181 protein-coding genes, 9 tRNA genes and 1 pseudogene (1 of these 191 cut by a window edge) are annotated in these 230,686 nt (G+C 62.5%); 72 read left to right on the top strand and 119 right to left on the bottom strand.

Annotation, left to right across the window (positions count from 1 at the left end):
- On the bottom strand, window positions 1-569 hold the 5' portion of the coding sequence (gene speB, locus QD280_RS12215) for an agmatinase (RefSeq protein WP_054556970.1). 382 nt of this gene lie to the left of the window's left edge; only the first 569 of its 951 coding nucleotides appear in the window; the start codon lies at window positions 567-569; its stop codon lies off the left edge, out of view.
- A 416-nt stretch (window positions 570-985) separates the two neighbouring features.
- Here speB and QD280_RS12210 point away from each other — a divergent pair, with 416 nt between their 5' ends.
- Genes QD280_RS12210 through QD280_RS12200 form a run of 3 tightly spaced genes read left to right on the top strand, consistent with a single transcriptional unit; the run spans window position 986 to window position 5,139 of the window.
- The gene (locus QD280_RS12210; protein WP_279839418.1) at window positions 986-2,638 is read left to right on the top strand and encodes a sigma 54-interacting transcriptional regulator; all 1,653 of its coding nucleotides are present in this window, start codon (window positions 986-988) and stop codon (window positions 2,636-2,638) included.
- A gap of 33 nt (window positions 2,639-2,671) precedes the next feature.
- A complete protein-coding gene (locus tag QD280_RS12205) occupies window positions 2,672-4,264 on the top strand; it encodes an AAA family ATPase (RefSeq protein ID WP_279839416.1) in 1,593 nt (530 codons plus the stop codon).
- The gene (locus QD280_RS12200; RefSeq protein WP_279839414.1) at window positions 4,264-5,139 is read left to right on the top strand and encodes a hypothetical protein; all 876 of its coding nucleotides are present in this window, start codon (window positions 4,264-4,266) and stop codon (window positions 5,137-5,139) included. The genes QD280_RS12205 and QD280_RS12200 overlap by 1 nt, the downstream gene beginning before the upstream one ends.
- Before the next feature lie 47 nt (window positions 5,140-5,186).
- On the opposite strand, the gene QD280_RS12195 is transcribed toward QD280_RS12200, so the two are convergent.
- Entirely contained in the window at window positions 5,187-6,299 is a 1,113-nt protein-coding gene (locus tag QD280_RS12195; RefSeq protein WP_279839413.1) for a hypothetical protein, read from the bottom strand.
- A 159-nt stretch (window positions 6,300-6,458) separates the two neighbouring features.
- On the opposite strand from QD280_RS12195, the gene QD280_RS12190 reads away from it, so the two are divergent.
- Window positions 6,459-6,965 carry an OsmC family protein gene (locus QD280_RS12190; RefSeq protein ID WP_216060722.1) on the top strand — a complete coding sequence of 169 codons (507 nt, stop codon included), beginning with the start codon at window positions 6,459-6,461 and terminating at the stop codon, window positions 6,963-6,965.
- Between the two features lie 156 nt (window positions 6,966-7,121).
- Here the strand turns inward: QD280_RS12190 and QD280_RS12185 are convergent, their stop codons facing one another.
- From QD280_RS12185 to QD280_RS12165, 5 genes are all read right to left on the bottom strand, one after another.
- The gene (locus QD280_RS12185) at window positions 7,122-7,790 is read right to left on the bottom strand and encodes an RraA family protein (RefSeq protein ID WP_279839410.1); all 669 of its coding nucleotides are present in this window, start codon (window positions 7,788-7,790) and stop codon (window positions 7,122-7,124) included.
- Window positions 7,791-7,812: 22 nt separating this feature from the next.
- A complete protein-coding gene (locus tag QD280_RS12180) occupies window positions 7,813-9,117 on the bottom strand; it encodes a TRAP transporter large permease subunit (RefSeq protein WP_279839409.1) in 1,305 nt (434 codons plus the stop codon).
- Window positions 9,118-9,120: 3 nt separating this feature from the next.
- Entirely contained in the window at window positions 9,121-9,642 is a 522-nt protein-coding gene (locus QD280_RS12175) for a TRAP transporter small permease subunit (RefSeq protein ID WP_192838902.1), read from the bottom strand.
- Between the two features lie 10 nt (window positions 9,643-9,652).
- On the bottom strand, window positions 9,653-10,642 hold the full coding sequence (gene dctP, locus QD280_RS12170; RefSeq protein WP_192838901.1) for a TRAP transporter substrate-binding protein DctP: 990 nt from the start codon (window positions 10,640-10,642) through the stop codon (window positions 9,653-9,655).
- A 623-nt stretch (window positions 10,643-11,265) separates the two neighbouring features.
- Entirely contained in the window at window positions 11,266-12,693 is a 1,428-nt protein-coding gene (locus tag QD280_RS12165; protein ID WP_279839408.1) for a sodium:solute symporter family protein, read from the bottom strand.
- Window positions 12,694-12,880: 187 nt separating this feature from the next.
- On the opposite strand from QD280_RS12165, the gene QD280_RS12160 reads away from it, so the two are divergent.
- Complete coding sequence (locus QD280_RS12160; protein ID WP_279839407.1) at window positions 12,881-13,990, top strand: LysR family transcriptional regulator; 1,110 nt, start codon at window positions 12,881-12,883, stop codon at window positions 13,988-13,990.
- Between the two features lie 109 nt (window positions 13,991-14,099).
- Here QD280_RS12160 and QD280_RS12155 read toward each other — a convergent pair whose 3' ends face one another.
- From QD280_RS12155 to QD280_RS12115, 9 genes are all read right to left on the bottom strand, one after another.
- Window positions 14,100-15,620: an aldehyde dehydrogenase gene (locus tag QD280_RS12155; RefSeq protein ID WP_279839405.1), complete on the bottom strand. Its 1,521-nt coding sequence runs from the start codon at window positions 15,618-15,620 to the stop codon at window positions 14,100-14,102.
- On the bottom strand, window positions 15,617-16,987 hold the full coding sequence (locus tag QD280_RS12150; RefSeq protein WP_279839403.1) for a Zn-dependent hydrolase: 1,371 nt from the start codon (window positions 16,985-16,987) through the stop codon (window positions 15,617-15,619). Before QD280_RS12150 ends, QD280_RS12155 begins: the two co-directional genes overlap by 4 nt.
- A 140-nt stretch (window positions 16,988-17,127) precedes the next feature.
- Window positions 17,128-18,855, bottom strand: coding sequence for a thiamine pyrophosphate-binding protein (locus tag QD280_RS12145; RefSeq protein ID WP_279833467.1), 1,728 nt, complete (start codon window positions 18,853-18,855; stop codon window positions 17,128-17,130).
- A gap of 156 nt (window positions 18,856-19,011) precedes the next feature.
- A complete protein-coding gene (locus tag QD280_RS12140) occupies window positions 19,012-19,809 on the bottom strand; it encodes an aldolase/citrate lyase family protein (protein ID WP_279839402.1) in 798 nt (265 codons plus the stop codon).
- A 3-nt stretch (window positions 19,810-19,812) separates the two neighbouring features.
- Entirely contained in the window at window positions 19,813-21,102 is a 1,290-nt protein-coding gene (locus QD280_RS12135) for a TRAP transporter large permease (RefSeq protein WP_054556959.1), read from the bottom strand.
- Window positions 21,099-21,680 carry a TRAP transporter small permease gene (locus QD280_RS12130; protein WP_279833475.1) on the bottom strand — a complete coding sequence of 194 codons (582 nt, stop codon included), beginning with the start codon at window positions 21,678-21,680 and terminating at the stop codon, window positions 21,099-21,101. The genes QD280_RS12135 and QD280_RS12130 overlap by 4 nt, the downstream gene beginning before the upstream one ends.
- A gap of 2 nt (window positions 21,681-21,682) precedes the next feature.
- Complete coding sequence (locus tag QD280_RS12125; RefSeq protein WP_054556958.1) at window positions 21,683-22,660, bottom strand: DctP family TRAP transporter solute-binding subunit; 978 nt, start codon at window positions 22,658-22,660, stop codon at window positions 21,683-21,685.
- A gap of 354 nt (window positions 22,661-23,014) precedes the next feature.
- Complete coding sequence (locus tag QD280_RS12120) at window positions 23,015-24,322, bottom strand: aminotransferase class I/II-fold pyridoxal phosphate-dependent enzyme (RefSeq protein WP_279839433.1); 1,308 nt, start codon at window positions 24,320-24,322, stop codon at window positions 23,015-23,017.
- A 183-nt stretch (window positions 24,323-24,505) separates the two neighbouring features.
- Complete coding sequence (locus QD280_RS12115; RefSeq protein WP_279839401.1) at window positions 24,506-25,534, bottom strand: helix-turn-helix transcriptional regulator; 1,029 nt, start codon at window positions 25,532-25,534, stop codon at window positions 24,506-24,508.
- A gap of 151 nt (window positions 25,535-25,685) precedes the next feature.
- Here QD280_RS12115 and QD280_RS12110 point away from each other — a divergent pair, with 151 nt between their 5' ends.
- On the top strand, window positions 25,686-27,860 hold the full coding sequence (locus tag QD280_RS12110) for a TonB-dependent siderophore receptor (RefSeq protein WP_279839400.1): 2,175 nt from the start codon (window positions 25,686-25,688) through the stop codon (window positions 27,858-27,860).
- Window positions 27,861-27,964: 104 nt separating this feature from the next.
- Entirely contained in the window at window positions 27,965-28,816 is an 852-nt protein-coding gene (locus QD280_RS12105; protein ID WP_279839399.1) for an alpha/beta hydrolase-fold protein, read from the top strand.
- A 182-nt stretch (window positions 28,817-28,998) separates the two neighbouring features.
- Here QD280_RS12105 and madM read toward each other — a convergent pair whose 3' ends face one another.
- The 4 genes from madM to QD280_RS12085 form a co-directional block, all read right to left on the bottom strand.
- Window positions 28,999-29,760, bottom strand: coding sequence for a malonate transporter subunit MadM (gene madM / locus QD280_RS12100; RefSeq protein ID WP_054556957.1), 762 nt, complete (start codon window positions 29,758-29,760; stop codon window positions 28,999-29,001).
- A gap of 10 nt (window positions 29,761-29,770) precedes the next feature.
- Window positions 29,771-30,253: a malonate transporter subunit MadL gene (gene madL / locus QD280_RS12095; RefSeq protein WP_279839398.1), complete on the bottom strand. Its 483-nt coding sequence runs from the start codon at window positions 30,251-30,253 to the stop codon at window positions 29,771-29,773.
- A 267-nt stretch (window positions 30,254-30,520) separates the two neighbouring features.
- Entirely contained in the window at window positions 30,521-32,080 is a 1,560-nt protein-coding gene (locus QD280_RS12090; RefSeq protein WP_279839397.1) for a malonyl-CoA synthase, read from the bottom strand.
- A gap of 84 nt (window positions 32,081-32,164) precedes the next feature.
- The gene (locus QD280_RS12085) at window positions 32,165-33,649 is read right to left on the bottom strand and encodes a malonyl-CoA decarboxylase (RefSeq protein ID WP_347881971.1); all 1,485 of its coding nucleotides are present in this window, start codon (window positions 33,647-33,649) and stop codon (window positions 32,165-32,167) included.
- Between the two features lie 369 nt (window positions 33,650-34,018).
- Between QD280_RS12085 and QD280_RS12080 the strand changes: the two genes are divergently transcribed.
- Together QD280_RS12080 and QD280_RS12075 are read left to right on the top strand one after the other, a co-directional pair.
- On the top strand, window positions 34,019-34,690 hold the full coding sequence (locus tag QD280_RS12080; protein ID WP_279839396.1) for a GntR family transcriptional regulator: 672 nt from the start codon (window positions 34,019-34,021) through the stop codon (window positions 34,688-34,690).
- 42 nt (window positions 34,691-34,732) lie between these two features.
- Window positions 34,733-35,806, top strand: coding sequence for a hypothetical protein (locus tag QD280_RS12075; protein ID WP_279839395.1), 1,074 nt, complete (start codon window positions 34,733-34,735; stop codon window positions 35,804-35,806).
- Window positions 35,807-35,911: 105 nt separating this feature from the next.
- On the opposite strand, the gene QD280_RS12070 is transcribed toward QD280_RS12075, so the two are convergent.
- From QD280_RS12070 to QD280_RS12025, 10 genes are all read right to left on the bottom strand, one after another.
- On the bottom strand, window positions 35,912-36,139 hold the full coding sequence (locus QD280_RS12070; protein WP_279839394.1) for a glutaredoxin family protein: 228 nt from the start codon (window positions 36,137-36,139) through the stop codon (window positions 35,912-35,914).
- 186 nt (window positions 36,140-36,325) lie between these two features.
- Window positions 36,326-38,029 (bottom strand): GMC oxidoreductase, encoded by a 1,704-nt coding sequence (locus QD280_RS12065; protein WP_279839393.1) that lies wholly within the window; start codon window positions 38,027-38,029, stop codon window positions 36,326-36,328.
- A 98-nt stretch (window positions 38,030-38,127) separates the two neighbouring features.
- On the bottom strand, window positions 38,128-39,069 hold the full coding sequence (rihA, locus tag QD280_RS12060) for a pyrimidine-specific ribonucleoside hydrolase RihA (protein WP_279839392.1): 942 nt from the start codon (window positions 39,067-39,069) through the stop codon (window positions 38,128-38,130).
- Window positions 39,070-39,200: 131 nt separating this feature from the next.
- Window positions 39,201-39,854 (bottom strand): DsbA family oxidoreductase, encoded by a 654-nt coding sequence (locus tag QD280_RS12055; RefSeq protein ID WP_279839391.1) that lies wholly within the window; start codon window positions 39,852-39,854, stop codon window positions 39,201-39,203.
- 252 nt (window positions 39,855-40,106) lie between these two features.
- Window positions 40,107-41,102, bottom strand: a complete 996-nt coding sequence (mmuM, locus tag QD280_RS12050; protein WP_279839390.1) for a homocysteine S-methyltransferase — start codon at window positions 41,100-41,102, stop codon at window positions 40,107-40,109.
- Window positions 41,092-42,516 carry an amino acid permease gene (locus QD280_RS12045; protein ID WP_279839388.1) on the bottom strand — a complete coding sequence of 475 codons (1,425 nt, stop codon included), beginning with the start codon at window positions 42,514-42,516 and terminating at the stop codon, window positions 41,092-41,094. The genes mmuM and QD280_RS12045 overlap by 11 nt, the downstream gene beginning before the upstream one ends.
- Window positions 42,509-42,631 (bottom strand): hypothetical protein, encoded by a 123-nt coding sequence (locus tag QD280_RS12040; RefSeq protein ID WP_279839386.1) that lies wholly within the window; start codon window positions 42,629-42,631, stop codon window positions 42,509-42,511. Before QD280_RS12040 ends, QD280_RS12045 begins: the two co-directional genes overlap by 8 nt.
- Window positions 42,632-42,985: 354 nt before the next feature.
- Window positions 42,986-44,257, bottom strand: coding sequence for a 4-aminobutyrate--2-oxoglutarate transaminase (gabT, locus tag QD280_RS12035; protein ID WP_279839431.1), 1,272 nt, complete (start codon window positions 44,255-44,257; stop codon window positions 42,986-42,988).
- A gap of 113 nt (window positions 44,258-44,370) precedes the next feature.
- Window positions 44,371-45,864, bottom strand: a complete 1,494-nt coding sequence (locus QD280_RS12030; protein ID WP_279839385.1) for an NAD-dependent succinate-semialdehyde dehydrogenase — start codon at window positions 45,862-45,864, stop codon at window positions 44,371-44,373.
- Window positions 45,865-46,019: 155 nt separating this feature from the next.
- Entirely contained in the window at window positions 46,020-47,444 is a 1,425-nt protein-coding gene (locus QD280_RS12025; protein ID WP_131432121.1) for an APC family permease, read from the bottom strand.
- 434 nt (window positions 47,445-47,878) lie between these two features.
- Here QD280_RS12025 and QD280_RS12020 point away from each other — a divergent pair, with 434 nt between their 5' ends.
- Window positions 47,879-49,405 (top strand): PLP-dependent aminotransferase family protein, encoded by a 1,527-nt coding sequence (locus QD280_RS12020; protein ID WP_279839384.1) that lies wholly within the window; start codon window positions 47,879-47,881, stop codon window positions 49,403-49,405.
- A gap of 52 nt (window positions 49,406-49,457) precedes the next feature.
- On the opposite strand, the gene QD280_RS12015 is transcribed toward QD280_RS12020, so the two are convergent.
- From QD280_RS12015 to QD280_RS12005, 3 genes are all read right to left on the bottom strand, one after another.
- Window positions 49,458-50,543: a hypothetical protein gene (locus tag QD280_RS12015; protein ID WP_279839383.1), complete on the bottom strand. Its 1,086-nt coding sequence runs from the start codon at window positions 50,541-50,543 to the stop codon at window positions 49,458-49,460.
- Between the two features lie 213 nt (window positions 50,544-50,756).
- Window positions 50,757-51,779 carry a patatin-like phospholipase family protein gene (locus QD280_RS12010; protein WP_279839382.1) on the bottom strand — a complete coding sequence of 341 codons (1,023 nt, stop codon included), beginning with the start codon at window positions 51,777-51,779 and terminating at the stop codon, window positions 50,757-50,759.
- A 335-nt stretch (window positions 51,780-52,114) separates the two neighbouring features.
- A complete protein-coding gene (locus QD280_RS12005) occupies window positions 52,115-54,022 on the bottom strand; it encodes a TonB-dependent receptor (protein WP_279839381.1) in 1,908 nt (635 codons plus the stop codon).
- Window positions 54,023-54,260: 238 nt separating this feature from the next.
- On the opposite strand from QD280_RS12005, the gene QD280_RS12000 reads away from it, so the two are divergent.
- Window positions 54,261-55,286, top strand: a complete 1,026-nt coding sequence (locus tag QD280_RS12000; RefSeq protein ID WP_279839430.1) for an MBL fold metallo-hydrolase — start codon at window positions 54,261-54,263, stop codon at window positions 55,284-55,286.
- Between the two features lie 121 nt (window positions 55,287-55,407).
- Here QD280_RS12000 and QD280_RS11995 read toward each other — a convergent pair whose 3' ends face one another.
- Both QD280_RS11995 and QD280_RS11990 read right to left on the bottom strand, forming a co-directional pair.
- Window positions 55,408-56,262, bottom strand: a complete 855-nt coding sequence (locus tag QD280_RS11995) for an SDR family oxidoreductase (RefSeq protein WP_279839379.1) — start codon at window positions 56,260-56,262, stop codon at window positions 55,408-55,410.
- A 200-nt stretch (window positions 56,263-56,462) separates the two neighbouring features.
- On the bottom strand, window positions 56,463-56,816 hold the full coding sequence (locus QD280_RS11990) for a hypothetical protein (RefSeq protein ID WP_279833517.1): 354 nt from the start codon (window positions 56,814-56,816) through the stop codon (window positions 56,463-56,465).
- A 443-nt stretch (window positions 56,817-57,259) separates the two neighbouring features.
- Between QD280_RS11990 and QD280_RS11985 the strand changes: the two are divergent.
- Window positions 57,260-57,940, top strand: a pseudogene (locus tag QD280_RS11985) (hypothetical protein); the annotation flags it as partial.
- 361 nt (window positions 57,941-58,301) lie between these two features.
- Here QD280_RS11985 and QD280_RS11980 read toward each other — a convergent pair.
- Window positions 58,302-58,742 carry a hemerythrin domain-containing protein gene (locus QD280_RS11980; protein WP_153635859.1) on the bottom strand — a complete coding sequence of 147 codons (441 nt, stop codon included), beginning with the start codon at window positions 58,740-58,742 and terminating at the stop codon, window positions 58,302-58,304.
- A gap of 267 nt (window positions 58,743-59,009) precedes the next feature.
- On the opposite strand from QD280_RS11980, the gene QD280_RS11975 reads away from it, so the two are divergent.
- Both QD280_RS11975 and codB read left to right on the top strand, forming a co-directional pair.
- Complete coding sequence (locus QD280_RS11975; protein ID WP_279839378.1) at window positions 59,010-61,448, top strand: FdhF/YdeP family oxidoreductase; 2,439 nt, start codon at window positions 59,010-59,012, stop codon at window positions 61,446-61,448.
- A 553-nt stretch (window positions 61,449-62,001) separates the two neighbouring features.
- The gene (gene codB, locus QD280_RS11970) at window positions 62,002-63,264 is read left to right on the top strand and encodes a cytosine permease (RefSeq protein WP_279839377.1); all 1,263 of its coding nucleotides are present in this window, start codon (window positions 62,002-62,004) and stop codon (window positions 63,262-63,264) included.
- Window positions 63,265-63,413: 149 nt separating this feature from the next.
- On the opposite strand, the gene QD280_RS11965 is transcribed toward codB, so the two are convergent.
- The 5 genes from QD280_RS11965 to QD280_RS11945 all read right to left on the bottom strand — a co-directional run bounded on the left by QD280_RS11965 (window position 63,414) and on the right by QD280_RS11945 (window position 67,987).
- The gene (locus QD280_RS11965) at window positions 63,414-64,121 is read right to left on the bottom strand and encodes a hypothetical protein (RefSeq protein ID WP_279839376.1); all 708 of its coding nucleotides are present in this window, start codon (window positions 64,119-64,121) and stop codon (window positions 63,414-63,416) included.
- An 84-nt stretch (window positions 64,122-64,205) separates the two neighbouring features.
- Window positions 64,206-65,204 (bottom strand): EamA family transporter, encoded by a 999-nt coding sequence (locus tag QD280_RS11960; RefSeq protein ID WP_279839375.1) that lies wholly within the window; start codon window positions 65,202-65,204, stop codon window positions 64,206-64,208.
- Between the two features lie 163 nt (window positions 65,205-65,367).
- A complete protein-coding gene (locus QD280_RS11955; RefSeq protein ID WP_279839374.1) occupies window positions 65,368-66,525 on the bottom strand; it encodes a DMT family transporter in 1,158 nt (385 codons plus the stop codon).
- Window positions 66,526-66,726: 201 nt separating this feature from the next.
- Window positions 66,727-67,461: an AraC family transcriptional regulator gene (locus QD280_RS11950; RefSeq protein WP_279833526.1), complete on the bottom strand. Its 735-nt coding sequence runs from the start codon at window positions 67,459-67,461 to the stop codon at window positions 66,727-66,729.
- A gap of 64 nt (window positions 67,462-67,525) precedes the next feature.
- Complete coding sequence (locus QD280_RS11945; RefSeq protein WP_176677188.1) at window positions 67,526-67,987, bottom strand: carboxypeptidase regulatory-like domain-containing protein; 462 nt, start codon at window positions 67,985-67,987, stop codon at window positions 67,526-67,528.
- 582 nt (window positions 67,988-68,569) lie between these two features.
- Here QD280_RS11945 and QD280_RS11940 point away from each other — a divergent pair.
- From QD280_RS11940 to QD280_RS11925, 4 genes are all read left to right on the top strand, one after another.
- Entirely contained in the window at window positions 68,570-69,118 is a 549-nt protein-coding gene (locus QD280_RS11940; protein ID WP_279839373.1) for a sugar dehydrogenase complex small subunit, read from the top strand.
- 158 nt (window positions 69,119-69,276) lie between these two features.
- Window positions 69,277-70,890 carry a GMC family oxidoreductase gene (locus QD280_RS11935; RefSeq protein WP_192838864.1) on the top strand — a complete coding sequence of 538 codons (1,614 nt, stop codon included), beginning with the start codon at window positions 69,277-69,279 and terminating at the stop codon, window positions 70,888-70,890.
- Window positions 70,891-70,892: 2 nt separating this feature from the next.
- Window positions 70,893-72,422 (top strand): cytochrome c, encoded by a 1,530-nt coding sequence (locus QD280_RS11930; RefSeq protein WP_279839372.1) that lies wholly within the window; start codon window positions 70,893-70,895, stop codon window positions 72,420-72,422.
- Between the two features lie 382 nt (window positions 72,423-72,804).
- Window positions 72,805-73,338, top strand: coding sequence for a hypothetical protein (locus QD280_RS11925; RefSeq protein WP_054556587.1), 534 nt, complete (start codon window positions 72,805-72,807; stop codon window positions 73,336-73,338).
- A gap of 120 nt (window positions 73,339-73,458) precedes the next feature.
- Here QD280_RS11925 and QD280_RS11920 read toward each other — a convergent pair whose 3' ends face one another.
- The 4 genes from QD280_RS11920 to QD280_RS11905 all read right to left on the bottom strand — a co-directional run bounded on the left by QD280_RS11920 (window position 73,459) and on the right by QD280_RS11905 (window position 78,468).
- Complete coding sequence (locus tag QD280_RS11920; RefSeq protein ID WP_279839371.1) at window positions 73,459-74,694, bottom strand: LysR family transcriptional regulator; 1,236 nt, start codon at window positions 74,692-74,694, stop codon at window positions 73,459-73,461.
- 264 nt (window positions 74,695-74,958) lie between these two features.
- Window positions 74,959-75,342, bottom strand: a complete 384-nt coding sequence (locus QD280_RS11915; protein WP_043331285.1) for a RidA family protein — start codon at window positions 75,340-75,342, stop codon at window positions 74,959-74,961.
- 124 nt (window positions 75,343-75,466) lie between these two features.
- Window positions 75,467-76,726, bottom strand: a complete 1,260-nt coding sequence (locus QD280_RS11910; RefSeq protein ID WP_279832551.1) for a D-amino acid dehydrogenase — start codon at window positions 76,724-76,726, stop codon at window positions 75,467-75,469.
- A gap of 410 nt (window positions 76,727-77,136) precedes the next feature.
- Window positions 77,137-78,468 (bottom strand): MATE family efflux transporter, encoded by a 1,332-nt coding sequence (locus QD280_RS11905; protein WP_279839429.1) that lies wholly within the window; start codon window positions 78,466-78,468, stop codon window positions 77,137-77,139.
- A 452-nt stretch (window positions 78,469-78,920) separates the two neighbouring features.
- Between QD280_RS11905 and QD280_RS11900 the strand changes: the two genes are divergently transcribed.
- The gene (locus QD280_RS11900; protein ID WP_043331288.1) at window positions 78,921-79,883 is read left to right on the top strand and encodes a LysR family transcriptional regulator; all 963 of its coding nucleotides are present in this window, start codon (window positions 78,921-78,923) and stop codon (window positions 79,881-79,883) included.
- A 220-nt stretch (window positions 79,884-80,103) separates the two neighbouring features.
- Here QD280_RS11900 and QD280_RS11895 read toward each other — a convergent pair whose 3' ends face one another.
- Window positions 80,104-81,831, bottom strand: coding sequence for a GGDEF domain-containing phosphodiesterase (locus QD280_RS11895; protein ID WP_052384227.1), 1,728 nt, complete (start codon window positions 81,829-81,831; stop codon window positions 80,104-80,106).
- Window positions 81,832-82,586: 755 nt separating this feature from the next.
- On the opposite strand from QD280_RS11895, the gene queC reads away from it, so the two are divergent.
- The 4 genes from queC to QD280_RS11875 are packed head-to-tail and all read left to right on the top strand — an operon-like array spanning window position 82,587 to window position 85,214.
- Window positions 82,587-83,330 carry a 7-cyano-7-deazaguanine synthase QueC gene (queC, locus tag QD280_RS11890; protein ID WP_192837585.1) on the top strand — a complete coding sequence of 248 codons (744 nt, stop codon included), beginning with the start codon at window positions 82,587-82,589 and terminating at the stop codon, window positions 83,328-83,330.
- Window positions 83,330-84,022, top strand: coding sequence for a 7-carboxy-7-deazaguanine synthase (gene queE / locus QD280_RS11885; RefSeq protein WP_225347032.1), 693 nt, complete (start codon window positions 83,330-83,332; stop codon window positions 84,020-84,022). The genes queC and queE overlap by 1 nt, the downstream gene beginning before the upstream one ends.
- A gap of 8 nt (window positions 84,023-84,030) precedes the next feature.
- The gene (locus QD280_RS11880; protein WP_279839370.1) at window positions 84,031-84,930 is read left to right on the top strand and encodes a 6-carboxytetrahydropterin synthase; all 900 of its coding nucleotides are present in this window, start codon (window positions 84,031-84,033) and stop codon (window positions 84,928-84,930) included.
- Window positions 84,927-85,214, top strand: a complete 288-nt coding sequence (locus QD280_RS11875) for a YkgJ family cysteine cluster protein (protein WP_279839368.1) — start codon at window positions 84,927-84,929, stop codon at window positions 85,212-85,214. Before QD280_RS11880 ends, QD280_RS11875 begins: the two co-directional genes overlap by 4 nt.
- Before the next feature lie 28 nt (window positions 85,215-85,242).
- Here QD280_RS11875 and QD280_RS11870 read toward each other — a convergent pair whose 3' ends face one another.
- From QD280_RS11870 to QD280_RS11860, 3 genes are all read right to left on the bottom strand, one after another.
- A complete protein-coding gene (locus QD280_RS11870; RefSeq protein ID WP_279839367.1) occupies window positions 85,243-86,487 on the bottom strand; it encodes a CobW family GTP-binding protein in 1,245 nt (414 codons plus the stop codon).
- A 224-nt stretch (window positions 86,488-86,711) separates the two neighbouring features.
- Window positions 86,712-87,863, bottom strand: coding sequence for an iron-containing alcohol dehydrogenase (locus QD280_RS11865; protein ID WP_279839365.1), 1,152 nt, complete (start codon window positions 87,861-87,863; stop codon window positions 86,712-86,714).
- Between the two features lie 406 nt (window positions 87,864-88,269).
- A complete protein-coding gene (locus tag QD280_RS11860; RefSeq protein WP_043331293.1) occupies window positions 88,270-89,268 on the bottom strand; it encodes an NADP-dependent oxidoreductase in 999 nt (332 codons plus the stop codon).
- 264 nt (window positions 89,269-89,532) lie between these two features.
- Here QD280_RS11860 and QD280_RS11855 point away from each other — a divergent pair, with 264 nt between their 5' ends.
- Complete coding sequence (locus QD280_RS11855) at window positions 89,533-90,489, top strand: LysR family transcriptional regulator (protein WP_279832538.1); 957 nt, start codon at window positions 89,533-89,535, stop codon at window positions 90,487-90,489.
- 199 nt (window positions 90,490-90,688) lie between these two features.
- On the opposite strand, the gene QD280_RS11850 is transcribed toward QD280_RS11855, so the two are convergent.
- The 10 genes from QD280_RS11850 to QD280_RS11805 form a co-directional block, all read right to left on the bottom strand.
- Window positions 90,689-92,503, bottom strand: coding sequence for a SurA N-terminal domain-containing protein (locus QD280_RS11850; protein WP_279839364.1), 1,815 nt, complete (start codon window positions 92,501-92,503; stop codon window positions 90,689-90,691).
- A gap of 277 nt (window positions 92,504-92,780) precedes the next feature.
- Complete coding sequence (locus tag QD280_RS11845; protein ID WP_043331296.1) at window positions 92,781-93,053, bottom strand: HU family DNA-binding protein; 273 nt, start codon at window positions 93,051-93,053, stop codon at window positions 92,781-92,783.
- Between the two features lie 177 nt (window positions 93,054-93,230).
- Entirely contained in the window at window positions 93,231-95,639 is a 2,409-nt protein-coding gene (gene lon / locus QD280_RS11840) for an endopeptidase La (RefSeq protein ID WP_043331298.1), read from the bottom strand.
- Between the two features lie 232 nt (window positions 95,640-95,871).
- On the bottom strand, window positions 95,872-97,161 hold the full coding sequence (gene clpX, locus QD280_RS11835; RefSeq protein WP_043331299.1) for an ATP-dependent Clp protease ATP-binding subunit ClpX: 1,290 nt from the start codon (window positions 97,159-97,161) through the stop codon (window positions 95,872-95,874).
- Window positions 97,162-97,245: 84 nt separating this feature from the next.
- Window positions 97,246-97,866 (bottom strand): ATP-dependent Clp endopeptidase proteolytic subunit ClpP, encoded by a 621-nt coding sequence (gene clpP / locus QD280_RS11830; RefSeq protein WP_043331300.1) that lies wholly within the window; start codon window positions 97,864-97,866, stop codon window positions 97,246-97,248.
- A 122-nt stretch (window positions 97,867-97,988) separates the two neighbouring features.
- Window positions 97,989-99,341 carry a trigger factor gene (gene tig / locus QD280_RS11825; RefSeq protein WP_043331301.1) on the bottom strand — a complete coding sequence of 451 codons (1,353 nt, stop codon included), beginning with the start codon at window positions 99,339-99,341 and terminating at the stop codon, window positions 97,989-97,991.
- A 315-nt stretch (window positions 99,342-99,656) separates the two neighbouring features.
- Window positions 99,657-99,731: transfer RNA gene (locus QD280_RS11820), tRNA-His, on the bottom strand.
- Between the two features lie 68 nt (window positions 99,732-99,799).
- Window positions 99,800-99,874: transfer RNA gene (locus QD280_RS11815), tRNA-His, on the bottom strand.
- 93 nt (window positions 99,875-99,967) lie between these two features.
- Window positions 99,968-100,044, bottom strand: a tRNA-Arg gene (locus tag QD280_RS11810).
- 86 nt (window positions 100,045-100,130) lie between these two features.
- A tRNA-Pro gene (locus tag QD280_RS11805) sits at window positions 100,131-100,207 on the bottom strand.
- Between the two features lie 629 nt (window positions 100,208-100,836).
- Here QD280_RS11805 and folD point away from each other — a divergent pair.
- Together folD and mtnN are read left to right on the top strand one after the other, a co-directional pair.
- A complete protein-coding gene (folD, locus tag QD280_RS11800) occupies window positions 100,837-101,706 on the top strand; it encodes a bifunctional methylenetetrahydrofolate dehydrogenase/methenyltetrahydrofolate cyclohydrolase FolD (protein WP_054555494.1) in 870 nt (289 codons plus the stop codon).
- An 85-nt stretch (window positions 101,707-101,791) separates the two neighbouring features.
- On the top strand, window positions 101,792-102,502 hold the full coding sequence (gene mtnN / locus QD280_RS11795) for a 5'-methylthioadenosine/S-adenosylhomocysteine nucleosidase (RefSeq protein WP_043331304.1): 711 nt from the start codon (window positions 101,792-101,794) through the stop codon (window positions 102,500-102,502).
- Between the two features lie 106 nt (window positions 102,503-102,608).
- Here mtnN and cysS read toward each other — a convergent pair whose 3' ends face one another.
- Window positions 102,609-103,991: a cysteine--tRNA ligase gene (gene cysS, locus QD280_RS11790; RefSeq protein ID WP_279839428.1), complete on the bottom strand. Its 1,383-nt coding sequence runs from the start codon at window positions 103,989-103,991 to the stop codon at window positions 102,609-102,611.
- A 202-nt stretch (window positions 103,992-104,193) separates the two neighbouring features.
- Window positions 104,194-105,873 carry a glutamine--tRNA ligase/YqeY domain fusion protein gene (locus tag QD280_RS11785; protein WP_279839363.1) on the bottom strand — a complete coding sequence of 560 codons (1,680 nt, stop codon included), beginning with the start codon at window positions 105,871-105,873 and terminating at the stop codon, window positions 104,194-104,196.
- Window positions 105,874-106,111: 238 nt separating this feature from the next.
- Here QD280_RS11785 and QD280_RS11780 point away from each other — a divergent pair, with 238 nt between their 5' ends.
- Window positions 106,112-106,606 carry a peptidylprolyl isomerase gene (locus QD280_RS11780; RefSeq protein WP_279839362.1) on the top strand — a complete coding sequence of 165 codons (495 nt, stop codon included), beginning with the start codon at window positions 106,112-106,114 and terminating at the stop codon, window positions 106,604-106,606.
- A gap of 152 nt (window positions 106,607-106,758) precedes the next feature.
- On the top strand, window positions 106,759-107,532 hold the full coding sequence (locus QD280_RS11775; RefSeq protein ID WP_279839361.1) for a UDP-2,3-diacylglucosamine diphosphatase: 774 nt from the start codon (window positions 106,759-106,761) through the stop codon (window positions 107,530-107,532).
- Window positions 107,533-107,633: 101 nt separating this feature from the next.
- Here QD280_RS11775 and QD280_RS11770 read toward each other — a convergent pair whose 3' ends face one another.
- The 3 genes from QD280_RS11770 to QD280_RS11760 form a co-directional block, all read right to left on the bottom strand.
- Entirely contained in the window at window positions 107,634-111,548 is a 3,915-nt protein-coding gene (locus tag QD280_RS11770; RefSeq protein ID WP_279839360.1) for an AAA family ATPase, read from the bottom strand.
- 78 nt (window positions 111,549-111,626) lie between these two features.
- Window positions 111,627-112,448 carry a tRNA-(ms[2]io[6]A)-hydroxylase gene (locus QD280_RS11765; RefSeq protein ID WP_279839358.1) on the bottom strand — a complete coding sequence of 274 codons (822 nt, stop codon included), beginning with the start codon at window positions 112,446-112,448 and terminating at the stop codon, window positions 111,627-111,629.
- Between the two features lie 7 nt (window positions 112,449-112,455).
- Entirely contained in the window at window positions 112,456-112,950 is a 495-nt protein-coding gene (locus QD280_RS11760; protein ID WP_082388266.1) for a DUF1289 domain-containing protein, read from the bottom strand.
- 420 nt (window positions 112,951-113,370) lie between these two features.
- On the opposite strand from QD280_RS11760, the gene acnB reads away from it, so the two are divergent.
- Window positions 113,371-115,974, top strand: coding sequence for a bifunctional aconitate hydratase 2/2-methylisocitrate dehydratase (acnB, locus tag QD280_RS11755; RefSeq protein WP_131433129.1), 2,604 nt, complete (start codon window positions 113,371-113,373; stop codon window positions 115,972-115,974).
- A gap of 159 nt (window positions 115,975-116,133) precedes the next feature.
- Here acnB and QD280_RS11750 read toward each other — a convergent pair whose 3' ends face one another.
- On the bottom strand, window positions 116,134-116,754 hold the full coding sequence (locus QD280_RS11750) for a porin family protein (RefSeq protein ID WP_279839357.1): 621 nt from the start codon (window positions 116,752-116,754) through the stop codon (window positions 116,134-116,136).
- Between the two features lie 470 nt (window positions 116,755-117,224).
- On the opposite strand from QD280_RS11750, the gene rraA reads away from it, so the two are divergent.
- On the top strand, window positions 117,225-117,725 hold the full coding sequence (gene rraA / locus QD280_RS11745; protein ID WP_043331314.1) for a ribonuclease E activity regulator RraA: 501 nt from the start codon (window positions 117,225-117,227) through the stop codon (window positions 117,723-117,725).
- Window positions 117,726-117,816: 91 nt separating this feature from the next.
- Here rraA and QD280_RS11740 read toward each other — a convergent pair whose 3' ends face one another.
- Together QD280_RS11740 and ppsA are read right to left on the bottom strand one after the other, a co-directional pair.
- Complete coding sequence (locus tag QD280_RS11740; RefSeq protein ID WP_279839356.1) at window positions 117,817-119,109, bottom strand: dicarboxylate/amino acid:cation symporter; 1,293 nt, start codon at window positions 119,107-119,109, stop codon at window positions 117,817-117,819.
- A 417-nt stretch (window positions 119,110-119,526) separates the two neighbouring features.
- The gene (gene ppsA / locus QD280_RS11735; protein WP_043331316.1) at window positions 119,527-121,914 is read right to left on the bottom strand and encodes a phosphoenolpyruvate synthase; all 2,388 of its coding nucleotides are present in this window, start codon (window positions 121,912-121,914) and stop codon (window positions 119,527-119,529) included.
- A gap of 395 nt (window positions 121,915-122,309) precedes the next feature.
- Between ppsA and QD280_RS11730 the strand changes: the two genes are divergently transcribed.
- Both QD280_RS11730 and QD280_RS11725 read left to right on the top strand, forming a co-directional pair.
- Window positions 122,310-123,143 (top strand): pyruvate, water dikinase regulatory protein, encoded by an 834-nt coding sequence (locus QD280_RS11730; RefSeq protein WP_043331317.1) that lies wholly within the window; start codon window positions 122,310-122,312, stop codon window positions 123,141-123,143.
- A gap of 102 nt (window positions 123,144-123,245) precedes the next feature.
- The gene (locus QD280_RS11725) at window positions 123,246-123,533 is read left to right on the top strand and encodes a pyrimidine/purine nucleoside phosphorylase (protein ID WP_043331318.1); all 288 of its coding nucleotides are present in this window, start codon (window positions 123,246-123,248) and stop codon (window positions 123,531-123,533) included.
- Window positions 123,534-123,716: 183 nt separating this feature from the next.
- Here QD280_RS11725 and QD280_RS11720 read toward each other — a convergent pair whose 3' ends face one another.
- The 7 genes from QD280_RS11720 to QD280_RS11690 form a co-directional block, all read right to left on the bottom strand.
- A complete protein-coding gene (locus tag QD280_RS11720) occupies window positions 123,717-125,096 on the bottom strand; it encodes an MATE family efflux transporter (protein WP_279839355.1) in 1,380 nt (459 codons plus the stop codon).
- Between the two features lie 120 nt (window positions 125,097-125,216).
- Window positions 125,217-125,630 carry a rhodanese-like domain-containing protein gene (locus QD280_RS11715; protein WP_107336265.1) on the bottom strand — a complete coding sequence of 138 codons (414 nt, stop codon included), beginning with the start codon at window positions 125,628-125,630 and terminating at the stop codon, window positions 125,217-125,219.
- Between the two features lie 63 nt (window positions 125,631-125,693).
- The gene (gene mmsB / locus QD280_RS11710) at window positions 125,694-126,608 is read right to left on the bottom strand and encodes a 3-hydroxyisobutyrate dehydrogenase (protein WP_279839354.1); all 915 of its coding nucleotides are present in this window, start codon (window positions 126,606-126,608) and stop codon (window positions 125,694-125,696) included.
- An 85-nt stretch (window positions 126,609-126,693) separates the two neighbouring features.
- Entirely contained in the window at window positions 126,694-127,878 is a 1,185-nt protein-coding gene (locus tag QD280_RS11705) for an enoyl-CoA hydratase/isomerase family protein (RefSeq protein ID WP_279839353.1), read from the bottom strand.
- A complete protein-coding gene (locus QD280_RS11700) occupies window positions 127,875-128,693 on the bottom strand; it encodes an enoyl-CoA hydratase (RefSeq protein ID WP_279839352.1) in 819 nt (272 codons plus the stop codon). Before QD280_RS11700 ends, QD280_RS11705 begins: the two co-directional genes overlap by 4 nt.
- Before the next feature lie 53 nt (window positions 128,694-128,746).
- On the bottom strand, window positions 128,747-129,913 hold the full coding sequence (locus QD280_RS11695) for an acyl-CoA dehydrogenase family protein (protein WP_043331325.1): 1,167 nt from the start codon (window positions 129,911-129,913) through the stop codon (window positions 128,747-128,749).
- 85 nt (window positions 129,914-129,998) lie between these two features.
- Window positions 129,999-131,594: a CoA-acylating methylmalonate-semialdehyde dehydrogenase gene (locus QD280_RS11690; protein WP_279839350.1), complete on the bottom strand. Its 1,596-nt coding sequence runs from the start codon at window positions 131,592-131,594 to the stop codon at window positions 129,999-130,001.
- Window positions 131,595-131,908: 314 nt separating this feature from the next.
- Here QD280_RS11690 and QD280_RS11685 point away from each other — a divergent pair, with 314 nt between their 5' ends.
- The 3 genes from QD280_RS11685 to QD280_RS11675 all read left to right on the top strand — a co-directional run bounded on the left by QD280_RS11685 (window position 131,909) and on the right by QD280_RS11675 (window position 135,463).
- Window positions 131,909-132,430: a MerR family DNA-binding transcriptional regulator gene (locus QD280_RS11685; RefSeq protein WP_347881970.1), complete on the top strand. Its 522-nt coding sequence runs from the start codon at window positions 131,909-131,911 to the stop codon at window positions 132,428-132,430.
- A gap of 343 nt (window positions 132,431-132,773) precedes the next feature.
- Complete coding sequence (locus QD280_RS11680) at window positions 132,774-134,471, top strand: AMP-binding protein (RefSeq protein WP_279839426.1); 1,698 nt, start codon at window positions 132,774-132,776, stop codon at window positions 134,469-134,471.
- The gene (locus QD280_RS11675) at window positions 134,468-135,463 is read left to right on the top strand and encodes a methyltransferase domain-containing protein (RefSeq protein ID WP_279839348.1); all 996 of its coding nucleotides are present in this window, start codon (window positions 134,468-134,470) and stop codon (window positions 135,461-135,463) included. Before QD280_RS11680 ends, QD280_RS11675 begins: the two co-directional genes overlap by 4 nt.
- Before the next feature lie 454 nt (window positions 135,464-135,917).
- Here QD280_RS11675 and QD280_RS11670 read toward each other — a convergent pair whose 3' ends face one another.
- From QD280_RS11670 to QD280_RS11660, 3 genes are read right to left on the bottom strand one after another with little or no spacing between them, the layout of a single operon-like run.
- Window positions 135,918-136,880: a biotin-dependent carboxyltransferase family protein gene (locus tag QD280_RS11670; RefSeq protein ID WP_279839346.1), complete on the bottom strand. Its 963-nt coding sequence runs from the start codon at window positions 136,878-136,880 to the stop codon at window positions 135,918-135,920.
- A complete protein-coding gene (locus tag QD280_RS11665) occupies window positions 136,877-137,623 on the bottom strand; it encodes an allophanate hydrolase subunit 1 (protein ID WP_054555508.1) in 747 nt (248 codons plus the stop codon). The genes QD280_RS11670 and QD280_RS11665 overlap by 4 nt, the downstream gene beginning before the upstream one ends.
- On the bottom strand, window positions 137,623-138,390 hold the full coding sequence (locus QD280_RS11660) for a LamB/YcsF family protein (protein WP_279839343.1): 768 nt from the start codon (window positions 138,388-138,390) through the stop codon (window positions 137,623-137,625). Before QD280_RS11660 ends, QD280_RS11665 begins: the two co-directional genes overlap by 1 nt.
- Window positions 138,391-138,672: 282 nt before the next feature.
- Between QD280_RS11660 and QD280_RS11655 the strand changes: the two genes are divergently transcribed.
- The 5 genes from QD280_RS11655 to QD280_RS11635 all read left to right on the top strand — a co-directional run bounded on the left by QD280_RS11655 (window position 138,673) and on the right by QD280_RS11635 (window position 143,525).
- A complete protein-coding gene (locus QD280_RS11655; protein ID WP_054555510.1) occupies window positions 138,673-139,113 on the top strand; it encodes a VOC family protein in 441 nt (146 codons plus the stop codon).
- Window positions 139,114-139,245: 132 nt separating this feature from the next.
- Window positions 139,246-140,157, top strand: a complete 912-nt coding sequence (locus QD280_RS11650) for a LysR family transcriptional regulator (RefSeq protein WP_279839342.1) — start codon at window positions 139,246-139,248, stop codon at window positions 140,155-140,157.
- A gap of 224 nt (window positions 140,158-140,381) precedes the next feature.
- Window positions 140,382-141,401 carry a TRAP transporter substrate-binding protein gene (locus QD280_RS11645; protein ID WP_279839340.1) on the top strand — a complete coding sequence of 340 codons (1,020 nt, stop codon included), beginning with the start codon at window positions 140,382-140,384 and terminating at the stop codon, window positions 141,399-141,401.
- Window positions 141,402-141,661: 260 nt separating this feature from the next.
- Entirely contained in the window at window positions 141,662-142,219 is a 558-nt protein-coding gene (locus tag QD280_RS11640) for a TRAP transporter small permease (RefSeq protein ID WP_192837565.1), read from the top strand.
- 1 nt (window position 142,220) lies between these two features.
- Complete coding sequence (locus QD280_RS11635; RefSeq protein WP_043331336.1) at window positions 142,221-143,525, top strand: TRAP transporter large permease subunit; 1,305 nt, start codon at window positions 142,221-142,223, stop codon at window positions 143,523-143,525.
- A 357-nt stretch (window positions 143,526-143,882) separates the two neighbouring features.
- On the opposite strand, the gene QD280_RS11630 is transcribed toward QD280_RS11635, so the two are convergent.
- The 3 genes from QD280_RS11630 to QD280_RS11620 all read right to left on the bottom strand — a co-directional run bounded on the left by QD280_RS11630 (window position 143,883) and on the right by QD280_RS11620 (window position 146,558).
- The gene (locus tag QD280_RS11630) at window positions 143,883-144,056 is read right to left on the bottom strand and encodes a hypothetical protein (protein WP_279839338.1); all 174 of its coding nucleotides are present in this window, start codon (window positions 144,054-144,056) and stop codon (window positions 143,883-143,885) included.
- 187 nt (window positions 144,057-144,243) lie between these two features.
- Window positions 144,244-145,809: a glycine betaine ABC transporter substrate-binding protein gene (locus tag QD280_RS11625; RefSeq protein ID WP_279839336.1), complete on the bottom strand. Its 1,566-nt coding sequence runs from the start codon at window positions 145,807-145,809 to the stop codon at window positions 144,244-144,246.
- An 8-nt stretch (window positions 145,810-145,817) separates the two neighbouring features.
- Window positions 145,818-146,558, bottom strand: a complete 741-nt coding sequence (locus QD280_RS11620) for an ATP-binding cassette domain-containing protein (RefSeq protein WP_153636301.1) — start codon at window positions 146,556-146,558, stop codon at window positions 145,818-145,820.
- Window positions 146,559-147,050: 492 nt separating this feature from the next.
- Between QD280_RS11620 and QD280_RS11615 the strand changes: the two genes are divergently transcribed.
- From QD280_RS11615 to QD280_RS11590, 6 genes are all read left to right on the top strand, one after another.
- On the top strand, window positions 147,051-148,220 hold the full coding sequence (locus QD280_RS11615; protein ID WP_279839335.1) for an isovaleryl-CoA dehydrogenase: 1,170 nt from the start codon (window positions 147,051-147,053) through the stop codon (window positions 148,218-148,220).
- 56 nt (window positions 148,221-148,276) lie between these two features.
- Window positions 148,277-149,884 (top strand): carboxyl transferase domain-containing protein, encoded by a 1,608-nt coding sequence (locus QD280_RS11610; protein ID WP_054555514.1) that lies wholly within the window; start codon window positions 148,277-148,279, stop codon window positions 149,882-149,884.
- Between the two features lie 83 nt (window positions 149,885-149,967).
- Window positions 149,968-150,807, top strand: coding sequence for an enoyl-CoA hydratase-related protein (locus QD280_RS11605; protein ID WP_279839334.1), 840 nt, complete (start codon window positions 149,968-149,970; stop codon window positions 150,805-150,807).
- 168 nt (window positions 150,808-150,975) lie between these two features.
- Window positions 150,976-153,261 carry an acetyl/propionyl/methylcrotonyl-CoA carboxylase subunit alpha gene (locus tag QD280_RS11600; RefSeq protein ID WP_279839331.1) on the top strand — a complete coding sequence of 762 codons (2,286 nt, stop codon included), beginning with the start codon at window positions 150,976-150,978 and terminating at the stop codon, window positions 153,259-153,261.
- A gap of 5 nt (window positions 153,262-153,266) precedes the next feature.
- Complete coding sequence (locus QD280_RS11595) at window positions 153,267-154,178, top strand: hydroxymethylglutaryl-CoA lyase (RefSeq protein ID WP_279839329.1); 912 nt, start codon at window positions 153,267-153,269, stop codon at window positions 154,176-154,178.
- A gap of 169 nt (window positions 154,179-154,347) precedes the next feature.
- Complete coding sequence (locus QD280_RS11590; RefSeq protein WP_043331342.1) at window positions 154,348-154,683, top strand: zinc ribbon domain-containing protein YjdM; 336 nt, start codon at window positions 154,348-154,350, stop codon at window positions 154,681-154,683.
- Window positions 154,684-154,901: 218 nt separating this feature from the next.
- Here QD280_RS11590 and QD280_RS11585 read toward each other — a convergent pair whose 3' ends face one another.
- A complete protein-coding gene (locus QD280_RS11585) occupies window positions 154,902-155,270 on the bottom strand; it encodes a hypothetical protein (protein ID WP_043331343.1) in 369 nt (122 codons plus the stop codon).
- Window positions 155,271-155,736: 466 nt separating this feature from the next.
- Here QD280_RS11585 and QD280_RS11580 point away from each other — a divergent pair, with 466 nt between their 5' ends.
- Window positions 155,737-156,591 (top strand): SDR family oxidoreductase, encoded by an 855-nt coding sequence (locus QD280_RS11580; protein ID WP_279839327.1) that lies wholly within the window; start codon window positions 155,737-155,739, stop codon window positions 156,589-156,591.
- Window positions 156,592-156,750: 159 nt separating this feature from the next.
- On the opposite strand, the gene trxC is transcribed toward QD280_RS11580, so the two are convergent.
- The 3 genes from trxC to QD280_RS11565 all read right to left on the bottom strand — a co-directional run bounded on the left by trxC (window position 156,751) and on the right by QD280_RS11565 (window position 160,239).
- Window positions 156,751-157,188: a thioredoxin TrxC gene (gene trxC, locus QD280_RS11575; protein WP_043331344.1), complete on the bottom strand. Its 438-nt coding sequence runs from the start codon at window positions 157,186-157,188 to the stop codon at window positions 156,751-156,753.
- Window positions 157,189-157,448: 260 nt separating this feature from the next.
- Window positions 157,449-158,516 (bottom strand): YeiH family protein, encoded by a 1,068-nt coding sequence (locus QD280_RS11570; RefSeq protein WP_225347067.1) that lies wholly within the window; start codon window positions 158,514-158,516, stop codon window positions 157,449-157,451.
- Between the two features lie 79 nt (window positions 158,517-158,595).
- Window positions 158,596-160,239 (bottom strand): choline dehydrogenase, encoded by a 1,644-nt coding sequence (locus tag QD280_RS11565; RefSeq protein ID WP_153636308.1) that lies wholly within the window; start codon window positions 160,237-160,239, stop codon window positions 158,596-158,598.
- A gap of 655 nt (window positions 160,240-160,894) precedes the next feature.
- Here QD280_RS11565 and dctP (QD280_RS11560) point away from each other — a divergent pair.
- The 4 genes from dctP (QD280_RS11560) to QD280_RS11545 all read left to right on the top strand — a co-directional run bounded on the left by dctP (QD280_RS11560) (window position 160,895) and on the right by QD280_RS11545 (window position 164,920).
- Window positions 160,895-162,121 (top strand): TRAP transporter substrate-binding protein DctP, encoded by a 1,227-nt coding sequence (gene dctP, locus QD280_RS11560; protein ID WP_172978708.1) that lies wholly within the window; start codon window positions 160,895-160,897, stop codon window positions 162,119-162,121.
- Complete coding sequence (locus tag QD280_RS11555; RefSeq protein ID WP_279839324.1) at window positions 162,121-162,702, top strand: TRAP transporter small permease; 582 nt, start codon at window positions 162,121-162,123, stop codon at window positions 162,700-162,702. The genes dctP (QD280_RS11560) and QD280_RS11555 overlap by 1 nt, the downstream gene beginning before the upstream one ends.
- Window positions 162,703-162,712: 10 nt before the next feature.
- Window positions 162,713-163,990 (top strand): TRAP transporter large permease, encoded by a 1,278-nt coding sequence (locus QD280_RS11550; protein ID WP_054555518.1) that lies wholly within the window; start codon window positions 162,713-162,715, stop codon window positions 163,988-163,990.
- A gap of 171 nt (window positions 163,991-164,161) precedes the next feature.
- Window positions 164,162-164,920 carry an IclR family transcriptional regulator gene (locus tag QD280_RS11545; RefSeq protein WP_043331346.1) on the top strand — a complete coding sequence of 253 codons (759 nt, stop codon included), beginning with the start codon at window positions 164,162-164,164 and terminating at the stop codon, window positions 164,918-164,920.
- A 192-nt stretch (window positions 164,921-165,112) separates the two neighbouring features.
- Here QD280_RS11545 and QD280_RS11540 read toward each other — a convergent pair whose 3' ends face one another.
- The 4 genes from QD280_RS11540 to QD280_RS11525 form a co-directional block, all read right to left on the bottom strand.
- Window positions 165,113-165,589, bottom strand: a complete 477-nt coding sequence (locus tag QD280_RS11540) for a universal stress protein (protein ID WP_043331347.1) — start codon at window positions 165,587-165,589, stop codon at window positions 165,113-165,115.
- A gap of 45 nt (window positions 165,590-165,634) precedes the next feature.
- The gene (locus QD280_RS11535; RefSeq protein WP_197738683.1) at window positions 165,635-166,978 is read right to left on the bottom strand and encodes a TRAP transporter large permease; all 1,344 of its coding nucleotides are present in this window, start codon (window positions 166,976-166,978) and stop codon (window positions 165,635-165,637) included.
- On the bottom strand, window positions 166,975-167,553 hold the full coding sequence (locus QD280_RS11530) for a TRAP transporter small permease (RefSeq protein ID WP_279839322.1): 579 nt from the start codon (window positions 167,551-167,553) through the stop codon (window positions 166,975-166,977). Before QD280_RS11530 ends, QD280_RS11535 begins: the two co-directional genes overlap by 4 nt.
- A gap of 159 nt (window positions 167,554-167,712) precedes the next feature.
- Window positions 167,713-168,768 (bottom strand): TRAP transporter substrate-binding protein, encoded by a 1,056-nt coding sequence (locus QD280_RS11525; protein ID WP_279839321.1) that lies wholly within the window; start codon window positions 168,766-168,768, stop codon window positions 167,713-167,715.
- 523 nt (window positions 168,769-169,291) lie between these two features.
- Between QD280_RS11525 and QD280_RS11520 the strand changes: the two genes are divergently transcribed.
- Window positions 169,292-170,911, top strand: coding sequence for a PLP-dependent aminotransferase family protein (locus tag QD280_RS11520; protein ID WP_279839320.1), 1,620 nt, complete (start codon window positions 169,292-169,294; stop codon window positions 170,909-170,911).
- Between the two features lie 238 nt (window positions 170,912-171,149).
- Here QD280_RS11520 and QD280_RS11515 read toward each other — a convergent pair whose 3' ends face one another.
- The 3 genes from QD280_RS11515 to thiO all read right to left on the bottom strand — a co-directional run bounded on the left by QD280_RS11515 (window position 171,150) and on the right by thiO (window position 174,452).
- On the bottom strand, window positions 171,150-172,613 hold the full coding sequence (locus QD280_RS11515) for an FAD-binding oxidoreductase (RefSeq protein WP_197738684.1): 1,464 nt from the start codon (window positions 172,611-172,613) through the stop codon (window positions 171,150-171,152).
- Window positions 172,614-172,729: 116 nt separating this feature from the next.
- Window positions 172,730-173,116, bottom strand: coding sequence for a nuclear transport factor 2 family protein (locus tag QD280_RS11510; protein WP_279839317.1), 387 nt, complete (start codon window positions 173,114-173,116; stop codon window positions 172,730-172,732).
- Window positions 173,117-173,312: 196 nt separating this feature from the next.
- Window positions 173,313-174,452 (bottom strand): glycine oxidase ThiO, encoded by a 1,140-nt coding sequence (gene thiO, locus QD280_RS11505; protein ID WP_279839314.1) that lies wholly within the window; start codon window positions 174,450-174,452, stop codon window positions 173,313-173,315.
- Between the two features lie 171 nt (window positions 174,453-174,623).
- On the opposite strand from thiO, the gene QD280_RS11500 reads away from it, so the two are divergent.
- Together QD280_RS11500 and QD280_RS11495 are read left to right on the top strand one after the other, a co-directional pair.
- A complete protein-coding gene (locus QD280_RS11500) occupies window positions 174,624-175,739 on the top strand; it encodes an AAA family ATPase (protein ID WP_279839312.1) in 1,116 nt (371 codons plus the stop codon).
- Window positions 175,736-177,484 carry a cobalamin biosynthesis protein CobT gene (locus QD280_RS11495; RefSeq protein WP_279839311.1) on the top strand — a complete coding sequence of 583 codons (1,749 nt, stop codon included), beginning with the start codon at window positions 175,736-175,738 and terminating at the stop codon, window positions 177,482-177,484. The genes QD280_RS11500 and QD280_RS11495 overlap by 4 nt, the downstream gene beginning before the upstream one ends.
- Window positions 177,485-177,688: 204 nt before the next feature.
- On the opposite strand, the gene QD280_RS11490 is transcribed toward QD280_RS11495, so the two are convergent.
- From QD280_RS11490 to xsc, 3 genes are all read right to left on the bottom strand, one after another.
- Entirely contained in the window at window positions 177,689-179,464 is a 1,776-nt protein-coding gene (locus QD280_RS11490) for a hypothetical protein (RefSeq protein WP_279839308.1), read from the bottom strand.
- Between the two features lie 141 nt (window positions 179,465-179,605).
- Window positions 179,606-180,625: a phosphate acetyltransferase gene (gene pta, locus QD280_RS11485; RefSeq protein WP_279839307.1), complete on the bottom strand. Its 1,020-nt coding sequence runs from the start codon at window positions 180,623-180,625 to the stop codon at window positions 179,606-179,608.
- A 164-nt stretch (window positions 180,626-180,789) separates the two neighbouring features.
- Window positions 180,790-182,610, bottom strand: coding sequence for a sulfoacetaldehyde acetyltransferase (xsc, locus tag QD280_RS11480; RefSeq protein ID WP_235506947.1), 1,821 nt, complete (start codon window positions 182,608-182,610; stop codon window positions 180,790-180,792).
- 253 nt (window positions 182,611-182,863) lie between these two features.
- Between xsc and QD280_RS11475 the strand changes: the two genes are divergently transcribed.
- Window positions 182,864-183,715 (top strand): IclR family transcriptional regulator, encoded by an 852-nt coding sequence (locus QD280_RS11475; protein WP_084589193.1) that lies wholly within the window; start codon window positions 182,864-182,866, stop codon window positions 183,713-183,715.
- Between the two features lie 127 nt (window positions 183,716-183,842).
- Window positions 183,843-184,727 carry a DMT family transporter gene (locus QD280_RS11470; protein ID WP_043331353.1) on the top strand — a complete coding sequence of 295 codons (885 nt, stop codon included), beginning with the start codon at window positions 183,843-183,845 and terminating at the stop codon, window positions 184,725-184,727.
- A 158-nt stretch (window positions 184,728-184,885) separates the two neighbouring features.
- Here the strand turns inward: QD280_RS11470 and QD280_RS11465 are convergent, their stop codons facing one another.
- From QD280_RS11465 to QD280_RS11445, 5 genes are all read right to left on the bottom strand, one after another.
- Window positions 184,886-186,799, bottom strand: coding sequence for a dihydroxyacetone kinase subunit DhaK (locus tag QD280_RS11465; protein ID WP_279839306.1), 1,914 nt, complete (start codon window positions 186,797-186,799; stop codon window positions 184,886-184,888).
- Between the two features lie 314 nt (window positions 186,800-187,113).
- Window positions 187,114-188,361, bottom strand: coding sequence for a sensor domain-containing diguanylate cyclase (locus QD280_RS11460; RefSeq protein ID WP_279839305.1), 1,248 nt, complete (start codon window positions 188,359-188,361; stop codon window positions 187,114-187,116).
- A 511-nt stretch (window positions 188,362-188,872) separates the two neighbouring features.
- Complete coding sequence (locus QD280_RS11455) at window positions 188,873-189,577, bottom strand: glutathione S-transferase (protein WP_153636321.1); 705 nt, start codon at window positions 189,575-189,577, stop codon at window positions 188,873-188,875.
- A gap of 53 nt (window positions 189,578-189,630) precedes the next feature.
- On the bottom strand, window positions 189,631-189,918 hold the full coding sequence (locus tag QD280_RS11450; protein ID WP_306424366.1) for an HlyU family transcriptional regulator: 288 nt from the start codon (window positions 189,916-189,918) through the stop codon (window positions 189,631-189,633).
- A 339-nt stretch (window positions 189,919-190,257) separates the two neighbouring features.
- Window positions 190,258-191,523, bottom strand: a complete 1,266-nt coding sequence (locus QD280_RS11445) for an argininosuccinate synthase (protein WP_225348161.1) — start codon at window positions 191,521-191,523, stop codon at window positions 190,258-190,260.
- 267 nt (window positions 191,524-191,790) lie between these two features.
- Here QD280_RS11445 and rnt point away from each other — a divergent pair, with 267 nt between their 5' ends.
- The gene (gene rnt / locus QD280_RS11440) at window positions 191,791-192,486 is read left to right on the top strand and encodes a ribonuclease T (protein WP_054555724.1); all 696 of its coding nucleotides are present in this window, start codon (window positions 191,791-191,793) and stop codon (window positions 192,484-192,486) included.
- 170 nt (window positions 192,487-192,656) lie between these two features.
- On the opposite strand, the gene grxD is transcribed toward rnt, so the two are convergent.
- Window positions 192,657-192,989: a Grx4 family monothiol glutaredoxin gene (grxD, locus tag QD280_RS11435; protein ID WP_043331357.1), complete on the bottom strand. Its 333-nt coding sequence runs from the start codon at window positions 192,987-192,989 to the stop codon at window positions 192,657-192,659.
- Window positions 192,990-193,305: 316 nt separating this feature from the next.
- Here grxD and argF point away from each other — a divergent pair, with 316 nt between their 5' ends.
- Window positions 193,306-194,223, top strand: a complete 918-nt coding sequence (gene argF / locus QD280_RS11430; protein ID WP_043331358.1) for an ornithine carbamoyltransferase — start codon at window positions 193,306-193,308, stop codon at window positions 194,221-194,223.
- A 146-nt stretch (window positions 194,224-194,369) separates the two neighbouring features.
- On the top strand, window positions 194,370-195,449 hold the full coding sequence (locus QD280_RS11425) for an ABC transporter ATP-binding protein (RefSeq protein ID WP_279839304.1): 1,080 nt from the start codon (window positions 194,370-194,372) through the stop codon (window positions 195,447-195,449).
- Window positions 195,450-195,535: 86 nt separating this feature from the next.
- Here the strand turns inward: QD280_RS11425 and QD280_RS11420 are convergent, their stop codons facing one another.
- The 3 genes from QD280_RS11420 to QD280_RS11410 form a co-directional block, all read right to left on the bottom strand.
- Window positions 195,536-196,408 carry an AraC family transcriptional regulator gene (locus tag QD280_RS11420; RefSeq protein WP_279839303.1) on the bottom strand — a complete coding sequence of 291 codons (873 nt, stop codon included), beginning with the start codon at window positions 196,406-196,408 and terminating at the stop codon, window positions 195,536-195,538.
- A 262-nt stretch (window positions 196,409-196,670) separates the two neighbouring features.
- A tRNA-Ala gene (locus tag QD280_RS11415) sits at window positions 196,671-196,746 on the bottom strand.
- Between the two features lie 74 nt (window positions 196,747-196,820).
- Window positions 196,821-196,896: transfer RNA gene (locus QD280_RS11410), tRNA-Ala, on the bottom strand.
- 300 nt (window positions 196,897-197,196) lie between these two features.
- On the opposite strand from QD280_RS11410, the gene uvrY reads away from it, so the two are divergent.
- The 7 genes from uvrY to QD280_RS11375 all read left to right on the top strand — a co-directional run bounded on the left by uvrY (window position 197,197) and on the right by QD280_RS11375 (window position 202,714).
- Window positions 197,197-197,859: a UvrY/SirA/GacA family response regulator transcription factor gene (uvrY, locus tag QD280_RS11405; protein WP_043331360.1), complete on the top strand. Its 663-nt coding sequence runs from the start codon at window positions 197,197-197,199 to the stop codon at window positions 197,857-197,859.
- A gap of 270 nt (window positions 197,860-198,129) precedes the next feature.
- Entirely contained in the window at window positions 198,130-200,163 is a 2,034-nt protein-coding gene (gene uvrC, locus QD280_RS11400; protein WP_279839302.1) for an excinuclease ABC subunit UvrC, read from the top strand.
- Window positions 200,164-200,412: 249 nt separating this feature from the next.
- The gene (pgsA, locus tag QD280_RS11395; protein WP_043331361.1) at window positions 200,413-200,961 is read left to right on the top strand and encodes a CDP-diacylglycerol--glycerol-3-phosphate 3-phosphatidyltransferase; all 549 of its coding nucleotides are present in this window, start codon (window positions 200,413-200,415) and stop codon (window positions 200,959-200,961) included.
- 156 nt (window positions 200,962-201,117) lie between these two features.
- Window positions 201,118-201,192 (top strand) — tRNA-Gly (locus QD280_RS11390).
- 112 nt (window positions 201,193-201,304) lie between these two features.
- Window positions 201,305-201,378: transfer RNA gene (locus QD280_RS11385), tRNA-Cys, on the top strand.
- A 487-nt stretch (window positions 201,379-201,865) separates the two neighbouring features.
- Window positions 201,866-201,950 (top strand) — tRNA-Leu (locus QD280_RS11380).
- 311 nt (window positions 201,951-202,261) lie between these two features.
- Window positions 202,262-202,714 carry an STAS/SEC14 domain-containing protein gene (locus tag QD280_RS11375; RefSeq protein WP_153636342.1) on the top strand — a complete coding sequence of 151 codons (453 nt, stop codon included), beginning with the start codon at window positions 202,262-202,264 and terminating at the stop codon, window positions 202,712-202,714.
- A 44-nt stretch (window positions 202,715-202,758) separates the two neighbouring features.
- Here the strand turns inward: QD280_RS11375 and QD280_RS11370 are convergent, their stop codons facing one another.
- A complete protein-coding gene (locus QD280_RS11370; RefSeq protein ID WP_279839301.1) occupies window positions 202,759-204,192 on the bottom strand; it encodes a hypothetical protein in 1,434 nt (477 codons plus the stop codon).
- A gap of 265 nt (window positions 204,193-204,457) precedes the next feature.
- Here QD280_RS11370 and QD280_RS11365 point away from each other — a divergent pair, with 265 nt between their 5' ends.
- A complete protein-coding gene (locus QD280_RS11365) occupies window positions 204,458-206,188 on the top strand; it encodes a proline--tRNA ligase (protein WP_043331364.1) in 1,731 nt (576 codons plus the stop codon).
- A 175-nt stretch (window positions 206,189-206,363) separates the two neighbouring features.
- Window positions 206,364-207,290, top strand: a complete 927-nt coding sequence (locus QD280_RS17865) for a lytic transglycosylase domain-containing protein (protein WP_347881969.1) — start codon at window positions 206,364-206,366, stop codon at window positions 207,288-207,290.
- Between the two features lie 141 nt (window positions 207,291-207,431).
- Here the strand turns inward: QD280_RS17865 and QD280_RS11355 are convergent, their stop codons facing one another.
- From QD280_RS11355 to yrfG, 4 genes are all read right to left on the bottom strand, one after another.
- Entirely contained in the window at window positions 207,432-208,991 is a 1,560-nt protein-coding gene (locus QD280_RS11355) for a phosphoenolpyruvate carboxykinase (protein ID WP_279832422.1), read from the bottom strand.
- Between the two features lie 309 nt (window positions 208,992-209,300).
- Window positions 209,301-210,215: an Hsp33 family molecular chaperone HslO gene (gene hslO, locus QD280_RS11350; RefSeq protein WP_052384283.1), complete on the bottom strand. Its 915-nt coding sequence runs from the start codon at window positions 210,213-210,215 to the stop codon at window positions 209,301-209,303.
- A gap of 154 nt (window positions 210,216-210,369) precedes the next feature.
- A complete protein-coding gene (locus tag QD280_RS11345; RefSeq protein WP_279839299.1) occupies window positions 210,370-210,762 on the bottom strand; it encodes a S4 domain-containing protein in 393 nt (130 codons plus the stop codon).
- Window positions 210,759-211,469, bottom strand: coding sequence for a GMP/IMP nucleotidase (gene yrfG, locus QD280_RS11340; RefSeq protein WP_279839298.1), 711 nt, complete (start codon window positions 211,467-211,469; stop codon window positions 210,759-210,761). The genes QD280_RS11345 and yrfG overlap by 4 nt, the downstream gene beginning before the upstream one ends.
- A gap of 201 nt (window positions 211,470-211,670) precedes the next feature.
- Here yrfG and nudE point away from each other — a divergent pair, with 201 nt between their 5' ends.
- The gene (gene nudE / locus QD280_RS11335; RefSeq protein WP_043331505.1) at window positions 211,671-212,267 is read left to right on the top strand and encodes an ADP compounds hydrolase NudE; all 597 of its coding nucleotides are present in this window, start codon (window positions 211,671-211,673) and stop codon (window positions 212,265-212,267) included.
- A gap of 224 nt (window positions 212,268-212,491) precedes the next feature.
- Here the strand turns inward: nudE and QD280_RS11330 are convergent, their stop codons facing one another.
- A complete protein-coding gene (locus tag QD280_RS11330; RefSeq protein ID WP_054555534.1) occupies window positions 212,492-212,851 on the bottom strand; it encodes a hypothetical protein in 360 nt (119 codons plus the stop codon).
- Between the two features lie 647 nt (window positions 212,852-213,498).
- Between QD280_RS11330 and QD280_RS11325 the strand changes: the two genes are divergently transcribed.
- Both QD280_RS11325 and QD280_RS11320 read left to right on the top strand, forming a co-directional pair.
- Window positions 213,499-215,067 carry a helicase HerA-like domain-containing protein gene (locus QD280_RS11325; RefSeq protein ID WP_279839297.1) on the top strand — a complete coding sequence of 523 codons (1,569 nt, stop codon included), beginning with the start codon at window positions 213,499-213,501 and terminating at the stop codon, window positions 215,065-215,067.
- An 848-nt stretch (window positions 215,068-215,915) separates the two neighbouring features.
- On the top strand, window positions 215,916-217,529 hold the full coding sequence (locus QD280_RS11320) for a sensor domain-containing diguanylate cyclase (protein ID WP_279839295.1): 1,614 nt from the start codon (window positions 215,916-215,918) through the stop codon (window positions 217,527-217,529).
- Between the two features lie 214 nt (window positions 217,530-217,743).
- On the opposite strand, the gene ilvD is transcribed toward QD280_RS11320, so the two are convergent.
- Window positions 217,744-219,588, bottom strand: a complete 1,845-nt coding sequence (gene ilvD / locus QD280_RS11315) for a dihydroxy-acid dehydratase (protein ID WP_107336223.1) — start codon at window positions 219,586-219,588, stop codon at window positions 217,744-217,746.
- Window positions 219,589-220,018: 430 nt separating this feature from the next.
- Between ilvD and QD280_RS11310 the strand changes: the two genes are divergently transcribed.
- A complete protein-coding gene (locus tag QD280_RS11310) occupies window positions 220,019-220,360 on the top strand; it encodes a YegP family protein (RefSeq protein WP_043331370.1) in 342 nt (113 codons plus the stop codon).
- 296 nt (window positions 220,361-220,656) lie between these two features.
- Here the strand turns inward: QD280_RS11310 and lon (QD280_RS11305) are convergent, their stop codons facing one another.
- The 9 genes from lon (QD280_RS11305) to nrdR all read right to left on the bottom strand — a co-directional run bounded on the left by lon (QD280_RS11305) (window position 220,657) and on the right by nrdR (window position 230,581).
- Window positions 220,657-223,107: an endopeptidase La gene (gene lon, locus QD280_RS11305; RefSeq protein WP_279839294.1), complete on the bottom strand. Its 2,451-nt coding sequence runs from the start codon at window positions 223,105-223,107 to the stop codon at window positions 220,657-220,659.
- A 195-nt stretch (window positions 223,108-223,302) separates the two neighbouring features.
- Window positions 223,303-224,583 carry a DUF945 family protein gene (locus QD280_RS11300; RefSeq protein ID WP_043331371.1) on the bottom strand — a complete coding sequence of 427 codons (1,281 nt, stop codon included), beginning with the start codon at window positions 224,581-224,583 and terminating at the stop codon, window positions 223,303-223,305.
- Between the two features lie 115 nt (window positions 224,584-224,698).
- On the bottom strand, window positions 224,699-225,172 hold the full coding sequence (locus tag QD280_RS11295; protein WP_043331372.1) for a phosphatidylglycerophosphatase A: 474 nt from the start codon (window positions 225,170-225,172) through the stop codon (window positions 224,699-224,701).
- Window positions 225,169-226,287, bottom strand: coding sequence for a thiamine-phosphate kinase (gene thiL / locus QD280_RS11290; RefSeq protein WP_279839292.1), 1,119 nt, complete (start codon window positions 226,285-226,287; stop codon window positions 225,169-225,171). The genes QD280_RS11295 and thiL overlap by 4 nt, the downstream gene beginning before the upstream one ends.
- Before the next feature lies 1 nt (window position 226,288).
- Window positions 226,289-226,804 carry a transcription antitermination factor NusB gene (nusB, locus tag QD280_RS11285; protein WP_054555539.1) on the bottom strand — a complete coding sequence of 172 codons (516 nt, stop codon included), beginning with the start codon at window positions 226,802-226,804 and terminating at the stop codon, window positions 226,289-226,291.
- Window positions 226,801-227,283 (bottom strand): 6,7-dimethyl-8-ribityllumazine synthase, encoded by a 483-nt coding sequence (gene ribE / locus QD280_RS11280; RefSeq protein ID WP_043331374.1) that lies wholly within the window; start codon window positions 227,281-227,283, stop codon window positions 226,801-226,803. Before ribE ends, nusB begins: the two co-directional genes overlap by 4 nt.
- A gap of 111 nt (window positions 227,284-227,394) precedes the next feature.
- The gene (gene ribBA, locus QD280_RS11275) at window positions 227,395-228,549 is read right to left on the bottom strand and encodes a bifunctional 3,4-dihydroxy-2-butanone-4-phosphate synthase/GTP cyclohydrolase II (RefSeq protein ID WP_054555540.1); all 1,155 of its coding nucleotides are present in this window, start codon (window positions 228,547-228,549) and stop codon (window positions 227,395-227,397) included.
- A gap of 156 nt (window positions 228,550-228,705) precedes the next feature.
- Entirely contained in the window at window positions 228,706-229,860 is a 1,155-nt protein-coding gene (ribD, locus tag QD280_RS11270; RefSeq protein ID WP_279839291.1) for a bifunctional diaminohydroxyphosphoribosylaminopyrimidine deaminase/5-amino-6-(5-phosphoribosylamino)uracil reductase RibD, read from the bottom strand.
- Between the two features lie 232 nt (window positions 229,861-230,092).
- Window positions 230,093-230,581 (bottom strand): transcriptional regulator NrdR, encoded by a 489-nt coding sequence (nrdR, locus tag QD280_RS11265; protein ID WP_043331377.1) that lies wholly within the window; start codon window positions 230,579-230,581, stop codon window positions 230,093-230,095.
- Between the last annotated feature and the right edge of the window lie 105 nt (window positions 230,582-230,686).

Raw genomic sequence — 230,686 nt, 5'->3', positions numbered from 1 at the left:
GTGCCACGCAGGCCGATCTGTACCACGCGATTGCTGTCGAGCAGGCCTTCTTCCTGGGCGCGACGAATCGGCGTGCCGTGGGCGATGGGCTCGCCGAACATGTGGTCGTTGACGTCGGCGTGGGCATCGATGTGGATCAGGCCGACCGGACCATGCTTCTTGGCGATGGCACGCAGCACCGGCAGGGTAACGGTGTGATCGCCGCCCAGTGTCAGCGGTACGCAGTCGTGGCGCAGCACCTCATCGTAGAACTGCTCGATGATGTCCATGCTCTTGGGCAGGTGGAAGGTGTTGATCGGCACATCGCCGATGTCCGCCACCTGCAGGCTATCGAAGGGCGCGGCGCGGGTGGCCATGTTGTAGGGGCGCAGCATGCGCGATTCATCACGGATCTGACGCGGGCCGAGACGTGCGCCCGGACGGTTGGAGGTACCGATGTCCAGCGGAATGCCGATGAAGGCGGCGTCCAGGCCTTCCGCGGTTTCCTGAGCCGGCAGACGCATCATGGTGGCCGGGCCGCCGAAACGTGGCATGTCGTTGCCGCCCAGCGGCTGATTGAACTCGCTCATCTGTCTCTCCAGGGTCTTGAGTCGCTCGCGCTAGCGTGACGGCGAGCGGGGTATTGTGATTGTTCGCCTGATCGCTCGGCCGGACGGTGGCATGAAGGCCGGCGATCTTCCTTGGCGCATACCCCAGCATTGCAGTAACCATGCCAATTTTTAGTCAATTGATTTTATTGATTTTTATTTGAGGGCGGTCGCAGAGTGATTCATTTGTGGATCGCTCGTGCGCCATTAATGATTCAAAAATGGATCACCGATTCATTTGTGGATCACATTCGGGCATCATCGAGAGTGTCTTCAAGCGCAGTGCGAGAAAGAACTGCTGGAAAGAACTGATAGAAAGAAGCGCTGGAAAGAAGCTATAGAAAGACCTGCTGGAAAGCCCCGCCCCGATTCACAGGCTCGACCATGAGGTACCCGCCATGTCAGAGCTCGACCGTCAGATTCTCAAGACCATCATCGACACCGCTCACGATCACTACTTCGTGGTCAATGCGGATGGCCAGGTGATGGATGTCAGCCCCGGCGCCGCGGCGGTCTATGGCATGACCCGCGAGGAGTTGTGTGCCGCCAACGTGCATGAGCTGGAAGCCAGCGGCGTACTCAAGCCCTCCATCAGCCTGGAGGTGCTGCGCACGGGGCGCACGCTGCAGATGATGCAGCTCACCGCCACCGGGCGGCGGGTAGTGGCGCAGGCGCATCCGGTGTTCGTTGCGGGCAAGCTTGAGTGCGTGGTCAGCCGCTCGATGGACCTCACCGATATCCAGCTGTTGCAGCAGGAATACGCGGTGCTTCAGCAGCGCTTCAGTGATCACCTGCGTCGTAACTCGCGCGGCGGTGAGCTGGGTGGCGTCAGTCAGGCAGAAAGCGAATGGGCAACGGCGGGGGCAGGGCAATCAGTCCACGACACTGAGCAATATGCACAGAGCCAGGCTGAACAGCGGCAACGTGAACAATCAGCGCGCGAGCAGGCCGAGTGCGAAGACGCCGCGCTGGAGCTGGGCGAGCTGCAGGTCAGAAGCCCGGTGATGCGCGAGATAGCGTTGCTGCTCAAGCGGGTCGCGCCCACCAACGCCACGGTATTGATGCTGGGTGAATCCGGGGTCGGCAAGACGGCCTTCGCCCATCAACTGCATCGCTGGAGCCAGCGCGCCGACGGCCCCTTCATCGAGGTGAACTGCGGCGCCATCCCCGAGAGCCTGTTCGAGTCCGAGATGTTCGGCTATCAGGCCGGTGCCTTCACCGGCGCGGGCAACCGTGGCAAGGCGGGCCTGATGGAGCAGGCCGAAGGCGGCACCCTGTTCCTCGATGAGATCGGTGAACTGCCGCTGGCCACCCAGACCAAGCTGCTCAAGGTGATTCAGGATGGGATGATCACCCGCCTGGGCGACACCACCACCCGCCGCGCCGACTTCCGCCTGGTCGTCGCCACCAATCAAGACCTCGCCGCCCGCGTGGAGCAGGGCCAGTTCCGCCTCGACCTCTACTACCGCATCAATGTGCTCCCCGTCAGCCTGCCGCCGCTGCGCGAACGCCGCGAAGACATTCCCGCCCTGATCGAGCAACACCTCTCCCGCCTCAATCAACGTCACGGCCGCCGCAAGCTCCTCGACGCCTCGTTATGGCCCATCCTCATGCGCCAGGACTGGCTCGGCAATATCCGCGAACTGGAAAACTGGCTGGAACGCGCCTGGCTCAGCGCCCCCAGTGATGTCATCGACAGCGACTCAGTGAAAACACTGCTCAACACTTGTTCCACGAATAACGCTAATGGACTAGGCGATTCATTTGGCTTCAGTAATGACAAATCTAATGGAATAGGCGTTACTGAAAGTTTTACCACTGCCGATAACTCTCATAGTCCCAATTCCCTCTCAGAGCCTGCCGCTGAGGGGGCGGTAGCCATGCCAGTACCCAAGCTCGGTCCCAACGAAACCCTCAAGGAAGGCCTGGCACGCATCGAAGCACAATGGCTACGTGAGATGGCAGCCGAATTGCCCAGCACCTATGCGATAGCCAAGAGGGCGGGGGTTAGCCAGCCATCTATTGTAAGAAAGCTCAAAAACATTAAATGAGTAGTTAGGCTGGTGTTCATAACAGGGGGATGTATGGAAATTAGTGTTAGACCAAAAGGCGGAAAATTTCACACCGAAAAAAAGTCGATCTTGATGCTGATTGAATCTAGTTGGAATGATTACTCCTATAATACTATGTTTTACTTGTTGTATGTGGACGGGGATGGCGTTAAACATGATTTAGGAAGGGTGAAAATAGGTTTTAAAGGGCAGACTGAGGAACAAAAGACTATAACTTCTCTAGCAAATTTGTTGAATAATGGCCTTGATGAAAGATTCTTCTCTGTAGGTGAAGATATTGAGTTTTATAAAAAGATTTTCTCTCTCGGTACAGACTTGGTAAGTAATATATTAAGAAGTATGAGGGACATTGTGTATGATCATAAAATTCTCGAAGATAATAGAGACGAGAAAGTTATGAGTGTGTCGTTATTACGTGAGTTTAGTATTTCTGTGTTGAAGGGACAGTTTGCTAGAGTTTTAAAAGGAGAGTCTGAAAACACAAATTACGAGTTTAAGTTTCGGCGCCCAGAGACTGAAAAAGAAGGCAGGGTAGAACTTGATTTTAATGTAATTTCCCTATCAAAACCTGCAACTAATATACATGCTTTGATAGGTCGCAATGGTATAGGCAAGACTACATTGCTTAATTCTATGATTTCAAGTGTGATAAACCCAAGCTCTACGTCTGCTAGATTTTACGAAAATTCCCGTACAGCAGATGATGTTATTTCTAAAGATTACTTTAGTAGCATTATATCAGTTTCATTTAGTGCCTTTGACCCTTTTTCGCCTTTAGTTGAGCAGCCTGATCCGGCTAAAGGTACTTGCTATTATTATATTGGCCTTAAGAGTTCACAGAAAGATGGTGCTAATATAAGTCTAGAGGAGCTATATAGGCTGGGCGCGAAATCTTTAATTAATTGTTTTAGAGATGAATTCAGAACCCTGAGGTGGAATAGTGTAATTGAGTATTTAAATAATGACAACGGTTTTTCTGACATTGATATAACGATTTTGGAGGAGATGTTCGTCAGAGCTAAGAGTGCTTTTCTAGAGCTTATATCAGACGATGAAAGTGTGATCGATAGTCCAGAGTTCCTAGATTATTACTATGGAGAGATTCTGCCAATACTTCAGAGAATGAGTTCAGGACATGCAATCATATTTTTAACTTTAGTGCGTTTAGTATCAACGGTAGAAGAAAAAAGCTTAATATTAATCGATGAGCCTGAGAGTCATCTTCATCCTCCACTACTCGCTCTATTCATTAGATCCTTATCTAATTTACTTTATGTAAGAAATGGTGTGGCAATTTTAGCAACTCATTCGCCAGTAGTGTTACAAGAAATTCCTAGGTCTTGTGTATCCAAAGTAAATCGTATTGGTAATAACCTCACAGTTGAGAGGCCTGGCGTAGAAACGTTCGGTGAAAATGTAGGTATCTTAACTTCAGAGGTTTTTAACTTAGAAGTATCTCGCTCTGGTTTTCACGCTTTACTAGCTGAATCAGTCAGTGAGGGCGGCAGCTATGAGGAGATAATTGATGAATATGAAGGGCAACTTGGAATTGAGGGACGAGCTGTATTGCAAGTACTTTTAGCTAAGAGAAAGAGGAATTCTTAATGATCCGAATTGAAGGGCTTGAATTCTCTTATTCTGAAGTTTTTGATACATGCTTGGCAGGCGTTAATGGTAATGATGAATTGAAGGAATGCTTAAGTAATAATAAGGAGGATCTTGATATAGCTGTAGCAGAATATATCGACCGTGGTCATCAGGGAACTCTAAGTAGCATTGCTCCTCTGACTAGTGATATGGGTATAAATCCTATCCTATTGAATGGAATAACGAAAAAAAATTTGATCTCACTTTATAGTTACTATTTTGTTAAAAAGAGCAAGCCTAACGCAAGAAGAATTTACGATAAGATAATGAGTTTGGCAAATGATAAATGTCCTTTTTGTGGTGGAATAGGTAAGCCAGAAAATTTGGATCATTATTTGGCCAAGAAATATTTTCCTCAATTTTCTATACTGCCACAGAACCTAATTCCTTCCTGTCGAGATTGTAATATGGGAGGTAAAGGGCAAACTCTTGCAGCGACTGCTGCAGAACAAGTTATCCATCCTTTCCTTGATCACGAAAAGTTTTTTAATGAACAGTGGATATTTGCAGAGTATCAACCAAGTGATGTTGACAATGATCAAGGTGTTATTAGTTACTATGTGAATCCTCCTGAATACTGGTGTGATATAGATAAGAGTAGGGTTGAACTACATTTCTTGGCATTCAATCTAGCGGAGGTATATTCTTTACAGGCTGCTGAGAATTTAAATATCATATTTAAACAAATTGAAGGTGTTCGTAAATTTTGTACTAATGATGAGAAAATTATTGCCTCTCTTTTGCAGGGGCCATTAGGTGAAATTAAGGAACCTAACCATTGGAGAAAAGGTTTCTTTCAAGCTTTAATTAATTATCTTTCGAGAGTTGACTGAGCCCTTTTGTATTTAGGGTAAAGTGTTTGGATATATTTTAGAGGGAATCATTTTCTTTTACTGTTTTCCATCACCACCAAACTCCCCATCACCCCTTCACACAACGGCTTGATCTCGCTGAAGCCGTCATCGACGGCGAGGTCTGTCTTGGCTTTGGCGTAGGTGGTGCCGTCAGCGGTGGGGTGGTAGCTGGTGCAGTGCAGGCGGATCAGCTTGTCGTCGAGGAAGAGGCCGTATTCGCGGGTCTGCGAGGTGATGGGCGTGCCCTGGTGTCGCTGTGTCATGGCGATATCGAACCAGTAGACCTGACGGTGATCTACTCGGGTCAGGCCGGAGTCGAGCATCTGACTGTTGATGGGCGCCCATTGCGCCAGTTGGTCCGTGGCGGCCATTACCTTGAGCTGCGCGTCGCTGACGGTGTCGCCATGCAGATCATAGATCTCGAGGATGATCATGTCGGTGCCGGTGCCCGCCTGACTCTGCCATTTCTGCACGATATGCGGCAGGCGTCCCTCGGCGGCAGACCACGAGGCGGGCAGATGCAGCGCCAGGTTGATGCCCAGCGACTTGGCGTGGCCCTTGGTGTGGAATTCCTGAAAATAGCCGTCGTATAGCTCGTATACCGGCTCGATCTGATACTTGGTCGCCAGCAGGAATTCCTTGAACGGCGAGGGCAGGTATTCCCCCTGGGCGCGCAGATGAATGGCCTCGATGAAGCGGGCCGCGAAGTCGCTGGTCAACTTGTCGCTGGTCAGCTGTAAATCCAGCTCCTTCTTTATCTGACGGCGGATGCCCTCCAGCACTTCGCGCGCGTGGTCCTTGCCCATCAGGGTGGCGAGGTTTTCCGCCAGACGATGGGTGATGTTCGGGAAGGCATTCTTGAAGTAGGCGGAGGCCAGCTCGGCATCCGGCGCGAGGCCAGGATACTCATCGGCGATGCGTGACAGCGTGATGTCCTGGGCGATGACGAAGCCGTAGGTACTGCTCAGCGTATTGATCACCTTGGGCGTGGGGCGAAACTGTGCGGCTTCGGCGCGTGCCGAGGCACCGGGGGTGATGAGACACAAGCCCAGGCTCAGGCTCAGGCTCAGTCCGAGCGTCAGGGCGGCAACAGCCAACCCGGGAATTGCCCCAAAGGAGCGTGTTACGGCAAGCGCCATGCGTGACATCCTGTCATAGTGCGATCGATTCAATCCTATCATCGGCCTACGGTGACTTCTCGCGTGCTGACGCTGTTCAGATGCCTAATCAGGCAGAAGTATCAGACCGCGCGTCATACGACGCACGCGGTTTCCCTTGAGAGAGAGCAGCAGACAACGATGTCCAGACGACACCAGTATTCGGTTGAACTTGAGTGGACCGGCAATCGCGGCGATGGCACCCGCCATTACACCGCCTATGAGCGTGATTTCGTGGCCCGTGTCAGTGGCAAGCCGAGCCTGGAAGGCTCCGCCGACCCCGCCTTTCGGGGCGACGCTGGCCGCTGGAATCCGGAAGACATGCTGGTGGCCTCCGTCTCGGCCTGCCACAAGCTGTGGTATCTGCACCTGTGTGCTGAGGCCGGCATTCGTGTCATGAGCTATCACGACCGCGCCGAGGGCACGATGCAGGAAGGCGCGCCCGCCGCTGATGACAAGACTCAGACAGAGAACCCGGGCGAGGCGGGACGTTTCACCGCTATCGTGCTGCGCCCCGAGATCACGCTGGCCGCCGGTGACGATATCGCGCTCGCCCATGAGTTGCACCACCGGGCGCATGCGCTGTGCTTCATCGCCAATTCGCTGAATTTTCCGGTCAGCTGTGAGGCGGTGATCACCCATCAGTGATGGGCAGCTCCTCAGCCCGCGTCGGACTGACCGTGTCATACTGACCGTGTCCGACCGACCGTGTCATACTGACCGTGTCAGAACCCAAAAGGCCACCAGAGCAATCTGGTGGCCTTTTTTGGTTTCAGCGTCTTGCAAGCGCATCAAGCGGGGTGATCAACCGCGTGCGTTCACTTCCTCGATCAGCTTGCTGGAGCCGGTGAGGTCCGGCAGGCAGGCGCCGTCGGCGATCTTCGCCAAGAGCACTTCTTCCGCTTCTTGCACCTCGATGGCGTGGCTTGCGATGGCCGAGACTTCCTCGGGCGCCATGACGATGACGCCGCTTTCATCGGCGAGGATGGCATCGCCCGGATTGACGACGACCCCGCCGATGCTGACCGGCACGTTGAGCGCGCCGCCGATACCGGCGAAGCGGGTGGTCAGCGAGGCGACACCGCGACTCCAGACCGGGAACTGCTTGTCGCGAATGGTCAGCGCATCGGTGGCCATGCCGTCGATCACCACGCCTGCCACGCCGAGGCGTGAGGCGACTTCCGTCATCACGCCGCCCCAGCAGGCGCGGTGGCGATCGCCCTGACGATGCACGATCAGCACATCGCCCGGACGCACCAGGCGCATCAGGTGGTTGAGCAGGGTGCCATCTTCCGGCGGCAGCGAGACGGTGACGGCGGTACCGGCGATTCGCACCTCGGGCAGCATGCTGGCAATCGCCGGTTCGATGAAGCCGTGGGTGTGGAAGTGGCCGATGGTGGCCGTTTCGCACTGCTTGAGCTGTTCCAGCCGTTCAGGCGCGACCTGCGCTGGCATGTCATTGAGTTGGTACATGGAAGTCTCTCGTCGTGGTCGGTCAGATCAGGCTGGGCAGGAAGGTCGTCAGCCACGGGGCCCAGTAGAGCATCAGCATCGCGAACAGGAAGCAGATGACGATCGGCCAGGCCGCGGCGTAGATGGTCTGCATCGGCGTCGCCGGGGCGGCGCCTTTCACCGCGAACAGGTTGTAGCCGAAGGGCGGGGTCAGACTGCCCACCGAGATATTGATCAGGAACAGTGTCCAGAACCACACCGGATCAAAGCCATACAGCTTGACCAGCGGCGCGTAGATGGGAATCACCACCATCATGAAGGCGATCTGGTCGATGAACATGCAGGCGATCAGCGGAATCAGCATCAGGATCAGCAGCATCCACACCGGATCAAGATCCAGCCCGGTCACGCTGCTCACCAGACCGCTGGTGGCGCCGGTGAAGCTCAACAGCTGCGAGAACAGCTTCGAACACGCCAGGATCAGGATGATCATGGTGCTGACCTTGAGCGAGGACATCACCGCCTCGCCAGCCATCTTGAACGAGAACTTGCGGTAGTAGGCCGCGACTACCAGCGAGCCCAGCACGCCGGTAGCGGCGGACTCGGACGGCGTGGCGATGCCGAGCAGAATCAGGCCGAGCACGGCGAAGATGATGATGGTGAACGGCAGCATGTTGATCACGGCGCGGCGCTTCTCCTGGGCCGTGCCGCCGCCGCTTTCATCGACAGGCGGCGCGCGGCGCGGGTCCAGCGTGATGCGTACCTTCACATAGAGGATGAACAGCGCGGCCAGCAGGATGCCGGGCAGGATACCCGCGATCAGCAGGCGCGCGATGGAGACATCCACCATCGAGCCGATGATGATCACCAACAGGCTCGGCGGGATGATCGGCGCGAGACTCGCCCCACCCAGAATCAGGCCGATGGAGAGCCTGTCGTCATAGCCGCGCTCCTGCATGGTCGGCAGCGCCGAGCGGCTGAGCATGGCGGTCACGGCCAATGCCGAGCCGGACAGGGCACCGAACAGCGTCGAGAGGGCGACGACGAAGAAGTAGAGGCGACCCTTCATGCGGCCCATCAGGGCATCCAGCGAGTCGAAGATCACATCGATGGAGCCGGAGCGGAACAGCATCTCCCCCATCAGCACGAACAGCGCGATGGTGGTCAGCGTCTCCGAGGTCATGCTGTCGTAGACACTGTTGGCGAACATGCCGAAGCCGGCGGTACCCATCAACCACAGCGTGCCGAGCACGTTGATGGTCAGGAAGGCGGCGAAGACGGGAATGCCGAGGGCGAACAGGCCCATCAGCAAGGCGATGGCCAGGCCCAGAGAGGTATACCATTCCATGACTCAGGGTCCTTTTCTGGCGGCGGTAGCCGGGGGCGTCGCGCGGCTAGTCGAGCGGCTAAAGGCGTGGCGCAGGAAGTACAGGGCGGCGCTGATCATCGCGTAGGCGATGAAGCTGGAGACCCAGTACTTGGGAATGTCGAGGCCCATGGCGGTGGTGGTGTGGTAATTGAACTGACGCAGGCTTTCCTGCACGCAGATCCAACCGGCCACGGCGCAGACGGCGCCGGTCACCAGGGCGAGGAGACGATCATAGAAGGCGCGCGCGGCAGGGCCGAGGCGCTCCGGCAGCACGGTGATGGCGATATGGCCATGGGTGCGTGCCAGTTCCGGCGTTGCCAGCGAAATCGAGAGGCATAGCAGGTAAGCCACCATCGCGCCGGACCACAGGGTGGGAGAGTTGAAGAAGTAGCGCGCGATGACTTCCAGCCAGAAGCACAGGACGATGCCACACAAGGTGACACCGCCCAGAAGGAAGCCTGCTCGCGTCACGCCGTCATGCACACGTGCAAGCAGGGTTAGCATGGTGGATTCCTTACTCGCTGACGGTGGTCAGGTTCTTCTCGATCGCCAGTTCACGCATGGCGGTCACCGTGTCCGGGGTCTTGTCGATGCCCAGCTGCCAGATACCGTCGGTGACGAGGGCATCCAGACGCTCGGCGTCTTCCGGTGCGAATTCGGTGGCCTGCATGCCGGCTTCGTCCAGCGCCTTCCACTCTTCGACTGCCAGCTCATCCAGGATCGGGACGATCTCGGTTTCCAGCTCACGCCCTTCGTCGAGCAGCACTTGCTGCTGTTCCGGCGACAGGGTGTTGAAGGCGTTCAGGTTCATCAGCACGAAGTTGTAGGTCTGACCGAAGGTCGGCTTGGAGTAGTAGCCGGCGACTTCCTGCCAGCCCATGTCCTTGACGCCATTCAGGCCCCAGGCCGCGCCGTCGATCACGCCACGGTCCATCGCGGAATAGACATCGCCACTGGACATCAGCACCGGCGTACCGCCCAGCCCCTTGGTGACGTTGGTATAGGTGGGGCTGCCGCGCAGACGACGGCCATCCAGACCCGGTGTACCGGTGATCGGCTCCTTCAGCACGTACTGGAAGCCGTGGCTGCCCAGCGGCGGAATCGCGATCAGCTTGAGGCCCAGGCCGTTGTAGTGCTCATCGACCATGTCCCACAGGCCGGATTCACGCGTCTGTTCCGGATTCACCGCCACGCCATCCATCGCGGCGCCGACGCCGGTGGTGTTGGTGTGGTAAGCGGCGTGGGTATACAGCAGCTGGAAGACACCGGCCGCGACAGGCTGCAGCTGCTCGAAGGGCGGCACCACATCCGGGCCGGTCAGCTTGATGGTGAGGTCGGCGGCCTTGTTGGCTTCGACTTCCTTGATGAAGCGCTGGGCAATCTCACGGGAGTAGGCAGTGGTCTGGTCGTAACTGGACAGCATGCGCAATTCGGTGGCCATGGACTGGGTGGCCGGGAGGAGGGCGAGCAGCGGGAGCAACAGAGCGGGCTTGAGGGTTTTCATAGCAGTATCCACGTTATCGTTATTGTGAGCGGGGCAGTGCATGCGGGACTTCTCGTGACCATGATGCTGCGTCCGGGAGATGCATGCGGTACCTGTCCCTGCTTCTTGTTGTGATGGTACGCCTTCAATCTATGAGGCCCTCCCTTCGCGGTCAACGAATCATCAGCCTTTTGGGCTTTCAAATTTCAATACGCAGTATTTGCCAAATTTATGTAAGAAAATATGTGTGTATTGCGCGGTGACAACATGCGGGGATTGCGATGAGAAATTGGCCGATCGATGGCAGAAAAGACCGGCAAGTCGTCGCAAGGATAGTGGGCAGTCGAACGTGACAAAACCTGCCTGAAGGCATCTGCTCGACCAGTAGAATGGTCAAAAGAATAGCCATCATGGTGGCCAGCAGAATGGCTATTAGAGCGGCTATCAGAGTGGCGAGCAAGAAACCGCAGAGCGATGGATCCTGAACACGGGAAAGCCCCCGTTGCCGATGCTCTCAAGAGGTCATCGGCAACGGGGGCTTTCGTGTGCTACATCACTACTTGATAACCACTGAGCGCAACTGTTCTCTCAGTTAGTCAGCTCAGTCAGCTCGGCTAGTCAGCTCGGCTAGTCAGCTCAGTCAGTCAGCGCGTGGCAGATTCGGTCGAGAGGCTCAGGCTCGGCTTGCGCAGCGCCAGCGGCATCAGCGCCAGCGAGACCGGCAGGCCGATCATCACCGGGTGCAGGCCGAAGGGATGGCCCAGCACCTGCCACAGCACGGCGGTAGCCAGCCCGCCCCACATCATGATCACCCCGCCACGCGGGTCTGGCGTGCGACGGCACAGCGCGACCACCGTCGGCACCAGCACACCGCAGACCAGCATCGCGCTGCCGAGAATCCAGATTTCGAGCAGACGCGGTGCATAAAGCGCCAGGCCCAGCGAAATCAAGGACATGGCGACCACCGAGTGACGACTCATGCGCAGCATGAAGGCATCATCGCGGCCCTTCATGCGCGGCTTGATGATGTCGTTGGCGATGGAGGAGGCACCGGCGATGAAGAACGAATCGGCGCACGAGATGATGGTCGCCAGCAGCACGACGACCATGCTGACCATCAGCGGCAACGGCAGGGTGGCCTTGATGATGGCGTAGAAGGACAGGTCCGGATTGGCGACCACGATATCCAGCCCCAGCTTGGCGAAGGCACCGATCAGGACCACGGCACCGCCGACCAGCAGCGTGAAGACGATGGCGACGGCGTAGCCGGTGCGTGCCGCCTTGAGGCTGCGCGCGGCCCAGAAGCGCTGCCACAGGTCCTGACGCACGAACTGATAGGCGCCGATGGTCAGCATGTAGACCGCCAGTTCATGGCCGGAAATGCCGGTCAGGCTCAGGAAGTCAGGGTTGCCTTCGGGCATCGGTGCCGCGCTGATGAATTCCCAGCTGCCGCTGGCGTAGTAGACGGTGACCAGCAGGAAGAAGATGCCCAGGGTCTGCAGGGTGCCCAGGATGGCGTCTGACCAGATGACCGCCATCAGGCCGCCCAGCCATGTCTTGGCGGTCAGCAGTGCCCAGGTCAGCAGGATGCCCACCGGCAGTGCCAGGCCGAACACCAGCTTGAGCACCGTGGCCACGGCCACGAACTGCATGCCGGTGATGGCCGCGTAGGCACACAGAATACTGAGCAGGGTCGGCACCCTGACGCCTTCGCCAAAGCGACTGACCAGGAAGTCGGCCAGGGTCACCATGTTGAGGCGCTCGCCTTCGGCGTGGATCTTGCCGATGAAGAAGTACAGCGCAATGCCTGCGAAGGTCATGCCCACCGGCAGCCACAGCTGGCCCATGCCGAAGGTGTAGCCCTTGGAGACGAAGCCCAGCAGGGTAGAACCGCCGACGGCGGTACCGATCAGCGTACAGATCAGCGGGAAGGTCGAGGTGGAACGGCCTGCGACATTGTAATCATCATAGGTCTTGATACGGCGGAAGAAATAGAGCGAAAGCCCCATCAGAAATACGCCACATGCTATGATCATGATCGAGAGAATGAAAGTTTCTCGGGTATCGAACATCGTCGTGTTTTCCGCTTTATTGATATTGTATTGATCGTCATTAGTGTCTTGAGCGAGGGGGAATATATCACTCGAGGGCAGACGTTGGTGACGCGGTGCTGACTTTATTACCATCTGGCGTACCACCGGGAGTGCGTTTCATTGCGCTCTTGCCGGTCGCGCCACTTTCGGGACAGGAACAATCGCCATGCGACCCATACATGACACGCTGGACTGGAACCTGCTGAGAACATTCATCGTCATCGTCCAGGAGGAAAGCGTCAGTCGGGCCGCGGCGCGTCTCTACCTGTCACAGCCAGCGGTGAGTCTGTCACTCAAGCGCCTGGAAGAGCGCCTGGGGCAGCGTCTGATCGAACGGGACAGTCACAGCTTCCGCGTGACCGGGGCGGGGCAGGTGGTCTATCGCGAGGCGGTGGAGATCTACGCCAATGTGGCGCGCCTCGCCTCTGAGGTGGGCAATAGTCATACGGAGATTTCCGGACATGTCTCGCTCCTGTTCATCACCGGCATTGAATGCCGTTTCCTTGATAGCGTGTTCGCACGCTTTCACCGCTGTTTCCCCCAGGTCACCTTCTCGATCCAGGAAATGTCCAGTCACGAGGTGCAGCAGGGCCTGCTGCAGCGCCAGGGAGCCTTGGGTATCTGTCTGGCCCAGCAGACGCCTGAACAGCTGATGTCCCAGGTGCTGGCGCGCCAGAATTACCGCTACTTCTGTGGTCGCATGCATCCGTTGTTCGGCCAGCAGAACCTGCCGATGGATGCGCTGCGCAATGAACGCTATGTCTCCTTTGGCAGTGAGCAGCTCGATGGCGTGCTGTCACCGCTGGCAATGTTCCGTGCTCGCGAAGGCGTGCAGGGCCCGGTGATCGGTCAGTCCAGCAGCCTGCAGGAAATCCGCCGCATGGTGCTGGCCGGTTGGGGCATCGGCTGCATGCCCGAGCACATCGTGCGCCGTGAAGTCGCGGAAGGAGAGTTGTGGCCCCTGCCGCCCTACGGTGGCGTGGCCGATATCGACCTGCACCTGATGTGGCACCGCGAGGCGCGTTTCAGTGCCGCCGAATCCACCTTCGTCAACTTCATGCACAACGCGCTGGCCAAGGTGCCGCTGGAAGAGCGTCTGCATCGGGGGCTGGAAATGCAGCCCGCCGCGGCCTCTGCCGCAGCCGACGGCGTGCCGGCCAGTCGCGACCCGCTTGCCGCCGTGCATGCTGATCCTGATGCGGCCCAGCCGTCTGCGGCCCAGCCCGAGTCTGACGAGAATGAGGGCGATGATAAGAGCACGGGCGAGACCGTCTAGACCGAACCTCAGTTTCAAGCCCCATTTCTCGACGACCACCATCGGCACCGCTGCCATCCTGCAATATCGGATGACAGCGGTGCCGATGGTGGGTGGGTCGTCACAGGCCTCAGTAGGCGAGATTGATCCAGGTGGTCTTCAGGTCGGAGTACTTGTCCAGCGCGTGCAGTGACTTGTCACGCCCGAAACCGGACTGCTTGACGCCACCGAAGGGCACGCTGATATCGCCATCGGCGTAGCAGTTGACCCACACCAGCCCCGCCTTGAGACGCCGCGAGACACGATGGGCACGCGCCAGATCGCGGGTCCACAGGCCAGCGCCCAGGCCGTAGATGGAATCATTGGCCAGTTCGATGGCTTCTTCCTCGCCGCTGAAGCGGGTCACGCCGAGCACCGGGCCGAAGATTTCCTCGCGCATCACGGTGCTGTTCTGGCCGCCTTCCACGATGGTCGGCTCCAGATACCAGCCGCCTGCGGTGGCATCGCTGGGCGCGATCGCCTGGCCGCCCTGGTGCAGCGTCATGCCTTCCGAGAGCGCCGTCTCGACGAAGCCGAGCACCTTCTCGTGGTGGTCCGCGCTGACCAGTGCGCCCATGCGCGTGGCCGGGTCGAGCGGGTCACCGGCCGGCATGGCGCGGGCGCAGGCGATCAGACGCGGCATGAAGTCATCGAAGATGGCCTCATCGACATACAGGCGCGAACCGGCGATGCAGACTTCGCCCTGATTGATGAAGATGGCATCGGCGGCAGCGCGCGCGGCCTGGTCCAGGTCCGGGCAATCGGCGAACACGATATGCGGCGACTTGCCGCCACACTCCAGCCACACACGTTTGAGGTTGGAGTCGCTTGAGTAGCGCATGAAGCGCTTGCCGGTCGCGGTGGAGCCGGTGAAGGCCAGCGCATCGACTTCCATGTGCAGGCCGAGCGCCTGACCCGCCACCGCGCCCAGGCCCGGCGTGACGTTGAACACGCCCGCCGGAATGCCGGCTTCATCGGCCAGTGCCGCCAGACGCAGCGCACTCAGGCTTGAGGCTTCGGCCGGCTTGAGCACCACGCTGTTGCCCAGCGCCAGTGCCGGCGCGAACTTCCAGGAAGCGATCATCAGCGGGAAGTTCCATGGCACCACCGCCGCGACCACGCCCAGCGCTTCACGGGTGATGGTGGCGTGCACGTTCTCGCCGGTGGGCGCGATCTCGTCATAATGTTTGTCGATGGCCTCGGCGTACCAGGCCACCGAGCGCGCGGTTTCCGCCAGATCAAAGCCTAGGCTGTCGCCGATCGGCTTGCCCATTTCCAGTGTCTGCAGCAGCGCCAGTTCTTCGGCATTGTCGCTGATCAGCTGGGCAAAGCGCTGCAGCACGGCCTTGCGGGCCTGGGGGGACTGACGCGACCAGACACCGGATTCGAAGGCGCGACGCGCGGCCATCACGGCGCGGTCGATGTCCTGCTCGGTGCAGGCGGTGATATGCGCCAGCACTTCGCCGGTGGCCGGATTGTAGGCCGGGAAGGTGTCGCAGCCGGTACTCTCGGTATAGGAACCGTCAATGAAGGCACGCGTCTCGAAGGTCAGCGCGGCGGCGCGTTGCTGCCAGTCGGCATGCGTCAGCGGGGCGGATGTGGCAGTGCTCATTGGGCGTTCTCCGCGGTGTTGTGGGTCGCATTGGCGTCGTCAGGGTTGGTGCTGACGATGCCGGCACGCTTGAGCATCGCCAGCAGCAGGACGTTGGCGCCATCCTCGAGATCGGACGGTTCGGCGTTCTCGCTCTCGTTGTGGCTGATGCCGTCTTCGCAGGGCACGAAGATCATCGCCACCGGATTGATGCCGGCGATCTGCACGGCGTCGTGACCGGCGCCGGTTTCCATGTCGCGGTAGCTGAGTTCCAGCTCTTGACTTGCGCTGCGCACCATCTCGATCAGTTCCGGCGCGAAGGGCGTCGGCGGTATGTGCTGGACCTCGATCAGCTCGATGTCCACGCGCTGCCTGTCGCTCTGGTTGGCGGCGTGATGCTTGAGGCACAGCGCCTTGAGCTGGTCGTGCATCTCGGCGAGCACTGCCGGTTCCAGGTGACGCAGGTCGACGCTGAAGCGCACCTGGCCCGGAATCACGTTGCGCGAGTTGGGATGCACATTGAATTCGCCACAGGTGACGCGACCGTTGGGCTGGTAGGCATCGGCCAGCGTCAGGATGTCGCTTACCAGTGCGCAGGCGGTCTTGAGCGCATCGCGGCGGTAGGGCATCGGCGTCGGGCCGGCGTGGGCTTCCTGGCCGCTGACCACCACGTCGAACCAGTGCAGACCCAGCGAGCCGGTGACGGCACCGATGGTGATCTCTTCCTGCTCCAGCACCGGGCCCTGCTCGATGTGTGCCTCGAAATAGGCGCCGAAATCATGGCTGCCCACCGGCACGTCGCCGGCATAGCCGGTACGCGCCAGTGATGCGGCAACGCTGTCACCGTCACGGTCGGTAGCGGCCAGGGCCTTCTCGAGCGGGATCAAGCCCGCATGCACGCCGGACCCCATCATCACCGGCACGAAGCGGCTGCCTTCCTCGTTGGTCCAGATCACCACTTCCAGCGGGGCTTCGGTCTCGATGCCGCGCTCATCCAGCACGCGCATGACTTCCAGGCCGGCCAGCACGCCGTAGCAACCATCGAACTTTCCGCCGGTGGGCTGGGTGTCGATGTGGCTGCCGGTGGCGACCGGCGGCAGGCTGTCATTGCGGCCCGGGCGACGGGCGAAGATGTTGCCGATCTCGTCGACGCGCAGTGTCAGGCCCGCGGCCTCAAGCCAGCCGGTGACCAGCTCGCGGCCGGCGCGGTCTTCTTCGGTCAGGGCCAGACGGCAGTTGCCGCCCTTGGGCGTCGCGCCGATCTCGGCCAATGTCATCAGCGCGTCCCACAGGCGCTTGCCATCGACGCGTAGGGCGAGGCTATCCAGAATCTGCTGGGTCTGTTCGGTGATGTCAGAGGGGGCTGAAGGGGTAGTGGTAGTGGACATGTTGTTGTATGACTCCTGTCGTCGCGCTCTGGCGGCATGGTTCAACTGTTCTGACGGTTCAACTGTTCTGACTGGCGACCTTCCCGCCTTCGGGCGACGGGAAGGTCGTCCGAAGGCGGGAAGGAGCGCCTCCCTGTGACTTACTCGGCCGCGTTACGCGTGAGGGCATCTTCACGGATGCCGCTGAGCAGCTTGCCCGGGGCGATGCCGTCCGGGTCATAGCGCAGCTCGATCAGGGCCGGCAGACGCTCGCGGTCGGCGAATTCCAGGGCGCGCTTGAAGCTTTCCTCGAAGTCCTCGTCCTTCTCCACCACCTGACCCAGGCCGCCGTAGGCGGTGACCAGCGCGGCGAAGTCCGGGTTGGTGAAGGTCAGCGCGATCTCGCGGCCCGGGAAGTCGTTTTCCTGGTGGGCGCGGATGGTGCCCCACATGCCGTTGTTGAACACCAGTACCACGACGCCGAGGCGGTACTGCAGTGCCACGCCCAGTTCCTGCAGGTTCATCTGGAAGCAGCCATCACCGGCGTAGCAGACGGCGGGGCGTTCCGGGAATTCCAGCTTGCTGGAGATGGCGGCGGGCAGGCCGTACCCCATGGAGCCGACGGTCGGGGCCAGCGAGCTGCCCAGGCCACGGAAGCGCACGTAGCGGTGTGCGTAGAGCGCGTAGTTGCCGGCGCCGACGCTGATGCAGCCCTTGCCATCGAGAATGCGGTCGACGGTCAGGCTGACCTTGTCCAGGCTCAGCGGGCCCGGCGACGGCTGCTCTTCCAGCGTGGCCAGATAGGCGGCGCGCGCCTCGCGGGTAATGCCGGACCAGCGCGGGGCGCTATCCGGTGACAGGGTGGAAAGCGCCAGTGCGAAGCCGTTGACGTCGGTATTGATCGCCAGCGTCGGCTGATAGACACGGCCCAGCTCTTCCGGGTCTGCGTAGATGTGCACCAGCTTCTGGGTCGGCACCGGCGACTGGATCCAGCTGTAGCCTTCGCTGGTGGCTTCGCCGATACGGGTGCCGACGGCGATCACCAGATCACTCTCGACCAGCTGCTGGCGCAGCGCGTCATGCATGCCCATGCCGACGTGACCGGCGAATTGCGGCAGTTCGGCATCGACGCACTCCAGACGGCGCCAGGCGACGCCGGTGGGGATATCGAAGCGCTCGGCGAAGCCTTCCAGCGCGACCTGGGCATCGCGGGTCCAGCCGCTGCCACCGACCAGCAGGAAGGGACGCTCGGCAGTCGCGAGCAGGCTCTTGAGCTCATCGAGCTGCGGCTGACCCGGGTAGGTGGCCAGACGCGGGTGCGGCTTGACGTCCGCGACCTGGGCTTCGCCCCACAGGGTGTCTTCGGGCAGTGCCAGCACCACCGGGCCCGGACGGCCGCTGCGCGCCACCTGATAGGCACGCGCGATGTATTCCGGAATGCGCGAGGTGTCGTCGATCTGCGCGACCCACTTGGTCATCTCGCCGAACATGCGGCGGTAATCGATTTCCTGGAAGGCTTCGCGCTCGATGAAGTCACCCCCGACCTGACCGATGAACAGGATCATCGGCGTGGAATCCTGATAGGCGGTATGCACGGCGATGGAGGCGTTGGTGGCGCCCGGGCCACGGGTGACGAAGCACACGCCCGGCTCGTTGGTCAGCTTGCCGTAGGCTTCGGCCATGTAGCCTGCGCCACTTTCCTGGCGGCAGACGATGGGCTCGATGGCGCCCTTGTGCTCATTGAGCGCATCGATGCATGGCAGATAGCTTTCGCCCGGCACCAGGAAGACACGCTTGGTGCCGTGCAGACGGATCTGGTCGACGAGGATCTGCCCGCCATTGCGCAGCGGCAGGGTGGAAGCGGAGGAAGTGTTCGCGGCCTGAGTCATGGGAGTGCTCTCGTTGTTGTTGAGAAATCAGTGTTGAGAATTCGATGTTGAGAAATCGGTGTTGAGACGTCGGTAGTTTTTGACGCGGTAATGAATTCGGTGTGGCGCTCGGCAGGGCAACCTTTCAGAACTGAGGCGCGGTGCTGTCGACGGGCATCAGGTCAGCGCTCCACCAGCGGGCATCGGGTCAGCGCCGCGAGCGGGCATGAGGTCATAGAGCGCCTCGAGCTGTTCGGGGTAGATGACGCAACGCGCCTGCAGCCCCTGCTGATTGGCCCAGTGCTGGTCGGTGCCCAGCCCGTGCTTCCAGCGCCACGGGCCATCGATGGCCAGCCGGCGATGGGTCTTGCAGGCTCGCGCCAACCGCTGACGCCACGGCTTGAGCGTCTCGGTGATGGTGGCGGCGGGCTGGTCGGGCATCAGGCCCAGATCCGTGGCCAGGTCCCCGGTACCGATCAGCGCTCCCAGCAGGCGTGGCGTGTCATCGCCCGCGGCGAGCAGTTCCTCGGCGGCCAGCAGTCCGGCCTGGCTTTCCAGCGTCGCGACGCTCTTCAGACTGCCCCGTGGCAGGCCATGCAGGGCTTCCTGCTCGGCGAGGGCGCCATCCAGCGCGGCCAGCTGGGCGCGTTGCTCGACGGCGGGCAGGAAGATGGCGGCGGGAGTCCCGGTGGGATCGCCCAGGGTGGTGCTGATCAGCTCTGCCAATTCGTCGCGACCGCCGTGCTCCAGCAGGTTGAGGCGCACGGCCGGCCACACCTTCAGGGCACGGGCGCGTCTGGCGAAGTCGGCGAAGCGACTGATGGCAAGCTTGCGTCCGGCGGCCGGGGTGAACTCTTCGAGATCGACCACGATGGCATCGGCGCCGCTGGTGAGGGCGGCCTGCAGACGGGCGGCATCGTCACCCGGCACGAACAGCCAGCGCTGGGGAAGCTTGTGGTCCATGGCGGTGGTCATCACTCAGCCCTCCATCAGGTTGGGCAGGAACAGCACGAGTTCCGGAATGAAGGTGATCAGCATCAGCACGGTCAGCATCGCGCCCAGCATAAGGCCCAGCGGGCGCAGCGAGTCGCTGACGTTGATGCCGGCGATGCGACAGGCGGCCATCAGGTCGATCCCCAGCGGCGGCGTATTGGCGCCGATGGCCAGATTGACGGTCAGCAGTACCCCGAAGTGCACCGGGCTGATGCCGTATTGCGCCAGCAGCGGCATCACGATGGGCGTCACGATGATGATGATCGCCACGCTTTCCATGAAGGAGCCCAGCACCAGCAGCACGGCGGTCAGCAGCAGCAGGACGCTGATGCGGCTGTCGGTGAATTCGCCGATCAGCTGGGCGATGGCCTGCGGCACCTGCTCGTAGGTCAGGCCCCAGGCGAACATGCCGGCCGCACCGATGATCAGCAGGATGGCGCCGGTGGTCTCGGCGGTTGCGCGGACGCTGTCCAGGAAGCCGCGCCAGGTCAGGCTGCGATAGACACAGGTGCCGATGATGATGGCGTAGAGAATCGCGGAGGCGGCGGCTTCGGTGGGCGTGAATACCCCGAAGCGGATACCACCGATGATCATCACCGGCACCATCAGGGCCGGCATGGCGCTGAGCAGGGCGCGGCGACGCTCGCCGGGCACACGGGCCGCGACACCGCCCGACCAGCCATGCTTGCGTGACATGTAGAGGGCGACGCCGACCAGCGCGACGGTCAGCATCAGGCCGGGGATGATGCCGCCCATGAACAGCTGGCCCACCGAGGTATTGGAGGTGGTGCCGTAGACGATCATCACGATGCTGGGCGGAATCACGGTGCCGATGGAGCTGGCGGTACCGACCAGCGCACTGCTGAAGCCCTTGTCATAGCCGTTGCGGGCCATGGTGGGCAGCAGCATGCTGCCGATGGCGATCACGTCCGCCACGCCGGAGCCGGACAGCGCGCCGAACATCATGCAGGCGAGCACCGCGACCACTGCCAGGCCGCCGCGGATATCACCGACCATCGCCATGCACAGGCGTACCAGGCGTTCGGTCAGGCCGGCGCGGTTCATCAACTGGGCGGCGAGCACGAACAGCGGGATCGCCAGCAGGGTGAAGCTTTCCATCCCGGCCACGAATTGCTGCGCCGAGACCATCATGGGCGCGGCACCGAAGGCCAGCAGGTAGAAGAGGGCCGACATCAACAGCGCGAAGGCGATGGGAATGTCGATGAGGATGCCGAGCGCGAATACGCCGAGCAGAGCCAGGGCGCCGAGAGTCATGAGGCATCTCCTTGGCGTGGGGATGACGGGGCGTCATCGGCCAGGGTGTCACGGGAGGTTGTGGTCGGCGTCAGCAGATGCTCCAGCTGTACCAGTGCCATCGCGGTGCAGCACAGCGGCACGGACAGATAGACGATACCGGCCGGAATCTGCAGCGCGGTGGTGGTCTGACGCATCGTGATGGCGGTCAGGTCCATGCCTGCCTTGGCCAGCAACAGCAGCATGATCAGGATCATGGCGTCGGTGATGCGTCCGGTGATGCGCTGGACACGCACCGAGCGCACCAGCAGCGGCAGCAGGCCCGCACTCAGATGAGTACGGTTGCGGGTGCAGGACACCGCGGCCAGCAGGGTGGTCCATACCAGCACCAGTTGCGGCAACTCTTCTGCCCAGTGCGGCGGCTGGCCCATGACCCAGCGCATGAAGACGGTCCAGATCACCAGTGCCGACAGCGCGGCGACTCCGCTGGCAGCCAGGGCCAGACAGCCCCGGCAGCTCCAACGTGAGAGGGTGATCATCAAGGTACGCACGGCACACAACACGGCCAGCGGCTTGACGGAGGGAGAGGCGGAAGACATCGTTACTCGCCCTTGCGGTATTGCTCGACCAGGCCCATCAGCTCAGGCCCGAAGACGTCGGTGTACTCGGCCCAGACACCCTGCACCTTGGCATTGAAGGGCGCGGTGTCGACCTCGTTGACCTGCATGCCTGCCTCTTCCAGCTTGGCGACCAGCTCGGCGTCATCCTTCTGGGTCATCGCGCGCTGCTTGTCACGCCATTCGTCGGCGCTCTTCTGCACCGCGGCCTGATCCTGCTCGGAGAGCTGGTTCCAGGTGAAGTTGGAGATGGTCAGACACGCCGGTGCCCAGACGTGACCGGTGAGGGAGACGTAGTCCTGCACTTCGCTGAACGAGGAGGAATAGATGATGGCCAGCGGGTTTTCCTGGGCATCGAACACGCCCTGCTGCAGCGCGGAGTAGAGCTCACCGAAGGACAGCGGTGCTGGGCTTGAGCCCAGAGCGGTGAAGGTATCCAGACGCATCTTGTCCGGCGTGACGCGAATCTTGAGGCCGGCGAGGTCTTCCGGGGTGGTGATGGGGCCACGGTTGTTGGTGACGTGACGGAAGCCGTTTTCCCACCACGACAGGATCTTCATGTTGTGCTCGTCGGCGACATCCTCGAGCGCATCGCCCAGCTTGCCATCGTAGGCGGCGTAGGCGTGTTCGCGGTCCGGCCAGGAGTAGGGCAGTTCGACGATGCCGAAGCGGGCATCCAGCGGCTGGAAGGAGCCACAGCCGATCACGCCAGCCGGCACGCTGCCGATCTGCATGCCTTCCACGACCGTCTTCTCGTTGCCGAGCTGTCCGCTGGGGAAGACCTGGAAATTGACGCGGCCATCAGTGGCCTCGGCGACATCCTTGGCAAAACCTTCCGCAGCGATGTTCCAGCTATGGGTGGGCGCCAGCACGTGGCCGAGCTTGATATCCTGAGCCTGAGCGGCGCTCAGCGGCAGGATAGCGGTAGCGGCAATTGCAGCGGTCAGCAGGGTACGCTTCATCGGGACACCTCTTGGAGTTGTTATCGTTGTGACAGGCGCCTCTGTGTGCGCCTTGATCCAAGAGTGTGTTCTGTTCGTGTATTTCGGTAGTTTCGATTTTTTATTCTTGGTATTAACCAGATTTATGCTGGGTCTGGACGGCTCGCCAATCAGGTAGTCCAGTCCTTTGATATACCGTTACCTTGCTGTGCTACTCATTGCGGTTCTGGCAGGCCTGAGAGAAGCACAGTCATCGGTATACGCAACACAAGGCGCCCGCGAAGAGACGTGTCTTCGCGGGCGATGAGATATCACTGAGGCGGCTTGGTTGGCGCCTGAATGGCGCCTGACTGTCGTTTAAGAGCCGCTCTCGGGTCAGGCCACCGCCTTGTCCAGTGCCTGGCTGACATCGGCAATGATGTCGTCGATATGCTCGATCCCCACCGAGATGCGCACCAGATCCGTCGAGACGCCGGCCTTGGCCAGTTCTTCCTCGTTGAGCTGGCGGTGAGTGGTGGAGGCCGGGTGGCAGGCCAGCGACTTGGCATCGCCGATATTGACCAGGCGCAGAATCATCTGCAGCGCATCGATGAACTTGCCACCGGCGATGCGTCCGGCTTCGGCCTTGTCGTCACCTGTCGCGTTCGTCTTGATGCCGAAGCTTACGATGCCGGAGGCCTTGCCGCCGGTGATCTTCTGGCAGGTGGCGTGATAGGGACTGTCGGGCAGCGCGCCGTAGTTGACCCAGCTGACGCTCGGGTGCTGCTGAAGATATTCGGCCAGCGTGAGCGCATTGCTGCAGTGGCGCTCCATGCGCAGGCTGAGGGTTTCCAGGCCTTGCAGCAGCAGGAAGGCGCTCTGCGGTGACAGCGCCGCGCCGGTATTGCGCAGCGGCACCACACGGCAACGCCCGATGTAGGCGGCCGGGCCAAAGGCTTCGGTATAGACGACGCCGTGGTAGGAGGGGTCCGGCTCGTTGAGAATCGGGAAGCGCTCCTTGTTGGCGACCCAGTCGAACTTGCCGGAATCGATGATGATGCCACCCACGGTGGTGCCGTGGCCGCCGATGTACTTGGTCAGCGAGTGGATCACGATATCGGCGCCGTGATCGAAGGCGCGGCACAGCACTGGCGTGGCGACGGTGTTGTCGACGATCAGCGGCACGCCATGCTGGTGGGCGATCTCGGCCAGGCGCGCGAGATCGACGATGTTGCCGGCCGGGTTGCCGATGGACTCGCAGAAGACGGCGCGAGTCCTGTCATCGATCAGCGCCTCGAGGCCGGCGAAGTCATCGAAGGCCGCCATGCGCACCTCCACCCCCTGACGCGGCAGGCTATGGGCGAACAGGTTGTAGGTGCCGCCATACAGCTGGCTGGTGCTGACGATGTTGTCGCCGACCTGCACCAGCGCCTGGATGGCATAGGTGATCGCCGCCATGCCGGAAGCCACCGCCAGCGCCGCGATACCGCCCTCGACGGCGGCCATGCGCTGCTCCAGCACGTCATTGGTCGGATTCATGATGCGGGTGTAGATGTTGCCCGGCACCTTGAGATCGAAGAGGTCCGCGCCGTGCTGGGTGTCATCGAAGGTGTAGGAGGTGGTCTGGTAGATCGGTACCGCCGCCGCCTTGGTGGTGGCTTCCGAGGTATAGCCGTGATGCAGGGCGAGGGATTCCAGCTTCATGTTGTCAACCGACATGACAGTGTCCTTGTGCGAGAGCGTGGCGAGATCTTGTTGTTCATGATGTTCAGTTCTTGCTGTTGTCGTTCTTTCGTATGCGGCTGCGGTCTGCCTGCACCGCCAATAGGGTGCATGCCGCAACGACGCTCAACATTAGCAACGGGTCATCGCCAAGTCCAAGCGTCGCTACGCCGGCACCACCGGCCGCTGACTGGGCGGCACGCCGAACTGGCGGCGAAAGGCGGTGGCGAAGTTGGCCGCGCTGCGATAACCCGCCAGTTCGGCTGCGGCTTCAATCGTCAGCTTGCGGTCCTGCAGCAGATTCGCCACTCGGGTCAGTTGCCGCCGTCGCAGGTCCTGCGCCAGGGTCTGGCCGTAGGCGTCGCGATAGCGGCGCTGCAACTGGCGCACGCTCATGCCCAGCCGCGCCGCCATCTCCGCCTGACTCAGATAGGCGGCTTCCCCGCTGTGTATCCAGTCTTCCAGCCTTGCCGCCCAGTGCTCGCCAAGCCCTTCGGGAGTCGGGTGAGAAAGAGAGGCGCTGGCCGCCAGACATTCGCTGATCACTTCCAATGCCAATGACTCGATGCCGAGGCGCAGCGCCAGCGTCCCCGGCCGTTGGCGGCTGAATTCCTCCAGTCGCTCGATCAGACGCGCAGACGGCTGCCAGGCGTAATGGGCCAGATGCCGCGTCTCGGGCATCAGCTGGCTGGCGCGTGACACCCCCAGATGCAATTTCAGCCATGCCGGCGTCAGCGACAGGATGGCGCTGTGCTCCTGCGCGCCTTTCACGCTCTTGAGCGCGAATTCCGTCACCTCATCGAGGGCGATGCATAGCGCGCGCCCCGGTGCCAGTGCATGGCTGTCCGGGCCAAAACTGACCTTCGGCTCCCCGCGCCACACCACGGCGATCTTGAGGGACGGCTCGATACGGGAGCGGATCATCAGATCGGCACGTTTGCGCACGCGGTTGAGGCGCATGAACAGGCCGGGCTGAGCCTCGTGCAGATGCATGTTGCCGATCAGCGCGCCATCGCCAGACTGGCCCTCGGCAGGCTCGCACTGGTGGTCGCTGGTCAGGGCACGCGCCATGCGGTGGACGTGTTCCAGCTCGATGATCCTGTGCCTTGCGCTCTCGCTTGAGGGCGAAGCGGAAAGCGCATCAGAAGTCGTCGTGACACCGCCAGCGCGGCCAGAAAGGGAGGTAAGGCTCATCTTGTCGCACCTGCAAACATCAGGAAGGGTTCCGCAAAGGTTTTTGTCGTCGTGGAGTGCCAAAATGCCCCGTCAATGCATCAAATGCAAATAATTATCATTAGTGGCGATGGGCAGTGAGCACAAGACAATGAGCACGAGGCAAGGGGACATGATGAAGAAGATGAAGACTCGGGGAGGCGTGCTGTGTGGGGCAGGGGCGCGTCGTTTGATGCTCGGGGCGGGCGTGGTGCTGGTCAGTCTGCCGGTGCAGGCGGATGAATCGACGCTGGTGCTGGATACGCAGCGGGTCACTGGTCTGCGTCTGTATGACATGGCCTCCAGTGAAGAAAGTGGTGGCTACAGCGTGGATGCCGCCACGGTGGGTTCCAAGGTACCGGCCTCGCTGCGCGACATCCCGCAGTCGGTCAGCGTCGTGACCCATGACGCCATCGAGGACCAGAACTTCATCACCCTGGATCAGCTGGCGGCGCGTACGCCGGGTGTGCGGGTGCTGAACAACGACAGTGGCCGCTCGTCCATCTTCGCGCGTGGCTATGAGTACGATGCCTACAGCATCGATGGCCTGTCCGCACCGATGTCGAGCCTGACGGGCTCGGTGCCTTCGCTGACCGCCATCGATCGGGTCGAGGTCATGCGCGGGCCATCCGGCCTCTTCAACAGCACCAGTGAGCTGGGCGGGGTCATCAATCTGGTGCGCAAGCGCCCGACCGATACCTTCCAGGGCTCCATCAGCGGCAGTGTCGGCACGCTGGATGACAGAAGCGTCAGCGTCGATATCTCCGGGCCCATCGATGAGCAGGGCCGTATCCGCGGGCGTCTGGTGACCCGCTCCACGGAGCAGGCGCAGTGGGTCGATGACAACGACAACACGCTGAATGATTTCTATGGCGCGCTGGATATCGATCTGGATGAGAACACCGAGCTGTCACTGGGCGTGATCCACAACACCAAGGACATCACCGTCAATCAGGGTCAGCCGGTGGGCAGCGATGGCGACTTCACCTACGCACGAAGTTCGGCCTTCTATGGTGCGGACTGGAACAGCTTCGAGAGCGACTCCACCGATGTCATCGCCGAGCTGACCCACCACTTCAGTTCGCGCGGTTATGGACGTCTGGCGGCGCGTTACAGTGATCGCAATGCCGATTACGAGTACGCCTACAGTGGCTCCGCGCTCAGTGACAGCGGCGACATGAGCAGTGTCGCGGGCTATGCCGGTTTCACCGATGAGACCTCGGTGAGCGTGGATGCCAGCTACACCCAGGGCTTCGATGCCTTCGGCAACCAGAACGAATTCGTGGTCGGCGTCGACTACAAGACCTCAGAAGCGGACACCACCGCGGCGCGCACCAGCGACCTGACCGGCTCCAGCGCCAGCATCAGCGAGCTGAACAACCTGGCCTATGTGGACATTCTCGGCAACGCGCGTGACGGCGTCAGTGGCTATAGCCTGTCGCGCACCGAGACCACCCTCGAAGAACAGGGCCTGTACGGCAAGGTGACGCTGCGTCCCGTGGCGCCGCTGGCCGTGATACTGGGCGCGCGGGTCAGCCATTTCTCGGCGGAATCCGAAGACAGGATCAATGGCGGCAGCAGCGACATGCAGGACACCGCCGTCACGCCCTACGGCGGACTCGTGTACGACCTGGACGCCGATCACTCCGTCTATGCCAGCTACTCCAAGGTCTTCGAGCCTCAGACCAGTGAAGGCGAGGACGGGGACCTGATCGACCCGCGGGAAGGCGAGCAATACGAGATCGGCATCAAGGGCAGCTATCTGGATGGCGCCCTCAATGCGCGCATCAGTGGCTTCCAGCTGACCGACAGCCACCGCGCGGCATCCTCCACCGACAGCAGCGTCGATTACTCGGTGGATTCCGGCAAGATGCGCATCACCGGTGCGGAGCTTGAGCTGGCCGGCAACATCACGCCGCAGTGGGATGTCATCTTCGGCTACACCTACATGGACTCCGAGGTTCTGGAGGCCGGAAGCTCCGATACCTTGCTGATGCTGATGCCCAACAACATGGTCAATCTGTGGACCCAGTATCGCTTCGAAGGCAACCTGCTGGACGGCGTATCCGTCGGTGCCGGCATGACGGCGCTGAGTGATTTCGACAATACCCAGGGCACCATCCATGCACCGGGCTATGCGGTATTCGATGCCATGCTCGGTTACCAGTTCACGCCACGACTCAGCGGCCAGCTGAACGTCTACAACCTGTTCGACCGCGAATATTACGTGCGCGCCGGCTCTGCCAGTGTCTTCAACTTCGTGGGACGCCCGGCCAGCGCCGTCGCGACCATGAAGTATGAGTTCTGATGGTGAGTCTCGGATTGCGAGCGCGCATGAGGCTATTCGCCCGGCTACAGGTATGGGGACTCATCATGCTGACATCCGGTACTGTCAGCTTGCAGGCCCTTGCCATGACTCACGCCGCTGATGAGGCGCTGCCAGGCACTACGACCTCCTTCACCCAGCATTCGCGTCTCACGGGGCACGATTATCTGATCCAGGTGGCATTGCCCAGGGTCGCGCCGCCTCCGGGAGGTTATCCCGTGCTGCTGGTACTGGACGGAAATCGCCATCTCGATCTATTCACGGCGGCGCGCGACATATTGGGCCGTCGCGGCTTTGACAAGGCACCGGCGAATCTCGCCATCGTCGCGGTCGGCTATGCGGGCAGTGACGATCAGGCAGAGGCGACGCGTACCACCGTCACGACACTGCGCAACAAGGACTTCACGCCACCGCTCACCAGCGGCACCGCACCTGAAGGCACGGGGGGTGGGGCGCAGTTTCTGGCCTATCTGACGCAATCCCTGCCGCCTGAACTGGCCTCACGTTATCCGCTCGATCTCGAACGTCCAGCGTTGGTCGGTCACTCACTCGGCGGCCTGTTTGCACTCCATGCCCAGCAGCAACAGCCAGAAGCGTTCGGCGCCATCTTCGCGATCAGCCCCTCGCTGTGGTGGCTGCAGGAGAATGACCAGGCCAACTGGCCGCTGCGTCTTGCCTGCTCCGAGGCGGCGGGCCCAGTATTGATTGCCGCTGGCGGACGCGAGCAATCGCCGCAGCCACAGCGCAATGACCCAAAGCGGGACAGGATGCGTGTCCAGCGCGCGATGATCGACAACGCCCATGCCTATGCGCGCCAGTTGGGCGAGCGCTGCCCGCAGACCCAGGTGCAATGGCGGCGTTATGCAGGCGAAGACCACGGCAGCGTGATGTGGCCCGCGGCGCGCTCGGTGATGGAAATGTTGTTGGAGTCACGCTGATCAGGCTTGCCTGCGCGAAAGTGCATGTGAAAGGAAGCAGCTAGACAGTAAAGACACGACGGCGGCATCAGCGTGAGACGTTTTGTCCTTGCTGATGCCGCCGTCGTCTTGTTTCAGCGCTTGTTTCAGAGCAGCTTGTGTCAGAGCGGTCTATAACAGCGCGGTTTGTATCAGAGCAACGCTTACATCACCGCACGTACCGCCAGGAACAGCACCGTCGGGGCGAGCAGGATGCCCAGGCCGGTGTAGAAGGTGGCCGTCATCGCGCCGTAGGGCACCAGGCGGGCATCGGTGGCGGCGAGACCGGCCGCGACACCGCTGGTGGTGCCGATCAGGCCACCGAAGATCATCGCGGAACGCGGGTTGTCGAGCCCGATCAGGCGCGCTGTCATCGGCGTGGCGACCATGGTCAGGATCGACTTCACCAGTCCGGCGGCGATCGACAGCGCGACCACTTCGGAGCTTGCCCCCAGGGTGGCACCGGTGACCGGGCCGACGATGTAGGTGACCGCGCCCGCGCCGATGGTGGTGATATCGACAGGATCGGTATAGCCGAAGGCAATGGCGACACCCCCACCGGCGATGAAGGAGATCAGCACGCCGACAAACAGCGCCACGACCCCACGAAAGCCGGTCTGGCGGATTTCCTTGAGGTTGACGCCGTAGGCGGTGGCGATGATCGCGAGATCACGCAGCATGCCGCCGCCCATCAGGCCAAGCCCCGAGAACAGCGTGACATCCGAGAGCCCCTTGCTGCCGCCGGTGGTCGCGCCGCCCACATAGGCCAGCACCAGGCCGAGGATGATGGCGATGGCGGAGCCGTGCAGCTTGCCGTGGGTCAGGTTATTGCTGATCCAGTAGGCGACATACATCGCCAGGCCGATCACGGCGAAGGCGGCGACCAGATGATACTTGTCGAACAGTTGGACGAGTGACTCGATCATGGTTCAGCCCTCAGTGTTTGTGCGCAGGAGTGGAGGAGGTGTGGCGGCTGCGGTCCAGCACCGGCGCCCCCGTCGTCACTGAGGTTCCGGTCGGCGTATAGCGGGTATCGCCGGCGAGCGGGTCATCTTCCAGCGCATTCTCGGGGCGCTTGCCGGTCAGCAGCGGCACGAGGGCCAGCCCCAGCACCACGGCCAGCACGCCCGCCACCAGCGCGACCATGCCGCCGCTGAAGGCCGCGACCACGTTCTGGCTGGCGGCCATCGCAACCACGATGGGGATGTACATCGCGTTCCAGAAATTGATGCCGCTGGCGGTGCTGTCGGCCATCTTGCCGCGGTCCTTCAGCACGCCGGTGATGAAGATGAGCAGCAGCATCGCGATGCCGACGCCGCCGAGATTGGAATCGATATTGAGCATTTCTCCGAGCAGATCACCGATCACGAGACCGGCCATCATGCACCCTGCGAGCAGGGCTACTCCGTAGATCACCATGGCGTAATACCTTCTTGTTGTTGTGGTGAAGTGGTGGTGAATCAGTGTGGCGTCTTGTCGTCTTTCTGATGTATCTAACTTATCTCTTTCTCCAGGTTGGCTAGCCTGGCTTTACGTGTCTTGTGTCTGACTATTGCGCGTCCTTTACCTGTCATTTGTCTGGCCTTTGCAGGGCTTGAGGGTGAGTGAACCCACCGGCATGACGTGATGGCGTCACGCCATGCCGCTGGCACGAATGTATCGGGGGTCAGGCCTGGCTGTGGTGGCTCAGCCGTGTGAGCGGGCCGGCTCAGGTGCGAACAGCTCGGCATACTCCTCGCGCAGCTGTTTCTTCTGCACCTTGCCCATCACGTTGCGTGGCAGGCTGTCGATGAAGAACACGCGCTTGGGCTGCTTGTAGCGGACCAGCTTGTCGCTGAGGGCGACCAGCACCGCCGCTTCATCGAGACTGTCCTGGTGGCCGGGCTGCATCACCACCACCGCGCAGACGCCCTCGCCGAAGTCCGGGTGGGGCACGCCGAACACCGCCGATTCGTTGACGCCGGGCATGTCATCGATCAGCAGCTCCACCTCCTTCGGGTAGATGTTGTAGCCGCCGGAAATGATCAGGTCCTTGTCGCGGCCGCTGATGCACAGATAGCCATCGGCATCGATATGGCCGAGATCGCCGGTGATGAAGAAGCCATCCTCGCGGAATTCGCTGGCGGTCTTCTCCGGCATCTTCCAGTAGCCCTTGAAGACATTCGACCCACGTACCTCGATCAGGCCGGTCTCGCCACGCGGCAGGATGGCGCCTGTCTCGCGGTCGGTGACGCGCACTTCGCTGCCGGGCAGCGCCATGCCCACCGTGCCCGGACGGCGCTCGCCATCATAGGGGTTGGAGGTGTTCATGTTGGTCTCGGTCATGCCGTAGCGTTCGAGAATCGCATGGCCGGTACGTGCGCTGAATTCGCTGTGGGTCTCGCTGAGCAGCGGCGCGGAACCGGAGACGAACAGGCGCATGCTGGCGGTCGTCTCGCGATTGAGGCGCTCGGATTCCAGCAGGCGCGTGTAGAAGGTCGGCACGCCCATCAGCACGCTGGAGCGCGGCATCAGGTCGAGAATCTGCTCGGCATCGAACTTGGGCAGGAAGGTCATCGAGGCGCCGACGGTCAGCACGATATTGCAGGCCACGAACAGGCCGTGGGTATGGAAGATGGGCAGGGCGTGGATCAGGTGATCGGCCGCGCTGAAGCGCCAGGTCTCGGCCAGCGCCTGGCAGTTGGAGGCCAGGTTGGCGTGGGTCAGCATCGCGCCCTTGCTGCGGCCAGTGGTGCCGGAGGTATACAGAATGGCGGCGAGATCATCGGCGGTGCGTGGCTCGACCTCGTGGCTCGCGCTGCATTGGCGTGCCTGCTCCATCAGGCTGCCATCCTGCTCGGTACCGAGGCTCTCGACGCGCGGCACGCCGCATTGCTTGCCGAGTTCGCGTGCCGTCTCCAGCGCCTTGGGCTGGCAGACATACAGGTGCGGGCCGGCGTCGCCCAGGAAGTAGCGGATCTCCTCGCCGGTGTAGGCGGTGTTCAGCGGCAGATAGACCGCCCCGACCTGCAGGCAGGCCAGATACAGGATGACGGTCTCGCAGCTCTTGTCGATCTGCACTGCAACGCGGTCGCCCGGTGCCACGCCCAGCTCGCGCAGGGCACTGGCCATCTGGCCGGCGGCGGTGCGTGTCTGGGCGAAGGTGTAGCCGTGACCTTCGACGGTATCGAGGAAGGTGGCATCCGGGCGCTCATCGAAGTTGCGCGCGAATTGCAGATAGAGGTTGTCGTGGTTGGCGTGAGACATCGTTGGCTCCAATGGCGTTGTTTTTGTAGTGAGGCGTGCTCCGGCAGGCGGCGTGCCTGACGGGCGAATCATTTTTCGAGCGGCTTATTCTTTCAAAGACTCAGGCGCTTGCTTGCTGTCATTGTCATCAGCAGCCGGTTTCGGTGCTGGCGGCTGTTCGGCTGTTTTTGAGGGCAGAGGTGAACTGGACAGGGAATCGCTTTCCTTCCTGGCCTCGCGCTTGGGGGCCTTGGCCAGTTCCTTGTTGGCTTTCGACTCCTTCTTGACCTCGCTGCTGCACACCACGCTGTCGTTGCGGCTGAAGGCCTCGTGGTTCTGCTCGATGCGGTGCGGCTCATAGAGGTAATTCACCATCAGGCCGTGGGCCTGCTGGCGGCCATTGGGCGAGGTGTCGCCGGGCCAGTTGAGGCGATGCAGGCTGGCACCGTTGCCGAGGTGGAAGCGGGCGACCGGGTCCATCGGCTGACCGCTGCGATGCTTGACGTTGACCAGATAGTGGGCGGCGAGGGCACGCAGCTCCGGCGCCATCTTCTGCTGGGCTTCCTCGTCATTCATCCAGTCATCGTGCTGCAGGTGATGGGCCAGCAGGTCGGAGACTTCCAGGCCTTCCTCGTCACGCGCACGTTCGAGCCACTGACTGAAACCGGGCACCGGCGAGAGGGTGACGAAGCGGCTGAGGTTGGGCAATTCGCGTTGCAGCTCCTGCACGACCTGCTTGATCAGGAAGTTGCCGAACGAGATGCCTTTCAGGCCCTTCTGGCAATTGCTGATGCTGTAGAAGACGGCGGTATCCGCCTCGCGCTCGGTGGTCTGGCCGCTGTTGGCGAGCAGATGCTGGATGTTGTTGGGCACGCCCTTGCACAGCGCCACCTCGACGAAGATCAGCGGCTCATCGCCGATGGCCGGGTGGAAGAAGGCGTAGCAGCGGCGGTCCTCGGGGTCGAGGCGCCCGCGCAGGTCGCTCCAGTCCTGGATGGCATGCACCGCCTCATAGCGGATGATCTTCTCCAGCACCGCCGCAGGGGTGTTCCAGTCGATGGCCTCCAGCATCAGGAAGCCGCGATTGAACCAGGAGGCGAACAGGTGCGCGAAGTCGGCATCCAGCGGTTTGAGCTCCGGATGCTGTTTGATGAGCTTGAGCAGGTCGGCGCGCATGCGCACGATTTCATAGGTGCCGCCGGGGCACAGGTTCAGACGGCGCAACAGCGATTGGCGCCTGGGTTCGCTGGCGGCGAACAGCGTGCTCAGGTTGGCGTTGTCCGGGGATTCACGATAGGCCGCGTAGGCGGCGTGAATGCGTGCTTCATCGGCGGCGTAGTGCTCGGCCAGCACATGGAAGAAGGCGAGGCGCTGCTCGTGGTCCAGCTGCTGATAATCCTCCAGCGCCCGCTGGGCCATCATGATGCGCGAGGCTTCACCGCTGCTCTCGGTGAGGTTGTGGCAACTCTCGGTAAGACGGGCGAGGGCGGTGTCTTCATTGCCGGCGCCTGGCGAGAGGCCGACCTGCTGGCGGGCACGCTGGCCGACATGGGTCAGCAGATCCTGCAGAAAACTCAGATTGATGTTCATGGCGGTCTTCCTCAAGGCGCGAGACGCGAAGCTGTGATGATGGGTTCATATCCATTGCTCAGTATGGCGTCTGAGACTTGAATATTTGGCTTCGTCTTGTTGTATACAACAGATAGGCCTCTGGTGTGTTAGCGTCAAGTCCTGGCATGCCAGACACGACTAAAGTCAGTTTCCTGCGCGGCCACTTCCCCTGTTCAATGAAGGCAAGGGGACGAGGCAGCAACTGGCCTCATGGCCGGTTTGCATGTCTGTGAGGGGATTGAGGTGGAGGTCGGCAGGATTTGGCACCGTCGTCACCGCAACATGGCCGCAAGGCATCAGCACCAGTGCTCAGCATCAGCACTCAGCATCAGTACAAGGACGCCGCAGATGATCAAGATGTCCCACACCCAGCGCCTTCGCGATCTGCTCGAAGATGCCATCGTCGAAGGGCGCTTCCCGCCGGGGACCAAGCTCGATCCCGAGGCCCTGGGGCGCGAGTACCAATGTTCACGCACGCCGATCCGCGAGGCGCTGCAGCAGTTGGCCGCCTCCGGCATGGTGAAGGTGGTGCCCAAGCGCGGCACCTTCGTGACGCAGCTGGGCGTCTCGGAGCTGGTGGAACGCTTTGAAGTCATGGCGGAACTGGAAGCCATGTGCGGTCGACTCGCTGCGCGACGCATCACCACGCAGGAGCTTTCTGAACTCAAGGACGCCCACGCCGCCTGTCGTGAACGCCTGGAAGCCGACGACGCCAATGGCTACTACTACGAGAACGGCCTCTTTCATCACTGTCTCTACCGCGCCAGCCACAATGCCTTCCTCACCGAAGAAGCCACGCGCCTGCACGCCATCCTCAAGCCTTACCGCCGTCTGCAACTTCACGTCCGCCACCGCATGCACAGCTCCTACGCCGAACACGAAGCCATCGTCGCCGCCATCGAAGCCGGCGACGCCGCTGCTGCAGAACAGGCACTGAAGGATCACGTGCATATTCAGGGGGAGAGATTTACCGATCTAGTGGCGAATATTGAGAGAATTAGCTATATGAACCCTTTATGAAAGCTCTATAGATTCCATTCTAATTTAATTTGAGGCTGCCAAGTGGATAAAAACAAAGTTATTTATAATGAAGTTTCTGAAATGTATGATTTGCTAAATGGCTTGTCCAACTCTCCTTCTATAATAAGGTTTCCAGAAGAGTTGCAAGATTTATTGAATAATGTTGCAAAATCTATATCTAGATTCAAGCATGACTATGATAAATTAGATGATGCAGCTTATGTTCGGTCTATACGGAAAATATATGAGCTTAGTAATAAGTTGGGAGGGCAAATATTGGATAGATGGCCTGATGATGACAGGCTAGAGTTATTTGTAAACCGGTTTTCTTTGAGTTCAGAAAGAATATTAGATTTGCTCAATAACTACTACTCCACTATAGGTCATATTGAAAGCTCAGATGCAGTCAAAATAGAGTTAAGTAAAAGCTATAAAGAAATAGATGTTTTGAAGAAAATGCATATGGAGCGTGAAGAATATATAAGAGATAAGTTCAATGAGTATGAAGTTAGAATCGAGAAATTAAATTCCTCTTCTGTGGACTTAGAAGAAACATTAAAAGTACAAGTCCAAAAGGCTTTTGATTTATATGAAAGCTCACATGCTGAGCTTATCGAGAAAAAGAGGCAAGTGGATGATTTGTTGGGTGTTATCTCTGAAAGAGTAATTTCAGGGAATTTTGAGGAGAGCGCAAAAATAGAGGAAAAACAGGCAGATTGGCTTAGATACGCTGCACTAACTGTTATGGGTATAGTTGTCGTTATTGTTGCTATTAATTATTGGAGCATAAATGACGGAGAATTTGATTGGAGAGCCTTATTGTTTCGCATGGCTTTCATTACAGTTCTTACTATCCCTGCAGGATATATGGCGAGAGAATCTGGTAAACATCGTGAAAAACAATATGCATATCAACAAACCTCATTGGATTTAAAGTCGATAGATCCTTATATCGCACCTTTGCCAGACGCGCATAAGCATAAAATAAAATCAGAAATGGCCAGTCGCTTATTTGTGGCGCGTGAAAAAGGTGAGCAATCTAACGATAGCTTACCAGTAAATGCTCACGACTTATTGGCTGAGATTATCAAGAAAATAGACTTTAAGGATAAGTGATTAATGTGTTTTTACTATTTCTTGCTCAGTTTATACATAGCTTTTTATGTTAAATAGCTACGTCTAAAGTCATTATAAGAACTGTTCGTTAGGAGACGCAGTTATTTATTTATTATACAATTGATTGAATCCTTTGACGCTGAACCCCTTCAGGAACTGATCGCCAATTTTCAGGACAGGCACGCTGCGAAAGCCTGTCTTGGCGAATTCCTTCTGTCCCGCAGGAGATCGTACATCCACCAGGCGGAAGCCGATCTTCTGCTGCTCCAGATACTGCTTGGCTGTCTTGCAGTGTGGGCAGTTTGCCATGCTGAAGAGTGACACCCGTTTCATTGCTGTTGCTCCCGTGTTGATCGATCCCGCGCGTTGTAGGCACTTAGCCTGAGATACTGGCGGGCAATAATACCAGCCGTCGTTCTCTCTCTACACCAGCACTTCCTGCGCCAGCACCGCTTGCACCAGCACCGCTTGCACCAGCACTTCATGCACCAGCACTTTCCATATCGGACGGTGTGAAGGTCACTCCTTGCGCGGGATATGGCTCATCGCATGTTCCGCCAGGGCGGTGATGGTCAGGCTGGGATTGACGCCCAGGTTGGCGGCGAGCATCGAGCTGTCACAGATCAGCATATTACGGTAATGGAAGACACGATTCTGGCCATCGCAGACGCCTTCCTCGGGGGAGGCCGCCATGGCAGCGCCGCCCATGCAGTGCGCCGTGGTCGGGATGTTGAAGAGTATCTCGGGGATGCTGCTGCCGGGGATGGCGCCGATGGCCTCTGCGCCACGCGTGACGAAATCATTCGCCTCGGGAATGAAGGTCGGGATGCGCTTGCCCTCGGTGACCAGCGCCTTGCGCAGCGGCCAGTACCACAGGCGTTTGAGCTGCATGTTGAGGTGGCCATCCGCCGTCTGCATGCACAGAAAGATGATCGTCTCCTTCGCGAAGCCCCACGGCAGTTGGAATTTCAGCGCCCGGCGCGGATTGGCCGCCACCACCTTCGCCATTGCCTTGAGCCATGAGAACGGGCGAGTCCAGCCGGGCTTGCCCCTGGCCATCGTGGTGAACAGCAGGCCCATGAAGTCGGAGCCCGCCGGATAGCGCGTGGCTTCGATATGGGTGTGCTCATCGATATGAATGCCGGAGCCGATGGCGATGCCCTTGGACATGTCATCGGGACTGTCCGGCATGCGACAGCTGATCAACGACTCCGCATTGGTACGCACCCGCTTGCCCAGCGCGTTCGAGATGTTCGGCAATGAACGCTTGTCCCTGAGGTGGAACAGCAACTCCTGGGTGCCGAGCGACGAGCCTGCGAAGACGATGGACTGACAGGTGATACGGCGCTTGCCCAGCCCGAGATAGAGCCCGGCGAAGGTGGAGGGCACCGTCGTCACCACATAGCCATCGGCCCCATCCGCCTTGCCATTGAGCGGCACGACATCGATCACCTTGGTCTCGGCGTGTACCTGGGCGCCGTGCTTCTCTGCCAGATACAGATAGTTCTTGTCGAGGCTGTTCTTGGCGCCGTGTCGGCAGCCCATCATGCAGCCACCGCAACCGATGCAACTGCGTCTATCAGGACCTTCGCCATCAAAGTAGGGGTCTGCATGCGCGCTACCGGCGGCTGGCGTGCCGCTTTCTCCCTCGGGGCCGAAGAAGATGCCGACCTCGGTGGGGTACCAGGTGTCTTCGCAGCCGGCGACTTCCGCCATGCGTTTCAAGTGGCGATCGGCTGGCGCGATGATCTGATTGGTCGTCACGCCGAGCATCTGCTTCGCCGTGGCGTAGTGCGCCGGCATCACCGTATGCCAGTCATTGAGCCCCGCCCACTGGCCGTTGTCCCACACCCTGTCGGGCGGCATCAGCAACGTCTGCGCATAGGTGATGGAGCCTCCGCCCACCGCGTTGCCGTGCAGCACGATGACATGGCGGAAAAAGCTCATGGTGAAGAAGCCGCGCAGGCCCAGCATCGGCCGCCACAACCAGCGACTCAGCCGCCAGTTGGAGCGCGGCATGTTGTCCGGTGTCCAGCGCTTGCCCTGTTCCATGACCGCCACGCGGTAGCCTTTCTCGGTCAGGCGATGCGCGCACACCGAGCCGCCAAAGCCCGAGCCCACGATGAGGTAGTCGTAGTTGTGCTTATGGCCGTGCTTATGGGCGTGCTTATGGACGTGCGCCTGTTGCGCGGTGTCACTGGCGTGGCGATCGGTGTCTGACATGGCGGCTCTCTATAGGGAAGCGCTGCTCTCAGCAGGAAAGACCCCCTCGTATGGCGCTGGCAGGGCGACTGCCTTCTGGATGCTGGCGAGCGGGCTAGCTAGCGAGGAGAGTACTGCGCCAGCTGCCGGACGATCAGATCGACGAAGCCCTGGCGCTCGATATCGAACAGCACTCTGGCGTTGTGCGGCTTGCCGGTGAGCTGATAGCGGTCCACCACCGTCATGCCCTGGGTGTGCTCGCCCTGTGTCTCGACGCCGACCCAGCACTCCACCGTGGTGAACAGCTCAGGCGCCAGCAGCCAGGCGATGGTGCAGGGATCATGCAACGGCGCGCCGTTGAAGCCCCACTTCGGATCGCGATGGTAGATCATGAAGAAGTCGAGCAGCTCCGCGACACACTGGGCGACGGGATTGTCGATGGCGCGGATGCGCTCGATGTCCTCATCCATGATCTGCGCCTGATGGGTGACATCCAGCCCGCACATCACGATGGGCAGGCCGGACTTGAACACCATGTCGGCGGCTTCGGGGTCGACGAAGATGTTGAACTCGGCGGCGGGTGTCCAGTTGCCGACACCGGCCGCGCCGCCCATCAGCACGATGCTGTCGATGCGCGGGTGCAGCTCGGGGTAGGCTGAGAGAAACAGCGCGATGTTGGTCAGCGGGCCAGAGGGCACCAGCGTGACCTTCTGCTCACAGGCGCGGACCTTCTCGGCCATCAGCTCGATGGCGCTCTGGGTGACGGGGGCAAAGCCGGGGCCTGGCAGTTCAGGGCCATCCAGGCCACTTTCGCCATGCACGTTGTCGGCGATGATCAGCTCGCGCGCCAAGGGCTTGGGCGCACCGCCGGCGACCGGAATGTCGTGGCGGCCCAGCAGGGTGAGCACCCGCAGTGCATTGTTGAGCGTCTTGTCGGGCGTCTGATTGCCGGCGCTGGTGGTGACGGCGAGGACGTCGAGCGCATCTGAGCTCAGGGCCAGAATCAGCGAGATGGCATCGTCGTGGCCGGGATCGCAATCGAGAATGATGGGGCGCGGCATGCAGCAGTCCTTGTCGTTGTTGTCGTGGCTTGCCTCTAATAAGCTTTTCCTTTATGCCTGAACGCAAAACGACACGCCATTCTTGCGAAGGGCGTGTCGTCTGTCAGGGCAATCGGGCAATGCGGGGCGGATCAACCCGCCTGCTGAGCACGCGCCTCATTGAGCATCTGCACCAGCACTTCCACCGGCTGCGCGCCGGGCACGTAGTACTGGCCGACGATGGTGCTGGGCACCGACTGGATACCGGCGTTGCGCAGCGCCTCCTGCTGGGCGGCGACTTCCTGCTCGCCCGCGTCGGAATCAAGGAAGGCCAGCGCCTGCTCGATGCTCAGGTCGTCATCGTGCTGGCTTGCGATCTCGGCCAGCACCTGCCGGTCACCCACGTCCTTGCCATCGTGGAAGTAGGCGCTGAACAGGGCTTCCAGCAGTGGGCGCTCCGCCAGGCCCTTGGATTGCTGGTGCCAGACGATGCGCTGGGCATCGGTGGAGTTGGGCGTGCGCTCCATCAGGGCATGGCGGAAGGTGACGCCACTCTGCGCGCCGGCCTGGGCCACCTGGGCATCCAGTTCCGCGCCGCGCTCGACACTGCCGAACTTCTGCGCGCGGTAGTCGGCCCGCAGCATGCCTTCACGCGGCACCCACGGATTGAGCTGGAAGGGCAGGTAGTTCACGCGCACCTCATCCTTGAAGTCGAGTTGCGCGATGGCGTCATCGAGATGGCGCTTGCCGATCCAGCACCAGGGGCAGACCACGTCGTAGGCGACCTGGATATCGAGCTGTGACATGGGGATTCTCCTGCTGATCTCTCAAGCGCTCTTCACTACAGCGTGAAGGCCACGGTGAGAGCACGTCGAAAAGTGTACGTCGAAACAAGCACGTCGAAATGATTTTGAGCAATCGCTCATCAGTGTCCTGTCATCCTAGCGATTTGGGGCGCGGGACGCTAGCGAAAACGCCCTGACCGATCATGTGACATGACCGGACAGGGCGTTCGTGCTCAGCGCTGCGTATTCACTGCACCGAGCTCAGCACCTCAATCAACTCAGCGCCTTGCGCAGATCCGACAGGGCGCGGATGTCGTCCGGGCCGGTGCGGCAGCAGCCACCGATGGCCGTGGCGCCGGCGGCCAGCCAGCGCGGTGTCCAGCCGGCGAGATCATGATCGTGATCAAAGCTGTGGCCTTCGGCATCTACCGAGACGGCGCAGGCAGCAGACCAGGTCTTGGTAGCCGGATCATAGACCTCGCCGGAGTTCGGATAGATGACGATGTCCTTGTCCGTCTCGCCGCGAATCTCGCGCACCAGCGATTCGATGTGCTCAAGCGCAGTGCAGTTGACGCCGATGGCGACCACCTGCTCGCAGTCGGCGATGGCGCGCACGGCGTCACGGATCGGCGTGCCGTCGCTCAATTCGGTCGCGTTGCGCGCGCTGAAGGCGATCCAGGCACGCGCGGTCGGGAAGTCATCGCGCAGCAGGTCACACACGGCCAGTGCTTCCTCGGCGCAGGGCAGCGTCTCGACGGCGAGCACGTCCGGCTTGGCATCGAGCAGCGTGGCGAGGCGGGCACGGTGGAAGTCGCGCAGGCCGGCGCGGTCCAGCGCGTAGCCGCCACGGTATTCGCTGCCATCGGCGAGCCAGGCGCCATAGGGGCCGACGGAGGCCGCGACCAGCGGCGGGCAGTCCAGGCGCTCCGGGTGTGCGGCCAGATAGTCGCTGCGGGCCTGCGCCGCCAGGGTGACGGAGCGCTGGATCAGCGCGCTGGCCTGGGTCTCGCTCAGGCTGCGTGCCATCAGGCCCTCAAGCGTTGCCTGGTAGCTGGCCGTGGTGGCGACATCGGCACCGGCCTCGAAGTAGGCGCGATGGACATCGACGATCGCCTGGGGATCATCGGCGAGCACCTTGGCCGACCACAGCGAGTCGTTGAGATCGAACCCGGCACGCTCAAGCTCGGTGGCCAGGGCGCCATCGACGATCATGAAGGGCTGGCGCGCGGTGATGGCGCTCAGCGGATTGCGGGTGGCATCAGCGGGCATCGAGGGCCTCCTGCGGGGTCGGGTTTACAGATTTCGCGGCGTCACCAGACGTGCGATGGGTCAGATAGTGCACCAGATAGCACAGCGCCACGAAGGGCACGCCGAAGTAGAGCGCGATGCGCTGGTTGGGATCAAAGGCGATGCCGATGCAGGCCAGCGCGCAGAACAGGAAGGCGGCAATCGGCACGACGGGATACAGCGGCGCGCGGTAGGTCAGCTCGCTGGCGCTATGGCCGGCCTTCAGCCACTGGCGGCGGAAGCTGAACTGGCTGGCGGCGATCGCCATCCACACCAGCACCACGGCAAGCCCGGAAATTGACACCAGCGCCAGATAGAGGGTGTCCTCGGCATACACGCTGGAGAGCAGCGACAGCAGGCCGCCGAGCATGGTGATCAGCAGTGCGGGCACCGGAATGCCGCGCTGATTGACGCGACTGAACACGCGCGGCAGCGTCTTCTGGTCCGCCAGGGTCCACAGCATGCGCGAGGCGGCGTAGAGGCCGGAATTGGCCGCCGACAGCAGCGCGGTGATGATCACGAAGTTCATGATATCCGCCGCGTAGGGAATGCCGGTGAGCTGGAAGACCGCCACGAAGGGGCTTTCCTTGAGGCCGGCGCTGTCCTGCGGCAACAGGGCGGCGATGACGATGATGGTGCCGATGAAGAAGATGATCAGGCGCCACAGGGTCGCGCGGATCGCCAGGGGCACGTTCTTCTCTGGGTTCTCGCTTTCGCCGGCGGCGATGCCGATCAGCTCGGTGCCGGAGAAGGCGAAGCTGACGGCCAGCAGCGTCATCAGAATCGGCATCACGCCGTGATCGAACACGCCTTCCTGCAGGATGCGCGTGACGCCCGGCGCCTCGGCGTTACCCGCCAGGGGTGTGAAGCCGAACATGGCGGCGGCGCCCACCGCGATGAAGACGATCACCGCGGCGACCTTGATCAGCGACAGCCAGAATTCGGATTCGGCGAAGAAGCGCGCCGAGACGATGTTCATGCCGAACACGATCAGCGAGAAGATGCCGCACCAGATCCACGGTTCGACACCGGGGAACCAGCGCCCCATGAACACGGCGGAGGCGGTGAATTCCGACCCCAGCGCCACGGCCCAGGTCAGCCAGTAGAGCCAGGCCACGGTATAGCCGGTGGCAGGGCCCAGATAGCGGGTGGCGTGGGCGCTGAAGGCGCCGGGTTCCGGGTGATGCACGGCCAGTTCGCCGAGGCACATCATCACCAGATAGACCACCAGGCCGCCGATCAGATAGGCGAGTACCGCACCCGCAGGCCCCGCCTGCTGAATGGTATAGCCGGAGCTGAGAAACAGGCCGGTGCCGATGACACCGCCCAGCGACAACATCACCAGATGGCGCTGCTGCATGCTGCGTTTGAAGTCAGTGGCGTTGCTGTCAGACATGGTGGGTGTCACTCGTGGAGCTGATGATCTGACTGTCGCTCAGGCTGGTGATCAGAGCTTGCTCGTGCAGGCCGCGCTCGTACAGGCAGGGCGGATGGATGGACACATATGGCATGGCAGAAACCGGCTGGAGGTGGGAGGGAAACAGGCCGGATATGATAAATGAGCGATAAAGGCTATCCCAACAAATCATCAAGCCGATTGGCTATATATTTAGATGGGCAACTAACGGTGAGGTGCGCGATTGGTGGTTGAAGAACCCCGCAGTGGCAGGGCTTGGCGTGATAATTCATCTCACGCCTTGAAACAGGGTCGTGGCGCATATCGCCAGCCTTTTCACAATGATGGCGCCGCCTTTTCTCGTGTCATGTTGTGCGATGGCAGGTTGCAGAAAACGCAAAACGGCCACCCGAAGGTGGCCGCTGTTTTTCTGCATGCCTGCGCTAGACGTTCTGCGCCAGGCAAGCGATCAGGCGAGGCTTTCCAGCGCCTGCTCGATGATGGCGAGACCTTCCTCGAGCACTTCCGGCTCGACGGTCAGCGGCACCAGGATACGGATGGTGTTGGAGTAGAAGCCACAGGACAGCAGGATCAGCCCCAACTCCTTGGCCTTGGCACACACGGCCGCCGTCGCGGCGGGATCCGGCTTGCCATCAGCGTCCACCAGCTCGAAGGCGGCCATGGAACCCTGGTTACGTGAGTGCGCGACATGTGCGAAGCGTTCTTCCCACTGGGCGAAACGCGCGGCCAGTTGCTCGCCCATCTGGGTGCTGCGCTCCAGGATGTTTTCTTCACGGATGACGTCGATGACGGCCAGGGCCGCGGCGCAGGACAGCGGGTTGCCGCTGTAGGTGCCGCCCAGAGAGCCCGGGCCGGAGGCATCCATCACCTCGGCGGTGCCGACGACGGCCGACAGCGGCATGCCGTTGGCCAGGCTCTTGGCCATGGTCATGATGTCGGCTTCGACGCCACTGTGCTCCATCGCGAACAGCTTGCCGGTACGCGCGAAGCCGGACTGCACTTCATCGGCGATCAGCAGGATGCCGTGTTCGTCACACAGCTCACGCAGTGCGGTCAGGAAGCTTGGCGAGGCGATGTAGAAGCCGCCTTCGCCCTGCACCGGCTCGATGACGATAGCTGCGGTGCGGTGCGGTGCGATGTCAGTCTTGAACAGGGTGCGGATGGCGTTCAAGGACTGCTCTTCGCTGATGCCGTGAATCGGGGTCGGGTAGGGCGCACGGAAGATGTCACCCGGCATCGGGCCGAAGTCGTTCTTGTACGGCAGCACCTTGCCGGTCATCGCCAGAGTCATCATCGTGCGGCCATGGAAGGCGCCATCGAAGGTGATGACACCACTACGGCCAGTGGCGGCACGCGCGATCTTGATGGCGTTCTCGACCGCTTCCGCGCCAGAGTTGACCAGCAGGGTCTTGCGTTCCGGGCCACGCACCGGCGTCAGCTCGGCCAGCTTCTGGCTCAGTTGCACGTACGGGGCGTAGGAGATGACGCCCGCGGCGGTGTGCATGACCTTGTCGAGCTGGGCCTTGACGGCGGCGACGATCTTCGGGTGACGGTGACCCAGGTTGAGCACGCCGATGCCACCCGCGAAGTCGATCCAGCGGTTGCCGTCCGCATCCCAGATTTCCGCGTTCAGTGCGGTGTCGGCGAACTGCGGCGTGGCGGTGACGGCACCCTTGGCGACGTACTTGTGCTTGAGGACGTCGAGTTGTTCGTTGCTCAGCTGAGAGTGGCTCATGTCAGGCTCCTTTTCTTGTTGCCGGTGGCATGGCGCGGGCCATGCCATCGTTGTCTTGTGAAAGTGGTGAGAAGGTGTCGTGAGACGTCGTCGCAAAATCAGAGGCCGCCGATGCAGACGTACTTGAGCTCGGTGAACTCTTCCAGACCGTGGTGCGAGCCTTCGCGACCCAGACCGGATTCCTTGATGCCACCGAAGGGGGCGAGTTCGGTCGAGATCAGGCCTTCGTTGACGCCGACCATGCCGTATTCCAGCGCTTCCAGCGTGTGCCAGATGCGGCGGTAGTCGGTGGCGTAGAAGTAGGCTGCCAGGCCGAAGGGCGTGTCATTGGCCATTGCGATGGCTTCTTCATCCTTGTGGAAGCGGAACACCGGTGCCAGCGGCCCGAAGGTCTCCTCATCTGCCACCACCATCTCGGTGGTGACATCGGCCAGCACGGTCGGCTCGAAGAAGCTGTGACCGAGAGCGTGCTTCTTGCCGCCGGTGACCAGGCGTGCGCCCTTGCTGACGGCATCATCGACGTGGCTCTGCACCTTGTTGACCGCCGCGTCGTTGATCAGCGGGCCGATGGTGTTGCCTTCGACCAGGCCATCACCGACCTGCATGCTCTCGACACGTGCCGCGAGCTTCTCGACGAAGGCGTCGTAGACACCGTCCTGGACGAGGAAGCGGTTGGTGCATACGCAGGTCTGGCCGGCGTTGCGGAACTTGGAGGCGATGGCACCGTCGACGGCGGCATCGACATCGGCATCATCGAAGACAATGAATGGCGCGTTGCCGCCTAGCTCCATCGCGGTCTTCTTGACGGTGGAGGCACACTGCGCCATCAGCGTCTTGCCCACCGGGGTGGAGCCTGTGAAGGAGACTTTGCGGATGCGCGGGTCGGTGGTCAGCACTTCCCCGATGGCGATCGGCTTCATGGCGGTGACGACACTGATCAGGCCCTTCGGCAGGCCGGCTTCCAGCGCCAGGTCCGCCAATGCCAATGCGGTCAGCGGCGTGGCTTCGGCCGGCTTGATGACTACCGCACAACCTGCGGCGATCGCCGGGGCGCACTTGCGGGTGATCATCGCCAGCGGGAAGTTCCACGGCGTGATCGCGGCCACCACACCGATCGGCTCGCGCAGCACCATCAGACGCTTGTCGGCGCCGTGGGACGGCAGGGTCTCACCGGCCATGCGCTTGGCTTCTTCGGCGAAGAATTCGATGAAGGAGGCACCGTAGGTCACCTCGCCACGCGACTCCGCCATCGGCTTGCCCTGTTCCAGCGTCATCAGCTGGGCGAGGTCTTCACGGTGCGCCAGCACCAGATCGAACCAGCGACGCAGCAGCGCGGAACGCTCCTTCACCGGCACCTTCTTCCAGGCGTTGCCGGCGATCTCGGCCGCGGCGACGGCGTCACGGGTGTCATCGGCGCTGACCTCGGCGACACGCGCCAGCTGCTCGCCGGTGGCCGGATTGGTCACGTTGAAGGTGGTGCCGGTCTCGCGGTGCTCGGTACCGATGAGCGCCGGGACGAAGACGTCGCTGCTGGTTTCCGAGTTGACGTAGCGCTTCAGGAAGTCGCTGATCGGGAGGGCGGAACGGGACATGTGAAGCTCCTCTGGCGTTCTGGCGTGCAGGTCATTCATGGAGTGAGCAGCATGTCGCAAGAGGCGTCAGCTGCTCTCGAGTCGGCTCGAATATGACTGAGTCGAGATGGCTGGGCAGGCGGAACAGACTGCCCAGCGGTGTAGGTTGTGCGTGTTTACTGCGCCGTGAAAGCCGGGGCCATGACACGGTCGCTATAGGCTCGGCCGAATTGCTTCAGGGCGATGACATACATCACCAGACCAAGAGCCATCCAGGCGCCGAAGATCAGCCATTCGGTACCGGTCAGCGCGGAAGGGCTACCCGGCAGATACAGGCAGGCCATGCCGAAGGACAGAAGGATGGCCAGTGTGCCGCAGAGCTTGCCGTGGCGGACGCGGAACGGACGCGGCATGTCGGGCTCACGGATACGCAGGATCAGGAACGAGATCGCGACGAACAGATAGGCGATGACGATACCCAGGCCACCCGCATCGACGATCCACACCAGTGCCGGACGACCGAAGAAGGGCGCGATGCAGGACAGCAGACCGATCAGCAGTACCGCATTGGTGGGTGTCTTGTGCTTGGGGTGCAGCTTGCCCAGCCAGGCAGGCAGCATGCCGGCATGTGCCAAGGCATAGATGGCGCGTGACCCACCGATGTAGAAGGCATTCCAGCTGGTGATGATGCCGGCGATACCTGCAAGGATCATCAGCTTGCTGGCCCAGGGCGAATTGAACAGGGCGCCCATGGCGTCCGGCACGCTCAGTGAACTTGCCAGCAGGGAGTCATGATCCAGCGCCATGCTGGTGGCCAGGATGATCAGCGCATACCAGACCACGGCCAGTACCACGGACATCATCAGCACCTTGCCGATGGCGTTGTAGGGCAGATTGATTTCCTCTGCGGCCTGCGGAATGACGTCGAAGCCGACGAACAGGAAAGGCACCAGTACCAGCACCGCGATGATGCCTGCCACCACGCCGCCTTCGGACTGGGTGAACAGCGGTGTCATGTTGGCGACATCACCTTCGAACAAGGCGCCGGTCACGAACAGGACGCCGGCGATCAGAATCACGCCTGTGACGACCTTCTGCAGGAGTGCGGCAGTGGTGATCCCGACATAGTTGATCGCCATCATGGCCAGCGAGCCGCCGACACCGACAGCCACCCAGGTCGCCTTCACATCCCAACCGGCGATGGTCCACATGTGGCCAACGGCATAGTTGGGCGCGAGGTTCTCGATGACCGTGGGCAATGCCACCGCCTCGAAGGACACCACGCTCAGATAGCCGAGAATGATGGTCCAGGTACACAGAAAGGAAGAGAAATGCCCCATGGCCCGGTAGCTGTAGACATGCTCACCGCCCACCTTGGGCATGGCTGCTGCCAGTTCTGCATAGGTCAGACCGATCAGGACGACGGCGATGCCGCCAATGATGAAAGCGATGATGGCGCCGACGCTGCCGGCATCCTGAATCATGCCGCCGGTGAGGACGATCCAGCCCCAACCGACCATGGCGCCGAAGGCAAGTGCCAGGACGTCGCCACGCGCAAGGACTCTGACTAGCTGTTCTGCAGGGGGAGTACTGTTGTTCATTGGAATACTCAATTCGATCTTGGAATTTGTTATATAGCGAAGCCGTTTCCTGCTGATGTCCCGTGCGCTCTTCTCAATCTCATCTCCAAAGCTTGCTGGCATGAACGAGAAGTAATGACAGTCCTGTCGCTGGCTGATGCATGCTGAAAGGTCGCTCCTGTAAAGGGGGAGCCAAGAGCGATTCAGCAATCATTTCGCTGTGAGCATCAGTCAGTAGGCAACGCCTGAAACACACGCTACCAGCGCCATGCCCGATGGCGAATAGACCAATTTTGCGTTTGACTGGACCAATCGGCAGGGGCTGCGGATAATCAGGGCTGAATGGGCGCTGCGCGCCGCCTGTCAGGCGAGTGGCTGGCGGGGGTTGGACAACCTCGGGAAGCTGCGTGACAGCACTACGACAACGTCAACGACAACGACAACGGGAGACCGCGATGGAACTGGCCGCGCTTGAGCCGCTGATCGAATGTTATCGCCGCCAGTCCGAAACGCTGGGCAAGCAGGTGCGGCTGGAGCAGGCGTTGCTCGAGGTGATTCGTGAGCAATGGCCGCTGGGCGCGCGGCTGCCGCCGCATCGCAAGCTGTGCGAGGCGCTGGGGGTGGCGCGCAATACGCTGGCCTTGGCGATCAAGTCGCTGATCGAGGAGGGCTATCTGCACACCGGCCAGGGGCAGGGTACCTGGACGCGTCGCCCGCATGCGCGCCGGGCAAGCGCGGGCTCGGGGGAGGTTGGGTCGGCGGAGTCAGGAGCGGGCGCAGGAGGGGCTTCACCGGCACCGCTGCCGTTGTCGGCGCGGGCCCGGAAGGTGCTGGGCGGGCAAGGGGCGAGTCTGATCCAGAGTGGTGCCTTCGTGCCGGGCATTCCGGACATCGCGCGCTTTCCGATGCGCAAGTGGCGTCAGCTGTATGCCAGCGTGACGGTGCCGCACAACGCGCTGCTGCTGTCCTACTCCAGCGGCGGCTATGGTCCGCTCAAGCGTGAGATCCGCGATTTTCTGCGTCGTTGGCGCAATATCGATTGTGATACCCAGCAGATCATCATCACCGAGGGCACCCACCACGGCATCGAGCTGTGCGCGCTGGCGCTGGCGGATGCCGGGCAGCGGGTGGTGATGGAGTCACCCTGCTATTGGGGCGCGCGCAATGTCTTCCTGGCCGCAGGCCTCGAGACCCGCCAGATTCCGTGGCGGCCGGTGAGCGATGCGACGAGTGATACGACAAGTGAGCCAGGACACGATCTCACCTCGCTTGGCGAAGGGCCGGTGCAGATCGCCTACTTCACCGGGTCGCACCACTATCCGCTGAGTGTGCCCACCTCGCGGCGTGACAAGCAGAGACTGTGCGAGGCCTGTCAGCCCGCCTATATCCTCGAGGACGATTACGAGTTCAGCGGTGATGATCACGGTGAGCTGCTGTTTGATCCCGATTCCGGCAATCGCCTGCTGGTGGGCTCGTTCTCCAAGCTGATGTTCCCCGGGCTGCGGCTGGGCTATCTGGTGGTGCCGCGCGCGCTGGCCGGGCCGATGAACCGCCTGCGCAGCGAGGTGTTCCGCGAGGGGCGCATGCTCGATCAGGCGGTGCTGGCGCAATTCATCGCCGATGGCGATCTGGACGCCTGGTATCAGCGCATCCAGCGCGATTATCTCGGCCGGCAGCAGGTAGTGCATGACCAGCTGTGTCAAGTAAAGGGCGTGATCAGCGTCTCGCCGCCGTCGCGCGGCATCAGCCTGTGCGTGCAGTTCGCCCCCGAGATCGATGACCAGCGCGTCGCGCAGCTGATGGTCAAGGAGCATCTGATCGTGCGGCCACTGAGCATGGTCTGCAGCAGCGAAGACTCGCGACGTGGCCTGGTGCTGGGGGTCGGCATGCTGGCAGGCGAGAGTCTGATCAGCGAGGTGGCGCGCCTGAGACGCACGCTGGAGAGCATTCTGAGCATGCGGGATATTCGGCGCCACAACTGAAAACGCCTTCGCCGGACAGGCGAAGGCGTGGTATCGATACCGGTTGCGTGCGTTATTTTGCCTGCTGCATGCGCTCGGTCAGCTTGCGGAATTCCTCGCGCATGGCGCTGTTCTCGAAGCTGGTGGCAACCGGTACCTGCAGGCCGGCGAGGGTGTCGAAGGTCTTGACGCCCTGACGGATCAGGTCGGCGACGTGGGCGCTGAGCTTGACGGTGCGATAGGTATTGGTCGCCACCGCAAGCTCGCGCTGACTCTTGGTCAGAGAGGTCGTGACGCGGTCGCGCTGCTCGGTCACCAGCGAGCGATACAGGTTGATCGTCTTGAGCGTCAGGGCGTTGGCGCGGATGTTGTTCTCCAGACTCTCGCGTGATCCGCCTTGCTTGATCAACGTACGGGCTTCACGCGTGGTGGCCTCGGCTTCGTCGGCGAAGCCTTGCAGTTGCGGCAATACCTCATCATTCACGCGCGTGATGAAGTCCTGCTGCATGGTCACGATCATGCGATGAAGCATGACGACCATGCCGTAATAGCGCCGCGCGTAGTCGAGGTTCTCGCCGCTGTCGCGGGTCAGCTCGGCGAGCTGCTGGGCCACCGACTTGATGCTGGCGAACACGACACTCATGGTCAGCACATCATCGCCGACTACCGAGGACAGCCACACCTGCACCTGGTCCGGCGTCAGGGTGATGCCGATCTCCTCGAGTCGCGCGGCCAGCTTGCCTTCCAGCGTGCTCAGCTCGCCTTGATAGGCGGCGATGTTCTTCTCATGCGCGGCGATCAGCAGATCATAATCGCCGCGCGTGCTGGCGGTGAATTCGCGCAGGGTATCGGTGGGCGTGAGGCGCGTCAGTGTCGAGACATCGGTGTCCGGCGCGAGCATGCGCTTTTCCTTCAACTCGGAAATCTCGCCGCGCGATTCGCGAATCTTGTCCTCGACTTGCCGGTAAGTGCTGCGCAGTGTCGAGAGTTCCGGCACGTCGAGGGCCTGCATGGCTTCCTCGATCATCTCGTCCATATCGCTGCGCGCAGACGCTTGATCGCGGCTGATCCATGCCTCTTCCGGCAAGGTATCCATTTCATCGAAATAGCTGACCGCCTTCTTCAGGGTGGCGAAGGCTTCCGGCTGGTCAAAGCGCATATCATCGTCTGACTGAGCTGCAGTGGGTATGAAAATCGCCAGAGATAATGTGAGAGTCACCAGCATTCGCCATGTTGAGGTGCCGGGGCGAATGCGAATGTCTTGCGGTGTGCCATGTGTCATTAAATAAACTCGAGTCGGCGTGGAGCATGGCAGCGCAGAGTAGCAAAATCGCTGACAGGCGTCTCCGAGTTCGCGTCGCGTAAGGCGTGTTCAGTGAGGTTCGTAGGTCTCGGGCTTGCCGGTGGCGGGATCGATGCGATCCAGCGAGGGCCCTTGATAGCGGTCGGTGATCAGGGCCACCACGGCGTCACCGTATTGCTCGAACCAGAAATCGCCCATGGCCTTCAGATGCTTGATGTTGGTGGTGCTGATGTCGTCCATCGCGTCATCAGGCGCCTTGAGCATGCCGGGCTGTGGGCGCATCTCGGCATTGACGCGGATATAGCTGCCCGGCGGCGAGATGGTGATGGCCTGATAGCCGACCACCTTCTCATCGGAGAGCACGTCGATCAGGCTGCCTTCCAGTACCCACTGCACTGCGCCCCAGTGCTGCGAATCCGGGCCATTGATCTTGCGCGTGCGTGTTCCGGTGCCGATCGACAGCACGCGACGCGGCTCATGCGGCCACAGGCGACAGGCTTCGGCGATGGCGCACATGGTGGGATTGTTGGCGATGACGCCGCCATCGATCAGCCAGGTCTGCTCGTTGTCCGGCCCCAGCTTCATGTCGCGGGTCGGGAAGTAGGTGGGCGCCGCGCTGGAGGCGTCCGCGACCTGCCAGGCCAGCAGCTTGTGATGCTCGCGCTTGCTCGACTTCAAGACATGCGGGCGGCGTCGCTCGATGCCGTAGGTGACGACAAGTACCTGCTTGCCAGCGGGGACATCCCTGAGCTTGGCCTGGCCGAGGTGCTTCTTGAGCATCGCGCTCTTGCCCTTGGCCTCGTACTTGGGCGCATTGATGCCATCGAGTTCGAACCAGCCGCGGTTGTCGGCGAAGATCTGTTTGGCGCTGGTCGCGCTGTAGAGCCCGCTTATGTCCTCGAGGCTCATGTTGGTGGTGGCCAGCGCTAGCGCGATCAGACTGCCGGTACTGGTGCCCGCATAGAAATCGACCCGCTCACGCAGGCTGGTCTGGTGGTCATTTCTGAGTGTCGCGTCGACACGCATCAGAAACTGCGCGGTGGCCGCCCCGCGTATGCCGCCGCCATCCAGTGAAAGAATCAGCTTGGACATGCTTGCCTCCTGCAGAGCGGGTAACGCTCAGTCCTGTCCACGGCAACGCCTGTGGCTGCTACCAGAATAGAGAGGCCACTGGCTTTCAGCCGACTGAAATGACTGATACGGACAAACAGCAGGGCCTGATACTGGCGGGGAGAGCAGAGGTGACAGGCCAGCGAGGCACTGAAGACGAGACAAAGGGGGAAGGCGGAAAGAGGAGAGAAAAGAGGAGAGAGGGGACCAGAAGAGGAGAGAAGAGAGGCGTGGCGAGGAAAGCCGCGATTACCTCCCATGCAGCGGACTGATCGCTCATTGCATGGGAGGCAAGCCGTTGGCGGCCGGAGTCGGTGCTAGAGGGTGTAGTCGACGCCGACCCACAGGCGGCGACCATCTTCCACGTAGCCGAAATCGTCGTAGCGCACGCGTTTGTCGAACAGGTTGTAGAGGCCGGCGCTAAGTGTCAGCTGAGTGGTGGCATCGAAGCTGACGCCGGTATCGACGATCGTGTAGGACGGCGCGATAACGGTACGACTGGTGACACCGGTGGCGGGCTGAGTCTCTTCGCCACGCCAGTCGACTCGTGTCCAGTGATTGAGGCGATGGTTGAGCTGCCAGTCCAGCTGAGCCGTGGCCTGGTGGCGGGGAATCTGGGTCAGCGGTTGGCCCTTGTTCTCGCCACTGGTCTGCTCGGAATCGGTATAGGTGTAGCTGAGTGCCAGCGCGAGGTCGTGACGCAGCTCCTGATTGAGACTCAGCTCGACGCCCTGGGTGACGGCACTGTCGACGTTGTTGTACCAGCGCGCATCATCCGCGCCGCCGGCGCAGGCGCCATCCGGGCACAGTTCGGTGACGATCTTGTCATCGAAGTCGCTGCGGAACAGGGTCACGCCCGCCTGGGTGCCTCTGGCATTGTCATACAGCAGGCCGATCTCGCGGCTCAGAGAGGTCTCGGCTTCCAGATCCGGATTGCCGTAGATATCGCCGCCGCGACTGTCCTGTACCCAGTTGTCGGCGACCTGACACAGACTCGGCGCCTTGTAACCGGTCGCCAAGCCCGTCTTGAGCGTCCAGCTGTCGGCCAGTTGATAGACGCTGTAAAGACGCGGTGACAGGTGGCTGCCGTAGTTCTCGTCTTCATCCAGACGCACGCCGCCGGTCAGCGCCCAGTCGTCGGTCAGCAGCCATTCGTCCTCGGCGAACAGTGACCAGCGGCTGTTGCGGATCTCGTTGATCTCGCTCAGAGCGTTGGTGTCGTTGTCCTCGAGGTGCTCCTCCTCGAAGCTCACGCCCAGGGTGGTCAGGTGATCGCCCAGCGGAATCAGCACGTTGCTGCTCGCCTTGGTATTGCTCAGCGTGATGCCACGGCTATCGTTGCGTGACGTCTCGTACTGGACGTAGGAATTGGTGCTGGCGCTGGCCCAGTCACCCTGATGGCTCAGGCTGAAGCGGCGAGTATCCCAATCACGATCACTGTCCTGGCCCTGACTGCGGCCTTCCTCGGTCTGGCGATTCTGGTCATGGTAGGCGAATTCGGCCTCGATGCGCTGATTGTCTTCCGGCGTGAGGCTGAGCTTGGTGTCGAGGTCCTGACGCTTGCGCTGTGGGTAGCCGCGGGTGATGTCATCTTCCTGGCGCGTGGTCTGTCCGGCGCTGACGCTCAGGCCCAGCAACCCATCGATGAGCGGGCCCGAGGTGCGAATGCGGCTCTGGCGTTCATGTCCCGACACGCTGTGCTGGGGGATGAAGGTGTCATAGTGCAGATTGGTGACCCATTCCTCCTGCGTCTTGCGGGTGATGATATTGATGACCCCGCCGATGGCATCGGAGCCATAACGCGTCGACATCGGGCCACGTACTACCTCGATACGCTCGATCGCTTCCAGTGGCGGCAGCCAATCCTGCTCGAAGCCACCACTGCCACTCGGTCGCGTATCACGGCTGTCGATCGGGCGGCCATCCACCAGGATCAGCGTGTATTCACCGGGCATGCCGCGAATGCTGATGTCCTTGGAGTATCCGCCGCTGGATACCGTCACGCCGGGCAAGCCGCGCAGCGCATCGGTGAGGTCGCTGTAATGACGGCCTTCAAGGCTCTCGCGCGTGATCACGCTCATCGAGGCCGGGGCGTCCTTGACCATCTGATCGTGACCGGACGCGGTGACGACGATGTCTTCCAGCTGGTCGGAGGCATGGCTCGGGAGTACCACCAGAGAGGGGAGCGCCGCCAGGGCCAACAAGACGGCTGAGCGTGAGGCCATGGGGCGGTGAGGTGCAGGAGGGTGCGCTGGCATCGATTGAAGTTCCCGAGATTATCGTTATGTGTGTGCATCATTCGTGCACTTTTTGAATGATAATGCTTTGCATTGGCGCAGCGCAACGCACTGTTGCGAAAATGTGACGTTGGTGACAATCTTCGACGCTGAATCCATTCATCTTGGTGAGATAGGGCTATCTATGGGGAATTCTCGGCTAGTAACGGCAGGACTGTTGGCAGGGGTGATCGGCCTGCCGCTGTCAGGTGTCGCCTTGGCCAGCGCGGCATCGCAGCCAGCTGATGCTCCTGCTGCGGCGATGTCGCCGCTTGCGACCCAGCTTGCGCAACGGGGGTTGGCGGCGGGTGAGGGGTATCCCGGCCTTCACAGCCTGTGTAGCCTCGAGGCACCCCTGGTGGACGCGGGCAAGCGCCACCGACACTCCGAGGATGAAACTGCCAAGCCCGGACCCAGATCGAAGCCCTCCGCTGACAAGCGCAAGTCGCTGGGGCCGCACAGGGTATTCGACAATCTCTACTTCGTCGGCAATGGCCAGGTTTCGAGCTGGGCCTTGACCACCTCCGAGGGCATCATCCTCATCGATGCGATGAACACCCCGAATCAGGCCGAGACCATCATCGCGCCAGGCATGCGCGAGCTGGGTTTGGACCCTGCCGATATTCGCTATCTGGTAATTACCCATGGCCATGGCGACCATTACGGCGGCCAGTCCTGGATCGTGGAGCAGTATGCGCCCGAGGTGATCATGACCAAGATCGATTGGGACATGCTGGATGACCCCGAGCAGCGCATCGACAACCCGCGCTGGGGAGAGCCGCCAGAGCGGGACCATCAGGTCATAGACGATGAGAGGCTGACGCTGGGTGACACCACGCTCGGCATGTACATCACGCCCGGCCACACCCCCGGCACGCTGTCGCTGGTGCTCCCGGTCAGGGATGGCGATGAGATGCATCACGCCGTGTTGTGGGGCGGCACTGGCTTCAACTTCGGGCCGAATGAGGCCAGACTGCGTGGCTATTCTGCCTCGGCGTCACGCATGCATCAGATCGCGCAGCAAGCCGGCGTAGACGTCTTCCTGTCCAATCACCCCAAGCGTGACGGCACACCCGGACGAATCGCGGACCTTGAGACTCGCAAGCCAGGCGAAGCGCATCCCTTCGTGACCGGAAACCAGGCGTTGGGCGCGCTGGATCTGCTCAGTGATTGCACGTTGGCCCAGGCCGAGCGTCTGCGCGCCGCACGCTGAGTCATCCTGCGGACATAGCCCGCGACAAACGAAACAGGCCGCCCAAGATGGGGCGGCCTGTTTCGTATCGAGCATGTCGCATTACACTCGGCTTGCTCAGGTGTGTGCTGAAGGTCTGCGATCAGGTGTTGAGCACGACGCCACCATTGAGGTGAATCGTCTGGCCTGTCATGTAGCTTGAGTCTTCGCTGGCCAGATAGACGTAGGCCGGGCCCATTTCGCTGGGCTGGCCGGGGCGTTCCATCGGTACCTGCTGGCCGAAGTTGGCGACCTTTTCATCCTCGAAGCTGGCGGGGATCAAGGGAGTCCACACCGGGCCGGGCGCGACGGCATTGACGCGAATGCCGCGGTCCATCAGCGTGCCGGACAGTGAGCGTACCAGCCCCTGGATGGCGCCCTTGGTGGCGCTGTAATCGATCAGGCTGTCATTGCCCTTGAAGGCATTGACGGATGAGGTGGCGATGATGGAATCGCCTTTGGAGAGGTGCGGCACGGCGGCCTTGATCATGTAGAAGTGACTGAACAGATTGGTCTTGAAGGTGCGCTCGATCTGCTCGTCATCGATCTCGGTCACGTCATCCCAGTCGTACTGCTCAGCGGCATTGTTGACCAGAATATTCAGCTGACCGAATTCCTCCATCGCGCCCTCGACGACCTTGCGGCAGAAGGCCGGGTCGCCGATATCCCCTGCGATGCGGCGTCCGCGTCTGCCTTCGGCTTCGATCAGACGGATGGTCTCCTGGGCATCGACTTCTTCACTGCCCAAGTGCGTGATCAGACAATCGGCGCCTTCGCGTGCGAAGTGCACGGCGGCGGCGCGACCGATACCGCTGTCACCACCGGTGATGACTGCCACCTTGCCCAGCAGCTTGCCGCTGCCGCGATAGCCCTCGCGGATGTACTCGGGCTTGGGGTCCATGCGATGTTCATCGCCCGGTTGATGGTTCTGATGCTGTGGGGGCTGTTGCTGAGTCATGCCGTCACCTCCGGTTCGTTGATCGTGAATGCGCTGCTGCGCGTTCAGACGCTGAACGTCTCCCCACAGATCTGTGGACGATCGTGGCGGATTAAACCCCCTTGATCATGATTTTCTTGTTTAGCGATATAAAAATGCCCAGCCCCGTGTGAACGGAGCTGGGCATCAGAATGTCTCGTCATCGGCAAGCCTGACGGTTGTCAGGAGGCGATATCCTCATGCTTGTCATGCATAGTGGCTGGCGTACTGGCGCCCGCTGCCATGGTCTGTGCAAGCGGAACAGGCGGCTCGCTTTCCTCGGTCTGTTCTATTCCGTGCAGGCTCGGCAGATTGGCAGGATCATGCCCGGGGCCGGTTTCGAGGCTGGGCAGTGCCTTGCGAATGATGCTGGCGCACAGGGCCCGGTGTGCATGCAATGTCAGGCCTTCCCGTTCGAGGAATTGCAGCAACCGAGTGGCCGAGACCAACGCCACGATGGGATGGAGATCGCGAAAGTGTTCCTCGACCTGGCTGGAACTGACCGACGCGAGTCGCTCCGGATGGGTATGCGGCATCGAAATATCCTCTTTTCGGGTTCCGATGAGTCGGAATCTTGAGTGCTACTTCAGGTGTCACTCTGCCTCGCCGGCGGTGGGGCTTGCCCATCTTCCGGCGTGACCGCTGCGCTTTCCTTGGCGCATCGGTCATTGGTCTCAAGGTGACAGCTCGTACTGAGAGTGTTCGTGCTGAGAGTCTTTGCTTTACGACGGTGTTGCGTTCTTCAAAAGCTAGTATTAGAGAATTCGCGAATATCTTCCAGCCTTGATGCGCGCATGCTCTCATTTTTATCGTGCTTTCGCGAAACTTCATGCCTTCGCGCAGGCGGATACCTGCCACGGGGTTCTGACTGTTAGACTAACGCTCCCCCATGTCGTACAGATGTCCGTCATGTTGAATATAGTCAGGATGGCCACCAAGCCACCTGACAGATGATCATTTTTCCTTCTATGGATGTGCCATGAAACGCTTTGTGCTGCTCGATACCGCGCCGATCCCCGGCACGACGGATTCGTTGTGTCTGTTCGAGTATGGCGAGGACTTCGTCATCAAGATCGAGAGCGGCAAGGGCGGGCAGCTGATGAATACCCGCATGCATGGCTCGGAAGATGCGCTGGCTGAGATTCCTGCCGGTCTGCTCAAGAGTCGCGGCACGCCGGCGACGCCGCAGCGCGTATTGATCGGCGGCTTGGGGATGGGCTTCACCCTGGCCGCCGCACTCAAGCACTTCAAGGCCGATGCCGAGGTGGTCGTTGCCGAGCTGGTGCCGGGAGTGGTGGCCTGGAATGACGGCCCGCTGGGGGCCAAGGCGGGTTATCCGATTCGGGATCCGCGCACGACAGTCGAGAATCGCGATGTGGCCGAGGTGCTGCGTGAAGCGCCCGGCGGCTTCGATGCCATCATGCTGGATGTGGACAATGGCCCGGAAGGCCTGACCGCGGATGACAACGACTGGCTCTACAGTGCAGAGGGGCTGGCGGTGTGTGCCAAGGCGTTGCGCCCGGCCGGCATTCTGGCGGTGTGGTCGGCCACGGCTGATGCGCGCTTCTCGCAGCGCCTGTCGCGGGCCGGTTTCAAGGCCGAGGCGCGTCAGGTCTACGCGCATGGCACCTCGGGGGCCAAGCACACCATCTGGATCGCGCGTTACGTCGGGCGTGCGGAGAAGCCTGATGACAAGACGAAGGCCGGGAAAGGCAATGGCAAGCGCTCAGGCAGCCCGAGCAGAAAGCCGGCATCGAAGGGTGCCGCAAGGCCGCCGCGCCGCAAGTAAGCCGTGTGTCTCGTTGCTGATGACGTGATGGATGACTCTTCGCCTTAGTCGTTGTGACACACGCTTTCACAGGCGTCGATGCCCTCATCGCAGGGGGGTGAACGCATGAAAAAACGGGCTGGTCACATGGTGTGGTCAGCCCGTTTTGGTGTGCGTCATCGGCGCTTATCGATAGCGTTCAGCCTGTTACAGCGCCAAGCGCTTTCGACTAGGCCCGATGCTGGATTCTGGCTCAGGCCGCTTCGCGCGCCTTCATGTCCTGGTGATATTCCTCGGCGAGGCGCTTCTTGGTGGCGTCATCGAAGACGCGGCCTGCCAGCTGGAAGACTTCCTGCTCTTCCTCATCCAGGTGGTGGGTCACCAGGTGCTCGAGCTGCTTGGCGGTGGCCAGCCAGCCCGGTGAGCTGTAGTCGGTCGCCTCGAGCTTCTCGACCAGCTCATCGATCTCATGGTGCTCGGCGACACTGTGACGCGCTTTCTCCTGCGTCATGTCGTGCTCCATCATCGGCATGTAGAGCGCACGCTCCTCAGCACCGGCGTGATTGGTGAGCGATTCCTTGAGGCGCTTGAACAGGTCATCGCGCGGCTCGCTGTCACCTTCGGTCTGCAGCAGCATGTCCAGCAGGCGGCGTTGTTCGTCGTGGGTCTCGCGCAGGGCTTCAAATACGGTCATGTTCCAGCTCCTCATCATGTCTGGCGTGTTGAGTGGCGGGTCTGCTTGTGTGCGGTCTTGCTCAAGTGCGGGCTTGCTTGTGTCAGGTGTGTACAACTCTGGTGGCGGATCGGCGGAAGTTCAAGTGCGCAACGCCGATCGGCCTTGAAAAAGCCTTGGCGCGAGGCAAGGAAACAAGGGTGACCCTTGAATTCTTTGCTCGGTGGCGTGCCCGCAACGGTGTCTGATCGATGCCAGCTGCCGGCCGCCACCGTCAGGAGCCCCGACATGTCCCAAGACCAGACCACGCCAGTTGATTCCTTCAGCCCCAAGGGGTCTCACGCACCGGCGTTATCGGCGTCGCTGTCCGGCAGTCAGCTGGACCGTCCACCGGGCGGTGGCTGGCCGTCGATCAAGGCGGTCGAGAAGTTCATCTGGCAGGAGCATCTGCCCATCGAAGGCCATCGCAGCCTGATGAAGATGAACAAGCCCGATGGCTTCTATTGCCCGAGCTGCGCCTGGCCGAATGGCGACAAGCCCAAGGGTGCCAACTTCTGCGAAAACGGTGCCAAGGCGCTGGCGTGGGAGGCGACACGCGAACGTGTCAGTGATGAGCTGTTCGCCAACAATACGCTCAGCGAGCTGCGCGAGTGGTCGGATCACCATCTGGAGAAGGAAGGGCGCTTGACGCGACCGCTGCGCTACAACGCCCAGACGGACCGCTACGAGATCACCAGCTGGGAAGCGGCCTACGCCGAGATCGGCCAGCGCCTCAAGCGCTATGAGGACCCGAACCAGGTCGAGTTCTATACCTCGGGGCGCACCTCCAACGAGGCGGCGTTCCTGTTTTCCCTGTTCGGGCGCATGTACGGCACCAACAACTTCCCGGACTGCTCGAACATGTGCCACGAGACCACCTCGCGGGCGCTACCTGAGTCCATCGGCATCGGCAAGGCGACGGTCAATCTCGAGGACTTCAAGCAGGCCGATGCCATCTTCATCTTCGGCCAGAACAGCGGTACCAACAGCCCGCGCATGATGGGTGATCTCCACGAGGCGCGTGGCCGCGGGGCCGAGGTGGTCAGCTTCAACCCGCTGCGCGAGCGGGCGCTGGTCAGCTTTGCCGACCCGCAGTCGCCCAAGGACATGCTGAGCGGCAAGGGTGTCGAGATCAGCAGTCAGTATCATCAGCTGCGCATCGGCGGGGACCTCGCCGCCGTGCAGGCGATGTGCAAGTACGTGATCGAGGCCGACGATGCGCTGCGCGAGCGCAATCCGCATGCGGTGGGCTATCTGGATCATGACTTCATCGCCCAGCATACCCACGGTTTTGATGCCTTCGCCGAGCATTGCCGCAAGCTCGAGTGGCAGGACCTGGTCGCCATGTCCGGCCTGTCACGTGAATCGCTGGAACAGGCGGGGCAGACCTATCTGGAGGCCGAGCGCGTGATCTGCTGCTGGGGCATGGGCATCACCCAGCATGCGCGCGGCGGCGACACCATCCAGCAGATCATCAATCTGTTGCTGCTGCGCGGCAATATCGGCAAGCCCGGCGCGGGGGCCTGCCCGATACGCGGCCATTCCAATGTGCAGGGCGACCGCACCGTCGGCATCGAGAATCTGCCCAATGACGCGATGCTGGATGCCTTCGATCGGGTCTTCGACATCAAGTGCCCGCGCGAGAACGGCCATGATGTCGCCGAATGCTGCGAGGCGATTCTGCGCGGTGAGGTACGCGCCTTCATCGGCATGGGCGGCAACTTCTTCCGCGCGATTCCCGATCAGAAGCGCGTGGTCGAGAAGGTACACGAGATGGACATGACGGTGCATATCGCCACCAAGCTCAACCGCAGTCACCTGCACCCCGGCAAGCATGGCTGGGTGCTGCCCACGATCGGCCATAGCGAGCGTGATCTGCAGGCCGGCGCCGATGGCAAGGGCGCGGAGCAGGTCTCCAGCGCTGAGGACGGCATGTGCAACGTTGCGCCATCGCGCGGCGTGATGGCCCCGGCGGACCCAAGTCTGCACTCCGAGATCGCCATCACCTGTCAGCTGGCCAAGGCGACGTTGCCGCCGCATCCGACCCTGGACTGGGATTGGTTGCAGGCGGATTACGCGCGGATTCGTAATCGCATCGAAGAGGTCTTCCCGCAGATCTTCCCTGACTACAACGCGCGCCTGGCTCAGGGCGGCTTCCATATCCGCATCGCCCCGCGCGAGCGCATCTGGCATACCGACTCGGGGCGTGCCAACTTCCTGTTCCCCGAGGGGCTGGGCACGGATGAGGAGGGGCTGAACAAGGTCACCCATGAGACCCTGAACATGGATAGCACCTTCCTGCTCATCACCATGCGCGGTCACGACCAGTTCAATACCACCGTCTATTCAAATGACGACCGCTATCGCGACGTCTATGGCACGCGGATGGTGGTGATGATCAGCCCACAGGATCTCGAGACGCTGGGCCTGAGCGAGGGTCAGCGCGTGACGCTGGAAACGGTCAGCGAAGACGGCGTCGAGCGCAGCATGGCGGGCTTCAAGCTCAAGGAATACGACATTCCGACCGGCTGTCTGGCAGCGTACTATCCGGAAACCAATGACCTGATTCCGCTGGATCACCGTGATGCGCGCAGCAACACGCCCGCCTCGAAATCGGTGCCGGTCCGGTTGCGCCTGATGGACAGCGAAGAGGTCAATGCCAGCGAAGGGGTGCTGGCGAGCAGCTGAAGGGCTTCAGCATGAACCGCTAAACAAGGAAAGGCTGAAAAATTTGCATCCTGTACTCGGTGTCAGGTTTTGATGTCAGTGAAGGAGGGCGAGAGTCACGCCACGCGCTGCACTGAAAGAGTGCGCCGCGTGGCGTTCTGCTGTCTGGCGCTCAAGATGATGCCAACGTCGGCGTACCTGAGGGGTTCGTAGGTGCTGCGCCGGGCTTGTCGCATAATCATTTCTGGAGGCTGTCTTGCGCCCAACCGCGCCTGTAGCCAGGCCAGAACCTGACGGCTGTGTCAGCTTCATGGCACGGGCGGCGCGCTGGCATCTTGCACGGTTTGAGGATGGGTGGCGTGAATCTTGCGTGGTGGTAGGGTAGCGACCGCCGCTCTGACCGCCGCCCTGCCCGCCACCTTGCCGCAGGGGGCGGTGGCCGGCGTTCAGGCAGGCTGACACCACCACAAGACTCGACGACTCACGACCGAGCTCCAGGAAGGCACTCATGGCAGAACACTCCTCACCTAACGCATCAGGCCGCGCTTCAGACCCTGCCTCAGATCAGGCATCGATGGCAGGCGAATCCGGCAATGATTATCCCTTGAGCGAAGTGCCTGCCTCGGCACGACGGGGACTGCTCTCCACCTCGATGGTGCTGCTCGGCTTCACTTTCTTTACCGCCACCATGTGGGCGGGCGGGGCATTGGGTGCCGCGTTCGCGCTCAATGAACTGTTGTGGATCATCGTGATCGGCAATCTGCTGCTCGGCGGTTACGCTGCCGCCCTGGCCTATATCGCCTGCAAGAGCGGCCTGAATTCGGTGCTGATGGGCCGGCTGTGCTTCGGCGAAAAGGGCAGCCGCCTGTCTGATTTCGTGCTCGGGTTCACCCAGATCGGCTGGTACGCCTGGGGCACCGCGACCATTGCCATCGTGCTGGTCAAGACGCTCGGCTTGCCGGAGTGGCTGACCACACCGCTGATGGTCATCTTCGGTTTCGCCTTCTGTCTGACGGCGATGATCGGTTATCGCGGGCTGGACATGCTCTCGCGCATCGCTGTGCCGGCCATGTTTCTGTTCATCCTGTTCAGTCTCTACACCGGCATGATCGATGTCGGCGGTGTCGCAGGCCTTGCGGCACTGACGCCGACGGATTCCATGAGCTGGACGGCCGCCATCACAGCAGTGATCGGCACCTTCATCAGCGGTGGCACCCAGGCGACCAACTGGAGCCGCTTCGCGCGTTCGCCGAAGATCGCCGTCATTGCGACCCTGGCGGCCTTCTTCGTCGGCAATGGCCTGATGGTGCTCACCGGTGCGCTCGGCGCGATGATCTACCAGCAGGCCGATATCGTCGACGTGATGATCGCCCAGGGACTGGTCAGCCTCGCCGTCCTGATGCTGTTCCTCAATATCTGGACTACCCAGGACAACACCATCTACAACTTCGCGATCGCCGGCTGCAATCTGTTGCGCACCCCGCATCGTCAGCGTGTCACCCTGGGCGGCGCGGCCATCGGCACCGTGCTGGCGGTACTCGGCATGTATGAATGGCTGATTCCGTTCCTGATTCTGCTCGGCACCTTCATCCCGCCGATCGGCGGCGTGATCATGGCCAACTTCTGGCTCGGTCACAAAGGGCAGTATCCGCGCCTCGCCGAGGTGCCCAGGGTCGATTATCACTGGCCGGGCCTCGCCGCCTACGCCATCGCCTGCCTGTGCGCCTGGAGCTCACCCTTCATGCCGCCCGTCGTGGGTGTCGTGGTCGCCTTCGTCGTCTACGGCGGACTGATCAAGCTTGCCAAGGTCGAACTGGCCAACAAGACGGCGGCGTGAGTGGCTGAGCGTCTGATGTGAAGGGGGAATGCAAGAACCGCCCGGCAGCCAATAAATTTATTGCTGGGCGGTGATAGTGGTTTAGGAGTTTTAATGTTGCATAAAAGTTAAGTGTGGTTTTCTCGAGAAAGCTTTTATATAAGCGTTTCTCAGTCGCTGATAATTTTGTATACTATTTCTGAAGCGTCGGCAGAGATGATTTCTATGTCGTAATTCTTGAATCTAATTTTTTTGCTATTTCTAGGGTATATCAATTCTTGCTTGTAGGCTGTGCGAGCCATGTCCTCGAAAGTATACTCTCTATACAAAATACTGAGGCCATTTGCGCCCAATCCAGTGAATATTATCTCATGATTGAGGTAGCCCGCTTCGGAGTAAGGGACTCGAGATTCTACAAGCCGAAAAGTCGTATCAGAGGGCTCAATGCTATATTGCGAACCGCTCCCTACAGGCGAGTTCCAAAAACTTCTAGCCATGACTGTCCCATCCCACTTGCCATCAGAATCTATGCCAAACATTAGATGGCTGTGAGGGATGTGAACGACTTTATTTCCATCCTCATTTTGGCCGGCGATTCTGAAAATATCGCCGTAACTTCCATTGAGATGAATAGCGACAGTGCCAAGTCCTCCTTTGAATACGAAATCATTTAAGGCCTGGTACTGATTTTTTCGTACGATTTCTTGATATGACTTTCGTGCAATGATCTGATCGCCCACATAAGCTTTCTGTGTTTGGCCAACTGTATAGTTTTTAAAATCCACATCATTGATGTTGCTTTGCGTAGAGGTGTTGTGCATGGCAGTGGTACAGCCTGCTAGCAAGAGATAAAACGCCGCTATGATTATGGTTTTCATTTCAGTGCCTGTGAGCTGTCGACGGGCCTAATTAAAAGGAGTCATTTTTTATTGCTTTTTTGAAAGCTATATGAGTTTTCTATTTTATTCAATGTTCCTTTGTGGCTTCACCTGAATCACCAGGCAGACGGCGATCAGCGCCATGCCCAGCCAGCCGAGCGGTGCGATATGTTCCCCGACGATGGTGACGGCGAGCAGCGCGGCGACCAGCGGTTCGAACAGGGTGAGCAGGGTGGCCTTGCTGGCGGCGACGGTCTTCAGGCCGTAGCCGAAGGCGATATAGCCGAGGAACATCGGCACCAGCGCCATGTAGAGCGCGACTGATGTGTTGCCGGGGGTGGCGAACAGGCGCGGGTCTGCCACCAGCATGCTGAGGCCCAGGCCCGCGATCAGCGCGATACCGGCGACGCCGAACAGGCTGCCCATGGCAGCGCGGGCGTGGGTGCCGTGGTCCATCATGCGCCGGGCGATCAGCGAATAGGCAGCGTAGGTCGTGCCGGCGATGACGCCCAGCACGATACCGGTCAGGCGTTGCCAGTCAGCATCAGGCACGCCCCCTGACCCTGTCGCCATCGGGTCGCCGCCGGCGCTGATGGTGGCAATGTCTCCGCCATGAGTGGCCGTTTCGCCCATCGCCATCATCACTACACCGGCAATGCCCAGCGCGAGGCTGATATACCAGCTCAGCGTGAGTCGGTGGTGGCCGAACAGGCGCTCCAGAATCGCCGCGGCCAGTGGCGCCGTGGCGATGGTGATCACCGTGCCGATGGCGACGCCGGCCAGATGCATCGAGGAGTAGAAGGCCAGCGGGTAGATGACGACACACACGGCGCCGAGCAATACCCAGCGCTTCTGCGCCAGCAACAGGCCCAGGCAGCTCATGATATTGGGCCGCGCGATCACAGCTTGTAGCAGGCCGCCGACGCCCATGGCGAAGGCGCCGGTCGCCAGCGGACTGACATCCTGATTGAAGTGGGCCGCCGTGCCGGTGGTGCCCCACAGCAGCGCGGCAAACAGGACGGCCAGGCTTCCCATGTCGGTCGATCTTGAAGAGGCAGCGATATCGGGGCGGGTGGTTGTCATGGTGATGTCCTTGCGTGTCTTGCCAATCCCTTGGCCGTTTTCAGTCGCAGCATAAGCGCTGGCGAAAGTGTGCTGAAACCACTTTCGGGGAGTTGAGTTGCCGCGCCAGCTGGGTGCCGCTCAGGGCGCGTACTCTAACTTGCCAACAATTCCCTCATTGCCGTCAGGCGTCATGACGCTGCCATGACTCCGCTCCTTGCTCCGGCCCTTGATTGGCATCGCGGCCATGCTCGGTATCGCTCCACGGATCACGCTCACCCCATTGGGCAGTGTCGCCGTGTGTATCAACTAGAGCGTCGCAGGCCGTGTCGGGCGTCGTCCAGGACGCGAGGTCTGCCTGCGGGCTAGCCATCGGCGCCTGCGTTGCCTGCGAACGCAATTGCAGCATCAGGCAGGTCATGATCAGCACCATGCCGATGGCGCCCATCAGCGTGAACTGCTCGCCGACCACGATGACGGCCAACAGGCCCGCCACCAGTGGCTCGAACATGGTCAGTACCGTCACCCGGCTGATGGGCACGCTGGCAAGCCCGCGTCCGAAGATGAGGCTGGCCAGCAGCATCGGGATCAGCGCCATGTAGATGGCGACCGCCGAATTCACCGGCGTGGCGAACAGGCGCGGATCGAGGAACAGGCAGCTGATGGACAGGCCGATCAACAGCAGGACGCCGGCACAGCCGAACATCGCCCCCATGGCTGCACGGCGATGCACGCCCAGCAGCATCATGCGTCTGGCAAGCAGCGAATAGGTGGCGTAGCTCGCGCCGGCCAGCACGCCCAGCCCGATACCGATGAGCTTGCGGCTCTCGCTGGCAACGCCGCTGGCAGTGGCGTTTGCCGCCGTGTCTGCCAGGCGTGTCTCGCCCATGGCCATCAACCCCACACCGGTCATGCCCAGCATCAGCGCCGCGTACCAGCGCGCACTGACGCGCTTGCGATCCAGCACATATTCCAGCACCGCTGCCGCCAACGGTGCCGTGGCGATGGTGATCACGGTGCCCATCGCCACGCCGGTGTATTCCATGGCCGAATAGAAGGCCAGCGGGTAGACGATGATGAACAGCGCCGCCCACAGCACGAGATGCTTGTGGACCAGCAGGGCGGCCAGCTCCTCATGGAGGATTCGTCGCGACAGCACGGCCTGCAGAATGCCGCCAAAGCCCATGGCGAAGGCGCCGGTGGCCAACGGGCTGACATCCTGATTGAAGTGGGCGGCGGTGCCGGTCGTGCCCCAGAGCAGGGCGGCCGTGAGGACGGAAAGATTGCCGATCTGGCGTTCCAGCGCTGGGCGGAAGGGCGTCCGGGAGAAGGAGTGCTGCATGGTGGATGGCTCGCAATGAAGTGTGTCTCGGTGTGCACGAGATTACGCCTCATCGCGAGAATATATTGTGCTGAAACTACGCTCTGATCTGCCAGGAGAAGCAAAACGTCATATACCGCCAGCGTGCGGTGATTGACTGCCGGGTTCGGGTACTCAATCGGTTGTTCAGATGATCGAGTCAGTCAGTCGTCATTCAGTGATTCAGTCATTCGGGGGAGTGAGGCTCGAATACTGACGCGTCATCTCGCGTGGCGACTGGCCGAAGTAGCAGGAAAAGCGCCGCGAGAAGGCGGAAAGGTTCTGATAGCCGACGGCCTCGGCGACCTGCTGGACGCTGAGATCGGTATGGATCAACTGCGCCCGCGCGCGCTCCATGCGTCTGGCGGTCAGGTACTGCTTGACGCTGACGCCCAGATTGTCGCGGAACACCTTGTGGAACTGGGTCGGGCTCAGGTGGGCGAGTCGGGCCAGTGATGCCACATCGTGGGGCTGGGCCAGCTGCGCGTTCATGACGTCGAGCACTCTGAGCAGACGACGATCGACGCGTTGATCACAGGTCTGCTTCTCCAGCAGGCCGAGAAACAGCGCGATGGAGAGCTGATCGATGTGCTTGTCGACCTCACCCTGCAGCTGCGCTTCGAGAAACAGCAGGTAGTTCATCAGCAGGGTGCTGATCGAGAACACCACGCGTTGTGACGCCGCGAGATTGTCGGGCAGGTAGTCCAGATCAGCGACGATGAAACGCGCGGCGTCCTTGGCATGAAACAGGTGCGACTCCCCGGGGCGAATGATGACGCACTCGCCGGTGACCACGGTGCCGTGATGGCTGCCGACCTGGATATCGAGATGGCCGCGGATCGGCAGCACCAGCTGGTGGTGGTCGTGGTCATGACTCGTGGCCTGCGGGGTATAGGCGCGCAGCGAGAGTGTCGTCATGGTGCGATGGCCATCATCCGGCGATGCAGGGACAGCAAGCAGAGCAAGAGGAACACGCGGGCCGTCAGCGGCTCAGCTCGATGCTGCGGGTCTGGCCGCGGCCGACCTGCACCTGACTGAGAATCAGCGGGCTGCGTGTGCCGTCCGGCAACTGGATGACACCGGCGACATAGAAGGTGCCGGATGGCAGGCCAGTGGCATTGAAGTAGCCATTGCTGTCAGTGCGCACGATGTGGGTGTAGGCCTGGGCACGCGGGTCGGCGCGAGACGCCGTCTTGCCTGCCAGCGCCAGTTCGGCGGCTTCTGCGGAGTAGGTGGTGACCGGTGCGATCGAGATGCCCGCCCGGTTGGCGTAGATCGTCTGGCCCTGCCACTCATAGGACATGCGGCCCTTGATCACCGAGGTGCCGGTCTTGTCCAGCTTGGCGTACTCCGCCTCCGGGAAGGCGACGGTGCGCTGGACGCGCTGCTCGCCCTGTTCGGACTGCGAAGAGCCGAAGTCCGGCAGCGAAATGCTGTCGGCCATGCGCGAGGCGCTTTCACACCCGGCAAGAACGGCGGTACACATGAGCAGAGCGAGCGGAGTACGCAAGTGACGAAGCATGGCGAGTCTTCCCTGAAGTCGAGTGATGGGCGGCGCGGGCGTCGGCTCGTGAGCGAGCCAGTCTGGCCACAGCTGCTGCCTTTGCCCCACATCCTACTGCGCCGAGCACAGTCAGGGAACTGCCGGTGAGCGGGAGACAGGCGCGGGTGACTCTTCCGTCAGGCATCGGCATCCGTGGGCATTCGCTGGTAACTCTCGCGGTTTCGACCGACCCTTGTCAGTAGGCCAGCAGCAAGCGTTTGCCCGTGAGCGGGCTGGGTTGCGCGAAGCATGCCTCTGGAGTTGCTTAAACAGGAACTCCTTGTTCATTATACGTTTGTCTATAACGTGATGGCGCTTGTTACCATGCTGTTCATCAAACCCTGTGCAAGGGCTGCGCAAGAGCTGTTCAAAACCGCTCAAGATCTGCTTGTGTGCTGTTCGAGTGCAGCACACAGGTGGCATTACCGCCTAGCGCGCGGTGCGCTGGCGTCGGGTGAACCATTCATTGTCCGGGAGGGCCGCATGTCGACATCCCAGAGCGCTACTGATCCTTCACGTCGCCAGCTGTTGAAGCTGGGGCTTGGTGGGGCAGGCATTGCCGTGTTCGGCGGCCTGTCCCTTCAGGCCCTGGCCGAGACGGTCGCTGACGAGCAACAGACGCAGGATGACAGTGCCTTCGCGACGTTCATGGTCTTGTCGCGCTGGCTGCTGAGCGACAAGACCCTGGATGAGCGGCTGGGCCAGCGCTACTTCGAGGCGCTGGCGAGAATTCCGGCCGAGGGAGTGCCCGGTGTCGGCAGCTTGCCGGCCCTCAAGTCCCGCTTGCTGGCTTTGGGCGAGTCGCGAGAGTACGTGAAAAAGGAAGACCTGAGTGACGGCGAGATGGCGCTGGTGCGCCGTCTGCTGCAGGCCTGGATGCTGGGCACGGTCGGCAAGTCGATCAGTGATCCCGCCGCCGAGGTCATCGCCTTCGAGCGCGCTGGCATGTATGCCGGGCCGCGCGATGTTCAGGTGGTGCGTACCTATTGCCCCAACCGTCCGGGGTTCTGGGCAGAGGCACCCAAGGCCTGAGTGGTCACGCTTTCTCCCCAGGCTTGCGCGTGGCGGATGGTCGGGCCTTGAGTCCGTGCTCTTAGACCTCAGCTCCTGACATCGCCTGCATGCCAGACCTTCCAGGGGCGTCCTGACCGCCCCTGTTGCCGTTCCCAATTTCCCGAGGAGAATCCTGCATGGCCGAGGAATCCCGTGCGTATGATGCCGATGTGATCGTGGTCGGGTCTGGTGTCGCCGGTGCCCTGATCGCACATCGCCTGGCCGAGGCCGGCAAGTCGGTCATCATGCTGGAAGCAGGCCCGCGCATGCAGCGCTGGCAGATCGTCGAGCGCTTCCGCAACCAGGCCAACAAGATGGACTTCATGGGGCCCTATCCTGCCAGCAAGGCGGCGCCCCATCCGATGCTCTACGGCGAGAACGCCGACTATCTGGTGCAGAAGGGCGAGCAGGCCTACGACGCCCAGTACATTCGCGCCGTCGGCGGCACTACCTGGCACTGGGCGGCGTCTTCCTGGCGTTTTCTGCCCAGCGATTTCGTGCTCAAGAGCGAGTATGGCGTCGGGCGCGACTGGCCGATCGGCTATGACGACCTGGAAGACTATTACTTCCGTGCCGAGGTCGCGCTGGGTGTCTGGGGGCCGAATGATGTCGATCTCGGCAGCCCGCGCAGCGCCGAGTATCCGATGGCACCTCTGCCGCTGTCGTGGAACGAGCGGCGGGTCAGCGAGCGCATCAATCCCCACGGCTTTGACATGGTCACCGAGCCGGTGGCGCGCAACAGCCGCCCGTATGACGAGCGCCCGACCTGCTGCGGCAACAACAACTGCATGCCTATCTGCCCGATCGGTGCGATGTATTCCGGCATCATCCATGTCGAGAAGGCCGAACGTGCCGGTGCCAGACTGATCGACAATGCCATCGTGCATCATCTGGAAAGCGACGCCAGCGGCAAGATTCGCGAGGTGCGCTATCTGGACCCCGACGGCAAGCAACATCGCCTGAGTGCGGCGCGGGTGGTGCTGGCGGCCAATGGCATCGAGACGCCCAAGCTGATGCAGATGTCGGTCAACGCCCATACCCCCGATGGGGTGGGTAACCAGAACGACATGGTCGGCCGGCATCTTATGGACCATCCCGGCACCGGGGTGAGCTTTCTGGCCGATGAGCCGCTGTGGGCCGGGCGTGGCCCTCAGGAGATGACCTCGATCATCACCTGGCGCGACGGCGACTTCCGCAAGGACTTCGCGTCCAAGAAGCTGCACCTGTCCAACATTGCCCGCACGCAGCAGATGACCACGGAGGTACTGTCGGAAACACCGCTCAGGCTCGGCGCGGATCTTCAGGCGCAGATCGATAACCGCGCCAGTCGCTATGTGCAGTTCGACAGCTTCCACGAGCTGTTGCCAGAGGCCGCCAATCGCATCACGCCGTCAAAAAAACGTGACGCTCTCGGCCTGCCGCGCCCGGAATTCCGTTATGCTATCGATGATTACGTCAAGCGCAGCGCCGCGCATACCCGTGAACAATATGCGCGTATCGCTCAGCTGATGGGAGGCACCGACATCGCGTTCCGTGATGAGTTCTCCAACAACCAGCATATCTGCGGTACGACCCTGATGGGAGACAACCCCAAAGACTCCGTGGTGGATCGCGATTGCCGAGTGCATGGCCATGACAACCTGTTTGTCGCCAGCTCCGGCAGCATGCCCACCGTCGGGTCGGTCAATTGCACCCTGACCATCGCGGCGTTGTCTCTGCGTATTGCCGATCTGCTCGAACAGGAAATATAAGCATGGTCCCGCACGTCCGTACTGCTGGCACCCGTGATGCCATTGATGAGAAAGGTCGCGGTGCCCGCCCGATCCTTCGCCCCGCACGCCTGACCCGTGCCGTCCGCCTGGCCGCCATTGCGGGCACCAGCGCCTTGTTGCTCAGCGCCTGTGGTAGCGGCGAAGACGAGCACGCCAGCCAGGTGGAAGCTGACAAGGCTGCCACCAATGACCCCGCGCTGATCGAGAAGGGGCTGTACATGGCGCGCGCCAGCGATTGCGCGGCCTGTCACAGCACCGAGGACGGCGATGAATACGCCGGTGGCCTCGGCTTCGAGACCCCGGTGGGCGAGATCTACGCCACCAACATCACCCCGGACACCGAGCACGGCATCGGCAACTACACCCTCGAGGAGTACACCCGTGTGCTGCGCGAGGGCGAGGCTGCCGATGGCCACAACCTCTATCCGGCGATGCCGTTCCCGTCCTACGCCCGTCTGACGGATGAGGACATCAAGGCGCTCTACGCCTGGAACATGCATGAGGTGACGCCGAGCAGCACGCCCAACCGCGAAAGCGAGATTCCGTTCCCGCTCAACATGCGCTGGCCGATGGCACTGTGGGAAGAGATCTTCTCGCCGCTGGAGCCGTGGCAGGACCACGAGGACAAGAGTGCCGACTGGAACCGCGGTGCCTATCTCGTCCAGGGGCCGGGCCACTGTGGCAGCTGTCACACCGAGCGTGGCTTCGCCTTCCAGGAAACGGCACTGACCGGTGATGAAGAAGGCTATCTCGGCGGGGCGATGATCGAAGGCTGGCGCGCCTTCAACCTCACGCCTGACATGCAGGATGGTCTGGGCAGCTGGAGCGAGCAGGATATCCAGACCTATCTGGCGACCGGCAACCTCAAGGGCAAGGCGCAGGCTGGCGGCCCGATGGCGGATGTGGTCGAGCACTCCATGCGTCACATGAGTGAAGATGACCTGCGCGCCATCGCGGTCTATCTGAAGTCGATTCCGGCGGTGGATGGCAAGGGCGAGCAGGGCGAGGCGGTCAATGATGGCGATCGCGAGGCCGAAAGCGAGCCGCAGGTCGCCACGCGCTTCAATCAGGGCGCACCGGCCGATGACGTGCTGTTGCTGCGCGGTCAGCCGCTGGACAAGCGCCCCGATGATGAAGACCTGATCGGTCAGCTGACCGACGCCACGCCGGGCGTGCGTCTGTATCTGGGCCACTGCGCCATGTGTCACGGCGCGGATGGCGCCGGCACCCAGGATGGCTACTACCCGTCGCTGTTCCACAACAGCGTGACCGGCAGTGTCTATCCGGACAATCTGGCCCAGGCGATCCTCAATGGTGTGCAGCGTGAGAACAATGGCCACAGTGTCTTCATGCCGGCCTTCGATGACAGCCTGACCGATGATGAGCTGATCAACCTGATGGACTATCTCGAGAATCGCTTCGGGGAAGGTCATCACTCCGAGACGCTGGCATCACCCGACACGCGTCGTCAGCAGCTGAGCGACAAGCTCGAGGACTGGCGCAAGCACTGAATCCGGTGCAGGCCTGAGTCCGGTGCAGGCACAGAGGTCTGTGCTGACAGGCCTGCGCAAGCGCTTGGTAGTCGCGAAAAAAGACAGCCCATGAAAGCGGGCTGTCTTTTCCGTGACCTGCTTCCGTGACCTGCGCCATGGCGCAGAGAGTGTGGTTGTCGTGTGCGTTCAGGCCGTCTCATCCCGCGTTCAGTTTCTCCGTGACTGGATCATCCGTGACTGGCGATGTCACACAGTTGGGGTAATATTGCCCCATGCAGGACCCCCGATTCACATTCATCCCGCTCGGGTTGCGCTCAAATGCAGCACAAACTGAAGAACTGCGGTAGAATGTGCGCCCAGACTTTAGCTCTTTATCAATTATTCGAGGCAACATAGCAGTATGACCGACGCTAATCTTGACGACCAGCTTGCATCCCTGTTTCAGGAGCAGGACACCAAGCAGGACCAGAACGCCCGCATCAAGGAGCTGGAGCGTCAGCTGCGTGAAGCCAGCAAAGAAGCCGACAAGCTCCGTAATGCCCGTGACAAGGCAAAGAAGGAAGTCGAAGACCTGCGCGCTCGCAACGAACGCCTGAGCGAGAAAGCCGCAGCCTCTGACAAGCACCGCAAGCAGGTCGAACACGAGTTCAACCAGAAGCTGGTGCAGTACAAGGCACGTCTGGCACGCGAACAGGCTATCGCCCAGTCTCGCATGATGCCGATGGGCGCAGCCGTCGAGGAAGCGACCGAAGAAGCCGATGCGGCCTCTCTGGAAGACCTCGGCCTCAACGCTGCCGCTATCCGTGCCCTGACTGACGCTGGCTACGACGACGTCGCCAAGGTTCGCAAGGCTCACGCCGATGGCGTGATCTCTGAAGTCAAGGGCATCGGCCCGAAGGCTCAGTCCCAGATCGCTGAAGCCCTCGACGCCTGATCGTTGCCGTTGATCGAAAAAACCCGCCAATCGGCGGGGTTTTTTAATGGTCTGTTGTCCGGCCTGTTGTCTGACCTGATCTCTACTCTGAGGCAAGGCTTCCGCCAGGCGCCTGCGCCGTCATGCCGATCCGCCTTCCTCGTCCACCAGCGGCAAGCGGGCAAGACTCGCCGCCACCTCCTCTTCGAGCAGACTGACCAGCAGGGCCTGTACCGCGTGCAGCGACTCCCCTTCCTCGGCCGTCGGCAACTGCCACTTGAGCTCCAGATAGCGCTCGCTGCGCATCGAGAGCGGCAGGCCGATCAGGTCGCCTCTGGCATCCTCGAGCACCTGCAGCGCTGACAGCGCATCAATGATGGTGGCGGCACTGCCCGAGCGCGCCAGACGCCCGGCGCTGGCCGGCGTGGCGACTTCCAGCAGACTCGCCGGCGTCACACGCTCACGCTTGAGCAGCCCCCGAATCAAGCGCCCCTGACTACTGGTTTCCGGCAGGTCCACGAAGGGGCGTTCATTGAGGCGTGCAAGGGTCAGCGGCTTGTCCAACAGCGGCCAGCGTGAGGGCCACAGCAGCATCAAGGGCAGCTTCAGCGCGGGCGGTGCCTCGGCTTGCGCCTCGTCACTGGCCTCTTCACTTGCCCCGCTGCGGGAAGCGGTCCCTTCGGCATTGTGCGCATCATCCTCGACGTCAAACGGCAGCTCCGGCGTGTCCCCCAGCTCGGGCATGGCAGCCTTGGCGGTAGGCTTTGCCTCGTCGTCATCGCCTTCGATGAGTGTCGTCTCCTCGCGCGCACGCTGACGCAGACTGGCCTTGAGCTCACGGGCGCGTGCCGCCGCCGTCTTGGCACGCTTGCCGCCCTGGGGCTCCGGCGGTGCTTCCAGACTCACCGCCATCGCGACCCGCCCCTCGCGGATGGCGAGATCATGCTGTGACACCTCAAGCACTTCCAGGCTGGGCAGCCACTCACTCAAGGCTTCACTGGCCGCGATGCGTGTCAGCCAACCGGCACTGAAGGCCTCCAGACCAGGTGTGACCGCCAGCACGAGACGCGGACGCTTGCCGCTGCCCGGCCCGAAGGCCAGTCGCCTGAGCTCGGATTGGGCGCTGAACATCCGGGCGAGTGATGGCGTCAGGCGCTCGGCTTCCGGGGTCGGCACCAGCTTGCCGCCCTCGCGCAGAAACAACGAATAGCCCAGCGTCTGCTCGAGTTGTGCCAAGCCCCGCGAGACCACCGGCACGCTGATCCCCAGTTGCGCGGCACCGCCTTTCATCGAGCCACACTCGATCACCGCCCACAGCATTTCCAGCTGACGCAGCCGTATGCCGGGTTCACGGGTGCCTGTGTCTGACTGCGCCATGGTGTTGCTCCTTGAAGGGTTCGTCCGCGATGCTCCGAGAGTCAGCGCTGGGCGCTGGCTTATTTAGCCTTACGCTAATCATGCTGGCACCAAATGTCACGCTCAAGCTGCCTACAGGACGTCACGACCCCTGAAACGACACTCCCCCCGCTGATGAATCAGCGAGGGGAGTGAGAGACAAGGCATCGATTCGCGCCAGTCGTTCGTTCAGAGCGGCCACTGGTTCAGAGCGGCCGCTCGTGCAGACCGACAATCGACGAGCGATCAGGAGAGTGCCAGTACACCTTCTGCTTCAAACAGCACGCCCTTGGGCAGCTCCTTGACGCCGACGGCCGCACGCGCCGGATACGGCTGGCTGAAGTACTGCTCCATCAGCGTGTTGACCACGGCGAAGTTGCTGAGATCGGTCAGGAACAGATTGACCTTGACCAGTTGATCCAGGCTGCCACCGGAAGCTTCACACACCGCCTTGAGATTGCGGAACACCTGGTCTGCCTGGGCTTCAAAACCGCCTTCCACCACTTCCATGGTCGCCGGGTCCAGCGGGATCTGGCCGGACAGGAACACCAGATTACCCGTGCGCACCGCCTGGGAATACGGGCCGATGGCAGCCGGTGCGGACTCGGTAGAGATAATCTGCTTGGTCATGCGCAATTCCTTGTTCAATCAGTTGACGGAGAGACACTCGAAAAAAGACGACTACACGGCAGTACGCACTGCCTGGCAGACCCTGGCGCAGCCACTGACACAGATACAGACACTGCTTTGAGCATCAGGCAGCGTAGCGACCAAGACTGAGACCATTGGGATCGATGGAGGGCTTGCGACCATCCACCAGGTCCGCCAACAGACTCGCACTGCCGCAGCTCATGGTCCAGCCCAGGGTGCCGTGTCCGGTGTTCAACCACAGATTGTCATACTTGGTGCCACCGATGATCGGCGTGGAATCCGGCGTCATCGGACGCAGGCCGGCCCAGAACTCCGCCCGCGCATAGTCACCGGCTTCCGGGAACACATCACGCACCACCATGTTGATGGTCGCACGGCGCTTCTCGATCAAGGAAAGATCGAACGAGGCCAGCTCGGCGGTGCCACCGACGCGGATACGGTCATCGAAGCGCGTCAGCGCGACCTTGAAGGTCTCGTCCATCACGGTGGACTGCGGCGCGGCATCGGCATTGATGATCGGCACGGTCAGGCTGTAGCCCTTGACCGGATAGATCGGCAGGTCCAGATCCAGATCACGCGCCAGGAACGGCGAGTAGCTGCCCAGACACATCACGTAGCTGTCTGCGCTCATCTCGCCTCGGTCGGTAATGACCTTCTCGATGCGGCTGCCGCTGCGCTGGATGCGCTGAATGGTGGTATTGAAGACGAAATTGACGCCCAGGGTGTCGCGGCAGTAATCCGCCAGCCGGTTGGTGAACAGATGGCAATCGCCGGTCTGGTCGTCCGGCAAGTGCAGGCCGGCGATGAACTTGCCCGGCACGCGGGTCAGTGCCGGCTCCACCGTGGCACAGGCGTCGGCGTCCAGCAGCTGGTGGCGCACGCCACAGCCCGCCAGCACCTTCATGTCGCTCTGCACGGCATCGACCTGCGCCTGGGTACGAAACAGCTGCAACAGTCCCTTCTGGCGGTCTTCGTAACGCAGCCCGGTCTCTTCGCGCAGGGCGTTGATGCAGGCGCGGCTGTACTCGGAGACCCGTACCATGCGCTCCTTGTTGACGGCATAACGGTCGGCGTTGCAGTTGGCGAACATCTTGACCATGAACTTGGCCATCTGCGGGTCCATGCGCGGCTGGATCTTGAGCGGCGCATGCTCCTGGAACATCCACTTGACGGCTTTCTGCGGAATACCCGGCGCCGCCCACGGCGATGAGAAGCCGAAGGAGACCTGACCGGCGTTGCCGTAGCTGGTTTCCATCGCGGGGCTGGCCTGACGGTCGACGACCGTGACCTCATGCCCCTGACGCGCCAGATAATAGGCACTGGTGACACCGACGACGCCGCTACCGAGTACAAGAATCTTCATGTTGGCCTACCCCATGACTGCAAGCCGCGCCCCACGGCAAATGACAGGCGTATTCGCGCACTCGGCAGCGAATAAAGACGATGAAGGCCAGCACCGGTCGACAGGGCGACTCACAGTGGCTTGGCCTGAATGCATCCAGTATAGAGGCGCAAACCACGGTTAATATTCTGTTATGAGACCCTACATCAGAAAATAAGCAGGTAAATTTCACGCCATGGCAGTGATAAAAAACAAAAAAGCGGCCACTTTTGGAATGGCCGCTTTCGATGCTTCTCAGCGGGACTGCTGACGGAGCTTCTGGCAAGGTCTACTGGCAGGGTCTCCAGTAGGGTCTTCCGGACAGAATCTTCTGAATAGCGCCTGACATCTCAAGGGAGCGCTCGTGCTGGACGCCATGGGGGCCCGGGCGATCAGGTCGTCGCGACATAGGCATGGCGACGCACTGTCTTGCCGCGGTCGCCCAGGGCCTGACGATAGACGCGCCATGCCACCACACCCGCCAGCAGGTTGCCGATCGCCGAGCCGATGGCGACACCGCGCAGCCCATCCAGATGTGCCCCCAGCCATACCGCCGGCATGAAGCAGATGAAGAGACGCACGAAGGACAACGCCGTGGCACGCAGCGGCCACCCCAGCGCGTTGGCAGCCGACACGACCAGCATGCAGATGCCGAGGAAGGAGTAGCTGGGCAACATCCACGGCAGCAGGACCGCCAGCGCCGCCGAGACCTCGTCACTGCCCACCAGCACATAGGCCAGCGGTGTCGCCAGCACTGCGGCGATGATGCCCAGCACCAGCTGCCAGATCACCACCACGCGGGCTGCCAGGCTCATCAGGCGGCGAATTTCCTGCCAACGGCCGGCGCCATAGCAGCGCCCGAGCCACGGCGGCAGCGACATGGTCAGGGCCAGCACCACGATCAGCGAGAAGGTTTCCAGGCGTGAGGCGATCCCCCAGGCGGCCACCTCCGTCTGGCCCAGTCCCGCGACGATGGCGGTGACCAGCATCGCGGAGAGTGCCGGCATCATCTGACACAGAATCGCAGGTATCGCGATTCCCGCCAACTGACGGCGCGAGGCCTGCCATTCGGCCCACAGGCCGCGATATTCCATCCAGTCGCGGCGTGAGAGCTTGACTGCCGTGATGACAAGCCCGGCCCCGAAGGAGAGTACGGTCGCCCAGGCAGCCCCCGCCAGGCCGAAGCCGGGCAGCGGCCCCGCGCCGAAGATCAGCAGCGGGTCCAGCACCAGGTTGAAGACACTGGTCAGCAGCATCATCTCGCCCGGCAGACGCGTGTCGCCGTGGGCGCGGAAAAGGCTGTAGAGCACATAGGCCATGGCCCCCAGCCAGCTGGCGATCAGCGACGGGCCCCAATAGACCTCGATCAGCGTCATTTCAGTGGCATTGGCCCCCAGCAACTCGAAGGCCGGTACCCTGATGACCCACAACAGCAGCATCAACAGTGCCATCAACACACCGGACCCCAGCAGCACCACACCGCCCAGACGCCGGGCACGCGCCTCATCCTCGGCGCCCAGGGTCCGCGAGACGATCGCGGCGATCGCGATGCCCATGCCGACCTGCACCCCGATGATCAGAAAGGTCAGCGGGAAGGTGAAGGATTGCGCGGCCAGTGGCGCGGTGCCCAGGTGAGAGACGAAGGCGGCATCAACCAGGTTGAAGCCCAGCAATCCCATGATGCCGAGTGTCATCGGCAAGGTGCTGCGCCACAGGCGTGACATCAGCTCACGCGTCGTCGGCGTTTCCGACGTTGGCGGGGTCGATCTTGCAGAGGCGTCGGTGGACATAGAAGAAGACATGAACTCACTCCCAGCATGTCGAGCATGACTGGTTGGATGAAGGTATAAGGCGTCGGAACACTTCCGTGACGCTGGAGGGATGATTCTAGGGATTTCGCCGGACCCCAGATAGGCTCAGTGGGACATGTCTTTGATGCATTGTCGGCAACAGGAAGAGCGAGAAACGCGTTGATGCGTGGTATTAGAGGAAACAGTGACCGTGATAAACTCACCTTGTCAGGGATTTCCGTCACCTGGATTCGTGATGATGACCCATGCAATGTCACCGATTATCGACTGCTACCGAAGTTGGACCGTCGCTTTATATGCACTGACTGCCTCACGGATGGCTGGCAGAGTGTTCCCCTCCCCATGGCATCACGAGAGGTCAGACCGTGGATAAAGCATCCCGTTTGTTGCTGTTTCTCGATGTGGTAGAAGCACAGAGTTTTTCCAAGGCGGCTGACCATCGTCAGGTCAACCGCTCGGTGGTCTCCAAGCAGATCAGCCGTCTGGAAGAAGAACTGCAGATTCGCCTGTTCAATCGCTCGACTCGCTCGCTGGCCCTGACGGATGCGGGGCGCGAGATCCATCAGCACGCACTGCGTCTGCGTGAAGTGCTGGAAGATACCGATGATGTGGCCGGCGCCTATCAGGATGGCCCGCGCGGCATCCTGAAGATCACCAGCCCGAGCCACTTCGGGCGCACCTATGTCGCCCAGGCTGTGCGCCTGTACATGGAGCGCTACCCGGACACCCAGGTGGAAGTGCGCCTGGAAGACCACCTGACCGACCTGATCGGCGGCGGTTATGACCTGGCCATTCGCATGTCGGAGCTGGAAGACTCCAACCTGATCGCGCGTCCGCTGGCTGCACACCGTCACCTGATCTGTGCCTCGCCGGCCTTCATCGAGCGTCACGGCATGCCCCAGACCCCCGCCGATCTGTCTGGCCTGCCGGCAGCGGTGTATTCCCGCGATGGCTTCATTCTCGATCGCCTGCGCGTCTGCACCGAGAGCGGTGTCGAGGAAAAGGTGGCGCTGGATTCGCGCCTCAAGGTCAATGATGCCGACGTGCTGATCGGTGCCATCAAGTCGGGTGCCTGCTATGGCATGGTGTCCGCGATCAACATCAAGGACGAGATCCTCAACGGCGAGCTGGTGCCGCTGTTGACCAACGTGCCGATGAAGCCACTGCCTTCGATCCACCTGGTCTACCCGCACCGCCAGTACCTGCCGCAGAAGACGCGTCGCTTCAGCGATTGCCTGCAGGAGGTCGTCGGCACGCCGCCCGTCTGGGAGCAACGCATTCCGGGCTTCGAGAACATGTACGGCTACGGCAGCGGTTGCAGCGAATGAGACGTCGCCACGGCTCTCGAGTCTGAACGCAAGCCGTCACCTCCCGCGGCCACTGCCAGACCCGAATGCCCAGCATGAAAACGCCCGCCATGCAGAGTCACTGCGTGGCGGGCGTTTTCATTTCAGGCCCCTTTCATTTCAGGCCCCTTCATTTCAAGCGCCTTTCACTTCAGCGCCCTTCATCTAGCACCCTTCATCTAGCACCCTTCAAAAGAAACACTCAGGGGCAGGGATGGATCGACGGCTTGCGCTTGAGCCACTCGACCAGCTCCGGCAGGCGCTTGGGCCGTGCATAGCGGAAGCCCTGCACCAGATGGCAACCCATCTCGACCAGCAGGCGCTCCTGCTCTGCGGTCTCGACGCCCTCCGCCAGCACCTCCATGCCCAGACTGTCGGCTAGCGAGATCGCGTGGGAGACGATGGCGCGGTCGCGGGCATCATGGTCAAGGCTACCGACGAAGCGCTGATCGACCTTGAGGCGGCAAGCGCGCAGGTCGCGCACGTAGAGCAGTGACGCGAAGCCGGTGCCGAAATCATCGATCGCCAGGCGCACGCCGCGTTCGATCAGGCCGGTGAGTCGCTCCACGACGCGATCGAGATCCGGCACGCGTGAGGATTCGGTGATCTCCAGCTCCAGGCGTTCCGGCGCGAAGTCATGGCGCGCCAGGGCCTCCGAGACGCGCTCGGGGAAGCCGGGGTCACGAAACTCCTGAGCCGAGACATTGATCGCCACCGACAGCGGCTTGCCGTTGGGCGTCACCAGATCACGCGTCGCCGAGAGGGCCGTGTCCATCACCCGCGCGCCGACGGTGCCGATCAAGCCGTATTGCTCCGCCAGCGGGATGAAGCGTCCCGGCCCGATGGTGCCGAGCTCGGGGTGGTCCCAGCGCACCAGCACCTCGACGCCGACGGCCTCGCCACTGGCGAGGTCGAACTGGGGCTGGAAGGCGAGATCCAGCTCTTCGAGATGCTCGCGCAGGTCACTGGTCAGGCGATAGTCGTTGAGGTGCTGCATGTGCGCACCGGGCGAGAACACATGCAGGGGGCCGCAGACATCGATGTCATCGTATTCCCCGTGCAACATGGCGAGTTCGGCCAGATGCATCAGGCGATGGGCACGCCGCGCGTGCTGCGGTGCCAGACTGATGCCGACCCGCGCCGTGACCGGCAGGGCCTTGCCGTCCAGTCGCATCAGCATCACCAGCCGTTCGCACAGCTCGTTGGCACGCGCGATCAGGCTGGCCTCATCCCCGACGAAGAACAGCGCGAAGGCATTGCCCAGCGGGCGGCAGACCAGGGCGTCGCGATACTGCAGGGACATGGCTTCTGCCACTCGCTCCAGCAGCGGATCGATACGCTCGGCACCGTGCGCCGAGTTGATGATTTCCAGGTGGGTCAGCGACAGATAGATGATGCCGCCATCGATGCTGCCGTCGACGCTTTCTTCCAGCAGCAGTTCATCGATCTGGGCATTGAAGCGATCGCGCGACAGCAGGTTTATGGGCTGCAGGCGGCGCAGGGCGATCAAGACCTTGTCATCCACCCCGGCCGCCCGGGCCTCCGCCAACCCCGAGAACGGCGCCTTGAGGCGAACTCGCCGCTCGCTGACCGGCTCGAGACGCGGCCGCTCGGTGCCGAACAGCTCCTGCCAGCCACAGGTGTTGGCCACCAGACACTCGGCATCGAAGATCGCCATGCGCCACGGCAGATTGGCCTTCTGCACCAGCAGCCATTCTCCCAGCTCGCCGGTGATGCCCATCAACCAGAAACCGGGCTGGCCGCTGATGCCACAAGGCTCCGGCTGCTTGGGCAGCGGGGATGGCAGCTCCGGCACCCTGTCTTCCTGTCGAGCGCGCGGCGACGTCCAGGCGAGTTGGCCGAAGCGGTCATGAATCCACAACGGCTCTTCGATGGACGACAGCAATTTGATCAAGATATCGAGAGGCACGCTCACTCCACCTGCAGTCATAAGGAAAATGGCTTGATGCCCCGCAAGGGCCGCCTGTCGCCAGTGATGCTGGCCGTTGGCTGGCGCAACGCGGGTAACACCGCCGGGACATGACACGTCATTCACGCTTCCGGCTGTTCTCGCGCTTATCTGCTTACACCTGCTTTCATTGTCGCCGCTGGCTGCCGCAAGGCCCGGGCCGCATGGCTAATGCGGCAATGTCCGGACGCCCATGCTACTCCTCCTATGGACATCACCAGGCGCCAGACTGCTGCACTTTGTCTCTTCTGATCGCCCTTTTGAGCACACACTTGAACGCCAGCGCCTCCCCGTCTCGCCTGTCACTAGACGCTGCTCCAGGCGCCATTGCGAGAGCCACGCCCGGAGCCATTCGGCAAGCCACTCAGCCGGCTCCTCGACCTGCCCCTCAACCTGCTCCTCAACCCGTCATCCCGAAGTGCGTGCCAGAAGGCGAAGCACTAGGTGGACAAGCGTGCAGCACGCAGACGACTCTCTCTACGCTTCGCTAATACTCCGAGTCTATGCCAGCCTGTGGTGCGGGTACCAAGGCTATTTTCTCGCCGACTCAACGCTTGGCTGCCATGGCCGCTGAAGAATCTGGCGACAGGCGGCGTATCCGCGGCCCGCGCCAGTGCACGAGTGGCATCAAGGCGTGCGGAAGAGTAGGATAGGCGCCCGTTTCGCCCGGACCGGATCCCGGGCGCCGAATCCATCGGTCAAAGAAATTCTCCGTCATGACTCTCAACGTCCAGAATTCCGCTGTCTCCGCTTCTGCTTCCTCTGCAGAGCGCCCCCGCGCCGTCGTCATCTACTCCGGTGGCATGGACTCCTACACTGTCCTGCACCAGGCGCTGAAGGAAGGCTTCGAGGTACACGCCCTCTCCTTCCATTATGGCCAACGTCACTCGCGTGAGCTCGACGTCGCACGCCAGGTCTGCGAGTCGCTGGGCGTCGCCCACGAAGTCGTCGACATTCGCGCCATCCATGGCCTGATCGACAACTCCGCGCTGACCAACAGTGACCAGGCAATGCCCAAGGCCGACTACGACGAGGCCTCCATGACCTCGACCGTGGTGCCCAACCGCAACATGATCCTGCTGTCACTGGCCATCGCCAAGGCCGTCAACATCGAGGCCGAGGTCTGCTTCTATGGTGCCCACGGTGGCGATCACGTGCTCTACCCGGATTGCCGTCCGGAGTTCGTCGACAAGATGAACGCCGTCGCCGCCATCGCCAACTTCTCCCCAGTCGAGATTCGCGCGCCCTTCCTGCACGCAAGCAAGGACGAGATTCTGGCCGCCGGCATCGCCATGCAGCTCGATTACGCCCAGACCTGGACCTGCTACGAAGGCCGCGAACTGGCCTGCGGGGAATGCGGCAGCTGCCGTGAGCGTCTCGAGGCCTTCGCCGCCCATGGGCTGAGCGATCCGCTCAGTTACGAAACGACCGACTCGGCCAAGGGCGCAGGCACTCTCTGATGTATACGGTAAAGGAAGCGTTCTACACCCTGCAGGGCGAAGGTGCTCGCGCAGGGCGCGCCAGCGTGTTCTGCCGCTTTGCCGGCTGCAATCTGTGGAGTGGCCGCGAGCAGGACCGCGACACCTCGGTCTGCCGCTTCTGCGACACCGATTTCGTCGGCACCAACGGCCAGAATGGCGGCAAGTTCCGCACCGCAAACGCGCTGGCGGACTTTTTGGCCAGCCTGTGGCCGGAGCACACCGGCATCGCCACGCCCTATGTGGTCTTCACCGGCGGTGAGCCGCTGTTGCAGCTCGACAGCGAGCTGGTGGACGCGATGCACGCCCGCGGCTTCGAGATCGCGGTGGAGACCAACGGCACCGTCGAGCCGCCTGCCGGCATCGACTGGCTATGCGTCAGCCCCAAGGGCGCCAGCGAGCTGGTCCTCACCGGCGGCGATGAGCTCAAGCTCGTCTACCCGCAGCCGGAGGCCCTGCCGGAGCGATTCGCCAGCCTGGACTTCGCGCACTTCTATCTGCAGCCACTGGATACCGCCGCCCTCGATGCCCTGCCCGCGCCTGCCGCAGCCCGCGAGCATTACCGCGAGGTGCTGGCGTCCGACACGCCGATGAACCAGTGCGTCAGCTACTGCATGCGCAATCCCCAGTGGCAGCTCTCGCTGCAGACTCACAAGATCAGTGGTATCGATTGATGACCGCAATGACTCCCAAGACCCTGTTCGTCAGGGCCCTCACCGCGGTGGATGCCTCGGTGTGGAGCAATACCCGCGGCCTGTACGGCATCAGCCAGCATCTGGATCTGGAGCTGGACGGCGCCGTCGGCCATGACGGCATGCTGTTCGACTTCGGCGACGTCAAGCCGTGGGCCAAGCGCATGATCGATCAGGACGCCGATCATACCCTGATCGTGCCCAGCCAGGCCGAAGGCGTGAGCGTCACGGACTGCCCGGAAGGACTGTGCCTGCGCTTCACCCAGCCCTACGCCATGGAAGTGCGCGGCCCGCGTCAGGCCTTCTGCCTGCTGCCGGTGGCCGAGGTCACCACCGAGGTACTGGCCAACCACTTCGAGAAGCTGCTGACTCGCCGCCTGCCGCCGCGCGTCGAGGCGCTACGTGTGCGTCTGCGAGACGAGACCATCGACGGCGCCGCCTACACCTACAGTCATGGCCTGCGCCATCACAGTGGCAACTGCCAGCGTATCGCGCATGGGCATCGCTCGCCGCTGATCATCGAGCGCAATGGTGTGCGGGACACGGCGCTGGAAGCCGAGTGGGCCGAGAAGCTCAACGATCGCTACCTGGCCGAGGAAGGCGATCTGATCGACCGCCCGGGGCGTGAGCTGGTATTCAGCTATGAAGCGCCGCAGGGCAGGTTCCGCATCCGCCTGCCGCGCAAGCAGGTCTGGCTGCTGCCGACACCGACCACCATCGAGTGGATCGCCGACTGGCTGGCGCGCCAGATCGCCCTCGACAGCGGTGACAGCATCCGCGTCGAAGCCTACGAGGGCATCAACAAGGGCGCCATCGCGCGGCATACCCCGCAGACGGCGCGTGAGCCTCTCGTCCTCCCCGAGCACGAAGACACGTCCGCCACCTCATGACGCAGACTGCCGCCCTTTCTGCAGATGCTGCCGCTCCCGGCTGTCGTGCCGGTTGCGGCGGCTGCTGCATCGCCCCCTCGATCTCGAGCCCGATTCCCGGCATGCCCAATGGCAAGCCGGCGGGGGTGCGTTGCGTGCATCTGGATGACGACAATCTGTGCAAGCTGTTCGGCACGCCGCAGCGTCCGGCGGTGTGCGGCGACTTCGATTTCGATCACGAGCTGTGTGGCGATTCCCGCGAAGAGGCCCTGCGCCTGATCGGCGAGTGGGAGCGCCTGACGTAAGAAGCGCTTCCTGAGGGAGGTGCTCAGCTCACTCGCCGAAGAAGTTGAAGGGCCTGGCGGCACCGTCGCTGCGACAGGCCAGCAAGGCTGCATTCAGCTGGCGGGAATCCTCAAGCGGCAACGCAGCCACCATCCCTTCCTGCTCCTCCCCCTGCTCCTGCCCATCCAGCGGTGCAATCAGCTCAAGCCGCGAATCCTCGCGCCAACTGGACGGCGCAAGCTCGGCACGCCCATTGGCGCGGTTATAGCTGCGCCAACCATCCTGGGTATGAAAGATGCCCTTGATGCGCCACTCACGCGGCAGGCCATCCAGCCATTGGGTCAGCTGATCGAGATCGAAGACCTCGCTTGCGGCGATTCGCCAGCCCAGACTGGCATGCTCAAGCCCCTCGGCCTGCTCGATCACCGGTGCGCCGGGCAGTGGCATCATGCCTGAGGCGGACGGCTCAGCTCTGGCCTGCGCCAGACGCGCCCTATCCCGCGCAGCACGATGGGCGGCCGGCATGCTGATCTCGGGCTGGTCTTCACGCACGTCGCTTACGTTATGAGCGTCACAGCCATGCCCGCCGCCCTGGCGCTGAGGCGCGCGTTCTGCTGACAGCAGCCAATCGATCAGTGCGACCTCCTGACCGGCCATGCGGGCCTGCGGCGGCTGGCTTTCGCCGTCGGCTCTGCCCAGCTCACCGACCCAGCGCTTGCGCGGCCACATCCCCGCCAGAAACTCATGCGCGGCCGCCAGCTGCTGATCACTCGCCAGATCACGCTTGCTGAGCACCACGCCGCCCGCCAGCGTCAACTGATCCTGGAAGGTGCCGTGCTCACGCGTGCGGGTATCGTCCAGTGCACGCGGGTCCAGCAGGGTGATGACTTCCTCAAGCGCAAGCGCCGAGGCCAGCCCTTCGCTGCGCAGCACATCGATCAGTCCCGCCGGATGGCCCAGCCCCGAAGGCTCGATGATCAGACGGTCAGGTCGCGTCTGATGGATCAGGCTGACCAGCCCCGCCTGCAACACGAAGGCCAGCTGACAGCACAGACACCCGCCGGGCAGCCCCTTGACGCTGACATCCTCGCGCTCGGCAAACAGCGCCTGATCGATCCCCACCTGCCCGAACTCATTGACCAGGATCGCCCAGTGCTCATCCGCTGGCTTGGCCGCGACCAATGCCTGGATGAAACTGCTCTTGCCCGTTCCCAGAAAGCCGGTGATCAGATGCACCGGAACCGGGCTCGTCGGGGCATCGCCACTTCTGGCGACGCGTGAAGCCACAGACATGCTGAAATCTCCGCAAGATGAAGGGCGTGCAAAAGGTTATAGAGTAACAAAAAGCGGCCGGCGACGAAGTCTCGTCAAGCGAATCCAGCTCTTGGGCATGACGCGATCTGGCGATCGGCAAGCTGCAACAAGGGGAAAGACAAGAGGGAGATACGCAAAACCCCTCGCCACCAGAGGTGACGAGGGGTTTGAGGCTGACACTCGAGCCTGACTGACCCGTGCGATCAGGCAGCGCGGGTCAGGATACGACGCGCCACGTCCGGCGTGATATCGCCGTGCTCACCGATGGCGGTGAAGCCGTGACGGGTCAGATTGTCGACCAGCTGATCGATGCTGTCGGCACTGATACCGGCTTCGCTCAACGACACCGGCGCGCCCAGACGAGTGAAGAAGTCACGGGTCTTGTCGATGGCGGCGCGCGCGACGCTCTCCTCATCGCCCTCCAGCGCCCAGACGCGGCGACCGTATTGCGCCAGCTTGGCACGCTTGGCCTCGAACAGCTCTTCCCACAGCGCCGGCATCACGATGGTCAGGGTGCGACCATGATCGACACCGTGCAGTGCGGTGATCTCGTGACCGATCATGTGGGTGGCCCAGTCCTGTGGCACGCCACGCCCGATCAGGCCGTTGAGGCCCAGGTTGGCGGCCCACATGATGTTGGCGCGCACGGCCAGATCATCCGGCTGGCTCAGCACCTTGGGGCCTTCCTCGATCAGCGTCATCAGCAGCCCTTCGGAGAAGCGGTCCTGCACCGGCGCATTGACCGGATAGGTCAGGTACTGCTCGCTGACGTGGATGAAGGCATCGACGACGCCATTCACGCTCTGACGCTCCGGCAGGGTCAGGGTGGTGGCCGGGTCCAGCACCGCGAAACGCGGATAGACCAGCTCGCTGAACATCGGCAGCTTGTCGTGGGTCTCGTAGTTGGTGACCACGGCGTTGCCATTGGACTCGGAACCCGTGGCCGGTAGTGTCAGCACCACGCCCAGCGGCAGCGCCGTCTCGGGGTGCTTGCCCTCGGCGAGAATCTCCCACGGATCACCGGCATGACAGGCGGCGAGCGCGAGGAACTTGCTGCCATCGGCGACGCTGCCACCTCCGACCGCCAGCAGATAATCGATCTTCTCGCGCTTGATGACTTCCAGGGCTTCGAGCAGGGTGTGATAGCTCGGGTTCGGCTCGATGCCGCCGAAGCTCCACCACTGACGGCCTTCCAGTGCGGCTTCGATCTGATCCATCACGCCATTGCGCTTGATCGACCCGCCACCGTAGGTGACCAGCACGCGGGCATCCGCCGGAATCTCGTCACGCACCTTGGCGATCTGACCGGCACCGAAGTGCACGCGGGTCGGGTTCTGATAGGTAAAGTCCTGCATGATGCTCTCCTCGCGGAGTCAGGGGCGACACGGCAACATGAGATGACAGGGCCGTGGTCAGGCGCCACCTGACACAGAGTGATATGTGGGCGAAGTGACAGAAAAGCGCGACGATGATGCCACCTGCCCACGAACGATGGCCTGCATTCTAGAGCAGTGACCAAGACCAAAGTAGAGCGCAAACCGCACGTCTTTGGTTCGTGAGAGTCACCAATCCTGATGACCAGTGATATTTGATGACCAGTAATGCGTGATGAACAACGCCAGGCCACCCACGCAAAAGGCCCGCCGCAGCGAGCCTTTCGTGACTGCCTGAGCAGCGCGCATACGCGCGACGTCAGGTGTTCGGGTCTTCAGTCCGGATCTTCAGCAATGCTGTCGCAGCTCTCAGCACTCAGTTCTAAGATCAGAGACGCACCAGCATCTTGCCCTTGTTGCCACCCGAGAACAGCTTGAGGAAGGCATCCGGCGTCTGCTCGAGCCCTTCTTCCACCGTCTCTTCGTAGTCGATATCGCCCTTGGCGACCTGCGGCCCTACCTCTTCGAGGAAGCGGCTGTAGTTCTGCCAGTGATCGAAGACGATGAATCCCTGCATGCGCGCGCGTCGGATCAGGATCATCGAAATGTTCGAGGGGCCAGGTGCCGCCTCGGTATCGTTGTAGCTGGAGATCATGCCGCAGACGGCGATGCGTGCGCCGACATTCAGGTTGTTCAGCGCCGCCACCAGGCAATCACCGCCGACATTCTCGTAGTAGACATCAAAGCCATCCGGGCAGGCTTCCTTGAGCGCCTTCGTCAGCTGCTCGGCGTCCTTGCCCTTGTAGCTGACCGCCTTGACGCCCCGCGCTTCCAGCCAATCGAGCTTTTCCTGGCTGCCGGCGATGCCGACGACAGTGCCGCCCTTGGCCTTGGCCAGCTGCACGGCAAGCGAGCCGACCGCGCCGGAGGCCGCGCTGACCAGCACGTTATCGCCCTCTTTCATCTCGGCGATGATGTTGAGGCCGGTCCAGGCGGTCATGCCCGGCATGCCCAGCACGCCCAGGTAGGCCTGCTCCGGCACCTCGATGCTTGGCAACGGTTCGACCTGGTCACCCGACAGCTGTGCGATGTCACGCCAGCCACCCATGTGACGTACCTTGTCGCCGCTCTTGAAGCGAGAGTCACGTGACTCGATCACTTCACCGACGGCTGCGCCCTGCAGCGGCTCATTGAGCTCGAAGGGGTCGATATAGGTCTTCACGCCGCTCATGCGGCCACGCATGTAGGGATCGACGGACAGCCAGCTGTTGCGAATGCGCACCTCGCCTTCGCCGAGCTCGCTCAGCTCTTCCTCACGCAACTGGAACAGATCGCGTTCCGGGGTGCCTTTCGGATAGTCGGTGATCGTGTAATAGCGTGTCTGCATGCAATGCTCCTTGCGAATGATCTGTTCAAACGACGTGTGATCAGAATCGTCATCAAGCCGCTGGCCCATGGCCTCAACCCTGTGACGACTGGCCGCCGCAAGCGTTGCTCGGCGACGAAGTGCTCCCAGATTACGCGCGCTCCCGATATCACACCAATGACAGAAACTGAATCCCGGTATGCATGAGACTGATATCATGTGCGGTTGAAACTGCACACTTTCATCCCAGTGACTGGGCCGCCTCGCTACCGGGAACCGCTTGCCATGCATCTGGCTGAACTTGCTCGCCATGATCTCAATACGCTGGTCGCGCTGCATGCGCTGCTGGAAACCCGCAGCGTGTCGCGGGCCGCTGAGCGCCTCAACCTGAGCCAGCCTGCGGTGTCCCGCACCCTGGGCCGGCTGCGCGAGGCCTTTGATGACCCCCTGTTCGTGCGCGCGCAACGCGGTCTGCGCCCCACCGCACGCGCAGAGGCCCTCAGGCAGCCCCTCGCCCGCCTGCTGCAGGAGCTGGGCGCCCTGCTGGCACCGCCCGAGTTCTCGCCTGAAGATAGCCAGCGTCGCTTTCAGCTGGCCACCACCGATTACGGCATGCACGCCTTCGTGGCGCCCCAGATCGCCCCGCTGCACGAGCAGGCGCCCGGCATCCGTCTGGATATCCAGGCCTATGGCGGCAATGTCGAACAACAGCTGGAAGAAGGTGGGCCGGAGCTTGCGATGTGCGTGCCCACCGCCAGGGTGCCGGCCGGCGTGCATGGTCGCGAGATCGGGGATGATCAGTTCGTCTGCGTGATGCGCCAGGACCATCCGCTGGCCGCGAAGGAGTCCTTGAGCCTGGAGGACTTCCTCGCCGCCAGTCACCAACTGATCAGCATGGGCGGTGATGAGCGAGGCGCGGTGGACCTCAAGCTTGCAGAACTGGGACTGAGTCGTCAGGTCGTCATGCGCCAGCCCCACTTCCTGGCCGCCTTCAGTGTCAGCTGCCACAGCGACCTGCTGCTGTGCGTGCCGGGCTGTCTGGCCATCAGCATGCTCGATCAGCTGCCGCTGGCCCTGCGCCCGCTGCCCATCACCCTAAACCGCTTCTCCTACTGGCTGGTGTGGCACGAACGCTTGCATCATGACGCTGGCCACCGCTGGCTGCGCCAGACGCTCTCCACGGGCATTCAGGCCCGTCACCGCGAACTCTCCCAGCGCCTGCGTCAGCGGCTGGGCTCGTGACTTGATACAAGACTCATGACCTTACACCACATTCGCACTCAGCCTCGCGGCCTGAGCTTCGATATCTGAGCCTGCGAGGCTTGACCCAAAGGCCTGAACCCAATGGCTTGAACCAAAAAAAGACCGCCACCCCAAGGGGTGGCGGTCTCATTGGCAGGGAAAGCTGCCCACGCCAGTTGCCTGGCTCATTTGCGCTCGATCAGTTGCGCTCGATCTCGGCACGCTCACGCAGAGATTCCTGCAGACCCGTGACAGCAGCCTGAGCACGCAGACGCGTGGCCAGACGCGAGAGGAACTGGTCCATCTCGCCCGGCTCGGCCTCGCCGATCTCGGTCAGGGCGATCAGCGCGATGCCACCACTGAGCGACGCCTTGCCGTAGACCGGTTGGCCATCCTGCGGGTGCGCCAATGTGAAGGCCTGCTTGACCAGACTCTGCGGCAGCTGGGTGCTGGCCTGACGGCTGACGTCATCAGCCTGCTGCCAGTCGATCCCCTCGAGTGATCCACCCTGGCGCAGTGTCTCCAGACGCTTCTCGGCCAGTGCTTCGAGTGCCTTGGCGGTCTTGTCGGCCTTGGCCTCGTGCTGAACCTGCTGCTTGACCTCATCCAGCGCCAGCGTGGTGGCCGGACGCTGCTCGAGAACGCGCAGTACCAGACGACGGCTGTCATCCAGTTCGATGACGTCACTGTTGTAGCCGTCTTCCAGCACTTCGTCACCGAAGGCTGCCGCCATCACACCCGGCTCGGACAGCAGTTCGTCATCATTTTCCTGCGCGACCCAGTCGGTCTTCTTCAGCGGCAGGTCCAGATCCTCGGCGACGCCGGCCAGATCATCCGCCGCGAAGCTCTCATCTTTCAGCTGCTGCGCCTTCTCGTTGAAGGTATCGCGGGAAGCGGCCTGACGGGCTTGCGTCAGCAGCTCGTCGCGCATGTCCTCGAAGGGCGCGATGTCCAGACCGGTCACCTTGATCAGGTGCAGGCTGTCGCCGGTATCGACGATATCCGAGACCTGACCTTCATCCAGTGCGAAGGCCGCATCATCGAAGTCTTCACCGAAGATACCGCGGGTGATCACGCCAAGCTCACCGCCGTCCTCGGCCGTGGAGCTGTCTTCGGAGACTTCGGCCGCCACCTTGGCGAAGTCTTCGCCGTTGGCGAGTGCGTCACGTGCGCTCTCGAGCTTGGCACGTGCCGCTGCATCATCGTCACCCTTCTCGACCATGATGTGCGCGATTTCCCGCGGCGCATCAGCACGCTTGGCCGCATATTCGGCCTTGAGCGTGTCTTCGCTGATATCGCCACCGCTGGCCAGCTCGTTCTGGTCCAGCAGCACGTAGGCCAGCTTGACCTGTGCCGGGCGGCGGTAGTTGTCCTGGTGGCTGTCATACCAGGCCTTGAGCTCGTCTTCGCTGACCGTCACCGGCGCATCGAGGTCCGCACTGCTCAGCGTGGCATAGCGGAAGGTGCGCGTCTGACGCTGCAGCTGGCTGAGCTTCTCTTCTTCGCCCGGCAGCACGAAGGCACTGGCGGCAAAGCCGTCGGTCAACTGCTGGCGCAGGGTGTCGCTGCTCAGCTGCTGGCGGAAGGAGGTGGGAGAATAGCCGGCGCTGGCCAGACGATTGCGGAACAGGTCGGCATCGAAGCGTCCCTTGTCGTCCTGGAAGTCCGGAATGCTCACGATCAGTTGATCGAGCTGCGCATCGGACATGTGCAGGCCGCCTTCCTCGGCGTATTGATCCAGCAGGCGGGAATCGATCATCTGGTTGATGATCTGATTGCGTGCTTCGCGCTCCTGTTCCGGCGCTACCTGGCCAGAACGGATGGCACGCTGGACTTCGGTTTCCACCGCCTGACGGCTGATGGTATCGCCATTGACCGTGGCCACGTCGTCACTGCTGGCAGTGAAGGCGCCAATGATCGACTCAACACCAAAGAAGGCAAAGGTGACGACAATGAAACCAACGATCGTCTTGGCCACCCAGCCATGCGACCGGTCTCGAATTCGTTGCAGCATGCAGGCCTCGAACTACAGGGATTGGAATGGCCACAAGGGCCGCGACTCAGTGACTGATGATTATACGCATGCCGCAGACAGATGCAGGTGACTTTGCACGACTGACTGACTCGCCAGGGTCATCAAACGCTTGCGCCCTGCCGACATGGCCGGGTTCAGCCACAAAAAAAGCGCATCGCCAGGCGATGCGCTTCGATGTTCTGGTGCCGGTTCGGCAGTCATCAGACCACTCCCGAACCGGTACCGCGCCACCGGGTGCCTGCGAAGCAGGCAGACCTCAGTTGACGGCGTCTTTCAGTGCCTTGCCAGCCTTGAAGCTCGGCACCTTGGCAGCACTGATCTCGATCGGAGCGCCAGTCTGCGGGTTACGGCCAGTACGTGCAGCACGTTCCTTGACAATAAAGGTGCCGAACCCGACCAGTGCCACGGTCTCACCCTTCTTCAGGCTATCAGTGACGGTGTCGACCATCGCATCGAGTGCACGGCTAGCTGCTGCTTTCGGAATATCGGCAGATGCAGCAATGGCTTCGATCAGCTCGGATTTATTCACTCTTCACCCCTTGAATTTGCAAAAATTACCAGAAATCAGCGCGAAAATTACGGGTGCTAAACGCGATCGCGACGAAGCGGAGTTTATAGCAACGCCCTCAAACGACTGTCAAGCAACCTCACGCGCAAAACCGCACCACGCCGCCGTTTCGACAGCGGCATGGCCAAAAAAATCCCGTCAATGTGTACTGATCATTGTCTGACGACCACTGGCATCGTCTGAACGAGAATCGTCCTTCTCAGCAGTAGACTTTTCTGCTAGAGCCACCTCAAGCACTTCGTCGATCCAGCGCACCGGCCGAATATCGAGTGCATCCTTGATGGTGTCCGGAACCTCCTTGAGGTCACGGCGATTTTCCTCGGGAATCAGCACAAGCTTTATACCACCGCGTCGCGCCGCCAGCAATTTCTCCTTGAGGCCACCGATCGGCATGACTTCGCCGCGCAGGTTGACCTCACCGGTCATTGCCACGTCACAGCGCACGGGGCGTCCACAGTAAGCGGATACCATCGCGGTGACCATGGCAGCGCCCGCACTGGGGCCGTCCTTGGGCGTGGCGCCTTCCGGCACGTGGATGTGCAGGTCTTCCTTCTCGAAGCGCTCAGCCTCGATACCGAAGGCCTCGGCACGCGCACGCACCACGGTGTGGGCCGCACTCACCGACTCCTTCATGACGTCGCCCAGTGACCCGGTCTTGCTGACACGGCCCTTGCCCGGCGTGACGACAGATTCGATGGTAAGCAGCTCACCACCGACGGAGGTCCAGGCCAGGCCAGTGACACGGCCGATCTGGTCCTCGGCATCGGCAAGGCCGAAGCTGTACTTGCGCACACCCGCGTAGCGCTCGACCTGCTCGGCCTCAAGATGCATGGAGGACAGTGCACCCTCCTTTGCCTCGGCGACCACACGCTCACGCACGATCTTGCGGCAGACCTTGGCGAGCTGGCGCTCAAGTTCACGCACACCGGCTTCACGCGAGTAGTAACGGATCAGCTCGAGCACGGAGGCTTCGCTGAAGGTCAGCTCGCCCGGCTTCAGACCATTGGCCTTGAGCTGCTTGGGCGCCAGGTAGCGCATGGCGATGGCCAGCTTCTCGTCTTCGGTGTAACCCGGCAGACGGATGATTTCCATGCGGTCGCGCAGCGGGCCCGGAATGTTCATCGAGTTGGACGTACAGATGAACAGGGTCTCGGACAGATCGTAATCAAGCTCGAGGTAGTGATCGGCGAACTTGTCGTTCTGCTCCGGGTCAAGCACCTCAAGCAGCGCCGAGGCCGGATCACCGCGGTGGTCCATGCCCAGCTTGTCGATCTCGTCTAGCAGCACCAGCGGATTCTTCACGCCTGTCTTGGCCATGCGCTGGATGATCTTGCCCGGCAGCGCCCCGATATAGGTGCGACGGTGACCGCGGATCTCGGACTCATCGCGCACGCCGCCCAGCGCCATACGGGTGTACTGACGGTTGGTGGCACGTGCGATGGACTTGCCCAGCGAGGTCTTGCCGACACCCGGCGGACCGACCAGACACAGCACCGGCCCCTTGAGCTTCTTGACGCGCTTCTGCACGGCGAGATACTCGAGGATACGTTCCTTGACCTCATCCAGACCGTAGTGGTCCTCGTCCAGCACCTTGGCGGCGTGGTCGATGTCATGACGCACACGCGTGCGCTTCTTCCACGGCACGTCGCACAGCCAATCCAGGTAAGTGCGCACCACGGTCGCCTCGGCGGAAGTCGGCCCCATCATCTTGAGCTTGTTGAGCTCCTGAGTGGCCTTCTCCTCTGCCTCCTTCGGCATGCCGGCGTCCTTGATGCGACGCTCGTACTGCTCGACCTCGTTGGGCACGTCATCCAGCTCACCCATTTCCTTCTGGATAGCCTTCATCTGCTCATTGAGGTAGTACTCGCGCTGCGACTTCTCCATCTGCTCCTTGACGCGGGTACGAATGCGCTTCTCGACCTGCAACAGGTCGATCTCCGCTTCGATCAGCGTCATCAGGTGCTCGATGCGGTCACGCACCTTGTCCATCTCGAGCAGCGCCTGCTTGTCGTTGATGCCCAGCGACAGATGCGCACTGATGGTGTCCACCAGACGGCTCGGGTCTTCAATGCCCTGCAGGCTGCCCAGCACTTCATTTGGCACCTTCTTGGAGAGCTTCACATACTGCTCGAACTGGTTGAGCAGCACGCGCACCAGGGTTTCCTGCTCCCGCTCGGACAGCGGCTGGCTGTCACGCAGGGCGACGTCGGCGATGCTGTGGCCGTCGTCGTGCAGGCGAATCGCCTGGATATCGGCGCGCGAACTGCCCTCGATCAGCACCTTGACGGTGCCATCAGGGAGTTTGAGCAGCTGCATGATGTCGGCAACGGTGCCGATGGCGAACAGGTCTTCCGCCGTCGGGTCGTCCTGGCTGGCTTCACGCTGCGCCGCAAGCAGGATCTTCTTGTCGCCTTCCATGGCCACTTCGAGGGCCTGGATCGACTTTTCCCGGCCGACGAACAGCGGAATCACCATCTGGGGATAGACCACCACATCCCGCAGCGGCAGCAGCGGAAGTGTCAGGGTCTGATCTTCGTTCTGCTCCATGGCAGACGTTCCTCGGTATTCTGTGGGTGGGCCGCCTCACACGGCACTTTGATACTGAGACCATGGGGGCAAGGTCATGATTTTGCAATGATCCCGACACGCCTGGCGGTAACTCAACGCTGAATGAAGCCGTGCGTGACCCGCGAATGCATCACAGTAAGGATGGCTTGCGAGCGCAAACGCAACGGGGGGCCTTGCGGCCCCCCGTTGGTGCGACTCAGGCCCGGACGTTTCAGCCGTCCTTGCCGGCCACCTTGCCCTGACTCTCTTCGTTCTTGGAGTAGATCAGCAGCGGCTTGCTGTCGCCGGCAATCACCGACTCATCCACCACCACCTTGCTGACACTCTCCTCGGACGGGATGTCATACATGGTGTCGAGCAGCACGGACTCGAGGATCGAGCGCAGACCACGTGCGCCGGTACGACGCTCGATGGCCTTGCGAGCCACGGCACGCAGTGCATCTTCGCGCAGGTCCAGCTCGACATCTTCCATCTCGAACAGGCGCGAGTACTGCTTGACCAGCGAGTTCTTCGGCTCGGTCAGAATCTGCACCAGGGCATCTTCGTCAAGCTCGGTCAGTGTCGCGATGACCGGCAGGCGGCCAACGAACTCGGGAATGAGACCGAACTTGACCAGATCACCCGGCTCGACGTCTGCCAGCACGCGACCCACGGTCTTCTCGTCCTGCTTGCTCTTGACCTCGGCATTGAAGCCGATGCCACCCTTCTCGGCGCGTTCGCGGATTACCTTGTCCAGCCCGGCGAAAGCACCGCCGACGATGAACAGGATGTTGCCGGTATTCACCTGCAGGAACTCCTGCTGGGGGTGCTTGCGACCGCCCTGCGGCGGCACCGAGGCAGTGGTGCCCTCGATCAGCTTGAGCAGTGCCTGCTGCACGCCTTCACCCGAGACATCACGCGTGATGGAGGGGTTGTCGGACTTGCGCGAGATCTTGTCGATCTCATCGATGTAGACAATGCCACGCTCGGCCTTCTCGACATCGTAATCGCATTTCTGCAGCAGCTTCTGGATGATGTTCTCGACGTCCTCACCGACATAGCCCGCTTCGGTCAGGGTGGTCGCATCCGCGATGGTGAACGGGACGTTCAACAGGCGCGCCAGCGTCTCGGCCAGCAGCGTCTTGCCGCTACCGGTCGGGCCGATGAGCAGGATGTTGGACTTGCCCAGCTCGACTTCATCCGCGGCCTTCTGACCGGCACGCAGACGCTTGTAGTGGTTGTACACCGCCACGGACAGCACACGCTTGGCGCGGTCCTGGCCGATCACGTAATCGTCGAGAGTGGAACGAATCTCACGCGGCGCCGGCAGGCGATCATCATCACCTTCGGCGTCGGCTTCGAGGACCTCTTCGCGAATGATGTCATTGCACAGATCGACACATTCGTCGCAGATGTAGACGGAAGGTCCCGCGATCAGCTTGCGCACTTCATTCTGGTTCTTGCCACAGAAGGAGCAGTACAGCAGTTTGCCGTTCTCGTCCTTGCCTTTGCCGTCAGCCATTCGCGTACCTCTCAATGGCGGCGACTCCCCGGGGAGCCGCCGGAAATGCATGTTTGCCGACGTCAGGTCAGCCGTTTACGCGGATCACTCCACGTCGGGACGGCGTTCCAGCACGGCATCGATCAGGCCGTACTCCACTGCCTGATTGGCCGCCATGAAGTTGTCACGGTCAGTATCATTGGCAATGGTGTCGAAGTCCTGGCCAGTGTGGTGCGCGAGAATGCGATTGAGCTTCTCACGGATGGTCAGGATTTCCTTGGTGTGAATCTCGATATCCGTGGCCTGACCCTGATAGCCGCCCAGCGGCTGGTGGATCATGACGCGGGAATTCGGCAGCGCGTAGCGCTTGCCGGCGGCACCGCCTGCCAGCAGCAAGGCACCCATGCTGGCTGCCTGGCCGATGCACACGGTGGACACGTCGGGCTTGATGAACTGCATGGTGTCGTAGATCGCCATCCCTGCAGTCACGGAGCCGCCCGGCGAGTTGATGTACAGATGGATGTCCTTGTCCGGGTTTTCAGACTCGAGGAACAACAGCTGAGCCACGACCAGATTGGCCATGTAATCCTCAACCGGACCCACAAGGAAGATCACCCGTTCCTTCAGCAGGCGGGAATAGATGTCATAGGCCCGTTCGCCGCGAGCATTCTGCTCGACAACCATCGGAACCAGACCGCCAGCATTCTTGATGTCGAAGTCGTTCATGGGGGCTTCCTTCATCCGATGACATTGATATCCATTGAGCATGCCACTTTACCCCGCCCACTGACCAGAGACCCGGCCGTAGCCGGGTCCTGGTCTAGCAAGCACTAGGGGTCAACCAAGCTTCAGGCTTGCTCGCCTTCGGCTTCAGCAGCCTCTTCTTCTGCTTCTTCCTGCTGCTGTGCAGCCTGCAGGGCTTCCTGGTAGGACATGGCAACGTCCTTAACCTGAGCCTGTGCCAGCAGCTTGTCAACGGCCTTCTCTTCAAGCAGCACGGACTTGAGCTGGTTGCGAGCCTGTTCGTTGGAACCATAGTACTCGGTGACCTGAGCCGGGTCCTGGTACTGCTGAGCCATTTCTTCAACGCGAGCATTCAGCTCTTCGTCGCTGACGTCCATCTCGTTGCTGCTGACGACTTCGCTAAGCAGCAGGCCAGTCTTGACGCGCTGGACCGCCTGGTCCTGGAACAGCTCGCCCGGCAGCTGGGAGACGTCGAAGTCTTCGCCCAGACCGAACTGCTGTGCAGCCTGACGCTTCAGACCGTCGATTTCCTGGTCGGCCAGAGCCTGCGGCACGAGGATGTCGTTGGCCTTGGTCAGTTCGGCCAGCACCTGCTGCTTGACGCGATTCTCGATCGCGTTCTTCAGCTCACGCTGCATGTTCTTCTTCACTTCCACCTTGAAGCTTTCGACATCGGCAGCTTCCAGGCCGAACTGGGCGATGAACTCTTCGTTCACTTCCGGCAGTTCCTGAGCCTTGACGGCGTGGACCTTGACCTTGAAGGTCGCTTCCTGACCGGCGAGGTGCTCGGCCTGGTAGTCAGCCGGGAAGGAAACCTTGATTTCCTTGTCGTCGCCGGCAGCAGCGCCGACCAGCTGCTCTTCGAAGCCCGGGATGAAGCTGTTGGAGCCCAGCACCAGCTCGTGGCCTTCTGCCTTGCCGCCTTCGAAGGCCTCTTCACCGAGGAAGCCTTCAAAGTCGATCTTGACCTGGTCGCCGTCAGCGGCAGCGCGCTCGACGTCGGTCCAGGAGGCGTTCTGCTTGCGCAGGGTCTCGATCATCTCTTCGACGTCGGCGTCGGTCACTTCGGCCTGCGGACGCTCGATTTCAGCGCCTTCGATCGGCTTCAGTTCGATTTCCGGGTAGATTTCCAGAGTCGCGACGAACTCCAGATCCTTGCCGGCTTCATCGACAGTCGCGTCGATTTTCGGCCAGCCAGCCGGGTTCAGTTCGTTTTCGGTGACGGCGGTCACGTAATGCTGGCGCATGATCTCGCCAACGATTTCGTTGCGCACGTCCTTGCCGTAACGCTGTTGCACCACTGCCATCGGCACGTGGCCCTTGCGGAAGCCGTTCAGACGAACGGTCTTGGCGGTTTCCAGAAGACGGGCGTTGACGGCCTGGTCGACTTCAGAAGCCGGCACCGTGATGGTGACCGTGCGCTCGATCGGAGAAGTCGTTGCGACAGAAGCTTGCATGAAAGTTCCTCTACCCACTGGTGGCGTTCGAATCATAAAGGCGAAGATTGTAGAAACCCCGCCACGCGCTGGCAAGCGCGGATATGACCCTTTCATATGGTGCCTTGGTCCAAGCTATTCAAGGACCCCGGCCATTTTCTGCTCCACCTACCCGCCAGACAGGCACCTGGAGCGCCCGGCAACCCGGAATCGTCATGCATGGAGCAGTGCGAAAAAACCAAAAAAAAGGAGGAGAAAGCCATTGGCCTTCTCCCCCTTTTGCGGCATGCCGCCCGCCCAAGTGGGCCAGGCAGCATCCTGATATTCATCGAGACGTGGGGTGGATGATGGGGTTCGAACCCACGACCACCGGAGTCACAATCCGGGGCTCTACCACTGAGCTACACCCACCACTTCTGGAGGTTGGACAGAAAGCCTGCCGTCTCCATCTCGTTGATACTGCTCAAGCTGACATGCAATGGGGTGGATGATGGGGTTCGAACCCACGACCACCGGAGTCACAATCCGGGGCTCTACCACTGAGCTACACCCACCATTGCATGAACATCTTCACATCGTCTGGTCGCAGTCATCAGGCTCAATGAAGAGCATTCCGACATCCACTTCGATGACAAACGTCATCTCGATGGCACGCCCAGCAGGACTCGAACCTGCAACCTACGGCTTAGAAGGCCGTTGCTCTATCCGGTTGAGCTATAGGCGCAGAAACTAATGCTGCGAGTCAACCTCCGGACAAAGCCCTGAATACTGTTTCAGAAGACCGAAGCCTAGCGATACGTTGTATTCAAGTGGTCGGGATAGAGGGATTCGAACCCCCGACATCCTGCTCCCAAAGCAGGCGCGCTACCAGACTGCGCTATATCCCGAAACCGTCTTCAACCGACCGTCGAACCCCGTCGATGCGAGGCGTATTCTACCGAACTTTCGTCTGCGGTCAAGCCCTTACGTGAATTCTTTCCAAAAGAATCGTTTGCCCCTCGCGCTGTCATGCCAATGTCATGTCGCGGGCTTTCATCCCTGCAGCCTCCAACATCTCTCCTTGCTGATACAAGACGCCTTACCTGTCATCGCTTCTGCCACTGACGCAGTGATGACTTGCGACGGCTGAGCGCCGCCGGTGGACTGACTATCGTCCCTACGCCTTCTGCCCCTCTGCCATTCACCCTCTCCCATCTGCCCCACCCTTCTCCTTACCCCGCTCTCTGCTTCACCCTTTGTCTCTCCCTTTGCTTCTACCTCTGCGTCGACCTTTACCTTTACCTTTCCTTGCGCCTCTACAGATGGAGCGTCAAGGCGACAATCGCATGGCATGACCCCACTCTTGCCTGCCTCCTGGAGCCGTCTTCTGCATTGTCGGGCGCCTGCGAAAGACCTGACACCCATGACAGCTTTCGACCAAGGTCGTCATTCGGCGTTGACTGGAGGGCAAGGCATGCGAAAATTGGCCATCGTTGTCCCTCCTGCATTTATCGCCCACGAGAAGGAATGATCGCTGATGTCAGCACAACTGATAGATGGCAAGGCCATTGCCGAACGCGTACGCCAACAGGTAGGCCGTCAGGTCGATGCGCGTCGTGATGCCGGTGAACGTATTCCGGGGCTTGCCGTCGTGCTGGTCGGTGAAGACGCGGCGTCCGAGGTCTATGTCCGCAACAAGCACCTCGCCTGCGAGAAGGCTGGCATTCTCTCCACCCAGCACCGCCTGTCCGCTGACACCACGCAGCAGGAACTGGAAGCCCTGGTCGACCAGCTGAATGATGACACCAGCATCGACGGCATCCTGGTGCAGCTGCCGCTGCCGGCGCACCTCGACTCACGCCCGATTCTCGAGCGCATTCGTACCGACAAGGACGTGGACGGCTTCCACCCCTACAACCTCGGTCGTCTGGCGCAGCGCCTGCCGGTAATGCGCCCCTGCACCCCCAAGGGCATCATGACGCTGCTGTCCGAGAGCGGCCTGCAGGTGCGCGGCATGGACGCCACCATCGTGGGCGCCTCCAACATCGTCGGTCGCCCGATGTCACTGGAGCTGATGCTGGCCGGCTGCACCACCACCGTCTGCCACCGCTTCACCAAGGACCTGGAGAGCAAGGTCCGCCAGGCAGACCTCGTCGTGGTCGGCGTCGGCAAGCCGGGCCTGGTCAAGGGTGAGTGGATCAAGGAAGGCGCCATCGTCATCGATGTGGGCATCAACCGCCTCGACAACGGCTCGCTGGTCGGTGACGTGGAGTTCGCCCCGGCGGCGGAGCGCGCAGGCTGGATCACGCCGGTACCGGGCGGCGTCGGCCCGATGACCGTTGCCTCGCTGCTGGAGAACACCCTGTTCGCCGCCGAGCTGCACGATGCCCAGCTGGCCGGCAAGTAAGCACGCACCCTCTCGCTGACACCTCCCCTGGCCGCGGGGCATCGCATGACAGGATGCCCCGCAGGCCCTGCTTCAGGATTTCACCATGTCCCTCAAGACACTTGGCATCATCGGCGCCATGGCCGAGGAAGTCGCCATCCTCGCCGAGCTGCTGGAAGACAGCACCACGACTCAACATGCCGGCTCCACCTTCCACGTCGGCCAGCTGCACGGCCTCAAGATCGTGCTGCTGCAGTCCGGCATCGGCAAGGTCAACGCCGCCGTGGGCGCCTGCCAGCTGATCGAACGCTACCAGCCGGACGCCATCATCAACACCGGTTCCGCCGGGGGCTTCGCCTCTGATCTGGAGATCGGCGACGTGGTCATCTCCAGCGAAGTGCGTCACCACGACGTCGATGCCGTGGTATTCGGCTACGAATATGGCCAGGTGCCGCAGATGCCGGCCGCCTACCCGTCAGACCCGGCACTGGTGAAGATCGCGCGTGAGTGCGTCGAAGCCCAGGGCGAGATCAAGGCGCGTGAAGGCCTGATCTGCACCGGCGACATCTTCATGGCTGACCCGGAGCTGGTCGCGCTGACTCGCTCACGCTTCCCGGACATGCTGGCCGCCGAGATGGAAGCCGCCGCCATCGCCCAGACCTGCTTCGTCTATGAGATGCCGTTCGTGGTCATCCGTGCGCTGTCTGACATCGCCGGCAAGGACAACAACAGCCAATCCTTCGAGGAATTCCTGCACGTCGCCGCACGTCAGTCCTCGCGCATGGTCGAGGCCATGGTCAAGCGCCTCGCCAGCTGATCAGCCGCTGCCTGAGAGCGATCCCCGCCCGACTGGCCAAAAAAAACCGCCGCCCCTCTCGGGACGGCGGTTTTTTTCGCAGTGACAATGCGTCATGCCAACCGCATCAGCCTTCCAGCACCCAGGTCGTCCCCTCGCGGGAATCCTTGAGGATGATGCCCTGAGCGGCCAGCTCGTCACGAATACGGTCAGCACCCGCGAAATCCTTGGCCTTCTTGGCGGCAGCACGCGCCTCGATCTGCGCCTGGATCTCGTCTTCCGACAACGCCAATGCGGCAGTATCGCCCTTGAGGAAGATCGCCGGGTCCTGGCCGAACAGCCCCAGCAGGCCGCCCAGCGCGGTCAGCTCGTAGGCCAGCGCCGGCGCCTGCTGCGGCGCCTCCTTCTTGGCACGGTTCAGCTCGCGAGCCAACTCGAACAACACCGACAGCGCACCGGCCGTATTGAAGTCGTCATCCATGGCAGCCACGAAGCGTGCCCGCCAGTCGCCTGACACCTCGCCTTGTTCGGGCGTGACATTCTCCAGCGCATTGTAGAAGCGCTCCAGCGAACGACGCGCCTCATCCAGCGAGTTGGCTTCATAGCTGATCGCACTACGGTAGTGGCTGGCCACCAGCAGATAACGCACCACTTCCGGGTTGTGCTGCTCCAGCACATCACGAATCGTGAAGAAGTTGCCCAGCGACTTGGACATCTTGTCCTGCCCGACACGCACCGCGCCGGCGTGCATCCACACATTGGCATACTGCTGGCCAGTGGCGGCTTCGGACTGGGCGATCTCGTTCTCGTGATGCGGGAAGGTCAGGTCCGGCCCGCCGCCGTGGATATCGAAGGTGTTGCCCAGGCAGCAGGTCGACATCGCGGAGCACTCGATATGCCAGCCCGGACGCCCCGCGCCCCAGGGGGATGGCCAACTGGCCTCGCCCGGCTTGGCGGCCTTCCACAGCACGAAATCGAGCGGGTCTTCCTTGGCCTCTTCCACTTCCACGCGCGCGCCGGACTGCATGTCATCGAGCTGACGGTTGTTGAGCTTGCCGTAGCCCTCGAAACGACGCACACGGTAGTAGACATCACCGTTGCTGGCCGCGTAGGCAAAGCCCTTGTCGATCAGCGTCTCGGTCATCGCGATGATATCGCCGATGTGCGCGGTCGCCCGTGGCTCGCGATCAGGACGCAGGATCCCCAGACGCCCCTCGTCTTCGTGCATCGCCTGGATCATGCGCTCGGTCAGCGCCTCGAAGGCTTCGCCATTCTCGTCGGCACGCTTGAGGATCTTGTCGTCGATATCGGTGATGTTGCGCACATAGGTGACGTCATAGCCACGCGCACGCAGGTAACGCGTGATGATGTCGAAGGCCACCATCACACGCGCATGGCCGATGTGACAGAGGTCATAGACCGTCACGCCACAGACGTACATGCGCACCTTGTTGCCTTCCAATGGCACGAAGGGTGCCTTGGTCCGGCTCAGGGTACTGTAGATGGACAGTGTGCTCGCGGCATCTTCGAGTGAAATCATTCAGTCATCGCCCTTGGCTACTTTGCTGACAGTGCGCTGTCAGCCTTGCGAAATGGAGCGGCCCGCAGGCCGGTCATGCAGCTTCGTCATCGAAGGTACAGGATCAGCCTGCGGGCCGTGAAGCGGGTCAAAAGTCATGCCAGCAGACCTCCCTCAGGAGGCCTGGCTGCCATCAACCCTTCTTCTGGGCCTTGGCCCAACCGTCCTTCAGGCTGACGGTACGGTTGAAGACCAGCGCGCCATCGACGCAGTCATGGCGGTCGGCGACGAAGTAGCCGATACGCTCGAACTGGTAACGCGTTTCCGGCGCGGCATTGCGCAGGCTCGGCTCACCGAAGCCCTTGACGATGCTCAGCGAGTCCGGATTGAGGTGCTCAAGGAAGTCGACATCCTTGTCACGGTCCGGCTCGGCTTCCAGGAACAGGTTCTCGTACTGACGCACCTCGACCGGCACCGCGTGCTCGGCGCTGACCCAGTGGATGACACCCTTGACCTTGCGGCCTTCCGGGTTCTTGCCGAGGGTATCGAGGTCGACACTGCAACGCAGCTCGACGATCTCGCCGGCCTCATCCTTGATCACTTCATCACAGCGGATGACGTAACCATTGCGCAGACGCACTTCCTTCTCGGGCGCGAGACGGAAGAACTTCTTCGGCGCATCTTCCATGAAGTCATCGGCGTCGATCCACAGCTCACGGGTCAGCGGAATCTGGCGCGTGCCCATGTCGTCACGTGCCGGATGGCCGGGCACCTCGAAGACTTCCTCGTGACCTTCCGGCAGGTTGGTCAGCACCACCTTGAGCGGATTGAGCACGCACATGGCCCGCAGCGCGTTGTCTTCCAGGTCAGAACGGATGGCGTGGTGCAGCATGCCGATCTCGACCATGCCGCCATCCGCGCGGCTCACGCCGATCATGTCGCAGAACTTGCGGATGGAAGCGGCCGTGTAGCCACGACGACGCATGCCCGAGATGGTCGGCATGCGCGGGTCATCCCAGCCATCGACGACGCCTTCGTCCACCAGCAGCTTCAGCTTGCGCTTGGAGGTGACGGTGTAATCCAGGTTCAGACGCGCGAACTCGATCTGACGCGGCGTGACCGGTACCGGCAGGTTGGCCAGGAACCACTCATACAGCGGACGATGGTCCTCGAATTCCAGCGTACAGATGGAATGCGTCACGCCTTCCAGCGCATCGGACTGACCATGCGTGAAATCGTAGGACGGGTAGATCTTCCACTTGTCGCCGGTCTGGTGATGGCTGGCATGGCGGATACGATAGAGAATCGGATCACGCAGATTGATGTTGGGCGCCGCCATGTCGATGCGGGCACGCAGCACCTTCTCGCTCTCGCCGAATTCGCCCTTCTTCATGCGCTCGAGCAGATCGAGGTTTTCCTCGGGGCTACGCTCACGGTAAGGGCTCGGGCGACCCGGCTCCTTCAGCGTGCCACGATATTCACGAATCTCGTCCGGCGACAGGTCATCGACATAGGCCTTGCCTTCACGCACCAGGTGCTGGGCCCAGGCATAGAGCTGGTCGAAATAATCGGAAGCGAAGCGCACCTTGCCGGCCCACTCGAAGCCCAACCATTCGACGTCTTCCTTGATGGCGTCGATATAGGCCTGCTCTTCCTTGGCCGGGTTGGTGTCATCGAAGCGCAGGTGACAATCGCCACCGAGCTGCTGTGCCAGACCGAAGTTCAGACAGATCGACTTGGCGTGCCCGATATGCAGGAAGCCATTGGGCTCCGGCGGGAAACGCGTGACAACCTTATCGGCACGGCCGGCCTCGAGTTCTTCGCGGATCTGGTTAAGCACGAAGTTCGGGGCGCTCTGGGTCTCGGTACTCATGAAGTTTCGCTGCACCTCTGTGTGGTTCCTGGGCGTCGTATTGCGGGTCGTCATGTGGTTGAACGAACGTGCGCAAGGACAACAAGACGGATGATCGGGGCTGCATCCACGCGCCTGCCGCCCGCTCAGGCTTTCGTGTCTGGATGCAAAGCCGCTATTATAGCGCGACGCCCGCAGGCGATGCCATGAAGCCGCGCCTGCCTGACACTTGAGCAAGACAGATGACCGGGAAGCCCGAATGATCGTTCTTCACACCAACTACGGCGATATCACCCTCGAACTCAACCACGAGAAGGCCCCGAAGACCGCGGGCAACTTCGAGCAGTACGTGCGTGAAGGCCACTACAGCAATGTCCTTTTCCACCGCGTCATTCCGGGTTTCATGGTTCAGGGCGGTGGCTTTGACACCGACTTCAACCAGAAGCCGACCAATGGCGTGATCGAGAACGAAGCCGACAACGGCCTCAAGAACGACCGCGGCACCGTGGCCATGGCTCGCACCATGGACCCGCACTCCGCCAGCGCCCAGTTCTTCATCAACGTCAATGACAACGACTTCCTGAACTTCACCAGCAAGACCAGCCAGGGCTGGGGTTACTGCGTGTTCGGCAAGGTCGTCGAAGGCATGGACGTGGTCGAGAAGATCGAAGCGGTCAAGACCACCCGTCGCGACGGCCACGCCGACGTGCCGGCAGAAGACGTGATCATCACCAGCGCTGAAATCACCGAATAAGCGATTTCGCCTGATCACGCCGCAAGGCGTGCCTGCCGCCCGGCCTTGCCTCGTGATCGCGAGTGCCAGGCTGGGCGGTTTGCGTTATGAACTCCCACGGCAGTGCGCCCTTGCGATGCCCTGCTGACCGCCCACCTTCGCGGACCCCGACCATGAACACGACTGCCACCACCCTCTTCATCTCCGACCTGCACCTGCAACCCGACACGCCCGAGATCGCCCAGGGCTTCCTCGACTATCTGGCACGCCTGGCTACCTGCCAGCCTGCCGTCGAGCGTCTGTTTCTGCTGGGTGACATCTTCGAGGTCTGGGTCGGCGATGACTATCGCAACGACTTCACCGACAGCATGAGCGCTGCGCTCAAGCGCATCGCCAAGCGCGGCACCGCGATCTTCTTCATGCACGGCAATCGCGACTTCCTGGTCGGCGAGACCTTCGCGGCCGAGGCCGGCGTGACGCTGCTGCCCGACCCGAGCGTGATCGAGCTGGACGGCGAGCGCGTGCTGCTGATGCACGGCGACAGCATGTGCACCCGCGACCAGGCCTATATGAAGTTCCGCGCCATGACCCGCGACCCTCAGTGGCAGGCGCAGATTCTGGCCATGCCGCTGGAGCAGCGTCTGGCGCTGGCCCAGTCACTGCGCATGCAGTCCGGCGAGACCAACAGCGAGAAGGACGAGGCGATCATGGACGTCACGCCCGAGGAAGTGGTGCGCGAGATGCGTGAGCACGACGTGCGCACGCTGATCCATGGCCATACGCATCGCCCGGCGGTGCATGAACTCGAGATCGATGGCGAGCCGGCGCGCCGCATCGTGCTCGGCGACTGGCGCCCGACTCAGGCCTTCGACATCATCGCCCGTGGCCAGGGGCCGGAGCTGCGTGAATTTGCGCTGCCGCTGGTCGATGCGATCACCCACGGCTGATCGCTTGCACACACCAAAAAGCCCCGCTGCCGATCACGGCAGCGGGGCTTTTTTCTTACGCTCTCACAGTATCAGGCGCTTCGCTGCGCCAGACGCTTCGCTCAGGCCGGTGACGATGCCTTGCGGCGCGCACGCCCCTCGGCGATCTCCACCAGCTGATGCCAGCCCAGTACCGCGGGGGCATCGGCGCTCGGAAGCTCTTCCAGCAACACCTTCAGACGCTGACACCGCTCGGCATCATGGGCATCGACCAGACGCAGCCAGGTGGCAAGCCCCATGGCTTCATGGTGAGTGTTTTCCTGCTCGATGGAGTAGGACAACCCCTGCTCGATCAGGGAGCGCACCTTCTCCAGCGGCAGCCCCTGAGCACTGCGCAGGCTCGCGACCAGATAGCTGACTTCTGACAGGTAGAAGGAATTGCGCTCCTGTGCGACCAGCAGCACCTTCTCCATGTATTCCTCAGCGGCAGCGTGCTCGCCCAGCGCCATCACGGCGTCCATGTACCACAGGTTGGGACGCTGATGACGCTCGCGTCCGGTCAGCTCGGCGAACTCGTTCATGCTCGACTGCAGCATGGACAGGCCATCGCGGTCGCCATTCATCGCCCGCGCCCAGCCCAGCACACCATGCGCTGCCATGTGCCACAGGTGAAGGTCCGCTGAACGCGTCACTTCCAGGGCCCGCTCGGCGCGCTGGGTCGCCAGATGGGTGTGGCCCAGCTGGCGATACAGGGAGGTGGAGAACATCAACGCCATCGCCAGCGAACCGGGCTGACCGATCTGCTCGGCCATGCGAATCGCCGCCTCGGCCTGCTGCTCGGCCTTCACGTAGTCGCAGCGCAGGCACGATGTCCAGCTCTGCAGACAGGAGGCCGCCACCTGCGGGTGATCGCTGAACGGCAGCCATTCGAGCACCATCGGATGGTTGACCGGATCGATCTCATCCAGGTGCTCGCCCGCCACACGCACGCGGCCGGCCCAGAACTCGCAGTGGGCACGCGCATAATCGGCCAGGCGACGATAGCGATCATCGGAAAGCTCTTCCGCCAGCTCGCTGAGGCCCGAGGCCAGCGCGAAGGCATCGGCGTGGGCATGACGCTCGCTGCAACCGACCCACAGGCCCCATTTGACGATGAAGGCCTGCTCGAGGTCCGGCTCGTCGTCCTCGACCAGCGCAGGGCTGCTGAGCAGGTTGCGTGCCTGCACGAAGCTCTCGTGGGCGATGCGTGAGCCATGGCCTTCCAGCGCGAAACCGGACTGGCCACGTACCGTCAGCAGGCTGACTTCGCGCTCTTCCTGACCATCGACATGCTTGAGGCAGGCCAGGCCGTTGTCCGCCATCTTGAGCGCGGTGCGGTTGGCGCTGATCTTGAGCGCCTCGCGCGCCGAGAGCTCGAAGTAACGCGCGGCACGGCTGAAGTTCTGCGACTTGCGCAGGTGAACGGCGAAGTAGCCGGGGTGACGACTGATCCAGGCGGGATACTTGTCCTCGATCAGCGCGACCACCTGATGGTGAATCCGGCGCCGCACATCCCGCGGACACGACAGGTAGGCCGCTTCCTGGATCAGCTGATGGGTAAACTGGTAGTCGAATTCACTGTCGCTGCTGCAGGCCTCGATGATCTCCAGACGCTGCATGCTCTCGATGGCGCGCTTGAGGCGGCCCTCCTCGAACTCACAGCTCTGGCGTACGAAGCTCAGCTTGAAGACACGCCCCAATACCGCGGCGGCGTGGGCGACATCGCGCCCTTCTTCCAGCTGATCGATACGACTGGAGAGCAGGCCGATCAGGCCCTTGGGCAACTCGTCGAGCTGCACCGGACGCCCTTCGCGGCGGTCCATGTCGAGACGACGGCAGATTTCCTGCAGGTAGAGCGGCACGCCATCGCAGCGCTCGATGAGCTGGCTGCGCATGCGTGGACTCAGGTGCAGGCGATAGCGACGTGACAGGTGCGACAGCAGGCGCGAGACCTGCATCGGATCGAGGCGACCCAACGCGATGTGCTGGTCCCAGTTGAGCTTGACCGCCAGGCTGTCGCGACCGTTGTGGCTCGCGGCCAGCATGAAGCCGATGTTGATCGGCAGACGCGCCTGCAGGCCAGCCAGCACCTTGAGCGACGGCTCGTCGAGCCACTGCAGGTCATCGATCATCATCACCAGCGGGCGCAGGCTGGCTGACTTCTCGATCACCAGGTGCAGCACGCGCACGACGCGTTCGACCGTCTCGCTGGACTGGATCAGCACTTCGTCTTCTGCAGTATCTTCCGCCGTGCCGAGCACCGCGTGGAAGGAGCGACGCACTTCCTCGCTGATGCCCTGCAACGCCTCGGAAGACTCGAACAGATGCTCGACGCTTTCGCGATCGATATTGCCGTCCAGACGCCAGCGAATCAGCGCCGTCACGACACTGTAGGGCTCAAGCTGCGAGAGACGCGTGGTCGGCATCCAGCACAGCCCGACATCCTGGCTCTGCTCCAGCTGACGGAAATTGACCATCAGGGCCGACTTGCCCATGCCGGAGTTGCCACTGACCAGCACGCTCTGGCGCAGGCCGATGCTGGCGCGGGCCAGCGCATCGCGCAGGCGACGCAGCTCGCCCTCGCGACCGATCAAGGTCGGCAACGAGGATTCGCGGGTGGCGACACTGCTGCCCAGCACCAGCGCACGCAGACGCACGCGACCATCAGCGGCCAACAGGCGCGAGGTCAAGCGGGGCTGCAGGTCCAGTGCCGGCGGCATGTGCTGACTGGCTTCCTGGGAGATCACCAGCTCGCTGCCTTCGGCGGCGGTCATCAACTCGAGGGAATATTGCGTGACCTGACCCAGCGGGTCGGCCAGCTGACGCTCCGGCAGGTAGATGACCTGACCGGAGTGCAGGCCCGCCGACAGCGAAAAGGCCGGCGGCTTGCCTTCGCCGTCCCACAGCTTGGCGATCTCATCGGGGATCGCCTTGCTGCAGTGCTCATAGAGCGCGACCAGCTCGGCGAGCTGATGCGCCGGGCCGTGGGTGCCGAAGCATGCCAGGCCCACGCCACCCGTGGCGCCCGGCAGCCAGAAGCCGCCCAGGTGATGACACTGCTGCTCCAGCCAACGCAACAGCTCGATCTGCAGCGTCAGACAGGCACGCGCCCAGACGCGGTCACGATGACTGTCCTTGACGCTCAGGCGAATGGCCATGACCGACAGCTGACGGTGATCGATTTCCTCTTCGCGCAGCGGTGCGCTGTCCAGCGACAGGGTCCGTGAGATGGCGCCCTGCGGCGTCATGGCACTCATGGTCTCGCTCTTGCCATCGGACCAGTAGCGCGCCAGTTGCAGGAAGCCGGGGTCCGGCTGCTGACCGGAGAGCGCCAGCTGCTGCAGGAAGGCATTGAACTGCTCATGGGCCGCGGCCGACTGGCCGCCTTCGGCCAGCTGACGCACGAGACGCTCATGGAAGGGGCCGTAACCGGAGAAGCGGCTGACCAGCGTACGCAGCACGTCATCGGGCAGCGGCTCGTCCGTGGCCAGCACCCGCTCGGCGAACTGGATGACGCGCTGACGCCACTCGCCACGCACCTTGATCATCCAGCGCTGGAAGTCAGGGCACTGGGTCAAGGAAAGCTCCTCGACCAGGTCGCCACGATACAGGGTGAGAATCTCCCCCAGGGTGGCGACGGAGGGCGGTGCCAGCAGCAGGCCGTTGAGCTCGTCGAGATCAAGCTCCCAGTGCTCCGGCAGCGAGAGCGCGATGGTCTGGCGCGACACCGTCAACAGGTTGTCAGCCTCTTCGCCGAGACTCTGACGCAGACAGTGCAAGGCGTGGCGAAGGTTGGTCCGTCCGGAGGACAGCCCCTGATCCGGCCAGAGCAACTCCGCCAACCCGGCACGGGAGACGGCCTGATCATGCAGCAGCAGATGCAGAAGTAGCGCCTTGACCTTGTCGTAGCTGAACTGAGTCAGCGTGTCATCACCCAACGTCAGCTGGAAATGTCCCAGCAGTGCCAGTTGAGCTTGACCAGATGTTTCCTGCGTCATGTGTCATCCATTTCAAAGTCGCGAACGAAACGCCAGCCCTGCCACGGCGCCGGTGATCCCCTGTCCTTGATCCTTGCCTTAGTCTCTCGTGCCTTGATCCATCGCGTCCCGACCCACCCTGGCCGAGGCGCGCGCTGCCCGTCGTGCGCTCGGCTGACCACTGTGGAAGCGAAAGACAGCGTCGGGGGTTTCGATCAGCTCTCGTTCCACTTCACGTAGCACCGCGAGACGGGGTTCCAGTGGTTCATTGGTGTATTGCTCTGCCAACATGAGGTAATCCTCATAGTGACGTCCTTCTGACTTAACCAAAGTGCGATAGAACTTTGCAAGCTCTGGTTCCAGATACGGGATGAGGCGCGCGAAGCGCTCACACGACCTTGCCTCTATCAGGGCGCCGATCAGCAGGATGTCCACCAGGCGTTGCGGGTCTTCGTCCCTGACCTGCTGGCGCAGGGCTTCGGCATAGCGCGAGGCCTTGATATGCCGATAGACGATGCCCCGCTTCTCCATCAGCCCGACCACCTGCTCGAAGTGCAGCAGCTCTTCGCGCGCCAGCTGTGACATCTTGGTCAACAGCAGTGGCCGGTTCACGTAGCGGTACATCAGGCTCATGGCGGTGGAGGCGGCTTTCTTCTCGCACTGCGCATGGTCGATCAGCAGCAGCTCCGGATTCTCAAGCGCCGCCTCGACCCAGCTCAGGGGCGTCCTGCAGGGCAGAAAGGCCAGCAGCGAGGCCGGCAGCAAGGCATCGGTATCTTCATCGCTTGGCCCCTGCGACGCTGCGATCACGCGCGCCCCAGCCTCACTCTCGCCATACCGCCCAGCATGAACATCATCATGCTGCTTGCTCTGCTCAGGCGCAATCACATTGCGCTCGGTCACGTCGGTCATTGAATTCATTGTCACGTCAGTCTTTTGTCTCGCTCGCTTGCGTCTGCTGCTGACTGACAGGAGACACCTCAACGACGGAGTTCATATCATTATCGGCACGCTTTGCCGCTTCCACCATGATTTCATCGTTTATATGGGCAAAAAGCTGTTCGGGCTCAAGTTCTCGCGCATGGGCCAGTGGTGCGATGCCATATGCCGACAGGTCCTTGATGCGGGTGCGCCCGACGCGCAGCAGCTCAACGGCGCGTGACAGCGCCGACTGATCGGCACGGAAACGGATGCGATGGCGGGTCAGCTGCTCGGCCAGCATGGCGTCATCGGCGACGCGCAGCCAGCGGGCGGCGACCTGGCTGCGCAGCTCGTCCAGTGCCAGCATGCGCTCGGCGCGCTGGTCACTGTCATAGCCGAACCAGGCCAGGATCTCATGATCATGACGCTGGCAGCCGCGACAGACGCTATCGCCGACCGTAGTGGAGCAGACACCTACGCAAGGAGAAAGAATACGGCTCATGTGGCCCTCGGGGGAGGCGGAAAGTGTGATTCGGGGTAACCCCCATCATACCGTGCGTACCTGAGAGCCGACAGCATCGCGCCGTCGGTGCCCAAAGGGCCTCTCGTCAGCACCGCGCTGGGCGTCATCAGCGCGTCATCAGGGTTGCCGCATAGTGTTTGCTCAGCGTGATTTCCTGACAATCAGATGAAATATCAGAATGTTATGCCGTAATAGGCGACCAAAGTCTCAGCCCCCGCCACTGGGCGCTCCTTAACATTGTCGACAAAGTTGAGTAGACTCGCATTCGCCCCGTAGCGCCTGATTCGCTCGCAATAAGACGCTTGAATTACCCGCAAGAAGCCTCGAGGTGCCCCGCCCTGCGTCTTCAAGACGACTGGCCCGCGCATTTCGACACGATTACAGATGAGGGTCTCCCACGTGCTTGAAGCCTACCGTCAACAGGTTGAAGAACGCGCCCAGCAGGGCATCCCGGCAAAGCCGCTGACTGCCGAGCAGACCGCCGAGCTGGTCGAACTGCTCAAGAATCCGCAGGCCGGTGAGGAAGAGTTCATCCTCGATCTGTTCACCAATCGCATTCCCCCGGGCGTTGATGAAGCCGCTTACGTTAAGGCTGGCTTCCTGACCGCCATCGTACGTGGCGAAGCCGCTTCTCCGCTGATCGACAAGACACATGCCGTCAAGCTGCTCGGCACCATGCAGGGCGGCTACAACATCGCCACGCTGGTCGAGCTGCTGGACGACGAAAGCCTGGCCAAGGAAGCCGGCGAACAGCTCAAGCACACCCTGCTGATGTTCGACGCCTTCCACGATGTCGCTGACCGCGCCAAGGCCGGCAACGCCGTCGCCCAGGCCGTGCTGCAATCCTGGGCCGACGCCGAATGGTTCCTGTCCAAGCCGGCGCTGGCCGAGAAGATCTCACTGGCTGTCTTCAAGGTGCCGGGCGAGACCAATACCGATGACCTGTCTCCGGCGCCTGACGCCTGGTCACGTCCGGACATCCCGCTGCACGCCAACGCGATGCTCAAGAACCCGCGTGAAGGCATCAACCCACAGGAAGATGGCGTCGTCGGCCCGCTGGCCCAGATCGAGGAAGTGAAGGCCAAGGGCTTCCCGGTCGCCTACGTCGGTGACGTGGTCGGTACCGGTTCCTCACGCAAGTCCGCCACCAACTCCGTGCTGTGGTTCTTCGGCGACGACATCCCGTTCGTGCCCAACAAGCGCGCCGGCGGTTTCTGCATCGGCAACAAGATCGCACCGATCTTCTTCAACACCATGGAAGATGCCGGCGCCCTGCCCATCGAGATGGACGTCGAGAAGATGGCCATGGGAGATGTCATCGACATCTACCCGTACGAAGGCAAGGTCTGCCGTCACGACACCGACGAAGTCATCTCCACCTTCTCCCTCAAGACTCAGGTCCTGCTGGACGAAGTGCGTGCTGGCGGCCGTATCCCGCTGATCATCGGTCGCGGTCTGACCGACAAGGCGCGTACCGAGCTGGGTCTGGAGGCGTCTGACGTCTTCCGCCTGCCGGAACAGCCGAAGGACACCGGCAAGGGCTTCACCCTCGCACAGAAGATGGTCGGCAAGGCCTGCAACCTGGAAGGCGTGCGTCCGGGCATGTACTGCGAGCCGAAGATGACCACCGTCGGCTCCCAGGACACCACTGGCCCGATGACCCGCGACGAGCTGAAGGATCTGGCATGTCTGGGCTTCCAGGCCGACCTGGTGATGCAGTCCTTCTGCCACACCGCTGCCTACCCGAAGCCGGTCGATGTCGAGACTCACCACACCCTGCCCGACTTCATCATGAACCGCGGCGGCGTCTCCCTGCGTCCGGGCGACGGCATCATCCACTCGTGGCTGAACCGCATGCTGCTGCCGGACACCGTCGGCACCGGTGGTGATTCCCACACCCGCTTCCCGATGGGCATCTCCTTCCCGGCGGGTTCTGGCCTGGTGGCCTTCGCCGCCGCCACTGGCGTGATGCCGCTGGACATGCCGGAATCCATCCTGGTGCGCTTCAAGGGCGAACGTCGTCCGGGCATCACCCTGCGTGACCTGGTCCACGCCATCCCGCTGTACGCCATCAAGCAGGGCCTGCTGACCGTCGACAAGGCCAACAAGAAGAACGCCTTCTCTGGCCGCATTCTGGAAATCGAAGGTCTGGAAGATCTGACGGCCGAACAGGCATTCGAGCTCTCCGACGCCTCTGCCGAGCGTTCCGCCGCCGGTTGTACCATCACGCTGTCCGACGAGAGCGTGACCGAGTACCTGACCTCCAACATCACCCTGCTCAAGTGGATGATCGCCAACGGTTACGGCGATGCCCGTACCATCGAGCGTCGTATCGCGGGCATGGAAGAGTGGCTGGCCAACCCGAGCCAGATGCGTGCCGACAAGGACGCCGAATACGCCGAGATCATCGAGATCGACCTCGCCGAGATCGATCAGCCGGTGCTGTGCGCGCCGAACGACCCTGACGATGCCCGTCTGCTGTCCGACGTCGCCGGTCAGAAGATCGACGAAGTCTTCATCGGCTCGTGCATGACCAACATCGGTCACTTCCGCGCCGCAGGCAAGCTGCTCGAGAAGCAGCCGGCCGGTAGCCTGAAGACCAAGCTGTGGCTGGCACCGCCGACCAAGATGGACCAGCACCAGCTGACCGAGGAAGGCTACTACGGCATCTACGGCCGTGCCGGCGCGCGCATGGAAATGCCGGGCTGCTCACTGTGCATGGGTAACCAGGCACGTGTGGCTGCCAAGTCCACCGTGGTATCCACCTCCACGCGCAACTTCCCGAACCGTCTGGGCGACGGCGCCAACGTCTTCCTGGCCTCTGCCGAGCTTGCGGCCATCGCGGCCGTGGTCGGTCGTCTGCCGACCGTCGAGGAATATCAGGGCTACATGGGCGAATTCGATGCCATGGCGGGCGAGATCTATCGCTACCTGAACTTCCATGAGATCGAAGAGTTCCAGAACGCCGCTTCCAACGTGATTCCGGTCACCCAGGAAGCCTGATCAGGCGGGGAGTCATGCGCCACTGCATGACTCCCCTCTGACAGCAGCATTGGCGTCATGCCAACTGGCGTCATGCCAGACAATGAAACGGGCCGCCCCTCAAGGGACGGCCCGTTTTTTCATGCCTGCGACAAGCTCGGTGGGTGCAAGCGCCCTGCCTCAGAACTTGTAGCCGACCGAGGCGGTGAAGGCATCCACCTGATAATCGCTGTCGAAGTCATAGCGCTCGTACTCGGCACGGACCAGGAACGGGTCCAGATTGACCTGTGCACCGGCACCATAGACCGGATCAAAGCCGTCGTTGTCCTTCAGATCGACACTGGAATTGCCCAGATTGCCATCGACATCGGTTTCCCACTTGGCCATCCCCGCCTTGGCGAACAGCGAGAAGTACTGACCGATGGGCAGGATACCCACCACGTTGACACCGTAGGCCTTGGACTCGAGCTCGGTATTGCTGAAGTCATTGCCCTTGAGCTGGACAGTCCCCAGGTCGGTGTAGAAGGCCTCAGTGGCGAAGTACGGATTGTACTGATAGCCCACGAAGGCCTTGTAGACGTTGTCGTCATCATCCACATCGAAGTCATCGCTGCCGGATTCGATGAAGTCACCGGCCTCATCGGAATCATCGTTCTCAAGGCTGGAGAAGCCGGTACCGGCGCCGATGTAGAGCCCTTCGCTGGCATTGCCTGCCGCCTGAGCGTGACCACTGAGCGCCAGAGCGAGAGCGGCGAAGGAAACGGTAGCCAACGGGGCGGCCAGAAGACGTGACTTGCTCATGTATTGCTCCTTGATCCAATGGGCGGCACAGGCAGCTGCCGGCCAGGTACTGACGGCCAGGTACTGACGGCCAGGTACTGACGGCAAGACCGCGCCTGTCATGGGTTGCAGGAGCATCGTGGTAGATATAGAACAGTGTTTCAAGAGTGGCGTTTTGACTACTTGTGACGTCGCAAGCCGGCAACATTCGTCTGCCGCTGCCCTTTTTCGTCCAACTCGGCTAATCACCAGCCCGGCTGACTACCAGCTTGTCTAATCACCAGCCCGGCTGACCACCTAATCGTCTAGCCAGCAGTCCGCTTGCCCACCAGCCAGCCTGTCGAGCCGCTGGCGTCGCATTGCCCGCCAGGCCTTGGTAGAGATGCAAAGCCCTGGCGTATCGGGCATTCTCGGAGTTGTGGCATTGCAGCAATCAAAGCGCTCCGTCCCTCAAGCGGCCTGCCTCGGCCGCCCAGCACAAGGAATCCGACATGACGCACCCCATTTCCACCCCCGACCTCTGCGATGAGTTCCCCGACGTGCAGGTGCTCGAGCCACTGTTCATCAACTACGGCGGCGTCGAGTCCTTCGGTGGCGAAGTCGTGACCATCAAGTGCTTCGAGGACAACTCGCTGGTCAAGGAAGCCGTCGCGGAGCCCGGCGCAGGCCGCGTCCTGGTCGTCGATGCCGGCGGCTCGATGCGCTGCGCCATGCTGGGCGACATGCTCGCCGAGCAGGCCGCCAAGAGTGGCTGGGCCGGCGTGATCATGTATGGCTGCATCCGCGATGTGGATGAAATCCACGCCACCAATCTCGGCGTGCAGGCACTGGGCTGCTACCCGCGCCCCAGCATCAAGCGCGGCGAAGGTCAGCGCGATATCCCGGTCACCTTCGCCGGCGTCACCATCGTGCCGGGCGACTATCTCTACGCCGACAACAATGGCGTCATCACCGCCAAGGAAGCGCTGATCCGTACCCAGCCGACCCCCTGAGCCCCCGTCTCGCGCCGCGGTGCACGCCGCAATGAAAACGCCCCCGCAACCAGGCAGGTTGCGGGGGCGTTTCGCGTTCAAAGTCGCGGACTCAGCGAGTGCTGGCGGGCTCTGCGTTGGATGAGTCGGTCTGTGAACCGGCTTGAGCACCGGCCTGAGAGGTCGCAGCCGCATCATCGGCACGCGCGAAGCGGTCCACCACGGCGGCGCAGGCAGCGTCACCGGTGATGTTGAGCGCGGTGCGCGTCATGTCGAAGATACGATCCAGCGCGAACAGCAGCGGCAGACCTTCGATGGGGATACCGGCAGCCAGCAGCACGGCAACCACCAGGAACGACGGCCCCGGTACACCGGCCTGACCGATGGCACCCAGAGTCGCGGTGAACACGATGGCGGCGTAGGCGGAGAAGCCGAGATCGACATTGAAGACCTGGGCGAAGAACATCGCCACCAGCCCGTAATAGATGGCATTGCCGCTCATGTTGATGGTCGCGCCCAGCGGCAGCACGAAGGCAGAGGTGGCGTTCTTGAGGCCCAGCTCCTTCTCGCAGACTTCCATGTTGACCGGCAGGGTCGCCATGGAGGACGCCGTGGACAGCGCGACGGCCTGCGGCTTCTTCATCGCGGACATGAAGCGGCCCAGCGGCACGTCAGAGCCGAACTTGACCACCAGCGGGTAGAACACGAAACCGTAGATGAGGATGGCGCCCATGTAGACGAGGAACAGCTTCATCACCAGCGTCAGTACATCGAAGCCGAAGGTGCCGACGGCGTCCGCCATCAGGCCGAAGACGCCGATCGGCGCGATCAGCATCACCACGTTGATCATCCACACGAAGGCTTCGATGACGGTATTGAGGCCTTCGATCAGCGGCTTGCCACGCTCACCGGTCTTGGACAGGCCAATGCCGAGGAACAGGCAGAACACCAGAATCTGCAGGATATTGGCATCGGTGAGTGCACCGAAGATATTGGTCGGCACCATGCCCAGAATGGTGTCCATCACGCCCGGCACGCTGCCCTTGTCAGCGTAGGCATTGGAGAACATGCCCTTGGCGCTTTCCAGGTCCACTCCGCTGCCCGGCTGGAAGACATGCCCCATCACCAGCGCCAGCATCACGGCCACGGCAGAGGTCAGCATGAAGAAGGCGAAGGTGGAGATGCCGATCTTGCCGGCAGAAGGGCTGTCGCCCAGATTGGCGGCTCCCGACACGATGGAGACCGCGATCAGCGGCACGACCAGCATCTTGATCAGGTGAATGAACAGCTCACCCAGTGGCGCGAACATCGAGGCGTCTTCGCCCATGTACGCCCCGACACCTGCACCCAGGATCATGGCGATGACTACCTGGACGCCGATGTTTTTCCATAAAGACTGTTTCACGTTACGACTACCTTGGATTGTGTCTGAAAGGTCGGTTGTTGCGTGCCACCGCAGTGCTGGCTACCGGTGAGGCCTGCCGTCATAGTCACCATGAATTCATAGTCACCATGGACTCATTGCCACCATGGATATTGTGGTCAGCTGGGTGGCTGGGATTATAAATGACTGCCTTTTTTACATAAGGTAGAAAGAGAATCATTTAGTCGCGCAATCGAGATCATTTTGTTGCTATTTGTTACCAACTGACGTCTTTGTGCTGCTTTCTCCCCCATTGGTCCAATGCCTGAACTGACCAATCATTCAGGTTTCAGGCACGAAACGAAAAACGCCCACCGCACATTGAGTGCGATGGGCGCCCTGGGTGACAACGACCGTCTGCGCCTCAGCGCGTCAGGTCACCATCCTGGGAAGTCTGGGTTACACCAGCTCCTTGTCCGCCAGCATGAACCAGGTTTCCAGCACGGAATCCGGGTTGAGGGAGACGCTGTCGATACCCTCTTCCATCAGCCACTTGGCCAGCTCCGGATGGTCCGACGGGCCCTGACCACAGATGCCGACGTACTTGCCCTGCGCCTTGCAGGCACGGATCGCCATCGACATCAGCTGCTTGACCGCCGGGTTACGCTCATCGAAGAGGTGAGCGACGATGCCGGAGTCGCGATCCAGCCCCAGGGTCAGCTGGGTCAGGTCGTTGGACCCGATGGAGAAGCCATCGAAGTGCTCGAGGAACTGATCCGCCAGCAGCGCGTTGGTCGGTAGCTCGCACATCATGATGACGCGCAGGCCGTTCTCGCCACGCACCAGACCATTCTCGCCCAGCAGCTTGATGACCTGCTCCGCCTCGCCGGTGGTACGCACGAAGGGCACCATGATCTCGACGTTGGTCAGCCCCATCTCGTCACGCACGCGCTTGAGGGCACGGCATTCCAGATCGAAGCAGTCGCGGAAGGTATCGGACACGTAGCGCGAGGCGCCACGGAAGCCCAGCATCGGGTTCTCTTCGCCCGGCTCGTACATCTTGCCGCCGATCAGGTTCTCGTACTCGTTGGACTTGAAGTCCGACATGCGCACGATGACCTTCTGCGGATGGAAGGCGGCCGCCAGGGTGGAGATACCCTCGACCAGCTTGTCGACGTAGAAGTCGACCGGGCTTGCGTAGCCGGCGGTGCGCGCATCGATGGTCTGCTGCAGATCGATGGGCAGGGTGGCGTAGTCGAGCAGCGCCTTGGGGTGCACGCCGATCATGCGGTTGATGATGAACTCGAGACGCGCCAGGCCCACACCGGCATTCGGCAGACGCGAGAAGCTGAAGGCGCGGTCCGGGTTGCCGACGTTCATCATGATCTTGAACGGAATCTCCGGCATCTCGTTGACGCTGGTGACGGTGCGATCGAAGTTGAGGATACCGTCATAGACATGACCGGTATCGCCTTCGGCGCAGGAGACCGTCACTTCGCGGCCTTCGGCGAGCACCGAGGTCGCGTCGCCACAGCCGACCACGGCCGGAATGCCCAGCTCACGCGCGATGATCGCCGCGTGGCAGGTACGACCGCCACGGTTGGTGACGATGGCGGAGGCGCGCTTCATGACCGGCTCCCAGTCCGGATCGGTCATGTCGGTGACCAGCACGTCGCCGACCTGCACCTTGTCCATCTGCTCCGGGTTGTCGATCACGCGCACCGCACCCTGGCCGATACGCTGGCCGATGGCACGCCCGGTGACCAGGGTGCGGCCCTTCTCGCGCAGCTGGAAGCGCTCGAGGTTGCCGCCCTCTTCCTGGCTGACGACCGTTTCCGGACGCGCCTGGACGATGTAGAGCTTGCCGTCGTCGCCATCACGCGCCCATTCGATGTCCATCGGACGCTGGTAGTGCTTCTCGATGATCATGGCCTGGCGCGCCAGTGCCTCGACATCGGCATCGCTGATGCAGAAACGGTGGCGGTCCGGCACCGGCACGTCGACGGTCTCGACGGAGCGACCCGCACTGGTGTCGTCGGTGTAGACCATCTTGATCAGCTTGGAGCCCAGGTTGCGGCGCAGTACCGCCGGGCGGCCGGCGGCCAGCGTGGTCTTGTGGACGTAGAACTCGTCAGGATTGACCGCGCCCTGCACCACGGTCTCGCCCAGGCCCCAGGAGCCGGTGACGAAGACGGCGTCGCGGTAGCCGGATTCGGTGTCCAGGGTGAACATCACGCCGGAAGCGGCCGTCTCGGAGCGCACCATCTTCTGTACGCCGGCAGACAGCGCGACCAATGAGTGGTCGAAGCCCTTGTGCACGCGGTAGGAGATGGCGCGGTCGTTGAACAGTGACGCGAACACCTCGTGAACCGCACGCTTGATGTTGTCGAAGCCTTCGATGTTGAGGAAGGTTTCCTGCTGACCGGCGAAGGAGGCATCCGGCAGGTCTTCCGCGGTAGCGGAGGAGCGCACGGCGACCTTCAGGTTCGGGTGCCTGGCCTGAAGCTCGGCATAGGCACGTTCCATCTCGGCCTCGAAGGCCGGCGGCAGCGGCGTGTCGATGATCCACTGACGAATCTCGGCACCGACGCGCGCCAGTTCGACCACGTCATCCACATCGAGGGCATCGAGGGCGGCATTGATACGCTTGTCGAGGCCTTCGTGGGCCAGAAACTCGCGATAGGCATAGGAGGTAGTCGCAAAGCCGCCGGGCACGGTGACACCGGCATCGGCCAGATTGGAGATCATCTCACCGAGCGAGGCGTTCTTGCCGCCAACGCGATCAACATCGTTCATGCCGAGCTGATCGAAATCGACGACGTATTCGGATGTGGCTTGCTGTGACAAGGGAACCCCCTGGTACCAATGGATGGAAACGAATGACCGATGGAGGACGATGAACCGCCTTCCGTTCAGCAATGACGCCACCCTAACAAGCTCTCTCTAGTATTAGCCATTGGTCTAACCGGCTAGTCAGTGGAGGAGGACTACAACCCTGAGCCTGTTTCAGACGTTCTGTCGCCATCGTCGGCGAACATGTCGACAAGCCAGGAACGGCCGCTACAGGAATGTAGTCATGCGGCGCTTTTGTAGAGAACGGGAACACGGGATTTCTCATATCGCGCCACTGGCCCTGTGCCGGATATTGCAAGCTCGACAGTGAACACCGACACTTGGGGTCTTCACGGGGCAACAGCCTGAGCGGGCTGGTGTCTTCGATTCGTTCTTCACGAGTGCCCGTCATGACCCGAACCGCCTTCTTCATTTCCGATGGCACCGGCATCACCGCCGAGACACTGGGGCGCAGTCTGCTCGCCCAGTTCGAGAATACCGACATCCGCATGGTGACCAAGCCCTACATCGATTCGGCCGAAAAGGCGACGGCACTGGTCAAGGCCATCGAGAGCGCGCATGCCAATGACGGCGAGCGCCCGATCATCATCGACACCATCGTCGACCAGAACATCCGCGACATCATCTCCGAATCCTCCGGCTTCAAGGTCGACATCTTCTCGACCTTCCTCAAGCCGCTGGAAGAGGAGCTGGACACCCACTCGTCCTACAGCGTCGGCAAGACCCACTCCATCGGGCAGGACGACGTCTACATGAATCGCATCGATTCCGTGCATTTCGCCCTCGACAACGATGATGGCGCGCGCACGCATCAATACGACAAGGCCGACGTCATCCTCATCGGCGTCTCACGCTGCGGCAAGACGCCGACCTCGCTGTATCTGGCGCTGCAGTTCGGTATCCGCGCGGCCAACTACCCGCTGACCGAGGATGACCTGGACGAGTCCGGCACCCTCAAGATGCCCGCCTCACTGGCGCAATATCGTCACAAGCTGTTCGGGCTGACCATCGACCCGCGCCGTCTGGCCGCCATCCGCACCGAGCGTCGCCCCAACAGCCGCTACTGCTCGATCGACCAGTGTCTGCAGGAAGTCGAGCAGACCGAGGCACTCTTCCGCCGCTCCAAGGTGCCCTACATCGATACCACGCGTTTCTCGATCGAAGAGATCTCGACACGCATGATCGCCGAGACCGGCCTGGCACGCCGCTTCTCACCGCGCTGACCCCGACGCCAGATCATCACAAGTCGAACACAACAACACACGTCGACCACGACGACAGACATCGACCACAACAACAGCGCTACTCACCCAGGAAATCCTCCCATGTTCAACACCAACCACTACTTCGACGGCCAGGTGGCCTCCATCGCCTTCCAGAGCGCAGACCTTCCTGCCACGGTCGGCGTGATGGCCATCGGCGAATTCGTGTTCGCCACCAGCCAACGCGAATACATGACCCTGATCAGCGGCGACATGCAGGTACTGCTGCCGGGCGCGGAAGAGTGGTATCAGCTCGCCGCCGGTGAAAGCTTCATCGTCGAAGCCAACCAGAGCTTCGAGGTACGCACCACGGTCGAATCCGCCTATCTGTGCAAGTACGAAGACGCCTAAGGCACTGGGCAACAGCCGCCTAAGGCACTGGAAAACAGCCGCCTGGGGCACTGGGAAAAAGACGCCTGAGGCACTGGAAAACAGCCGCCCAAGGCGCTGAAAGCCAGACATGAAAAAGCCGCCGTACCCTCTCGGGCCACGGCGGCTTTTTTCGTCACGACGACTGTCCTCTCGCTACCAGGCTCAGGCGCGCTGCCTGAGTACCGAACGCAGCGCCAGATAACTGATGCCGCCCATCAACAGGTAACTTGTCGCTACCCCGGCGAAGATGCCGATCACGCCATACAGGGCGCCGCCCAGCCAGGCCAGCGGCACCAGCAAGGCGAATAGGCGCACCAGCGAGAGCACCATCGCGCGGCGCGGCTTGTGCAGCGCATTGAGGCTGGAATTGGCGAGAATGATCACGCCCTGGGCCCCGAGGGCGGCGGGTATCAGCCACAGATAGGTGCTGACCAGCCCCGCGACCTCCTGACTCTCGGCGAAGCGCGCCGCGATCCACTCACCGCCCAGCCCGAGCCCCAACCAGACCACCAGCTGCCAGACGAGAATGAAGGCGAGCACGCCGTGGATGGCGCGCCACACACGCTTCTGCTGCCCGGCACCATCGTTCTGGCTGATGAAGGGCGACAGCGTCATGGACAGCGCCAGCACCAGAATCAGCGCCAGCGACTCGATGCGTGAGCCGATACCGTAAGCCGCCACCGCCGCGTGCCCATGCTGACTGACGATACGCGTGACCAGCGCGGTGGCAATCGGCGTCATCACGCTGGTCAGCGCGGCAGGCAGGCCGATCGCCCCGACTTCACGCCATGACGTCACCAGCCGCGTCACGCTCAGGTGACGAAAATCGAGCCGCGCGCGCAGCAGTGGCAATGCCAGCAAGCCCAGCGTCATCGCCAGCCATGACAGCACCGTGGCCAGCGCCGCGCCCGCCACGCCCATGCCCTGCCAGCTACCGATGCCGAAGATCAGCAGCGGGTCGAGCAGCGCATTGAGCACCCCCGCCGCCGCCATCACCAGCGAGGGCACCAGCGTATTGCCCTCGGCGCGCAGCACGCTGCCTAGCACACGCGGCAGCAACACGAAGGGTGCGCCGAAATACCACACCTGCATGTAATCGCGGATATGCGGCATCAGGGTGTCATCGGCCCCCAGCAGCCCGAACAGCGGCTCGATGCTGGCAAGCCCCAGCACCAGCATCACCAGCCCCAGCAGCAGCCCCAGCAGACTGGAATCCGTGGTGCGCGCCTTGACGGTCTCGAGCTCACCTCGCCCCAGCCGGCGCCCCACCACCGCGGTGGTGCCAATGGACAGACCGATGGCGATGCTGATCACGCCGAAGGTGACCGGGAAGGTCATGGTCACCGCCGCCAGCTCCGGCGTGCCCAGCTGGGCGATGAACCAGGCATCCACCAGGTTGAACAGCATCATGGTGACGATGCCGCCGATCACCGGCCCCGTCATGCGCGCCAGCGTCGAGGCGATCGGGTCACGCACCAGATCGCGCGTGCCACGCCGAGACGAGGCACGTTTGGGGGTGGCAGGGGTATCAGGGTCAGACATACAGGCTCCGGACAGAAAACGACCCCGACCGGCGAGGCGCCAGCGGGGCCGAACAGTGTAAAGCATCAGCGAGTCAGGTGAGGGGCAACGCCGGATCGCGCCGAGGATCCCAGCGCTGCGTCAGTTGCCCTGCATGAAGGGCGAGACGACCTCTCCGCCCGCCTCACGCCAGGCCGCGAAGCCGCCACCCAGATGGGCCACCGGCCCGAAACCCATGTCCTTGAGCGACTTGGTGGCCAGTGCCGAGCGTAGCCCGCCGGCACAGAACAGCACATAGCGCCCCTCGCGCGCGAAGTCGGCACGGTGATAGGGCGAGGCCGGGTCGACCCAGAACTCCAGCATGCCGCGCGGCGCGTGGATGGCGCCGGGGATACGCCCTTCGCGCTCCAGCTCTCGCACATCGCGGATGTCCACCAGCGTCAGAGGCGTGCCGCCGGCGCGGGCCTCTTCCAGCGCCTCGCGCAGCTCGCGGGGCGACAGGGTCTCGATCTCCGTCTCGGCGGCGGCCACCAGCTCACTGACCGGTCGAATCATGGGGTGCTCCTTGCAGATGATGTTGTCCTCGGGGTGCATGTCAGCGGCTCACTGCGTGACAGCTCACGCATCCGCCTCGCCACAGCGATAGAAGCGCTGGATGCTCGAGAAATCGAGGCGTCCTGCGCCCTGGGCTGCATGCTGGACGAAAAGATTACGCGCCTGGGAGCCCATTGGCACCGCCGATTTCGAGCCCAGCGCCATCTCCCAGGCAAGGCCAAGATCCTTGGTCATCAGATCAACCAGAAAACCGCCCTGATAGTCATTGGAGGCCGGCGCGGCTTCCATCACGCCGGGCCAGGGATTGTAGACGTTGAGCGCCCAGTTGCCGCCGGACGACTGCTTCATCACCTCCGAGAGCACGGCCGGGTCCAACCCGTTCTTGACCCCCAGCGCCAGCGCCTCGGCGGTGCCGCTCATCAGGATGCCCAGCAGCATGTTGTTGCAGATCTTGGCGACCTGACCGCTGCCGGCCGGGCCGGCATGAAACAGATTCTTGCCCATCACTTCCAGCAGCGGCACGGCACGCGCATAGCCGTCGGCCTCGCCGCCGACGATGAAGCTCAGCGTGCCGGCACGTGCGCCACCGACCCCGCCGGACACCGGGGCATCCATGAAGGTGATGCCACGCTCGGCGGCGTGGCGCGCGACCAGACGGGCGTCATCCGGCGCGATGGTCGAGGCGTCGATCACCAGCACCGAGGAGTCGAGCGTGGCCAGGAGGCCACCCGCACCGTCCTCCTTGTCACCCAGATAGAGCTTTCGCACGTGCTGACCGGCCGGCAGCATGCTGATCAACACCTCGACACCCTCGACGACCTCTCCGGGAGATGCCGCGCGGGTGGCGCCCGCCTCGACCAGATCGTTCATGGCCGACTCGACCAGATCGAAGACCCTTACCGCATGGCCAGCCTTGACCAGATTGAGCGCCATGGGACCGCCCATGTTGCCGAGTCCGATGAAACCGATGGATGTCATGGCAATGCTTCCTTGTGAACAGATTCTTGTTGTCATTGGCGTCCGGCGGCATGGCCGCGCCTGCCACCGGTGCTGAAAAGCGCGCTCAGAGGTCCATCAGCGGATGCTCATCCTCTTCCCACAGCGGTGCGAAGAAGCCGTCAATGTATTCCTCGGAGACCTGGGCGATCGAGGCATAGGCCCACTGCGGCTGCTTGTCCTTGTCGATCAGCAGGGCGCGCACCCCTTCGGCAAGCTCGGTGCCCATGCAGCAGCGCACCGACAGGGTCAGCTCGTCGCGGAAGGCTTCCGCCAGCGAGGAGTGGCGATGGCGCCCCAGCATGCGAAATACCAGATGCGGTGAACTGGGGCAGCCGGCCAGCAGACGCTCGCGGTTGGCGTTCAGCCACGCATTGCAGTCACTGCGCGCCTGGGGGTCATCGATGATTCGCTGACAGGCCTGCTGCACTTCACGCCCGGCGACCAGCTGCTGAAGATGATCGAAGAGCGGCAGCACCTGCCCCGGCGGCGCCAGTTCACGACGCTCGAACTCGCTCAGCACCTGGCTCAGATGACGCGACGGGTGACGGCCGAATTCTCCCTCGCACAGCGCCTGCTTGAGCGCCTCGCGCTGCTCATCGGGAATCAGGCGTGTCGCAAGGCCAAGATCCAGCGCATCGCGGGCATTCAGCTGCGCACCGGTCGCGCCGAGATATTCTCCGATGCCACGCGGCAGGCGATTGAGCAGCCAGCTGGCACCCACATCCGGATACAGGCCGATGCTGACTTCCGGCATTGCCAGTCGGGAACTCTCGGTGACCACGCGCTCACAGCCGCCGGCGAACAGCCCCATGCCACCGCCCATCACGATGCCGCCACCCCACACCAGCAGCGGCTTGGGGAAGGTATGCAGGCGGTGATCGAGCCGGTATTCGGCGGTGAAGTAGCGGGTGGCGAAGAAATCATCCAGCGCCTCGAGGGGGTCTGCGCCTTCGCTGGCAGGCGCCGTGGTCATCGCCTGATAGAGCGCCACGATATCGCCACCGGCACACAGCGCACGCTCGCCGGCGCCTTCCAGCCACACCATGGCGATGCTGCTGTCCAGCTCCCAGGCATCCAGCTGTGCCTCGATGCGCTCGATCATGGCCAGCGACAGCGCATTCAGCGAACGCGGCGCGTTCAGGCGCACGATTCCCAGCTGCTTGCCGTCGCGGGCGCGCCGCGTCTCGAACACCACGGGCGCCTCGACATCGGTCGCGGCCTTGGCGGTAACACTTTCTATCTGGCTCATGAGCGCCATCCTCCCTTCACCTCTTCCTGACGCGAGACCCACTGCGGTGCGCGCTTCTCGAGGAAGGCGCTCACGCCTTCCTTCTGGTTGGGGTCATCGAACAGCTCGACGAACAGCTCGCGCTCCATGCGCAGGCCATCGCTCATGCCGCGATGGCGCGACGACATGATCAACGCCTTGCAGCGTGCCACTGCACTCGGGCTCTGGTTGGCGACGCTCTCGGCAATCGCCAGCGCGCGCTCGAAGCTCTGGCCGGTCTCGACCACCTCTTCGGCCAGCCCGATGCGACCGGCGGTCTCGGCATCCACCTGTTCACCACACAGGATCATGCGCTTGGCCCAGCCTTCGCCGACCAGCCACGGCAGGTGCTGGGTACCGCCCGCACACGGCAACAGCCCCACCTTGGCCTCCGGCAGCGCCAGCCTGGCCTGCCGTTCGACGATACGCATGTCACAGGCCAGCGCGCACTCGAGCCCGCCGCCCATCGCGTAGCCGTTGACGGCGGCGATCGTCACGCCCGGGAAGTTGGCCAGCCGCTCGAAGGCCAGCCCGAAGCGACGCGCCATGGTGGCGGCGACGCCCTTGTCACCATCGGCGAAGGTCTTGAGATCGGCGCCGGCGGAGAAGAACTTGTCGCCCTCACCGGTGATCACCACGGCACTTATGCTGCCATCGCCCTCCAGCTCGTCGAGCAGCTGCTCCAGCTCGATCAAGGACGCTTCCGTCCAGGTGTTGGCCGGCGGGTTGTTGATGGTGACCCGGGCGATATGACGATCCTTCTCGAGAACGAGGCATGGCCCTTGACTGGATGACATCATGTAACTCCCTGAAAGATGGTAACCAATGACGAACTGAAGTGGAGGCGGCGTTACGCCAGCGACTCGATCATGCCCGGCGTCAGAAGACGGCGCGCGATGATCAGACGCATGATCTCGTTGGTGCCTTCCAGAATCTGGTGCACACGGGTGTCACGCACCAGCCGCTCCAACGGGTACTCGCGGATATAACCGTAGCCGCCATGCAGCTGGAGTGCCTGATTGCAGACCTCGAAGCCCATGTCGGTGGCAAAGCGCTTGGCCATCGCACAGTGGGCGCTGGCCTCGGCGTCGCCCTCATCGAGCTTGAAGGCCGCCAGCCGCACCAGAGTGCGCGCCGCGGTCAGTTCGGTGGCCATGTCGGCCAGCTTGAACTGCAGGGCCTGGAACTGGGCCAGCTCACGCCCGAACTGCTTGCGCTCGCCGAGATAATCCCGCGACAGCTCCAGCGCCTTCTGGGCCGCGCCCAATGAACAGGTGGCGATGTTGATGCGTCCGCCATCCAGCGCCTTCATCGCGAAGCGGAAGCCCTCGCCCTCCTCGCCCAGACGATTGGCCGCCGCAACCCGCACGCGATCGAAGCTCACCAGTCGGGTCGGCTGGCTGTTCCAACCCATCTTGTCTTCCTTCTTGCCGTAGCTGATGCCCTCGGCGTCAGCCGGCACCACGAAGGCCGAGATACCCGCCGCGCCGCTGTCCGGCTCGCCGGTGCGCGCCATCACCACCAGCACGTCCGTGGCGCCGGCACCGGAGATGAACATCTTGGAGCCACTCAGATAGTAGTCGTCGCCCTCGCGCTCGGCGCGGGTACGCAGGCTGGCGGCATCACTGCCGCTGCCCGGCTCGGTCAGGCAGTAGGAGCCGAGCTTGTCGCCCGCCACCATCGCCGGCACCCACTGCTCACGGCAGCTGTCCGTGGCGAAACTGGCGATCATCCAGCCCACCATGTTGTGGATGGTGATGTAGGCAGTGGTCGAGATGCAGCCGGTCGCCAGCTGCTCGAGAATGATGGAGCTGTCGAGGCGTGGCAGGCCAAGGCCGCCGTGCTCCTCGGGGACGTAAAGCCCCATGAAACCGGCCTCGCCCGCCTTGCGAAGTGTCTCGATGGGGAAGTGGGCCGTGGCGTCCCACTCGGCGGCATGCGGGGCAAGCTCGGCATCCGCGAAGGCACGCGCCCCCTCCTGGAGGGCACGCTGGTCATCGGTCAGCGAAAAGTTCATGCAGCTGCCTCCTGTTGTCCTTGTTCTGTCGGCCCGGGTCTATCGCCCGGGCCTGTCAAAGCGGCTCAGCGCATCTGAGGAGCCATCAGCGCATCTGGATCGAGAAGTTGGGCTGATTGCCCTCGGCCGGCGCGTCATCGAACCAGCGCGCCGTCACCGTCTTGGTCTCGGTATAGAAGCGCACCGCCTGCTTGCCATAGGCATGCAGATCGCCGAAGAAGCTGCCGCGCCAGCCGGTGAAGGAGAAGAACGGCAGCGGCACCGGAATCGGCACGTTGATGCCGACCTGACCGACCGCGATCTCGTTCTGGAAGCGCCGCGCCGCGCCGCCGGAGCGCGTGAAGATGGAGGTGCCGTTGCCGTAGGGGTTGTTGTTGATCAGCTCGATGGCCTCGGACAGGTCCGCCGCCTCCATGCAGCACAGCACCGGCCCGAAGATTTCCTCGCGATAGAGCACCATCTCCGGCGTCACCTTGGAGAACAGACACGGCCCCAGCCAGTTGCCGTCGGGATAGCCCGCCACCGAGACACGACGACCATCCAGCAGCAGCTCGGCGCCTTCCTGCTCGCCCTGCTGGATCCAGCCGGTCACGCGCTCCAGCGCCTGCGGCGAGATCAGCGGCCCGTAGCTGGCGCCCTTGTCATCCCAGGCGCCCGGGCGCACCTCGGCCAGGGCGTCGCGCACGCGCTCGATCAAGGCCTTCGAATCACCGACGAAGACCGCCACCGAGATCGCCATGCAACGCTGACCCGCCGCGCCGACACTGGCACCGACCAGCGCATTGACCACCTGGTCGGCCGGGGCGTCCGGCATGATCACCATGTGGTTCTTGGCCCCGGCGAAGCACTGGGCGCGCTTGAGGTTGTCAGTGGCGGTGCGATAGATGTGCTGACCCACCGGTACCGAGCCGACGAAGCTGACGGTGCGCGGAATCTCGTGGGCGAGCAGATGATTGACCTGATCGCGCCCGCCCTGCACCACGGTCAGGATGCCCTCGGGGGCACCCGCTTCCATGAACAGCTCCGCCAGCCGCAGCGTGGTCAGCGGCACCTGCTCGGACGGCTTGAGCACGAAGGCATTGCCACAGGCGATGGACAGCGGGAACATCCACAGCGGTATCATGGCGGGGAAGTTGAACGGCGTGATGCCTAAGCAGACTCCCAGCGACTGGGTCACGGAATAGCTGTCGATGCCGGTGGCGACGTTCTCCACCGTCTCGCCCATCAGCAGGCTGGGAATGTTGGCGGCGTGCTCGACCACCTCGATGCCGCGCCACACATCGCCCTTGGCGTCCTCGAAGGTCTTGCCCAGCTCGTGGGAGATGATCTCGGCCAGCTCGTCATGATGCTGCTTGAGCAGATGCTGATAGCTGAGCATCAAGCGGGCACGGGTCGGCACCGGCGTGTTGCGCCAGCCCTGGAAGGCCTGCTCGGCGTGGTCCAGCGCTTCATCCAGCTCACTCAGCGGTGACAGGGGCACGCGGGCGATCTCGCCGTTGGTGGCCGGGTTGGTGACGCTCAGGTGCTGATCGGCGCGACTTTCGACAAACTGACCATTGATCAGCTGAGGCAGCACCAGCGGCGCGCTGTCACCGGCGACCACGGCGCGCAGGCGTGACAGCAAATCCAGTGAACCGGTAGAGGGCGCGGCAGTAGAGGGCGTGAGAGACGTCGAAGACATGGCGTGGCATTCCTGTGGCTGTTGTTATTGGGAGGAAGACAGTGTGTCAACAGAGCCGAAGTCGTCAGGCGAGCCGCCTTGCAGAGCTGAAGACGTTCTGCAGAACCAGGCCGTCTTGCAGAAAACGGCAAGCCGAGACTGTGATCTAATTCAACCTAGCATCTGCTTGGTTGGCTGCAAATACTATTACCCTTTACGTTAACGTAAACAATGCTAATCTGTAGAAAATTCACGGCCAGACGCCGCTGGCACCCACTGCGCCAAGGAGCATTCCCCTCTCCTTGGCGCGCACAGCATCCGGAGCGGCAGCGCCCATGACAGATACGATGATGACCCCAAGTCCTGATCCCAAATCCCGGGCAACGCCTGATGGCACGACGCACGATGCCGGTGTGGAGTCCCTGCTGAGCACCACCAGCACCAGCGACGCCATCCGTCCGACCCAGCGCACCTGGAGCATCGGCGAGCTGGCACGGCATTTCGACGTGACCACGCGCACCATCCGCTTCTACGAGCAGGAAGGTCTGCTGCACCCGGAGCGGCGCGGTCAGACGCGCGTCTATCGCGACAAGGACCGCGTGCGTCTCAAGCTGACCCTGCGCGGCAAGCGACTGGGCTTCTCGCTGGCCGAGATTCGTGAAGTGGTCGACCTCTACGACGCCGCCGACGGCGGTGGCGAGAAGCAGCTCACCCGCCTGCTTGGCATCCTGAGCGAAAAGCGTGAGGGCCTTGAGCGACAGCTGCGCGATCTCACCGCCATGCAACGTGAACTGGATGACGTCGAGACACGTGCCCGCGAAGCCCTCGCCCGCCTGGCCGGCGACAGCGAGAGCTGATTGGAGTCAACAACGCCAGAACCCACTCGTGCCAGCAGCAGCTATATAACTGCCGGCTACACAAGTGACAGCGACTAGACTGTCTATAGAGAATCGTCAGTAGAAAACTGACCAGCGCCTCGCGAGTGCGGGCGACAGCAGACTGCCGGAGAGCAGCGCGTCGCCCGCTGACCAAGCAACTCACGACACGACATCACGACAAGAAGACCAAAACGACAACACTGCGTCACCGCCTCCCTGAGGCGGCTCCCCCTGACAAGCCTTGCCTCACCAATAACAACCAAGGACACAGGAAAGCACCATGTCACAGGACGCCATCGCCACACGCCAGCCTGCCAGCGAAATGGCACACACAAGCCAATCAGCCAGCTATCTCAGCGCTACCTCCGACACGCCACTGATGGGAGAAACCATCGGGGATTGCCTTGATCGCATCTGCGCGCGCTGGCCCGAGCGCGACGCCCTGATCAGTCGCCATCAGGGACTGCGCTACACCTGGGCCGAACTGCACGCAGAGGTCGAGCGCGTGGCGCGCGGCCTGCTGGCGATGGGCATCGAGCGCGGCGACCGCGTCGGCATCTGGGCGCCCAATCGCGCCGAATGGACGCTGATCCAGTACGCCACCGCCAAGATCGGCGTGGTGCTGGTCAATCTCAACCCGAGCTATCGTGGCCATGAACTGGCCTACGCCCTCAAGCAATCCGGCGCGGCGACGCTGATCTTCCAGTCTCGCTTCAAGGCGTCCGACTATGTGGCGATCCTCGAGGAGCTGTTCCCTGAGGCCAAAGAGTCCCGCGGCCGTGATGGCATTCACAATGGCGCGCTGCCGGACCTCAGGCGCCTGATCTGCTTCGAGGGCGAGGATGCCCTGCCCGGCATGCTCAACTGGCAGGATGTGCTCAGCGGTGCCGATAGCGTCCCCGTCGAGACACTCGGCGAGCTGCAGGCCAGTCTGACCTTCGATGACCCGATCAATATCCAGTACACCTCCGGCACCACCGGCGCCCCCAAGGGCGCGACCCTCTCGCACCACAACATCCTCAACAACGGCTTCTTCGTCGCCGAGCGCATGAATCTCAGCGAGCACGACAAGCTGGTGATGCCGGTGCCGCTCTATCACTGCTTCGGCATGGTGATGGGCAATCTGGGCTGCCTGACCCACGGCGCCGCCATCGTCTATCCGGAAGCGGGCTTCGATCCGCTGGCCACCCTGCAGGCGGTCAGCGAGGAGAGCGCCACCGCGATGTTCGGCGTGCCGACGATGTTCATCGCCGAACTCGAACACCCGCGCTTTGCCGAATTCGACCTCACCAGCCTGCGCACCGGCACCATGGCCGGCTCCATCTGCCCCATCGAGGTGATGCGCCAGGTCATCGAGCGCATGCACATGCGCGAGGTCACCATCGCCTACGGCATGACCGAGACCAGTCCGGTGAGTCTGCAGACCACGCGTGAGGCGCCGCTGGACAAGCGTGTCTCCACCGTCGGCACCCTGCATCCGCATCTGGAGATCAAGATCATCGACCCTGACAGCGGGCGCGTGGTGCCAGTCGGCGAGAAGGGCGAGCTGTGCACGCGGGGCTACAGCGTGATGCTGGGCTACTGGAACAACCCGGAGGCCACCGCCAAGGCCATCGATGCCGGCCGCTGGATGCATACCGGCGACCTCGCTACGCTGGATGAAGACGGCTACGTGACGATCGTGGGACGTATCAAGGACATGATCATCCGCGGTGGCGAGAACATCTATCCGCGCGAGATCGAGGACTTCCTCTACACCCACCCTGCGGTGTCGGACGTACAGGTGATCGGCGTGCCCGATGAGCGGTATGGCGAGGAAGTGATGGCGTGGGTCAAGCTCAAGGAAGGCGAGCAGCTCGATGAACCGGCGCTCAAGGCGTTCTGCCAGGGACGTATCGCGCACTTCAAGGTGCCGCGCTACATCAAGTTCGTGGAGGAATTCCCGATGACCGTGACCGGCAAGATCCAGAAGTTCAAGATGCGCGAGGCCGCGACGCAAGAACTGGGACTGGCCAGGTGAGCACGTCACGCGAGGAGGAGGATGACGCCCCCGCCACACGCCACCTGAGCAGCGCCCGTCAGCAGGTCGCTCACTATGCGGCGAGCCACCATCATGCGGCCCTCGACGAGGCGCTCGAGACGCTGATCGATGCCCACCCGAGCGGCGCACTGCCGATCATGGCACTGGCCGGGCTGGACCAACTGCATCTGGGTGGCGTGACGGGCACCCGCGAGCTGCTGGCCCTCGCCCGGCTGGAACCCCAGTCGCGGGGGCTGGCGACGCTCGAACTCGGCGCCGGGCTCGGCGGGCTGGCGCGGCATATTGCCAGCCAGTCGCGTGACACGGGCGCGGACCACCACATCACCACGCTGGATCTCTCGAGCAGCCTCTGCGAGCTGGCGATCGCCCTCAACCGGGCCACCGGACTGCGCGAGTCGATTCGCGTGCTGGAGGGCGATGCCTGCTACCCCGAGCTGCATCCGGCACTCTCGGGCCGCCGCTTTGATCGCCTCTTCAGCCAGCACCTGCTGGTGCATCTGAGCAACAAGGTCAGCACGCTCACGCAGTGGCATGACTGTCTCGAGCAGGATGGCTATCTCCTGCTGCACGAGCCGGTGCTCAGCGTGCAGGCGCAGGCGTTTGGCGAGCGCCCTGCCCTGCCACTGCCGTGGGCGCTGTCACCGCGTGGCGACCGGCTGGCTAGCTGCGAGGAGTTGCATGAGGCGATGGCCAGCAGTGGCTTCGAGGTTGATGCCCATGTCGAGCTGACCGATCAGGTGCTGAGCTGGCAGGCACGGCGCATGCGCGAGAGCACCAGCGAGCAGCCCGGCGCCTACCGCGAGGACGCACCTGCGCCCTCGCCGGCCATGCTGGCCGCCCGCGGCCTGACGCCGGAACTGGTGTTCGGCCCCGCCTTTTCCCAGATGCAACGTAACCTGATGCTGGCCCTGGAAGCCGGCTGGCTGGAGGTTCACCTGTGGCGCCTGCGCAAGCGTCCTGCCCGGCAGTGAAAGGCGCGATGAATCAGCAGACCTCACCGCAGGAACGCGGCGAGGAAAAAATTAGGAAACAGCGCTCGCAAATGACTGGCATCCGCCTGCCTCAACCGTTATTCTTGCCAGTACAGTCCCGTTCGGGGGATAAGCCGTTCGTTACCCGTCAGCATGTGAGGGTAATGTGCCCGACATGATGACCGCATTGCTTCGTGTTTCATCGATACCCACGAGTCAGTGCAACGTTTCCCGATGCTCGCGCAACGTTTCTCCGGGAATCTGTTCATCAAGGGTGTGATCTGATCAATCACTCCCAACAGCATCAAAGATTCCCTCACGGGAAAACCGAAAGGGCCTCCACTTGGAGGCCCTTTTTTTGTCTGCACGCTTCGATCCAGTCGCTCTGATCTGCAGGCTCGGGTCTACACGTTTTGGCCTTCAGGCGTCGAGCTGAAAGCTCCGCTGCGGCGCATCACGACTGCCAGCCGGCCAGCACCTCGAGGTGATCACGGCGCGCCTGACCCGGTGTCACGGCCGCCAGTCGCACCCGGGTGCCCGGCACACATTGCCCGAGCTGTGCGCAGGCCAATGGCGTCAGCGCGCCAAGGCGCGGGTAGCCGCCGATAGTCTGGCGATCATTGAGCAATATGATGGGCTGGCCATCGGCCGGCACCTGCACGGCGCCCAGCGGAATGCCCTCGGACACCATGCCCGCCCCGTCCCGCTCGAGACGCGGGCCAGTCAAGCGCACGCCCATGCGATCGGCGCGCCCATCCACCGCCCATTCGCTGTTGAAGGCGCGATAGAGGCTGTCGCCACTGAACTCGGCGATCTGCGCCCCCACGACCAGCGGCAATTCGAGCGCCTCGCCTTCCTTGGCGGCCAGCGACTGCTGCCATGCCTGTGCCGAGGCCGGCAGCTCGCGCAGCGACAGCTCATTGCTGGCAGCCGTCAGCACATCACCGCTGGCCAGGGCCCGCCCTTCGCCATCCAGCCCGCCGAGGCCGTCGCGCACCGTGCTGGCGGCACTGCCCAGCACCGGGGCGACATCCAGGCCACCGGGGAAGGCCAGATAGGCGCGCAGGCCAGCGACGGGACGCTCGAACTTGAGCTGCTGTCCGCTGGTCACCTCGAAGGCCTGACCCGGCGCGAGCGCCTCGCCGTCGAGGGTCGCGGCCAGGTCCGCGCCGCACAGCGCCAGGGTGCCGGCCTGTTCGACCTTGAGCAGCAAGCCGCCGCCCATGGTGATCTCGAGTCCCGGCGCATCATGGGCGTTGCCCAGCAGCCAGTTGGCCCAGCCCAGTGACACCCAGTCCGCCGCGCCACCCTGGGTCACGCCCAGATGACGCACGCCCAGACGGCCAGCGTCCTGCACCAGTGCCAGGGCACCACTGCGCTCGACGCGCAGCGTCGTCTTCGTCTTCACGTCGCTCATGCGCGTTCCTCCAGCGGGGTGACATCGCCGCCCAGGCGAACGAATTCCTCTCGGCTCACGGAGACAAAGCGCACGCGATCACCGGGCATGAAACGACTGGACGGTTCACCGGCCTCATTGCGCCCGAACAGCGTGATGGGCGTACGGCCCAGAATGTTCCAGCCACCGGGTGAGCGAGACGGGTAGATGGCGGCCTGACGGTCGGCGATGCCGACGCTGCCGGGGGCGATCTTCTGGCGCGGCGTCTTGAGCCGCGGCGTGGTCAGCGCCTCTTCCAACACGCCCATGAAGGCGAAACCGGGCGCGAAGCCGAGGGCGAACACGCAGTAGTCATGCGCCCCGTGACGCTCGATCAGCGCCTCGACGCTGATGCCCAGCCGCGCGGCGATCGGCGCCAGCTCCGGCCCGACACTGTCGTCGTACCAGACGGGCACTTCATGCAGCTGGCCCTGCTGGCCACTGCCCGGCGCGAGATCCGCCAGCGCGGCCTGGATGCGGGCACGCGCCTCGCCTTCTTCCAGCGCGGCCACATCGTAGTGCAGCAGCAGCGTGGTGTAGGACGGCACCAGATCGACCAGCGCCGCGCCGAAGGCCTCACGCAGCGCACTGTCGGCGGCCAGCACCCAGGCCATGTTGGATTCCTCGATGCGATCGAACAGCCGGATGATCAGCGAGTCCATGCCGACGGTCTCGAGGCGCAGTTGCGGTGACGTGCCACGGCCGTGGCTGTCAGCCCCCGCCATCAGGCACCCGCCAACGTATCGAAGGCTTCACGGATGGCGCGCACCGCGGCCACGGACTCGGCGTTGTCACCGTGCACGCACAGCGTATCGGCGGACAGCACCAGGTCACCGCCGCTGCTGTCGGTCAGCGCTTCACCACGCGCCAGCGTCACGGACTGGGCGATGATCACCTCACTGTCGTGATGCACGGCGCCCGGCTCACGGCGCGACACCAGGTGGCCGCGTGAGTCATAGGCACGGTCGGCGAAGGCCTCGAACCACAGCGTGATGCCCATCTCGTCGGCCAGCGCCTGCATCGGCGCGGGGTTGGCGGTCGCCATCAACATCAGCGGCAGGCTGGCGTCATAGCGCACCACGGCCTGCATGACAGCGCGCAGCAGCGTCGGGTCGGCGGCCATGTCGTTGTAGAGCGCACCATGCGGCTTCACGTACTGGACGCGAGTGCCTTCGGCGCGACAGATGCCATCGAGCGCGCCGATCTGATAGAGCAGCATGTCCTCGACCTCGGCAGGCGAACACGCCATCGAGCGACGGCCGAAGCCTTGCAGGTCCGGGTAGGCCGGGTGCGCACCGATGCGCACGTCATGCTTGACCGCCAGACGCACGGTGCGGCGCATGATGCTGGGGTCGGAGGCGTGGAAACCACAGGCGATATTGGCGCAGTCGACGAAGGGCATGACCTCTTCATCCAGACCGATCTTCCAGTTGCCGAAGCTTTCGCCCATATCGCAGTTGAGCAGGGGGAGGGAGGGAGCAGAGCGGGACATAGCGGAACCTCACAGGTCAGATCTTGTGTGTTGTTATGCCTCCACTCTATGTAAGGGGCCGCCTTGGTATCCAATCGTATTTTATGATTCGTCATATCGGTGAAATCTTTCATCATCTTGCGCCATGAAAGCACCGGCCGTGTATCGCTTGCCCGACAGGGCGCGTCATGCTTCTGTCTTGGGCGAGACGAGCGGTGACTTCAGGGCCTGTCACCCCGCCCACCGCTTGTCTGAAGTCATTCTTTGCTCAGCCGAATCCCCAACAACAACAGGAGTTTCACCATGGCCGTCAGCGACCCGTTCCATCTCGCCATCCAGGTCCGCGATATCGCCGAGGCACGCCGCTTCTATGGCGAGTTTCTGGGCTGCCCCGAGGGCCGCTCGTCCGACAGCTGGGTCGATTTCGACCTCTATGGCCACCAATTCGTCTGTCACCTGAATCCGGCGCTGGCCGACCCGGCAAGCGCCGTCGCTCAGCACCGCAATCCGGTCGATGGCCATGGCGTGCCGGTGCCGCACTTCGGCGTGGTACTGGAGATGGACGCCTGGCAGGCACTGGCGGACCGCCTCATCGCCGAGGGCGTCACCTTCGAGATCGAACCCCATATCCGCTTCAAGGGCGAACCCGGCGAACAGGCAACGATGTTCTTCCTCGATCCCACCGGCAATGCACTGGAATTCAAGGCCTTCAAGGACCGCGAGAGCCAGCTGTTTCGCAAATGACGTAAGTGACCCGCGCAAGCGAATGAGCCCGCACCCGGCCTGACGCGGGCCATGCCCCGTGATGAAAGCTGACGCCCCGCGCCGCATGCGGCAAGATGGGCGGTCTTCACGATTCATCACGGGGCATCTGCCATGTTCGACTTCAAGGAACTCGAGGCCTTCGTCTGGGTGGTCCGACTTGGCTCGTTCCGCAAGGGCGCGACCAAGCTTCACCTGACCCAGCCCTCCATCTCGGACCGCATCAACCGCCTGGAAGCCACCGTCGGCGAATCCCTGCTGGAACGCGCCACCCGCCCCATCCAGCCCACCCTGCGCGGGCGAGAATTCTTCGCCCACGCCGAGCGCCTGCTCAGTGGCCGCGACGAAGCCATGCGCCTGTTTCAGGAAGAAGGCGCCTTCTCAGGCACCCTGCGTCTGGGCGTGATCGAGACCATTGCCAACAGCTGGTTCCCCGCCTTCATGCGCCAGCTGGCCGAACGCTATCCCAAGCTGACGCTGGAAATGACCGTCGATATCTCGCCCTCCCTGCATCAGCGTCTGGCCGACAATGATCTCGACATGCTGTTCGCGATGGACAGCGCCGCCATGGGGCCCTACGCCACCCAGACCCCGCTGTGCACCTTCGAGATGGGCATGTTCGCCTCGCCGACCCTCGCCGGTCAGCTGGCCGAGGATGGCGAGCGCTTCGCCACCACGCCATTCATCTCCTTCAGCAAGCAGGCGCGCCCCTATACCGAGCTGGTCAGCTATCTGTCGGAACAGGGCATCACCCAGCCCAAGGTGCACTGCACCAGCACCCTGATGACCATCCTGCGCATGAGCAGCGAAGGGCTCGGCATCGGCGTACTGCCGGTCGCCACGGTGGAGGATGTCATCAGCCACGGCGAACTGGTGCGCCTGCCACTGAAGACCCCATTGCCGCCAATGGTCTATGAAGCCATCTGGCGCAATGCCAACTATCCCGATTTCTGCGCCAGCGTGGCACGCCTCGGCCGCCAGTGTGCCGAGACCTACTCGCAGCAACACGCGCATGCCGATCCCTGATCAGGCCGCCTGCCATGCGCTGAGTCAGGGTTGATCGCGCCCCGCCCTGCATCAGATCAGCGTCAGACCAAGGTCTAACAATATCGTCAAAGGCTTTCATGCGACGACACTATGAAAGATTTCATCGATACTACGCATCAGAATTAACGATTGGACGGGATGGCCCGTCGCTTGAAGAATGAAATTGTCTGCCGACAACATTCAATAATAATGAGGAACAAGACATGCGTAAGCCCAACGATTCCCTCACTCGCAAGACCCCGACAGTCAAGTCCTTCGCCTGGCTGGCGACAGTGGGTGCCCTGGCCTTCAGTGGCTCGGCACTCGCGGCACAGTGGAACCTCGCCACTCCGTATGGCGATGCCAGCTTCCACACCAAGAACACCAAGCAGTTCGCCGAGGACGTCACCGAGGCCACCGATGGCGAGCTGACCGTGACCGTGCACAGCGGCGGTTCCCTGATCTCCCACGGCGAGATCAAGCCTTCCGTGCGTCGCGGCACCGTCCAGGCCGGTGAGATCTTCCTGTCGATTCTCTCCAACGAATCGCCGGTCTACGAGCTGGACACCCTGCCGGGCGTCGCCTCCAGCTACGAAGAAGCCTTCGCCCTCTGGCAGGCCTCCAAGCCGGACATCACCGAGCTGTTCGCCAAGGAAGGTCTGATGCCGCTGTACGCGGTCGCCTGGCCGGCCCAGGGCATCTACACCGACTTCGATCTGACCGACGTCTCCCAGCTCAAGGGCCTGCGTATCCGCGCGCCCAACATCAACACCCAGCGCTTCGTCGAGAACGTCGGCGGCAAGCCCACCGAGACCGAAGAAGCCGACATCCCCACCGCCTTCAGCACCGGCCGTGTCGACGCGATGATCACCTCCAGCTCCACCGGCAAGTCAATGTCGGCCTGGGATTACGTCAAGCACTACAACGACGCCAAGCTGTGGCTGCCGAAGAACATCGTCTTCGTCAACAAGCGCGCCTTCGATCGTCTCGACGAGAGCACCCAGCAAGCCGTGCTCGATGCCGCCAAGGCCGCCGAGACCCGCGGCTGGGAAGCCAGCAAGGCCGATGCCGACGAGAGCGCCAAGGTGCTGACCGAGAATGGCTTCACCATCAGCGAGCCTGACGCCAAGCTGGCCGAAGACTTGAAGGCCGCCGGTGACAAGCTGTTCCAGGACTGGAAGTCGCGTGCCGGTGAAGAAGGCCAGCAGCTGCTCGAGCGCTACCGCGTAGACCTGGATGCCTGAGATTCGCTCGCAAGCCCGACTGCCCGGCGTTGAACGCTGGTCACGTGGCTGAGCGCATCGACCGTGCACTGCCTGAGCAACGTCTGGGCATTGCCTGAGCGCTGCAGATGTCCTGACTGACCCCAGCTGCAGCGTTGCTATCCCGCCACGCGATTTGCCACTCGAGACTCCGACACCTGCCGTCCGCCGGCAGGTGACCCACGGACAAGCCTGTGCGCAGCATCGCGTGGCCACCCTCACCTTCCCTGTGAGCGCCCGTCATGACCTATTTCTTCGACAGACTCTATCGCCTCGGTGCGTGGGGTGCGGCGGCCTGCATGCTGCTGATCTGCACCCTCGTCAGCCTGCAAGTCTTCCTGCGCCTGATCGACGCCATCATGGTGATGTTCGGTGCCGAGCGTCTCGGCTTCGAGATCTCCGGCGTGTCGGAAATGGCTGCCTTCCTGCTGGTCGGCGCCACCTTCCTGAGCCTCGCCTACACCTTCACGCATCACGCCCATATCCGCGTGACGCTGGTCATCAACCGCCTGCCGACCGCCGTGCGCGTGTGGATCGAAAGCCTCGCGCTGCTGATCGCACTCGGCCTGAGCGTGTTGATCACCCATGAACTGGTACTGCTGGTCGGCGAGAGCCTCGAGTACCACGACATCTCCTCCGGCCTGCTGGCGCTGCCGCTGTGGATTCCGCAGAGCGTGCTGGTCGCCGGTACCGGCCTGCTGTGCCTGGCGATTCTCGAGACCCTGATCGCCACGCTGCGCACCGCCTTCACCGCGCCCTCAAGCTACGTGGCGCCCGAGCCCGAAGACGGAGCCGAATGACATGCTGACACTCATCCTCGTCACTCTGCTGGCCCTCGCCTTGCTGCTCGGCAGCGGCGTGTGGGTCGCCTTCTCGCTGATCGGCACCGGCTGGATCGTGCTGACCTTCTTCTCCACCTTCGAGACCGGCCCGATCCTGGCCTCCGATTTCTGGGGTGCCAGCTACGGCTGGGACCTGACCGCCCTGCCGATGTTCGTGTGGATGGGCGAGATCCTGTTCCGCTCCGGACTGGCCGACAACATGTTCCGCGCGCTAGCACCGTGGCTCAATCGCCTGCCGGGCCGTCTGCTGCACTCCAACATCATCGGCAGCGGTCTGTTCGCCGCCGTGTGCGGCTCCTCCGCCGCCACCTGTGCCACCGTCGGCAAGATGACGCTGCCGGAACTTGAACGTCGCGGCTACGACAGCAACCTGGCCATCGGCACCCTCGCCAGTGCCTCGACCCTCGGCCTGCTGATTCCGCCGTCGATCATGATGATCGTCTACGGCGTGGTCACCGAGCAGTCCATCTCGCGTCTGTTCATCGCCGGTGTCCTGCCGGGCATGCTGCTGCTGGCCCTGTTCATGGGCTACCTGGCGATCTGGTCGAAGGTCGTCGGTGAGCCGCAGGGCCGCGCCGGCCATGACGAGCCGCACATGGGCTTCATGGCCAAGCTACGCAACAGCGCCCAGCTGATTCCGCTGCTGGCACTGATCGGCGGCATCCTCGGCAGCATCTACGGTGGCCTGGCGTCACCCACCGAAGCGGCCGCGGTCGGCGTGGTACTGTCGCTGATCATCGCGCGCCTCAACGGCCACATGACCGCCGCTACCTTCAAGGAATCGCTGTTCGCGGCGCTGCGCACCTCGTGCATGATCGCCTTCATCATCGCCGGTGCCTCCTTCCTGTCCTCCGCGATGAGCTTCACCCAGATTCCGATGCAGCTGGCCGAAGGCATCGCCACCCTGGGGCTGTCGCCAACCATGCTGCTGGTGGTGCTGACGCTGTTCCTGCTGATCCTGGGCTGCTTCCTCGACGGCATCTCGCTGATCCTGCTGGTGACCTCCATCATCATGCCGGTCATCGAAGCCGCCGGTTTCGACCTGATCTGGTTCGGTATCTACCTGATCATCGTGGTCGAGATGTCGCAGATCACCCCGCCGGTCGGCTTCAACCTGTTCGTGATCCAGAGCCTGACCGGCAAGGACATCATCACCATCACCAAGGCGACACTGCCGTTCTTCCTGCTGATGATCTTCTCCATCGTGCTGATGCACGTCTTCCCGGAGATCGTGCTCTATCTTCCGCAGGCCATGAACAACTGATCATCTGACCCCGATGCCATGGATGGCAGCTGGTAGCGCTTCCAGACTCAGGAACCGCAGCTGTCGGCACCTCTATCGGCCGTCCCTTGCCTCAAGGGCGCCGAGCGTCACGGCAGACATACGGTGACGTGCTTGCAGACCTCCCCTCGGGGAGGTCTTTTTTATGCCGCCTGTCCAGCGCTGGCCGCTCGCAGAGCACTGCGACTAAAAGCATCGCGACGGAACGCACACACACGGCCCAGCTCCACATAGCTCAGCACACGGACACGCACACGAACATGGACACAAAAAAGCCGCCCCTTCCTTGCCGTGAGGCAGAAAGGGGCGGCTTTTCGTCAACCGACAGGCGAGGCTAGATCAGGACAGATGATCCGCCGGTGCGCTGGCCGGGGTATCGATCATCGCGTGACCTTTGCCACCACCGCCACCGCCGTGACCACCATGGCCGTGGCCATGACCGAACAGACCACAGCCACTCAGGGCCAGAGTCGCCGCGACCAGTGCAACCGGAAACAGATTTTTGATACGCATGAATCTCTCCTTCAAAGGGGGTAGAGGCTGCTGCAAGGCCTGTCAGCAAGCCCTTACTTTCCCCTTCACATTACTCTGATCGACGACCAACGTTAAACCTTCGCAGCAGCCTTCCTTTTTTACTGCACGCCTTGTACAAGAGTTGCGACATGATTGTCGTGTAATGTACTACGCCGTTTTTTCCGGCTCAGCGAGCCTTCAGGCCCCGCATATGCGCCGGTATCACCAGGCGCTCGAACAGCTCGAACAGCAGCTCGGCGCAGATGGCCAGCAATGCCGCGGGAATCGCCCCGTAAAGCACCAGATCATAGTCATTGAGCGAAAGCCCGGTGACGATCGGCTCACCCAGACCACCGGCGCCGATGAAGGCTGCCAGCGTCGCGGTGCCGATATTGATGATGGCGGCGGTCTTGATACCGGTGAGCAGATTGGGCGTCGCCAGCGGCAGGATGACGTGACGCAGCTGCTCACGACGCGTCAGGCCCATGCCACGTGCCACCTTGACCAGCAGCGGGTCCACCGTCAGCAACGCGGTGATCGCCGCTCGGATGATCGGCAGCAAGGAATAGACGAACAGCGCGATCACCGCCGGTACCACCCCGATGCCGAACAGCGGAATCATCAGTGCCAGCAGCGCGATGGAGGGGATGGTCTGCAGCAGGCCGGTGACGTAGAGCACCACCCGCGAGACCTTCGGATTGCGATAGACAAGCAGTGACAGCGGCAGGCCGACCAGACACGCCAGCAGCAGCGCGGACAGCGTCAACTGCAGGTGCTCGATCAGATTGGTGCCCAGCTTGTCCCACTTGGCACCGCTGACTTCACGCTGCTCGGTGGTGATGCCCTGCTCCTGAATGAAGCGACTGGCGACCTGGGCGAAGCTCTGCTCATCGGTGGAGACTCGGGCGTTGAGCGCCTGCATGCTGTCTTCATCGAGGCTGCCCGCCAGCTGGTTGAGCGCCGCGACGGCATCTTCCGGCAAGGCGGCATTCACGAAGGGCACCGCCAGATACTCGGGGAAGTAGCCCTTGTCATCGTCGAGCAGCACGAAGTCGAAGCGCTTGATGTCGCCCTCGGTGGAATAGGCATCGGTGGCGTCGATCTTGCTCTCGCGCAGCGCCTGATAGGCGATGCCGTGCTCGATGCCACGCGGCACCTGGGAAAGCCCGTATTCCGCGGCCAACCCCGGCCAGCCATCCGGACGCTTGATGAACTCATGCGACATCGCGACGGACAGATCCGGGTGATCAGCCATATCGCCGATGGTGCTGATGCCCAGCGACTCGGCCTGATCACGGCGCATACTGACGGCGTAGGTATTGTTGAAGCCCAGCGGTTCGAGCACGCGCAGGCCCTGCTCGCGGCTCAGCTCATCGAGCGTCTCGAGCGGAGGCACGTCATCCAGCTTGAGAATGGCGTGGGCCAGGGTGCCGGTGTATTCGGGATAGACATCCAGCTCGCCTTCCGCCAGCCCCTGATAGGTGATGATGGTCTGCCCCAGCCCCAGACGGCGCTCGACCGTGAAGCCGGCGTCCTCCAGCACCTGCGCGAAGATCTCGCCCAGCAGATGCCCTTCGCGGTCCGCCTTGGAGCCGACCACGATCGGCTTGTCCTCGGGCCATGCCGCGGCTTGCTCTTCCGCGCTGGCAAGCGGGCTGGACACCAGAGCCCCCAGACTCGCAAGCGCCAGGCCGGCGACCATCAGCGCGCCAGACAGCCCGCGGCGCGAGCGTTGCAGGAGGGGAGTCGTCATCAGCGTCTTCATGCGCGTGCCTCCAGCAGTCGGGCCACGCGCTCATCCGCTGGCGCCGTGGTGATGGTGTCGGGACTGGCGGCCTGCAGCACCACGCCGGGCGCCATCACCACCATGTGATCGGACAGGCTCAGCGCCTCGTTCATGTCGTGGGTCACCATCACCACGCTGCGCGGTTCCTCCTGCTGCATGCGCTGGAACTGGGCATGCACCTCGATGCGCGTGATCGGGTCGACCGCCGAGAAGGCCTCATCGAGCAGCAGCAACGGTGGCTCCAGCATCATGGCGCGACACAGCCCGACGCGCTGGGCCTGACCGCCGGAAATCTCGTGGGGATAGCGGGTCAGCAGCGCCATGTCGAGATCCATCATCTGGAACAGACGCGCGATACGCGCCTTGACACGCTCGGCGCTCCAGCCTTCGCGGTCAGCGAGAATGGCGACGTTGTCGCGCACGCTGAGATGGGGAAAGAGGCCGATCTGCTGGACGGCATAGCCGATGCGGCGACGCATGACCGGCAGGTTGGCGTAATCGACGGCGGCGCCGAACACCTTCACCTCGCCTTCATCCGGGCGGATCAGGCCGTTGATCAGCTGTAGCAGGGTCGATTTGCCACAGCCACTGGCACCGACCAGGGCGGTGATACGGTCACGCGGCAGTTCAAGATCAATGCCTTCAAACAGGCGCTGACCGGCAAAGCCCTTGTGCAGGCCGCTGAAGCGGACTGCCGGGGCGGTGTCATCACTCATCGAGTAGGTCCTTCTAGGCAGGTGAGCATGAGTCTGGAATGGCGGAAAGCGCTGGCGAGTCGGCGCACTTGCACACTAAAGAGTGCCGGTGACACCAGGTAGGTGACGGGAATGCTCCCCACTGACGCCCTCACGACTTCCTCAATCAACAGTGACTACAGCGTCTCAGCTTATCAAGTCACCTCGGCGATGCCGGAGCAATTTCGTTTCCTGAGCTGACTTTCTCGACTTGAGTTTCTCTACCTGACACTCCCCTTCCCGAGTCTCCCTGCTGATCGTCTGCCGCAAGCCCTGCGACCTTGGTCAAAGCTCCGCATAATGACCTTTACGTTAACGTCAACTTTGACCTAGAGTAATTTCCATCACACGCCAAGGCGGCCCCTGACGGGCGGACTTGATAAGCCGGTCGCGACAGACCGTTCGCCATCAGGTCATCACAGCCCCTGGCGGGCCATGCTCATCGCGCTTCACCGATCTACAGGATGCCAGATCATGCACAGCCTCTATTCACCGCTGGATTTCGGACTCGACGAGACACACACCCTGCTGCGTGAGCAGGTCAACGCCTTTGCCCGCGACGAGATCGCCCCGCGCGCCGCCGAGATCGATGCCAGCAATGCCTTCCCCGATGACCTGTGGCAGAAGTTCGGCGACATGGGGCTGCTTGGCATCACCGTGCCCGACGAGGACGGCGGCAGCGGCATGGGCTATCTGGCGCACTGCATCGCGATGGAAGAGATCTCGCGCGCCAGTGCCTCGGTGGCGCTCTCCTACGGCGCGCATTCCAACCTGTGCGTGAACCAGATCAAGCTCAACGGCACCGCCGAGCAGAAGGCACGTTATCTGCCGAAACTGATGAGCGGCGAGCATGTCGGCGCACTGGCGATGTCCGAACCCGGGGCCGGCTCTGATGTGGTCTCGATGCAGCTCAAGGCCGAGCTGCATCGAGACCACTACGTGCTCAACGGCAACAAGATGTGGATCACCAACGGCCCGGATGCCCACACCCTGGTGGTGTATGCGAAGACCGACCCGGACGCCGGCTCCAAGGGCATCACCGCCTTCATCATCGAGCGTGACTTCCCCGGCTTCTCCACCGCCCAGAAGCTCGACAAGCTCGGCATGCGCGGCTCCAACACCTGCGAGCTGGTCTTCCAGGATTGTCAGGTGCCGGTCGAGAACGTGCTGGGTGAGGTCAATCGTGGCGTCAAGGTGCTGATGCGCGGGCTCGATTTCGAGCGCACCGTGCTGGCCGCCGGCCCCATCGGCATCATGCAGGCCTGCATGGACATCGTGGTGCCCTACCTGCATGAGCGTCGTCAGTTCGGCCAGGCCATCGGTGAATTCCAGCTGGTGCAGGGCAAGGTCGCCGACATGTACACCACCCTCAATGCCTGCCGCGCCTATCTGTATGCGGTCGCTAATGCCTGTGATCGCGGCCAGACCTCACGCAAGGACGCCGCGGGCGTCATTCTCTACTGCGCCGAGAAGGCCACCCAGATGGCGCTGGATGCCATCCAGCTGCTTGGCGGCAACGGCTACATCAACGAGTACGCCACCGGGCGCCTGCTGCGAGACGCCAAGCTTTACGAGATCGGCGCCGGCACCAGCGAGATCCGCCGCATGCTGATCGGGCGTGAACTGTTCAACGAGAGCGCCTGATACCTCTCGTCATCCCCTACTCTTTTTCGCAACCCTTCGCCGCTGGAGCTTGCTCGATGGCCATACTGACCTCCCTGATCAATCCGCGCAGTGACCAGTTCCGCGCCAATGAAGCAGCGATGCAGGCCGAGGTCGATCGCCTGCACCAGCTGCTGGAGACCGTCGCGGCCGGTGGCGGTGACAAGGCGCGTGAACGTCACGAGTCGCGCGGCAAGCTGTTCGTGCGCGAACGCATCGACCACCTGATCGATGAAGGCTCGCCCTTCCTCGAACTCTCCGCGCTGGCGGCCCACGACGTCTACGACAGCCCCGTCCCCGGCGCGGGCCTGGTCACCGGCATCGGCCGCGTCAGCGGCGTGGAGTGCGTCATTGTCGCCAACGACGCCACCGTCAAGGGCGGCACCTACTTCCCGATGACGGCCAAGAAGCATCTGCGCGCCCAGGAAATCGCCCGCAAGCATCGCCTGCCCTGTCTCTATCTGGTCGATTCCGGTGGCGCGCATCTGCCCCACCAGGACGAGGTCTTCCCGGACCGCGACCACTTCGGCCGCATCTTCTACAACCAGGCCACGCTGTCTGCCGAGGGTATCCCGCAGATCGCCGTGGTGATGGGCTCATGTACCGCAGGCGGCGCTTATGTGCCGGCGATGGCGGACGAATCCATCATCGTGCGCGAGCAAGGCACCATCTTCCTGGCGGGGCCGCCGCTGGTGAAGGCCGCCACCGGTGAGGACATCAGCGCCGAGGCGCTGGGCGGCGCCGAGGTGCACTGCAAGATCAGCGGCGTGGCCGACCATCTGGCCGACAACGACGCCCATGCCCTGCAGCTGGCTCGCCGCGCCGTGTCGCGCCTCAACTGGCAACGCAAGGGCCAGCTCGCGCTGCGCGAATCGCGTCCGCCACGCCTGGACCCGCAGGAGCTCTACGGCATCGTCGGTACCGATCTCAAGAAACCCTACGACGTGCGCGAGGTGATCGGCCGCCTGGTGGATGACTCGGACTTCGACGAGTTCAAGCGCGAGTACGGCGAGACGCTGGTCACCGGCTTCGCGCATCTGCATGGCCATCCGGTCGGCATCCTTGCCAACAATGGCGTGCTGTTCTCGGAAAGCGCCCTCAAGGGCGCGCACTTCATCGAGCTGTGCACCCAGCGCCGGATTCCACTGATCTTTCTGCAGAACATCACCGGTTTCATGGTCGGCTCGCGCTACGAGCACGAAGGCATCGCCAAGCACGGCGCCAAGCTGGTGGCGGCGGTGGCCTGCGCCAGGGTACCCAAGTTCACGGTGCTGATCGGTGGCAGTTTCGGCGCGGGCAACTACGGCATGTGCGGGCGCGCCTATGACCCCAACCTGCTGTTCATGTGGCCCAACTCACGCATCTCGGTGATGGGCGGCGAGCAGGCCGCCAACGTACTGGCACAGGTCAAGCGCGACCAGCATGCCCGCGAGGGGCGCGAGTGGCCCGCCGAGGAAGAGGAGGCCTTCAAGGCGCCGGTACGCGAGCAGTACGAGCGTCAGGGCCATCCGACCTATGCCAGTGCGCGCCTGTGGGATGACGGTGTGATCGACCCGCTGCAGACCCGCGACATCCTCGGCCTGTCACTGGCCGCGGCCATGAATGCCGAGATCGAGGACAGTCGCTTCGGTGTGCTTCGCATGTAACCCGTCAAGCGCTACAACAATGCTTGTAACCTGTACTGAATGCCGATAGTCATCTTCAAGCTAACAGAATGGAAGAAAGCACGATGACAGAGCCTCGCCAATCGAGTCGACTCGAGATAGATCAACACGGCGTCGCCCGCCTCACCCTGCTGCGCCCCGAGGTACACAACGCCTTCGATGATCTGCTGATTGCGGAGCTGAATCAGCATCTAGAGAGCCTGCACGCCAGGGCGAGCCGCGATGAAGTGCGTGTGGTGGTACTGGCCTCCGAAGGCAAGAGCTTCTCGGCCGGCGCCGATCTCAAGTGGATGCAGCGCATGGTCGAGTATTCGCTGGAAGATAACCTCGCCGACTCACGCGAGCTTGCGCGACTGATGCAGCTGCTCGATGAGCTGCCCTGCCCCAGCGTGTGTCGTGTCCAGGGCGCCACCTTCGGCGGTGCCGTCGGCCTGGCGGCCTGCTGCGACATCGTGTTTGCCGCCGAGCGGGCGCGCTTCTGTCTCTCCGAAGTACGCATCGGGCTGGCACCGGCTGCCATCAGCCCCTACGTGCAGCGCGCCATCGGCTCACGCCATATGCGCCGGTATGCCCTCAGCGCCGAGGTGATCGACAGTGCCACCGCGCAGCGCATCGGCCTGGTCCACGAGACCTGCCCCGATGAGCTGCTGGAGGCGCGCATCACGGAGATGGTGCAGACCCTGCTCGCCACCTCGCCTGCCGCCAGTCGCGCCACCAAGGCGCTGCTCAGCGAAGTGGCTCAGGCCCCAGCCAGCGCCGCGACCCGTGAACGCTGCTGCGAGGTGATCAGCCAGCTGCGCGTCAGCGAACAGGGCCAGGCCGGACTGGCCGCCTTCTTCGCCGGCACGCCGGCGCCCTGGGTGCCGACCGAGAACCAAAAAACCGAGACGTCTAAGCCCTCATGAACACCAGAGACTTGAAGCCGCTGGCAGCATGTCGACGCTCTCGGCGCTGGTCATCACTCTCGGCCATCCACCTGGGCCATGCCTGCCGGATTTTTTCTTAAGAGCTTTTCTCTTCCGAACTCTCCTACTCCTGATTCCCCTTGCCACCTTCGCCACAGGACGCTTGCCATGAACGCCAACCGCGAGACAGACCAGACCCTCCCCGCCGGTTGCGGCGAGATCCGCAAGCTGCTGGTCGCCAACCGGGGTGAGATCGCCGTACGCGTGATGCGCACCGCTCGCGCGATGGGCATCCAGACAGTGGCGGTCTACTCCGATGCCGACGCCGATGCCCTGCATGTGCGCGAGGCCGACGAGGCCGTGCGTCTCGGCCCCGCCAGCGCCCGCGAAAGCTATCTGGATATCAAAAAGGTGATCGCTGCCGCACGCAAAAGCGGTGCCGATGCCGTGCATCCCGGCTATGGCTTCCTGTCCGAGAACGCCGCCTTCGTCAGCGCGCTGGCCGAGACCGGCATCATCTTCGTTGGCCCGCCCCAGAGCGCGATCGCCGACATGGGCGACAAGTCGGCCGCCAAGATGCGCATGCAGGCGGCCAATGTACCGCTGGTGCCCGGCTACCACGGCGAGGACCAGCAGGATGAGCTGCTGCAGGCCGAAGCGGACCGCATGGGCTATCCGGTGCTGATCAAGGCCTGCGCCGGCGGTGGCGGCAAGGGCATGCGCGTGGTCGAGAACGCACGGGAATTTGCGGCGGCGCTGGCCAGCTGTCGCCGTGAATCCCGCGCCGCCTTCGGCGATGAGCGCATGCTGATCGAGAAATACCTGACCCAGCCGCGCCACGTCGAAGTCCAGGTGTTCTGCGACAGCTACGGCAGCGGTGTCTATCTGTTCGAGCGCGATTGCAGTGTCCAGCGTCGCCACCAGAAGGTGCTGGAAGAGGCGCCCGCGCCGGGGCTGACGCCGTCGCTGCGCCGTGAGATGGGCGAGGCCGCCGTGCGGGCAGCGCGCGAGATCGGCTATGTGGGTGCCGGCACCATCGAGTTTCTGCTCGACGTGCCGCAACCGGGCAGCGAAAGCCACGGCGCTTTCTACTTCATGGAGATGAACACCCGCCTGCAGGTCGAGCACCCGGTCACCGAGATGATCACCGGCGAAGACCTCGTCGAATGGCAACTGCGCATCGCGCGGGGCGAGCGCCTGCCGCGCCAGCAGGATGAGCTGACGTTGACCGGCCACAGCTTCGAGGCGCGCCTCTACGCCGAAGACCCGGACAACGACTTCCTGCCCGCCACCGGTGTGCTGGAACGCTTCCGGCTGGATCTGGCAGGGGGCGGGCTGACCGCCCGGCAGGTACGCCTGGACAGCGGCGTCGCCGAGGGCGATGAAGTCTCGATGCATTACGACCCGATGCTGGCCAAGCTGATCAGCTACGGGCCGACTCGTGAACAGGCCCTCGAGACGCTGCTGCGCGCGCTGGCTGCGCTGGAAGTGCGCGGCGTCACCACCAACCGCGCCTTCCTGTCCCGCCTGGCGGGCCATGCTGACTTCCGCGCCGCCGAGCTGGATACCCGCTTCATCGAGCGCCATCACGACAGCCTGTTCCCCAGCGCGACGCTGGATCACGACAGCCTCGCGGCCAGTGCCTTGCTGGCGCTCTCGCGCCTGAATGAGCAAGCCAGCCACGCATCACATTCGAGCCGCACATCACATTCGCGCCAAGCGCCCGGCACCAGCCCGTGGGAGCGCCGCGATGGCTGGCGCAATGGCCTGCCACACCAGGTACGCCTGGCGCTGTGTCTGCCCGCTGACGCCGATGCCGATGAGCGCAGCGACAAGGTGGCGCATATCATCGCGCGCCGCCCCGTAACGCATGCCTCCCTGGCGAATACGCACACCTCAAATACGTCATCGATGAGCGATTCGCGCGGCGACTGGCAGATTGAAGTGACCACTCACTGCGGAGATGAAAGACAGACTACGAAGCATCTCGGCCGACTCACTCGCCTTGAAGGCAACGCCATCGCCGTGACGCTGGATGGCTATCGTCGTCGTTTCCAGGCAAGCCACGCGCCGGCGCGCGGCGGTGAGGTGCTGGTGCTATCGTCAGCGCAGCACAGCCAGTCCGGCAGCACTCCACAGGGGGAATCACGCCTGCTGTGGCGGCGTGCCGATGCCGTGGACCACGCGCGTCACGAGACCCAGGCGACCCTGAATGCGCCGATGAATGGCACCGTGGTCGCCCAGCTGGTCGCGCCGGGCAGCCATGTCCCGCAGGGCACGCCCCTGATGGTGATGGAGGCGATGAAGATGGAGCACACCCTCAATGCCCCCGCCGATGGCGAGGTCGCCCAGTTCCACTTCTCGGCCGGTGACAGCGTGGTCCAGGGCGATGTGCTGCTCGAATTCACGGCCGCGCAGGCCGCGGCGGACAAGGTCGAGTCGGACAAGGAGTAGTCAGCATGCACTTTCCCCGCAAGGTACGCATCGTCGAGGTCGGCGCGCGCGACGGACTGCAGAACGAGTCGGTGCCCGTCGCGACCGCCACCAAGCTTGAGTTGATCCGGCGCCTGAGCGACAGCGGTCTTGCGCATGTCGAGGCCGCCAGCTTCGTCTCGCCCAGGTGGGTGCCGCAGATGGCCGATCACCGCGAGATCATGCTGGCGCTACGCGACAGGCCTGCCAAGTCAGCGACCACTTACTCCGCCCTCACGCCCAACATGAAGGGGCTTGAGGCGGCGCTTGAGTGTGGTGTGCGCGAGGTGGCCGTGTTCGGCTCGGCCAGCGAGTCCTTCTCGCAGCGCAACATCAACTGCTCGATCGCCGAATCGCTTGAGCGCTTTGCGCCAGTGGTGGAACACGCCCTCAAGGCCGGCGTGCGTGTGCGCGGCTATGTGTCCTGCGTGCTCGGCTGCCCCTATGAAGGCGAGATAGCCCCCGCCGAGGTGGCCGCCGTCGCTCGCGAGCTCAAGGCCATGGGCTGCTACGAGGTGTCGCTGGGCGACACCATCGGCGTCGGCACGCCGCTCAAGGCCAAGCACATGCTGGAGCAGGTCAGTCGCGAGGTGCCGATCACGCAGCTCGCCGCCCACTTCCACGACACCTACGGCCAGGCGCTCGCCAACCTCTACGCCGTGCTGGAAGAAGGCATCGCGGTGATCGACAGCTCCGTGGCGGGCCTGGGCGGCTGCCCCTACGCCAAGGGCGCCTCGGGCAATGTCGCCAGTGAAGATGTGCTCTATCTGCTTGAGGGCATGGGCATCGAGACGGGGGTGGATCTGGCAGCGCTGGCCCGCACCGGTGACTGGATCAGCCGCACGCTTGGCCGACCCAATGGCTCACGTGTCGGTCAGGCACTGATGGCCGGCGGCTGATTGCGACCAAGGGCCGCACCGGATGGTGGCTGTCGGGGAATCGGTGTAGGCTTGCCGCCGTTCGCGCACCGCTTGAGCCCGATGCGCGCCTTCCAACACCATGTCTCCGCCTGAGTCTTTGCCCATCGACGTGTCGGGTGAAGCAGGAGACAGCTTTCAGGACACCGTGATGAGCGCCCTCCCGAACTGCCCGGCCTGCAATTCCGAATTCACCTACGACGACGGCATGCAGTACGTCTGCCCTGAATGTGCCCATGAGTGGTCCAAGGAAGCCGCCGTCGAGGAAGCCGGCCCGGTATTCCGCGATGCCAACGGCAACGAGCTGGTCGATGGCGACACCGTCACCGTCATCAAGGACCTGAAGATCAAGGGCACCTCCTCCGTCGTCAAGGTCGGCACCAAGGTCAAGAACATCCGCCTGGTGGATGGCGATCACGACATCGACTGCAAGATCGATGGCGTCGGCCCGATGAAGCTCAAGTCGATCTTCGTCAAGAAAGCCTGATCGATCCGCTCGCCTGACACGACGATGCCCCGCCTGCGCTCTGTGCGCGACGGGGCATCGTCGTTTGCGGACTGTCGTTTTCGGACTATCGTTTCCAGCCCGCCATTTCCGGCTTGCCGAGGCGCCTTGTTCAGTCCGCTTTGACTAGCCCTGGCCCGCACCAATACGCTCCAGTCCTCTCAAGCACGCTCCAGCCCACCACCCCAGCAAGTGCTCACTCACTCCTCAGGCGACGTCTTGTCGAGCGGCGTGACCTTGGACAGGCGTATGCGGCGCTGACCGCCGACCTCGAATTCAAAGCGGCCACTCACCTGGACCTCGCGCCCGATATAGGCACCGATGCGCTCCGGTGGCAGCAGTTCCAGGCGCTGCTGTCCTTCGCCTTCCAGCCAGTAGCGGTTGGGCACGTCTTCGCTGCGCACCCTGCCCTGCACGGCCACCTGCTCGCCCTGCCAGGCCTCGGAGTGTTCCAGCAGCGTCGCCACGCTGGTAGGGCGCGGGCCATTGACGCCATCGCATCCCGTTGTGGCCATCAGCATCACCGCCACGGCCACCATCGCCAGCCAGTGTTGCATCCCCTTGTTCATCTTCATTCCTCGCGCGACTGATACTTCATCGGGGGCTACCCGCTCGCTCATTCACTCGCTTGCGGCTTGAGGGGACTCGGGCAACGGCCCGGCAGTCGAGTTCCTCGCCCCGCACGTCGAATGGCGATATCTCGTGGTCACCCAGACGCACCTGACGCCTGACGTGGACTCATGCACAGTCTGACAGCTGCCACGCGAGGCGATAACTCCCTGACCAATAGAATCAGCCATCAGGATCAGTCCTCAACGCAGGCCGTGAGGCGCCGCGCCACCCGCCAGCCCCATCACGACTCTGAGGCCTGTCATGCTGAGGCATGGTCGCCGCGCGGTGTCTGCGGGTACCGCCCTTGTCTCGCGCGCCCGCCGCACCTATATCATTGCCCGCAGGGGCACACCGCGCCATCGACGAAGCATGTGTGAAGCGCTTCGTCATATCGCCCTGCCGGCACCTCATCAGGAGAATCACATGAAGACAGCCAAGGTGGCCTATATCACCGGCGGTGCTCAAGGCATCGGCCGCGGCATCAGCGACTACCTGCTCGCCCACGGCTGGCGCGTGGCCGTGGCGGATATCGATGCCGAGGCAGGCCAGCAATATCGAGAGATGAAGAAGCGACAGGCGAGCGGGCTCACAGAGGAGCCTGCAGCGCCGTCGGAGGAGCTTGCACAACGCTCGGGAGCGCCGCCTGGTGAGCAGCCCGCAGAAGACATCGGCGAGCGCCTGCGCGTCTTCACGCTGGATGTGCGTGACGAGAAATCCGTGGCCGCCAGCATCGCGGCTACCTGGGAAGCCTTCGGGCGGCTGGACGCGGTGATCAACAATGCCGCGATCGCTGATCCCTTCCAGGGCAAGCTCGAAGAGTTGTCACTCGAGCGCTGGCATCAGGTACTCGACACCAGCCTGACCAGCAGCTTCCTGACCGCCAAGCATGCGGCGCGTCATCTGCGCGAAACTGGCGGTAGCATCGTCAATCTGGCCTCCAGCCGCGCGCTGCAGTCCGAGCCGCACAGCGAAGCCTACGCCGCCAGCAAGGGCGGTATCGTCGCCCTCACCCACGCCATGGCGATGAGCCTCGGGCCGGAGATTCGCGTCAATGCGGTCAGCCCGGGCTGGATCGACGTCAGCGCCCTGCAGAAAAGCGGCGAGGCTGAATCGCTGAGTGACGAAGACCATGCCCAGCACCCCGTCGGGCGCGTCGGCCATGTCGATGACATCGCCGCGCTGGTGGCCTTCCTGATCTCGGACAAGGCCGGCTTCATCACCGGCCAGAATCATGTCGTCGATGGCGGCATGACGCGCAAGATGGTTTACGTCGACTGATACGACAACGCCGACTGAGACGACAAGGCCGACCGAGACGACAAGGCCGACTGAAACGACAACGCCTGACGCGATTGCACGTCAGGCGTTGTCAGTTCTTGAGCTGCGTCCGGGTTTCCCTGAACGCTCAACTGCGGACTTCTCTCGCGCGGGCCGTGGTCATACCGCGTGCGGTGCCAGCCACTGCTTGAGCTGACCGGCCTGCATCACGCCTGATTCGCGCGCCAGCTCCTTGCCCTGCTTCATCACCAGCAGCGTCGGAATGCTGCGGATGCCGAAACGACCGGCCAGCGCCTGCTGGGCTTCGGTGTCGATCTTGGCGAAACGCACACGGGTGCCCATCTGTGCGGCGACCTCATTGAAGATCGGCCCCATCATCTTGCACGGGCCACACCAGCTGGCCCAGAAGTCGATGACCACCGGCATTTCACTGCGCACCACCAGGGCCTCGAAGTTGTCGCTGGTCAGTTCCAGCGGCTCCTTGGGCAGCACGGCGGCGCTGCACTTGCCGCAGCTGGGGTTGTCATCCAGACGCGCGGTGGCCACACGATTGAGAGCGAGACATTGCGGACAGGCCAGCACGAGGGATTCAGACATGATCGGACTCCAGAGAAATGGGGATGCGGCGCGCCACGTGACGGTCAACCGTCAGACGCGTACCGATAAGCGCAGATCATACGACTCGTGGGCCAGGAAGCAATTGAGCCACCTTATCGCCCTGATTGGCTGGCTGTATGAGCCCGCCTGATCTGAACACTCGCCTGACCTGAACGAACTGAACGACCCCCTGCCCTCAACCTGAAGGGCCCCGCCAGTCACGGCGGGGCCCTTCGCGCTTGAGCACACCCAAGCGTCGGTCAGATGCTGGCCAGCCCGAACTTGATGCACAGCGTCACCAGCACCAGCAGGAAGAGGGTTTCCACCACCATCAGGATCACCGGCTTCCAGCCCACCACCGCCAGCTTCTGGAACGATGTCTTGACGCCCAGCGCGGCAATCGCCGCCACCAGACACCAGCGCGACAGATCCGTGAAGCCTTCCACGGCGACACTCGGCACCCAGCCGAGGCTGTTGATCAGCACCAGTGCCACGAAGGCGATCAGGAAGGTGGGGAACATCGGCACCTTGCCGCCCTCATCACCATTGGCCTGGCGCGCACTGCGGAACAGCAGCATGAAGACCATCACCGCCGGCACCAGCATCGCCACCCGCAGCAGCTTGACGAAGGTCGAGACGTCCCCGGTGTGCTCGGAAATGATGTAGCCCGCGCCCACCACCTGAGCCACGTCATGGATGGTGCCGCCGAGGAAGATGCCGGCCTCGGCATCATCCAGCCCCAGCAGCCTGACGATCAGCGGATAGGTGATCATCGCCACGGTCGAGAGGGTCGTCACCCCGACCACGGTCATGATGGTGTGGCGCTCGCTGGTGGCGTTGCGCGGCATCACCGCCGACAGCGCCAGTGCCGCCGAGGCACCGCAGATGGCCACCGAGCCACCGGTCAATAGCCCCATGTCGCGGTCCAGCCCCATCACGCGGGCCAGCAGCGCGCCGAACAGGATGGTCGCCACCACCCCGAGCACCACCGTGATCACCGGGCCGAGGCCGAGACTCGCGACCTGCTCCAGCGTGATGCGCACGCCCAGCAGGGCCACGCCGAGGCGCAGTACCGTCTTGGAGGCGAACTCGATGCCCGCCTTGCACGGCCCCTCCTCGGAGAGAAAGTGCAGCGACATGCCGAACAGCAGCGCATAGAGCAGCGTCGGGCCGCCGTAATGATCGGCGATGAAGGTGGTCGCCAGCGCGATGATGATGCAGATCAACAGGCCCGGCATGATGGTGCGCACGCGCCCTTCCAGGGTCCGCCACAGGCTGGTGGGCGGGGTGGGTGTGTCGTGCAGTGATGAACTGTTGTCAGTGGCCACGCGGATTCCTCTTGAAGACCAGCAAGCGGTGACGGGCAAGCTGCCCCGCCGCGATGTGTCGTTCAGGCACGAAGGCCTGCTAGCTGGCCTGGGCCATGTTCACCTGGGCGGCCTTGATCATGTCGGCGGCCTTCTCGGCGATCATGATGGTCGGCGCATTGGTATTGCCGGACACGATCACCGGCATGATCGAGGCATCCACCACGCGCAAGCCGTGCAGGCCATGGACACGCAGCTCGTCATCCACCACCGCCAGCGCATCGTGGCCCATCTTGCAGGTGCCCGCCGGGTGATAGATGGTCTGGCTGAACTGACGCGCGGCTTCCAGCAACTCCTCATCGCTCTGGTAGTGCGCGCCCGGCACGTACTCTTCGCTGATCACCGAGGCCAGCGGCGCTGCCTGGGCGATACGCCGCGCCACCTTGATGGCATCGACCACCACGCGGCGGTCTTCCTCGGCGCTGAGATAGTTGGGCTGGATGGAAGGATAGATGCTGGCGTCGGCGCTGGTGATGCGCACCTGGCCGCGACTGTGCGGGCGCAGCTGGCACACCGAGGACGTGAACGCCGAGAACGGATGCACGCCATCGGCGGGCTTGTCGGCACTCAGCGGCTGCATGTGGAACTGGATATCAGGGCGCGTCAGCCCCTCGCGCGACTGGGTAAAGGCGCACACCTGACTGGCCGCCAGCGTCAGCGGCCCGGTACGCGTGAAGAGGTACTGGGTGCCGACCGCCAGCTTCTTGAGCGGATGACGCACCTCGTCATTGAGGGTGCGGCACTGGGTCTTGAACACCAGCCGTACCTGCAGGTGGTCCTGCAGGTTTTCCCCGACCCCCGGCAGCGCGTGCAGGCATTCGACGCCGACACTGGCCAGATGCTCGGGCTCACCGATACCGGAGCACTGCAGAATCTGCGGGCTGCCGATGGCGCCGCTGGACAGCAGCACCTCGCGCTCGGCGCGTGCCGTGTGGATCGTGCCCTTCACCTCGTACTCGACTCCCACCGCACGCTTGCCTTCCAGCAACACGCGGCGACAGTGCGCATGCTTGACCAGCGTCAGATTGCTGCGCGTGAGCGCCGGGCGCAGGAAAGCCCTGGCCGTGCTGCAGCGCAGGCCCTTGTAGGTGGTCTGCTGGAAATAGCCGACCCCTTCCTGGCGCTCGCCATTGACGTCCTGGTTGAGCGGAATCCCCGCCTCCACCGCCGCCTCGATGAAGCGCTCGGCGATCTCGCGCTTCAGGCGAAGGTCAGAGACATGCAGCGGCCCATCGGTGCCGTGCCATTGGTTGGCGCCGCGCGCCTGACACTCCGACTTGCGGAAGTACGGCAGCACTGACGCGTAGTCCCACCCCTGATTGCCCGCGGCCGCCCAGTCGTCGTAGTCCTCGTGCTGGCCACGGATATACAGCAGCCCATTGAGCGAGCTGGAACCGCCCAGCACCTTGCCCCGCGGCCACTGCAGCCGACGACCATTGATGCCCTTGTCAGGGTCGGTGAGATAGCACCAGTCGGTGGCCGGGTTATGCATCGTCTTGAAATAACCGACCGGCACATGAATCCACGGATTCCAGTCCGAGCCGCCGGCTTCCAGCAGCAAGACCTTGATGGAGGGGTCTTCGGTTAGACGATTGGCTAGCACGCAACCGGCTGAACCCGCTCCGATCACGATGTAGTCATAGGCGGCTGATGCGTCGGCATTGGCGTAACGTGTTGTTTTCATTATTTTATATACCATATCGAGACATATTGTCTCATAATCATGGTATCAAAATCGGGATTCGTCAAATACGAAACGTATTGTCTCAATATCTTTGCCAAAGCTGAAAAAGTGCCCTACATTGAGATTTGAAACGCCGGTAACGGTACTTTTCGTCTCGTTATACGACCAACTATGTAAGACAAACTAGTGAGAACGACACAGACCGCCATCAATGGCAGTCACCAGAGAGGCCAGAAGCAGGGCTCATGGGCTCTGGAGACGTGTTTGAGGAGAGCCTGAAGAGGGCTTGAAGAGAATTTGAAGAGACTTTGGAGTGGCTTTGAAGAAATAGCGGATATGTCTGACAAGCGCTCCAGCACTCTCTGAAGAGACACTCTCTGAAGAGACACGATCTGAACAGACACTCGCTGAACAGGCACTGCGAAAACGCCTGACAAATAAAGACGGGCATATAAGGACAGCAAATAAGGACGGATAAACAAGCACTTGGCTAAAGAAGTGAACAACGAACGGCTTGCCAGACAAACAGCGGAAGCAAGCCCCGCACCGCAAGATCCATAACAACGCCAACACAGGGCGAGTGATACGACATCACTTCCCGGCCGCCAGGCCTGCATCCCACCACAAAAGCAAACACAATACCGGGAGCACTACCATGCCATCGCCACTCAGCAAGCTGTCACGCCGTGACTTCCTCGACATCTCGGGTCGCTTCGGTCTGACCTCGACCCTGCTGGCCGCCACCGGCCTCGGCGCAGGTCTCACCGCGTCCACGCTGGCGCGCGCCGCCGACCAGGAGCAGCAGAAACGCTACAAGACAGCGCCCAAGTTCCAGCTGCGCTTCGGTGCCTCGGGCTTCAATGAGCGCAATCTCGATATCCAGAAATCCGGTCAGCTGTTCTTCGCGCGTGACCTGGAAGAGCGCACCAACGGCGCCATCCGCGTCGAGTTCATGGGCAGCAACGAGGTCTGCAACCAGCTGGACTGCGTCGGCAAGACCCAGCAGGGCATCGTCGATATCTACTCGGCCTCCACCCAGAATTCCTCGGGCAGCGCGCCGTATCTGAACGTGCTCGATTTCGCCTACCTGTTCCCCACTGTCGCCTCGATGTTCCACTTCTTCTATCACAAGAAGAGTGAGCAGCTGCTGCGCGAACCGCTGCGCCAGCGCCACAACCTGCAGTTCCTGTTCACCCACTGTGACCTGCGCGGCATCATGCTCGGCCTCAAGTGGCAGGACAAACCGCTGGTCACCAGCATCGATGATCTCAAGGGCACCAAGAATCGCGTCACCGGCACCCAGATGGGACGCATCGCGATGGAGCAGCTGGGCCTGAACCCGGTGCCGGTCGCCTGGGAAGAGACCCTCGATGGCCTGCGTCAGGGCCTGCTGGATGGCGCCGAGACCTGGATGAGCGCCGTGGCCTACGCCGGCATGGCACCGGTGGTGTCCCAGGCGGTCGACCTGCGCTTCTTCGCCGGTACCGAACACACCGGCATGAGCCTGCCCAAGTTCGACAGCCTCGGTTCCGAACTGCAGGACCAGGTGATGGAGTCCGCCTACTGCGCGCAGATCTTCACCCAGGGCATGAACGAGGCCGGGCGCTTCGAGATCGTCGGTGCCACCGAGCACCCCGCCGCCGGCACCGTCTTCGCCGAGAACAACGTGCGCGTGGCGCCGCTGTCGGACGCCGAACGCTCACGCGCCGAGCAGATGTGCTCGCCGGAATTCAATCCCGAGCCGTGGGAGCAGTGGCGCGAACGCCTCAACAAGTGGTCCGGCGGTCTCGATATCTATCAGGAAATCCATGATGTCGCGCGCGAGATTCCGCGTGATGTCGCCGCCGTCAACGTCAAGCCGCAGCGCTGGTGGAGGGGGTAATGGGCGATACCACCATCTTCAGCCAACCGTCGAAGCAACCTGCCATCAAGAAGGCCGCGCCCTGGGCGCGTCCCTTCCTGTGGCTGGATGCCCATCTGGAACAGGTCGTCATCCTGATCGCCTATTCCGGCATGGCCGGCATCATCTTCGTCGAAGTCATCCGGCGCTTCTTCTTCGGCCTGCAGGCCCCCTGGAGCACCAGCATTCCCGTGCTGCTGTTTCTGTGGCTGACCTGGTTCGGCGCCTCGCTCAACGTCAAGAAGCGCACCCACCTGAGCCTCAACGAGATCCGCATGAAGCTGCCGCGCGGTGGCCAGTTCGCCTGCCTGATCCTCGATGCCGTGCTGTGGATCGGCTTCGGGCTGATGGTGATCTACTTCACCACCACCCAGGTGACGCTGGCCTACGACAACTACGCCATCGTGCCGGGCACCGACAACGTCATGCAGTGGTGGTTCTACCTCGCCACGCCGCTGGCGTGGGTGATGATCATCTATCGCGTACTGCAGAACCTCTACGCCGACTGGGCGCGCTATCGCCGCGGCGATTCCTTCAACCTGCAACCGTCCATCATGGACTGAGGAGGTCAGCATGACAGACGGTATCTGGATCTCCCTGATCACGGCGGGCGTGACCGCCTTCTTCCTGCTCGGCGTGCCCATCTTCCTCGTCATCGGCCTGTGGGTGGTCGGCACCAGTCTGGTGATCGACTTCACGCTGGCCAATGTCGGCGTCACCCTCTTCCAGGGCCTGAGCTTCTTCGGCCTGCTGGCGTTACCGCTGTTCATCCTCACGGGGGACCTGATCAACGCGGCGGGCATCGCCAAGCGACTCTCCGACTTCGCCTACTCGACGCTGAGCTGGATGCGCGGCGGGATGGGCATGTCGACCCTCGGCGCCTGTGGCCTGTTCGCGGCGATTTCCGGCTCCAATGCCGGCACCACCGCCACCATCGGCTCGATCATGCAGCCCGAGATGGTCAAGAACGGCTATGACGAACGCTTCGCCGCCGCCACGGCGGCCTCCGGCGGCACCGTGGGCATCATCATTCCGCCCAGCATCATCTTCATCGTCTACGGCTTCATGATGAACCTGTCGATCAGTGACCTGTTCATCGCCGGCATGGTGCCGGGCGCCCTGATGGTGGTCGCGATGATGGGCGCCTGCTATCTGGTGGCGCGCAAGAATGGCTGGGGCCAGCTGCAGCCCTTCAAGGCCGGTGTCAGCGCCAGGCTGGCGCGCAAGGCCTATCTGGGCTTCGCGACCATCGGCGTGGTGGTCTACGGCATCTACTCGGGCAAGTTCTCGCCGACCGAAGCCGCCGCCATCACCGTGGGCTTCACCATGATCGCGGGGCTGTTGATCACGCGGGAAATCAGCCTCAGGAAGCTGCCGACCATCATGCTGCGCTCAGGCCAGATCGCCGGCATGCTGGCGCCGCTGATCGCCATCTCGGTGGTCATGCAGCAGCTGCTGTCGGTGCTGGGTGCCGGTCAGGCGCTGAGCGAGATGCTCAGCGGCATCGACAACTATTACCTGACGCTGGGCACCTGCATGCTGATCATCCTGCTGGCGGGCATGATTCTGGAAAGCCTGCCGGTGACTATCATCCTGGCGCCGATTCTCGCGCCCATCGCCCAGCAGGCCGGGGTCGACCCGATCCACTTCTCGGTCATCTTCCTGGTCGGTGCCGCCATCGGCTTCGTCACGCCACCCTTCGGGCTCAACCTGTACGTGGCCAGCAGCATCACCGGCATTTCCTACGTCAGACTGGTCAAGTACGTGATCCCCTACTTCATCGCGCTGATCGCCTGCTGGCTGGCCATCTGCCTGGTGCCTTCCCTTTCCCTGTTCCTGGTAAACCTGTAACACTAGCCTCATCGACAGCCCCGCGAGGGGCTGTCTTCGTCTCATCAGGGCAGCCTTCGCCAAGGGGCCCACTGCCGTGATGAATCGATGCACTGACGCCTTGCCACCCTGCCCCTGTCGGCCCCGGTCACCCTGAGTGACATGTGCCCGACAGCAGGATGAGGACACTAGATGAGCAAAGACACGCCCACCAATTCGACGCTCTTTCGCGCACTCGGCCTGCTGGAAGAAATCGTCACCACCCAGCACGCCGTCAGCGCTGCCGACCTCGAGAAGCGCTTCGACATCCCCAAGCCGACCGTCCATCGCCTGCTCAAGCAGCTGGAAGAACAGCAGCTGATCAGTCGTGATCTGGATGGCCGTCACCTGCTGCCCGGCCCGCGCTTTCGGCGCATGTCGCTGGGCGCACTGGCCAATGAAGGCCTCAAGGTGCCGCGCCGTGTCCTGCTGGAACGGCTGGCGAAGGAAGTCGGCGAGACCTGCAACCTGACGCTGCTCGATGGCCACGAGGTGATGTATTACGACCGCGTGGAAACCAACTGGCCGGTGCGCATCCAGCTGGCGCCCGGCTCACGCCTGCCGCTGCACTGCACCGCGAGCGGCAAGCTGTTTCTGGCGCTGATGCCACTGCATCGCCGCCGCGCCCTGCTCGCCCATCTGGCGCTGGAGGCCCACACGCCCTGCACCCTGACCTCGCGGGCCACGCTGGAAGAGGCGCTCGACACCGTGGCGCGCAACCAGCTGAGTACCGATGATGAGGAGTTCATCCAGGGCATGGTCGCCATCGCGGTGCCGGTCTTCGATGAGGTCGGCCAGATCCAGGCGACATTGGCGATCCACGCGCCGCGCCTGCGCCACTCCATCGACTCCCTCTTGGAGTGGGCGCCGCTGATGCGCCAGATCGCCACTGAGCTGGAAGGCACGCTCTGAGCCGCGCGCCTTGTGCGCACATGACGCATGAAATGATCCCGTCCAGCCCCGAGTGACACCTGAGCCACGCTGACGATGGGCCATGATCCAAAACGCTCGCCCCCGCAGACAGTGATTGTCTGCGGGGGCGAGCGTTTTTCATCTGCCAAATTGCTGAGTACCGCTATCCCTCAAGCGTCTCTCTCCACCGGCTCAGGGCGTCGGTACCACCACCACCGGAATGCTGGCGCGCTTGATCACCCCCTTGGTGACCTTGCCCGCATAGGAGGCCACGAAGCCGCGCTTGTTGGTGGCCATGATGATCATGTCGCAGTCATGGCGCGTGGCGTAGCGGATGATCTCCGAGGCCGGGTAGCCCTCCACCACATTCAGTCCGGCGATCACCGGGCGCGGGTCGCCGTTATCATGAGTGCTCCAGAAGTCCTCCAGCATCTTTTCCAGACTCTCCTTCGCCTGATCGAGCCGCTGCTGCATCAGGCCCTCCAGCGTCGGCTTGTGGCGAATGTTGACCTTGAGGGTGTTCATCACGTCATCCGACAGTGACTTGACGGTATGCAGCACATGCAGCTCGGCGCCCGTCGCACCCGCCAACCACACCGAGCGCGCCAGTACCCGCTCACAGTCTCCGCGCAGGCCTACACAACACAGAATTCGTTTGACTGCCGGCATCGTCCTTCTCCTCGTTCATTGCAGGGCTAGCGTTCAGATGGCGCTTCAGTAACCCATCACCCTGGGTAGCCACAGCGAGATTTCAGGCACATAGGCGATCAGGAAGATGGCCGCCACCGAGCCCGCCGCGAACGGCAATGCCTTCAGGGAAATCTCCTCGATGGAGGCCCCGCCTATCCCCGAGGCCACGAAGAGGTTCTCCCCCAATGGCGGCGTCTGGAAGCCGATGGCCAAGGCGCAGACCACCACGATGCCGACGTGCACCGGGTCCATCCCCAGCATGTACATGATCGGCAGCAGCACCGGGGTGAGAATCATGATCGCGGCCAGCGTCTCCATGAACATGCCAACGAACAGCAGGAAGAAGATGATCATCGCCCAGATGAGGTAGAGGTTGTCGGTCATCGCCAGCATGCCCTCGGCGATATGCGCCGGCACGCGCTGCTCGACCAGCAGCCGCCCGAAGACCGTCGCCGTGAACAGGATCAGCAGCACGCGACCGGTGATCCAGGTGGTGGTCTCCAGGGTGCGCAGCGTCGGCTTCCACTTGAGCTCCTTGTGCAGGAAGATGCCGACGATCAGGGTGTAGACGATGGCGACGATGGCGGATTCGGTCGGCGTGAAGAGGCCACTGTAGATGCCGCCCAGGATGATGAAGGGCGCCAGCATCGACCAGACACCCTTCTTCAAGGTGGCGCGAATATGGGGCCACGACCAGCTGTTGGTCAGCCCGCGATAGCCGCGTTTCTTCGAGATCACGTAGTTGATCATCAGCAGGAAGCCGGCGATCACCACGCCGGGCATGACACCGGCGATGAACAGTTTCGGGATCGACAGTGTCTGGAAGTCACCGTGCATGGCCACCGCTTCGGGCGGCGGCTGCAGGCCCATGCCGGAAATCCCGAAGATCACCATCGGGATCGACGGCGGAATCACCACCCCCAGCCCCCCGGAAGAGGCCGTGATCGCCGAGGCATAGCCACGGTCATAGCCGCGCTTGGCCATCGCCGGAATCATCAGCATGCCGACCGCCGCCGTGGTGGCAGGTCCCGAGCCGGAAATCGCACCGAAGAACATGCAGGCAAATACCGTAGCGGCGGCAAGTCCGCCCGTCACCGGCCCGGCGAAGGCCTCGGCGATATCGACCAGCCGTCGCGAGATGCCGGCGGCCTCCATCAGCGCCCCGGCCAGAATGAAGGCCGGTAGGGCCATCAGCGGGAAGGAGCCCACCGAGGTAAAGGCGATTTGCACGAACGCCATCGGGTTTTCATCGATGCTCAGATAGGTCGCCAGCGCCGCGACACCCAGCGAGACGGTGATCGGTGCACCCAGCACCAGCAGCAGGAAGAAGACGCCAAACAGGATGTAGATGATGGTGGAATCGATCATGACTTGCCGCCCTCCTGTCTGTCACTGGGCTGTGGATCAGTGGCCTGACCGTCACCGCCCTGCTTCAATTCCTCCATTGCCTGGGAATCCGGGTCCACGATGTCTTCCTTGCGCACGAACTTGAGATAATTGGTCTGGATGATGCGCACCGTCATGGCGGTAAAGGCCAGCGGCAGAATCAGATAGAAGTACTTCATCGGCACACCCAGCGTCTGTGACTTCCAGAACAGATTCATCTTGTTGAACACGAAGTCGTAGCTGTAATAGATGAACACCGCATTGAAGGCGATCCAGATGATATCGGTCAGCACACCGCAGAGGGTTTCCACCCAACGCGGCAGGAATCGAAACTGGAAGGTCACGCGGTTATGCGCCGACATGCGTGTGGCGTAGACGGCGCCTAGATAGGCAAACCACACGAAGGCATAGGTCGCCAACTCGTCTCCCCAGGGAATCGAGTAGCTGAAAAGGTTACGCAGCATGATCTGCGTGAAGAGAATGATGACGAACACCACCAGCAGGAACTGGCAGAGATAGTTCTCGATATTATCCAGAAACTTCAACAATACCCGCATGGATACACATCCCCCGACATCGCCAGCGATGACCACTTGACGCCACGTCTCCCCTGCCAGCGATCACATGTCGACGACATGCTCTTGGCATGCTCATGACAGGTGCCGGCAGGCAGGGGAATCCGGGCGGGCCTGGAGCCTCAGCAGCTCAGCGAATCATCAGGGCGCGGTGGACGGATCACGCCCGAGGGTCTCGAGCACCTCGACCAGCTTGTCGCGGCCGCCGATGCTGTCATAGAAGTCCGGCCAGATGCTGGAGGCCTTGGCGATCCATTCCTGCTCGTCATTGGCGGGCTGGGTGATGGTCATGCCGTGCTCTTCCACCAGTGATTTCTTGATGGAATCCTCGGTGGCCAGCAGGTAGTCATAGCTGTGCGACGTCGCCTCTTCACCAGCGGCCAGCACCAGTTGCTGGTTCTCTTCGCTGAGGCTCTGGAAGGTGCCTTCGCCCATGATCAGCGGTTCCATCGAGAACACGTAACAGCTGTCGGTGACGTGGTTCTGCACCTCATAGAACTTCATGGCATCGATGGTGATGTAGGGATTGTCCTGACCATCGACGACGCCCTGCTGCAGGGCGGTGAAGGTCTCGGACCACGCCAGCGGGTTCGGGTTGACGCCCCAGGACTGGTAGGAGGAGATCATGATCTCGTTCTTGGGCACGCGAATGACCATGCCTTCCAGGTCTGCCGGCGAGGCGACCGCCTGCTTGGAATTGGTCAGACGGCGGCAGCCGGAATAGGCCCAGCCCAGAATGCGGATACCGGAATCGCGCAGGGTGTTCTCGCGCAGCTCATCGCCTATCTTGCCTTGCGTCAGCGCCTTGGCATCGTCCGGGCCGTGGATGACATACGGCAGGGTCAGCACGCCGACGGTCGGCGAGAATGGCGTCAGGTTGTTGATCGCCACCACGGACAGGTCAACGAGCCCCATGCTGGCGTTGTTGACGGTATCCTGCTCGCTGCCCAGCTGGCCGTTGGGGAACAGATCCACCTTGATGTCGCCACCGGATTTCTCTTCCACCAGGCTTGCGAAGGTCTTGCCCAGTTCATACTGGGTGCCGCCGGCGGCATCGCCGAGGGCCATCTTCCAGGTCGCGGCATTGGCGCCAGCGGCCATGCTCAGGCTCGCGGCAGTCACCGCGATGGCCAGCGTGGACTTGAAGGCGCTGGTGCGAGATACGCTGGTGCGAGATACGCCAGTGCGAGTCAGCATGCGGAGGTCTGAAAGGGTCTGTGTCGAGTCGATCATCTTGTCTGTCCCGTCGTTATTGTTGTTGCGGGCTCCTGACGGCTGCGCGTGATAGCGAGCGGGGTACTGCACCTCATATCGTCAATGACTTCGCGTCTGCACCACTATCTCGCAGCGTCTCATGTCATTCACGATTGCCATCACCTGCTCATATACAGCCCCAGGAAAGGGAGTGTGAAGTCGCGTCGTGCTTGAACTGTGCTTTCGTTGTACCTGCCAGATCACTTTCTCCCCGTGCGCCATTCCTCGATAGAACCAGTCCGTCGGCATCGATGGGGCCAGTCCCGGCTGGCTATTGCTCTCCCGACAGGGGTCTGCCTCAATGAAGCCGTACCGGTGGCTGCCACCTCAGGGCTGGCAGTGTCCCGCGCGCCATTCACCGAGGGCGCGCCCAGGGGCAATCAGGTACAGAAAATGCATATAAAACGGGCACTTCCGCTGAAAAGTCCTCGTGACGACACGCTCGCGAAAACAATAGAGAACACGCATGAGCTATCCGCTGTTTCACCTCGATTCCTCGCGCAAGGAAAGCCTGCAATTCCAGATTCGCGAGCAGATTTCTCAGGCGATTCTCGAAGGCCATCTACCACGTGATGTCGCGCTGCCCTCCAGTCGCAAGCTGGCCCGCGAGCTGAATGTCGCGCGCAATACCGTGATGCTGGCCTACGAGCAGCTGCTGGAAGACGGCTTTCTGATCGCCCGCGAGCGCAGCGGTTACTTCATCAATCCCGAGATTCTCAAGGGTCGCGCCGACACGCCGGTGCGCCTCAATGATATCGAGGCCGACAGCCTCGACTGGGACGAGCGGCTGGCCTTCAAGCCTTCTGTGCAGCGCGCCATCGAGAAGCCCGGCGACTGGCACCAGTACGACTACCCCTTCCTCTATGGCCAGCTGGACCCGGAATTCTTCCCCACCCAGCACTGGCGCGAATGCAGCCGCGACTCGATGAGCGTGCCGTCGATTCGCAGCTGGTCGGTGGACCACCTCAACAATGACGACCCGCTGCTGATCGAGCAGATCCACCAGCGGTTGCTGCCCCGTCGCGGCGTCTGGGCAAGCCCGGAGGAAATCCTGATCACGGTGGGCACCCAGCAGGCGCTGTGGATCAGTTGCATGCTGCTGCTCAAGCAGGGCCAGCGCTTCGCGATGGAGAACCCCGGCTACGTCGACATGTACAACATCGCCAGCACCTTCACCGATGACATCCAGCTGCTGCCCATCGACGACAAGGGCATGCAGCCGCTGGAATCGCTCAAGGACAGCCGCCTGGTATATGTCACGCCCAGCCACCAGTCGCCGACGACCATCACCCTGCCGCTGGAGCGTCGCCGCCAGCTGCTGGACATGGCCGAGACCGGCAACTTCCTGATCATCGAGGACGACTACGAGAGCGAGAGCAACTACGCCGACAACCCGACACCCGCGCTCAAGAGCCTCGACCGCCACAAGCGCGTCATCTATGTCGGCAGCCTCTCCAAGACCCTCGCCCCCGGTCTGCGTCTGGGCTACATGGTGGCGCACCCGACCCTGATTCGAGAGGCCCGCGCCCTGCGCCGCCTGATGCTGCGCCATCCGCCGACCAACAATCAGCGTGCGGTAGGGCTGTTCATCGCGCGTGGCTATCACGACAGCCTGATCAATCAGATGCACCAGGTGATGCAGCGGCGTTTCCTGCTGATGCGTGACGCCATCCAGCGCCATCTGCCGATGATGAGCACGCCGGCCACCTACGGCGGCTCCTGCTTCTGGATGCACGGCCCGAAGAGTCTGAATGCCCACCGCCTGGCCGCCCTCGCCCGCGAGCAGAGCATCCTGATCGAGGTCGGTGACCTGCACTTCTTCTGTGATCGCAGCAGCCACCGCCACTACTTCCGGCTTGGCTTCTCGGCGATTCCGGAAGCACGCATCGAAGCCGGCATCCTCAAGCTGGCCGCGCTGGTGCCACTGGCGATGGAGGAGGCGCCGTCAGTTGCGGGCGCAGAGACAGAAGCGACGGAGATGGACGCAACGAAGACGGACGCACCGGAAACACAAGCACAGCCGTTACCCCCTCAACCCGCCCTGCCCACTCCCCACGGCCCATCACGCCGACAGCGCGCCAGCTAGCCTGATCCTTGCGAGGAGATGAGAGGCGAGGAGATGAAAGGTGAGGAGATGAAAGGTGAGGAGAAAAAGGCGAGGCGAGCCGCCGTATCGGCCATGGCCGAGGCAAACCCTGCCCCTCCCAAGCAACAACAACCCGCAATGATTATCTTCTGGACAACAAAGATGCTCCCGCACTGATCATGAAATCGATCAATGCGGGAGCATCCGGGTCATCGTGGCATCAGTGGCGAGTCACACCCTACTGCGCTTCATCCTTCATCGCGTACCAGCGATACAGGCAACGCTGGCCGGTGCGACGGAACGGCGCGAACAGCGGGGATTCGACCTTGTTGAGCACATTGGGATACGGCAGGCGTGACTGGAAGATCGGCAGTACGAGATCCGCCGCGTCCCTGGCGATCCACTGGGCGAGGCGCTTGCCCGCCTGGGCGGAATACATCACGCCGTTGCCGCCATAGCCCATGGCGTAATAGATGCTCTGCTTGGGGTCCGGCTGATGGATGCGCGGCATCATGTCGTGGCTGACATCCACCCAGCCCCACCAGGAGTAATCGACCTCGATGCCACTCAGCGCGGGGAACTTGCGGTGCATGTCGGCGATCAGCAGCTGCTCGTATTGCGCCTTGGGCGCGTCACGCCCCGAGACGGCACTGCGACTGCCGATCTGCAGGCGGTTGTCCGGCAGCAGACGATAGTAGTGGCGCAGCACGCGGGTGTCGGTGAGTACCTGATGGGTATGGAAGCGGGTCGCCTCGATTTCCTGCGCCGTCAGTGGGCGTGTCACCAGCGAGTTGGAGAGCACCGGCATCAGACGCTTGTCGAGCTCCGGATGCAGCTTGCCGGAGGTGTAGCCGCCGGTGGCCATGCCCACCGAGCGCGCCTTGACCACGCCACCCGGCGTCGTCAGATAGTGCACGCCATCGCGGGTCTCCCAGCTCTCCACCGGACTTGCCGGGTGCACCTTGACGCCCAGGCGGCGTGCCTTGCGCAGATAGCCGAAGGCCAACTTGCCCGGGTGCACGCCGATGCCTTCCGGCTCGTGCATCGCACCGCAGGCCTCTTCATCACCGACCCACTCATTGCGCACCGTGGCGCCATCGATGATGCGGGCATCGTAGTTGAAGGTCTCGCGCAACAGGCGCGCTTCCTTCTCCAGCCCCGGCATCATGCGCTCGCGATGGGCGATATACAGATGGCCGCCCGGCTGCGGATCGCAGTCGATGTCCTTGATCAGCTCCTTGAAATTCTCCATGCCCTCGACGCACTCACGGTGCAGGCCGTGGGCGGCCTCGAGTCCGTAACGCTCGATCCACTGCGAGCGCTTGAGGCGGCCGGTGGCGCACTGCGCCTGACCGCCATTGCGGGTCGAACAGCCCCAGCTGACCCGATTGGCCTCCAGCACGGTAGCCTTGATGCCGTACTTCTCGGCCAGCACGATGGCGGCGGTCAGCCCCGTGAAGCCGGAGCCGACGATCACCACATCGGCGTCGATATCGCCCATCACCGGGCCGTCGTCTGCCGGCGGCTCACCGGCGGTGGCTACCCAGTAGGTCGGCGCGTAGTCGCGCCCTTCGCCGGGGGTGGCACTCACCAGCGGGTCGTAGGCCGGGTCATACGGCCGCGAGGCCTGAGTGGCCGGACGCTGCTCTGATTCGTTGCCCATGTCCGACGGCCGGGCGCCGTGCTGCACGATAGTTTCCATCTCGAACACCTCCTCTCACCCACGGGGCGCACGCCATGACCTGACGCCATGACGCGCTTCCCCCGAGGCAAAGACAGCTTCAGAAACCTCTTCCCTGATCGGTGCGCCGCTGGCGCTCAGACGTTGACGGGCGGACGGTTCTTGCGGAAGGCGTTCTTGATCGCGATCTTGCCGTCACGCAGCGTGAATGCGTCGATCATGCGCGCTTCGCTGCGCGCGCCATCGGCAGTGGTGCCGGTATAGGTGCTGATGACGAAGCCACGCTCGCCATCGGCGAAGATTTCCGCGTCGATCCACTGGGCATCCGGCGCGTTCTGCCAGGCGGCGGAGAGGCCCGCACGCACGGCGTCCTGACCGGCGAAGGTCTTGCCTTCGAGTTCCGGCCCGGCGATGGCGAGGAATTCGCAGTCATCGGTCATCATCGACAGGCAGTCGTCGATGTCGTGACGGTTGAGGGCGTCGCAGAAGACGGTCAGCAGTTCGATGGTGGCTTGGTGAGTCATGGGTTCGGGCTCCGCAGTCTTGTTGTTGGGCTTGTTGTTGAGCAGATGAGCGGCAGCAAGCGCTGCGCCATGACCCGAGACTACGCCGACACTTGCACCGCCCTTTAGCACCAGTTGGCGGCCACCAATTGGGCCAGTTGGCACCAGCGGGGCTGCCCTGGTACCAACTAGTCTCATTGCGCCGCCTTGGGACGACTCAGCCCGCGAGGGCCGTGGGCGCTGCCACACCCGGTGGCATGAAGGCCTCCGCTGACATGAAGCTCTCGCGCCCGAGCAGGATGTCACTGAGCAGGCGCGTGGCGGCGGGCGCCAGCACCAGGCCATTGCGGTAGTGACCGGCATTCACGTAGAGGCCATCAAGCCCTGGCACCGCGCCGATGAAAGGCGTGCCATCCGGCGTGCCCGGACGCAGGCCGGCCCAGTGATGCTCCGGCGCCAGCTCACCCAGCGCCGGCAGAATGCTCGCGGCGCTGGCATGCAGCGACTCGCGCGCCTGCGCGGTGGTGGACTTGTCGAAGTCCTGATGCTCCAGGGTCGAGCCGATCAGAATCCGCCCATCGGCGCGCGGAATCACGTAGCGACCATCGCACAGCACCACCCGCGACAGCAGCGGCGCATCCACGCGGCAAAGCCCCGCCGCCACCGGATTGAACACCATCATCTGACCCTTCACCGGGCGCACCGGCAGCAGCACGCCGGCCGCGGCGAGCAACTTGCCACTCCAGGCGCCGCCACACACCACGACGTTGTCTGCGCTGACGGTCTCATCAACAAGCCGGACGCCCGTGACACGCGACGGCGTGGCAAGCACCAGCTGCGTGACCTCGCACTCTTCACGCACCCGGATACGCGGATGCGCCAGTAGACGCGCACGCAGCGCCTGACCGAGACGCGGATTGCGGATGCTGCCGAGCGTCGGCATCCACAGCGCCTGCTGATGGCCACTGACCAGATGCGGCTCGCGCGCGTAGAGCGTCTCACGCTCGATCACCTCCAGCGGCTTGTGCTGGGTGCGCGCCCAGTCCAGCGCCAGCGCCTCATCCTCGACCCGCAGGTAGATCAGGCCCTTCTGGCGGTATTCGGGGTCGATGCCGGTGGCGTCCTTGAGCGCCTTGGCAAGCCTGGGGTATTCGCCTTCTGACCAGCGTGACAGTGATGAGATGGCGCTCGAATAGCGCCACGGATACAGCGGCGAGACGATGCCACCACCGGCCCACGATGCCTCGCGTCCGCACTGACCGCGCTCCAGCAGCGTGACCGTCTGGCCGGCCTCGGCCAGCTGCCACGCCATCATCATGCCCATCACGCCGCCACCAATGATCAGGGTATCGCTCATCTGCCTTGCTCCTGCGGGGAATGAATAATCACAAATCTCATATTTCGATACGATTTGCATTATTTTTAGAAACAAAGCTATATTTACAGCATTGCCGCCGCCCGGCTTTCCTGTCTCCCCGCGACAGGTCCACCGGGCAGCCACCAACAAGAATGACGAGGGAGACACCCCGTGAGCGACACCACCTTGACGCCTTCCAGCAGCGATACAAGCCCTGCCAATGATGCAAATCCTGCCAGCGATGCAGGCCTCGCCGCCTCTGCCGAGCAACCGCTGCCCGCCGGTCAGTTGCAGCCCACTGAGCTGCGCGGCGTGCGCGAGCTGTTCGGCATCGACAGTGACCTCAAGGTGCCGGTATTTGTGGAGCGCGACGCCCACGTGCCGGAAATCGACCACGCCTATCGCTTCAATCCCGATGTCACCCTCGCCATTCTCGCCGGCTTCACCAACAACCGCCGCGTGATGGTTCAGGGCCTGCACGGCACCGGCAAATCGACCCACATCGAGCAGATCGCCGCGCGCCTCAACTGGCCGTGCCTGCGCGTCAATCTCGACGGCCATGTCAGCCGGCTGGATCTGGTCGGCAAGGACGCCATCGTGATTCGTGACGGCGTGCAGGTCACCGAATTCCAGGAAGGCATCGTGCCCTGGTCGCTGACCCGCCCCATCGCGCTGATCTTCGATGAGTACGATGCCGGCCGCCCGGACGTGATGTTCGTCATCCAGCGCATTCTGGAGCGCGACGGCCACTTCACGCTGCTCGACCAGAACCGCGTGATTCGCCCGCATCCGCAGTTCCGGTTGTTCGCCACCGCCAATACCGTCGGGCTTGGCAATCAGGATGGGCTCTATCACGGCACCCAGCTGCTCAACCATGCGCAGATCGACCGCTGGAACATCGTCGCCAAGCTGGATTACTTGCCGCGTGAGGAAGAGGTGAAGATCGTGCTGGCGCGTGTGCCCGCCAAGGACAACGAGCGTGGCCGCGCCCTGATTCGCGCGATGGTCGCGGTGGCCGACCTCACCCGCAAGGGCTTCGCCAATGGCGACCTGTCGAGCCTGATGTCGCCGCGCACCGTGATCACCTGGGCGGAGAACTGCGAAATCTTCCGCAATCCGGCGCTGGCCTTCCGGCTCTCCTACCTCAACAAGTGCGATGAGCATGAGCGCCCGCTGGTCGCCGAGTTCTATCAGCGCTGTTTCGCCAAGGAGCTGGAGGAATCCGCGGCGCTGATGGAGAGCGACCTGATGGATGAACAGGACAGCGACAAGGGAGCCCGGGCATGAGTGCGGCCCAGCAGGTACGCCGTCGTCAGCAGTATCTCGAGGAGCTCTCGGCTGCGAGTCTCGGGGCACTCAGCGGTCAGGCCGGCTGGGCCTATCGGGGGCGGCGTCTGAGTCGGCATGCTCAGGCGCTGCCATTGCGCACCCCGCATCTGCGCCTTGAGGAAGATGATTGCACGCTCGACAACTATCGTGCGGTCAGCGATGCCATCGCGCTGCGCCTGCTCCACACCGACGAGGCGCTGCATCTGGCGGCGCGTCCGGCGCTGCCGGAAACCCGCCTGATCTATGACCTGCTGGAGCAGCTGCGCGTCGAGGCGCTGGTCGACCCTGACATGCCCGGCGTGAAGGAGAATCTGGCGCGGCGCTTCACCGACTGGTGCCTGGCCTTCTATCACGCGGGCCTGACCGAGACGAGCAGCGGCATCCTCATCTACAGCGTCATCCAGTCGTGCTGGTCGCGCCTGATGGCCTGTGCGGTGATCCACGAGACGGAGGATTACATCGAGACGACGCGCGCCTCCTTCTATCAGGCGCTGGGCGCTGACATGGCGGGGCTGAGACGCACGCGTTTCGATCAGGGGGCCTATCAGCAGCATGCGCTGAACATCAGCCTGTGGCTGGAGCAGGAACTGGCCGAATCGCTGGAGGAGCAGGACGGCGAGGAGGATGACGAGTCAGAGGCCAGTCAGCGCTTCGCGCTGTTTCTGGAAAACGAGAATGAGGAAGCGAGTCTGCTCGAGGAGCAGGCGGCTTCGCAGCTGCCGAGTCATCGGCGTGGCGTGCCGGAGGAATTGCTGCCCTATCAGGTGTTCACCACGGCCTATGACCGCGAGCTGGAACCGGCCAGGCGCATGCGCGCGGCCCTGCTCGACGAGTATCGGCAGGCGCTGGATACGCGTCTGGCGGAGCAGAAGATCAACGTGCGGCGACTGGCACGTCAGCTGGCGCGCCATTTCAGCTCGCCGCAGCGTGAGGGCTGGCACTTCGGGGAGGAGGAAGGAATCATCGATGGGCGGCGGCTGAGTCAGGTGATTTCCTCGCCGGCCGAGCGGCGGGTCTTCCAGCGCGAGCGCTGGGTGCCCGAGGCCAGTGCGCAGGTCAGCTTCCTGATCGATTGCTCCGGTTCGATGAAGGTGCATGGCGAGGCGGTGGCGATGCTGATCGAGATACTCACCCGCGCGCTCGACATGGCCGGTGTGCCCACCGAGGTGCTCGGCTTCACCACTGGCGCCTGGAATGGCGGCCGCGCCCTGAAGGACTGGCGACGCGCCGGCAAGCCCGCGCGTCCGGGCCGCCTGAATGAAGTGCAGTATCTGGTCTTCAAGCCCGCCTCACTGGCGTGGCGACGTGCGCGCCGCAACTTCGGCGCCCTGCTCAAGGCCGATATCTACCGCGAAGGCGTGGATGGCGAAGCCGTGCAATGGGCCTGCTCACGACTCGCGGACAACACTCCTGGCGACGAAGGCGCTCGCCGTCTGCTGGTCGTCATCTCCGATGGCAGCCCCTGTGACAGCGCCACCAACACCGCCAATGACGAGCAATACCTCGACAGCCACCTCAAGCAGGTGGTCGCGCAACAGACCCGCTCCGGCCGCCAGGCCATCCTCGGCCTCGGCGTCGGGCTGGACCTCAGCGCCTACTACCCCAACCAGCTGATCATCGATCTTGAACGCACCCTCGACAACGCCCTCGCCGATGAAATCGTCTATCACATGGCGCTGGCGTGTCGGCATCAGGGGATGTGAGCTGCTGCGAGAGCGAGATGAAGCACTACCAATGACGTGTCGTTTAGCGATCACCCGCGTGTGCGAGTGATTGTCGGTCTCGAACGCACCCTCAACAACGCCCTTCTCGATGTAACTGTTCATTATATAGCACTGGTGTGTACCAATAAGGAGATATAAATTTATTTACGAAAAATATTCACAACATACAAATAAATACATATATTACAACACCTCCTCCGGTATTATCCTTCTAATTCTTATCGATGAAAAACCTTGTTCGCGCGCCGACCTCTCTACAAGTATTTGTCCTACTAAAAGAGCCCATTCTCGTTCCTCTGATAGCACCCCATTTAGGCTATCATTTGCATAGCGCAGCTTCAAAGACATTGCGATATTCTTCCACTGCTCCTTAGGAAGCGAGAGCCATATATCGACAAACTCAGTTGGATCAACGCGACTAAAAACTGGTGTTTGTGCATATAACCCACCAGCTCCACCTACAAATGCAACATTATGCAAGAACAGTCTAGGAATCTCTTGCATAATTATTTTCAACTGATCCCAAATCTCAGGATACTTATTCTCAAGTGCGATTTTCTTAGCATTATTAAGATAACTTCGCATGGTATCAAAGTGCTGACTATATGAGTCCGAAACCCAATAGGCAACCCCCTCATAGGAACTCCTAGAAAGATCTAACCAACTTAAATTCATGTCCTGAGGTGGAATCTTATCTCTTTCTAAAAGCCCATCAATATATAACTTAAAACTTTCAACAACTGCATCGAAACTGCCCTCCTCTATAGACTCCTGAACCATCAATAACTTCAAAGAAAAAGTGTGCAATATTTCACCGGGTATAACTATCTCATACTCATCTATCTGCCTATTAATTTCATTCAAAGAATCTAAAACAACCTCGTCCTCTAACTCATCAAAATTAATTAATATTTTCCATGGCGCAACAGACTCCTGATCCATGAAGTGTATAGAGCTACTAATATCTTTACCTATATCATCACTAGAGTATCTTCCATCTACGAACATATCTCTTAGCACTTCATCACTTAAAATAAGACTACTGAGATCAATAGCAGGATATCGTATATTCGAAGCTAAAATACTAGAATAGTCTATGGCGTTATCAGTTCGCTCGGTTGTATTAACAGTCTCAAAAGCCTTTCTTCTATTGATAAGAATTTCAGGGTTTATTCTAGACGAACGCACTTCGATATTTATGGCAACATGCAATTGCAAAGTTTCAGTGATTGCATCATTATTTTCGACATGTCGTTCTGATAGGCATGTAAAAAGTCTACAAACATCCTCCAGAACATGACGTAATATTCTGAGCGACTTAACTTTCGAAACAATAAACACCTGCTTGACTACATCTTCATATTTATGCAGAAAATCTTTAGATTTTTGCGAGGGCATCATTAGAGAAAAATGCCTAAAAGCAGCATCAACATCAGGCTCTACACGGATACTTTGACCAACAACTTTTTCCTTAACATCAGAAAAATCATCAATTATTTTAGTATCGTGAGCAATTATCACAACATTGAACCCACGCTGCTCTACATACAAGTTAACCACCCCAAGCAAGTCCTTCAATTCTATATTACTACGCTCAATATCATCAAATATCAAAACCCGATCATTCTTAACATTCCTTCTACACAAAGCATTTAGAACACTGGGCGCTAGATTCCCTAGTTCACTCCATCCTGTTCTTGTCGCCACCATCGTACTCACTTCACTTAAAGGGCCGTGGATTTTAGCAAGACTAGGAGATGCAGCTGCTATTACCTCAGAGTTCAATTGCTCTATATCCTGGACACCAAAAAGGCTTACATAGTATCTTTTACGCGAGGGTATAGAATTTAAGACTTGGTAAGTTTTACCCGCCCCCCATTCACCTGTCACTAACACTGCATATCCCGGCTTATCGACTGACAGATAATAATCCAAATATTCTACAAAATGATTATTCACAAGACCTCCATAGACGCTAGGGACACTACATTAGGAAGATAGCATTCCAGTGGAGTATTGCGATGCAAAATACTACTTAGAGGCAGGCTTTCGCCTGCCCAATCCGCCGTGAGCGGCTAACAGAAGGAAAAGAAGGAGAAATCAGTCTTGCGGGGTGCGCTGCTGTGCCTGAACAACAGTCACCGCAATGACATTGAGGATGTCGGCGGTGGAGCAGCCACGCGAGAGGTCGTTGGCGGGTTTGGCGAGGCCCTGGAGCAGCGGGCCGATGGCTTCTGCACCGCCGATGCGTTCGGCGAGCTTGTAGCCGATATTGCCGGCTTCCAGATTGGGGAACACCAGCACGTTGGAGGTACCTTTGACGCGCGAGGTGGGCAGCTTGCGCTCGGCGATTTCCGCCACGATGGCGGCGTCGAGCTGCACGTCTTCATCGATGGCGATATCCGGGCGTTGCTCGCGTACCCGATGCGCGGCCTGCACCACCTTGTCCACCGAGGCGTGATGCGCGCTGCCATTGGTGGAAAACGACAGCATCGCCACCCGTGGGTCTTCCCCAAGCAGAGCCTGGGCACTGTCGGCGGCGGCCAGCGCGATCTGCGACAGCTCCTCGGCGTCGGGGTCGATCACCAGCCCGCAGTCCGAGAAGATCATGCCGCCCTTCAGATTGTGGAACGGCTTGCACAGCATCATCAGAAAGAAGCTGGAGACCAGCTTGCTGTCCGGCGCCAGCCCCAGCAGTTGAATGGCGGTACGCACCACATCGGCAGTGGTGAGCACGGCGCCGGCCACCGAGCCATCCGCCAACCCTTCGCGCACCAGCATGTTGGCGAACGTCAGCGGATCACGAATCTTCTCGGCGGCCTGCTCCGCCGTCATGCCCTTGGCCGCGCGATGCGCGTGCAGCGCCTCGGCAAGCCTGGCGGTGTGCTCGGAGGTGACGGGGTCGATCAGCTCGAGCCTTGCCAACGCCTGATCCTCAAGCCCGGCTTCTCTGGCGGTGGCGGCGATGACGATGGGGTCACCCACCACCATCACCTGTGCCAGGCCCTGCTCCGCCGCGCTGACCGCCGCCTGCACCACCCGCATGTCCTGCCCTTCGCAGAGCACGATACGGCGCGGGTCTGCCTTGGCCCGCGCCAGAATGTTGTTGAGTGCCTTCATGTCTGTCTCCTCGCTGCCCTTGCAGGCAGCCGACACATCCAAAAAGCCCCGGACATCTGAAATGGCCGGGGCAAGGGAGAGTTCCAGTCCTGCTTGCGCGTCGCGCTACACCCGCTTCATCGCGCTGCCATCCATGACCTGCACAGCGCGATCAGCGATGGGCGTTACACGTAATCCTGATACTTCTCGAGCAGACGCACCGGCTTCTTGAGGGCGTCGCGGCGGAACGGGTCGCCCAGTTCGCGAGTACACATCACCTCGATGACGCAGGTCTTGCCTTCGTTCATCTGCATGTCGATGGCCTTCTTGAGGGCCGGGCCCACGTCTTCCAGACGGTCGACGGTGATGCCTTCGGCCCCCATGGAGCGCGCGATCTCGGCGAAGCTCTCGTTGTCCAGCTCACCGGCGACGAAGCGACGGTTGTAGAACTCGACCTGGTTCTTCTTCTCGGCGCCCCACTGACGGTTGTGGAAGACGACGGCCGTGACCGGAATGTCGTGACGCACGGCGGTCATGATTTCCATCAGGCTCATGCCCCAGGCGCCGTCACCGGCGTAGGCGATGGCCGGACGTTCCGGCGCGGCAGTCTTGGCACCCATGATGGTCGGCAGCGCGTAGCCGCAGTTGCCGAAGCTCATCGGGGCGAAGAAGCTGCGCGGACGATCGAAGCGCAGGTAGCTGTGGGCCACGGAATTGATGTTGCCGATGTCAGTGGACACCATGACATCTTCCGGCATGGCCTTTTCCAGCTCGCGCAGTACCTGACGCGGGTGCAGGTATTCGCCGCCGGAGAACGGCTTCTCGTCCTTGGCTTCTTCGATGGCGTCGAGGCTGAAGGCGTCCTTCTCGTGGGTCCAGGCATCCAGCTCGGCTTCCCAGGCGGCCTTCTCTTCACGGATCTGGGTCAGACGCGAATCCTTGGAGGCATCGCATTCCAGATTGCGACCGGACAGACGCTCGGTCAGGGCGATGGCCGCTTCACGCGCATCGCCGCAGATGCCGACGGAGATCTTCTTCACCAGGCCCAGCATCTTGTGATCGGCGTCGATCTGGATGATCTTCGCGTCCTTCGGCCAGTAGTCCATGCCGTGCTGCGGCAGGGTGCCGAACGGCCCGAGGCGCGTGCCCAGCGCGATGACGACATCGGCCTGGGAGATCAGCTTCATGCCCGCCTTGGAGCCCTGATAACCGAGCGGACCACACCACAGCGGGTGGCTGGCCGGGAAGGAATCGTTGTGCTGGTAGCTGTTGACCACCGGCGCGCCGAGACGCTCTGCCAGTGCCTTGCACTCCTCGACGCCATCGGCCATCACCACACCGCCACCGGAAACGATGACCGGGAACTTGGCGCTGGCCAGCAGCTCGGCTGCCTCATCCAGGCTCTTGCTGCCACCCGGGCCGCGGTCGACACGTGCCGGCAGCGGAATCTCGCATTCGATCTCGCCGTAGAAGTAGTCACGCGGAATGTTGAGCTGGGTCGGGCCCATCTCGGACATGGCGCGGTCGAAGCAACGACCGGTGTATTCCGCCATGCGCGACGGGTGGGTCACGTGACCCTGGTATTTGGTGAATTCCTGGAACATCGGCAGCTGCTTGCATTCCTGGAAGCCGCCCAGGCCGATGCCGGTGGTGCCGGCTTCCGGCGTGACGATGACCACCGGGCTGTGCGCCCAGTAAGCCGCCGCGATGCCGGTGACGCAGTTGGAGATGCCCGGACCGTTCTGGCCGATGACCATGCCGTGACGGCCGGAAACGCGAGCATAGCCGTCGGCCATGTGGGCAGCGCCCTGCTCATGCACCACCGGAATGAGGCGAATGCCGGCCGGGGCGAAGATGTCCATCGCATCCATGAAGGCGGAGCCCATGATGCCGAACATGTCGGTGACGCCATTGGCGACCATGGTTTCCACGAAGGCCTCGGAAGGGGTCATCTTCTGCTTGCCCTGCACGACCTTGCGATTGTCTGCGCTGTCTTGAGTGCTCATGGCGTCTCCAACTATAAATTTTATGTTTATTGATACATTTAGTTCCGATTACCGAAACATGTGACCAAAATTAGCCCTCGCCGCGCGGCCCGTCAAGCCCGATTTCGGAAAATGATCAAAAACACTCCTTTTTTAGAAACTTCTCCCGGTGAATGGAGTACTGTTAAAGTAGGCACAGCAACGCAAGGCACTGACGGGCCGAGCGTTTCGGCGCCACACTGCCCAGCGCACGGATTGAAGGAGGGAATAGCCCATGAACAGTGCCACCCAGCCCCAGGCGAGCCTGCCGCGTGATCGCAAGGATGCTGACAGGGACACCGGCAAGGAAGGCAGCAAGATAGAAGGCGATACGCCCGCCCAGCGTCTGCTGGCGCTGCTGGAGGTGATCGCCGCCAAGGACCAGTTCTTCACCCTGCAGGGACTGGTGGAAGAGACCGGCCTGCCCAAGCCGACGCTGCACCGCATGCTGCAGCAGCTGGAAGGCAGCGGCATGCTGCAGCGCGAGGCGGACAACCGCCATTACAGCAAGGGCAGCCGCCTGCGCCGTCTGGCGGAGAACCTACTGCTCAACGACACCGTGCAGGGCGCCCGCCACGGCGTGCTCAACCGGCTGATGGAAGAGGTCGGCGAGAGCTGCAACATCACGGCACTGTCCGGCAGCGAGGTGCTGTATCTGGACCGCGTCGAGACCCAGGCCCCGCTGCGCTTCTATCTGCACCCCGGTTCCCGGGTGCCGGTGCATTGCTCCGCCAGCGGCAAGCTGTTTCTGGCCCAGATGCCGCCCGCCCAGCGCCGCCGCCTGCTGACCGGCACGCCGCTGAACGCGATGACGCGCAACACCCTGACCGACATCGAGTCCGTCGAGGCCGAGATCGAGCAGGTCCGCCAGCAGGGCTTCGCGCTGGATGACGAGGAATTCCTGCCCGGTCTGGTGTGCATCGCGGTGCTGGCGCCCAATCCCGATGGGCCTTCCAACATCGGCGTGGCGATCCAGGCGCCGGTGATGCGCCAGTCGCGCGAGGACATGCTCAAGCATCTGCCGGCACTCGAGCGTGCCGCGCGCGATATCGCCGCCATCCAGCGCGGCGCGATACCCTCCGCCTGAGGCCAGCGTGCTGGAGCTGGAGCTGGGGCTGGGAAAGAAGAGCGACAGGTACAAGGTCGTGCTTCCCGTGACGCGCATGAGGGGCTAGCCTAGCGGACTGCCTTTCACACGCCACGTCGAGAACACCATGTCCGCCAGCGATGCCTTGCGTCTTGTCCTGCTGTCCACCCTGTGGGGCATGTCTTTCATCTTCATGCGCGTGGCCGCGCCGGAATTCGGCCCGACCACGCTGATACTGCTGCGCATGGGCATCGGTGCGCTGGTACTCGCCCCGCTGCTGCTGGGCGCGGGACGCCTGAGGATGCTGTGGGAGCACAAGGGCCCGCTTGCGGTGCTGGGGCTGACCAGTCAGGCACTGCCCTTCTGCCTGCTGGCGCTGGCCACCACCCAGCTGGAGGCCGGCTTCACCTCGCTGATCAATGCCACCACGCCGTTGTTCACCGCGCTGCTGGGCATGGCGCTGTTCGCCACGCCGATCCAGAAGCAGCAGTATCTCGGCCTGGCCGTGGCCTTCAGCGGTGTCTATGTGCTGTCGAGCGATCGCCTCGATTTCCAGCTCGGCGGCGATGGCTGGTTCATTCTCGCCGCCCTCGGCGCGACCTTCTGCTACGGCTTCGCCTCCAACTTCTCGCGCCAGCGCCTGAATCACCTGCCGGCGCCGGTACTGGCCGCGGGCAGCTCGCTGATGTCATCCCTGCTGTTGCTGATTCCGGGCCTGTGGATGTGGCCGACGGCCAGCGTCAGCCTGGAAGCCTGGGGCAGCGCCATCGCGCTGGCGGTGCTCAGCACCAGCCTCGCCTTCCTGATCTTCTTCCGCCTGTTGGCCAGCGCCGGCGCCACCGCGACCACCTCGGTGACCTTCCTGGTACCGGTCAGCGCGCTGCTGTGGGGCAACATGCTGCTCGATGAGGTGATCGATGCGCGCATCCTCACCGGGATGGGCATCACTCTGCTGGGCACCGCCATCGCCACCCGTCTGATTCGCCTGCCGACACGTCAGAAAGTCGCCTGACCGCTTGCCGCATGATGCAAAAAGGCCCACCCCTGAACACGAGGTTCATGGGTGGGCCTTTTGGTTCAAGAGCTTTGGGTTTGTGAGCCTTTTGCCTTGTGGGGCTGAGCGCTCAGGCGCCAGTCATTCGGGTCAACCAGCTCAGCCGGTCAATCACATCAACCCGCCGCTTCCTCGGCGGCATCGGCCAACGCTTCGAAGACACGCGCCACGGCTTCCGCACCCGGATCGCTGTTGCCGACCAGATGGGCGGAAGGCACGTAGGCGGAGCGCCCGGCCCGCGCCTTGGCCATCTCGGCGGTGGCATCCGCGCCCTGACGGGCGGCGCGCGCCATCGCGGCCCAGTCGACCCGCCCGGCGCGCATCTCCTGCCTGCTCTCGGCCGGCGAGGCTGACTGACCACCCTGCACCGATTCCTGCTTTTCAGACTGCACCGATTCCTGCAACGCCTCCAGTGCCGGCAACAGCGCATCCAGCAGGCTGCGGTCGCCGCGTGAGGCGCCGCCGTAATGCTGCATGCGGGCGACACCGTGACTCAGGGCGTCGTGCCAGCGCTGGCCCAGCGGTGCCTGGCCATGCGCGTCCGACTGCTCCTTCCAGCGGGTGGCGGCGGCGGTAAACAGCGTCGAGAGCAGCACACCACTGGAGCCGCCCATGCCGTGGGCCAGCTGCTTGCCGATGGTGGTCATCAGCTCACCGGAATCGCCACACGCCAGCTCGCAGTCTTCCAGCGCCTCGATCACCGCGCGCGCACCGCTGGCGAAGGTGCTGCCGGTATCGCCGTCACCGCTGATGGCATCGAGGCGGTCAAGATCCGCCTCGCTGGCAAGCAGGATTTCCAGTGCCGCGCGCAGGCGTTGCTCGACCTGCGGATCGCCCGGCAGGCCGGCACGCGATTTCACGCCACGGGCGGCACGCTCCTGGCAGTCGGCCTTGGCCTGGGCACGTCTAGCATCCGAGGCCTCATCACTGGCGGTTCTGACGGCGTCCTGACTCGGCGTGAAGTGCGTCAGTGGCGTCACCGGCTGCACGCCCGGCCAGGCCACCGGTGCGCAGCTGGCGCTGAGCGCCTCTTCCAGCAGGCTATCCAGCGGCAGCAGCGTCAGCGAGAAGCCGTGCATGTCCAGCGAGGTCATCAGCGGTTGCGGGCCGACCACGGCATGGATGCCCAGCGCCTGCAGCGACGGATGGGTCAGCGCCTCTTCCAGCAGCAGGCTGCGCTCCAGCGCCGAGCAACCGCCCAGATCATTGATCAACAGCAGATGGCCGCTGGCCGGCAGGTCGCCGCCGACATCCTTGCGCGAATGACCCTGCACCAGCGCCGTGACCACGGTATCCATGATCGCATGCACGCCGTGGGTGTCCGAGTCGCTGCCAAGCTCGAGCGCCATGGCGCCCGGCTCGCCGTGAATGCCCAGCCCCAGTTCCGGTGCGCGCTGCTCACGCGGCTTGCCGGGATGGCGGCCGACATTGAAGGCCACCCCAAGGGTCGAGCAACTGTCGGCGACGCGCCGTGCGACGGCGGTGATTTCCTTGAGGCCCGCCCCACGTGCCGCCAGCGCACCGGTGACCTTGTGCACCAGCAGTGTGCCGGCCAGCCCGCGCGGCTGCGGGTTGTCGGGCAGCGCCACATCATCAGCGACGATGACCATCTCGACCTTGAAGCCTTCCTGACGCGCCCGCTCGGCCGCCAGCCCGAAGTTGAGGCGATCGCCGGTGTAGTTCTTGACGATCAGCAAGGCCCCGGCCTCACCGGTCACTTCGCGGATCGCCGCCAGCACGGCGTCCACCGTCGGCGAGGCGAACAGCTCACCACACACGGCAGCCGTCAGCATGCCCGCGCCGACGAAACCTGCATGCGCGGGTTCATGCCCCGAGCCGCCACCGGATATCAGCGCGACCTGATCACGCGCCCAGTCATCGCGTACCACCAGGCGCATGCCACTGGCGGGGTCTGACAGCCGCACGCCACTGCCATCCGGGTGGCGCAGTCGTGCGCAGCCTTCCAGCGCCTCGCCGACGACCTGGCGTGGCTGATTGATGAACTGTCGGCCAGACTCGCTGCTACTCATCCTTCTCTCCTTGAGGACACTCGCCCTGCTGATAAAGGCGGCACTTGAGGCCGCCGTTCATGCCTGTCTTGTGCCACGACGCTTCCCTGACGCTCGGGGGCCTCGACTCATCCTGCCTTGCCGTTCCCCCCAGCGTCGTTCGCGACTTTGCCGGATGCAATAGTCATATCAGAAAATGATGGCATTCGCGCTGCAGCGTTGCGCCACGCCCATCAGTCGAGCGGCCTGAAAGACAAAAGCCCCCCGACGCCTGCGCGTGCGGGGGGCTTGGAATGTCGGGAGCCAGCGGGAAGCGGGCTTGCTTGTCATGCGAGTCACCTTTCCTCCTTGGCCCTGGCCTCGGCAGACTCGGAATCAGCAGACACGCTATCGCCACGCTCGGTATCGGCAGGCTTGGTATCGACAGGCTTGGTACCGGCAGACTCTGTATCGGCAAACTCGGTACCGGTAGAAGCTGCCTGCTGCCTCGGCGGCGACTGGGAGGCTGGCGCGGGTCCCGGGTGCAACCAGGAAGGCAGGCGACTGGCGGGGGCTTCCAGATTCGAGGCCTGGAAATCGCAGGCCTGGTATGCGCTGGCAGAGCACTCCACCGGCGTGTGCACCCTGAAATCGTGCTTACCGTGGTGCTTGACCCGGTACATCGCCTGATCGGCCCGTTCAAGCGCCAGCCCGAAGCGATTGTCGGCATCGCACCCGAAGCAGATGCCGATGCTCAGACCGATACGGCCGAGGCCACCGCTGATCTCGAGGGGATGCGCGAAGCGCTCCAGCCAGCGACGGGCAATATGTTCGACACGCGGCAGTGACATGCGGGGCAGCTGAAAGAGGAATTCATCGCCGCCGAAACGCGCCGAGAGATGATGATGGATGCCCAGTCGATGCAGCTCATCGTTCAGGCCATGCGCGACCAGCACCAGCACTTCGTCGCCGGCACGATGGCCGAACTGGTCATTGACCTGCTTGAAGCCGTCGAGGTCGATGAAGATCAAGGCACTGTCGTCGGCCAGCGGTCGCTGATGCCAGCTGTTGATGGCCTGGCGATTGGCAAGGCCCGTCAGGGCATCGGTGCTGGCCAGCGCATTGAGGCGCGATTCGTAGTCCTTCTCATGACTGATGTCGGTATGCGTGCCCAGCAGACGCAGGGCATTGCCGTGCTCATCGCGTTCGACCACCCTCCCGCGGTCGGCGACCCAGGTGATGCTGCCGTCGCGGGCCAGCATGCGATGCACGACCTGATAGACCTCGGTGCGCCCCTCAAGGTGATCATTGAGATTGGCGAGTACTTCGTCGCGGTCTTCCGGGTGCAGGTGCTCACGCCAGACATCGAAATGGGCGTTCAGCTCGCCGGGCTGATAGCCCAGCATGCGCCCCCAGCGATAGTTGAAGATGGTGAGCTTGCCGCTGGGCACTTCGAGCTGCCAGAGGCGCAGGCCGGTACCGTCAAGCGTCGTCGACAGTTTCTCTTCCAGCCCCGCTAGTCGGCGTTCAAGGCGAGCCTTGTCGCGTTCCATCTGCTGGAGTGCTTGTTCCAGTGATTGTTCACGCAGACTCTTGCGTGCCATGCCAGGCCCCCGGTCGACTCCTTGTCCTGCATCCTGTTTATCCATCGACACCACGGCGGACTCCCCACTCGCTTGCCGATGCATCGCTCACGGTCTTGTGTTCTGTCTTGTTGTTATGCCATGCCGCTCTGCCTTGACGTTCTGTCTTGACGTTCTGTCTTGACGTTCTGTCTTGACATTCTGTCTTGATGTTCTGTCTTGCGGCGCTTTCCGCCTGTCGTGCCTGGCGTCCTTGGCGCTTCGCCGCCCAGCCCGGTGACTGGGCGGTTGTCACCCGACTGAGGTCAATAAGCACTAACTGTAGCTTAGATACCTAAAACAGAACCTATCGATATAACGTCCAGATGTGACAGCCCGAATGCCGAAAGAATCCCGACGAAAGTCTCAATCACATCAATAGCGCAAAAATGCGCAAGCCATATGATGTTTGCGCAGCGCGCCCGAGCATCAGCGCATCAGCACCTCAGAGCGCAAAAGCATCAGCACCTCAGAGCGCAAAAGCATCAGCGCGTCAGAGCGCCAGCTCGCCACCCTTGGCCACGGCACGCTGAAAGGCCTCGCGCTGACGGATGCGGGCCAGCCATTCCTGGATATTCGGGTGATTCTTGAGCCCCTGGCGCGCATCGAGCGCCTGGATCGGGAAGCTCATCTGGATATCGGCACCGGTCAGCGAGTCCCCGGCAAGCCACTGGCGATGCTCGAGACAGGTATCCATGTAGGCGAGATGCGCCTTGATCTCCGGGCTGATGAAGCTGTCATTCACCCCCTTGGCCAGCTTGCGCGCGATCGGGCGCACCAGCCACGGCACCGGCGGCTTGTCGAGGCGCGAGAACACCAGTCTGAGCATCAGCGGCAGCATCGCGGAGCCCTCGGCGAAGTGCAGCCAGAAGCGGTAGTCACGCTCGGCCTGGCTGCCGGCGGGCGGGCGCAGATGGGCAGTGCTGCCGCTGCCCTGGCCGGCGTACAGATCGATCAGGTATTCGATGATCGCACCGGACTCGGCGACCACCACCGGCTCGGCATTCTCTCCCGCCAGCGTGGTGTCGGTGATGATCGGCGCCTTGCCCAGCGGGTGAATCTCCTTCAGCGCCTTGGGCGCACGCATGCTGTTGCTGTCGCGGGCATAGGTCTGCAGGCGGTATTCAAGATTCAACTCTTCCAGCAGCCACAGGATGCGCTGCGAGCGCGAGTTTTCCAGATGGTGAACCGTGATCATGGGCGTGCTCCTGAGGGTGGGGGCAAGTGCGCAGCGGTCAGCTCCGGGGGCGATCAGCGTTCGAAGATGCTGTCACCCAGGTCATCGATGGTGCGCTTCGCCTTGAGCAGGGTCAGCTCCACGGCGCCCTCTTCGCCCGGCACGGTGTCGGAGCGCTCGAAGCGGTGCTCCAGCATCTCGCCACCTTCCACCGGCTTGCGGATCACCCCCGACACCCGGTATTGACCATCGTGCTTCTGCGGCATCGCCACGATCAGATAGCCCTTGTATTCGGTGGCTTCCGGTTCCTTGACCGGCGCAGGCTCGCCTGCGGCAAACAGTTTCTTCAGCATACCCAGCATGAGACATCTTCCTTGGCCGGCCGCCATGACGGTCGCCGGCTATCTACGTGCAGAAATGACAATGAAAAGGGGCTTCTGTCAGCATCGCATGCACCCACGGGGGAGAAAAGCGCTCAGCAACGCCCCTGAGCGCCATGCGTGCCTTGGATGAGCAGCACCTCATCAGACGAAAGCGCGCCTGGCTCTGGTAGCCGACTCTGGCCGCCTAAAGCGCGATACGACAGCCGGATAACGTGGCACCGACAGCCGGATAGCACGACGCCGACCCCTATGGCAGCGAATGGCTGCAGCAGGGGGCCGGCGTCATGGTGTTCCGAGATCAGGCTATCGGATCAGAGATTACTCGATGCCACGTCCCTTGCTGGCCGCGATACGCAGGCGCAGGGAGTTCAGCTTGATGAAGCCGGCAGCATCTTTCTGGTCGTAGGCGCCCGCATCGTCTTCGAAGGTCGCGATGGACGCATCGAACAGCGAGTCTTCGGACTGACGGCCGACGACGATCACGTTGCCCTTGTAGAGCTTGAGACGCACGACGCCGTTGACGACCTTCTGGGACTCATCGATGGCCGCCTGCAGCATGCGACGCTCCGGGCTCCACCAGTAGCCGTTGTACACCAGCTCGGCGTACTTGGGCATCATCTCGTCCTTCAGGTGGGCCGCTTCGCGGTCCAGAGTGATGGATTCGATGGCACGGTGAGCACGCATCATGATGGTGCCGCCCGGTGTTTCGTAGCAGCCACGCGACTTCATGCCGACGTAACGGTTCTCGACGATGTCGAGACGGCCGATGCCGTTGGCGCCGCCGACCTTGTTCAGGTACTCGAGCACTTCGTGAGCGGCCATTTCCTTGCCGTCGATGGCAGTGATGTCGCCCTTGGTGTAGGTCAGATCGATGTAGGTCGCGTCATTCGGCGCCTGCTCCGGGCTGACGCTCCAGCGCCACATCTCTTCTTCGCACTCGGTCCACGGGTCTTCCAGCACGCCACCTTCATAGGAGATGTGCAGAAGGTTCGCGTCCATGGAGTACGGAGACTTCTTCTTGTTCTTGGCGTAGTCGACTTCGATACCGTGTTGCTCGCAGTATTCCATCAACTTCTCGCGGGAGTTCAGGTCCCACTCACGCCACGGCGCGATGACCTGGATGCCCGGCTTCAGCGCGTAGGCGCCCAGCTCGAAACGCACCTGGTCGTTGCCCTTGCCGGTCGCACCGTGAGAGATGGCGTCGGCGCCGGTCTCGTTGGCGATCTCGACCAGACGACGCGCGATCAGCGGACGTGCGATGGAGGTGCCCAGCAGGTACTCGCCTTCATAGATGGCGTTGGCACGGAACATCGGGAAGACGTAATCGCGGACGAAGGTCTCGCGCAGGTCTTCGATGTAGATCTCCTTCACGCCGAGGGCTTCTGCCTTGGCACGCGCCGGCTCGACTTCCTCGCCCTGACCGAGGTCAGCTGTGAAAGTCACGACTTCACAGTTGTAGGTTTCCTGCAGCCACTTGACGATGACTGAAGTGTCCAGGCCGCCGGAGTAGGCGAGAACGACCTTTTGCACGTCGGACATGCTTGACTCCTGAGTTGATGCTTGTAGTTCCCGCGTACCACTGATGAACGCCGTGGCCGCAGGTGGGGTTGGATCGCCCGGTCCAGACGAGCGAAGGCCGCGCAAGCGCAGCCGCTCATCTACCCGAATCACGATGTGACGCCGATTATAGCGAGGCTGGCACCTCACCGATACTGCCAGGAGGGCCAGAGACACCCCGGCACGCGGCCAGCGCCGCGACGCGCCCTTTTCGCCCTGCTACAATTGGCCACCTTGAGCGTCGGCAATACGCACGACGCAGCACGAGATGCTATGACGGGATTGGAGATCTTGATGACCCAGGCGAGCGAGCGCACGCAGATGGCACAGCGCTTCCGTGGCTTTCTGCCAGTGGTGGTCGACCTCGAGACGGGTGGTTTCAATGCCGCCGGTGATGCACTGCTCGAGATCGCTGCCGTCACGCTGACCATGGACGACGATGGCAACATGGTGCCGGATGCGACCTATGCCTTCCACGTGGCCCCCTTCGAGGGCGCCAACATCGAACAGTCGGCACTGGATTTCACCGGTATCGATCTCGACAACCCGGTGCGCAAGCAGGTCGCGGTGGCCGAGAATCAGGCGCTGGGCGAGATCTTCAGCCCGGTGCGCAAGGCCATCAAGGCGCACGGCTGCACGCGTGCGGTGCTGGTCGGCCACAATGCGGCCTTCGATCAGGGCTTCCTGAACGCGGCGGTCGAGCGTTGCGGTATCAAGCGCAATCCGTTCCACCCGTTCTCGTGCTTCGATACCGCTTCGCTGGCGGGTCTGGTCTATGGCCAGACAGTGCTGGCGCGCGCCTGCCGCGCCGCCGGCATCGAGTTCGACAACGCCTCCGCCCACTCGGCGCGTTATGACACCGAACGCACCGCGGAGCTGTTCTGCGCGATGGTCAACCGCTTCAAGGACCTGGGCGGCTGGGACCTGGCGATGAAGGAACAGGGCATGAATGACGAGGTACCGGCCTCGCTCGACGCGCCCGCGCCCTGACTGGCAGAGCTTTTGACAGCTTCTCCGGCTGACAGACTCTTTGAGAGCCAGACATGAAAACGCCCCCGCAGCCTGGCTGCGGGGGCGTTTTTTCTGCTCGGCACTGCTCGGGTCAGAGCGTGCCTGATCAGAGCGACTCCTATCAGAAGACGCCGATCAGAAGGTGCCGATCACTCGGCAGACGCTTCCTGAGCAGCCTGCTTGATCAGCGGCTCCAGCTCGCCGCTCTGGTACATCTCGACCACGATGTCGCAACCGCCGACCAGCTCGCCGTTGACCCACAGCTGCGGGAAGGTCGGCCAGTTGGCGTATTTCGGCAGCTCGGCGCGGATGTCCGGGTTGTCGAGAATGTTGACGAAGGCGAAACGCTCGCCGCAGGACATGACGGCCTGCACGGTCTGCGCAGAGAAACCACACTGCGGCAGCTGCGGGGTGCCCTTCATGTACAGGAGGATCGGGTTCTCGCCAATCTGCTTTTCGATCGATTCGATGGTAGTGCTCATGTGCAATCCTCGGACGGTGGGCGCAAGGCCCGTGAGTGTCATTCCCTCATTCTACTGGGGGTAAGCCATGAATTCAGCCCCCGATAGTGCCCGAGTTGTGGATTGCTGTCTGCAGCAGCGCGCATCGGCCCTGCAGCGCGCGTCATGGCCGCGCTGATAACGGCGTGAGCGTTGCACGCTCGGGCCGAGCTGGCTAGGATGGCTCTTTTGACAGGCAGCGCCATCCGGGCGCCGTGATCGTCGGCGACTTCCTTCCCTCCGACGCATGGCGCCCTTTTCGATGGTGCTGCCCGAGACCCTGACAGGAGCCCGCTCGATGGCCACCCGGCACTTTCTGACCCTGCTTGACCTTTCTCCGGAAGAACTCGACTACCTCATCCAGCGCGCCATCACCATCAAGGATGGGCTGAAGAAGGAAGGTCCGGTCTATACGCCGTTCGCCAACCGCACCCTGGCGATGATCTTCGAGAAGTCCTCCACGCGTACCCGCGTGTCCTTCGAGACGGCCATGGCGCAATTCGGTGGCCATGCGCTGTTCCTGTCGCCGCGCGACACCCAGCTGGGCCGTGGCGAGCCGATCGGCGACACCGCCCGCGTGCTGTCCGAGATGGTCGATGGCGTGATGATCCGCACCTTCGCCCACTCCGATATTGAAGCCTTCGCCGACGCCTCCAGCGTGCCGGTCATCAATGCGCTGACCGACGACTATCATCCGTGCCAGCTGCTGGCCGACGTGATGACCTGGACCGAATGCCGTGGCTCCGTGAAGGGCAAGACAGCGGTCTGGATCGGCGATGGCAACAACATGTGCCATTCCTGGATCAACGCCGCGCGTCAGTTCGATTTCAATCTGCGCATCTGCTGCCCGGAAGGCTACGAGCCGGACAGCGAGATCGTCGCGGCGGCTGGCCAGCGCGTCAGCATCCATCGTGATCCGCAGCAAGCCGTGCAGGGCGCGGACCTGGTGACCACCGATGTCTGGGCCTCCATGGGCCAGGAAGAAGAGCAGCTCAAGCGTGAGGCCGACTTCGCCGGTTTCCAGGTCGATGAAGCCATGCTCGACAAGGCCGCCGACGATGTCATCTTCCTGCACTGCCTGCCGGCACACCGCGGCGAAGAGATCAGCATGGGTCTGCTGGATGACCCGCGCGCCGTCGTCTGGCAGGAAGCGGGCAATCGCCTGCACGCCCAGAAGGCACTGCTCGAGTTCCTGATGCTGGGTCGCCAGGACTGAGCCTCAAGGCTGAGCCGCCGCCCAGCAAGCCGAAGGGGTGCCCTGCCGCCGCCTGCATCCACGCAGGCGGCGCTCGCGTATGCTCAAGCGAGACGGACACTACTCTGATCCGCTGCCTTCATCTCCATCCGGACTGACCTGCCATCATGCAACCGCTCCTTCAGATCGATTCGCTGGAATGTCGCTACGACACCACCGTCGTGACCCGTGACATCAATTTCTCCCTCAACAAGGGTGACATCGCCTGCCTGCTCGGCCCCTCCGGCTGCGGCAAGACCACGCTGCTGCGCGCGATTGCCGGCTTCGAACCGGTAGCGATGGGCGAGATTCGTCTCGAAGGCGAGGTGCTGTCCAGCGCGACTCATCTGACCGCGCCGGAGCAGCGCCATGTCGGCATGGTCTTTCAGGATTACGCGCTGTTCCCCCACCTGAGCGTGGCGGACAACGTGGCCTTCGGCGTGCGCCGCATGACGCGTGAAGCGCGCAATGACAAGGTGACGGAGCTGCTGACGCTGGTCGGCCTCGCCCATCTCGGGGCGCGTTTCCCGCATGAGCTGTCCGGTGGCCAGCAGCAGCGCGTGGCCCTGGCCCGCGCGCTGGCGCCGGAGCCGCGCATTCTGCTTCTCGATGAGCCGTTCTCGAATCTGGACGTGGAGCTGCGTCGTCAGCTGAGTCAGGAGGTGCGGCGGATTCTCAAGCACCTCGGCATCAGCGCGGTGCTGGTCACGCATGATCAGAATGAGGCCTTCGCGATGGCCGACCAGATCGGCGTGATCCACGGCGGCCATCTGCAGCAGTGGGACACGCCGTTCAATCTGTATCACGAACCCGCCACGCGCTTCGTCGCCAACTTCATCGGCCAGGGCTATTTCATCCCCGGCACGCTGAAGGACAACGAATGCGTGAGCACGGAGCTGGGCGTGATTCGCGGCAACCGTGCCTATCCATATGCACCCGGCACGCCGGTGGATGTGCTGCTGCGCCCGGATGACCTGGTGCTGGCCGAAGGGGACTCGGAAGCCACCGACCTCAAGGCGCGCGTACTCAGCGCGACCTTCGCCGGTACCAGCACCCTCTACCGGCTGGCGCTGCCTTCCGGGCGGGAAGTCGAGGCGGCCTTCAACAGCCATCACGACTATCAGCCCGGTGAGCAGGTCATGCTGCGTATCCAGGCCGATCACCTGATCCTCTTCGAGCGTGTCGAGGAGAGTGAAGCGGCGCTCTAGCGCCTACGCGCAGGATGATCGCCAGCCATGAAAAAACGGCCTCCTTTCGGATGGCCGTTTTTTCATGTCCCGCTGGTGGCGTACCGCTATTTGAACTGACTCCATTGCTTGGGCGACTGCCCGTACAGACGCTTGAATTCGCGACTGAATTGCGAGGAGCTCACATAGCCCACGGCCATGGCCGCCTCGCTGACGGTCTTGCCATTGGCGATCTGCATGGCGGCGGTATTGAGGCGCATGGACTTCACGAACTGGATCGGCGACATCGTGGTCGCCTGCTTGAACTTGCGGTGGAAGACGGCGCGACTCATGCCGACCCGCCCGGCCATGTCTTCAATGCTGACCGGCTCATCCAGTCGGCTGGAGAGGTAATCGATTGTCCGCGCGATCTCGTTGCCCACACCGAAGGCACGTCGCACCGACTCACCCGCCTCGCCCTTCAGGACGGCGTAATAAAGCTCCCGCAGCCGCCCTTCTCCCAATATCGCCGCATCGGCGGGGCTCTGCGCCACCTGCAGCAGTCGCAACAAGGCATCGCTGAAGGCGGCGTCCCAATGCGCCAGGGCAAGCCCCGGCGGCAGCGGGCCGCGGGCCGGCTTGCGCACGAGGCCCGCGGCGCTTTCCATCTCGATGGCAAGCTCCGTCATCACCCGCGTATCCAGCGAGAGGTAGACACCCAGCAGCGGGTTTTTTGGCGAGGCCGTGGGGGCGCCCGCCTCGACCGGCATCGAGATGGGACAGCACAGATACTGGCAACTGTCGTAGACATGCCGCTCGCCGTCCAGTATCGCCTCCTTGGCACCGCTGACGATCACCACCACGGCGGGTTCATAGATGACCGGCGCGCAACGCACGGGCTCCGTCATGCGAAAGAGCTGCACGCCCTTCACTGCGGTCTCTCGAATGCCTTCCTCGTGGGCGAGGCTCGCCACGAGTCGTGTGATCTCTTGTCTGCTCATGTCGCCAATCTAGCGCCAGGCCTGCCTCTCATCAACAACTTGAGACGATAAGGCAACGATTGAAGTCAATTTCAGCCAATCACGAACCCGGGTGAGATTTATCGCCCATCCCTCTCAGTATTGGCAGACCCGGTCACTGGCGGCTATAAATGTGAAGCAGACAGGGTCGAGCTGCAGACAGGGGCATGCTGACAGGGCCGAGCTGAAAGCCGGGCACAAAAAAAGCGGCCACCCCGAAGGATGACCGCTTTTTCAAGAATTCTGGTGGAGCCTAGCGGGATCGAACCGCTGACCTCAACACTGCCAGTGTTGCGCTCTCCCAGCTGAGCTAAGGCCCCGAATCAGACTGTCATTTCGCATGTCACTTGCAGGCAAGAGGCACATGAAATCTGGACAGGCTTGTCGTGAATCATGGTGGAGCCTAGCGGGATCGAACCGCTGACCTCAACACTGCCAGTGTTGCGCTCTCCCAGCTGAGCTAAGGCCCCGTCTTCACGATGGAGCGCATGTTACAGAGCGACGAATACGTCGTCAACCTCTTATTTTTGCTGCGCTTTGTGGAGCGCGCGAAGTCTGCGGATCGCATAGCGAGGCACGGTTTCCCTAAGGGGCTCGCTCACGGACTCACGGCCGACGGCAAGGAGCAGGAATCACGCTAGCACTATATCAGTAGTGGTTATCCTGAACGCGACGCACTGGATGACAGGGCATCGACAAGCCCTTGTCCAATGGGTACATTGGATCCCGCATTCACTTCACTGCTTATTGACATCTTTACTGGAGCCGCCTTGATCAAGGTTCTTGTCGCTGACGACCACCACCTGGTGCGTACCAGCATCGTCCGTACCATTGAGCTAGAGGATGGGCTCAAGGTGATTGCAGAAGCCTCGGATGGCGAAACCGCGATCAAACTCTGCCGTGAGCACAGCCCGGATATCGTGCTCATGGACATTCGCATGCCCGGCGTCGATGGCCTGGAAGCCACGCAGAAGATCGTGCGCAGCCTGCCCGACGTCAGAGTCATCGTGCTGACCGCCTATCTGGAAGAGTCCTTCGCCAAACGCCTGCTGGAAGCGGGAGCCTTCGGCTTCATCTCCAAGGGCACGCCCTTTGACGAGATGATTCGCGCCATCCATCAGGTGGCCGCTGGCGAACGCTATCTGTCCCCGGAAATCGCCCAGCGCCTGGTGTTCTCGGGCATGGACACCCAGCGCAGCAATCCCTTCGATCAGCTGTCGAGCCGAGAACTGCAGGTGGCGACGATGATCGTCAATTGCCATCGCGTCAGCGAGATCTCGGACCGCCTGCACCTGAGCCCGAAGACGGTCAACACCTACCGTTACCGCATCTTCGACAAGCTTGGTGTGACCAGCGACGTGGAGATGACGCATCTGGCCATGCGTCACCAGTTGCTGGATGACTACGTGCTGGACCGTCCTGACGAGGCCTGAACAAGCACACCTTGCCAGCCCGTCACACACTGCAGGCCCGCGCTGCTCGTGACACTCCCGAGCAGCGCCGACAACGCCTCATACGACAACGCCACCTTCCCCGGGTGGCGTTGTCGTATGAGGCGTTTCTGTCTGAGACGTTCGTGAATGGCACGTCCTGACCAGCGCCGGTCATGACAGCAGGCATTGCAGCATGGCCCTGTTGCCCCCATGCCTGCGAGCAATCGCCCTTGTTTGATAGACTCGAGGCATCTCTGGACGAGGAACCTCATGGCCAAGCAGCACACTGATCCCACGATGACGGACACCACTTCTCAGTCGCCCGAGAATGAGGAGCCGGCAGACACCGCCAGCCAGCCTGATGCCCAACCTGCGTCCTCAGCGAGTGCGCAGGCTGACAGCCGCGCACGCAGCGACGCCGCGCGTGTCTCCAGTCGCCTGATCACCAGCGACGCGAGCAGTGATCTGCTGCAGGGCAGCGAGGCGACCGGCTTCGATGCCCGCCATTTCCTCAAGCATGTCAGCGATGCGCCCGGCATCTATCGCATGCTGGATAGCGCCGGTGACGTGCTGTACGTGGGCAAGGCCAAGCGCCTCAAGGCGCGCCTCTCCAGCTATTTTCGCAATACCGGCCTGAATGCCAAGACCCAGGCGCTGGTCGGGCGCATCGCCGATGTGCAGGTCACCATCACGCGCAGCGAGACCGAGGCCCTGCTGCTGGAGCAGACCCTGATCAAGGAGCTGCGCCCGCCCTACAACATCCTGCTGCGCGACGACAAATCCTACCCTTACGTCTTCATCAGCCAGCATCACGACTATCCGGCGCTGGAGTTCAAGCGCGTGCGCCACAAGCGCAATGACGGACGCTACTTCGGCCCCTACCCGAGCAGCGTCGCGGTGCGCGAATCACTGACGCTGATGCAGAAGATCTTCCGCCTGCGCAATTGCGAGGATTCGGTGTTCGCCCACCGCGAGCGCCCGTGCCTGCAATATCAGATCAACCGCTGCACCGCGCCGTGTGTCGACTACATCAGCAAGCAGGATTATCGCCGCGACATGGAACATGCGGTGATGTGCCTGAACGGCCAGAGCGACAAGGTCACCGACGAGCTCAGCCAGGCGATGGAAGACGCGGCCATGCGGCTGGAATTCGAGGAAGCGGCCCGACTGCGTGATCAGGTCGCCCAGCTGCGCCGCATGCAGGAGAAGCAATACGTCGACACCGGCACCGGCAACGCCGACATCCTGGCGCTGGCCGAGCGCCCCGGCGGGCTCTGCATCAGTGTGGTCTCGGTCCGTCAGGGTCGCATGCTCGGCGCGCGCCACTTCTCGCCCGGCAATGGCCTGGACCTGACCAGTAGCGAGCTGCTGACCAGCTTCGTCAGCCAGTACTATCTCGGCCAGGACAGGGAGATGCCCGATGAGGTACTGACCTCACTGGCCCTCGATGATGCCAACCTGCTGGAAGGCGCCTTGAGCGAGAAGGCCGAACGTCGGGTACGGGTCGCGCATCAGGTGCGTGGCCATCGCGCCCAGTGGCTGACACTGGCGCAGACTAACGCCGAGCAACATCTGGCCACCCAGCTGGCCAGCCGCCAGCAGCTGTCCAACCGCTTCCTGTCGCTGCGCGATGCGCTGGGACTCGATGAGGTGCCCAAGCGCCTGGAATGCTTCGACATTTCCCACAGCCATGGCGAGGCGACCGTGGCCAGCTGCGTGGTCTTCGATCATGACGGTCCGATCAAGTCGGATTACCGCCGCTTCAATATCGAAGGCGTGACGGCCGGCGATGACTACGCCGCCATGCAACAGGCACTGACGCGGCGCTTCAAGCGCCTGCAGGAAGGCGAAGGCAAGCGCCCGGACATCCTGCTGGTCGATGGCGGCAAGGGGCAGCTCAACATGGCGCGCGGGGTGTTCGAGTCACTCGGCGTGACCGACATCATCCTGCTCGGGGTGGCCAAGGGCACCACGCGCAAGGCAGGGCTCGAGACGCTGTTCATCGAGACGGTGCATGACACCCTGGACCTCGACAGCCACTCGCCGGCGCTGCACTTGATCCAGCATGTGCGCGATGAATCGCACCGCTTCGCCATCGCCGGTCACCGCTCCAAGCGTGACAAGGCGCGGCGCACCTCAAGCCTGGAGGGCATCGCGGGAGTCGGCCCCAAGCGCCGCCGCGAGCTGCTCAAGTTCTTCGGCGGCCTGCAGGGGGTGAAGCAGGCCTCCAAGCCGGAACTGGCGCGCGTGCCCGGCATCAGCGAATCGCTCGCCGAGCTGATCCATCAGGCGCTGCATGGCTGATCCACCAGACGCTGCATGGCTGCCCCCGTGCACGACATGGCTGCCTCTGGCACCATCGACTCAACGCTCAAGGAAGAGTGACAGAGCGTTGGCTTGAATAACCTGCCGTTTGGCATGGCTGAATGCGCCGCCGGCAGGCTAGAATAGACGACTTGTGCGGCGCCAATCGATCGGCTTTCTTCAGGGTCTCGACTCGCCCTCGATTGCGCCCAGCCACCTACGCTTCATGCAAGGACTCGTGCCGTCACGATGAGCATCCCCAATATCCTGACTCTGATCCGCATCCTGTTCATTCCGCTGCTGGTGGTATGTTTCTATCTGCCTTATGCATGGAGCCTGCCGCTGACGGCGCTGCTCTTCGCACTGGCCGCCATCACCGACTGGTTCGATGGCTATCTGGCCCGCCTGTGGAATCAGACCACGCCCTTCGGCGCCTTCCTGGACCCCGTCGCCGACAAGTTGATGGTCGCGGTGGCACTGGGCCTGCTGATCGAACGCTACGACAGCCTGTGGATGACCATCCCGAGCCTGGTCATCATCGGTCGCGAGATCGTCATCTCGGCGCTGCGTGAGTGGATGGCCGAGATCGGCAAGCGCGGCAGCGTCGCGGTGTCCTGGGTCGGCAAGCTGAAGACGGCCGCCCAGATGCTGGCACTGTTCATGCTGCTGTTCTTCGCTCCGGGCAGTGTCGGGGGGGATGCCGGCCTGGCCCTGCTGTATATCTCGGCAGCGCTGACGCTGTGGTCGATGATCAGCTATCTGCGCGCCGCCTGGCCGGAACTGGTGCGCTCGGTCTGACACCCCGTTCAGCCACGAGATGCTGCGAATGCCTCAACGCCCACCGTCCCTGTGGCCGGTGGGCGTTTTCGTTTCCAGTGACCTGACTCGCGAGACAATTTTTCATTAACTGTTTGACAGCATGGGAATTATCCGTATAATTCGACCTCGAGTTCAGCGGGAATAGCTCAGTGGTAGAGCACAACCTTGCCAAGGTTGGGGTCGCGAGTTCGAATCTCGTTTCCCGCTCCAGTAACACAGGTAGCGCAACATTCACCTGATTTACTGACTCATGTATCTGCAGCAGCATCAGTGGATACTCCTCGGATCAGACATCAGTTTCGACTGACATCTCGATCATTGAGGCTGGATGGCAGAGTGGTCATGCAGCGGACTGCAACTCCGTGTACGCCGGTTCGATTCCGACTCCAGCCTCCATTTCAGATACCGAAACATCCCCTGTTTCCCTCTGGAATGGATATGACACCCACCCCCTTCGGGTCGTCACACTTCCCTTGCTTGTTTCGATTTACATTGCTGCAACCCTGACGCTTTTTCGCTTGGTTATCGTCTGATCTACGCCTTGCCAAGCCATTGCCTTGCCACATCATTTCTCTGTTTTCATCTGTCCGTGATTCTGACAGTGTTCCGGCATCCGTCAGTGACTTCCCCTGTGCGCCTTCGCGCTTGGTACTGACTATCTGTTTCCCCGCCCCTCTCCACCGCGCGCCTTTTCGCGTCGCATGCCGCGATCATGCCGGGTGAAAAGCGCTCTGCTTTCCCTCCTCAATGTCACCGCTCACGATAACCACAGACCGTCGCAATTTCATTGCATAACAGTCAGTTAAATCACGCATTCAGTAGAGTGTCATCGCCATTAAAGTTGACCTTGATCTGAAATATGATAAGTTATGCGCCAGTCTGCGCGGCCATGGTGGAATCGGTAGACACCGGAGACTTAAAATCTCCTGCCTTCGGGCGTGCCGGTTCGAGTCCGGCTGGCCGTACCAGATCAAGCAAGCACCATACTGAATTCAAGAGCGCCGCTCCTCTCACGAGGGGCGGCGCTTTTTCATGTCTGATAATTTTCAAGCCTGTCACTTTTCAAACCTGAACACTGCTCCGCTCGTCATGCCTCGCGCGGCCAGACGTCGAGAGAGGTAACCGTTGCTGGCAGCTCCTCGACACGAACAGTACCGACAATCACCTGGCCAGACGCCAGCAAGCTGCTTACATGCGACTACACTGAAGAGGTAGCGACGCCAGCGCTGGCTTCCAGCACGGCTCGCCCAGCCAACATGCATCAGTGCAGGAGCCAAACATGCTGACACTGCTCAAGAGTCCCGCCGATCACGTTGTCGCCCTGCATCTCGCAGGACATATCGATCAGGCCTCGCTCGCCCCCATCATCAAGGAATGCGACGAACGCCTGGCGCGCCATGAGCGAATCTCGTTGCTGGTGGAAATCGAGCGCTTTGGCCTGATCACACCCGCCGCCCTGCTCAATGACATCGGCTATGCCCTGCGCCACCTGGGAGACTTCGAGCGCGAAGCCATCATCAGCAAGGCCGACTGGCTGCGCCATGTCACCGAGTTCAGCAAGCATCTGGTGCGTTCCATCGAGGTGCGCCACTTCTCGCCCGACGAGCGCGAGGCTGCCTATGCCTGGGTCGCCGAGCCACCGCGTGGTGGCTCTGGCATCGGTGCTGGTGCCAATAAAGCCCCCGCCGGCCGTGATGCCCAGACCCCGGCTGCGAAACGCCAACAGGCCTGAAGCACCCGCCATCGAATGAGCCTCCAAAGCGCCCTGCCACCGCCTCATGGCAGGGTGCGCGTCAGCACCAATCCCGCCAGCAGCAGCGCCCCCATCGCCATCGCCCAGAGCGTCATTGCGCGCTCCACTTGCGGACGCTCTGTACAGCGCAGCAGCTGGAAGACCGTGATCAAGGGCAGCATGTAGCGCGTCTCGATCAGCTCCCGCGTGCAGATCATCAAGGCGAGCATCACCAACAGCAGACCACCATGGCCGAGCCGCAGCGGAGCCCTCAGCCACCAGAGCGCCATGCTGGTGGTCAGCAACATGGTGGCCCACAGCCCCACCGGGTGCTCATTGAGCCATAACAGCCAGCTATTGCGGATCGTCCAGCGCTGGAAATTGTAGTCATGCGTCACCTCAAAGCTCATCACCAGCATGACCCACACACCCGCCAGCGCCCCCAGCAGCAGAATACCCCGCCATGGCCAGGTACCCCGGGTGCACAGACGCCACAGCAGATGCCACTGACGCGGCAAGTCGGCCAACCACAACGGCAGAAACACCACGCCGATCACGCCCAGGCAATAGCCGAGATTGCCGGTGTGCCAACCGGCCTGATGGCGCGTGGTATCGCCCATGGCAATGCCGTCGTTCCAGACGACAAACCCGATGAAGGCGCCCACCGGAATCACGGCCACCCACCACCAGCGCACGATCAGGCCCCACCAGACGGAAAGCTGACGCAACGGCGAGCGCAGCGGTGGCGCCATGCCGACAGCCTGCGACCGAGCCCCTGCCTGCGCATGCGTCATGAACAGCAACAGACCGCCCCACAGCCCGAGCAGCACGATGCTGTCCTGTCGCAAGCCGAGGCCGGCCAGGATCAGCACCAGCAACAGCAGACGCCGCTCACGCACCAGCGCGACGAGCTGCAGCGCGACCAGCACGATGATCCACGGGTCGGTATACACCAGCGCCAGATAGGGAAAGATGATCGGCAGCCATAACCACTGCCAGCTCTGGCGATTCGCCTGTTGCTGGGCACCGCTCTCATCGAGCATGGGGTCCAGGCGCCGATAGACGCTCGGCAGCGCCCGCCAGACCATGCACGCCATGACACTGAAACCGAGCAGCGACAGGCCCCGCACCCAGTTCACCGAGGGCATCTCAGGCCAGCGCCCGGCCAGGGTGTCAGCCGCGAGGGGAAGATTGAGCCACTCCCCCAGCGTCTGGAGTGTCATCAGCGTCACCGCCATGGTGGCGTGATATAGCGTCAGGGTGGTCAGCTTGGGGTGCTGACTCCAGTCACCGGCGAGAAACTGGCGAATCTGCGCGAAATGCACTCCCTCATCGACGAAAGGGATCGGCAGGCGAAGGCTCACCAGCCACAGGGAGACGCTCAGGCACGCCCCCAGTGCGAGCAACACAAGCCCCGCCTTCAAGGGCCAGCGATGTCTGGCGCGCGCGTATCCCATGCGCTGATCGAGTGACGACATATCCTTGTCTCCTTGTCAGACCTCCCCGAGAAAGCCGTTCACGGCTCTCTCCAAAGGGAAATCCCGTGTCACCAGTATCGGCAGGCTGGCGCGGATTTTTCCAGTCTGGCCATGCACTTTGCCCCTCCAAGGCTCGCGGCAGTACAATGCGCTCAGTCTGCTTCGTTGATACGCCTGTAAAAGGCGTGCCGAAGACCTGCCTGTTCATGCTTCGCGACTGCGAAGCGTACCGATCAAAGCGACAAGTCGAGGGATCGCTGAGCCCATGCGTGCCAGTCAACTGCTGATTTCCACTCTCAAGGAAACCCCGTCCGACGCCGAAGTCGTCAGCCACCAGCTGATGCTGCGGGCCGGTTTCATCCGTCGCCTGACCTCCGGCCTCTACACCTGGATGCCACTGGGCCTGCGCACACTGCGCAAGGTCGAGCGCATCGTGCGTGAAGAGATGGACCGCTCCGGCGCCCAGGAACTGCTGATGCCAGCCGTGCAGCCAGCCGAGCTGTGGCAGGAGTCCGGTCGCTGGGAGCAGTACGGCCCCGAGCTGCTGCGCGTCGTTGACCGTCACCAGCGCGACTACTGTGTCGGCCCGACCCACGAGGAAGTCATCACCGACCTCGCGCGTCGTGAGCTGAACAGCTACAAGCAGCTGCCGGCCAACTTCTACCAGGTCCAGACCAAGTTCCGCGACGAGATTCGTCCGCGCTTCGGTGTGATGCGCTCGCGCGAGTTCGTGATGAAGGATGGTTACTCCTTCCACCTGGGCGAAGAATCCCTGAAAGAGACCTATCAGGTGATGTACGACACCTACGTGCGCATCTTCACGCGTCTGGGTCTCGACTTCCGTCCCGTCATCGCCGACAACGGCTCCATCGGTGGCACCGGCTCCCACGAATTCCACGTGCTGGCCGCCTCCGGTGAAGACGCCATCGCCTTCTCCACCGGCTCCGATTTCGCCGCCAACATCGAGAAGTGTGAAGCGCTGCCGGCACCGCTGGGCGAGACGCCTGAGCGCGCGGCACCGACCCAGGAGATGCAGCTGGTCGACACGCCGAACGCCAAGACCATCGCCGCGCTGGTCGAGCAGCACGGTCTGGACATCAAGAAGACTGTCAAGACGCTGATCGTCAAGGCGGCCGAAGGCGTCGAAGGTGGTCTGATCGCGCTGATGGTGCGTGGCGACCACGAGCTGAACGAGATCAAGGCCGAGCACCTGCCGCAGGTCGCCGAGCCGCTGACCATGGCCAGCGACGAGGAAGTGCGCGCCGCCGTCGGTGCCGGTTTCGGCTCCCTCGGTCCGGTCGGCCTCGAGATGCCGATCATCATCGATCGCAGTGTCGCGCTGATGAGCGATTTCGGCGCCGGTGCCAACATCGAAGGCAAGCACCACTTCGGCCTCAACTGGGAGCGCGATCTGCCGCTGCCGGAAATCGCCGATATCCGCAACGTCGTCGCCGGTGATCCGTCACCGGACGGCCAGGGCGTGATCGACATCGCACGCGGTATCGAGGTGGGTCACATCTTCCAGCTCGGCACCAAGTACTCCGAAGCCATGAACGCCACCGTGCTCGACGAGAACGGCAAGGCGCAGCCGCTGTCCATGGGCTGCTACGGCATCGGCGTGACCCGCGTGGTCGCCGCTGCCATCGAGCAGGGCAACGACAAGGGCGGCATCGTGCTGCCGGAAGCCATCGCGCCCTTCCAGGTCGCCATCGTGCCGATGAACGCCCACAAGTCCGTGCGCGTCAGCGAGACCGCCGAGCGCGTCTATCAGGAGCTGACCGCCGCCGGTTACGACGTGCTGCTGGATGATCGTGATCTGCGCCCGGGCAACAAGTTCGCCGACGGCGAGCTGCTGGGCATTCCGCATCGTCTGGTGATCGGTGATCGCGGTCTCGACAATGGCGAGTACGAGTACAAGGGTCGCACCGATGGCGAAGCGACCATGATCGCCGTCGACAGCCTGCTGGACTTCCTGGCCGAGCGCAGCGCGAGCTGAACTCGAGCAGCCTGAGCTACTCGCTCATGGCTGACGCTATCGCAGTCCCCAAGACAGCCCGCTCCTCTTCTCGAGGGGCGGGCTGTCTCGTTATCTGTCTTCCTTGAACATCCCATTACCGTCAACGCCGCGGTAACGGCATAATGGCGCCATGACTGATACGCAGGGACTGCGCATGACCATCTCATCGATTTCCCCTTCAGCGCCGCCCGTAAAAGGCGCTGCAGGCGACACCCCACATCGCCGCCTGCGCCCGTGGCTGGCCGCTGTCCTGCTGACGTTGAGCGCCGCGTCTACCGGATTGACAAGCCCCCCGGTGCAGGCCGCCGCCGCGATCCCCGAGCATGGGCTGTCGCCGGGGCTGCGTGACAGCCTGCGCGAGGCCTTGGCCGAGCCCGAGGCCTTCGAGGACCCCATCGATGCCCTGCACTGGGTATTGAGCATGCAGCAGCGCCTGGAGCGCTACATGCCCGACCGCGCCGCGCGCATCGACCTGCTGCGCAAGGTGCGCCGCGAAGCGACGCGCACAGGCCTGGCACCGGAGTTGATCCTGTCTGTCATCCAGGTCGAGAGCGCCTTCAAACCCACCGCGGTCTCCCACGCCGGTGCCCGCGGCCTGATGCAGGTCATGCCGTTCTGGAAGCGTGAGATCGGCGAGCCCGACGACAACCTGCTCGATCAGGACACCAGCCTGCGTTACGGCGCCACTATCCTTGCCCACTACCTCAAGCGCGAGAAAGGCGACATCACCGATGCGCTGGCGCGCTACAACGGCAGCCTCGGCAAGACCTGGTACCCGGAGCGGGTGATGCGCGCCTGGACCACCCGCTGGTGGTATCAGGCGCCGGCGCCCTTCGTCGCCGAACGCACGCCCGAAGGCCTTGTCGACACCGCCGACGAAGACGCGTCACGACGCGCCGAGACCAACAGCACTGAGCCCGGCCAGTCCGAGCCACGCCACGGCCTCGAGCAAAGTGGTGTTGAGCAAGGTGAGGGTATCGAGCAGCACACCGGCGCTGCGCAAGGCCAGCACCCGCTCGCCGCCGAGGACACCTTCGATGGCCCTGCCAACCGCTCGCTGGCCGCCGGCGGCAGTCCCTGACAGGCCCGACAGCGCCTGACAGACCCGACAGCAGGTGATGACAGCAGCTGTTGACGAGAAAAGCAGCAGACACGAAAAAGCCTCGCCCGGAACTCCGGGCGAGGCTTTTTGCTTACCGCTTGCGATCAATCCCGCTGATCGTCAGACCAGGGTCGGGCCTGCCGCGATGATCGCCTCATCCACGCCGGCGAACTTCTTGAAGTTCTCGACGAACTTGGCTGACAGGTCACGCGCCTTGCTGTCGTAGGCAGCACGGTCTTCCCAGGTCTCACGCGGGTCGAGCAGGCTGGTGTCGACGCCCGGCACGCGCACCGGCACATCCAGGTTGAGCACGTCGATGTGACGCGTCTCGATGTCCGCCAGCGCACCGTTCTGGATCGCGCTGATGATGCCGCGCGTGGTCGGGATGGAGAAGCGTGAGCCGCCCTCACCGTAGGAGCCACCGGTCCAGCCGGTGTTGACCAGGTAGACGCGTGAGCCGAAGGCATCGATGCGCTTGATCAGCAGGTCGGCGTATTCACGTGCCGGACGCGGGAAGAACGGCGCGCCGAAGCAGGTGGAGAAGGTGGCTTCGAGACCGGCGGTGGAGCCCATCTCGGTGGAGCCGACCTTGGCGGTGTAGCCGGACAGGAAGTGATAGGCAGCGGCCTGCTTGCTGAGCACGGACACCGGCGGCAGCACGCCGGACATGTCGCAGGTCAGGAAGACGATGGCATTCGGCTCGCCGGCACGGTTTTCCGGCACGCGCTTCTCGATGTGCTCCAGCGGGTAGGCGGCACGCGAGTTCTGGCTCAGACGGTCATCACCGTAATCCGCGCCACGACGGTCATCCAGCACCACGTTTTCCAGCACGGCACCGAACTTGATCGCGTTCCAGATCACCGGCTCGTTCTTCTGGGACAGGTCGATGCACTTGGCGTAGCAGCCGCCTTCGATGTTGAAGACGGTGCCTTCACCCCAGCCATGCTCGTCATCACCGATCAGGTAACGCGCCGGGTCGGCGGACAGGGTGGTCTTGCCGGTGCCGGACAGGCCGAAGAACAGCGTGGTCTCGCCGTCGTCACCGACGTTGGCAGAGCAGTGCATCGGCAGCACGTCCTTTTCCGGCAGCAGGAAGTTCTGCACCGAGAACATGGCCTTCTTCATCTCACCGGCGTAACGCATGCCCGCCAGCAGGACGCGGCGACGCGCGAAGTTGATCAGCACGACGCCGTCCGAGTTGGTGCCATCACGCTGTGGCTCGCAGGTGAAGTGCGGCGCGTTGAGGATGGTCCACTCACTCTTGTCCTTGGCATTGAAGCTGTCCGGACGCACGAACATGGTACGCGCGAACAGGTTGTGCCAGGCCGTCTCGGTGGTCACGCGGATCGGCAGGTAGTGCTCGAGGTCAGCGCCGACATGCAGCTCGGAGACGAAGCTGTCGCGCTCGCCGAGGTAGTCCTCGACGCGCTCCCACAGGGCGTCGAAACGCTCCGGGCTGAACGGGCGATTGACGCTGCCCCAGTCGATGGCGTCCGAGGTGGACGGCTCGTCGACGATGAAGCGGTCGTTCGGGGAGCGTCCGCTACGGGCGCCCGTCTCCACGACCAGCGCGCCGTTGTCGGCCAGACGTCCTTCGCCGCGAGCCACTGCCAGCTCGATCAGCTCTGCGCTGCTGAGATTGGTGTGAGTGGTCACCGCACTGTCTTGATGCTTGCTCATTCGCGTCTCCGCGGCTCAGGGCCGCCCTCTCTCTTGATGGCTGAAGCCAGATGCCCGAGGTACATGCCACAGGCTTATTTTGTGATCGATCGTTGCTGCCCGATCGCGCATGACGGCATGCCATGACACCGTCGATACCACCAGCACAGGGCATCCGGCCCTGTGCTGGCAAGGCATTATGGCAAAAAGGGTGTCGGGCGGAAACGCCCATTGTTGCAACACTTTGGCGCAGTCGCCGTCGCCTGATGGACGACGATATGTCAGACAATCATCATCCCCGTGGCCAGCCGCCGGCGCGTCGGGAAATGCTCAATGCACGACGGGGCTTTCGGCGTCAGGATCTTCGATGATCGCTTCCACTTCCGCGGCACTGAAGGAATAGCGGGTATGGCAGAAGTGACACTGGGTGGCCAGCTCGCCCTGCTCGGCGACGATCTGACGCAGCTCGTCGGCCGCGATGCTGTGCAGGGCAGCGCCCAGACGCTCGCGCGAACAGGTGCAACCGAAACGCAGCGCCTTGGGCTCATAGATGCGCACGGTTTCTTCGTGATAGAGACGATGCAGCACTTCCTGCTGGTCCAGCGTCAGCAGCTCCTCGGCCTTGAGGGTCTCGGCCAGGTGAACGACGCGCTCCCAGGCATCCGGGTCCTTGTTGGCGTCATCGTTGGGCAGCTGCTGCAGCATCACGCCGCCGGTGCGCTTGCCATCGGCCATCAGCCACAGGCGGGTCGGCAGCTGCTCTGACTGGCTGAAGTAGCTCTCCAGGCAGCCGGCGAGGCTGTCCTGATCGATGGCCACGATGCCCTGATAGCGCTTGCCTTCTCGCGGGTCGAGGGTGATCACGATCTGACCCTGGCCGACCAGCTCCTGCAGGCTGGACTCTTCCGTCGGCAACACCGCTTCATCGCTGAGGCGTGCGATGGCGCGCAGCTCGCCGCCGGGGTTCGACTCGGCCATCAGCTGGCGCACGATACCGGTACCGCGCACTTCCAGCGTCATGGTGCCATCGAGCTTGATGGTCTCGGTCAGCAGCGCCACGGCCGCCAGCATCTCGCCCAGCTGGCGCGAGATGGCCTGCGGGTAGGAGTGACGATCGAGCACCTCGGCGTAGGCCTTGTCGAGTGTGACGATCTCGCCACGCACGTTGGTGGCATCGAACAGGAAGCGCTGGATCTGATCGAAGCTCGGCGCGGCCGCATCGTCAGTGGAATGGGAATCTTGCATGTCGTGTTCGCTCATTGAGGGACCTCAAGGCAGGCGTGAAGGGAGAGCGCACAAGCGCCCCCATGTCAGGCCGCCAACAACGATGTGCTGACACACATCGGTATGGAAATTGTGCCGGTCGGTGCCAAGGCACCCGGCGGTGACTCGCGCTGGCTCAGCTATCGGCATCCTGGCGCTGGAAGCGATGGATGTTGCGACGCTGTTTCTTGTCAGGACGACCGGGAGGCGGCGTCATGCCCTGATTGCCGAGGCGACGCGTCTCGGCCTCACGCTCACGGCGCTCGCGGGACTCCTGCGTCTCCTGATAGAGCTTCTGAGCCTCGGGCGCGCCACGGCGCTGGTCGCTGAGGGCCAGCACCTCGACCACGAGGCGATCCCAGCCCTGCGGCACCTCGACCAGGGCGCCGACCTCGACGGTCTTGGAGGTTTTCACCTTGCCGCCGTTGTACTGGATCTTGCCGCCTTCGATGGCCTTCTTGGCCATGCCACGCGTCTTGAAGAAGCGCGCCGCCCACAACCACTTGTCGATACGTACCTGATCGCTCATGACGCCTCCTTGCCCTCCCCGTCGCTCGAGACTCCGGCATTGGCCACCTCGGGACCCGCGCCTTGCATCAGCACTGCAAAGCCGTCCAGGCCGTGCACACGCTCGAAATCACGCGCAGGGCGCTTCGAGTCCGGCTGACGCACGCCCAGCAGGTGGGCAATGCCATAGGTGTGGGCACTTTCCAGCACCTGGGGATTGTCATCGATGAACAGGGTACGCGCCGGATCGAAGGGCTCGATCTCGTTGAGCTTGTGCCAGAAGGCCTGCTCTTCCTTGGCGTGGCCCAGATCCGCGGACGACACCACGGCGTCGAAGTAGTCGCCCATGCCGGTCAGCGCGAACTTGAGATCGATGCCATGACGGTCGGCGTTGGTCGCCAGCACCACGCGTTGCGGCTGATCGCGCAGCCAGGCGAGGAAGTCCTCGGCCTCATGGCGATAGCCGATCAGATGCTGCACTTCACGCTTCAGGGCGACGACGTCGAGCTCGAGCTCACGGCTCCAGTAATCGAGGCTGTACCAGTTGAGCGTGCCGGACTCGCTGATGATGCGCGCCTTGAGATCGGCCTGCAGCGCCTCATCGAGGCGGTGCAGCTCGCAGTAGCGCCTGGGCAGGTGTTCGAGCCAGAAGTGGCTGTCGAAGTGAAGGTCAAGCAGAGTGCCGTCCATGTCCAACAGCACGGTGTCGATAGTGTTCCAGTCAAGCATCGGATTCTGTCAGCCAGAGGGAAATTTGGCCTCATAGTGTAAAGCATGGCCCACGGGCGCGCATGTGCAACTAGGGGTGATGACGGCTTGTGATTGCCCCGCTCGCAGCGGCCTGCCACGATGAGCGACAGTGTTCTCTCTTCTCATACTGCCTCGCGAGGACTTGCGATGGATGATGCGCCAGATACCGTTCACCCGACCATGAGTCATTCAGACACCAGCCACACGCTGACGCCACCGCGGATCGACTCACGCCGCGAGGTCGCACGCTCGCGCCTGTTCGCCGTCGAAGCGCTGGAATTGACCTTCTCCAATGGCGCCACCCGCAGCTTCGAACGCCTCAAGAGCGGCGGTCACGGCGCGGTGATGATCGTCGCCATGCCCGACCCCGACCACGTGCTGCTGATTCGCGAATATGCCGCTGGCCCTGAGCAATATGTGCTGACCCTGCCCAAGGGACTGATCGACCCGGGCGAGGACCCGGTGACCGCCGCCAATCGCGAATTGATGGAAGAATGCGGTTATGGCGCGCACAACATCGAGCCACTGGCCGAACTGAGCCTGGCGCCCAACTACATGGATCACCGCATGAACGTGATGCTGGCGCGCGATCTGTTCGAAAAGCGCCTGCCGGGGGATGAGCCGGAACCGCTGGTCGTCGAGCGCCACCGCCTCGATGAGCTGCCGGCGCTGCTGGCGCGTGAGGATTTCCACGAGGCGCGCGCGATCGCGGCACTGTTCATGGCACGCGAACGCCTGCTGGCCGGGGAAGATACCTACAGCCCTCGCTGGTGGTAGGGGCTTGGTGGCAAGCACCGATGACAAGCACCTGAGGGGCCAGCCCCCTCTTCCCTGCCCCTCACCCCCTGCTTTACGTGCTTCCATACGACGACAAGCCCCCGCCAATGGCGGGGGCTTGTCGTTTCACTCGCGATGCGCTCAAGCGGGTCGTGCTGGCGACTCGTTCAGGCACCGCAAGATCCATTGCGGGTCTGGCCTGAGGCCAGACCGTCAAGACACGATCATTCGGTCTTCATGCTGCCATCAGCGGTGTTGGACGAACCGGATTCCGGGCTGACGCCCATGTGGTCTTCGCCCTTGTCCATGACCTTGCCGTGCTTGGCGGACTCGGACTGGGCCGTGCCACCTTCCACCATCATGGAATCCTTCTTGGTGTTGGCAGAACCACTCTCGGTGTTGCGTTCGGCGTCGTCATGCACCTTGCCATCTTCATGACCCGCAGCAGTACCGCCCTCTACCTTGGTGGAGTGGGCGCCAGTGTTGGCGGAACCGGTGTTGCTGGATTCGTGGTGCTCGGCAAAGGCAGCAGTGGTCGGCAGTGCCAGGGCAGTCGCGAAAAGTGCAGCAGTCAGCTTCTTCATGATCCATCCTCCAGTAGCGGTCTGTTGCAAGAGACGAGCAGATGATTCGCTCGGCCGTTGCCGGTAAGCCTTCAAGAACCCCGAGACTGGATGTCTCGGGTTCCAGGCTCCACAAGACGCTCCTACCTATCTCAACGACGTCTTGTGGTACTGCGTCAAATCTTTGCGGCGCATGTCTCGAACACTCTCTAGCGCGTCGGCTGCTTGTCGAGGCATTCTTCAAAAAACGTCACCAGAGTTGTACCCGAACCTGCTGGTGTCATTCTTGACGAAAGCGCCAATCTGCCGAGGCGTGTTGCGTCACATGCGCCCTGATGCCTAAAGATATGGAACTACAGGGCCAGACTTTCAAGCAGAGAAGGGAAAGAAAAATATCTTTCTTCCAGATTTCCTATACAAGAGTGAGATATCGGCTCGCGTTTAATTAGCGCCCATATGGGCTGCTGGCCGCTCATCAGGCGGCTTGCCGCGCGTCGGTTGCCTGACGCCATGCGTCAAGTGGCGCAAGATGGCTTGCAGTATTTTACTCAACGAAACATTTTGTAACCCTATGACTCCACGACATCGCCCATCTCTGCGGTCATCGGCAGTGGTCGCCACACCTCCCTCTGCAAGCACCGCCATCACCTGAATGACAGGAGACTCACATGCCAGACGTGCTGATCGGGGGACTCGCAGGACAGGGACCCAAGGGCCACATCACGCTAGCCGGGGCACTGGCCAATCGTCACGGCCTGGTCGCCGGTGCGACAGGTACCGGCAAGACCGTCACGCTGCAGGTGCTGGCTGAAGAGTTTTCGCGCATGGGAGTGCCGGTGTTCACCGCCGACGTCAAGGGTGACCTCTCCGGTATCGCCGCGGCGGGTGCCCCGCATCCGCGCGTCGATGAACGTCTCGCCAGCCTCGGCATCAATGACTGGCAGCCTCAGGCCGCGCCCGTCAGGCTGTGGGATCTGTTCGGCAAGAGCGGGCATGCAGTGCGCGCCAGCGTGGCTTCCATGGGGCCTGAGCTGATGTCGACCCTGCTGGAATTGAACGACACCCAGAGTGGCCTGATGCACCTGGCCTTCGATCATGCCGAGCGTGAAGGGCTGGAGCTGATCGACCTCAAGGACCTGATCAGCCTGCTCAAGCATATCGAGCGTGAACGCGAAGGCTTCGAGGAGCGCTATGGCAGTGTCAGCCCCCAGAGTCTCGGCGCCATGCTGCGCCGGGTGCATGTGCTGGCCACCCAGGGCGGCGAGCGCTTCTTCGCCGAACCGGCGCTCGACATCAATGACATGCTGGCGACCACGGGCGAGGGAGACCAGACACGCGGCTTCATCAATCTGCTCGATGGGCGTGAGTTGATGCAGAGTCCACGCCTCTATACCACTTTCCTGCTGTGGTTCTTGTCGACGCTCTTTCGCACCCTCCCCGAACGCGGCGATGCCGACCGCCCGGTGCTGGTGTTCTTCTTCGACGAGGCCCACCTGCTGTTCGACGCCGCTCCCAAGGCATTGCTTGAGCGCCTCGAGCAGACGGTGCGCCTGATTCGCTCCAAGGGGGTCGGCGTCTACTTCGTGACCCAATCCCCCGCCGACATCCCCGATGACGTGCTCGGCCAGCTGGGCAACCGGATCCAGCATGCCCTGCGCGCCTTCACTCCGCGCGACCAGAAGGCCGTCAAGACCGCTGCCGAGACCTTCCGCCCCAACCCGGCCCTCGATACGGCTCAGGTGATCACGGAGCTGGGCGTGGGCGAGGCACTGGTCTCGGTGCTCGACAGCAAGGGCACGCCCACCCAGGTGGAGCGCACCTTGATCGCGCCGCCGCGTGGGCGGATCGGCCCGTTGAGTGACAGCGAGCGCACAGCGCTGCTGGCAAGCTCATCACTGGCCGGTCGCTATGATGAGGTGATAGATCGTGAATCGGCTCACGAGCGTCTCGAGGCGCTACTGACGAGCTCGGCGACGGCCCAGGTTCGGCCGCAGGAGACACCAGCGGCTACGCCTGACACCACGCCGCCTGCCACAGAACGGGATGGAAGCGCTCAAGCCGCTGCCAGCCGCGACTCCGAGCAAACAAGTCCGGTGGCAGAAAGCGCCCCACGCTCCGGTGGCAGGCAGCGTCAGGGTGTCATGGAGACCCTGCTCAAGTCCGTGATGCGCGCCCTGGGATCGCAACTGGGACGGACGCTGATTCGCAGTCTGCTGCGCTCCTTCACTCGCCGCTGAGGCTCGCTCCCTCCAGTCTGATACCACGCCAACAGCCTGACGCCACGCCAACAGCCTGACGCCTCGTCAACAGCCTGAAGCGCTCCTTGGCAAGGAAAGGCTATCCCGGCAAGCAAGCACTCGAGACTGAGAGACTCATCCTTCACGAAAAGCAGGACATCACCCATGGTCATTTGACCATGGGTGATGTCCTGCTTTCGCTATCCGAGGCTGCTGACATCATATCGTCGCGCAAACTTCATTCGCTCTCGGCAAGGAGACGCCATACTGATATTTGCTGCTTACCGGCAGCACACCATGACACACACGCGCTTGCCACTACTCTCGGGGAGACTTGACGATGTGCATGAGCAATGAAGCAATGGAATTGTGGCTGAACGACAACTGGTTCTCGATCGAACTGGCGTTGGAAGCCATCGATATGGAAGCGACAGCGGAACCTCAGCTGGCCGAAGCCGCCTGAGCCAACAACGATACGCATGACAACAGCGGGATCCTGCCAGCCCCACCAGTGACACCAGGTGTGAAACGACACAGGACACGGATGACAGGACAAGCGGCACACAGACTCTGCCACGCATGACGACGCATCATGGTGGGCAGAGAAAGAACTTGTCGGGGAGGCCGTCGATCAGCCATCGACCGGCCTCCCCGTTTCTTTTGTACCACCACCAGAGTCATGGCCTAGCGCGTCTCCAATCCAGTCGCACCTCGAAAGGCCCCGTCAGTCTTACGTATATGAACAGTTGATTTTCTGCCCCAGTAAAACGCCCGTTCATCGCTTCCAGCCACCATACTCGTGTTTTGGTCATTCCCTCTCCCCGCAACATGCAAGATAAGGATGTCACATGCTGCCTACCCCGCCCGCGCGACCACCCTCCTCGGGACGTTCGAGTCCAGTTGATACTTCAGAGCTCTCGCCACAAGCCGCCGCCGCGACTGTCTTCCTCAATGAGAATCTCGGACCCGCCCAGCTGCAAGCGCTGTTTGCCCTGACACTCGCGCCTGCGGGAACCTTCAGCGAACGGCTCAGAGAGTACCTGGTGACCGCTTGCCGCCTGCTGGGGATGACCACCGGCATCCTCGGCCACGCTGAGGCCAATCGCTATGAAATCATGGCGGCGGTCAATCCGCCGCCAGGCAAGGTCGAGGGCGCGATCGCACCGTTGAACGAGACCTTCTGCAATGAAGTCGTTGAGCAGGCAGGCTGCATCGCCTACGCCAATATCGCGACCACGCCAGCACTCGAGGCTCATCCGGCCCTCAAGTCGATGCCCTTCCAGAGCTATATCGCCGCCCCGGTGTGGACCGAAGGCCGTCTGACCGGCACCGTCTGCTTCGGCGACAATTCACCGCGCGCGGCAGATTTCAGCGCCAGCGATCGTGCACTGGTCGAGACACTGGCCAGCCTGCTGGGAGGCTTGATCGATCGCGAGAATGCGCGCAAGCGGCTGACCAGTGAACTGAGCAACCTGCGCCTCGCCTACCAGGAGATGGAGCTGCTGTTCTCGCGCTGCCAGCTCCCGATGGCGATCATGGACTTCCATGGCCATTGGACACGTCTCAATCCGGCGCTGGCCCAACTGCTGGGGACGGAGAGGAGTGAACTGCAGCGTGGCGCGCTGGAGGATGTCTCCCACCCGGCTGACATGCAGGCCTGTCAGGAGGCGCTTCTGGCCATGCAGGCCGGCGAGATCACCCACTTCGAGCAGCCGCATCGCTATCTGGGCAGACAGGGGCAGATCATCGAAGTCATGCTGCATCTGGATGTGATCGACAGCCACTCCGGCGTCATTCTCAGCCAGCACCAGGACCTCAGCGAGCGACGCTCCCACGAGGAGAGCCTGGCCCGCATGCGGCACAAGCTGGCCAGCATGGCGCCCCCGGGCCCGGCCGTGCCGTCGGTGCTGGACAAGCTGTTGCCCACGGAGATCTTCGATCAACAGCTGGATGGCGAGATCGCGCGCAGTGCACGCCACGGGCAGCCACTGTCGATCCTGCTGCTCAACGTGGATGCCCTTACCGACTTCAATCGCCAGTACGGCCGCGCCGCAGGAGACCGCGCTCTGCAGCAGGTCTCCACCATCCTGCGCAACGCGACACGCAAGAGCGACCTGCTCAGCCAGCGTGATGATGGCTCGCTGATTGCGGTGCTGGGCCAGACCGATTCCAGCGGCGCCATCATCCTCGCCGAGCGCGTCCGTCATGCCACGGCAGAACTGCATGGACTCGATGGGCCGGTCACCTGCAGCATCGGGCTGACCTGCTATCACCCGGCGCCCGATACGCTCACGCTGGCCAACCGGCTCGAGCTTTGCGAGCGCGCCCAGCACGCACTCAAGAAGGCCAAACGCCAGGGACGCAATCGCGTGCGCTTCCTGGAGCTTGAGCCGGTCATCCCGACGGACACCTTCGCAAGCCCCCAGGCCCCGAGCGGCTTCCCCTCGCCCGATCTGCCCTGAGTGCGGTCTTTCGTGTGTGCGACCTGCCACGGATGCCCTTCAGACACATCCCCATCAACGACAACGGCCACCCCGAAGGGTGGCCGTTGTCGTTTGACTCACTCAGCACTCACTCAGTACTCACAAAGGAGACATACAGGAGTCACACAGGCTTGCGCGGTGTTTCAGCGCAGAGGCCTGCTCAGAGACCGGGTCAGATATCTGAAGCCGATTCTCAGTCCAGCTTGCTCAGGTCGCGCACGGCGCCCTTGTCAGCGGAAGTCGCCAGCAAGGCATAGGCCTTGAGCGCGGCGGAGACACGACGGTTGCGCTGGATGCTTGGCTTCCAGGCATCCTTGCCGCGGGCATCCATCGCTTCACGGCGCTCATGCAGCTCGCTGTCGCTCAGCTTGACGTTGATGGTGCGATTCGGGATGTCGATCAGGATGGTGTCGCCATGCTCGACCAGGCCGATGGCACCGCCCGCCGCAGCTTCCGGAGACGCGTGACCGATGGACAGGCCCGAGGTACCGCCGGAGAAACGACCGTCGGTGAGCAGCGCACACGCCTTGCCCAGCCCCTTGGACTTGAGATAGGACGTCGGGTAGAGCATTTCCTGCATGCCCGGACCGCCCTTCGGCCCTTCGTAGCGGATGATCACGACGTCGCCTTCCTTGACCTTGTCGGCCAGGATGTCTTCCACCGCCTGATCCTGGGACTCACAGACGTAGGCACGGCCTTCGAAGACGAGGATGGAGTCATCGACGCCAGCGGTCTTCACCACGCAACCATCCAGTGCGATGTTGCCGTACAGCACGGCCAGGCCGCCCTGGGTGGAGAAGCAATGGTCGTAATCGCGGATACAGCCCTGGGCGCGATCACCATCCAGGCTCGGCCAGCGCGCGCTCTGCGAGAAGGCGGTCTGGGTCGGGATACCGCCCGGGCCGGCGCGATAGAACTCGACGACTTCATCAGTGGGCGAACGCATGATATCCCACTCTTCCAGCGCCGCAGACAGCGAGTCGCCGTAGACGGTCGGCACGGAGGTATCCAGCACGCCGGCACGATCCAGCTCGCCCAGGATCCCCATGATGCCGCCGGCACGATGGACATCCTCGATGTGATATTTCTGGGTGTTCGGCGCCACCTTGCACATCTGCGGCACGCTGTGGGACAGCTTGTCGATGTCGGACATGGTGAAGTCGACACCTGCTTCCTGAGCGGCGGCCAGCAGGTGCAGGATGGTGTTGGTCGAGCCACCCATGGCGATATCCAGCGTCATCGCGTTGGCGAAGGCGGCGCGGGAGCCGATGGCACGCGGCAACAGGTGCTCTTCGTTGCCTTCGTAGTAACGGCGCGCCAGCTCGACGATGCGATGCCCGGCGTTCTCGAACAGACGACGTCGATCGGAGTGCGTGGCCAGTACGGTGCCGTTGCCCGGCAATGCCAGACCCAGTGCTTCCATCAGGCAGTTCATGGAGTTGGCCGTGAACATGCCCGAGCAGCTGCCACAGGTCGGGCAGGCGCTGCGCTCGATCTCGGCGACCGTCTCGTCGTCGACGCTGTCATCGGCGGCGATGACCATGGCATCGACCAGATCGAGGCCGTGATCCAGCAGCTTGGTCTTGCCGGCTTCCATCGGGCCGCCGGAGACGAAGATGACCGGGATGTTGAGGCGCATGGCGGCCATCAACATCCCCGGGGTGATCTTGTCACAGTTGGAGATGCACACCAGCGCATCCGCACAGTGGGCATTCACCATGTATTCGACGCTATCGGCGATCAGGTCACGCGACGGCAACGAATACAGCATGCCGTCGTGGCCCATGGCGATGCCATCATCGACCGCGATGGTGTTGAATTCCTTGGCGACGCCGCCGGCCTTCTCGATCTCGCGCGCGACCAGCTGCCCCATGTCCTTGAGGTGGACGTGGCCCGGCACGAACTGGGTGAAGGAGTTGGCAACGGCGATGATCGGCTTCTGGAAGTCGCCATCTTTCATGCCGGTGGCGCGCCACAGGGCGCGAGCGCCGGCCATGTTACGACCTGCGGTGGTCGTACGGGAGCGATACTCTGGCATGGTAAACCTCATTCAATGCTTGGCCGCTCTCCTGTGCGAAGAGGGACTGATTCATGGAATTGCGCCTGGCAAGATCAGGAAACTGACGCCACCCTTCTGCGCAATCCGCTGCAGAATCACTCCGCACGGGAGCGGCTTCTGTTTTGGTCAGGCGGCGTCCCGCTCGGGGTACGCACGCCTGGTGTCCAGAGGAGACGCGTGCCTCATGGGTCAACGCTGTCTGCCTAGGGTCAATTCTGTCATGTACCGGCCCCGCTTGCCTACCAGATAGCGCCGCCCACGCCACCAGCAGCCCCGAAAGATGCCGACAAGCGCCGAAAGCGTTGAATGAAGCGGCCTCTAGCGTGGGCCTGCGGCGGGAGGCGCTGATTACACTGAAGGACGACACATCAGGCAATGCCAGACACCCCACAAGGAACAGGAGTCACCCATGGCCGGAAAATTCGTCATCACTCGGGGCAAGGACAGCAAGTTCTACTTTGCGCTGAAGGCAGGCAACGGCGAGAAGATCCTGCAGAGTCAGGGCTATGCCGACAAGCGCGGCTGCCTGAACGGCGTGGAATCCGTGCGCAAGAATGCCGTCGAGGAAAAACGCTTCACTCGGGAAGTCGCCAAGGACGGACGTTTCTATTTCACCTTGCTGGCCGCCAACAGCCAGCAGATCGGTCGCAGTCAGATGTACAAGTCGGAATCCGGGCGCGACAACGGCATCGCCAGCGTCGGTCGCAATGCCGCCGAGGCGGCCGTCCTCGAGCAACTCGACACCGCCTGAGCACGAGCTAGCCAGCCCAGTCCCTTTCTCGATCACTCTCCCAATCACTCTTCCAATCGCCCTTCCAATCGCTCTCCCAGACTCTCCCGGAATCGACAGACCCAAGCCAAGGAAGAAGAAAGCACAGCAAGAAGAAAGCACAGCAACGACAGAGGCCCCGCCAATTGGCGGGGCCTCTGTCGTCTTGCGGCTGATTTCGGCGCTGGTTGAGCTCAACATCTGGCGCTCAGCATCTGGCGCTCAGGGCCAGGCAATCAGCGCTTGTCACTCACGCCTCGCCGCTGATCACACACCACTCAATGACGCTGGGCGCTGTCACTGTCGAAGACCACACGCGAGACATCCGCGTAGCGCGCCGCGAAGTGCACGATCATGCCTTCCTTCAGGTATTCCGGCAGCTCATCGTAATCGCGCTGGTTGGCCTGCGGCAGAATCAGCTCGTAGATATCACTGCGCCGCGCCGCGATCACCTTCTCGCGGATACCGCCCACCGGCAGCACCTGACCGGTCAAGGTCAGCTCACCGGTCATCGCCAGCCCCTTGCGCGGCGCCTGATGCTTGGCCAACGACATCAGCGCCGTGGTCATGGTCACGCCGGCGCTGGGGCCGTCCTTGGGCGTCGCGCCTTCAGGCACGTGCAGGTGAATGAAGGACTCGTTGAAGAAATCCGCCTCGGCATCGTAGGCCTCGAGATTGGCCAAGGTGTAGGAGTAGGCGATGTTGGCCGATTCCTGCATCACGTCGCCCAGCTTGCCGGTCAGCTTCAAACCACGCGTCAGGCCATGCACCCGGGTGGCTTCGATGGGCAGGGTCGCACCGCCCATGTTGGTCCAGGCAAGCCCGGTCACCACGCCCTCGCCGGCCAGGACCTTCTCGCGACGGAATATCGGCGCACCGAGGAATTCCTCGAGGTTCTTGACCGAGACCTTCACGGTCGGCAGCTCCTCTTCCAGCAACTTCACCGCCGCCTTGCGCACGATACGGTGCAGCTGTTTCTCCAGCTGGCGCACGCCGGCCTCACGCGCATAGCCCTCGATGACCTGACGCAGCGCGGCATCACTCAGATTGATGCGCTTCTTGGGGATGTTGTCGCGGGTCAGCAGCTTCGGCCACAGGTGGTGCTTGGCGATCGCCATCTTCTCCTCGGCGATGTAGCCGGAGAGGCGAATCTGCTCCATGCGGTCCAGCAGCGGGCCGGGGATGCTGTCCAGCGTATTAGCGGTACACACGAACAGCACCTTGGAGAGATCGAGGCGCACATCGAGGTAATGATCGAGGAAGTCGACGTTCTGCTCCGGGTCCAGCACCTCGAGCAGCGCCGAGGCCGGGTCGCCCTGGAAGGACTGCCCCAGCTTGTCGATCTCATCGAGCATGATCACCGGATTCTCGACCTTGACCTCCTTGAGCGCCTGCACCAGCTTGCCGGGCATGGCACCCACGTAGGTGCGGCGATGACCCTTGATCTCGGACTCATCGCGCATGCCGCCGATCGAGAAGCGATAGAACTCGCGTCCCAGCGCCTGGGCGATGGAGCGCCCGATGGAGGTCTTGCCCACGCCGGGCGGGCCGACCAGCAGCAGGATCGAGCCGCCGACATCGCCCTTGAAGGTGCCCTCGGCCAGAAACTCGACGATGCGTGACTTCACATCATCCAGCCCATCGTGATCGCGATTGAGCACGGTGCGCGCATGCGCCAGATTGAGCTGATCGGTGGAGGTGATGCCCCACGGCAGCGAGGTCAGCCAGTCAAGATAGTTGCGCGTGGTGCCGTATTCCGGCGAGCCGGTCTCCAGCACCGACAGCTTGTCGAGCTCATCATCGATGCGCGACTGGACCCGCTCCGGCACCTTGAGCTCGTCGAGACGCGCGCGGAAGGTATCGACGTCGTTCTCGCGATCATCCTTGGAGATGCCCAGTTCACGCTGGATGACCTTGAGCTGTTCGCGCAGGAAGAATTCACGCTGATGCTTCTCCATCTGCGCATTGACCTGCTGGGAGATCTCGGTCTGCAGCTGTGCGACCTCGATTTCCTTGCGCAGCAGGGGCAGCACCTTCTGCATGCGCTCCATCACCGGCAGCGACTCCAGCACCTCCTGAAGCTCAGCGCCCTTGGCCGAGGTGATGGCGGCGGCGAAGTCAGTCAGCGGACCCGGTTCATGCGGGCTGAAACGGTTGAGGTACTGCTTGAGCTCCTCGCCGTACAGCGGGTTGATCGGCAGCAGTTCCTTGATGCCGTTGATCATCGCCATCGCGTAGGCGCGCGCCTCATCGCTCTCGGCATCGACCGGCTCGCGCGGATAGGTGACCTCGACCAGATAGGGAGGCTTGCGCGACAGCCAGCGCGTGATACGGAAGCGGCGCAGCCCCTGGGCGATGAACTGCACCTGGTCATCGCCATCTTCGGGCTTGTGGACGCGCACGGCGGAGCCGATCTCGGGGAAGTGCTCGACCCCCAGCTCATCGACCTCGACATCGCCGACGAAGGCCAGACCGACAGCATGATGCGGCGTATTGCCGACCAGCTGCATGGTCTCGGCCCAACGCTGCTTGTTGATCACCAGCGGCTGGACCTGGGCCGGGAAGAACGGGCGATTGTGAATCGGCAGCAGGTAGATGCGCTCCGGCAGCTGGTCGCCACTCGGCACCAGCCCACCCGAGGCGGAAGAAGAAGGCTCTTGTGACTGGCTGTCATCCTCGAAGCCGGCAAGAATATCGTCGTTATCGGAAATCTCTTCGTGACGTGGCATGCAACCCTCATGAAACCAGGCCTCGGTTGAGGCGATCATCTCCCCCAATGCGGCCAGTGAGCCACTTTATCAAGGCAGGCTTGCCGCACCGGGGGCGCAACACTGCGTGTTCAGGGTGGCACCTGATGCGCCCCCTGGAAACGACAATGCCCGCCATGAGGCGGGCATTGTCGTTTCCAGCATACTGCGCGGCGCTCAGTAGATCGGGGTGCCGTTGATCTTCACGCTGTCACCGTCGATCTCGACCACGAGGTTGCGGTCGGCGGCCTGCGGAGAGACACCCGCCATCATGGCCATCATCGGCGGTACGTTGCGGAACTCGAAGCGCCCGCTCAGACGATTCAGGAAGGCCTGCTGACCCGGCACGGTCTGCAACTCCTGGATGGTCAGGTCGGTGATGTCGGCACCATCGAGAATCATCTGGCCATCGCCCTGCATGTCGACGCCGAAGGCATCGCTCTTGGCATTCAGCGATTCCAGCGTCATGCGCGGAGAGGTGCTCAGCATGGTGAACAGCGGCGCTTCGACCTTCTCGAGGATGGCGACCTGCTGCTCTTCACTCAGCTCCTCGAACGGCTTGCCCGCTTCTTCCAGCAAGCCCTGCAGCTGGGTAATGAAGTCATAGACGGCTGCGCCCTGCAGACGATCGATCGAGATGGACACGTCGCCGCTGGCCATCTGCTGATCACCTGCGCTGACATCCTGCACCGACAGCTTCATCAGATAGCGCAGCTCGGTCGGGTCCAGACGCGTTTCGCCGCTGTAACGGATATCGCTGGCGACCACCGGCGGCTGACCGGTGCCGTTGTCGATGGTCAGGGTGTCCAGCACGATCTTGTCGTCCTGGCGGAAGTCATTGTCCGCCCCACGATAGATGCCGTTGAGGCTCAGGGTGCCGACGCTGACCTTCTCGGCGCCATTGGTGATATCGAACGGCGTGATCTCGCCATCCACGGTGATTTCCGGGGTATCACCACCATCGTGGGAGGCCAGCAGCTCGCCGCCCTGGAAGTCGATGCGCGTGCCGCTCTCCGGATCCTGCCAGTCAAAGGCCGGCAAGGTCAGGGTGGTGTCGCTGGCACCGCTGAAGTTGTCGACGCTGCCATCGAAGGCGATCGCCTTGCCATCGCCGAGCACTTCGGCGAAGACGTCGCGTGACGGCGTACCGTACAGCACCTTGACGTTGCCCTGCATGGTGGTCGACAGCAGGCCGTGGCCGGCTTCATAGGGCAATACGATGCGCATGGGACCTTCGCCGTCCCCGGTGGCGAGTTCCATCTCTACCCGGCCCGTGGAGCCGAACCAGCCGCTGTCGACATCCTCACGGGTCGCCTTGATGTCGGAGCTCCTGTCGAGCTCTGCCACCATGCGGGCCATCTCATCTTCAAAGCGCTGGCTTGAGTAAGCCACGCCGCCGACATAGCCGGCTGCCCCGATGACGACCACTGCCGTCGCGGTTACCAGTCCCTTGCCCATCGCATTAACCCTTGTCCGTTATTGGAGCATCACACCGTCTGCGCGGTGCCTCTTGTCGCATCTGCTTCCATCAGTGAAACACGTGCGTGAGCCTCGCCGCCAAGGCAGCGAAGCGTCAGTGCAACCACAGCCACAGATGCATCGTCGACCAGGCATAGATACCGGCGAAGACGTCATCCAGCATGATGCCGAAGCCACCGGCAACCCGGCGGTCGGCCCAGCGAATCGGCCATGGCTTGAGAATATCGAAGACCCGGAAGACCACGAAGCCCCATAGCGCTGCCTGCCAAGAGAATGGCACGGCGGCCATCGTGATCCAATAGCCGACGAATTCGTCCCAGACGATCCCGGAGTGATCATGCACACCGAGATCGCGCGAGGTGCGATCACAGATCCAGATCCCGACCAGCGACGCGACCAGCACGATGGCCAGATACGGCCACAGCGTGAGGTTGGTCATCAGCCAGTAGAACGGGATGGCCGCGAGAGTACCGAAGGTGCCCGGTGCAAAGGGCGCGGTACCACTGCCCAGCCCGAAGGCCAGGAAGTGCACGGGGCGCCGCCAGACACTGGCGGGAGCGCGATTCATGGTGCCACCCCGTTCGCGTTGCGTGGCGACGCATCGCCGCAGGAGCCGTCTGGCCCAGAGGCCTGCGTGGCAGAGACCTGTGTGTCAGAGCCCTGTGAGACAGAAGCCTGCGAGGCAGAGAAATGCTGCCAGCTCTGGCCTGTCGCTGCCTGTTCAACGCCCTTGTCCATCAGCATCACGCGCGGCGCATCGCTGCCCGCCGCCTGCATGCGACCGATGACATTCAAGGACAGGTTGAGTGAGCGCAGGGCAAGCCTGGCCGTCTCGAGGTTCTCTGCGGGCAGCGTGAGCAACAGCTCGTAATCGTCGCCGCCATTGAGGACCGCCTCGCGGGCGCCCTGCTCGCCCAGCGCCGTGACCAGCTCCGGCGCCAGCGGCAGTTCGCCAAGCTCCAGCGCCGCCGACAGCTGACTGGCACGACAGATGTGTGCCAGGTCGCCCATCACGCCATCGGAGACATCCAAGCCCGCACTGGCCAGCTCACGCAGCGCCAGCCCCGCATCGACCCGCGGTTCTGGTCGCAGGTAGGCCGCCAGGCAAGGATTCAGCACATCGCGTACGCCATCCTGCCAGGCCTTGAGGCCAGCATGCGCCAACCCCGGCAGGCCGGTGACCGCGATGAGGTCCCCCTCACGGGCGCCGTCACGCCGCAGAATCGGGCGGGTCACGCTGTCGGCCTGCTGGGCAGGCTCGAGCACGCACGGCAGCTCGCCATGCACGGTGATCGTGATGGAGAGCGGGCCGCGCGTGACGTCGCCGCCTACCAGCGCGATACCGTAGCGATCCGCCAGCGCGTGGAAACCGGCTGCAAAACCATGCAGCCAGTCTTCATCCACATCCGGCAACGTCAGGGCCAGCAACGCCCAGCGCGGGGTCGCGCCCATCGCCGCCAGATCAGACAGATTGACGGCCAGGGCGCGATGGCCAATGGACGCCGCAGGCGCATCCGGCGGGAAGTGCACCCCCGCCACCGAGGTATCGACACTGACCGCCATCTGCATGCCATCACTGGCGGCAAGAAGTGCACAGTCGTCACCCGGCCCCAGCAACACGCCCGGTGCCCCGGACAGATCGCGCTGGAAGTAGCGGGCAATCAGCTCGAATTCACCTGGCATGTCAGCGCAGGCGGGCCTGGGTCACCTCGGCACTGCGCAGCTTGACTGCCAGCTTGTCGAGGATCCCGTTGACGTACTTGTGCCCGTCGGTGGCACCGAAGGTCTTGGCCAGTTCGACCCCTTCGTTGATCGCCACGCGATACGGCACTTCCATGCGCTTGGACAGCTCGTAAGCGCCCAGACGCAGGATGGCCAGCTCGATCTCGTCGAGATCCTGCAGGCGACGGTCGAGCAGCGGGCTGATGCTGGCATCCAGTTCTTTCTGGAAGCGCGGCACGTTGTGCAGCAGTTCGTGGAACAGGGCCTGGTCGGCGATGCGCATCACCTCGACCCAGTTTTCGTGCAGCTCGACGTCATCGTCGACCTTTTGACCACGGAACTCGGCTTCGATGGTGGTCATGTTCTTGCCGGTCATCTGCCACTGGTAGATGCCCTGCACGGCCAGCTCGCGAGCGGCGCGACGCGCCTGCTGCTGCTTGGACGGCTCGCGCTCGGTACGTTCCTTGCGTTCGCTCACGCGTCACCTCCCATGGCCTTGAGCAGGGAGACCATTTCCATCGCCGCCATGGCCGCTTCGGTACCCTTGTTGCCAGCCTTGGTGCCGGCACGCTCGATGGCCTGCTCGATGGAATTCACCGTCAGCACGCCATTGGCGACCGGGGTGTCGAATTCGAGCTGCAGACGCGACAGCGCGGAATTGCACTCACCAGCGACGTATTCGAAGTGCGGCGTACCACCGCGGATCACCGCACCCAGCGTGATGACGGCGTGCGGCTTGACCTTGGCCAGCACGGCCTTGACGGCCAGCGGAATTTCCCAGGCACCCGGCACGTGGATCAGGTCGATGTTTTCCTCATCGACGCCGTGGCGTACGAGAGAATCGACCGCGCCTTCCACCAGGCTGTCGACGACATGGTGGTTGAAACGCCCGACGACGATGACGTAACGGCCATCGACATTGGTGAAAGTGCCTTCGAGTTGAGCAATCGGTTGCATGGTCAGTCCACAATGCTAGCGCCCCGGAGAACCGGGGCGGGGATATCAATCATACCGGGGAAGGCCGCCAGAAGTGCGCGACCTCCCCCGCCATTTGGGGTGCCGAAGCGCTTACGCGCCTGCGGCGTCTGCGCCTGTCTCGCCTGCCGTGTCATCACTGCCGACCAGTTCGACCACTTCGAGGCCAAACCCGGACAGGGCAGAGAATTTCCACGGCGAGCTGAGCAGACGCATCCGGCCGACACCGAGATCCCGAAGGATCTGGGCACCGGTACCGGTGGTCAGATAATTGCCTGCACCATCGGATTCGTTGGTGCGCGGCGTACGACGTCGTCCGAGGAAGACATCGAGACGATCCTTGTAATCCATCGCGTCGCTGCCGGTGTCCAGCAGTACCAGCACGCCGGCATCGGCGGCGGCGACTTCGGCGAGCGCATCATTGAGCGCCCAGCTGCTGCTGCCCGGCTGACGCAGGGTCAGCAGGTCACGCATCGGGTCCTGCACGTGCACGCGCACGGTGGTCAGAGACTCGGCGTCCGGCGTGCCCTTGACCAGCGCCAGGTGGTGACGGCCCTGGATGCGATCGCTGAAGCAGTGCAGCGTCAGCTCGCCGAAGGCGGTCTCGACCTGCTCGCTGTCCAGTACTTCAACGGTCTGCTCATTGTGGATGCGATATTCGATCAGGTCCGCAATGGTGCCGACCTTGAGGTCATGCTCGGCGGCGAAGCGCTCGAGCTCTTCACGACGCGCCATGCTGCCGTCGTCGTTCATGACCTCACAGATCACGCCGGTTGCGCCAAAGCCCGCCATGGACGCCAGGTCACAGGCCGCCTCGGTATGGCCAGCGCGACGCAGCACGCCACCCGGTTCCGCCATCAGCGGGAAGATGTGCCCCGGCTGGACGATGTCCTGCGGGCGCGCATTGCGCGCGGCGGCAGCCTGCACGGTACGGGCGCGGTCAGCCGCCGAGATGCCGGTGGTGACGCCTTCGGTGGCCTCGATGGAGAGCGTGAACTTGGTGCCGAAGCCGGAACCGTTGGCCTGAACCATCAGTGGCAGCTGGAGCTGTTCGCAATGCTCACGCGACATCGGCATGCAGATCAAGCCACGCGCGTGGCGTGCCATGAAGTTGATGTGCTCGGCTGTCACGGCTTCCGCGGCGATGATGATGTCGCCTTCATTCTCACGATCCTCGTCATCCATGAGGATGACCATCTTGCCTTGCCGGATATCCTCGACGAGTGCTGCGATGCCTGATAGCGCCATGCTTGCTCCACTTTACGGGCTGCGCCGGCCCATGCTGGACCCACGCGTATTATCAAAAAGTCGGGCGTCAGGGTACCCCGCCACCCCGTTTTGCGCCAGCACCCAGCAACGCCGCTGTCGCCAGACGGCGGCAAGTGCTTGCGTGACAAGAAGAAATCAGTCGCCGCTCTCCTGCGGGTCTGGCGATGCCAACGGCACTGCGGTGATGCGCCAATCACGCCCCACCGCCCGGATATCGCGAATCTCGACCCGGCGCTGCTGCGCCATGTGATCCAGCCCCGGCAGCGCCAGCAGCGGGCGAGCCTCGCCGCCCAGCAGCGTCGGGGCCATGAAGAGCTGCATCTCATCGACCAGCCCCGCCTGGATCATGGCCCCGGCCAGTACCGCACCGGTTTCCAGCAGCACTTCGTTGGCCTGCTCGTGCTCGGCCAGATAGCGCAGCAGGGCCTCGAGGTCCACGCGGCCATCCGCGCCAGCCGGCAGCGCCAGCACCTCGGCACCGGCCGCCTCCAACAAGGTACGTCGCTCAGCCAGCGCCGCTGTCTCATCCGCGACACATACCAGCAGCGTACGACCGGATTGCGCCAGAATGCGCGCCGCCAGCGGCAGACGCAGATGGCTGTCCACCACCACGCGCAACGGCTGACGTGCCACCAGCGCCTCGAGCCCCAGCGGATGGTCTTCGAGCCCGAGCTGGTCGGCGCGCACATTGAGGCGCGAATCATCGAAGATGACCGACTCGATGCCGCTCATCACCACGCTGGAGCGCGCACGCAGACGCTGCACGGCGCTGCGCGCTTCGGGGCCGGTGATCCACTGGGATTCGCCGGAAGCCATCGCCGTGCGCCCGTCCAGACTCATGGCCTGCTTGAGGCGCACGAAGGGCCGACCGCGCTCCATGCGTGACAGGAAGCCGGGATTGAGCGCTCGCGCCTCCTGCTCCATCACCCCGACCGTCACCGCGATGCCTGCGCCCTGCAGCAGCGCGATGCCGCGCCCAGCGACCTGCGGATTCGGATCACGCATCGCGATCACCACCCGCGAGACGCCCGCCGCGATCAGCGCCAGCGAGCAAGGGCCGGTACGCCCGGTGTGGGAGCAGGGCTCCAGCGTTACATAGGCCACGCAGCCCAGCGCGCGCTCACCCGCCTCTGCCAGCGCATTGACCTCGGCATGCCCTTCCCCGGCACGCACGTGAAAGCCGCTCGCGATCACCTCATCGGTCTCGGCCTCTACCAGCACACAGCCGACACGCGGATTGGGCTGCGTCGTGTAGCTGCCCAGTCGCGCCAGGCGCAGGGCGTGGGCCATGTGGCGCGCATCACGCGCCGAGGGAGCACTGCGTTCGTGAGAGTGGCTGTCACGGGGAGCATGAGAAGCATGAGGAGAAAGAGACATGCGATACCTTGGCGTGAAACGAGAGAAGGTCAGGCGTAGCCCAGGCGGCGGCCAATACCCCGAGGTTTGAGCCACGCAGCGTGACGCGACAGCGCCAGCAGGCGCAGGCCTCGAGGTCATCAGTAAAGATGCCGGTGTCGAGACATCAGGGCCGCGCGTCTTCCTCGCCCGGCAGGAAGCTGGGCTCCTGGGCGAGACGGTCGATCTCGGCGCGGAACTCATCAAGATCCTGGAAGCGACGATAGACCGAAGCGAAGCGGATATAGGCGACCTGATCCAGCCGCTTGAGCTGCTGCATGACCTCATCGCCGATGCGCCGCGCCTCGATCTCACGCTCGCCGGTGGCACGCAGACGCTGACGAATGCGCTCCACCGCGGCCTCGATCAGCTCGGAGGATACCGGGCGCTTTTCCAGCGCGCGCAGCATGCCGGCACGCAGCTTGTGCTCATCGAAGCTCTCACGCGAGCCGTCACCCTTGACCACGCGCGGCATGACCAGCTCCGCCGTTTCGTAGGTCGTGAAACGCTCACCGCAGGCCGCGCACTGGCGACGCCGCCGCACCTGGTCACCCTCGACCACCAGTCGGGAATCCGTGACCTTGGTTTCATGAGTTCCACAGAAGGGACAGTGCATGTTGGAGAGCCTGCTTGGGTGCGAGGTGGCTGCGGCCCCGCGCGAAGCACAGCGAGGAAGTGGCGCAGCGCAGCCGAATGACAGCGAATGGCGGGGATTGTAAAC

This window comes from Cobetia sp. 1AS1, assembly GCF_029846435.1.
In the GTDB taxonomy this organism is placed as follows: domain Bacteria; phylum Pseudomonadota; class Gammaproteobacteria; order Pseudomonadales; family Halomonadaceae; genus Cobetia; species Cobetia amphilecti.
This window is presented reverse-complemented; position numbering and strand designations above follow the sequence as displayed.

Coding starts and splice junctions, on each gene's coding strand:
- QD280_RS12210 (WP_279839418.1), top strand. CDS start 986: ATGTCAGAGCTCGACCGTCAGATTCTCAAGACCATCATCGACACCGCT.
- QD280_RS12205 (WP_279839416.1), top strand. CDS start 2,672: ATGGAAATTAGTGTTAGACCAAAAGGCGGAAAATTTCACACCGAAAAA.
- QD280_RS12200 (WP_279839414.1), top strand. CDS start 4,264: ATGATCCGAATTGAAGGGCTTGAATTCTCTTATTCTGAAGTTTTTGAT.
- QD280_RS12195 (WP_279839413.1), bottom strand. CDS start 6,299: ATGGCGCTTGCCGTAACACGCTCCTTTGGGGCAATTCCCGGGTTGGCT.
- QD280_RS12190 (WP_216060722.1), top strand. CDS start 6,459: ATGTCCAGACGACACCAGTATTCGGTTGAACTTGAGTGGACCGGCAAT.
- QD280_RS12185 (WP_279839410.1), bottom strand. CDS start 7,790: ATGTACCAACTCAATGACATGCCAGCGCAGGTCGCGCCTGAACGGCTG.
- QD280_RS12180 (WP_279839409.1), bottom strand. CDS start 9,117: ATGGAATGGTATACCTCTCTGGGCCTGGCCATCGCCTTGCTGATGGGC.
- QD280_RS12175 (WP_192838902.1), bottom strand. CDS start 9,642: ATGCTAACCCTGCTTGCACGTGTGCATGACGGCGTGACGCGAGCAGGC.
- dctP (WP_192838901.1), bottom strand. CDS start 10,642: ATGAAAACCCTCAAGCCCGCTCTGTTGCTCCCGCTGCTCGCCCTCCTC.
- QD280_RS12165 (WP_279839408.1), bottom strand. CDS start 12,693: ATGTTCGATACCCGAGAAACTTTCATTCTCTCGATCATGATCATAGCA.
- QD280_RS12160 (WP_279839407.1), top strand. CDS start 12,881: ATGCGACCCATACATGACACGCTGGACTGGAACCTGCTGAGAACATTC.
- QD280_RS12155 (WP_279839405.1), bottom strand. CDS start 15,620: ATGAGCACTGCCACATCCGCCCCGCTGACGCATGCCGACTGGCAGCAA.
- QD280_RS12150 (WP_279839403.1), bottom strand. CDS start 16,987: ATGTCCACTACCACTACCCCTTCAGCCCCCTCTGACATCACCGAACAG.
- QD280_RS12145 (WP_279833467.1), bottom strand. CDS start 18,855: ATGACTCAGGCCGCGAACACTTCCTCCGCTTCCACCCTGCCGCTGCGC.
- QD280_RS12140 (WP_279839402.1), bottom strand. CDS start 19,809: ATGACCACCGCCATGGACCACAAGCTTCCCCAGCGCTGGCTGTTCGTG.
- QD280_RS12135 (WP_054556959.1), bottom strand. CDS start 21,102: ATGACTCTCGGCGCCCTGGCTCTGCTCGGCGTATTCGCGCTCGGCATC.
- QD280_RS12130 (WP_279833475.1), bottom strand. CDS start 21,680: ATGTCTTCCGCCTCTCCCTCCGTCAAGCCGCTGGCCGTGTTGTGTGCC.
- QD280_RS12125 (WP_054556958.1), bottom strand. CDS start 22,660: ATGAAGCGTACCCTGCTGACCGCTGCAATTGCCGCTACCGCTATCCTG.
- QD280_RS12120 (WP_279839433.1), bottom strand. CDS start 24,322: ATGAAGCTGGAATCCCTCGCCCTGCATCACGGCTATACCTCGGAAGCC.
- QD280_RS12115 (WP_279839401.1), bottom strand. CDS start 25,534: ATGAGCCTTACCTCCCTTTCTGGCCGCGCTGGCGGTGTCACGACGACT.
- QD280_RS12110 (WP_279839400.1), top strand. CDS start 25,686: ATGATGAAGAAGATGAAGACTCGGGGAGGCGTGCTGTGTGGGGCAGGG.
- QD280_RS12105 (WP_279839399.1), top strand. CDS start 27,965: ATGACTCACGCCGCTGATGAGGCGCTGCCAGGCACTACGACCTCCTTC.
- madM (WP_054556957.1), bottom strand. CDS start 29,760: ATGATCGAGTCACTCGTCCAACTGTTCGACAAGTATCATCTGGTCGCC.
- madL (WP_279839398.1), bottom strand. CDS start 30,253: ATGGTGATCTACGGAGTAGCCCTGCTCGCAGGGTGCATGATGGCCGGT.
- QD280_RS12090 (WP_279839397.1), bottom strand. CDS start 32,080: ATGTCTCACGCCAACCACGACAACCTCTATCTGCAATTCGCGCGCAAC.
- QD280_RS12085 (WP_347881971.1), bottom strand. CDS start 33,649: ATGAACATCAATCTGAGTTTTCTGCAGGATCTGCTGACCCATGTCGGC.
- QD280_RS12080 (WP_279839396.1), top strand. CDS start 34,019: ATGATCAAGATGTCCCACACCCAGCGCCTTCGCGATCTGCTCGAAGAT.
- QD280_RS12070 (WP_279839394.1), bottom strand. CDS start 36,139: ATGAAACGGGTGTCACTCTTCAGCATGGCAAACTGCCCACACTGCAAG.
- QD280_RS12065 (WP_279839393.1), bottom strand. CDS start 38,029: ATGTCAGACACCGATCGCCACGCCAGTGACACCGCGCAACAGGCGCAC.
- rihA (WP_279839392.1), bottom strand. CDS start 39,069: ATGCCGCGCCCCATCATTCTCGATTGCGATCCCGGCCACGACGATGCC.
- QD280_RS12055 (WP_279839391.1), bottom strand. CDS start 39,854: ATGTCACAGCTCGATATCCAGGTCGCCTACGACGTGGTCTGCCCCTGG.
- mmuM (WP_279839390.1), bottom strand. CDS start 41,102: ATGCCCGCTGATGCCACCCGCAATCCGCTGAGCGCCATCACCGCGCGC.
- QD280_RS12045 (WP_279839388.1), bottom strand. CDS start 42,516: ATGTCTGACAGCAACGCCACTGACTTCAAACGCAGCATGCAGCAGCGC.
- QD280_RS12040 (WP_279839386.1), bottom strand. CDS start 42,631: ATGCCATATGTGTCCATCCATCCGCCCTGCCTGTACGAGCGCGGCCTG.
- QD280_RS12030 (WP_279839385.1), bottom strand. CDS start 45,864: ATGTCCCGTTCCGCCCTCCCGATCAGCGACTTCCTGAAGCGCTACGTC.
- QD280_RS12025 (WP_131432121.1), bottom strand. CDS start 47,444: ATGAACAACAGTACTCCCCCTGCAGAACAGCTAGTCAGAGTCCTTGCG.
- QD280_RS12020 (WP_279839384.1), top strand. CDS start 47,879: ATGGAACTGGCCGCGCTTGAGCCGCTGATCGAATGTTATCGCCGCCAG.
- QD280_RS12015 (WP_279839383.1), bottom strand. CDS start 50,543: ATGCGCTTTGACCAGCCGGAAGCCTTCGCCACCCTGAAGAAGGCGGTC.
- QD280_RS12010 (WP_279839382.1), bottom strand. CDS start 51,779: ATGTCCAAGCTGATTCTTTCACTGGATGGCGGCGGCATACGCGGGGCG.
- QD280_RS12005 (WP_279839381.1), bottom strand. CDS start 54,022: ATGGCCTCACGCTCAGCCGTCTTGTTGGCCCTGGCGGCGCTCCCCTCT.
- QD280_RS11995 (WP_279839379.1), bottom strand. CDS start 56,262: ATGACTCAGCAACAGCCCCCACAGCATCAGAACCATCAACCGGGCGAT.
- QD280_RS11990 (WP_279833517.1), bottom strand. CDS start 56,816: ATGCCGCATACCCATCCGGAGCGACTCGCGTCGGTCAGTTCCAGCCAG.
- QD280_RS11980 (WP_153635859.1), bottom strand. CDS start 58,742: ATGACCGTATTTGAAGCCCTGCGCGAGACCCACGACGAACAACGCCGC.
- QD280_RS11975 (WP_279839378.1), top strand. CDS start 59,010: ATGTCCCAAGACCAGACCACGCCAGTTGATTCCTTCAGCCCCAAGGGG.
- codB (WP_279839377.1), top strand. CDS start 62,002: ATGGCAGGCGAATCCGGCAATGATTATCCCTTGAGCGAAGTGCCTGCC.
- QD280_RS11965 (WP_279839376.1), bottom strand. CDS start 64,121: ATGAAAACCATAATCATAGCGGCGTTTTATCTCTTGCTAGCAGGCTGT.
- QD280_RS11960 (WP_279839375.1), bottom strand. CDS start 65,204: ATGACAACCACCCGCCCCGATATCGCTGCCTCTTCAAGATCGACCGAC.
- QD280_RS11955 (WP_279839374.1), bottom strand. CDS start 66,525: ATGCAGCACTCCTTCTCCCGGACGCCCTTCCGCCCAGCGCTGGAACGC.
- QD280_RS11950 (WP_279833526.1), bottom strand. CDS start 67,461: ATGACGACACTCTCGCTGCGCGCCTATACCCCGCAGGCCACGAGTCAT.
- QD280_RS11945 (WP_176677188.1), bottom strand. CDS start 67,987: ATGGCCGACAGCATTTCGCTGCCGGACTTCGGCTCTTCGCAGTCCGAA.
- QD280_RS11940 (WP_279839373.1), top strand. CDS start 68,570: ATGTCGACATCCCAGAGCGCTACTGATCCTTCACGTCGCCAGCTGTTG.
- QD280_RS11935 (WP_192838864.1), top strand. CDS start 69,277: ATGGCCGAGGAATCCCGTGCGTATGATGCCGATGTGATCGTGGTCGGG.
- QD280_RS11930 (WP_279839372.1), top strand. CDS start 70,893: ATGGTCCCGCACGTCCGTACTGCTGGCACCCGTGATGCCATTGATGAG.
- QD280_RS11925 (WP_054556587.1), top strand. CDS start 72,805: ATGACCGACGCTAATCTTGACGACCAGCTTGCATCCCTGTTTCAGGAG.
- QD280_RS11920 (WP_279839371.1), bottom strand. CDS start 74,694: ATGGCGCAGTCAGACACAGGCACCCGTGAACCCGGCATACGGCTGCGT.
- QD280_RS11915 (WP_043331285.1), bottom strand. CDS start 75,342: ATGACCAAGCAGATTATCTCTACCGAGTCCGCACCGGCTGCCATCGGC.
- QD280_RS11910 (WP_279832551.1), bottom strand. CDS start 76,726: ATGAAGATTCTTGTACTCGGTAGCGGCGTCGTCGGTGTCACCAGTGCC.
- QD280_RS11905 (WP_279839429.1), bottom strand. CDS start 78,468: ATGTCACGCCTGTGGCGCAGCACCTTGCCGATGACACTCGGCATCATG.
- queC (WP_192837585.1), top strand. CDS start 82,587: ATGACTCTCAACGTCCAGAATTCCGCTGTCTCCGCTTCTGCTTCCTCT.
- queE (WP_225347032.1), top strand. CDS start 83,330: ATGTATACGGTAAAGGAAGCGTTCTACACCCTGCAGGGCGAAGGTGCT.
- QD280_RS11880 (WP_279839370.1), top strand. CDS start 84,031: ATGACTCCCAAGACCCTGTTCGTCAGGGCCCTCACCGCGGTGGATGCC.
- QD280_RS11875 (WP_279839368.1), top strand. CDS start 84,927: ATGACGCAGACTGCCGCCCTTTCTGCAGATGCTGCCGCTCCCGGCTGT.
- QD280_RS11870 (WP_279839367.1), bottom strand. CDS start 86,487: ATGTCTGTGGCTTCACGCGTCGCCAGAAGTGGCGATGCCCCGACGAGC.
- QD280_RS11865 (WP_279839365.1), bottom strand. CDS start 87,863: ATGCAGGACTTTACCTATCAGAACCCGACCCGCGTGCACTTCGGTGCC.
- QD280_RS11860 (WP_043331293.1), bottom strand. CDS start 89,268: ATGCAGACACGCTATTACACGATCACCGACTATCCGAAAGGCACCCCG.
- QD280_RS11855 (WP_279832538.1), top strand. CDS start 89,533: ATGCATCTGGCTGAACTTGCTCGCCATGATCTCAATACGCTGGTCGCG.
- QD280_RS11850 (WP_279839364.1), bottom strand. CDS start 92,503: ATGCTGCAACGAATTCGAGACCGGTCGCATGGCTGGGTGGCCAAGACG.
- lon (WP_043331298.1), bottom strand. CDS start 95,639: ATGGAGCAGAACGAAGATCAGACCCTGACACTTCCGCTGCTGCCGCTG.
- clpX (WP_043331299.1), bottom strand. CDS start 97,161: ATGGCTGACGGCAAAGGCAAGGACGAGAACGGCAAACTGCTGTACTGC.
- clpP (WP_043331300.1), bottom strand. CDS start 97,866: ATGAACGACTTCGACATCAAGAATGCTGGCGGTCTGGTTCCGATGGTT.
- tig (WP_043331301.1), bottom strand. CDS start 99,341: ATGCAAGCTTCTGTCGCAACGACTTCTCCGATCGAGCGCACGGTCACC.
- folD (WP_054555494.1), top strand. CDS start 100,837: ATGTCAGCACAACTGATAGATGGCAAGGCCATTGCCGAACGCGTACGC.
- mtnN (WP_043331304.1), top strand. CDS start 101,792: ATGTCCCTCAAGACACTTGGCATCATCGGCGCCATGGCCGAGGAAGTC.
- QD280_RS11785 (WP_279839363.1), bottom strand. CDS start 105,873: ATGAGTACCGAGACCCAGAGCGCCCCGAACTTCGTGCTTAACCAGATC.
- QD280_RS11780 (WP_279839362.1), top strand. CDS start 106,112: ATGATCGTTCTTCACACCAACTACGGCGATATCACCCTCGAACTCAAC.
- QD280_RS11775 (WP_279839361.1), top strand. CDS start 106,759: ATGAACACGACTGCCACCACCCTCTTCATCTCCGACCTGCACCTGCAA.
- QD280_RS11770 (WP_279839360.1), bottom strand. CDS start 111,548: ATGACGCAGGAAACATCTGGTCAAGCTCAACTGGCACTGCTGGGACAT.
- QD280_RS11765 (WP_279839358.1), bottom strand. CDS start 112,448: ATGAATTCAATGACCGACGTGACCGAGCGCAATGTGATTGCGCCTGAG.
- QD280_RS11760 (WP_082388266.1), bottom strand. CDS start 112,950: ATGAGCCGTATTCTTTCTCCTTGCGTAGGTGTCTGCTCCACTACGGTC.
- QD280_RS11750 (WP_279839357.1), bottom strand. CDS start 116,754: ATGAGCAAGTCACGTCTTCTGGCCGCCCCGTTGGCTACCGTTTCCTTC.
- rraA (WP_043331314.1), top strand. CDS start 117,225: ATGACGCACCCCATTTCCACCCCCGACCTCTGCGATGAGTTCCCCGAC.
- QD280_RS11730 (WP_043331317.1), top strand. CDS start 122,310: ATGACCCGAACCGCCTTCTTCATTTCCGATGGCACCGGCATCACCGCC.
- QD280_RS11725 (WP_043331318.1), top strand. CDS start 123,246: ATGTTCAACACCAACCACTACTTCGACGGCCAGGTGGCCTCCATCGCC.
- QD280_RS11720 (WP_279839355.1), bottom strand. CDS start 125,096: ATGTCTGACCCTGATACCCCTGCCACCCCCAAACGTGCCTCGTCTCGG.
- QD280_RS11715 (WP_107336265.1), bottom strand. CDS start 125,630: ATGATTCGACCGGTCAGTGAGCTGGTGGCCGCCGCCGAGACGGAGATC.
- mmsB (WP_279839354.1), bottom strand. CDS start 126,608: ATGACATCCATCGGTTTCATCGGACTCGGCAACATGGGCGGTCCCATG.
- QD280_RS11705 (WP_279839353.1), bottom strand. CDS start 127,878: ATGAGCCAGATAGAAAGTGTTACCGCCAAGGCCGCGACCGATGTCGAG.
- QD280_RS11700 (WP_279839352.1), bottom strand. CDS start 128,693: ATGTCATCCAGTCAAGGGCCATGCCTCGTTCTCGAGAAGGATCGTCAT.
- QD280_RS11695 (WP_043331325.1), bottom strand. CDS start 129,913: ATGAACTTTTCGCTGACCGATGACCAGCGTGCCCTCCAGGAGGGGGCG.
- QD280_RS11690 (WP_279839350.1), bottom strand. CDS start 131,594: ATGTCTTCGACGTCTCTCACGCCCTCTACTGCCGCGCCCTCTACCGGT.
- QD280_RS11685 (WP_347881970.1), top strand. CDS start 131,909: ATGACAGATACGATGATGACCCCAAGTCCTGATCCCAAATCCCGGGCA.
- QD280_RS11680 (WP_279839426.1), top strand. CDS start 132,774: ATGGCACACACAAGCCAATCAGCCAGCTATCTCAGCGCTACCTCCGAC.
- QD280_RS11670 (WP_279839346.1), bottom strand. CDS start 136,880: ATGAGCGACGTGAAGACGAAGACGACGCTGCGCGTCGAGCGCAGTGGT.
- QD280_RS11665 (WP_054555508.1), bottom strand. CDS start 137,623: ATGGCGGGGGCTGACAGCCACGGCCGTGGCACGTCACCGCAACTGCGC.
- QD280_RS11660 (WP_279839343.1), bottom strand. CDS start 138,390: ATGTCCCGCTCTGCTCCCTCCCTCCCCCTGCTCAACTGCGATATGGGC.
- QD280_RS11655 (WP_054555510.1), top strand. CDS start 138,673: ATGGCCGTCAGCGACCCGTTCCATCTCGCCATCCAGGTCCGCGATATC.
- QD280_RS11650 (WP_279839342.1), top strand. CDS start 139,246: ATGTTCGACTTCAAGGAACTCGAGGCCTTCGTCTGGGTGGTCCGACTT.
- QD280_RS11645 (WP_279839340.1), top strand. CDS start 140,382: ATGCGTAAGCCCAACGATTCCCTCACTCGCAAGACCCCGACAGTCAAG.
- QD280_RS11640 (WP_192837565.1), top strand. CDS start 141,662: ATGACCTATTTCTTCGACAGACTCTATCGCCTCGGTGCGTGGGGTGCG.
- QD280_RS11635 (WP_043331336.1), top strand. CDS start 142,221: ATGCTGACACTCATCCTCGTCACTCTGCTGGCCCTCGCCTTGCTGCTC.
- QD280_RS11630 (WP_279839338.1), bottom strand. CDS start 144,056: ATGCGTATCAAAAATCTGTTTCCGGTTGCACTGGTCGCGGCGACTCTG.
- QD280_RS11625 (WP_279839336.1), bottom strand. CDS start 145,809: ATGACGACTCCCCTCCTGCAACGCTCGCGCCGCGGGCTGTCTGGCGCG.
- QD280_RS11620 (WP_153636301.1), bottom strand. CDS start 146,558: ATGAGTGATGACACCGCCCCGGCAGTCCGCTTCAGCGGCCTGCACAAG.
- QD280_RS11615 (WP_279839335.1), top strand. CDS start 147,051: ATGCACAGCCTCTATTCACCGCTGGATTTCGGACTCGACGAGACACAC.
- QD280_RS11610 (WP_054555514.1), top strand. CDS start 148,277: ATGGCCATACTGACCTCCCTGATCAATCCGCGCAGTGACCAGTTCCGC.
- QD280_RS11605 (WP_279839334.1), top strand. CDS start 149,968: ATGACAGAGCCTCGCCAATCGAGTCGACTCGAGATAGATCAACACGGC.
- QD280_RS11600 (WP_279839331.1), top strand. CDS start 150,976: ATGAACGCCAACCGCGAGACAGACCAGACCCTCCCCGCCGGTTGCGGC.
- QD280_RS11595 (WP_279839329.1), top strand. CDS start 153,267: ATGCACTTTCCCCGCAAGGTACGCATCGTCGAGGTCGGCGCGCGCGAC.
- QD280_RS11590 (WP_043331342.1), top strand. CDS start 154,348: ATGAGCGCCCTCCCGAACTGCCCGGCCTGCAATTCCGAATTCACCTAC.
- QD280_RS11585 (WP_043331343.1), bottom strand. CDS start 155,270: ATGAACAAGGGGATGCAACACTGGCTGGCGATGGTGGCCGTGGCGGTG.
- QD280_RS11580 (WP_279839327.1), top strand. CDS start 155,737: ATGAAGACAGCCAAGGTGGCCTATATCACCGGCGGTGCTCAAGGCATC.
- trxC (WP_043331344.1), bottom strand. CDS start 157,188: ATGTCTGAATCCCTCGTGCTGGCCTGTCCGCAATGTCTCGCTCTCAAT.
- QD280_RS11565 (WP_153636308.1), bottom strand. CDS start 160,239: ATGAAAACAACACGTTACGCCAATGCCGACGCATCAGCCGCCTATGAC.
- dctP (WP_172978708.1), top strand. CDS start 160,895: ATGCCATCGCCACTCAGCAAGCTGTCACGCCGTGACTTCCTCGACATC.
- QD280_RS11555 (WP_279839324.1), top strand. CDS start 162,121: ATGGGCGATACCACCATCTTCAGCCAACCGTCGAAGCAACCTGCCATC.
- QD280_RS11550 (WP_054555518.1), top strand. CDS start 162,713: ATGACAGACGGTATCTGGATCTCCCTGATCACGGCGGGCGTGACCGCC.
- QD280_RS11545 (WP_043331346.1), top strand. CDS start 164,162: ATGAGCAAAGACACGCCCACCAATTCGACGCTCTTTCGCGCACTCGGC.
- QD280_RS11540 (WP_043331347.1), bottom strand. CDS start 165,589: ATGCCGGCAGTCAAACGAATTCTGTGTTGTGTAGGCCTGCGCGGAGAC.
- QD280_RS11535 (WP_197738683.1), bottom strand. CDS start 166,978: ATGATCGATTCCACCATCATCTACATCCTGTTTGGCGTCTTCTTCCTG.
- QD280_RS11530 (WP_279839322.1), bottom strand. CDS start 167,553: ATGCGGGTATTGTTGAAGTTTCTGGATAATATCGAGAACTATCTCTGC.
- QD280_RS11525 (WP_279839321.1), bottom strand. CDS start 168,768: ATGCTGACTCGCACTGGCGTATCTCGCACCAGCGTATCTCGCACCAGC.
- QD280_RS11520 (WP_279839320.1), top strand. CDS start 169,292: ATGAGCTATCCGCTGTTTCACCTCGATTCCTCGCGCAAGGAAAGCCTG.
- QD280_RS11515 (WP_197738684.1), bottom strand. CDS start 172,613: ATGGAAACTATCGTGCAGCACGGCGCCCGGCCGTCGGACATGGGCAAC.
- QD280_RS11510 (WP_279839317.1), bottom strand. CDS start 173,116: ATGACTCACCAAGCCACCATCGAACTGCTGACCGTCTTCTGCGACGCC.
- thiO (WP_279839314.1), bottom strand. CDS start 174,452: ATGAGCGATACCCTGATCATTGGTGGCGGCGTGATGGGCATGATGATG.
- QD280_RS11495 (WP_279839311.1), top strand. CDS start 175,736: ATGAGTGCGGCCCAGCAGGTACGCCGTCGTCAGCAGTATCTCGAGGAG.
- pta (WP_279839307.1), bottom strand. CDS start 180,625: ATGAAGGCACTCAACAACATTCTGGCGCGGGCCAAGGCAGACCCGCGC.
- xsc (WP_235506947.1), bottom strand. CDS start 182,610: ATGAGCACTCAAGACAGCGCAGACAATCGCAAGGTCGTGCAGGGCAAG.
- QD280_RS11475 (WP_084589193.1), top strand. CDS start 182,864: ATGAACAGTGCCACCCAGCCCCAGGCGAGCCTGCCGCGTGATCGCAAG.
- QD280_RS11470 (WP_043331353.1), top strand. CDS start 183,843: ATGTCCGCCAGCGATGCCTTGCGTCTTGTCCTGCTGTCCACCCTGTGG.
- QD280_RS11465 (WP_279839306.1), bottom strand. CDS start 186,799: ATGAGTAGCAGCGAGTCTGGCCGACAGTTCATCAATCAGCCACGCCAG.
- QD280_RS11460 (WP_279839305.1), bottom strand. CDS start 188,361: ATGGCACGCAAGAGTCTGCGTGAACAATCACTGGAACAAGCACTCCAG.
- QD280_RS11455 (WP_153636321.1), bottom strand. CDS start 189,577: ATGATCACGGTTCACCATCTGGAAAACTCGCGCTCGCAGCGCATCCTG.
- QD280_RS11450 (WP_306424366.1), bottom strand. CDS start 189,918: ATGCTGGGTATGCTGAAGAAACTGTTTGCCGCAGGCGAGCCTGCGCCG.
- rnt (WP_054555724.1), top strand. CDS start 191,791: ATGACCCAGGCGAGCGAGCGCACGCAGATGGCACAGCGCTTCCGTGGC.
- grxD (WP_043331357.1), bottom strand. CDS start 192,989: ATGAGCACTACCATCGAATCGATCGAAAAGCAGATTGGCGAGAACCCG.
- argF (WP_043331358.1), top strand. CDS start 193,306: ATGGCCACCCGGCACTTTCTGACCCTGCTTGACCTTTCTCCGGAAGAA.
- QD280_RS11425 (WP_279839304.1), top strand. CDS start 194,370: ATGCAACCGCTCCTTCAGATCGATTCGCTGGAATGTCGCTACGACACC.
- QD280_RS11420 (WP_279839303.1), bottom strand. CDS start 196,408: ATGAGCAGACAAGAGATCACACGACTCGTGGCGAGCCTCGCCCACGAG.
- uvrC (WP_279839302.1), top strand. CDS start 198,130: ATGGCCAAGCAGCACACTGATCCCACGATGACGGACACCACTTCTCAG.
- pgsA (WP_043331361.1), top strand. CDS start 200,413: ATGAGCATCCCCAATATCCTGACTCTGATCCGCATCCTGTTCATTCCG.
- QD280_RS11375 (WP_153636342.1), top strand. CDS start 202,262: ATGCTGACACTGCTCAAGAGTCCCGCCGATCACGTTGTCGCCCTGCAT.
- QD280_RS11370 (WP_279839301.1), bottom strand. CDS start 204,192: ATGTCGTCACTCGATCAGCGCATGGGATACGCGCGCGCCAGACATCGC.
- QD280_RS11365 (WP_043331364.1), top strand. CDS start 204,458: ATGCGTGCCAGTCAACTGCTGATTTCCACTCTCAAGGAAACCCCGTCC.
- QD280_RS17865 (WP_347881969.1), top strand. CDS start 206,364: ATGACCATCTCATCGATTTCCCCTTCAGCGCCGCCCGTAAAAGGCGCT.
- QD280_RS11355 (WP_279832422.1), bottom strand. CDS start 208,991: ATGAGCAAGCATCAAGACAGTGCGGTGACCACTCACACCAATCTCAGC.
- hslO (WP_052384283.1), bottom strand. CDS start 210,215: ATGCAAGATTCCCATTCCACTGACGATGCGGCCGCGCCGAGCTTCGAT.
- QD280_RS11345 (WP_279839299.1), bottom strand. CDS start 210,762: ATGAGCGATCAGGTACGTATCGACAAGTGGTTGTGGGCGGCGCGCTTC.
- yrfG (WP_279839298.1), bottom strand. CDS start 211,469: ATGCTTGACTGGAACACTATCGACACCGTGCTGTTGGACATGGACGGC.
- nudE (WP_043331505.1), top strand. CDS start 211,671: ATGAGTCATTCAGACACCAGCCACACGCTGACGCCACCGCGGATCGAC.
- QD280_RS11330 (WP_054555534.1), bottom strand. CDS start 212,851: ATGAAGAAGCTGACTGCTGCACTTTTCGCGACTGCCCTGGCACTGCCG.
- QD280_RS11325 (WP_279839297.1), top strand. CDS start 213,499: ATGCCAGACGTGCTGATCGGGGGACTCGCAGGACAGGGACCCAAGGGC.
- QD280_RS11320 (WP_279839295.1), top strand. CDS start 215,916: ATGCTGCCTACCCCGCCCGCGCGACCACCCTCCTCGGGACGTTCGAGT.
- ilvD (WP_107336223.1), bottom strand. CDS start 219,588: ATGCCAGAGTATCGCTCCCGTACGACCACCGCAGGTCGTAACATGGCC.
- QD280_RS11310 (WP_043331370.1), top strand. CDS start 220,019: ATGGCCGGAAAATTCGTCATCACTCGGGGCAAGGACAGCAAGTTCTAC.
- lon (WP_279839294.1), bottom strand. CDS start 223,107: ATGCCACGTCACGAAGAGATTTCCGATAACGACGATATTCTTGCCGGC.
- QD280_RS11300 (WP_043331371.1), bottom strand. CDS start 224,583: ATGGGCAAGGGACTGGTAACCGCGACGGCAGTGGTCGTCATCGGGGCA.
- QD280_RS11295 (WP_043331372.1), bottom strand. CDS start 225,172: ATGAATCGCGCTCCCGCCAGTGTCTGGCGGCGCCCCGTGCACTTCCTG.
- thiL (WP_279839292.1), bottom strand. CDS start 226,287: ATGCCAGGTGAATTCGAGCTGATTGCCCGCTACTTCCAGCGCGATCTG.
- ribE (WP_043331374.1), bottom strand. CDS start 227,283: ATGCAACCGATTGCTCAACTCGAAGGCACTTTCACCAATGTCGATGGC.
- ribBA (WP_054555540.1), bottom strand. CDS start 228,549: ATGGCGCTATCAGGCATCGCAGCACTCGTCGAGGATATCCGGCAAGGC.
- ribD (WP_279839291.1), bottom strand. CDS start 229,860: ATGGCCCACGCCCTGCGCCTGGCGCGACTGGGCAGCTACACGACGCAG.
- nrdR (WP_043331377.1), bottom strand. CDS start 230,581: ATGCACTGTCCCTTCTGTGGAACTCATGAAACCAAGGTCACGGATTCC.